Source organism: Qipengyuania sp. R86523 (genome assembly GCF_044596365.1).
In the GTDB taxonomy this organism is placed as follows: Bacteria; Pseudomonadota; Alphaproteobacteria; order Sphingomonadales; family Sphingomonadaceae; genus Qipengyuania; species Qipengyuania citrea.
Window position 1 is genome coordinate 1348630 of sequence record NZ_CP138997.1, and the last position, 226452, is coordinate 1575081.

Consider the following 226452-nt stretch of genomic DNA (forward strand, 5'->3'; position numbering starts at 1 on the left):
AGCACCAGCGGGATGATCTGCGATCCGCTGGTGCTGACGCCGAAGGGCGCGAGTTTGCGGCCCGCATAGCCGATCAGATCGTGCAGCGCTTCGCGCCGTTCCGGCTCCTCCTCCACGATCCTCAGCGCCTCGCGCACGCAGGCGGCCATCAGCGGCGATGGCGCGGTGGAGAAGATGAAGCCCCGTCCGCGATTGATGACATGGTCGCGCATTGCCCGCGGCCCGCACAGCAGCGCGCCTTCGCTGCCCAGGGCCTTCCCGCAGGTGCGCAGCACGATCGCATTGTCGCGCCCGTCGATATGCGCTGCCAGCCCCCGGCCGCCATTGCCGAAAACGCCGGTGGCATGCGCATCGTCCGCCAGCAGCACCGCGCCATGGCGATCCGCCAGATCGGCAAGTTCGGCAATCGGTGCGCGGTCGCCGTCCATGCTGTAGAGCGTTTCGACCGCGATCCACGCCTGGCCCGCGGCATTGCCCGCCCGCCAGTGCGCAAGCGCTTCGGCGAAGGCGCCGACATCATTGTGCGGTACCGCAATACATTCGGCCCGCGACAGGCGCATCCCTTCGTGCGCGCTGGCATGGACCAGCGCGTCGTGGAAGATCGCATCGCCGCGCTGGGGCAGTGCCGACAGCAACGCGCTGTTGGCGCCGTAGCCATTGGCAAGGAACAACGCGCTTTCGCAGCCGAAGAAGCTGGCGGCCTCCGCCTCCAGCGCCTCGTGTTCGGGATGATTGCCGCGCAGCAGGCGCGAACCGCCCGAACCGACGGGAACGCCGCGCTCGAGCGCGTCCATCACGGCGTTCTTGAGCCTCCCGCTGCCCGCCAGCGCGAGGTAATCGTTCGACGAGAAATCGGCGCCGCCGGGAAGCGACAGGCTGCGCAGCCGCGCCGCGCGCGCCAGACCCGTCAGATCGTCGACCTGCGCGGCAAGGGGAGTGTTGGTGGTGCGACCCATAGCCATGCCGCGCGCGCTAACCACCCCACCGCGTGCCTGCAATTGCTTTCGTCAATCGGCTTCTGTATGGCTCGCTACACGCCCCGGCAGTCGCAATCGCCAGTCGATTCCGTCGCCGGGGCGCTGACTTTTCCAGCGTGAAGGAACGCATATTCATGGCTCGTCGGCGCCAGATCTACGAAGGCAAGGCCAAGATCCTCTACGAAGGCCCCGAACCGGGCACGATCATTCAGTATTTCAAGGATGACGCGACTGCGTTCAACGCCGAGAAGAAGGGCACGATCAACGGCAAGGGCGTGATCAACAATCGCATCAGCGAATATGTGTTCACGCGGCTGTCGCACATCGGCATCCCTACGCATTTCATGCGCCGCCTCAACATGCGCGAGCAGCTGGTGCGCCAGGTGGAGATCATTCCGCTCGAAGTGGTGGTGCGCAATGTCGCTGCGGGTACGCTGAGCAAGCGCCTCGGGATCGAGGAAGGCGAGCTGCTGCCGCACACGCTGATCGAATATTGCCTCAAGGACGATTCGCTGGGCGATCCCAAGGTCTCCGAAGAGGAAATCGCCTGCTTCAACTGGTGCAGCCATGAAGAGCTGCAGGACATGTCGAGCATGGCGATCCGCATCAACGATTTCCTGTCGGGCATGTTCAGCGCGATCGATATCCGCCTCGTGGATTTCAAGCTGGAATTCGGCCGTATCTGGGACGGGGACTACAGCCGCGTCATCCTGGCCGACGAGATCAGCCCCGACGGCTGCCGCCTGTGGGATATCAACACCGGCGAAAAGCTCGACAAGGACCGCTTCCGGCGCGACATGGGCGGCGAAAGCGAAGCCTATCAGGAAGTCGCGCGGCGTCTCGGCCTGCTGCAGAACGAAGACAGCGGCCCGGGCGAAGTGCTCGACATGAGCGCGCATCGCGGCCGGCTGCGGACGCCGTCCAAGCCCAAGAAGTAACGCGGTCAGCCGCACCCGGCGCAAGCCGGGCGGCGCGGCGTTGGCATAGAAAAAGGGCCGGAGGGATCGCTCCCCCCGGCCCTTTTCTGTCGGTCGTCCGTCGCCGCTCAGTAGCTGACGCGGGCCGAGATACCGAACACGCGCGGATCGTTGACGAAGGCGGTGTTGTTGTTGAAGTCGATGCCGCCCTTCACATTGTCGGCGTCGAGAATGTTGCGCACGAAGGCGGCGACTTCGAAGGTCCCGTCGAGCCTGGCATAGCCGACACGCAGCCCGCCCTCGATCTGGTTGTTTGTGTTGAACTCGGCGCTTTCGTAGATGAAGATGTTCGTCTTGCCCTGGTAGGCCCAGTCGGTGAAGGCGAAGATCTCGCCCGCATTGCCCACCGGAACGCCGTAGCGCGCGGTCACGTCGGCGATCCATTCGGGCGCATTGGGGAACGGGTTGCCGTCCACCAGCGCGCGGGTGTTGCCCGACAGGACCACGGTCGGGTCGGTCACGGTGCACTGGAAACAGATGCCCACGGCAAGCGTATCGTCCTGGATCTCGGTGTTGTTCCAGCTGACGCCTGCCGTGACGAGGAAATCGGGCGTGATCTGGAAAGCACTGTCCAGTTCGAAGCCGTAGCCGCGGCCCTGGTCGGCATTGACCAGCTGCACGAGGTTGCCCGCACCACCGACCGCAGTGAACTGCGGATCGTCGATGGTGTAGTAATAGACCGCGCCGTTCAAACGCACGCTGCGGCCCGCGAATTCGGACTTGAACCCGGCTTCGTAGCTCATGATCTTTTCCGAGGTCGCGATCGACGGTGCCGAACCGAAGGCCACGTCGCGGCCCTGGATGGTCGGCGCGCGGAAACCGCTCGCCACGCGCGCGTAGACGCTGGCGTCGGCGCCGACATCGTAGAATGCCGCGAGATCCCAGCTGATGCGCTCGTCCTTGACGCTGCGTTCCTGCGCACCCGGGCCCGAGATGAATGAGGTCTGCGTCACTGCGAACGCCTTCTCGTCCTCGGTATAGCGCAGGCCGCCGGTCAGCTTGAGCGCGGGGGTGATTTCACCCGTCACCTGGCCGAATACCGCCCAGCTCTCGTTGGTGTGGTTGACGGTCACGGGCGGCGGGAAGTCGAAGCCGATCGTGGTGACATCGAATTCGCTGTCGAAATAAAAGCCGCCGACCTGCCATTGCACCGGGCCATTCGCAGCCGACGCGATGCGGACTTCCTGCGTGAACTGCTCGAGATCGATCGAATCCTGCGTGTCGCTGGGAAACGGGATGAAGCCCGGACCGGTGACGAGGTTGCCCCCGTCGATATCGCCGCGGCTGCGGCCTTCGCTGTTGGCCCAGCTGGTGATGCTGGTGAAGGTCGCGAAATCGGCTTCGTAATCGACCTTCGCAGTCGCGATCTCGGCCTTGTAGGCGGCATCGTTGCGCCCGCCGGCATCGTAGAACACCGTGTCGCGGTCGTAATTGTCGTTGAGATCGTTGTCGCCGGGGCCGAGAATGTTGGCGCGGAACAGCGTCGACTGCCCATCGAGGTCGCGAACCGAGTAGCTGCCGAGGACCGACAGACGGTCGCCGGGGGTGATCAGCAGCTGCGCACGGCCCGCCACTTCGCTGTAGGCGCCGTAGACGTCTTCCTCGCCGGTGAAACCGTTGTCGACCCAGTTGTCGCGCTGTTGCCACAGGCCCGAAAGGCGCAGCGACACCACGCCGGGTGCGAGCGGCAGCGTGACGCCGCCATCGGCCGAAACGCTGTTGAAGCTGCCGTAGCTGACCGAACCGTCGACCGCGAACTCATCGCCCGGCTTGACCGTATCGATCTTGACGATGCCGGCGGGCGTGTTGCGGCCAAACAGCGTGCCCTGCGGGCCGCGCAGCACTTCGATGCGCTCGACATCGAAGATCGGGAAGGACTTGAGCGTGACGTTCTCCATCACGACATCGTCCATCACCACCGAGACCGGCTGCGATGCGGCGAGATCGAAATCGGTGTTGCCGAGACCGCGGATATAGAAGCGCGGTGCGGCGCGGCCGTTCGAGCTTTCGACGAACAGGCCCGGCACGCGCGCAGCGAGCGCGGTGATTTCGGCACCGGCATCGAAGATCGTGCGCACGGTGTCGGCATCGAGCGTGGCGGCCGAGACTGCGACGTCCTGCAGGTTTTCCTCGCGCCGGTTGGCGGTCACGATGATGGTGTTGAGCTGGCCGTTGGCAGCTTCTTCGGCACCGGAGGCATCGGCCTCCTGCGCCAGGGCCGGCTGCGCGGCGAAGGCTGCCACAGCGAGAGTGCTCGCCCCGATGAAGCGGGCGGCGGTGGAACGAATGGTCATGTCGTGGGGGATTCCTGCTTGAGCGCGTCCAGAGTCGGGCACGCATTTGGAGGGGAGCGGCATCGTCGCCGTGGCCGCGCCATAGCAGATCGCGCGGCATCCGGGGGCATCACCGCCGCCAATGCGGCAGAATCATTACCGTTGTTGCAATTGCGCTACAACCGTCACCGATCGGCCACTGCGCCGGCCATGACCCGGTACCCCGCAGCCTACTTGAATGCCGGCAAAGCCTGCGCCATAGGCCCGCCAACACGAAAGGCCTGCTCGATGAAGATCCGCGTCCATGTCTCGCTCAAGCCCGGCGTTCTCGATCCGCAGGGTCGTGCCGTCCACCATGCCCTCGAAGGGCTTGGTTTCGAGGGCGTTGAGGATGTCCGCGTGGGGCGGTCGATCGAACTCGACGTGGCCGACGATACCAGTGACGCGGCGCTGACCGATATGTGCGAGAAGCTGCTCGCCAATACGGTGATCGAAAACTACCGCATCGAGAAGGTCGGCTGATGGCCCTGCGCGCCGCCGTCATCACTTTCCCCGGTTCCAATTGCGACCGCGACATGGCGGTGGCGATCGAACGTGTAACGGGCACTCCCCCGCTGCGGGTCTGGCACGCCGATGCCGAACTGCCCGAGCGGCTCGATTTCATCGCGCTGCCCGGCGGCTTCTCCTATGGCGACTACCTGCGTTCGGGCGCGATGGCGGCGAACAGCCCGGTCATGCGCGGGGTCAAGCAACATGCCGAACGCGGTGTGCCCGTGCTGGGCGTCTGCAACGGCTTCCAGGTGCTCACCGAAGCCGGCCTGCTGCCCGGCGCGCTGATGCGCAATGCCAGCCAGAACTTCATCTGCCGGACCGTCCCGCTGAAGGTCGAGAACAGCACTTCCCTGTTCACCGCGGGCTTTGCCAGCGGCCAGACCATCGACATCCCCGTGGCGCATCACGACGGTAATTACTTTGCTGACGAGGATACGCTCGACCGGCTCGAAGGCGAAGGCCGCGTCGCCTTCCGCTATGTCGAGAACTGCAACGGCTCGAGACGCGACATTGCCGGCGTGCTCAATGCTGCGGGGAATGTCCTGGGTATGATGCCGCACCCCGAACGCGCGGTCGATCCAGCACATGGCGGAACCGACGGGCTGGCGTTGTTCGAAAACGCGCTCCGCTCGCTCGCGGACGCCTGATCAGGCGCTTTCGGCGCGCGGGCTTCCTGTCTGGCGGGCCATAACGTCCAGCACGTCCCCGGCCGGCATCGGGCGTCCGAAGTGGTAGCCCTGGATCTTGGTGCAGCCCAGTTCGCGGATCATCTGCGCTTCTTCGTCGTTCTCGACGCCCTCCGCCGTCGTGGTCATGCCGAGGCTGTCCGCCATGGCGACGACCGCGCGGATGATCGCCAGCGATTCGGGGCTTTGTTGCGCGGCCCCCTGCACGAACGAGCGGTCGACCTTGATGGTCGAGAACTTGAGCCGGCGCAGATAGCCGAGCGAGGAATAGCCGGTGCCGAAATCGTCGAGCGCGATCGAGCATCCCAGCGCCATGCACCGTTCCAGCGCCTCGCGCGCGATGCTGGCATCGCGCAGGAAGATGCTTTCGGTGACTTCGATCTCGAGCCGCTTGGCGTTGAGCCCGCTTTGCGACAGCGCGCGTACTACCGAGCCGACGAAATCGGTTTCGAGCAATTGCTCGGGTGAAACATTGACATTGACCCGCATGTGTTCGGGCCAGTTCTCGGCCGCTTCGAGGCAGGCGCGTTCCATCACCCAATTGCCGATCGGAACGATCAGGCGGGTATCTTCGGCCAGCGGAATGAACTTGGCCGGGCTGACGAAACCGTGTTCGGGGCTGTTCCAGCGGATGAGCGCTTCGAAGCTGACCACTTCCTCGGTCGTCGCATCGACCACCGGCTGGTAATGCAGCATGAATTCGTCGCGTGCGAGTGCATGGCGGAGCGAGTTTTCGAGCAGGCGTCGCTCTTCGGCATTCGCATGCAGCGCGGGTTCGAATTCGCGGTGAGCCCCGCCGCCTTCGTCCTTTGCGCGGTACAGCGCGAGATCGGCGTTGCGCAGCAATTCCTCCACCGTCCGGCCATCGCGCGGGCCGATCGCCGATCCGACGCTGGCGCCGACGTAAAGCGTGTGGTTTTCGATCTGGTAGGGTTCGGACAGGCGCTGGATGATTTCGCGCGCCAGCGTGTCGATCCGGCTGCGGTCGCTCGTTTCGCGCAGGACGACGGCGAATTCATCGCCGCCCAGTCGGCCGCAGGTTTCGCCGTCGCGGACCAGCGCCTTCAGCCGCGACGCGACTTCCGCCAGCATCCGGTCGCCGACCAGATGGCCGAGCGAATCGTTGATGCCCTTGAAGCGGTCGAGGTCGATCATCAGCAGCGCGCAGCGAGAGCGCCATGCCGCCGCATGCTCGAGCGCTTCGCCCAGCGCCTCGTTCAGCATCCGCCGATTGGGCAGGTGCGTCAGCGTGTCGTAGCGCGCGAGGTAGGCGATCTTTTCCGACGATTCGCGCTGTTCGGTGATATCCGACCCGACACCGCGGAAACCCTGGTAGCGGCCCCGGTCGTCGACGATCGGCGTGCCCGAAAGCTCCCACCAGCGCTGCTGCCCGCCGATCGTGACCTTGACTTCGAGATTTGAGAAATTCTGGCGCCGTTTGAGCTTGTCGGCCAGGTCGTGCAGGCTTTGCGGAAAGCGTCCGGTCTGCCAGCAATCGCCCGAAATCAGCTGGAGGAACGATCCGCCTTCGATTTCCGCCGGTTCGCGCCCGAGGGCAAAGGCAAAACGCGGCGAGACGGACCTGAGCCGGCGGCCGGTATCGACCTGCCACAGCCAGTCCGCCTGGCCTTCCTCGAATTCGCGCAGCAGCATCGAGACCACTTCGCTCTTTTCCTGCATCGCCGCTTCTGCCAGCCGCACCGCTACCGATACGCGCGCGCTTTCGATCACGCCGAACACGGCGAGCAGCGTGGACAGGACAACCACGGTCGCAAGGATCGGGTGGAAATCGATCAGGCTGGCGATGAGGCCGCCGACACCTGCCGCAAGCGCGAAGGTTATCGAACTGAGCGGCGCGCCATAGCGGCTGGCGCTGCTGGCCAGAACCAGCATTGCCGCGATCGTCCAGGCCAGCAGGGTATCGCCGAGCTGGCCATAGACCGCGCACAGGATGAGACCGACCGACCACATCGCGCCCTTCGCGGCGGTTGTCAGCGCATGCGATTCCATTTCGGTGACCGAGATCGAACGGCTGTCGGCATCGCCCAGCCGAATATCGGCCCGCGCCGAATAGAGCACCGCCGAGATCAGGCCCAGACCCCAAGCTGCCAGCGCGGCAACCGGGACGGTCTGATAAACGGTAAACACGACGAGCGCGAAGCTCACCAGGTGCAGCAGCACCCGCGCGCCAACGCGGTCCTTGAGGACGGCATATTGCTGGCCGTGAACCAGCGACCAGTTGGTGCCCTCGGGCGTTTCGAACCCGATGGCTTGCCTGATCGACAGCGACGCCGCTTTTGCTTTCTGTGTTGTTGCCTGGTCGGTCACCGCAGCACGGTTAACGGGAAAGTCTTAGCTCCCGGTAAAGGCCTCTAGCGAAATCCGCGCAGACAGCGAATTGCCGGGCCTATTCGACGGTTACCGACTTCGCCAGATTGCGCGGCTGATCGACATCCGTACCTTTGACGCAGGCGACGTGATAGGCAAGCAATTGCACCGGGATCGTATAGACCAGCGGCGCGATCAGCGGATGGACCTTGGGCATCTCGATCGTGGCGAGGCATCCCTCGCCCGCCTGCTCGAGCCCATCGGCGTCGGAAATCAGCACCACCTGCCCGCCGCGCGCGCGCACTTCTTCCATGTTCGAAACGGTCTTTTCGAACAGGGGCCCGGACGGTGCCAGAACGATTACCGGCACCTTGTCGTCGATCAGCGCGATCGGCCCGTGCTTCATCTCGCCACTGGCATAGCCTTCGGCATGGATATAGCTGATTTCCTTGAGCTTCAGCGCACCTTCCAAAGCAAGCGCATAGTCGGGTCCGCGCCCCAGATAGAGCACGTCGCGGGCTGGCGCGATCAGATGCGCCATGCTGGCGATATCATCATCGTGATCGAGCGCGGCGTTGAGCGCGGCCGGGGCTTCGAGCAGGTGGCCGACCACCTCCTGCTCTTCCTCGCGGCTCATCAGCCCCTTGGTGACCGCCATATGCGCCGCCAGGGCGGCAAGCACGGCCAGCTGGCAGCTGAAGGCCTTGGTCGAGGCAACGCCGATTTCGGGTCCGGCGTGCGTCGGCAGCAGCAGGTCCGCCTCGCGCGCCATCGAGCTGGTGGGTACGTTGACGATCACCGCGATGGTCTGGCCGTTCTCCTTGCAGTGCCGCAGCGCCGCCAGCGTATCGGCGGTTTCGCCGCTTTGCGAGATGAACAGCGCCAGACCGCCTTCTTCGAGGACCGGTTCGCGATAGCGGAATTCGGAGGCGACATCGATGTCCACGGGGACACGCGCGAATTGCTCGAACCAGTATTTGGCGACCATTCCGGCATAGAAGGACGTGCCGCAGGCCACGATGGTGACGCGCTTGATCTGCGACAGGTCGAAATCGAACTGTGGCAGCGCGACCGAATTGTCCGACTGGCGCAGGTAGGATCCGAGCGTCTGCGCGACCACGGTCGGCTGCTCGAAGATCTCCTTCTGCATGAAGTGGCGGTAATTGCCCTTCTCGACCGCTGCCGCCGACGCGCCCGAGGTCTGGATCTCGCGTTCGACCGGCTGGTTTTCGGCATCGTGGATTTCAGCGGCTTCGCGGGTGACGACCACCCAGTCGCCTTCCTCTAGATAGCTGATCTGCTGCGTCAGCGGCGCCAGCGCCAGCGCGTCGGAACCGATATAGGTTTCGCCGTCGCCATAGCCGACCACCAGCGGTGACCCGCGGCGGGCGCCGATCAGCATGCCGGGATGGTCGCGAAAGGCGATCGCCAGCGCGAAGGCACCGCGCAGGCGCGGCAGGACCTGCGCCACGGCCTCGCGCGGGCTGCTGCCGTTCTCGATTTCGCGCGAGACGAGATGGACCACCACCTCGCTGTCGGTGTCGCTTTCCAGCGTCCGGCCGTCTGCCTGCAATTCGGCGCGCAGTTCCTTGAAGTTCTCAATGATCCCGTTGTGCACCAGCGCGACGCGATCGGTTGCATGCGGGTGGGCGTTCTGCGCGGTCGGAGCGCCATGCGTGGCCCAGCGCGTATGCGCGATCCCCATGTCGCCGGGGGCGGGATTGGCAGCGAGTTCGGCGACGAGGTTGTTCAGCTTGCCTTCCGCGCGGCGGCGGATCAGCTTGCCATCGTCGAGCGTACACACGCCGGCGCTGTCATAGCCGCGGTATTCCATGCGGCGCAGGCCGTCGACCAGCCGGTCGGCGACCGGCTCCGAACTGACGATACCGATAATTCCGCACATTAACTCAATTCTCCGCACTTGCTTGCGGCGAGACTTAGCGGTTCTCGTCCAGCAATCAATCTTTCCGCGTTCGGCCACGCCCATCCGGGCGAAACGCGCGTTTTCGCCGCGCTTTGGGCATGGCGCGCATGCGCCGCCGGGCATTAGCGTTTAATCAAGGTTTCCAGCCTATTTACCCTGTTTCGAGAGACGAGCTTTGTCATATCCGGACAAGGTTCACCCAACCAATCAAGTATTTCCTCGGGGGTTTTCGGCAATGAGCGCATTCGGACGGAAAAACGGGCCGGCAGGGATCAATGCCGGTGCACGTCCGCAATTCGGAGTCGCCAAGCCCATGCGCGGCGGCACTCCGACGCCGTCCCCGAAATCGCCCGAACCCGACGATGGCGGCGAACAGTTTCCGCCGCTGCCGACCGACGCGCCCGAAGCCGCGGCACCCGCCTCCGCGAACGGCGATGCGATGTCGCGCCTCGCGGAGCGGATGAACACGACCCATTCGGGCCAGAGCGAAGTCGGCGGTTTCGAAGCCAGCGTCCACAAGATCAAGGAGCAGGTGCTCCCGCGTCTGCTCGAACGCGTGGATCCCGAAGCGGCCGCCACGCTGACCAAGGATGAACTGTCGGAGGAATTCCGCCCGATCATCATGGAAGTGCTGGCCGAATTGAAGGTCACGCTGAACCGGCGCGAGCAGTTCGCGCTCGAGAAGGTGCTGGTCGACGAATTGCTCGGTTTCGGCCCGCTGGAGGAATTGCTCAACGATCCCGATGTCTCGGACATCATGGTCAACGGCCCCGACCAGACCTATATCGAGAAGAACGGCAAGCTCGTCATCGCGCCGATCAAGTTCCGCGACGAGACGCATCTGTTCCAGATCGCGCAGCGCATCGTCAACCAGGTTGGCCGCCGCGTCGACCAGACCACACCGCTTGCCGATGCCCGCCTCAAAGACGGTTCGCGTGTGAACGTGATCGTTCCGCCGCTGTCACTGCGCGGCACTGCGATCTCCATTCGTAAGTTCTCCGAGAAACCGATCACCCTCGACATGCTCAAGGAATTCGGTTCGATGTCGGAAAAGATGTGTACCGCGCTGAAGATCGCGGGCGCATGCCGGATGAACATCGTCATCTCGGGCGGTACCGGCTCGGGTAAGACGACCATGCTCAACGCGCTGTCGAAGATGATCGACCCGGGCGAGCGCGTGCTGACTATCGAAGACGCCGCCGAACTCCGCCTGCAACAGCCGCACTGGCTGCCGCTCGAAACGCGCCCCCCCAACCTCGAAGGCCAAGGCGCGATCACCATCGGCGATCTCGTGAAGAACGCCCTGCGCATGCGGCCCGACCGCATCATCCTGGGCGAAATTCGCGGCGCGGAATGTTTCGACCTGCTCGCCGCGATGAATACGGGCCATGACGGTTCGATGTGTACGCTTCACGCCAACAGCCCGCGCGAATGCCTTGGCCGTATGGAAAACATGATCCTGATGGGCGACATCAAGATCCCCAAGGAAGCCATCAGCCGCCAGATCGCCGAAAGCGTCGATATCATCGTCCAGGTCAAGCGCCTGCGCGACGGTTCGCGCCGGACGACCAACATCACCGAGGTCATCGGGATGGAAGGCGACGTGATCGTGACGCAGGAACTGTTCAAGTTCGAATATCTGGACGAGGGCGAAGACGGCAAGATCATGGGCGAATACCGCTCGTCGGGCCTGCGCCCCTATACGCTCGAAAAAGCGCGCCAGTTCGGCTTCGACCAGGCCTATCTCGAGGCGTGCCTCTAGGGAACTTCGGGAATCGCCGAGCGCCTTCGGCGGCGAAGGTGACGCCTGCGACTAGCCCTGCAGGATCGCCGGCACTGCGGCCGCCAGCAATCCGCCACCGATGACCGCCAAGGCGAGGAACAGCCCGGTCCACGGCATCCAGCCGACGCGGTTGAGTTCGGCCCGCTTCATCCGCCGCCGTTCCATCAGCAGGCAAGCAAGTGCTGCGGCTATGCAGGCCGCGCCCCAGTAGGCGGCCAGTTCGGCATCGCTTGCGAACAGCAGGAATTCGGGTTCTTTCACAGTGCGGGCATATGGGCCGGCCGGGCGGCGGCTTCAATCTCCCGCTTGCACTGAGCCATGGCTGCTCTACCCGCCACAGGCGATGCAGCCCGAAAGCGATCATCCCCATCACCGCCCGCTGCTCGCGCTGGGACTGCGCCTGGCGGCGGCGCTGGTGCTGGCCGGACTGCTCGCTTGCGTAAAGCTCGCCAGCGAACGCGGCATCCACCTCGCGGAGATCATGTTCTGGCGGCAATTGCCGACCATTCCGATCCTGCTGGGATGGTTCGCGCTGCGGCGGCAACTCGGCACGCTCAAGACCGCGCGGATGGGATCGCACCTGCGCCGTTCGGGTTTCGGCATGGTCGGCATGACGATGAATTTCGGCGCGGCCACGCTGCTGCCGCTCGCGGTTGCCACCACGCTCAACTACAGCTCGGCGATCTTTGCCGTCGTGCTGTCGGCGCTGGTGCTGCGCGAACCGACCGGGGTCTGGCGCTGGAGCGCGGTGGCGCTGGGCTTCACCGGCGTCGTCGTGATCGCACAGCCATGGGGCGGCGAACTGCCATTGCTGGGGGCCGCGATCGCGCTCGGTGCCGCGCTGATGATCGCGCTGATTTCGGTCCAGCTGCGCGATCTCGGGCGCACCGAACACCCCTTTACCATCGTCTTCTACTTCTCGCTCTTCTCGGTGCCCGTGCTCGCGCTGGCGATGCCGTTCGTCGGCCAGGCGCATCCGCTGGAGGACTGGCTGCTCCTGCTCGCCTGCGGCGTCATCGGCCTGCTGGGACAGGTCCTGCTGACTGCGGCACTGCGCTACGGCATGGTCGCGAATGTCATCGTCATGGATTATTCGGGCCTCGTCTGGGCCACGCTGTTCGGCTGGCTGGTGTTCACCAATTTGCCGCCCGTCTCGTTCTGGTTCGGCGCGCCGCTGGTGGTGGGCGCCGGACTACTGATCGCCTGGCGGGAACACCGGCTGGGCCTTGCGCGCCGCGCGCTGGCGGAACCGAAGGAAGCATGACCCGTTGAACCTGTCGCACCCCGCGTTGGGAGCCCTTTGGGAAGGAACGACGATGACCAAGAAAATTCTGCTTGCCCTCGGCATCACCACGATGACGCTGACCGCCGCCGCCTGCAACACCGTGCGCGGTGCGGGCGACGACCTGCAATCCGCCGCCAACACGGTCGACGACGCCACCTGAGGCGCAAGCAAAACCCCACACGAAAACGCCCGCCCCACCGGCGGGCGTTTTCATATCCAGCCGCAGCGGCAGGTGGGACCAGCGCCAGGAAAGGCGGGGCGGTGTGACCGCCCTGCCCGCTATCCTACTCAGGAATAGGCGCCTTCCGAATAGGTCAGTTCGTAGCTGTGGCTGTAGACTTCGAAGACGATGCCGAAGGGGTCTTCGACATAGCACATGCGATAGGGCTTCTCGCCCGGGTAATATTCGCGGACCGGCATGCGCTGCTTGCCGCCAGCGGCGACGATCTTTTCGACCAGTCCTTCGACATCGGGATCCTGCACGCAGAAGTGGAACGTCCCGTGGCGCTTGTGGTCCAGATTGTCGTCAGGGGCGTAGTTTTCGGGAAATTCGAATATCTCGATGCCCACGCGGTCGGCCGTGGCCAGATGCGCGATCTTGAGCGACTTCCAATCGGGGCCGAACACATCGGTGCACATGACGCCGATCGGACTGTCATCCTCGAACACCTCGGTCGGTTCCATGATGGTATAGAGACCGAGAACTTCGGTGTAGAATGCGACCGCGGCGTCCAGGTCGGGGACCGACAGACCGATATGCGAGAAGGCCTTGGGGGATACGTTCATGGGGGATCCTTTCGATCGTTGGCCCGACCGATATCGCCCCAGCGCCCCAAAATTAGAAATTATTATCTCTCATAGATCTGATAATACAGAACTATGAGAGAACTCAATTCGCTATGGCTGAAGTCCTTCACCGTGCTGTGCGAGGAACGTCATTTCACGCGCGCGGCCGAGCGGCTCAACATGACCCAGCCGGGCATGTCGCAGCATATCGCCAAGCTCGAGCAGCAATTGGGCGTGCCGCTTGTCGAACGCGATGCGCCGGGTTTCGCACTTACCGATGCCGGCGAGAAAACGCTCGCCATGGCGCGCATGCGGTGGCGCGAGGAACGCGACTTCCTCGACAGTCTCGATGGTGACGATGAAGATCGCGGCACGATCAGCGTGGCGAGTTCGGGCAGTTTCGCAATGCTGCTCTATCCCGCACTGATGGACTGGATGGCTCAGGCGCCGGGCATTTCCGCCCGCCTCACGGCAGCGCCGGAGGACAGCATTGTCGCAGGAGTGCTGTCGGGCAGCTACGATGTCGGCGTGATAGCGGGGTCTCCGCGCCATCCCCGGCTGGCCGCCGAATATCTGGGCGCCGAACCGCTCGATCTGATCCTGCCGCGTGAATGGGCCGGGCGCCTGCCCGGTTTCGACCAGTTGCAGTCGCTCGGCTTTATCCGGCACCCGGATGCCGCGGCCTATGCCGATGCGGTGCTGGGGGCGAACTTCGCCAAGGACTATCGCGGTACGGACCGGCTGCAGGTGCGCAGCTTCGTCAACCAGATCGGACAAATTCCCGAACCGGTTGCCAGGGGCCTCGGTTATGCGATCCTGCCTCGCAGCGGGGTTCTCGCTTACCCGGCGCGGGAAAAACTGGCGACCGCGCAGTTTGCGCAGCCCAGCTTCCTCGAACTGCATCTGGTGGAATTGAAGCGAAGGCGCCGCTCCGCACGAATTGAAAAGCTGGCGGGCTTGATCCGGAAAGAGGCGGGAAAGCTCGCCTGACGCGCGCTCGGCTATCTAGCGCCACCTTCCCCCGCGCTCAGTCGCGGCGATAGATCAGCACCAGATTGTTCGCGGGCATGGCGCAGCGCGCCGTGCGGGTCATGCCGTGACCGGCAGCGAGCCGGTCGAGATCGGCGGTCGAGCGCAGGCCCCAGGCCGGGTCGCGCTGGCGCAGCGACTGGTCGAAGGCATGGTTGGAAGCCGCGGTCTCGACATCCGGCTCGACAAAGGGGCCGTAGAGCACGAGCGGCGCCCCGGATCCCAGCACCCGCCCCGCCCCCGCAAACAGCCCCACCGCCGCGTCCCACGGGCTGATATGCACCATGTTCACGCACAGCAGCGCATCAGCACTCACGTTCGGCCAATCGGGCGCTGCAGCGTCGAGCGCGATCGCCGGGCGCAGATTGGTCAGCCGCGTTTCCGCCGCCCAGGCATCGACCGAGCCCAGCGCCTCGGCATCGCGATCGCTCGGCTGCCAGTCGAGCGCGGGAAAGCGGCGTGCCATGAACACCGCGTGCTCGCCGCTGCCGCTGGCGATCTCGAGCACGGTCCCGCTGGCGGGCAGCTCGCGCGCCAGCACTTCGGCCAGCGGCTGCGAATTGCGCGCGGTAGCGGGCGCGTGGCGTTTCAATTGACCTGCCTGTCGCGCCCTTCCCAGAACGGCGCACGCAATTCGCGGCGCAGGATCTTGCCGCTGGGGTTGCGCGGCATCGCATCGATCACCTCGACCGTCTTGGGGACCTTGAACCCGGCCAGCCGCTCGCGCGTGAAGGCGATGATGTCATCGGGATCGACCGTGGTCCCCGGCTTGGGCACCACGCAGGCCTTGACCGCTTCGCCCCAGGTTTCGTCGGGCACGCCGATCACCGCCACCTCGCTCACGGCCGGATGACCGTAGATCGCGCTTTCGACCTGCGCGGGGTAGACGTTCTCGCCGCCCGAGATGATCATGTCCTTGATCCGGTCCTGAATATAGACGTAGCCGTCCTCGTCCATATAGGCGGCATCGCCGGTGTGCATCCAGCCGTCCTTCAGCGCGCCGCGCGTGGCATCGGGCAGGTTCCAGTACCCGATCATGTTCGACGGGCTCTTGCAGATCAGTTCGCCCACTTCGCCGCAGGGCAGTTCGCCGCCGTCTTCGCCGATCACCTTGAGCTCGGCCCCGGGCACAGCCTTGCCCGCACTGCGCATGCGCTGGTTGCCGTCGAGCGCGTGATCCTCGGGCGGGAGCATGGCAATGGTGCCGGTGGTCTCGGTCATGCCGTAGCATTGCAGGAAGCCTGCGCCGGGAATGGTCTGGACCGCCTCGCGCAGCAGGTCGAGCGGGATCGGCGCGGCGCCATACATGACGTATTTGACCGCCGACATGTCGGTGTCTTTCGCCCGCGGATGCTGCACCACCATTTGCAGCGCGGCAGGCACGATGAACAGCCGCGTGATGCCCTGTTCGAACGCATCGAGTACCCCGTCGGGAGTAAACTCCGCCTGCACGATGGCGCGGATGCCGGCAGCGATCGCCATGATCCCCAGCCCGGTCCCGCCGATATGCGCGCAGGGCATGCAGATGAGGATCGCCTCGTCCTCGTCCCAGCTCGACCACGGCTGCGCCGCTTCCTCGGCGGGCAGGCGCAGCGAGAACAGATTGGCGTTGGTCAGCACCGCGCCCTTGGGATTGCCCGTCGTGCCCGAGGTGTAGAGCTGCAGCACGGCATCGTCGGCGCCGGCAGCGGGGAAATCACCCGGCTGTGCTGCAGCGATCTCGGCCCTGGCGGTCGGCGTGTCGACGATCGGCGGCGCGGCATCCATCTGGCCGCAGGCCTTGTCCGCCAGTTCGCCGAACCCCTCGTCGATGAACAGCAGCTTCGCGCCGGTGTCGCCGAGGATATAGGCTATTTCGGGAGCGGCAAGGCGCCAGCCGATCGGCACCATGACGATCCCCAGCCGCGCGGCTGAATAGAACAGTTCGAAATAGTGGCGCGCGTTCTTTCCCAGCCAGGCGATCCGGTCGCCTTTTTCCAGTCCGCGCGCGCGGAGCATCGCCACGACCTTGCGCGAACGATCCTCGAGCTCGGCGAAGGTCAGCGCGCTGCCTTCCTGCTCGAGCGCGACCTGATCGGGTTTTTCCTTCGCCCAGTGCCTGATGAGCTCATCGAAGGTGAGCTTTTCGTGTTCTGCCATAGATCCTCTCCGCTGTTTTCAGCAGTTGGGATCATCATGGCAGATGGGTTGCGTTGCGCAACCCGATTCGCCGCGTCCTATTGCCAGCGCCCGCCGGCCCGCGCCCGCCGCTCGCGGATGGCCAGCCACAGCAACAGTCCCAGCGGCCCCGCCATGAAGGTGGCGAACAGGATCGGCGCCTGGATCCAGCGCGAAAAGCCTTTCGCATCCGCATCGCGCGCGATCCACAATCCGGCGAACATGTCGAAAGCGAGATAGTGGATCCATCCGATCGTCGCCCCGCCGTCGCTGGCGAAGATGCCGCGGACGCCTTCGATGCTGGTGAAATCGGCGGGCGCATCGCCGCCGCCCGCAGCGAGTGCGCCGGTCAGGATACCGATCAGTCCGGCGCTATAGGCCAAGCACAGCAGACCCACGCCGGCATAGAGCACCGCTGCGAGCAATGCGGGCCAGCGCGGCAAGAGGATAAGCCCCGCCCACATCACCATGGCGAGCAGGTTTGCCGTACCGAATACCGTTTCCCACGTCATCACAGCGCCTCACGTCCCAGTTGCGGCAGCGTCCGGGCGGCGGCCCGGATCGCGTCATTGTCATGCACGAACCGGCCGCGCGCCGCGCGTTTGGCCAGCGCCAGCGCAGCCTGCGCGACGATCTCGGCCTTGATCCCGCGATACTGGCGCAGCCTGCCGTGCAATAGCAGATTTGCCAAGGGCGCAGCAGCGATCCCCAACCGTTCGGCGGGCCGCCGGTCTTCCTCGGCACGCGTGCCGCGCAGCAGGCCGGGGCGCAGGATATCGAGCCGCGCGAAACCGACCTTCGCCAGTTCGCGCTCGGTCTCGCCCTTCACGCGGAGGTAGAAGGCCCGGGCGTGCGGATCGGCGCCGACCGAACTGACATGGACGAAACGTTCGACCCCGAGGCGCTGCGCGGTCCGCGCGGTGTCCATCACCAGATCGCGATCGACCGCGCGAAACGCGGCCTCGTCCGCACCGGCCTTCTTCCACGTCGTGCCCAGCGCGCAAATGATCGCAGTCGGCCTGACCGCTTCGATCACGTCGCCCCAATTGGCGGGATCGGCGACGAACAGTTCCATCCGGATACCGCGCGGCAATTGCGCCTCGCGCCGGGCAATCCCGGTCAGGCGCACATCCTCGCGCCCCACGCATTGCGCCATCACTCCCGCCCCGATTAGGCCGGTGGCCCCGATGAGGCCGATCCGCACCGCGTCAGACATTGCTGAGCCCTTCGGGCATGCTGCCATAGATGCGGGCGCATTGGGTGATGGCGAAGCGATCGGTCATCCCGGCGATGAAATCGGCGATATGGCGGCTGCGCTGCGGTTCGCTTTCGGGCAGGCTCACACGCCATTCCTCGGGCATGGTGGCCGGATCCCGGTGGTAGGCGGCGAACAGGCGCGAGATGACGTCATGCGCGCGCCGGGCCGTTTCCATCTGTTCCTCGTGGTAATACAGCCGGTCGTACATGAAGCGCTTGAGCACGCGTTCATGCTCGCGCATCGCGGGCGAGAAAGCCGCCAGCTGGCGCCCTGCCGCGCGGACTTCGGCGGCGCTGCCGACGCCCTTCACCTGCTCGCGCGTATGCGTCAGCAGGTCGGTGACCATCAGCCCGATCTGCGTGCGCACCAGTTCGCGCAGCTGCCGGTCGCGCGGGGCATGGGGAAAGCGTTTCTCGACCGCGCGCCACTGGTCGGCCAGCCAGTCGAGCGCGAGCAGGTCGTCGAGATCGAGGAAGCCCGCGCGCAGGCCATCGTCGATATCGTGATTGTCATACGCGATATCGTCGGCAATCGCAGCGACCTGCGCCTCGAGCGAGGGCCAGGTCGACAGCTCGAGCGGGAAAGCCCGGTCGATTTCTTCCAGGGCCCAGCCCGGCGCGGACACGGGCCCATTGTGCTTGGCCAGACCCTCGAGCGTTTCCCAGGTCAGATTGAGCCCGTCGTGGTCGCAATAGGGGCTTTCCAGCCGCGCCAGCGTGCGCAGGCCGTGGGCATTGTGATCGTAACCGCCCGCGCCGACCATCGCTTCCTCGAGCGCGGTCTCTCCGGCATGGCCGAAGGGCGGGTGCCCGATGTCGTGCCCCAGGCAGATCGCCTCGGTGAGGTCTTCGTCCAGGCCCAGCTCGCGCGCCAGCACGCGGCCGATCTGCGCGACCTCGATGCTGTGGGTCAGCCGCGTGCGGTAGTGGTCGCCATCGGGCGCGATGAACACCTGCGTCTTCGAGCGCAGGCGGCGGAAGGCGATCGAGTGGACGATCCGGTCGCGGTCGCGCTGGAATTCGCTGCGCGGCCCGCGCGTCCCTTCGCGTTCCTCGGGGAATTCACGGCCGCGGCTGGCGGCGGGATCGGAAGCGTAGGGAGCTCTGTGCATGCGCGCAGAGGCTTAGGTGTTCGCCCGCGGGGCGACAACGTGAACGAAATGCGAACCCGCGGGGTTTTCGGCAGAATGTGCGCGCGCGGAGCCGGGGCCCCGCGCGGGCGCTGTTAGCCGAGGATCCAGTCGGCCGCGGCGCGGCAGTGGATATCGGTGGAATCGTACACCGGCAGGACATTGGCATCGGTATCGACCACCAGTTCCAGCTCGGTACAGGCCAGCACGATCGCCTGGGCCCCCTGCTTTTCCTTCATGGTGATGACCGTCTTGAGCGCGCGTTCGGCATCGCGAGTGACGCGGCCCAGCATCAATTCCTTGTAGATGATCCCGTCAACCAGTTCGACATCGCCCGGATCGGGGGGCAGCAGGTCGACCCCGTGCCCGACGAGCCGCTGGCGATAGAAGCTTTCGGTCATCACGAAGCGCGTGCCGAGCAGCGCCGCGCTCTTGCAGTCAGCGTCTTCCATCGCCTGCCCCACCGCATCGGCGATATGCAGCACCGGGATCGACACGCCTTCGGTCAGCCGGTCGTACACCTTGTGCATGGCATTGGCAGCAACGACGAGCGCTTCGGCCCCGGCGCTTTCCAGCCGGCGTCCGGATTCGATCAGCGTCGCCGCGATCGCATCCCAGTCGTCGGCATTTTTCGCCGCCGCAATGGGTGCGTAATCAAGGCTTTCGATCAGCAACGGCGGACTGGCCATCGGCGCCGACCGCTTCTGCACGAACTTGTTGATGCGTTCGTAATAGGCGCGGGTCGAGATCCAGCTCATACCCCCGATAATGCCGAGCTTGCGCAAGCGTCTGTCCCTTTTTCACCCTGATAACCAGCGACCGCGGTTGGCCCGCGTATCGAGGGCTTACAACGGGCGGGTCATACGCCGGTTCCGTCTTGCGGCGTATCTCGCGAAGACAGCGTCCGGGCAAGCCAATGTTGCAGATCGGCAGCGCTGCGCTCGGGGGCTTCTTCCATCGGCAGGTGGCCGATCCCGGGATAGGCGGCCAGCGTCGCATCGGGCAGGTGATCCATGTACCAGCCCGCCGCTTCGTAGGGGATCAGCTTGTCCTCTTCGCCCCACATGACCAGCGTCGGCACATCGGTTTGGGCAACCTGCTGGGCCGAGAAGGCGCTGCGCGGGGTCGAGAAACGCGCGCGCGTGGCATCGCGGTTGCCGGGGTAGCGCGCCAGTTCCCAATAGCGGTCGACCGCTTCACCGGTGACGATCTTCTGGTTGGAGACGCTTTGCGACAGGCTGCGTTCGACCAGCGAGCGCGGCAGGACCTGGCTCATCACGCTGCCCACGCCGGGCATTGCAGCCAGCTTGAAGGCGATATTGCCATCGGCATCGCGCTCGATCGGGGCCCCGCTGGCATCGACGAGGACGAGCCCGTCGAGCCGGTCCGGACTGGCGATGGCATATTGCATGGCGATCGCACCGCCCATCGAATTGCCCGCAAGCACGAACCGCTCGACCCCCAGCGCATCGACGACCGCATCGATATCGCCGGCAAAGGCTTCGATGCTGTAGTCGGCATCGGCAGCGGGGCCGGTCAGCCCGTGACCGCGCTGGTCGAACCGGACCACGCGGTAATCCGCGCTCAGCGCATCGGTCCATGCCTGCCACGTATGCAGATCGGCATTGGATCCGTGCAGCAGTACGATGGCGGGTGCATCGCGCGGGCCTTCGTCGCGGACATGGACCTGCCGGCCATCCCCGACCGCGAGCATGCGCGACGGGGCGGCCCCGTATTTCGCCTGCATTTCGGCCGGGTCGGTGTCGGGCACGCGCAGGATGAAGAACGCGGCCAGAAGGACGAGCGCCAGAGCGCCCAGAATGCGCCAGAACCATTTCACGGTGCCATCTCCTCGATCCAGCGGCGCACGATGGTGAGCCCGTCTTCATCGACCGTCGCCTTGCCCAGTTCAGGCATCGCCACGCCGGGTTCGGGGCTGGCCATGCGATAGGTGAGGATCGACGCGTCGGGCGATCCGGGCACGATATCGAACAGATGGCCACCCGCCCCGCGCCCGGCCGCCACGGGTCGCTTGCCGATCCCCAGCGCCTCGGGTGCCTGCTGCTCCCACCTCAGGTCGAGCCCGCTGTTCGAGGCGGTCGCGCCGGGCTGGTGGCAATGCGCGCAGTTCACGTCGAGATAGGCGCGCGCTGCGGCGGTCAGCGGAGCGCTTTCACGCGCCTCCCACAGCGGCAATTGGTCGGCATCCTGCGGCATGGTATCGAGGTGCCCGGCCGTGACCATCCGGCTCAACCAGGCATGCGACAGATTGCGCGTTTTGGGACCGATGGGGACCACTTCACCGCTCAGCCCGTGGCATTCCTTGCACTGGTTCTTGTTGGGGACGCGGTAACTGATCGCCTGCCCTGCCGGGGTGGTCAGGGCGATCCGCGCACCCACGACCGCCAGCTGCGCATCGGTCTGCGCCTCGTTCCACAGATAGGGCAGCGCCAGCCAGCCGTCGGCGCGGTGCAGCAGCACGCGTGTTTCGATCAGCCGCCGTTTGCTGCCCTCGCCAAAGGCAAAGGTCTTGATCAGCGCCGTACCCACCGGCAGGTCGAGCAGGCCTTCGCCCTGCGCGGTGAACTGCGTGCCCGCTGCGCGGTAGACAAACCGCAGTTTCTCAGCGCCATCGGAATAGAGCGGCGTGTTCAGGCGATATGGATGGACCCCGGCCACGGGCAACTGCGCGCCTGCGTCGTCGAAGAACCCGTAGTCCGACAGCAGCCGCGGCATGCCATCGCCCATGATCGCGGCATCGTTGACGGCTGCCTGCTGCGGCGGGGCCGCCCGCGCGATCATCGCGCCCGAGAGCGCGGCGACCGCACAGGCAAGCCATCCGAAGGATTTCATCCGCCAAGCCTTTGTTCGAGCGCTGCGGGCGCACCGATGCCGCTCCGGTCGAATGGCTGGCCGGGCGTGCACACGGCCAGCGGACCGGGCTGCGCCGCGCCGAGGCCCTTGCCCGCTTCGGTCAGGTTGAGGTTCCAGCCCGCGGTCCCTTCGACCGCCGAAAGCGAACCGAGGCCATCCCACAGCACCGGCGGCAGTTCGCCGCCGAAGGCCGCCAGCAGCATGTCCGCACCCTCGAGCTGCGGGTCGTAGCCGCCGCCGTCATAGCGGTTCTCGCCCACCACCACGTCGCGCGGCAGCGGATTGTACCGCTCGTCCTCGAAACTCTGCGTGTAAGCGATGACCATGATCGGCGCGGTCGGATTGCGCGACAGGATGTTGTCTTCGATCAACACGTTGTCATTGGCCATAACCATGATCCCGGTGCCGCGCCGCACGCCCGCAACGATATTGCCCGGCGGCGCGAAATTGGGCGTATCGTTGGCCACCACCAGATTGTTCGCGACGATTACATTGCCGCCGCCCATCACCGGCAGATTGGGCAGGTCGAACACCAGGATCCCGCCGGTGTTGCGCGTGGCGACATTGCGTTCGACCAGCGCGTTGCGGCTGTTCTCGATCTCGATCCCGGCGACATTGGCCTCGGCAATCGAATTGCGCACGGTGATGTTGTGCGACTGGCCGACATAAATGCCCGCATCCGATGCGCCGGTGACCTTGACGCCGTCGACCAGCACCCCGTCGCTTTCAACCGGATAGACGCCATAGGCGCCGTTCTCAGGATGCGGACCGCGCGTCCAGGTCACGCGGATGCGATAGTAGACGATATTGTCCGCGCCCTTGGATTTCACCCCGTCGCCCTTTGGGTTCTCGAGCGCGAAATCGCGCAGCGTCACGCCGTCGCTGGTCACCAGCAGGCCTTCGCCCGCGCCCTGCTGCGTGGTGAAATCGAGCACGGTGCCATCCATTCCCGCGCCGCGCACGGTCACATCGTCGACATCGAGGCTGAGACCATCGGTCAGCGTATAGCGGCCTGCCGCCAATACGATCTCGTCACCCGGTTCGGCCAAGATCAGCGCTTCCTGCAGGGCCTCCTGCGCGCCGTCCCCCGGCACGATAGAATGCGTGGCGGCAATGGCCGGCGCCGCGCCTGCAAGCAGCGCGGCGGCGATCGACAGTCTGATGGTCATGAGTCTCTCCCTTGCAACCCATTGTGCCGCAAGGGACGGCGATTGCAAGCGGGTGCGGTTCAGCCCCGCGCGAAGGCGCAGACCGCGGCTGAACTCGCGGCAACCTCGAGCACTTCGCCATCGTCCACGCGCCGGACGCGTTCGAGGAATTCGGCAATGCTCAGCGGTATGGCGCGTTCGCCTTCCTGCGCCTGCAGGTTTTCCAGCTTGCGCAGCTGGAGCACCGACAGCCGCTGCGCCATGCGCTGGGCCATGCACCCGGCCATCGGCTGCGGCAGGCCGCGCGCGACGAATTCATCCTCCAGCCGGCCCTCCGCGGTATCCTGCAATCCGCCGCCGATGGTCGCCCACAGGGCGACCCCGCCGACGGCCAGCAGCGCGAGAACGATCAGGATGCGTTTCATTTCAGTCGAGCGCCTTCACGATTTCCTCGACCATCTTCTTCGCATCGGACAGCAGCATCATCGTTTGATCCATGTAGAAGACGTCGTTATCGACCCCGGCATAACCGACGCCGCCCATGCTGCGCTTGATGAAGAAGACCTGCCGGGCCTTGTCGACGTCGAACACGGGCATGCCGTAGATGGGCGAAGACTTGTCTGTCTTCGCCGCCGGATTGACCACGTCGTTGGCACCGATGATGAAGGCGACATCGGCCTGCGCGAACTCGCTGTTGATGTCCTCCAGTTCGAAGACCTTGTCGTAATCGACCGATGCTTCGGCGAGCAGCACGTTCATGTGCCCGGGCATGCGGCCCGCGACTGGGTGGATCGCGAACTTCACCTCAACGCCCTTTTCCTCGAGGATGTCGGTCATCTCGCGCAGCGCGTGCTGCGCCTGCGCCACAGCCATGCCGTAGCCGGGGATGATGATGACCTTCTCCGCCTGTTCGAGCATGAAAGCCGCATCTGCCGCGCTGCCCTGCTTGTAGGGGCGCTGCTCGCGCGGTTCGCCGCCTGCCGCCCCGCCGTCCTCCGCGCCGAAGCCGCCCGCGATCACGCTGAGGAAGCTGCAATTCATCGCGCGGCACATGATGTAACTGAGGATCGCGCCCGAAGAGCCCACCAACGCGCCGGTGATGATCATCGCGCTGTTGCCCAGCGTGAAGCCCATCGCCGCCGCGGCCCAGCCCGAATAGCTGTTCAGCATCGAGACCACGACCGGCATGTCCGCCCCGCCGATGGGGATGATCAGCAGGAAGCCGATCAGGAAGGCGAGCACGGTCAGCGCAACGATCAGCGGCAGCGTTTCCGCCGGGCCGGTCGCCATGGCGAACAGCGCGGTGAGCACGACGATCGCCGCCAGAGTGCCCAGATTGATGACATGGCGCGCAGGCAGCAGGATCGGCGAACCGCTCATCCGGCCCGACAGCTTGGCAAAGGCGATGACCGAGCCGGAAAAGGTAATCGCGCCGATGGCGATGCCGAGGCCCATCTCGACCTTGGAGACCGCGCCGATCCCGCCATCTGTGGTCAGCAGGCCGAACGCGCCCGGATTGAGATAGGCCGCCCAGCCCACCAGCACGGCGGCAAGGCCGACGAGCGAGTGGAAGGCGGCGACCAGCTCGGGCATCGCGGTCATGGCGATGCGGCGGGCGATGAGGAAGCCGATCAATCCGCCGATCGCGATGGCGATGGCGATCTCGACGATATTGGCGATATCGTGCGTCACCAGCGTCGTCGCCACCGCGATGAGCATGCCCGCCATGCCGAAGCGGTTGCCCGTCCGGCTGGTCGAGGGCGACGAGAGGCCGCGCAGCGCGAGGATGAAGAACACGCCGGCCACAAGATAGGCGAGCGCGACCCAGGGGTTCACCGCTTCGCCGGTCGCCGCGTGGGCGGGGGTTGCCCACATCGTCATCCCAGCGAAAGCTGGGATCGCTGCCCAATTGGCGCGGAACGTGCCGAGAGAGATCCCAGCTTTCGCTGGGATGACTAGGTTGAAGGAGAACATCACTTCTTCTCCTTCTTCTTGTACATCGCGAGCATCCGCTCGGTCACGGCAAAGCCGCCGAAAATGTTCACGCTAGCAAGCACCACTCCTGCCAGCCCCAGCCATTTGGCAACCGCGCTGCCCGCCTCGGCGCTGGCGATGAGCGCGCCGACGATGATTACCGAGGAGATCGCATTGGTCACCGCCATCAGCGGCGTGTGCAGCGCGGGCGTGACCGACCAGACCACGTAATAGCCGACGAAACACGCCAGCACGAAGATCGACAGGATCGAAATGAAGTCCATGTGCGGCCCCTCCCCGGGCCCGGATTACGCGGGGGTGAGTCTCTCGTTCACGACCTTGCCGCCCTGCGTCAGCCGTACGGCGTCGCCGATTTCTTCGTCGAGCACGGGCTTGCCGGCCTCCTCGTCCCAGAAGGCGGACAGGAAGTTGTAGAGATTGCGCGCGAACAGCGCCGAGGCATCGGCTGCCAGGTGTCCGGCAGTGTTCGAATAGCCGACGATCTTGACCCCGTGCTTCTCGACCACCTCGTCGGGACGTGAGCCTTCGACATTGCCGCCCTGCGCCACAGCGAGGTCGAAAATGACGCTGCCGGGCTTCATGCTCGCGACCTGCGCATCCGAGATCAGCCGCGGCGCGGGCCTGCCCGGGATCAGCGCAGTGGTTATGACGATATCCTGCTTGGCGATATGGCTGGAGACCAGCTCTGCCTGCGCGGCCTTGTACTCGTCGCTCATCTCGGTGGCATATCCGCCCGAGCCCTCGCCTTCGATGCCCGCGACATTCTCGACGAAGATCGGCTTGGCGCCGAGCGACTGGATCTGCTCTTTCGTCGCCGACCTGACATCGGTGGCGGAGACCTGCGCGCCAAGCCGCTTGGCTGTCGCGATCGCCTGCAGGCCCGCCACGCCCACGCCCATCACGAACACCTTGGCCGCCTGCACGGTGCCGGCGGCGGTCATCATCATCGGAAAGGCACGGCCATACACATTGGCCGCAGTCAGCACTGCCTTGTAGCCGGCGAGATTCGACTGGCTGGAGAGGACATCCATGCTCTGCGCGCGGGTGATGCGCGGCATGAATTCCATGCTCAGCGCCTCATAGCCCGCCTCGGCATAGGCCGCGACCCGCGCGCTTTCGCGAAACGGATCGAATGTCGCCGCCACCCAAGCCCCCGGACTTGCTCCGGCAAGCGCGGCCGTTTCGGGCGCCTGGACGCCCAGCACGATATCCGCATCCTTCACCACTGCAGCGGCGGGGCCGACTTCGGCGCCCGCTTCGGCAAAGGCGCCATCGGTGAGGGCGGCGCCCAGACCGGCGCCTTCCTCGACTGCGACCACAGCCCCGAGAGCGACGAACTTCTTCGCCGTTTCGGGTGTCAGCGCGACCCGGCTCTCGCCCGGCGCGCGCTCTCTCAGAACCGCGATGCGTAGCGCCATCCGGTTATTCGGCGATCAGGATGACGACGATCAGCGTGATGACAGCAATCAGCGGGACGGACCATTTGAGCATGCTGATAAACGAACCGTAGGTCCGGTTGTGCGCCTTGTGGTCGTTGGCGGATTCCATGATGCGATTTCCCTGTGTGGAATTGATATCGCGGCGGGTCTATCGCGGAGGTGCGCGCTGCTCAAGCCCCGCTGTTTGCGCTTCCCCGATGGGACAGGCTTAATCGCCTCTTTACGCTATCGGGGTAATGGGCTTTCACGCGGACGTGCTTCAGGCCCGCATGTCCCTGGGGAGAATGGCGAGAGATATGGCGACACAGCGATCGCGCCTCTTGATGCTGATCGACGACGAGCCGGCCCAGGGCCGGCTGGTGTCGGCGCTTGCCGCGCGCGAAGGATGGCGTACGCTGACCGTGGCGACAGGCGAAGACGCGCTCGAAATGCTGGCATCGCCGGGCGGCGGCGAAGTGACCGCCATCCTGCTCGACCAGTGGGTGCCGGGCGACCAGGCGTGCGAACTGATCCGCGAACTGCGCGCGGCGCGCCCCGATGTCCCCCTCCTGATGCTCACGGCTAACACCTCGCCGCTGCTGGCAGTCGAAGCCATGCGCGCGGGCGCGACCGACTATCTCATCAAGCCGGTCGATCCCGACCGCCTGCTCGCTGCGCTGGCCGATGCCACCTATGGCGCGCGGCCCAACGCCGAGTTGCAGCCGCTGGCCGAGAAGCTGCCCCACCCGGTCGATTTCGACGGCATGGTCGGCACCGCCGCCCCGTTCCGGACCGCGCTGGCCAAGGCGGCAACTGCTGCACGCGGCCATGCGCATGTGCTGGTCGAAGGCGAAAGCGGTACCGGCAAGGACATGGTCGCCCGCGCGATGCTCGCCGCCAGCACCCGCGCGAAGGCGGAGCTGCGCGTGGTGCGCTGCGGCGGCCTGCCGGCAGCATCGCTCGAATCGCTGCTGTTCGGCCACGAGCAGGGCGCTTTCGCGGGCGCTTTCGACCGCCAGAGCGGACTGATCGAACAATGCGACGGCGGCACGCTGATCCTCGACGATGTCGACCGCATTCCCGAAGAGCAGCAGAACCGTCTAGCCGAAGTGCTGGCCACCGGGATCGTCCGCCCGACCGGCGCCGCGCATGGCTTCAAGATCGACCTGCGCGTCTTTGCCACCAGCAATCACGTGCTCGAGGACCGCGTGGCGGCGGGCCAGTTCTCGCAGTCGCTGTTCGACCAGCTGTCGGCCACGCGGATCAGCATGCCGCCCCTGCGCGAGCGGCTGGGCGACATCCCCGCGCTGACCCGCTATTTCCTCGCCAAGTTCGGCGAACAGCCCGGGCTCAAGCACCATTCGATCGCCGACAGCGCGCTGAGCCTGCTCGAAGGCTACGACTGGCCCGGCAATGTCCGCCAGCTGCAGGCCGCGCTGTTCCGTGCCTGCGTGTTCGAACAGCGCGAGGCACTGACCGCGCACAGCTTCCCGCAGCTGGCCGAGATGCTGGGTGACGAGGTCGACCGCGGCGAAAGCCGGGCACGCGGCCTTGGCCTGCTGCTCTATACCGACGACGGCAACGTCCGCCCGCTGGAAGAGATCGAGGCCGACATCATCCGCCTCGCCATCGGCCATTACCGCGGGCGGATGACCGAAGTCGCGCGCCGGCTCGGCATCGGCCGCTCGACGCTCTACCGCAAGCTCAGCGAACTCGGCATCGACAGCGCCGCCTGAGCGGACTAGCCCGTAGCCATGGGCAAGCTCGACGACATGCTGTGCGTGGTCACCGGCGGCGCACGCGGGATCGGCAAGGCGATCTGCACCGCCTTCCTTGCCGAAGGCGCGCGCGTCGTGCTGACCGATATCGACGAAGACGAAGGTAGGAAAGCCGCCGCCGGGCTCGGTTGCAGCTTCCACCGCCTCGACGTCGCCAGCGAAGCCGAATGGGACGCGCTGGCCGCGGCCTTCCCCGCGATCGACGTGCTGGTCAACAACGCCGGGATCACCGGGTTCGAGGACGGCCCCGCGCCGCATGACCCCGAGAACGCCAGCCTTGCCGAATGGCACCGCGTGCACAGCGTCAACACCGACGGCTGCTTCCTCGGCTGCCGCTATGCCCTGCGCGCGATGAAGGCCAAGGGCACGGGGTCGATCATCAACATGTCCTCGCGCTCCGGCCTCGTCGGCATTCCCGGCGCAGCGGCCTATGCCGCGAGCAAGGCGGCGATGCGCAACCACAGCAAGTCGGTCGCGCTCTACGCCGCGCAGCAAGGCTGGGCGATCCGCTGCAACTCGGTCCACCCCGCCGCGATCCTCACCGACATCTGGGAGCCGATGCTGGGCGACGGGCCAGACCGCGACGCGAAGATGGCCGCGCTGGTCGCCGACACGCCGCTGAAGCGCTTCGGCACGGCCGAAGAGGTCGCCGCGGCATGCGTCTACCTCGCCAGCGCCGACAGCGGCTATATGACCGGCGCCGAACTCACGCTCGACGGCGGGCTGCTGGCGGGCAGCGCCGCTTCGCCCGGAAGCTAGGCTCGCAGCTAGGCGGGCAGGTCGGCGAAGTCGGTCAGCGCGGCATCGCGCAGGCCGCGCCAGACATTGCGCGCCTGCACCGTCTCGGCGACATCGTGCACCCGCACCATCTGCATGCCCGCGCGCATCCCCTCGAGCGCCAGCGCCACGCTGCCGCCCAGCCGCTGCTCGACCGGCGCTTCCTTCGACAGCGCGCCGATCATGCGCTTGCGGCTGGCCCCCAGCAGCAGCGGATGGCCCAGCGCATGGAACAGCGGCAGCGCGTTCATCAGCGCGAGGTTTTCCGCCAGGCTCTTGCCGAAGCCGATGCCCGGATCGAGCAGGATGTGCTGCGCCGCGATCCCCGCTTCGAGCGCCGCATCGCGCCGGGCGCGCAGCGCGTCGAACACGTCGAACACCACGCTGGCATAGTCGCCGCCAGCATGCAGGTCCTCGCCCGCCGTGCCGGGCGCATGCATCAGCACCACCGGGCAGCCGGCGCGTGCGACCACTTCGGCGCTACGCGGATCATGCGCGAGGCCCGAGACGTCGTTGACCAGATGCGCGCCCGCTTCCAGCGCAGCCTCCATCACCGCTGCCTTGCGCGTGTCCACGCTGACCGCCGCGCCCATGCCGGCGCAGGCCTCGATCGCGGGGACGACGCGTTTGATCTCGTCGCCTTCCCACAGCGGCTTGGCACCCGGGCGCGTGCTTTCGCCGCCCACGTCGATGATCGCTGCCCCCGCTTCGACCATGGCGGCGGCGTGGTCACGGCCGGCCTCGGCATCGTCGAGGAAGCGCCCACCGTCGCTGAAGCTGTCGGGCGTGACGTTGAGGATGCCCATCACCTGCGGCTGGTCGAGCGGCACGGTCCGCGCCCCCAATTGCAACGGCGGATGCGCGAACGTCAGATTGGCCCATTGCGCCTCGCCCTCGGCGCCAAGCTCTTCGGGCAGGCGGCCGAGCGCTTCGGCCATGGTGTCGGGCGCGGCAAGCCAGCGCTCGACCACCTCGCCATCTCGCCGCAGGATCACCGCGAAGCGGCTGGCATAGACCATGGTGCCTGCCAGCCGGATCGCATTGCCGTGCTCGGACTGCGGACCGGGGACGAAGCCGATGGGGCGGATGTAGACTTGCCCACTCATTGTTGGACTTCCCCAGGGCAAGCACCGCGACATGGACCGGGTGTTACACGGTCCAATGCGAAAAAAGCCGCGGAGGGGTTTTGGGGCGAGCGGCGGAGCGGGGGGGAAGCTGTGAGGCGCTGGATCATGTGCGGAGTGTTAGCGGGTTCGAGGGGAGTAGGACAGAGTTCTGAAGCACAGTTCCATATTCGGTCTAGTTCGGCAAAATCCCTGAATTCTGCCAAAATTGATGGATTCACACGAGAATTTGCCTGTGCTATACTTCCTGAAAGGACGGGTATGGCTCAACAATCTTCTATCGAATGGACTGACCTGACGTGGAATCCAGTAGTCGGCTGCTCCATCGCAAGTGCTGGCTGCAAGAACTGCTATGCCATGCGCATGGCAGCAAGGCTGCAGGCCATGAACCACGAGAAGTACGAAGGTCTTACTAAGCCTTCCAAGAGGGGCGCAGTTTGGACTGACAAGGTCCGGTGTCACGAAGCTTCAGTTGAAATTCCTCTTTCATGGAAAAAACCTCGACGGGTTTTTGTGAACTCCATGTCAGACCTATTCCATCCAGACGTCCCTCAATCCTTTGTTCGGCGTATTTGGGATGTGATGCTTCGCACACCCCAGCATCACTATCAGATTCTCACCAAGCGCCCGAAGAGAATGGCCGAAATTCTCAATGAGATAGCACCTGATCCTCTCGCGAATGTCTGGCTTGGTACAAGTGTCGAGGACCGCCGGGTTGTAGATCGAATTGACCACTTGCGTGAGGTGCCTGCTAGTGTTCGCTTTATTTCGTTCGAGCCCCTGATCGGAGATGTTGCAGAAGTCGATCTGAGCGCGATCCATTGGGCTATCGTCGGGGGCGAGAGTGGCCCGCGATCTCGTCCGATGGATGAGGAGTGGGTCGAGAATATTCTGGACCAGTGTTTAGAAGCAGGCACTGCCTTCTTCTTCAAGCAGTGGGGCGGTGTAAACAAGAAAAAGACAGGCCGGATTCTTAGGGGCCAGACCTACGATGAGATGCCGGAGTATATTTCCTGACAACGTGGTCCACCCCCCTCTTAATCAGACTTATTGCGGGTGGATTGTTTGAGAAGCAGTACAATTCGAAAAAATCACGACCGTTGATCAAGAGCGGAATAGGATCGGAGACATACGCGAAAATTCCACCGAACCGCTCTCTAGCGAATTCGGCGATCTCGTTGCCATCGGCTCTGCGAATGCTCTCAAAGGTGACCCGGCCACCGAATAGATCGGTTTGTGCAGGTTGCGCTTCATAGAACCGGTCTACCCAATCCTCACATCCGAATATGCGCGTCAGACTCGCTCTCTTATCTTCATCAATGCCACTCCCTTTGTTTGCGAGTTGCTGAATGACGGCCTTACGTGGAAAAAGGTACCATACGTCCGCCCGTTGAGTTTCTGCGAGCATCTTTAGAGTGTCGAAGCCAACGCTCATTCCATACGGGTCCAGAAACACAACCGCGCGCTGTTTCCAGCTACTCGGGTGGTCGGTCCATGGTGGATTTGAAAACAGCAATCGGAGCTGTTCATTTGCATCGCCGCGGCGGACTACAATGTCCGTCGACGCTTCACTCCGGAGTGCTTCTAGGGCCGCTACTCGGGTGGGGCGCTGCTCAGAAAACCAGTAGTGAGAGAAAGGTGGCAAGATCGCCAAAGCGCGCTTAGCGCTGCCCGCGAGAACTTCTTCCACCTCCTCGATCGGCGCAGCGTCGAAAATTCCGCCTTTTGTGACCTTGGCATGACGTTCGCCGGTCCCGGCGAACGCGTCCACATACCAAGTTTCGAAGCCCTTATTTTTCAGAGCGTTCTGGTAGAAGTCCAGATACTCCGAAATCGCGTCCAACTTGATCTCAGTCCACGGGCCACCAAATTCGTGCTTTGGTCTTTCCTGCATAGTCGCAATGACTTGGCCCTATTGCACCTTATAGTCAATTGAACGAAATCAATCCTCCACCGCCAGCAGGTACAGCTGCCGCACGGAGTCGATCGGCTTGGCTTCGCCTTCGACGTCGTAATGCCAGAAGGTCCAGCCGTTGCAGCTGGGCGCGCCTTGCAGGTCCTTGCCGAGGCCGTGGATGCTGCCGGTCTGTTTCTCATGCGCGAGCGAGCCGTCGGCGCGGACGGTCGCGGTCCAGCGGCGCTTCTTGTCGAACACCTTGGTGCCGGGCTTGATGAAGCCGTTTTCGACCAGCGCACCGAAGGCGACCTTGGGGGCGCTGCGGCCCGCCTGCATCGTGGTGAGCGCGCTTTCGTCGAGCGGGAGTTCCTTCTCGATCCGCTTGATCGCGGCTTCGCGGTAATTGCCTTCGCGTTCGCAGCCGATCCATTCGCGGCCCAGCCGCTTCGCGACCGCGCCGGTGGTGCCGGTGCCGAAGAAGGGGTCGAGCACCACGTCGCCGCGTTCGGTGGTGGAGAGCAGCACGCGGTAGAGCAGGCTTTCGGGCTTCTGCGTCGGGTGGACCTTGTGGCCGCCCTCCTTCAGCCGTTCGGCGCCGTTGCAGATCGGCAGCACCCAGTCGCTGCGCATCTGCAATTCGTCGTTCAGCGTCTTCATCGCGCGGTAGTTGAAGTGGTACTTGGCCTTCTCGCCCTGGCTGCACCACAGCAGCGTTTCATGCGCATTGGTGAAGCGCGTGCCGCGGAAATTGGGCATCGGGTTCGATTTGCGCCAGACGATGTCGTTGAGGATCCAGAAGCCCAGGTCCTGCAGGATCGCGCCGACGCGGTAGATGTTGTGATAGCTGCCGATCACCCACAGCCCGCCATCGGGCTTGAGCACGCGCTTGGCCTCGGTCAGCCATTCGCGGGTGAAATCGTCGTAGATCTTGAAACTGTCGAACTGGTCCCAGTGATCGGTCACCGCATCGACATGGCTGCCGTCGGGCCGGTTGAGATCGCCGCCGAGCTGGAGATTGTAGGGCGGGTCGGCGAAGACGAGGTCCACGCTCGCATCGGGAAGCCGGCGCATGGCGGCCACGCAATCGCCATCGAGGATCTGCCCTAGCGGGAGCAGTTCCTTCGGCGTTTGCGCCGGTTTTACAGCCGCTTTGACGCGACTCTTCGTGGTCTCGATGACCCCCATGATATGCTTCCCTGTCCTGACTTATCCACAGGGTGAGTCCAAACGGAGTCGCGGTCAAGCGCCAAATTGGACGGCGCGAAGCGGGCTCGCCGGCTTTGCAGAAAGAACAGAAGGTGCCCGTCACAAGATATTGAGTCCCCGTGGATTCGCAGGACTTTAGATGGTGCGGTGTGGCGCGCAGGACTCAATCGGGCAGCGGATTAAATGATTAGGGAATGCCGCACATGTCTGCTACAAGGATGCCGCTGACGTCGAAATTTGCGACGGACTTCGGATTTTGACGACCGCCGCTTGCCTTCAGTGGCCCCGGCGCAAACCAGACGACGACTTCCTTTCATCGGACGATTTGACGCACGACCGCACCGCATGTCGCGGCGCGGCAACCTCTCGCGTTCTCGAAAGGAACCATCATGAGCAAGACCGGAACCGTAAAGTTCTTCAACACCGACAAGGGCTATGGCTTCATCCAGCCCGACGACGGTTCGGACGACAGCTTCGTCCACATCAGCGCCGTCCAGGCCGCCGGCATGCACTCGCTCGATAAAGAGCAGCGCCTCAACTACGAAGTTGAAACCGGCCGCAATGGCAAGGCCAGCGCCGTAAATCTCTCGGCTGCCGACTGATTCCATTCCGGTTCGCGCGCCGCCGGCCCCACAACGGGCCGCGGCGCGCGCACCACCTTACGCCCTCTTCCCGCCGCACCCCCTCCGGAGACGCCAATGGCCAGCCAGACTTACGAATTCTATGCCGCGCGTGCGGCAGAGGCTGCCTCCGATGCGGAGGCGGCAACGCTGAGCAATGTGCGCGACCGTGCGCTGCGCTCGGAAGCGACCTGGCAGGCGCTTGCCGACCAGGCCCGCGCAGTGGCCGAACAGCGCCGCAAGATTGCCGCGACCAAGGCCGCCGAAGCCGAAGCCGAAGCGAGCGCCTAGGCCGCCGAGGCCGCGCTTTCCGCAAACAGATCGACCTGTGCCACCGGCGCGAAACTGCGCCGATGCAGCGGCGTGGGTCCGCGCGTGCGCAGCGCTTCGAGATGCTCTGCCGTGCCGTAGCCGGCGTTGCGTTCCCACCCGTAATGCGGGTGCTGCCGCGCCGCCTCGCGCATCAGCCGGTCGCGATATTCCTTGGCCAGGATGCTGGCCGCCCCGATGCAGCGTTCCTTCCCGTCGCCGCCGACGATCGGCCGGGCCTGCGCCCAGCGCCATGCGGGGTTGCGGCCGTGCGGGGTCATGTTCCCATCGATCAGCACCGCATCGGGTTCGCATGCCAGCGCATCGACCAGCCGCGTCACCGCCAGCGTCATTGCCTGCATGGTCGCGTGGAAGATGTTGAGCCGGTCGATTTCCGCCGGTTCCACCACGGCCAGCCCCCATGCGCAGCGCGCGCGGATCTGCGGTTCCAGCGCGCCGCGGCGCTTGGCCGACAGTTTCTTGGAATCGTCCAGCCCGCCCGGACATGGCTTGCACAGCACGACCGCGGCTGCGACAACGGGGCCTGCCAGCGGGCCGCGCCCGGCCTCGTCGACGCCCACCACCAACGGTGCGGCACCAAGTCCATTCTGGGGAGTTGCACTGAACATGAAACGGACCTCTATCCCAAAGCCTTTCTGGGCCCTCACCCTATCGCCCCTGCTGCTTGCCGCAAGTTGCGGCTACGCCGGATCAGGGGATAGCCCGCCTGCGCAGGGCGCTGCCGCGGGCGACCCGGCGGGCGCATGGGACGGCGATTTCGCGATTGCCGAGCATGGCAGCTTCTCCGAACCCTGGGCCTCGGCCTTCATTCCCGGCACCGCGATGCTGTTCATCACCGAGAAGCCGGGAACGGCCAAGGTCTACGATACGGCGCAGGACCGGCTGATGACTGTCAGCGGCCTGCCGCAAGTCGACTATGGCGGCCAGGGCGGTCTGGGCGAGGTCGCCTTCCTGCCCGGCGAAAGCGCGAATGCCGTCGGCACGCGCACGATCTACCTGACCTGGGCGGAAGCCGGCGAAGGCGATACGCGCGGCGCGGCGCTCGGGCGCGGCACACTGTCATGCCCGCTGGCCGACAGCTGCCGGATCGACGATCTCGCCGTGATCTGGCGCCAGACCCCCAAGGTGACCGGGCGCGGGCATTATTCGCACCGCATCGCCTTCAGCCCCGATGGGCAGCACATCTTCCTTGCCAGCGGCGACCGCCAGAAGATGGAACCCGCGCAGGACCGGCAGAGCCATCTGGGCAAGATCGTCCGGCTCGAGCTCGACGGGACACCCGCGGGCGACGGCGCGATCGACGGGGCGCTGGACGATATCTGGTCGATGGGCCACCGCAACATCCTGGGCATGGATTTCGACGCGCAGGGCCGATTGTGGGAAATCGAACACGGCCCCAAGGGCGGCGACGAGCTCAACGTGGTCCGCAAGGGCGCCAATTACGGCTGGCCGCAGCGGTCGAACGGCGTCCATTACGACGGCGATCCGATCACCGACCATTCGGCGGACAACGGCTTTGCCAAGCCCGCGGTCAACTGGACCCCGGTGATCGCGCCCGGCAACATGGTCTTCTATTCGGGTACGCTGTTCGACGGACTGGCCGGGGACCTGCTGATCGCCGGGCTCAAGAGCGAGGCGATCGTCCGCGTGGCGACCGATGGCGACAGCGCCCGCGAAGTGGCGCGTTACGACATGGGTGAACGCATCCGCCAGATCGTCGAAGGACCCGATGGCGCGCTGTGGGTGCTCGAGGATGGCGACGGCGGCCGACTGCTCGAACTTCGCCCCGGCTAAGGCGAATTATATCGACTTGGCCGGCCAGCGCCCCTAATCGGCGCGCCCCATGGCGACGCTCGTCCCCCTTGCCGCGATCGATCCCGCGCTGGTCGACCAATTGCTCGACACCGCTTTCGGTGAGGGGCGCCATGCGCGTACCGCCTATCGCATCCGCGAAGGCGCCGACTGGCTCGAGGCGCTGAGCTTCGCCGCGCTCGACGACGAGGACTACCTCGTCGGCACCATCCAGCTGTGGCCGGTGGCGCTGACCGACCCCAAAGGGCGCGCGCACCCGATGATCATGGTCGGCCCGGTCGCGGTCATGCCCGGCCGGCAGGGCGAAGGCTTCGGCAAGGCGCTGATGGCCGCCAGCCTAGGCGCGATCGACGCAGGGTTCGAAGATGGCGCGGCCCCGCTGCCGCAGGTGATGATCGGCGATCCCGACTATTACGACCGCTGGGGCTTCATCGCCGACCATACGCAGGGCTGGCACTGCCCCGGCCCGTACGAGAAACACCGCCTGCTGGCGCGCTCGGGCAATCCGGCGATCCTGCCCGATGAAGGCATGCTGGGGCCGTGGCCTTCCTGATGCGGCCATGAAGCGCACCCGCGCTTCCCTCGGCTGCGCAGCGTCTGACGCAGTCAGCCGCGAACAGACGCCATCTTTGCGCCGTCATCCCTGCGCAGGCAGGGATGCAGATAGCCGCCCCGGATGAGCTGACATGAAGCCCTCTGGGCTCCTGCCTGCGCGGGGGCCACGGGGTATTGAGTGAGCGGGAGTGTTCTGCCATCGCTCGCACCGTGCCCTACACCCCGCCCCCCGAACTCGCCGGAATGTCGCTCACGCAGATCGCGCAGGCGGTGGCCGATCGCAAATTGCCCCCGGTCGAGGAATGGTCGCCCGAAGCGGCCGACGACAGCGACATGCGGATCGCCGCGGACGGCACCTGGTATCACGATGGCTCGCCGATCAAACGCCCCGCGATGGTCCGCGCCTTCGCCGGCCTGCTCAACCGCGAAGAGGATGGCGGCTACTGGCTCGTGGTCCCTTACCAGAAGCTCTCGATCGAGGTGGAGGATGCCTGCTTCATCGCCACCGATGTCAGCCAGGCGGAAGGCGATCTGGCCTTCCGGCTCAACACCGACGAACTGGTGGTCGCGGGCCCCGACAACCGCATCCGCGCATCGGGCGATCCCGACAGCCCCGCGCTGTACCTGCATGTCCGCCGCGGCTGCGAGGCGCGGCTCAACCGCTCGACCTATGAACAGCTGGCCCGTATCGCGCTGGAGCGCGGTGACGACTGGACGGTGACCAGCGGCGGCGAAACCTTCTCGCTCCGACCCGCATGAGCGCGATCTTCGACCGGCTGACCCGGCTGTTCGAAGACGGCCACACGCGCGACCTTGATGACCTGCTGACCGATAGCCGCTTTGCCGATGCCGATCGCACCGCGGATGCCGCGGTGCTGATCGCGGTGACCGAACAGCCCCGCCCCACCGTCCTGCTGACCCAGCGCCCGCGCACCATGCGCGACCACCCCGGGCAGGTCGCCTTTCCCGGCGGCAAGCTCGACCACGGCGAAACGGCGGTCGAAGCCGCACTGCGAGAGGCGTGGGAAGAACTGGCGATCGCACCCGAACAGGTGCGTTTGATCGGGACCACCGACCGTTACCAGACCGGCACGGGCTTCGATATCACCCCGGTGCTGGCCACCGTGCCGCACGACCTGCCCATCCGCCCCGACCCGCGCGAGGTCGAAAGCTGGTTCGAATGCCCGCTCGACAAGCTGATGGACGCGCAGCTGTGGCAGCGCAATTCGGTGTTCTGGCAGGGCGCGCAGCGCGACTATCTGGAAATGGACCATGACGGCTACCGGATCTGGGGCGTCACCGCGGCGATCTGCTGGAACCTGTCGCGCCGCGTGGCCTGGTTCGATTGAGCGCCCGTCTGCCGCGTCGCGCCGCGCGCTTGTCGCCGCGCCGTGCATGACCTAATCGGCGCGCACACCACGCCGCGAGCCGGCCAGCCTCGAACGGATACGTAAGTGACCACCACGCACCTGCCCCAAGCCGAATGGACCCGGCGCGACAGCCTCGCCCGGCTGGTGGCGGCGCTGGGCGCGGAGGATATCCGCTGGGTGGGCGGCTGCGTGCGCGATACGCTGCTGGGCCACGCCAGCAACGATATCGATGCCGCGACGCGCCACTTGCCCGCCGCCGTGATCGACCGCTGCAAGGCTGCCGGCATCCGCACGATCCCGACCGGGATCGACCACGGCACGGTGACCGCCATATTCGATGACGGCAATGTCGAGATCACCACGCTGAGGCGCGATGTCGAGACCGATGGCCGGCGCGCGACGATCGCCTTCAGCGGTGAATGGAAGGATGATGCCGCGCGGCGCGACTTCACCATCAATGCGCTCTACGCGCATCCCGCAACGCTGGCGATCGACGACTATTTCGGCGGGCTGGGAGATCTGGCTGCACGCCGCGTGCGCTTCATCGGCGATGCCGAAACCCGCATCCGCGAGGACCACCTGCGGATCCTGCGCTATTTCCGCTTCGCCACGCGCTTCGGTGACGACTGGGACGCCGAAGCCAGTGCCGCCTGCGCCGCGCTCGCCCCGACGCTGAAGGGGCTGAGCCGCGAACGCGTGGGGTGGGAGCTGCAGAACCTGCTGGCGCTGCCAAACCCGGCACCCACTGCGGCGCGCATGCGTGAACTGGGTATCCTGCCCGAAGTGCTGCCGGAATGCGGCGCCCGCGAGATCGACCAGCTCGTCCGGCTGATCGCAGCCGAAGATAGCGCTGGCATCCCGGCCGACCCGATGCGCCGCCTCGCCGCGCTGCTGCCGCCGATCGTTCCCGTCGCCGAAGCCGTTGCCGCCCGACTGCGCCTGTCGCGCAAGCAGCGCGACCGGCTGGTCTGCGTCGCTCGTCGCAGCGCGCAGGACGGCGCACATCCGCGCGGCCTCGCCTACCGCGTGGGCACCGACTGCGCGCTCGACCGGCTGCTGATAACGGGCGCCGATCCGGCACCCATGCTTGGCTGGCAGGCGCCCGCCTTCCCGCTCAAGGGCGGCGAGATTGTCGCGCGCGGGGTCGCCAAGGGCCCCGAGGTCGCGCGGATCCTGCAGGAGGTCGAGGCGCTGTGGGTGGAAGAACGCTTCCCGCCGCGCGCGCGGGTGGAAGAGCTGCTCGACCGGGCACTGGCGGGCAGCTGAACGCGGGCCCCGCGGCGACTTCAGCCTGGCTTAAGCTGCATTGCAGCATAAGGGCCACGCGGTTGCAAAAAAAAGCCGACCGTGAAATAGAGTCCCGGTTCCCCCGCGGGGAATTACCGATGGCGCAGGACCCCGTTCTCGCCAGCTCTTTCCAGTTTGATCGGTTCGATCGCGCGTCTCGCGTGTGGGAGAACCGCGTAATCCACAAAACAAGCCTTGGAGTTGCAGTATGAAAATCGCGAAGCTGGCCCTTGCCGCTGCCGCCCTCACCACCACCGCCGCGGTCGCCCCCGGCGTGGCCGTCGCCCAGGAAGCTGCAGCCAGCGTCGCTGCCGGCACCACCGTTTACGGCAATGACGGCGCAGAAATCGGCACGGTCGAAACCGTGGACGGCGAAACCGCCATCCTTGTGGTCAACGGCATGAAGGCCCCGGTTCCCGCTGCCGCTTTCGGCACCGGTGAAAACGGCGCGACGCTGAACGCCACCAAGGCGCAGATCGTCGGCATGCTGCAGGCTGCGCAGCAGGAAGCCATGGCCAAGCGCGACGCCGCGCTGGTTGTCGGCGCCGAAGCCGTGACTGCCAAGAACGCCCCGCTCGGCACCGTGCTCGAGATCGAAGGCGACAATGTCATCATCGCCCGCGGCGGTGACGAAGCTAACAAGATCACGCTGCTGCGCGAACATTTCGCTGCGGCCCCCGACGGCAGCCTGATGGCGCTGCTGACCAACGAACAGATCGATGCCGCCATGGCCGCATCGGCTCCGGCTGCCGAAAGCACCGGCGAATAATTCCGTAGCCCTTACCGGGTCGCAACAAGGCCGGGGACGAGCGATCGTCTCCGGCTTTTTGTTGGATGGGTCTTTTCTGCTTGCGCTAGCGGCGTCCGCCGCCAGCTTGCGGCACTCGACCAACCTCAATCGAACGTATTGCCCCGCGGGAAGCCTTGCGGCGGCATCCGCCCGGCCCCGCCGCGCGCGACCTTCCACTGCCACATCTCGCCTTCGGTGCGGGTGCGGCCTTCCTTGCCGCCCATCGTCCAGCTCAGCCCTTCGTCGAGCGTGAAGGTGATCGCGTCGGACAAGCCGCCATCGCGGTACCGTTGCAGCGTCACGCCCTGCCCGCGCGACAATTGCGGCAGTTCCTCGAGGTTGAAGACCACCAGCTTGCGATTGTCGCCGACCACGGCGACGTGATCATGCGCCGCGTCAATCACCCGCGCCACCGCCAGCCGGGCATCGCCCTTCAGATTGACCACTTGCCGGCCCTTGCGGGTTTCGGCCAGCAGGTCGTCGGTCGTCGCGCCGAAGCCCTTCCCGGTATCGGCGGCCAACAGCAGTCGCTGGCCGGGCCGGTGGACGATCACCGCGACGATCTGGGCGCTGGCATCGATATCCAGCGTGTTGCGCACCGGTTCGCCGAAACCGCGCGCGCCGGGCAGCTTGTCCGCGCCCAGCGTGAAGAACCGGCCCTTGTCGGTCGCCAGCAGCAGCTTGTCGGTGGTCTGCGCATGCAGCACATAGCCGGGGCCGTCGCCTTCCTTGTATTTGAATTCCTGGTCCAGCGGCAGGTGCCCCTTGGCGCCGCGCACCCAGCCCTTCTGCGACAGGATAACCGTGACCGGTTCCTTCTCGATCATCGCGTCCATGCTGAATTCGACTGCGGGGGCGGCTTCCTCGATCGACGTCCGGCGGCGGCCCAGCGCGGTATCGGGGCCGTATTCCTTGCGCAGGGCGCCCAGCTCGCGCTTCAGCCGCGTACGCTGGCGCGCGGGGCTGGAAAGCAGTTTCTCGAGCCCGTCCTGTTCCTTGAGCAATTCGTCCTTCTCGCCGCGCAGTTCCATCTCTTCCAGCTTGCGCAGGGACCGCAGCCGCATGTTGAGGATGGCTTCCGCCTGCCGGTCGGTGAGGCTGAACTCTTCCATCATCACCGCCTTGGGCTCATCCTCGTAACGGATGATCTCGATCACCCGGTCGAGGTTGAGAAAGGCGGTGATATAGCCTTCGACCAGTTCCAGCCGCCGCGCGATCTGGTCGAGCCGGTGCTGGCTGCGCCGCTGCAGGATGTCGATCTGGCTGCCGATCCAATTAGTCAGCAGTTCCTTCAGCCCCATCACCATCGGCGTGCGGCTGGCGTCGAGCACGTTGAGGTTGAGCCCGAACCGCGTTTCCATATCGGTCAGCTTGTAGAGGCTTTCCTTGAGCAGGTCGGGATCGACATTGCGGCTGCGCGGGACCAGCACGATGCGAATCTGCTCGTCGCTTTCGTCGCGCACATCCTCGAGGATCGGCAGCTTCCTGTCGCCAATCGCAGCGGCGATCTGCTCGATCAGCTTGCCCTTGGGTACCTGGTAGGGGATCTCGCTGATCACCAACTGCCACTGGCCACCGCCGGTGCGTTCGATACCCGCTTCGCGATCCTCGGCCTTCTCGGCTTCGGCGGCATGGAAGCGCCCGCGGACGCGGAAGCTGCCGCGCCCGGTTTCATAGGCATTGGCGACTGTAGCCGCGCTTTCGGCGACGATCCCGCCGGTGGCGAAATCGGGGCCCTTGAACAGTTCCATCAGCCGCGCGTGTTCGACATGCGGATTGTCGATCACCTCGAGCGTGGCATCGACGATCTCGGCCACGTTGTGGCTCGGGATATTGGTCGCCATGCCCACTGCGATGCCGCTGGCACCATTGGCCAGCAGGTTGGGGAACAGGCCGGGCATGATCTCCGGCTCTTCTTCCTCGTTGTTGTAGGTCGGGATGAAATCGACCGTGCCCGCGTCGAGGCCTTCCATCAGCCGCATCGCGGTCTTCGTCAGGCGCGCTTCGGTATAGCGGTAGGCAGCGGCGTTATCGCCGTCGATATTACCGAAATTGCCCTGCCCTTCGACCAGCGGATACCGCAGCGAGAAATCCTGCGCGAGGCGGACCATCGCGTCATAGGCCGCGGTGTCGCCATGCGGGTGGTACTTGCCGATCACCTCGCCCACCACGCGCGCCGATTTCTTGAAGCCGCTGGAGGGATCGAGCTTGAGCTGGCGCATGGTCCACAGCAGCCGGCGGTGGACCGGCTTCAGCCCGTCGCGCAAGTCGGGCAGCGACCGGGCAGTGATGGTGGAGAGCGCATAGACGAGATAGCGTTCCGAAAGCGCACTGTCGAAGGGCGCATCGACGATCGCGTCGAAGGGGTCTTTCTCGCTGTCGAGAGTGGTGTCGTTGGCGGCCATGCGATCTGCCCTATCACCGCCACGGCCCGCCTAGAAGCACGGAACGGTGCGCTTTCCCCACGCGTTGCATGGGCAACACCAAATCACGGAGTTTACCTATGACAAAGCGCGTAATGATCCTCGCCACCGATGGCTTCGAACAGTCGGAACTGATGAAGCCGAAAGCCAATCTCGAGAAGGCCGGTATCGAAACCGAGGTCGTCAGCCTCGAGGAAGGTTCGATCCGCGGCTGGGACGACAAGGACTGGGGCGAAAGCGTCGCGGTCGACAAGACGGTCGACAATGTCGCCAATTGCGAAGGCTATGACGCGCTGCTGCTCCCCGGTGGCCAGATCAACCCCGACATCCTGCGGATGAACGAACGCGCCGTGGCAATCGTGCGCGAGTTCGCGATGGCCGATAAGCCGATCGCCGCGATCTGCCATGCGCCCTGGCTGCTGGCCGAAGCCGATGTGGTGAAGGGCAAGACCGTCACCAGCTGGCCTTCGATCCGCACCGACCTCACGAATGCCGGTGCCAATGTGGTCGACCAGGAAGTTGCGCAGGACGGCAAGCTCATCACCAGCCGCAACCCCGGCGACATTCCCGCCTTCAGCAAGGCACTGATCGAGATGCTGGGCGAAAGCGTCGCCGACGAGCAGCTCCAAGCCGCCTAAAACCATCCGATATCAACAGCATGGCCCCGCTGCGTTCGCGCAGCGGGGTTTTGTTTGCCGGGACCGATCGCGCGCGTGATGCATTGGGGCCGCATGGGGAAACATCACATCAGCTTCACTCGCGCCCTCGTCACGCTGATCTGCGCGCTGTTTGCCGTCCAGGCCGCCGCGCAGTCGGGTCGCACGGTCGCGTCCGATTCCGAACCCTTCGTCTACCAGGTCGAGCAGCTGCAGAACGCGGCCGGGTCCGCACAGACCCCGCTCGATCTCGATACGCCGATGGGGCTGATGGAAAGCTTCATGCGCGCGGGCGAGAAGGAAGACTGGGCCCGCGCGGGCGCGGCGCTGGACCTGGCCAATGTCGACCCGGCAGAGCGGCAGCCCGAACAGCTGACCGCGCAGCTTTACGACCTGATGCACCGCTCGGTCGCGTTCGACTGGGCCACCCTGCCCGACCGCCCCGATGCAGTCGACACCACCACGACTTCGAAGGACCCGATGTCCGGGGTCGCGCGGCGTTCGCTCACCATCGGCCAGCTGGAACTGTCCAACCGCACGGTCCCGATCCGGCTGGCGCGTGTGCAGGCCCCGGGCGGCGAACCGGTGTGGGTGTTCAGCCGCCAGACGGTGGAGAATGTTCCCGCGCTCTATGCGGTCTACGGCCCCAGCAAGTTCGAGAAGAGCCTGCCGCCGGCGCTGCGCGAGCAGGCGTTCTGGACGCTCGCCTGGTGGGAAGTGATTGCGCTGCCGCTGATCCTGTTCGCGGGCGCGCTGGCTGCTGCGCTGACCTATCTCGCGATCAGCCGGCTGCGCCGCCGGCAGGACGAGGATTCCAAGCTCTACGGCGTGCTCCAAGCGATCCACCTGCCCGCGACCCTGCTGGCCTTCGCGGGGACTTTCGCGCTAGTCCGCCTCTCCTTCTTCCGCCTGTCGGGGCCGGTGAAGGACCTGCTCGACCCGCTGCAGCTGGTGCTGATCATCGCCGCGATCATCGGGATCGCGCTGTCGGTTATCGAAGCGCTGTTCGATTTCGCCACTTCGCAGCGTACCGACGAACTCGAAGCGCCGGACAACAACGCCGATCGCAATTTCTACACCAAGATGAGCGCGATCCGCCGCATCATCACGGTGATGATTCTGCTGGCGGGGATCGGCTTCCTGCTGGTCGCGAGCAATCTGTCGAGCACGCTGGGCTTTTCCATCATGGCATCGGCGGGCATCCTGGGCCTCGTGCTGGCCTTTGCCGCGCGCAAGGTGCTGGGCGACATCATGGCCAGCGTCCAGATCGCCTTTGCCCAGACCGCCCGCATCGGCGATGCAATCCGTTATGACGGGCAATGGTGCTATGTCGAGAAGATCGGTTTCACCCACCTGCGCCTGCGCACCTGGGACGAACGCCGCCTGATCGCACCGGTCAGCGATTTCACCAATGACAGCTTCGAAAACTGGACCAAGGAAGACGCCAGCCTGATGATGCATGTCGAACTCGAACTCGACAACCGGGCCGATGTCGACGCCTTGCGCCAGCCGTTTCGCGACTTCGTGGAGAATGACGAGGACGTGGTCGATCCGGGCGATGCCCAGTGCGAAGTCGTGGCGCAGAATGCGCGCGCAATGACGGTGCGCTTCATGGCCCGCGCGGCCGATCCGAAGTGCGGCTGGGCGATGCACTGCCGCCTGCGCGAACGGATGTTGCAGGTGGCCTCCGAACTCGATGCAGGGGCGGACCGCGAACCGGCCCCCGCCTATTTCCCGCGCGAACGCGAAGTGCGGATGGACCTGACGCGCGCAGAGGAAGCACAGGGGTAGGACGCCCTGCGCAAGGAGGCGCAGGCCCAAGCGTGCGCTTGGGTTAGCGGCTCATGTCGTAGCTTTCGGCAGGTAGCCGCACTTTCAGGCCATCGAGGTCGGGCGCGAGATCGATCTGGCACGACAGCCGGCTGGTCCGCGCAACGCCCGCTGCCAGGTCGAGCATGTCCTCTTCTTCCTCGCTGGCCGCGTCCAGCCGCGCGAACCATTCGTCCGCAACGATCACATGGCAGGTCGAACAGGCCATCTGGCCTTCGCAGGTCCCTTCCAGTGGCAGGCCTGCCGCCTGCGCAACGCGCAGCAGATTGTCGCCCGGCTGCGCCTCGGCTGTCACCGTTTCGCCGCGGGCGGTTTCGAACTCGACCTTCACAGTCCCTGCTCCTTTGCCGCGGCGTTGATCTTGCCGGCCGCTTCCTCGATCTCTTCCATGGTGGTGTAGCGCCCGAAGCCGAGCCGGATCGACGACTTGGCCTGCGCCTTCGAACAGCCGATCGCCTCGAGCACATGGCTGGTGCGGCCCGATCCGCTGGCACAGGCGGACCCGGCGGAAAACATCACGTCGCGCACGTCGCTCATCAGCCGGTTCACATCGAGCCCGTCGCGGCGGATGTTGAGATTGCCGTGCCAGCGCGCGTCCTCGCTGCCGTTGAACTCCCAGCCGTCGAACAGTTCGCACGCGCGGTGCCACAGTGCCTCGACATGGTCGGCATCCTGCGCCATCCGGTCGCGCGCCTCGGCGGCGGCAGCGCCCATACCGGCGACCAGCGCGGGGGACACCGTGCCCGAACGCAGCCCGAATTCCTGACCGCCCCCGGTCTGGACTTCGTGCAGGTCGACCCCGTCGCGCACCCACAGCGCGCCAACCCCCTTGGGGCCGTGGAACTTGTGCGCCGAAACCGCGATCATGTCGGCGCCGGTCACTTCGATCTTGCCATAGGCCTGCACCGCATCACAGAAATACAGCGCGTTGTTCTCCTTCGCCTTGCGGTGCCATTCGACCGTTGGCTGGATGGTCCCGATCTCGTTGTTGACCTGCATCAGGCAGACCAGCCGCGTATCTGCGGGCAGGTCCTGCCGGGTGTTGCACTGCCCGTCCCTGGCAACATTGAGGACATGGCAGGCCCCGGCATCGCGCGCGGTGTCGAGCACCGCGGCGTGTTCGATCGCCGACACCGATACCGTGCCTTGCGTTCCGCTGCCGCGGATTGCCAGGTTGATCGCCTCGGTCGCGCCGCTGGTGAAGATTACCTTCCCGCCCGCGGGGAACAGCGCGGCAACCTGGTCGCGCGCCATTTCGACCGCGGCCTTGGCCTGCCGTCCCATGCGATGCGGGCTGTGCGGATTGCCGAAACCGGTCCCGCCCGGCCCGTCCAGCCAGCGCATCATCGCGTCGCGCGCTTCGGGCGCAAGCGGGGTGGTGGCCTGGTAATCGAGGTAGATCATTGCGGTCTCATACAGTGATTGCGGACAAAGCGAAGCGAGCCCGGATGTCCTTGCGCAGGCCCCGCCGGGCCTGCGTTTCGCTGCAGGGACGGCCCGGGCTAGGCATCTGCCAGTTCAAGCCAGACCGCACAAAAGCGTTCCACCTCGGCGCGGGTGGTGTTCCAGCCGAAGGACACGCGGATGGTGTTGGCGGCGATCGCCGGATCGAGCGCCATCGCCTCGAGCACGCGGCTGGTCTTCATCGTCCCGCTCGAACAGGCCGATCCCTGGCTGACCGCGATGCCCGCCATGTCGAACCGCATGACCTGCGCAGTGGCGCTCATCGCGGGCATGGCAATCGCGCGGACGTAGCGGGTCGGATCCGCCAGCCGATCGGACAGCCATGTCCCGCCGATGCGGCGGCATTCTCCTGCCAGCGCATCGAGCGGTTCGAGCACGTCGGGTGCGAGATAGCGATCGGCGCAGGCTTCGAGCACGGCAGCCATGCCCAGCGCGGCAGGCATGTTCTCGGTCCCGCGCCGGTAGCCGCGTTCCTGCCCGCCCGAGGGTTCGAGCATGGCATAATCCTTCACCAGCAGTGCCCCGCTGCCGATCGGCCCGCCGAACTTGTGCGCCGAGACGATCGCCATGTCGCACGGCGGCAGATCGAACTTGCCCGCGCTTTGCGCGCAATCGGCCAGCAGCAGACCGCCCTCGCTATGGGTGATCGCGGCGATGGCAGCGAGGTCCTGACGGTTGCCGGTTTCCGAATTGACGTGCTGGGCCGCCACCAGCGGTCGTTCGCGCCGCACCGCTTCGGCGAGGTTTTCGTGGTCGACCGCGCCGTGGCCCAGGACGGGCAATTGCTCCGCCTGCGGTGCGGCCTGGAGGATGCAATCGTGTTCGACCGTGCTGACGAGCCGCGCGCCCGCCTTGGCATGGCCCAGCGCCAGCGCTGCCGCCTCGCTTGCGCCCGAAGTGAAGATGACCTCGCCGTCCCAGCCCAGCGAATTCTGCACGCGCTCGCGCGCATCTTCCAGCAAGCGGCGTGCCTTGCGCCCTTCGGCGTGCGGGCTCGAGGGATTGGCCCAGTGCGCCAGCCCCTCCTCCATCGCCGCATGCGCCGCGGGGTGCAGCGGGGTGGTGGCGGCGTGATCGAGATAGATGCGGTTCGCGATGGTACGTGCTCGAAATGATTGCGATTTGATGGACAAACCCTATATAGCGCGCGACCTCGCGCAAAGCCTTATCCGGCGCAAGCGCTTCGACATTTGCTTAGGGTACACCTCCCATGCCGACCGTGATCTTTCCCGGCCCCGAAGGCCGCCTCGAAGGCCGTTTCTCTCCCGCCCCGCGCCCGCGCGCTCCGGTGGCGATGATCCTGCACCCGCACCCGCAGGGCGGCGGGACGATGAACGAACAGATCACGCAGCGTCTGTACAAGACCTTCGTCAACCGCGGCTTCGCCACGCTGCGCTTCAACTTTCGCGGCGTCGGGCGCAGCCAGGGCAGCTTCGACAATGGCGTGGGCGAACTGTCCGATGCGGCAAGCGCGCTCGACTGGGTCCAGCAGGTTCACCCCGAAGCACAGGTCACCTGGGTTGCCGGGGTCAGCTTCGGCGCGCTGATCGGCATGCAACTGCTGATGCGGCGCCCCGAAATTCGCGGCTGGCTGTCGATCGGCGCACCGGCGAGCATGTACGACTTCTCCTTCCTCGCGCCCTGCCCCGCGAGCGGCATCTTCGTTCACGGCGCGCAGGACACGGTCGTGCAGCCGCAGGCGGTCACCAAGCTGGTCGAGAAACTGCGCACGCAGAAGCACATCACCGTGCATCACGAAGAAATCCCGCGCGCAAACCACTTCTTCGAAAACGAGCAGGAAGAGTTGATGAAGTCGGTCGACAACTACCTCGACTTCCGCCTCGATCCGAGCTGCCCGATCAAGTGATCCCGGCGGCCTCGAGACGGGCCGCACCCTGCCTTCGAAACGGCTAAGGTTGCGTAATGCAACGCGAAACCGCTTGGCGCACGGTCGTTATGTTGTAACATTCTCTTCATGAGAAGGCGGTCAAGCCTTCCGCAATGGAAGAGGAGCAACATCATGTCCTATGTCGACCACAGCCACCGGCCCTCGCCTGCCAGCATGGCCGCGGTGATCGGGCTTCATGCCGCGATCGGCGCGATCCTCGTCGCGGGACTGACGGTTACCGGCACGGTGCCCGATATCGTCACCAGGATCGGGGCGACCAACATTCCGGTCGCGCCGCCGCCCCCGAAACCGCCCGAGCCGGCCGAGCCAAGGCCCGCGCAGCCGACCGATACCGTGATCCATGCGCCCAAGCCCGCGCGCGATCTGGTGATTGCCGAGCCGCGCTTCGAAACCGCCCCGCTGATCATCCCCCCGCTGCCGAGCCCGCGCCAGGGCCTCGGGCTCGACTTGCCCAAACCCGGCGCGGTGCCCGGCTTCGATCCCGTCGCCGCCAAGCCGCGCAACGATCCTGCCGCCTGGCTTTCGGCTGCCGATTATCGCCCCGCATGGATGCGGCGCGAAATGACCGGGCTGGCGCGCTTCAGGCTGGAGATTGCCGCGAACGGGCGCGTGACCGGATGCACCGTGACCGGGTCCACCGGTCATGCGCAACTCGATACGGCGACCTGCCAGTTGGTGGCAAAGCGCGCCCGGTTCGAACCCGCGCGCGGTGCCGGCGGCGAGGCAGTCGCCGGCCGTTACGACGGCGCGGTCCTGTGGCAGCTGCCCGAATAGCCGCGACTGTTTAGCGGGAGCCCTGCTCGAGCTTGTCGAGCGGGGCGTCGCCTCCCGCGTCGGGCAGCACCCAGATCGCCACATTCGCCAGCGCGACCACGGCGAGGAGCACCATCAGCAGCGCGTTCCTCGTTGCCCCCGTCCGCCGCCACAGGAAGATCGCGCCGATCACCAGCAGGATGGCAGCGAGGACGGTAATCGAGAGGACGGCATCGAGCATGGCGGTTCCATACCCCGCCCCCACTCTACTGCAAGCCGCCACTGCACGCCGTCACCGCGGAACAGGCCGGGGACTGGCCCGTTCGCAATAGCAAAGGAGACGGCACGATGAGCATTTTCGGCAGGATCAAGGACGCGATTTTCGGCAGCGATGCCGAGGCGCAGGAAACGCCCCGGCCCAAGCCGACCGGAAATGCCTGGGCCGACGCGCCGGTGGTCGAGCCGAAGGCCCGCCCGATGGTCGATATCGAGAGCAATCTCGACAACATGCCCGGGGCCGACCGCCTCAACTGGCGCACGTCGATCGTCGACCTGATGAAACTGATCGGGGTGGATTCCGATTACGAGAGCCGCAAGGCGCTGGCCGGCGAGCTGGGCCGCGTGGATTACACCGGCAGCGCCGAAGACAATGTCTGGCTGCACCGCCGCGTGATGAACGAACTCGGCGCCAATGGCGGCCAGGTACCTGCCGAATTCCGCGATTGATTTGACAGGCTTGCGCGCGGGCAGCACACCTTCGCGCATGACCCAGACCAGCCTTTCCATCACCCGTCGCCAGGCCCTCGCAGGGCTTGGCGCCACTTCCGCCCTGGCGCTTTCCGGATGCGCCGCCAGCGCGCGTCCCGAAGCGATTGCGCAGGCGCGCGTCATCGGGGCGCAGCGCCTGCTCGAAGTCGTGGGGTACAACCTGCTCGAACACGAACCCGAGCGGGCGACCGCACTGGGCGTCGACACGGGCCGCCATGCCTATCTGCGCGGCCGGCTCGAAGACCAGTCGCCCGCCGGCCAGCAGGCCTATGCCGCAACCCTGCGGCAGGACCTCGCGCATGTCCGCTCCTTCCCGCGCGAGGGGCTAGACAGCGAAACCCTGACCAGCCTCGACGTGGTCGAAAGCGCCTATGATCTCGCGCTCGACGGCTTTGCCCTGCCCTATGGCGATACGCCCGTCGGCAACTGGCGCACCGCGCCCTATGTCGTGATCCAGAACGTCGGCGAATATCTGGCGCTGCCGCGCTTCATGCAGTCGAACCACAAGGTCGAGAACGGCGACGATGCCGACGCCTATATCGAACGGATGGAGGCGATGCCCGCCACCTTCGACGGCGAACTGGCGCGCATCAGCGCGGCGCGCGCCATGGGCGTAGTGCCGCCTGCCTTCCTGCTCGACAAGGCGATCGGGCAGATGCAGCAGACCATCGCCAGCGCGGGCAAGGGCGAACTGTTCGCCGCCGATCTGCGCAGCAAGCTGCAGGCCGCGGGCATGCCCGAAAGCCACGCCAATCGCGCGGCGATCCTCGAAGCCGGACCGATTGCCGAAGCGCTGACGCGGCAGCTCGAGGAATTGCGCGCCGAACGCGCGGTCGCCAGCGATGCGCCGGGCATGTCCGCGCGTCCGCGCGGCGACGAATTTTACGCCTGGGCCCTGCGTTCGAGCACCACCACGCGGCTGACGCCCGACGAGGTGCACGAGCAGGGGCTGGACGAACTCGCCGCGCTCCACGCGCGCATGGACCCGATCCTGCGCAGCATCGGCTATACCAGCGGTTCGGTGGGCGAGCGCATGCAGGCGCTGTCGCAGGATCCACGTTACAAGTTCGCCGAGGGCGATCCGGGCCGCACCGAGATCATGGATTTCATCGCCGAGCGGGTCGAGTGGATCAAGGCGCAGATGCCGCGCGCCTTCAACACGCTGGTCGATCCGAACATGGAAGTGCGCCGCATCCCGCCGGCCGAAGAAGTCGGCGCGCCGGGCGCCTATGGCGGCGCGGGCAGCAAGGACGGCAGCATCCCCGGGCGGTTCTGGATCAATTTGCGCACCACCGATCTGCACCGCAAATACGACCTCGCCGATCTCACCTATCACGAGACAATCCCGGGCCACGTCTGGGAAGGCGAATACTCCAACCGGCTGCCGCTGATCCGCTCGATTCTCGCCTTCAACCCGTTCAGCGAAGGCTGGGCGCTCTATGGCGAGCAGATCGCCGACGAACTGGGCGCCTATGACGGGTTCGAGGTCGGCCGGCTGGGCTATCTGCAAAGCCTCGCCTTCCGCGCCTGCCGCATGGTGGTGGACACCGGGCTGCACGCCAAGGGCTGGAGCCGCGCGAAGGCGGTCGATTTCTTCGTCACGCGCAATGGCAGCAAGCCCGCGGAGGTCGAGAGCGAGGTCGATCGCTATTGCAGCTGGCCGGGGCAGGCGACCGGCTACAAGCTGGGACACAGCCGTATCGTCGACCAGCGCGCACGGGCGCAGCGCGAACTGGGCCAGGCCTATGAATTCAAGGCGTTCAACGACGCGGTCGTGCTCGGCGGCAACGTACCGATGGATGTGCTCGAAAAGAACGTCGACCGCTATATCGCGGCAGCACGCAGCTGACGCATTTGTCATGGAAATGCGGCCCCCTGCCGCTAGGCTAACGGCAGCAACAACACGACAGGGGGTCGCAACCATGTTCAGACTTGTCGCTGCCATCGCAGCGCTATCTTTCGCCATGCCTGCACAGGCCGACTGGCATGTCGCCGAATCGGATCATTTTGTTATCTATGCCGATGATCGCTGGCAGGACTTGCAGGAATTCGCGGAAGCGCTGGAGCGCTATCATGCGGCGCTCAACGTGCTTCAGATGCGCGAGAACACGGTCCCCAGCCCGTCCAACCGGCTGACCATTTTCGTCGTCGGCAGCGAGGGCAGAATCCGCAAGCTGGCCAGCGACAAATCGAACAATGTGGCGGGCTTCTATATTCCGCGCGCGGGATCTTCGCGTGCGTTCGTGCCCAGGATCAGCATGCGTGGGCGCGAGACCGACATCTCGGTCACCATCCTGCTACACGAATACGCGCATCACTATCTCATGTCGCGCACATCGAGCGCACTGCCGCGCTGGGTCAATGAAGGGGCAGCGGAATTCTATGCCTCGGCAAAATTCGATAACGATGGCGGGATCGCGATCGGTCGCCCAGCCTATCACCGCGCTGCAGAACTCTACCTTGCCAACGACGTCAGCGTTCACGAGCTGATCGATCCCGAACTGTATGCGAAAAACAAAAGCCGCCGCTTCGACGCCTACTATGGCCGCGCATGGGCGCTGTTTCACTACCTCTATTTTGCCAAGGATCGTGCCGGGCAAATGACCGAATACCTCCGTCTGATAATGGCGGGCTCCGAACAGACCGAGGCGGCAGTGGCGGCGTTCGGCGATCTGGATGCGCTGCAGAAGGATCTGGATCGCTATATCGCTCAGCGGCGGATGAAGGTGTACACATTGCCGGCCCATATGCTGCCGACCAATCCGGTGACGGTCCGCCGCCTGTCGGATGGCGAGGCCGAAATGATGCCGCTACGTATCCGTTCGCAGCGTGGTGTCGGCCGTGAAGAGGCGCTCGAACTGCTCCCCGATGTGCGCGAGGTTGCGGCGGACTATCCGCGAGACGCGGGTGTGCTGGCGGCCTTGGCGGAAGCCGAATACGACGCGGGCAATCTTGATGCCGCCATCGCAGCGGCCGATGCGGCGATCGCGATCGATCCGGCGCGCAAGAACGCTTATGTCCAGAAGGGCTACGCATTGTTCGCCCAGGCCGCGGACGCCGAGGACGAAACTGCGGCCTACAAGCAAGCGATGAAGCCCTTCACGGCGCTCAACCGACTGGAGAATGACCACCCGCTACCGCTGATCCATTACTATCGCAGCTTCGCCGAGCGCGGAGAGGAGCCCAGCGAGACCGCCAGGCACGCGCTCGACCGCGCGGCGCAGCTTGCGCCGTTCGATCACGGCCTCGCAGTCAATGCGGCGCTGATGCATGCGAAGATCGGCAATATCGCGGCCGCGCGCCAGTATCTCACACCGGTCGCAGCCAACCCGCATGGTGGCAGCGCTGCTCGGCAGGCGCAGGTGCTGCTCGACCAGCTGGAGAACGCCGAAGAAGGCACGCCGTGGCGGCGGCGGCCGATTGTCGATCTGACCCGGGCCCTGAGCTCCACCGCCAGGTCCGTGGCCGAGAAGGAAGCGCAGCAGGCAGAGGATGGCGACGAGGCGGATCGGCCAGAGTAATGCGCCGGCGGAGGCGTTCGCACGGCATCCGCGCCAAGCTGCACTGAGCAAGGCACCAACCCGCCCAGGCGCTCGCGTTCTTGCGCGCGCCTGCGCCGCCGCAAATTAAAGCCCCCGGTCCGCGTCGCCGCGGCCGGGGGTCTCCTCTCCAACTCGTTCACCCCCAAGCGGGGTGTATCCGGATCAGGCAGCGACCGATTTGCTCGGCGCTGCGTCGCGCACGCCCTGGTCGACATGCGCTGCGAAGGGTTCGAAGTTGTCGACGAAAAGCTGCACCAGCTTGGTCGCGGTGCGATCGTATTCGTCCTTGTCGGTCCATGTCGACCGCGGGTCGAGAATGCCCGTATCGACGCCCGCGACCGCAACCGGCACTTCGAAACCGAAGTTGGGGTCCTTGCGGAATTCGGCGTCGTTGAGCGACCCGTCGAGCGCGGCGTTGAGCAATGCGCGGGTGGCCTTGATCGGCATGCGGCTGCCGGTACCGTACTTGCCACCGGTCCAGCCGGTGTTGACCAGCCAGCACTGCACCCCGCCCTTGGCGATGCGTTCTTTGAGCAGGTTGCCGTAAACGCTGGGGTGGCGCGGCATGAAGGGTGCGCCGAAGCAGGTGCTGAAAGTCGCTTCCGGTTCGGTCACGCCGATTTCGGTGCCCGCGACCTTGGCGGTGTAACCCGACAGGAAATAATACATCGCCTGGTCGGGCGTGAGCCGCGCGATCGGAGGCAGCACGCCGAAAGCATCGGCGGTCAGCATGATTACGTTCGACGGGACCGGGCCGAGGTTCTTTTCGCTGGTGTTCGGTATCGACGACAGCGGATAGGCGCCGCGGGTGTTCTCCGCGAGGCTGCTGTCGTCGAGATCGATTTCGCCCGCATCGTTCATCACGACGTTTTCGAGCACGGTGCCTTCCATCTTGGTGGTGGCGTAGATTTCCGGCTCGGCCTCGGGATTGAGGCGGATCATCTTGGCGTAGCAACCGCCTTCGAAGTTGAAGACCGCCGTATCCGACCAGCCATGCTCGTCATCGCCGATCAGCGTGCGGCTGGCATCGGCCGACAGCGTGGTCTTGCCGGTGCCCGACAGGCCGAAGAACACCGCGGTCTTGCCGTCGGGGCCGATGTTGGCGCTGCAGTGCATCGGCATCACGCCCTTGGCGGGCAGCAGGTAGTTGAGAATGCCGAAGACGCTCTTCTTCATCTCGCCGGCATATTTGGTGCCGCCGATCAGGATCAGCTTCTCTTCGAGATTGACCGCGATCACGGTCTCGCTGCGCGTCCCGTGGCGTTCGGGGTCGGCCTGGAAGCTGGGCAGGTCGATGATGGTGTATTCGGGCACGAAACCGTCGAGCTCGGCTTCGGTCGGACGTACCAGCAGCGTGCGGATGAACTGGTTATGCCACGCCAGCTCGTTGATCACCCGGACATTGACCCGGTGCTCGGGCTGCGAGCCGCCGAACAGGTCGGCGACGAAAAGCTCGCCCTTGTCCGCCACCGCCTTGAGGAAATCTTCCTTGAGCGCGGCGAAATGCGCCGGCGTCATCGAGGCATTGTTGTCCCACCATACGGTGTCTTCGGTTTCGGCGTTGCGGACGATGAACTTGTCCTTCGCGCTGCGGCCCGTGTGCTTGCCCGTTTCGACCACCAGCGGACCGTCCTTGGCACGGCGGCCCTCGCTGCGCTCCAGCGCGGCGGCGGTCAGCTCTTCCGAAGTCAGGTTGGGATGGATGGTGGCGGAAGTCTCGATGCCCTGGTCGGCAAGCGAATGGGAAAGCGAAAAGGTCACTGAATTCTCCAGCGCGGGATGCGGGTTCGTCCGGGAATCGCTCGCGCATACGAATGCGTGAGGTTCCTGGCAGGCAATAGTCATCCCCGGCCTCGACGTCAAACCGGCGCCCGCATCGCGAGTAGCGGCGAAGAATTCGCGCCGCGTTGTCTTGCCCGGGCATTGCGGCTAGGTCCGAACGATGGAAGTCACCGGCGCAGAAACGGCCCCCAGGGGCGACGAAAACCGCACCGTCATCGCGCTGGTCGACGATGATCGCAACATCCTTACCACCGTCTCGATCGCGCTGCAGGCCGAAGGCTTCGACACGCGCGTCTATTCGGATGGCGAAGCCGCGCTGGGCGCCCTGCTGTCGAACCCGCCCGATCTGGCGATCTTCGATATCAAGATGCCCAAGATGGACGGGATGGAATTGCTGCGCCGGCTGCGCGAACAATCGCCGCTGCCGGTCATCTTCCTGACCAGCAAGGATGACGAGACCGACGAGCAGGCCGGTTTCGAAATGGGCGCGGACGATTACATCGCCAAGCCGTTCAGCCTGCGCCTGCTGCTGGCCCGCATTCGCGCGATCCTGCGCCGCAGCGGCGGCGATCACCCGCTGCTGTTGTCGGAACAGTTCGACGACAAGCCCGGCGAAGTGCTCGAACGCGGGCGGCTGTTCATGGACCCTGCCCGCCACCATGCCACATGGGACGGCGAACCGGTGTCGCTGACGGTGACTGAATTCCTCCTGCTCGAAGCGCTCGCGGCACGCCCCGGCGTGATCAAGAGCCGCAACCAGCTGATGGATGCCGCCTATCCCGACGATGTCTTCGTCGACGACCGCACGGTCGACAGCCATATCAAGCGCATGCGCCGCAAGTTCCGCAGCGTCGACCCGGACTTTTCCGCGATCGAGACGCTGTACGGCGCAGGCTACAGTTTCAACGAAGGTTGATCCGGACGCCCGCCATGTCCGAAACCGGCAGTGTCCTCAAAGGCGATCCGCGGATCGAGAAGCTGCGCTGGTCGCGCCGCCTGTCGCTCACCAGCCGCATCCTGTTCGTCAATGTCCTGCCGCTGGTGCTGCTTGGCGGCGGGGTCATCTATGTCGACGCCTATCGCAAGCAATTGCTCGACGAACGCTTCAAGCTGGCCCTCGTCGAAGCCCAGATCACTGCCGAAGCGCTGGCCGGGGCGACCCCGCAGCGGCAGGAAGCACTACTGATCCAGATCGGCAAGGAACAGCGGCTGCGCCTGCGCGTCTACGGCCCCGACGGGAAGCTCGAAGCCGACAGTTTCAGGCTCGCCCCGCCCAGCTTCACGCTGCCGCAGGCCAAGGAGGTCGACCAGGATGCCTTCGCCTTGCAGCTCGACCGCTGGTTCGACCGCGTGGTCGGTGCGCCCTCGCTGCCCGATTACGTCGAGCCCGAAACCGATGACGCCGCCGACTGGCCCGAACTGACCCGCGCGCGCGAAGACAGCCTCACGCAGATCGTGCTGCGCGATGCCCCCGACGGGACGCATGTGATCAATGCCGCCGCGCCGGTGGGGCTGGAGGGAGACACGCTGCTGCTCACGCGCAATCCGGTCGATATCACCGAAAGCGTGCGGCAGGCGCGTTCGACGGTAGCGCTGATCGTGCTGCTGGCGCTGGTTATCTCGACCCTGCTGTCGCTGTTCCTCGCGCAGACGATCGTGCGGCCCCTGCGCGAACTGGTGCAGGCCGCGGTGCGCGTGCGGCAGGGGCGCGACCGGCAGGTCGAAGTGCCGCGACTGCCGCAGCGACGCGACGAAATCGGCATGCTCGCGCGCTCGATCTCCGACATGACCGCTGCGCTGCGCCAGCGGATCGACGCGGTCGAACATTTCGCCGCCGACGTCGCGCATGAAATCAAGAACCCGCTGGCATCGCTGCGCAGCGCCACCGAATCGCTGGGCAAGGTCGAAGACCCGGCGCTGCGCGCGCAATTGCTCGAGATCGCGACGCATGACGTCCGCCGGATCGACCGGCTGGTCACCGAGATTTCCGATGCCAGCCGGATCGACGCGGAGATGTCTCGCACCGAGTTCGAACCGGTCGACCTCGCGCAGCTGCTGTGCACCATCGCCGAAAACCGCGCCGCGCGGGACGAGAACGAAGGGCGTCAGCTCGAGATATCCGGCGCCGACCGCCCGGCGAGGGTCATGGGCGTCCCCGTCCGGCTCGAGCGGGTGATCCAGAACCTGCTCGACAATGCCGTGTCCTTTTCACCGCCGGGCGGGCGGATCTGGGCCGACATCGTGCAGCGCGAGGACTGGATCGCGCTGACCATCTGCGACGAGGGACCGGGCATCCCCGAGGAAAAGCGCGAGAAAGTGTTCCAGCGCTTCCATTCGGATCGCCCGGCAGAAGAAGACTTCGGCAACCATTCGGGCCTGGGCCTCGCCATCGCGCGGACCATCGCCGAAGCGCATGACGGCACGCTGCTGGCGACGTCGCGGAGAGACGGCCAGAGCGGCGCGTGCCTCGAACTCGGCCTGCCTAAAAAGCGATGAGCGCGCAGGTCCTCGCCAATGTGACCGCAGTGGTCGTGGACGGACAGGTCCTGCTGATCGAAGGCCCGCCGGGCGCCGGCAAGTCCGCGCTGGCGCTGGCGCTGATCGATCGCGGCGCGGTGCTGGTGGGCGACGATGCCGTCACCATCGCGCGCCGCGGCGACCGGCTGCACGGATCGCCTCCGCCCAACACCGCCGGGCTGGTCGAAGTGCGCAATGTCGGCGTGATCGAACTGCCGGTGGGCGAAGGCCCGGTCGCGCTGGTGCTCGCCCTCGATCCGGGGGCGGCGAGGTTCCCGCTCGAAATCGCCACGCGCACGATCGCAGGCGTTGCAATCCCCGTGCTGCCCTTCGCGCCGGGCGATGCGGCGCAGGCCCTGCGCGCCGAACACGCGCTGCGTGAACACGGTCTCCCCCTCCCCAAACCCGGCGAAAGCGCATAGGCACGGCGCCCATGGCCGACGAATCGCTTCCCGTGCAGCACATCCTCCTCGTCACCGGCGTTTCGGGCGCGGGAAAATCGACCGCGCTGCAGGTGCTCGAGGATCTCGGATGGGAAACGATCGACAATTTTCCCATCCGGCTGCTCGGCCGGCTGGTCGGCGCCAAGGCGGACAATTCGCGCCTCGCGATCGGTGTCAATTCGCGGACCCGCGGTTTCGTGCCGTCGAAGGTCATCGAACAGTTCAAGAAGTTCGACGAGCGCGACGACGTCGAAGTGACCACCATGTTCGTCGACTGCGGCAGCGGCGAACTCGAACGGCGCTACAACGAGACACGCCGCCCGCACCCGATGGCGCGCGGCCGCACCGCGATGGACGGCATCAAGGCCGAACGCGAACTGCTCGAACCGCTGCGCCGCTGGGCCGATATGGTGATCGACACAACCGACTATTCGACCAACCACCTGCAGCAGGTCGTGCGCGAACGGTTCGCCGACCGGGCGGATCAGACGATGGCCGTGACCGTAACCAGCTTCGGCTTCTCGCGCGGGATCCCGCCGCTGGCCGACCTGCTGTTCGACATGCGGTTCCTCGACAATCCCCACTGGGCCCCGGGGCTGCGCGAACAGACCGGGCTCGATGCCCCGGTGGGCGAACACATCCTCGCCGATCCTGCCTTCGAACCCGTTTTCAGCCGGATCATCGACCTGCTGCTCGAAGCGCTGCCGCATTATGCGAGCCAGGGGCGCAGCTACCTCAACATCGCCTTCGGCTGTACCGGGGGGAGACACCGGTCCGTCTTCAGTGCGGAACGCGCGGCCGCGGTCTTGCGCGAAGCGGGATTTTCGCCCACGGTTATACACCGCAATCTTGGTTCACGCCCGGCCGACCCGCTCGAACGCGGATAGACCGGGGGCCAAGGAATGGTTAAGCGCCTCGCAGATACAATTTCGGGCATCGCAAACGGAACTGAAGCTGCATGATCGGCATGATCCTCGTCACCCACGGCCGCCTGGCCGACCATTTCATCGATGCGATGGAGCATGTGGTGGGCAAGCAGGAAGGCGTCGCCACGATCTGTATCGGTCCCAATGACGATATGGAGCAACGCCGCGCCGATATCGCCGATGCCATTCGCACGGTCGACCAGGGCCAGGGCGCGATCATCCTGACCGACCTGTTCGGCGGCACCCCGTCCAACCTCGCGATTTCGCTGCTCGACACGGGGCGTGTCGAAGTGATTGCGGGGATCAACCTGCCGATGCTCATCCGCCTCGCCGGCGCGCGCAAGAGCATGAATGTGGTCGATGCGGTCAACGCCGCGCAGACCGCCGGGCGCAATTACATCACGGTGGCCAGCGAGTTCCTCGGCCAGGACCTCGCCAGCGCGCGGAAAGCCTGTTGAGCGAGCAGCGCCGCAGCGTCGAGGTGGTCAACCAGCGCGGGCTGCACGCCCGCGCGAGCGCGAAGTTCGTCAATGCGGTCGCCGAGCTGCCCGAGGGCTGTTCGGTCCGTGTCGCCAAGGGCGACCACGAGGCTGCCGGCGGATCGATCCTCGGCTTGATGATGCTGGGCGCCGCCAAGGGCGATATGATCGAGATCATCGTGACCGGCGAGGATGCCGAACCGGTGATCGAGAACCTCGCCGCCATGGTCGAGGATGGTTTCGGGGAACCGTGACGTGACGGTAGAGCGTCGCCACATCACCGGCTTTTCCAATCCCACCGTCAAGGCTTTGCGCGCACTGCGCGAGAAGAAGCATCGCAAGGCCGCGGGCCGGTTCCTCGCCGAAGGGCTGCGGTTGCTGACCGATGCCCGCGAATGCGGCCATGTACCCGAAGTGCTGGTGCTGGCCGACCGCCGCGAACCGCACCCGCTGCTCGCCGCACTCGAGGCATCGGTCGCCGCAGCGGGCGGCGAGATCATCGAGACCACGCCCGACATCCTCGCCAAGATCACCGGCAAGGAAAACCCGCAGGCCGTGGCCGGGGTGTTTGCCGAATTCGGCACTGCGCTGGAAGCGATCGAGCGGGAGACGGCAGAGATCTGGCTGGTGGCGCAGGCGCTGCGCGATCCCGGCAATCTGGGCACCATGCTGCGCACCGGCGATGCGATCGGCGCCGGCGGGTTGATCCTGATCGACGATTGCGCCGATCCCTTCAGCGTCGAAGCGGTGCGTGCCAGCATGGGCGCGATCTTCACGCAGCGGGTCGCGCAGGCGCGGTGGGACGAATTCGAACCCTGGCTGCGCGGCGCGCCAGGCCAGCTGGTCGCGGCCAGCCTGCGCGATGCACAGCCGTATCGCGGGGCGCCTTATGCCGCACCCTGCTTCGTCATGGTGGGCAACGAATTGCGCGGATTGCCGGAACCGTACGAAATGGCTTGCGACTTGCGCGTGACCATGCCGATGAAGGGCCGCGCCGACAGCCTCAATGCGGCCGTAGCCGCGGCGGTTCTGGGGTACGAGGTTCTCGCCCGCCTCGAGGGCTGACTTCGTGTCTGCCGGGGTCGCGGCGCTCAGGCCGGCTCGCAGGAACGGCGCAACCCGAACAGCTTCGCCACCACTTCCTCGGCCCCGCTGGGCTTGGCCATGATCGGCGCATTGAGTTCGCGCAGCGCTTCGCCCGTACGGTCGAGGTCGCCCGTATGCAGCAGGAAGGGTACGCCGCGTTTCTTCAACTCCACCGCCACGGGTTCACAGGTTTCGCTGCGGCCGAGGTTCACGTCGAGTACCGCGCCATCGATCTCGGTGGTCCGCAGCAGCTCGAAAGCTTCGTCGCAATTGACCGCCACGACCGCGCGCGCACCATCATCTTCGAAGGCGAGTTGCAGGTCGAGCGCGATGAAGGGCTCGTCTTCCAGGATCAGGATGGATTTCATGATGTCAGCGGCAATGAAATGGTCGCGTGCAAGCCGTCTTCCTCCCAGGCGCGGTCGAGCGTGCCGCGCGAATAGGACAGCAGCCGCTCGGCAATATCGAAACCGGTCCCGGTTTCTTCGGGTTTGCGGTGGATCGGCGGGCCGCCGCGTTCCACCCATTCGATCACCAGCGACTGGCGGCCATGGCGGTCTTCATCGTGGCGCCACGATACGGTGATAGTCCCGCCACCGTTCGACAGCGCCCCGTATTTCGATGCATTGGTCGCGAATTCGTGCAGCGTCAGCCCCAGCGCCGACACTGCATTGGGTTCGGTCCGCGCGCTGTCCCCGTCGAAGACGATCCGGTCGCCCTCGGGATCGTAGGGGGCCAGCACCGAGCGGATCGCCTGCCCCACCTCGATCGTGCCGAACGAGGCTTCGTCCAGAGTGGGCTCGTATGCGCGGCCGAGCGCCTTGATCCGTTCGTTGATCTTGCTCGCCAGTTCGCGCGCATTCATCGCGCGGCCTGTGATGTTCACGATACCGCCGATGACCGCAAAGACGTTTTTGAGCCGGTGCGACACTTCGCGCGCCATGACCTTGGCGTGCTTTTCCTCGGCGCGCGCCAGATGGATGTCGCTGACATCCCACTGGCTGCCGAAGAAATAGCGCAGTTCGCCATCTTCATCGTAAATCGGGCCGAGGTGGAGCGCGTTCCAGAAGGTCGATCCGTCCTTGCGATAGTTGAGCAGCTCGACCACCAGCACGTCTTCATTGTCCACCGCGTGCCGAAGCTTGGCGATCTGCTCGGAACTGGTCTTCGGGCCCTGGAGGAAACGGCAGTTGCGGCCGATGATCTCATCCTGCCGGTACCCGGTCAGTTTCTCGAACGCCTTGTTACAGAATACGATGGGCTGGTCTTGCTGGTGCGGATCGGTCAGGCACACCGCCATCCGCGTCTGTGCCATGGCCTGCTCGAACAGCAGCCCGGTGGCGCCGGCGAAATTGTCCGAATCGGGGCTGAAGGTCCGGCCAGCCTGCTGGGACTGGTCGAAGGTGGCACGTTCGCCTCCACCATCACCGCGTTGCATGAGAAAGTCCTCGATCTGCTTCTACGGGCGAAACACGTCCTGCAGACGAACCCGTTTTGCGACCAACGTCGATCCCGGACGAAGGTTTCCGCCCTAATCGGCCGCCGTGGACTTCGGCGTTCCCGCGCTTCCGATCTGCGCGGCATCCTCGGCATTGTAACGCGGGGTCGCCTCGACCTGGGGCACTTCGTCGATCTCGCGCTTGCCGATCTCGATGCCCTTGTCATGCAAGCGGCGCCCGGCGGACAGCACGTTGCGCTCGAAACTGCCGACGAACTTGTTGTAATTATTGACCGCGGTTTCCAATCCGCCGCCGACGCGCTTCATATGTTCGGCCGCGACCGCGAGGCGATCGTAAAGCTCCGCCCCGGCCTTGCCGATCTCGACTGCTTCCTGTGCAATCGTGTCCTGCCGCCAGACCTGCGCGACCGTGCGCGCGATCGCGACGAGATTGGTCGGCGTCGCGAGCAGCACCTTGTTGCGGAAGGCGAAGTCCCACAATTCGGGATCGTGTTCGAGCGCAGCGGCGACGAAATGCTCGCCGGGGACGAACATGACGACATAGTCGGGCGTGTCGTCGAACTGGCTCTGGTAACTTTTCGAACCGAGCGTCTGGACATGCCCGCGCATCGATTTCGCGTGCAGGTCGAGATGCCGGACGCGTTCACCCTCGTCATCGGCCTCGAACGCGGCCTGATAGGCGTTCAAGGAAACCTTGGCGTCGATTACCAGCTTCTTCTGGCCCGGCACATGGACCACCGCGTCGGGGCGCAGACGCCCCTCGTCGGTCTCGATCGAATGTTCGAGAATGAAATCGGTGTGTTCGGACAGGCCGCATTGTTCGAGCACGTTCTGCAGCGCGCGCTCGCCCCAGCGGCCGCGTGCCTTGGGCGCGTTGGTGAGGCTGTTGCCGAGCCGCTGCGCCTCGCGCCTGACCTCTTCCTGGCCCAGCCGCATCTGCTCGATCTGCGCTGCGAGCGAGGAGAACGCATTGGTGCGCTTTTCCTCCAGCGCGGCGACCTGATCCTCGTATTTCTTGAGCCGGTCGCCCACCGGTTGCAGCAATTCGCGGATCTTGGCTTCGGAGGTCTTTTCCGAATGCCCCAGCCGCTCGGTCGCGCGTTCGAGAAACGCATCCTGCGCCTTGGTCAGCACCGCCGAACCGGTGTTCTGGAATTCCTTGAGCATTTCCTCGCGCGCTTCGATCAGCAGGCGCTTCTGCTCGTCGAAATTGGCGGTCTTTTCCTTCAGTGTCGCAAGCTCGGCGCTGAGCGCCCCGTTGGTGCGGCGCATTTCTTCGAGCACCGCCTCGTGCTCGCGGCGCGTTTCGCGCAATTCGCCGTCGAGCGCGTCGGCGCGCTCGGCGCGGACCGTGGCATTTTCCAGGTCGACGATCGCCTTGCGGAACTTCGCGTCGAGTTCCTTCGCCTCCGCATCACGCTCGCCATGGCGGGCCTGCCAGTCCTTGACCGGCGCGGAGCCGAAGCGGTGACCGAGGAAATATCCCAGCGCGAGGCCGAGGACGAGTACGATGATGGCAATGAGGGTCGGATCCATGGCGCGACCCTACGCAGAACGGAGCGGGAACGCTAGGTGCACATTGCCACAATCAACACATGCGTCGCCCCTGCGCTGACAGGGGCCCAGATAACGTCGCGAAAGGAACCCAACTCAGCTGGATCCCCGCCTGCGCGGGGATGACGCAATTGTGGGGGAAGCCCTTACGCCGCTTCGCGCAGCTTCTTCAGCTTCTTGAGCGCCATGTTGCGCTTGAGGCGGCTGAGGTGGTCGATGAACAGGATGCCTTCGAGATGGTCCATCTCGTGCTGGATGCAGGTGGCCATCAGCCCTTCCATGTCCTCTTCATGCGTTTCGCCCTCGAGGTCCTGATAACGCACGCGGCAGGTTGCCGGGCGGTCGACATCGGCGAAGATGTCGGGGACCGAGAGGCAGCCTTCCTGGTAGCTGGCGAGGTCTTCCGCGGGATCGAGGATTTCGGGGTTGATGAAAACCCGCGGCTCCTTCTTCGTCGGATAGTGGACGTGTTCGTGCCCGTCGTGATTGCACGGTTCGGGCTCGGCATCCTCATCCTCGGGCTGGAGGTCGATCACCAGCACGCGCTTGGGGACGCCGACCTGGATCGCGGCAAGGCCGATACCGGGCGCGGCATACATGGTTTCGAACATGTCGGAGACGAGTTCGTTCAGCTCTTCGCCGAATTCGGTGACGGGTTCGGACACGGTTTTGAGCCGGGGATCCGGCACTTCGAGGATTTCACGGATAGCCATGGGTTGCCAGATAGTCGCGCCATGCGGATTCTTCAATTGTTCGTTGCGCACAGGCCATACCCCGTCTGCACGCGCCGGGATTTACCCCATCGGCCGCCGCGCGCGTAGCGCCTGGGCGAGCGTGCCTTCGTCGAGATAGTCGAGCTCGCCGCCGACCGGCAGGCCGTGGGCAAGCTGCGTGATGCGCACCGGATGCTCTTCCAGCCGTTCGGCGAGGTAATGCGCGGTCGTCTGCCCTTCGAGCGTGGCGTTCATCGCCAGCACCACCTCGTCCACCCCGCCCGCCTCCACGCGCGCCAGCAATTGCGCGATATTGAGGTCTTCGGGCCGCACCCCGTCGAGCGCGGACAGCTTGCCGCCGAGCACGTGGTATTTCCCGGTGAACAGCTTCGCGCGGTCGAGCGCCCACAGGTCGGCGACATCCTCGACCACGCAGAGCGATTTCAGGTCGCGCCGCGGATCGCGGCAGATCCCGCACGGGTTGGTGGTGTCGACATTGCTGCAAGTGTCGCATTCGACCAGCGCTTCGCCCACCGTGGCGAGCGCTTCGAGCAGTGCGGGCAGCGCGCTTTCGCGGCGCTTGACCAGCCACAGCACCGCGCGCCGGGCGCTGCGCGGTCCGAGCCCGGGCAGGCGCGCCAGTGCAGCGGCGAGGGTTTCGATCTCTTGCGATGCCATGGGGCGACAGATAGGGGCCGCAGCCAAACAGAGAAAGGCCAACCGCCCAATCATGCGCATAATCTTCATGGGAACGCCCGATTTCGCAGTGCCGACGCTGCAGGCGCTGGTCGATGCGGCGCATGAGGTCGTCTGTGTCTACACCCAGCCGCCGCGTCCGGGTGGCCGCCGCGGGAAGGAACTGACCCCCACCCCGGTGCACCAGCGCGCCAGCGATCTGGGGATCGAGGTCCGCCATCCCAAATCATTGAAATCGGCCGAAGAGCAGGCGGCCTTCGCCGCACTCCACGCCGACGTCGCGGTGGTCGCGGCCTATGGGCTCATCCTGCCGCAGGCGGTGCTCGATGCACCCGCCAATGGCTGCCTCAACGTGCATGCCTCGATCCTGCCGCGCTGGCGCGGTGCGGCGCCGATCCACCGGGCGGTGATGGCGGGTGACACTGTGACCGGCGTCACGATCATGCAGATGGAGGCCGGGCTCGACACCGGGCCGATGCTGGCGATGGCGCGCACGCCGATCGAGGACAAGACCACCGGCGAGCTTACCGAAGAACTGGCCGAACTCGGCGCGCAACTGATGGTCGGCACCTTGCGCGACCTCAAGATCCATGTGCCGATCGCGCAGGACGATGCCGATGCGACCTATGCCGCCAAGATCGACAAGGCCGAGGCGCGGATCGACTGGGACCGTCCGGCGGTGGAGGTGGTTCGGCATATCCACGGTCTCTCGCCCTTTCCCGGGGCCTGGTTCGAACTCGGTGGCCAGCGGGTGAAACTGCTGCGCGCCGAGGTGGTCGAGGGGGCGGGCGCGCCTGGCGAACTTCTTGATGAGCGGCTGGCGATCGCATGCACCGAGGGGGCGATCCGTCCGCTCGAACTGCAACGCGCGGGCAAGCCGAAGATGGACTTGTACACTTTCCTGCGCGGCAATGCAGTGGTGCCGGGTGCGATCCTCGAATGACCGTAACCTCAGCACGTCACCCCCGCGAAGGCGGGGGTCCAGATACCCTCTCGCCTGCCGCGATCGTCGGCTGGATTCCCGCCTGCGCGGGAATGACGGGACGGGGAGCGTAGCGCCAGAATGACCCGTTTCGCGCTTACTCTCGAATTCGACGGGACGCCCTTCTTCGGCCTCCAGCGGCAGAAGGACGGGCCCAGCGTCCAGCAGGCGGTCGAGGAAGCGGCGTTTCGCGTGCTGGGCGAAGAGGTGCGGCTGCACAGCGCCGGCCGGACCGATGCGGGCGTCCATGCGATCGCGATGCGCAGCCATCTGGATGCCGAGAAGGACATCAAGCCTTACCGGCTGATGGAGGCGCTCAACGCGCACCTCCGCCCCGATCCGGTCGCGGTGACGCATTGCGCGATCGTCCCCGACGACTGGCACGCGCGCTTTTCCTGCACCGGGCGGTCCTATGTCTATCGGATTGCCAACCGCCGCGCGCCGCTGACGCTGGAACGCGGCCGGCTGTGGCAGGTGCCGCAGGAACTCGATGCGCAGGCCATGCACCGCGCGGCGCAGGCGCTGGTCGGGCTGCATGATTTCACCACTTTCCGCTCGGTGCATTGCCAGTCGGACAGCCCGGTCAAGACGCTCGATCGGCTCGATGTCGAGCAGGTGGCGACGCCGATGGGCACGGAAGTCCGCGTTCACGCTGAAGCGCGCAGCTTCCTCCATCACCAGGTCCGCTCGATGGTCGGCTGCCTCGCGCTGGTCGGGATGGGCCGCTGGCCCGAGGAACGCATGGTCGAAGCGCTGGCGGCGCGCGACCGGCAAGAGCTGGGATTGAACGCGCCGCCGCACGGCCTGTATTTCGTATCGGCAAGCTACCCCGCGGATAGTTGACCCAACGTCACCCTAGCCAAGCGCCACGAGCGCGCCTAGCGATAGGCCGGTTAGGTCCAGAATTGAATTGGGAGAATGCAGATGACCACCACCGGAAAGCAGCTTTTCACCACTCTTGAAAGCGACGGTACGCTGACCGTCGAGATCGCGCAGAGCGAATTTCCTGATCCCACCGGCAATCAGGTGCTGGTCAAGATGGAAGCGGCGCCGATCAATCCCTCGGACCTCGCCATCCTGACCGGCGCGGCCGATTTCGAGAATGCCGACTATTCGCCCGGCAAGGTCGTCGCCAAGATGCCCGAGCCGTTCAACTCGGGTCAGAAAGCCCGCCATGGCCAGCGCCTGCCCGCAGGCAACGAAGGTGCAGGCACGGTCATCGCGACCGGCGACAGCGACATGGCCAAGGCGCTGATGGGCCAGCGGGTCGCCTGCGTGCCGGGCACCGCCTACAGCGAATACGCGATTGCCGATGCCGCCATGTGCCTGCCGCTGGGCGATCACAGCGCTGAAGCCGGCGCGTCGAGCTTCGTCAATCCGATGACCGCACTCGGCTTCGTCGAGAACGCCCGGATGGATGGCCACAAGGCGATCCTGCACACCGTCGGCGCATCAAATCTCGGCCAGATGCTCAACCGCATCTGCCTCGAGGACGGCATGGGCCTCGTCAATATCGTGCGCAAGGACGAACAGGCCAAGCTGCTCAAGGATCAGGGCGCGACGCATGTCGTGAATTCCTCCGACGACGATTTCCTCGACCAGCTCAAGGCGGCGATCGACGATACCGATGCTTTCTACGGCTTCGATCCGATCGGCGGCGGCAAGATGGTCGACACCTGCTTCAAGGCAATGGAACAGGTCGCGGTCGGCAAGATGACCGAATATTCGCGCTATGGCTCGAACCAGCAGAAGCGGATGTTCATCTATGGCCGCCTCGACTTCGGGCCGACCACGCTGACCCCCAGCTACGGCTTCGGCTGGACGCTCTCGGGCTGGCTGCTGACGCCGTTCCTGCAAACCGCGGGAATGGAAACGGTAATGCGCATGCGCAAGCGCGTGCTCGACAACCTCACCACCACCTTCGCCAGCGGTTACAAGACCAAGGTCGATCTCGAAGGCATGCTGACCAAGGATGCGATCCTCGATTATCGCCAGATGAAGACCGGCGAGAAATATCTCGTGATGCCGCACGGCTAGGCGCGACCCGAAAGCTTCCCCGTCCGCACAGCGATGCGGGCGGGGACACCGTCCGGCCTACCTCATGTCGAAGGCGCGCTGGATCGTGGCGGGATCGCTTTCGCCCGCGGCCAGCAGCAATTGCAGCAGGATCCGCGCCTTTTGCGGGTTAAGCGCGCGGGCCGCGACGAAACCGTTGGCATCGTCCTCGTCCTCGCGGTCGACCAGTCCCTCGTCAGCCCGGCTGGCGCGGATGACGCAAACCCCGCGCGAAGCAAGCCTCGCCAGTTCCTGACGGACGCCATCTGGCATGTTCCCTTCGCCAACACCAGCCAGCACGATCCCGCGCATGGTATCGCTCACCTGCCGGTTCAGGTCGGCCCCGTCGAGACCGGCATAGGCGTAGACGATGGCCACCCCGGGGAAACTCTCGGGCCAGCCGAAGGCCGCCCCGGCCCCGGTCCGCCAGGGTGCGCCGAACCATTCGAGCGAAGCGGGTGTTACCAGTCCGACCGATTCGCGCGGGAACCCGCGAAAGGCCTCGGTCCCGCGCGTGCGGACCTTGTAGACGTCGCGCGCGGCAAAGATCCGGTCGCCCATCACCACCAGCACCCCGCGCCCTGCGGCATCGGGATCGCTCGCCACGCGTACGGCATTGGCGAAATTGCGCAGCCCGTCATAGCCCACCGCATCGGCGGGCCGCATCGCGCCGACCACCACGACGGGCTTGTCCGCCGGCAGCGTCTGGTCGAGCAGGAACGCGGTTTCTTCCAGCGTATCGGTGCCGTGGGTGACGATGACACCCTGGCACGCCGGGTCCGCCAGCGCCGCCTGCGCAGCCTGGTGGAGCGGGGTCCACACCATCGGTCCGATGTCGGCCGAATTGATATTGGCGATCTGCTTGCCCGAAAGCTCGGCCTCGAGCCCGAGCCCGCCGACCTTTTCGAGATAGTCCTCGATCCCGATCTCGCCCGAACGGTATCCCGGAGTAATCGCGGAACCGGCGATCCCGGCGATCGTGCCGCCGGTGGCGAGGACGGTAAGCTTGGTGGTCATGCCCGCCGCCTAGCGGGCCACGCGCGATCTCGGCAATTGATTTTGCCGAATTGGGCGCTATGTGCAGCGCACCGCTGAAACGGAGCGGGCGATTAGCTCAGTTGGTAGAGCATCTCGTTTACACCGAGAGGGTCGGCGGTTCGAGCCCGTCATCGCCCACCATTTCCGCCGGTGCCGCGATTGTGGCACCCGCGAGGCGCCGCTTGCCGCCCTACTCCGCGATAGCGCGGTCGATCGCGGCGCGCGCTTCCTCGCTGGTCCAGTCGTAACCGCCCTGCACCCGCCAGACCTCCTGCCCCGCGGCATCGTAGAGCACGGTGGTGGGCATGCTCCCCCCGCCGACCGCGAAGCCGATTGCGCTTTCGGGATCCATCCAGGGTTCGAGCCTCGCATAGCCGCCCTGAGCGAAGAACGGGCCGACCACTTCGGCGGCCTGCATGTCCTGGCTCACGGTCAGCACGCGCAGGCGACCTTCGTATTCGCCGGCAAGTGTATCGAGCAGCGGCATCTCCTCGACACACGGCGCACACCAGGTGGCCCAGAGGTTGAGCAGGACGGGCGTGCCCTGCAGCGCACCGAGATTGAGCGTACGCCCTGCCGGATCGGTCACATTCAGCGCCGGCATCAGTTCGCCCGCCGCGCTGTCGTCGATCTGTCCGGTTAGGGCGGACGAAGCGCTGCTTTCTTGCGCCGCATCGGGTGCGCCCCTATCGCAGCCCGCGACTGCAAGACCGAGGATGATGGCAAGCGTGAACGACAAGCGGGACACTCAGGGCTCCAACAGCATGTGGGGCGGCAGGTTCGCCGAAGGACCTAGCGCGATCATGCGCGAAATCAACGCCTCCATTCCGTTCGACAAGATCCTGTGGCGCGAGGATATCGAAGGCAGCCGGGTGCATGTCGCGATGCTGGCGCGGCAGGGTATCGTCTCGGCCGAAGATGCGGGCACCATCGATCGCGGATTGCAGCAGATCGCCGCGGAGTACGAGCGCGACGGGGTCCCCGAGGACTGGGACCTGGAAGACATCCACATGACCGTGGAGGCCCGCCTGACCGAAATCGTCGGCCCGGTAGCGGGGCGGCTGCACACCGCGCGCAGCCGCAACGACCAGGTGGCGACCGACTTCCGCATGTGGGTGCGCACCGCCAACCGGCGCGCCATCGCGGGCATCGAAGCGGTGCTGGCCGCGCTGGTCGCCCGCGCCGAGGAGCATGCCGGCACGATCATGCCCGGCTTCACGCATTTGCAGACCGCGCAGCCGGTGACGCTGGGCCATCACCTGCTGGCCTATTTCGAAATGCTGATGCGGGATCGTTCGCGCTTCGCCGATGCACTGGTGCGGATGGACGAATGCCCGCTGGGCTCGGCGGCGCTGGCGGGCACCGGCTTCGACCTCGACCGCGACATGACCGCCGAGGCGCTTGGCTTCGCACAGCCCACGCGCAACAGCCTCGACGCCGTATCGGACCGCGATTTCGCGCTCGATTACCTGACCGCGGCGAGCCAGTGTTCGCTGCACCTGTCGCGGCTGGCGGAGGAATTCATCATCTGGGCCAGCCAGCCCTTCGGCTTCGTCAAGCTGCCCGACACGCTGTCGACGGGCAGTTCGATCATGCCGCAGAAGCGCAATCCCGATGCCGCCGAGCTGGTGCGCGGGCATGCCGGCCGCGTGATCGGCTGCGCGACATCGCTGATGATCACGATGAAGGGCCTGCCGCTCGCCTATTCGAAGGACATGCAGGACGACAAGCCGCCGGTGTTCGAGGCTGCAGGCCTGATCGATCTCAGCCTTGCCGCCATGGCGGGGATGGTGGCCGACAGCGGCTTCGACACCGCGCGCATGCGCCGTGCGGCCGAAGCCGGCCACGCCACCGCGACCGACCTGGCCGACTGGCTGGTGCGGCAGGCGGACATTCCGTTCCGCGAAGCGCACCACATTACCGGGGCGGCCGTGAAGCTGGCCGACGAGCAGGGCGTCGCGCTCGATGGGCTGTCGATCGGCGATCTCAAGGCTATCGACGAACGCATCGACGAACGCGTTTTCGATGCGCTGTCGGTCGATGCCTCGGTCGCGGCGCGCGCTTCCTATGGCGGAACGGCGCCGCAGCGCGTAAGGCAGCAGGTGGCCGCGGCGAAACAGCGTCTCGGCATGGAGGATTGATGCGCCACCGGATCGCCCTTGCCGCGCTGCTGATGCTTGCTGCCTGCGGGCAGAAATCCGCGCTCGAACCGGTAGAAGGCGCAGCGCTGCCGCCCGCCCCCTATGGCGCGGATGTGCAGCCCACCGCCGATGAACTGCTGGTGCTCGATCCCGAGGCCGCCCCCGCGCGCAGCGTCGAGCTGCGGACCCGTTCGGAAGAGCGCGAGGACGATCCTTTCGATCTGCCGCCCGAGTGAATTTCAATCGGGCAAGCAAGGCTTGCTCGACAAAGAGAATGCCTTTGGGCAGGGGCCTGCCATGGACCATTTCGAGCTGAAAGACGGCGTGCTTCACGCCGAGGACGTTCCGCTGCCGCGCATTGCGGAAGAAGTCGGGACGCCCGTCTACATCTATTCGCGCGCCACGCTCGCGCGGCACGCCCGCGTGTTTCGCGAAGCGCTGGCAGGGGTCGACAACCCGCACATCGCCTTTGCGGTTAAGGCCAATCCCAACCTGGCGGTGCTCAAGATCCTCGCCAGCGAGGGCTATGGCGCCGATGTCGTCTCGGGCGGGGAACTGGCCCGGGCGCTGGCAGCGGGCATGAAACCCGCGGATATCGTTTTCTCGGGCGTCGGCAAGACGCATGCCGAACTGGTGCAGGGTCTCGAGGCGGACATCGGCCAGTTCAACATCGAGAGCGAAGAGGAAGGCTACGAGCTGGCCGCGATTGCCGCACGACACGGCAAGCGCGCGGCCTGCGCGCTGCGGGTCAACCCCGATGTCGATGCGCGCACGCATGAGAAAATCTCGACCGGCAAGCGCGAGAACAAGTTCGGCGTCCCGCTCGACCGGGCGGCAGATATCTATGGCCGGCTGGCGCAGGAGGACGGCCTCGATATGCGCGGCGTGGCAGTGCACATCGGCAGCCAGCTCTCGACGCTCGAGCCGCTGGAGACAGCCTTCGGCAAGGTCGGCGCGCTGATTGCGGAATTGCGCGCCGCGGGATGCACGGTGACGCATGCCGATCTCGGCGGCGGACTGGGGGTGCCCTACAAAGCAGGTGAAAACTTGCCCTCCCCCGCCGAATACGGCGCAATGGTCGCGCGGGTGACGCGCGACTGGGGGGTGCAGCTCATGTTCGAACCCGGGCGCGTGATCGCGGGCAATGCCGGCGTGCTGCTGACGCGGGTGATCCGCGCCAAGCGCAGCGGCAACGGCCCCCCGTTCGTCGTCGTCGATGCGGCGATGAACGACCTTGCCCGCCCGGCCATGTATGGCGCATGGCACGATTTCGACGCGGTCGCGCCGACCGGCGACCGCATGACCGCGCATATCGTCGGACCGATCTGCGAGACGGGCGATACCTTCGCGATGGACCGCGAATGCGATGCGCTGGTGGCGGGCGACCTCGCCGTATTTCGCACCGCAGGCGCCTATGGCGCGACGATGGCTTCATCCTACAACTCGCGTGGCTTCGTGGCCGAAGCGCTGGTCGACGGCGACCGCTATGCCGTGGTTGCCGACCGGATCGCGGCAGCGGCGATCATGGATGCCGAACGCGTTCCCGAATGGCTCACCTGATGCAGCGGCGCGATGCATAGCCTGCCGCTCTTCCACCGGATCGCCGGCGCGCATGTCGTCGTTGTCGGCGAAGGCGAAATGGCAGCGGCCAAGGCGCGGCTGGTGGAACGCGCAGGGGGCATCCCCTGCCCCGAGACAGAAGCGCATTACGCCAGGCTGGCATTCGTGGCGCTGGAAGACGGACATGCCGCCCAGACCGCCGCGCTGCGCCTCAAGCGCATGGGCTTGCTGGTCAACGTGGCGGACCGTCCCGAACTGTGCGATTTCACGCTCCCCAGCGTGCTCGACCGCGACCCTGTGCTGGTTGCAGTAAGCACCGGCGGCGCATCGGCCGGATTGGCGAAACACCTGCGGCTGCGGCTCGAATCCATCCTGCCGCAATCGCTGGGCGCGCTGGCGAGCGGGCTGAGCGCCGCGCGCGACCGGATCCGGGCGCGCTATCCCGATGGCGATACCCGCCGCCGAGCGATCGACGCCGCGCTGCAGGAAGGCGGCCGGCTCGACCCGTTCGAACCCGCGAGTGCCGAGGGGGTCGACGGCTGGCTCGATCGGATCCGGGCTGACGATGGGGCGCAGGTCGTCGACGTCACGCTTGCCAGCGACGATCCGGAGGACCTGACGATCCGCCAGGCGCGCGCGCTGGGCCGCGCCGACACCGTGCTGCACGACCCGCAGGTTCCCGAGACCATCCTGATCCGCGCCCGCGCCGACGCCGCCCGCGCGCCCCTTCCCGCAGAGGCTCCTGCAAGCGGCCTCACGGTCATCCTGCGACGCAGCTAGACCACCGCCAGGTCGGTGACGCCGATTTCGCTGAAATAACGGGCCAGCGCGTCGGCCGTGTTGTCGGACAGCGCGATATAGGCGCGGCGGCGGTCGTGCGGGTCGGACACGCGGACCAGTAGGTCGGCATCGACCATCTGCCCGATCCAGCGCAATGCCGTGGTTGCCGGGACCCCGGCGGCGATGCAGAGCGACGTAACCGAAACCTGCTGGCGTTCGGCGCGTGCTGCGGCGAGATCGAGCAGAATATCCCACGCCGGATCGGCGAACAGGTCGGCGTCGAAATGGCGCATGCGCGCTTGGCGGGCCTTGATGATCCGCCGCAGCACGGCCGCTTCGGGCAGACGCGGCCGCTGTTCCTCTTCGCGCGCGGACCGCTGGTCTTCGCCCTGCGCCCGCCATGCTTGCGCGGGGGATTCGAAGCGGAAGGCGCCCCCGCCCTCGCGCTGCCCGGGCGAAAGTTTCTCCAGCCGTTCGGCGATCCGGCCGACCTGTTCGGTCAGTCGCAACAGCATCAGCCGGTCCTCTTCGCCCATTTCGCGCAGCCGCAGGTTGGGCACGCGCGCCAGCACGCGGCCGATCGCGATGATCCGTTCGACGCGGCCCGGATCGACCAGGATCTGCGGGGCCGAGAGCGAAAAGCAGCCGAACACGCTATCGAGCGCGGCCATGGTGGTCGATACCACCAACTGCGCGCCGGCCTTTCCCCCGCGCATGTCGAGCCGCGAGAGCAGCGCCAGCGCATCCGCGCTCGCTACCGCGCAATCGACCATCACGAGATCGCCCAGCGCCGCGAGCGGCCCCTGCGCATATTCTTCGAGGCTGCAGCATTCGCGCACCCGGAAACCCGCCGCGAGCGCATCTTCGCGCATTTCCGCGCGGATATGGTCGCGGTCGGCCAGGACGGTGACCGACAGCTGGCATCCGGCAGCATCGCGCACCGGCTCGTAATCGAAATTGGCTTGCATCGACTCGCGCTCCTTCACTGCAGATGTAGAACATGGTGAGAACAAAAGCGGATCAGGTCAAGAAGCGGGGTACAAATCGCGCACACGACTGAACCATTCGCGCGGCTGCTGCGACTATCCCCATGTGACTGGCAGCAAGACCGCTCCTCCCCCACCGGCCCAATCGGAAGCCGGTCGGCGCTATGACGAATGGCTCGTCACGCTGGTGCAAGCGGGTGACCGCGAAGCCGGAGAACGGCTGGCCCGGCGCTGGCACCCGCGGCTCCTGCGTACCGCGCGGCGCCTGCTCGGCGACACCGACAGCGCGCTGGTTGCGGTGCAGGACAGCTGGATCGCGATCCTGCGCGGGATCGGCGGCCTGCGCGACCCCGCCCGCTTCGCACCCTGGGCCTTCGGGATCCTCCGGCGGCGCTGCGCGGACCGGGTGCGATCGGCGCAGCGCGAGCGCCGCCATCGAGGCACAGGCGATTGCCGCGCTGCCGGCGGACCAGCGGCTCGCCGCGCAATTGTTCTTCGGCGAGGGGCTGACGCTCGCCGAAATCGCCGAGGTCCAGGCCGTACCGCTGGGTACCGCCAAGACCCGCCTGTTCCATGCCCGCCGCAAGCTGAAGGCGGCTCTATCCGGAGACGACCCATGACCGACACAGATGCCCGTATTCGCAGCGCGCTCGACGCGGACGACAGGGAATTCCTCGCCAGCCTCGGGCCCGATCGCGGCATGTTCCGCCAGATCGGCGACAGCATGCATGGTCCGCTCGGTGGATGGATGAAATTCAGCTTCGCGCTGGCCATCGTGATCGGGCTGGCGCTGGCCTATTGCCTGTACCGCGCGCTGACCTTCGACAGCCTCGAAGCGCTGATCGGCTGGGGCCTTACCGGCCTCGCGCTGCTGGTGATGCAGGGTTTCCTCAAGGAATGGATGTTCGCGCGGATGAACATGCTGGCCGTGCTGACCGAGGTCAAACGGCTGCAATTGCAGGTCGCCATGCTGCAGGAAGATCGCGGCTAGGGCCGGATCTCGATTGGCGTACCGTCGGGCACCAGGCTCCACAGTTCGGCGATCTCGGCATTCGACAGTGCGATGCAGCCGTCGGTCCAGTCACCCGGCACGCGCGCATCGTAGGGGAGCCCGTTGGGCTGTCCGTGAATGAAGATCAGCCCGCCCGGCGACCGGCCGCGGCTACGCGCATAGGCGCGGTCCTGCGCATTTGGATAATCGATGTGCAGGCTGAGGTAATAGCTCGACTGGCGGTTGCCATAGGTGATGGTGTAGCGCCCCTCGGGCGTGCGCTCGTCGCCCTGGAAACGCTTGTGGCCGACCGGCGCATCGCCATATTGCAGGCCCGTATAGCGGCGGATCACGCGGTCGTCCTGATAGACCAGCAGCGTGCGCTCGGACTTGTCGATCAGGATGAAATCCGCCCGTTCCCCAGCCCGGGCCTGCTGCGCCTGCAGCGGCGCGGCGCACAGTGCACCGAGCGCTGCGAAAAAGGCGAGGAAAGCGCGCATTACGTAAGCATCCTAGCGCGCATTCCGCATCAGTCCATGAACGGATCGCGCATCAGGATCGTATCGTCGCGCTCGGGACTGGTGGAAACCAGCGCCACCGGCGTTTCGATCAGTTCCTGCACGCGCTGGATGTATTTGACCGCATTGGCGGGCAGGTCGGCATAGCTGCGCGCGCCCGCGGTCGATTCCTGCCAGCCTTCCATGCTTTCGTAGATCGGCTCGACCGCAGCCTGGTCGGCGGCGTGGCTGGGGAAATAGTCATAGACATTGTTCCGCAACCGGTAGCCGGTGCAGATCTTCACCTCGTCGAGACCGTCGAGCACATCGATCTTGGTCAGCGCGATCCCGGTCACGCCGCTGATCGCGCAGGTCTGGCGCACCAGCACGGCATCGAACCAGCCGACCCGGCGCTGGCGCCCGGTAACCGTACCGAATTCATGCCCGCGCTCGCCGATGCCCTTGCCCACCTCGTCATCCAGCTCGGTCGGGAAAGGACCGCTGCCGACGCGGGTGGTGTAGGCCTTGACGATGCCCAGCACGAAGCCGGTGGCGTTGGGGCCCAGCCCGCTGCCTGCCGCGGCCGTGCCACTGACCGTGTTCGAGCTGGTGACGAAGGGATAGGTCCCGTGGTCGATGTCGAGCAGGACGCCCTGCGCGCCTTCGAACAGGATCTTGGCGCCCGCCTTGCGGACCTTCTTCAGCCGTTTCCACACCGGCTGCGCATATTTGAGCACGAAGGGCGCGATCTCGCGCAGTTCGGCGAGCAATTGCTCGCGGTCGACCGGCTCCTGCTCGAACCCCGCGCGCAGCGCGTCGTGATGCGCGCACAGGCGGTCGAGTTGGGGTTCGAGCGCGTCGAGATGCGCGAGGTCGCACACGCGGATTGCGCGGCGGCCGACCTTGTCCTCGTAAGCCGGACCGATACCGCGCCCGGTGGTGCCGATCTTGCCCGATCCGGCGGCCGCTTCGCGCAGCCCGTCGAGATCGCGGTGGATCGGCAGGATCAGCGGGCAATTGTCCGCCACGGCGAGGTTGTCGTCATTGATGGTGACGCCCTGCGCTTCGAGCTTCTCGATCTCGGCCTTGAGCGCCCACGGGTCGAGCACCACGCCATTGCCGATCACGCTGAGCGTGCCCGATACGATGCCGCTGGGCAGCAGCGAGAGCTTGTAGGTGGTCCCGTCGATGACCAGCGTGTGGCCCGCATTGTGGCCGCCCTGGAAGCGCACCACGGCATCGGCGCGGCTGGCCAGCCAGTCGACAATCTTGCCCTTGCCCTCATCGCCCCATTGGGCGCCGATCACGGTGACGTTGGCCATTCGATAGTTCTCGCAAATGTAAGGAAATCAAACGCCGCAGGCGTTAGGCTGATCTATGGCACGGGGCAAGGCGAATTGCCGGAAACATGCGCCGTCTGCACCATTGTAGGGGCAAAGGAGATTTCATGACCGATTACCCCACGCTTTCGCTGAATGACGACCGCCAGATCCCGCAGCTCGGTTTCGGCACCTACAAGATCGACGAGGACGATGCACCCGAAGCGGTCAAGACCGCGCTCGATGTCGGCTACTGGCTGGTCGACACCGCGGCCATCTACCAGAACGAACGCGGCGTCGGCAAAGGTGTTGGCGACTGGTCGGACATCTTCCTGCAGACAAAGATCTGGAACGAAAGCCAGGGCTACGAGCGGACCAAGAAGGCCGCCGACAAATGCCTCGAACGGCTCGGCCGCGACCATGTCGACATGCTGCTGATCCACTGGCCCTGCCCCGAAAAGGACCTGTTCGTGGAAACGTGGAAAGCGTTCATCGAACTGCGCGACGAAGGCAAGGCAAAGTCGATCGGCGTATCGAACTTCCGCGAGCAGGACCTGCGCCGCATCATCGACGAAACCGGCGTCACGCCCGCGCTCAACCAGATCGAACTGCACCCCACCTTCCAGCAGCGCGAACTGCGCAAACTGCACGACGAACTGGGCATCGTCACGCAGTGCTGGTTGCCGCTGGGCCAGGGTGCGGGGATCGAAAACGAGACCATCGCCGCCATCGCCGAGGAAACCGGCCAGCCTGCCAGCGCCGTGATCCTGCGCTGGCACATGCAGCATGGCCTGTGCCCGATCCCCAAGGCATCGAGCCGCGATCATATCGAAGCCAATTTTGCAGCGCTCAAGTTCACCCTCACGGACGACCAGATGTCGCGCATCGACGCGCTTGACGATCCCGAAGGCCGGATCGGGCCCGATCCGAGCGATTTCGAAGGGTAATATCGGCGGGGTGCGCCACGGCGGCAAGGCTGCTAATGGCGCACCCGTGACCATGACCGACGACCCCATCCGCATTGCCGCGCTTTACCAGTTTGCGCGTTTCGACGATCCGCGTGCACTGCGCGCGCCGCTGCTTGCGGTATGCGAAGCGAATGCCGTGCGCGGAACTCTGCTGCTGGCGAAGGAAGGCATCAACGGCACGATCGCCGGAAGTGATAAGGGTGTCGAAGCGGCGCTCGACCATATCCGTGCGCTGCCGGGCTGCGCCGAGATCGAAATCAAGGAATCGCGCGCCGCGATCATGCCCTTCCACCGCACCAAGGTGCGGCTGAAGAAAGAGATCGTGACCATGGGCCAGCCCGATCTCGATCCGCTTGCCGGAGTTGGCACCTATGTCGCGCCCGAGGACTGGAACGCGCTGATTTCGGATCCGGAGACGATCGTGATCGACACGCGCAATGATTACGAAGTGCAGATCGGCACCTTCGAAGGCGCGATCGACCCGCAAACCGCCAGCTTCGGCGAATTTCCCGAATGGTTTCGCGCCAAGCGCGCCGAACTGGAGGCCGAGGGGCGCAAACCCAGGATCGCCATGTTCTGTACCGGTGGGATCCGCTGCGAGAAATCGACCGCCTTCGCGCGCGCCGAGGGGGTGGACGAGGTCTATCATCTCAAGGGCGGCATCCTCAATTACCTTGAACACGTGCCCGAGCAGGACAGCCTGTGGCGCGGCGAATGCTTCGTCTTCGACGAACGGGTCAGCGTCGGCCACGGATTGGCGGCGGGCACTCACGGCCTGTGCCGCGCCTGCCGCAGGCCGCTGAGCGAGGCGGACATGGCGCATGACCATTTCAGCGAGGGCGTGTCCTGCCCGCGTTGTTATGACGAGCGCAGCGACGAGCAGCGTGCGCGTTATGCCGAGCGCAACCGTCAGGCGCGGCTCGCACGCGAGCGCGGCGAAGAACACATCGGGCGGCGCGACGAAGCAGAGCGCGATGGCTGAACCGGTCCTCTACAGCTTTCGTCGCTGTCCCTATGCCATGCGTGCACGTATGGCGCTGCGGATCGGCGGGGTATCCTACGAACACCGCGAGGTCGTCCTGCGCGACAAGCCGGCGGAAATGCTCGAGGCGTCGCCCAAGGGCACGGTGCCGGTGCTGGTTGCCGGACCGGGCGAGGTGATCGAGGAAAGCCGCGACATCATGCGCTGGGCGCTGGTGCGCAGCGATCCCGAAGGCTGGCTCGAGCGCGACGATCCGGAGTTGGTCGAAACCAATGACGGGCCGTTCAAGCACCATCTCGACCGCTACAAATACGCCACCCGGTACGACGATGTCGATCCGGCGCAGCATCGCGCCGCCGCGCTGGACATCCTGCGCAGGCTGGACGAGCGGCTTTCGCAGTCAGCCTATCTACGGGGCGAGACGCGCGGCTTTGCCGACATCGCGATCTTTCCCTTCATCCGCCAGTTCGCCAACACCGACCGCGACTGGTTCGACGGTCAGGCGCTGCCCCACCTCCAGGTATGGCTCGCAAGCCTGATCGATTCCGACCTCTTCGCCGGGATCATGGCCAAGCACCCGCAATGGGTGGCGGCCTAGAGCGGTTTGGGCTCGGTCCCGTCGAGCACATGCGAGCAGCCGAGCGCGCGCGCATCATCGCTGTCCGACACCGCTGCCACGGTCCGCCAGCCGATCGCCCGCAGGCGTGCACCGACATCGCGGTCGTGTCCCAGCGGCAGGAACAGTATCTCGCGTTCATCGGCGTCCGGCCCGCCCAAGGCATCGAGCAACGGGTCCATATAGAGCGAGAACCCGGTCGCGGGTTCGTCGCTGCCCTTGATCGTATAGGTCCCCCCACGGCCCAGCGCGCCGCGCGCGCCCTCGCCATAGAGCGTGAAGCCGAACCAGCTCTGGTATTCGAACCCGTGCCGCTCGGTCGGGTCGAGCGTGACCCGCGCGCGGTCGCCGATGGTCGCGGCAATTTCGCGCAAGCCGATGATCCGGCTGCCCAGCGCGCCGTCCACATCGATCTTCGCCAGCGTGTCGATCGCTTGGTCGAACGGGCCGGTGGCATACAGCAGCGGGAGGTAGGCCTCGCCGCCGGCGTCGCGCAGCCCGCCGGCATCCTTGGTATCGAGCTCGCGGCGAACCGCAGCGCGGCGTTCGGCATCGAGCGGCAGCGTGTCTTCGGCCAGCGTATCGACCAGGTCGGGCAGGGTGAAATCGACCGAGATATTGGCCGCCCCCGCCGCCTTGAGCGCCGCGATCGCGACCGAGACCATTTCGCTGGCAGCGGCAACACTGTCGGTGCCGATCAGTTCGGCCCCCACTTGCAGCCGCTGGCGCGCCGGGTCGAGCTGGTCCGCACTCAGCAGCGCGATATCGCCGGCATAGCATAGACGCAGCGGACGCGGTGCAGCGGCCATGCCGGTGGCGGCAATGCGCCCGACCTGAACGGTCATGTCGCTGCGTAGCGCCAGCGTGCGCAGGCTTTCGGGGTCGGTGAAGCGCACCATCCGGCGCGTCGCGACACCATCCATCCGGCCTGCCAGCGAGTGTTCGAATTCGACCAGCGGCGGACGCACGCGGTCGTAGCCATGGCTGTCCATCGCATCGAGCATCGCGCGCTTGGCAGTGGTGATCGCGCGGGCGCGCGCCGGCAGCGCGTCTTCGAGGCCGACGGGCAGGAGGTCGTCTTGATTGGTCATCGCGCCGCGCCCCCTGCCCTATCGTTTGTCAGAATGCCAGCGGCATCACGACCTTGACGCCTTCCAGCGCGCAGGCCTGCTCGACCACTTCAGGCGGGATCGGCGCATCGACGCTGAGCAGCACGGTGGCTTCGCCCCCGGCCTGCCGCCGTCCGAGGTGGAAGGTCCCGATATTGATGCCCGACTGCCCGAGCAACGAACCGATCCGGCCGATGAAACCGGGCGCGTCTTCGTTGACGATATAGAGCATGTGGCCGTCGAGTTCGGCCTCGATCCGCACGCCGAACAGCTCGACCAGCCGCGGGGCATCGGCTCCGAACAGCGTGCCCGCCACCGAACGGTCGCCCTGGTCGGTGCCCACCGTCACGCGGATCAGCGTGTTGTAGACGCCTTCCTTCTCGTGGCGGATCGAGCGGATGTCGAGCCCGCGTTCCTTCGCCAGATAGGGCGCGTTGACCATGTTCACCGTGTCCGAATACTGGCGCATCAGCCCGGCCAGCACCGCGCCTTCGATCGGCTTGCCCGACAGTTCGGCTGCCGCGCCTTCGCGCTCGATCGAAATCTTGGTCAGATTGCCATGCGCCAGCTGGCCCACCAGGCTGCCGAGGTCTTCGGCCAGACCCATATAGGGGCGCAGCTTGGGTGCTTCCTCGGCGCTGAGGCTGGGCATGTTGAGCGCATTGGTGACGCCGCCGCTGACGAGATAATCCGCCATCTGTTCGGCCACCTGCAGCGCGACATTGACCTGCGCTTCGGTGGTGCTGGCACCGAGGTGCGGCGTACACACGAAGTTGGGCTTGCCGAACAGTGGGCTGTCCTTGGCCGGTTCGCTCTGGAACACGTCGAGCGCGGCCCCGGCAACCTGCCCGCTGTCGAGCGCATCGGCCAGCGCCGCCTCGTCGATCAGGCCGCCGCGCGCACAGTTGACGATCCGCACGCCCTGCTTGGCCTTGGCGAGGTTTTCCGCCGACAGGATATTGCGCGTCTCGTCGGTCAGCGGCGTGTGCAGCGTGATGAAATCGGCCTTGGCCAGCAGCGTGTCAAGATCGGCTTTCTCGACCCCGATTTCGACCGCGCGTTCCTCGGTCAGGAAGGGATCGTAGGCGACGACCTTCATCCGCAGGCCCAGCGCGCGGCTGGCGACGATGCTGCCGATATTGCCCGCGCCAATCAGACCGAGCGTCTTGCCGGTCACTTCGACACCCATAAAGTCGTTCTTGGGCCATTCGCCCGCCTGCGTGCGGACATTGGCGGCGGGGATCTGCCGCGCCAGCGCGAACATCATCGCGATGGCGTGTTCGGCGGTGGTGATCGAATTGCCGAACGGGGTGTTCATCACCACCACGCCCTTGCCGCTGGCGTAGGGGATATCGACATTGTCGACGCCGATACCGGCGCGGCCAATGACCTTGAGATTGGTCGCCGCATCGAGGATTTCGGGCGTGACCTTGGTCGCGCTGCGGATGGCGAGGCCATCGTACTGGCCGATCACCGCCTTGAGTTCATCGGGCGTCATGCCCGGCTTCACGTCGACATCGCAGCCCCGCTCTTCGAAAATGCGCGTGGCGTTCGGGTCCATCTTGTCCGAAATAAGGACTTTGGGTTTGTTCATGATTTTTCTCTCGTCATCCCAGCGAAAGCTGGGATCGCTTTCGATTTGGTCGGAGCGAGCGGATAGCGGTCCCAGCTTTCGCTGGGACGACGCCGATTATGCCGCTTTCACCTGCTCGTAGGCCCACTCGATCCACGGCAGGAGACGCTTGAGGTCTTCCTGCTCGACCGTGCCGCCGCACCAGATGCGCAGGCTCGGCGGGGCATCGCGATAGCCATTGAAGTCGTAACCGACGTCGCGGTCCTCGAGCAGCTTGACGATCTTCTTCGGCACTGCTGCCTTCTCGTCATCAGGCAGGCTGTCGTACCACTCGCCCTGGAAGACAAAGCACACGCCGGTGTTGGTCCGCTTGGCCGGGTCGGCGACCATGTTGCGCAGCCAGGGGGTCGCCTCGATCCAGTCGAGGACGATCTTGGCATTGGCATCGGCGCGTTCGAACATCGCCTTGCGCCCGCCCATCGCCTGCGCCCATTCGAGCGCGTCGATATAGTCTTCGGTCGCCAGCAGCGAGGGTGTGTTGATCGTCGCGCCCTCGAAAATGCCGGTGTTGATCTTGCCGCCCTTCTTGAGGCGGAAGAGCTTGGGCAGCGGCCATTCGGGGTCGTATTCCTCGATCCGCTGTACCGCCTTGGGGCTGAGGATGAGCATGCCGTGCTGCGCTTCGCTGCCCATCACCTTTTGCCAGCTGTAGGTCGTGGCATCGAGCTTGGCCCAGTCCATCTCCATCGCGAAAACGGCGCTGGTGGCATCGTTGATCGTCACGCCTTCGCGGCCCGGGGCCAGCCAGTCGGTGTTCGGGATCTTGGCGCCCGAAGTGGTGCCGTTCCAGGTGAAGACGACGTCGTTGTCCTGCGGGATGCTCGCCAGATCGGGGATTTCGCCGTAATCGGCGTCCATGACCGTAAGTTGCGGCAGCTTGAGCTGCTTGACCGCGTCCTGGATCCAGACATTGCCGAAGCTTTCCCATGCCGCGACGGTTGCCGGGCGATCGGGGCGCAGCATGGTCCACATCGCGCATTCGAGCGCGCCGGTGTCCGATGCCGGCATGATGCCGACGAGGTAATCCTCGGGTACGCCAAGCATTTCCTTCGACAGGTCGATGGCATATTTCAGCCGCGACTTGCCGAGCGCGCTGCGATGCGAGCGGCCGAGCGATTCGGTTTTGAGATTGGCGGCAGACCAGCCCTTGTGTTTGACGGTCGGTCCGGACGAAAAGAAAGGGCGCTCGGGTTTGAGCGTAGGTTCGGCAGTCATGTATTCTCTCCTTGCAGAGAGCTCGCGCGGCGTTGGGACCGCGTGGCCCGCCGCCCGCACTAATGTTGCGTCGCAGCGAGTCAATGTGAAATACCGGTAGTGCGATAAAGCGTAGCTACGACACGACAGGCGACAGGTGCGAAGGCATGATCGTGGAATGCGAAAAATCCCTGCGGTTACAATCACGCTGCAAGCCGATGGACGGCATCGGCCATCTTCCCTAAAGCGCCGCGCAATGGATGTGACCGATCTTCGCATCGCGCTGTTCAGCGGGAACTACAATTACACTCGCGATGGCGCGAACCAGGCGCTCAACCGCCTGGCGGGCTTCCTGCTCAGGCAGGGCGCGGCGCTGCGCGTCTATGCCCCGGTCGTGGCCGAACCCGATTTCCCCGCGACCGGCGACCTGGTCGACATTCCCAACGTCCGAATGCCGGTGAAGGGTCGCGGCGAATACCGCCTGCCGCTGCGCATCGACGACCGCGTGCGCGCCGATCTGGCCGAATTCGCACCCAATGTGGTGCATCTGTCATCGCCCGACCCGGCCGCGCACGGTGCGCTCAAATGGGCGCGCGAGAAGGATATCCCGGTGCTGGCGTCGGTCCATACGCGGTTCGAGACCTACCCGCGCTATTACGGTCTCGGTTTCCTCGAACCGCTGGTCGAAGGCATGCTGCGCCGCTTCTACCAGCGCTGCGATGCGCTGGTGGCGCCATCGCAAAGCCAGATCGCCGAACTCACCGCGCAGGCAATGCATGACGACATTTCGATCTGGTCGCGCGGGGTCGACCGCACGGTCTTCGATCCGTCCAAGCGCGATCATGCATGGCGCCGCGCGCATGGCCTGGCCGATGACGATGTGGCAATCGTGTTCCTCGGCCGCCTGGTGATGGAAAAGGGGCTCGACGTCTTTGCCGAAACGATCGTGCAATTGCGCAAGCGCCAGGTCCCGCACAAGGTTCTGGTAATCGGCGACGGGCCCGCGCGCGAATGGTTCGAAAAGGCGTTGCCCGGCGGCATTTTCGCCGGCTTCCAGACCGGCAGGGATCTGGGCAAGGCGCTGGCGAGCGGCGATATCTTCTTCAATCCGTCGATCACCGAGACTTTCGGCAATGTCACGCTGGAGGCAATGGCCTGCGGATTGCCGGTGGTGGCCGCCGGGGCCACCGGTGCGGCGAGCCTAGTCGACGACGGGCGCACGGGCCGCCTGGTCGCGCCGGGCAAGCCCGATGTCTTCGCCCCCGCCTGCGCCGAGGCGCTGGCGCCCTATTGCACCGATGACGACCTGCGCCTGCTGCATGGTGCCAATGGCGAACAGGTCGCGCGCGCCTATACGTGGGACGCGATCAATCAGGCGGTGGTCGACACCTATCTGCGGCTGATCGAAACACGCGCCGCCGCCCGCTAGCGCAGCACGCCAGCTGCGCTCATCCAGCGCGAATACCACAGCGAAAACAGCGTCGAGATCCAGATCGCCGCCATCAGCAGCGGGTTCTGCAGGCTGTCGGGGATCTGCGAGACCAGCAGTTCGAAATAGGTCGTCGCGATCAGCCCCACGGTCGCCACGCCGAAAGCGGCGAAGGCCAGCTTGCGGCGCAGCAGCAACAGGATCGACCCGAGCAGCGCGCCCCACACGCCCAGCGCCCAGGCCGCATCGGCCCAAGCCGGGAAGGTATCGAAATATCCGATCTGTTCGGGCGTCATGCCCAGTTCGGCCAGGCTACCCGTTTGCGTCATCAGATAGCTGTAACAGCCGATCGCATTGAACAGCAGCGTCGCTATGCCCACCACCCAAAGGTGCCAGGGCGTGTGTGTGGTGTCCGTCATGTCCGAACCCTCCCCCATCGCGACCCGCGGGCGCAGCCTAGCCCGTCTCCCGCGGATCGCCAAATGGCAGGGGTCAGAGCCGCTCGATCTTTTTGGCCAGGTCGTCGACCAGATCGACGATCTCGCGCACCGTGTCCTCGTCCAGCTTTCCCGAACGCGCCCGGTTCTTGAGCACGCTGGCGAGATTGCCGACCGCGCGGAACATTTCGGGCGTGGCATAGGCGCGGCGATGAGTGCCATGACCCGACAGCCGCTCGAACAGCGCCGTCACTTCATCTGCGCGTTCCGCCAGTTCGGACCGCCCCGCATCGGTGGCCTGGTAGGCCTTGCGGGTCTCGTCTCCGGGAGCCGGCGCGATCGCGCCCTCGTCCTCTAGCAGCGACAGCGTCGGATAGATCGTCCCCGGGCTCGGAGCATACGAGCCTTCCGTCAGTTCCTCGATCGCCTTGATCAGCTCATAACCATGGCGCGCCTCATCGGCGACGAGCTTGAGCAGGACCAGCCTGAGCTCACCCGGTCCGAACATGCGCCGGCGGCGTCCGCCCTTGCGCGGACCGAAATCGAATCCCCAGTCGGAGCCGCCGAAGCGCGCCGATGCACCGAACCCGCTTTGCGCTTCCGCCCCGGCCATCATCGCCGCGATGAACGGCCAACCGCGCCTGCGCGCGCCGTGGCGCCTGTGTGCCTTGTGCATATCGCTATCCTTGCCTTATCTTCGATAGCTCTACGATATATCTTTAAAGGCACCATGCAAGTCGCCCCTGCAATTTTCCGGCGAACACCCTATGTCAGCCGACCAATGGCCGATCTCTTTCCCGAAGACCTCCCGCACAGCGCAGCGCCGGATACGCCGCGCGAAGATGCACCGCTGGCCGATCGCCTGCGTCCCGCCACCCTCGGCGAAGTGATCGGACAGGATCACCTGACCGGTCCCGAGGGCGCGATCGGCCGGATGGTCGCCGCCGGGCGCCTGTCGAGCATGATCCTGTGGGGCCCGCCGGGTACGGGCAAGACCACCATCGCACGGCTGCTGGCCGACAGCGTGGGCATGCGCTTCGAAAGCGTCAGCGCCGTGTTCAGCGGCGTGGCCGACCTCAAGAAAGCCTTCGCCGCTGCCGACAAGGCTGCGCAGGCGGGGCAGCGCACGCTGCTGTTCGTGGACGAGATCCACCGCTTCAACCGTGCGCAGCAGGATGGCTTCCTGCCCTTCGTCGAACGCGGCACGGTGACGCTGGTGGGCGCAACGACCGAAAACCCCAGCTTCGCGCTCAATGCGGCATTGCTCAGCCGCGCGCAGGTGCTGATCCTCCAGCGGCTGGATCACGAGGCGCTGGGCCAGTTGCTCGACCGCGGCGAGACGCTCGAGGGGCCCCTCCCCCTCACGCCCGAAGCGCGCGATGCGCTGGTCGCCAGCGCCGATGGCGATGGGCGGTTCCTGCTCAACCAGGCCGAAACGCTCTACAATGCGCAGATTGCCGACCCGCTCGACCCGGCGGCGCTGGGCCGGTTTCTCCAGCGGCGCGTCGCGGTCTATGACAAGGACCGCGAGGGGCATTACAACCTCATCTCCGCGCTGCACAAGGCGGTGCGCGGAAGCGACGTCCAGGCGAGCCTCTATTACTTCGCGCGCATGCTCACCGCAGGCGAGGAACCGCGCTTCCTCGCGCGGCGGCTGATCCGCATGGCTGTCGAGGACATCGGCATGGCCGACCCGCAGGCGCTGGTGCAATGCATGGCGGCGAAGGACGCGTTCGAATTCCTCGGTTCGCCTGAAGGCGAACTCGCGCTGGTACAGGCCTGCATCTACCTCGCCACCGCGCCCAAATCGAACGCCGCCTACAAGGCGCAGAAAGCCTCCTTCAAATCGGCGAGAGAAACCGGCAGCCTGATGCCCCCGCAGAATATCCTCAACGCGCCGACCAAGCTGATGAAGGACATCGGCTACGGGTCGGGCTACAGCTATGATCACGACGCGGAAGAGGGCTTCTCGGGCGACGATTACTGGCCCGAGGAGATGGAGCCGCAGAGCTATTACCAGCCCGTCGAACGCGGGTTCGAACGCGAGGTAAAGAAGCGGCTCGACTATTGGGACAAGCTGCGGCGCGAGCGTGGGCAGGTTTAGCCATTTCCTCGCGATCGACTGGTCGGGTGCGAAAGGGCCGGTGCAGAAAGGCATAGCGCTGGCGCTGGCCGATGCGGCTGGCGGCCCGCCCGTCCTGGTCGAGCGGGGCCGCGGCTGGTCGCGCGCCGATGTGCTGGCGCTGCTGCGCGAGGACCTGCCGAACGATACGCTCGTCGGAATGGACCTCGGCATCGCGCTGCCCTTCGCCGATTGCGGCGCCTATTTTCCCAAGCGCGACGTGCTGCTGCCCGACGCGCCGTCGCTCTGGGCGCTGATCGACGATATCTGCGCGGGCGATCCCAATCTGGGCGCGCAAAGCTTCGTCGATCATCCCGAATTCGCGCCCTATTTTCGCCACGGCAGCGATACGGGCGCGCATTTCGGCTGCGACGGCGCCGCGCATGGACGCGGGCGGTTCCGGGTCACCGAACAGACGCAGGCGGAAATGGGCTGCAAACCCTATTCGAATTTCAATCTCGTCGGTGCGGCGCAGGTGGGCAAGTCCAGCCTGACGGGAATGCGCGTGCTGCACCGGCTGCGCGGGCACCTGCCCGTCTGGCCGGTCGATCCGGATCCGGGACACGGCTCGCTGGTCGTCGAAATCTACACCAGCCTCGCCGCGTTGGAATCCGGGCGCAGCGCGGCAAAGGCCAAGATGCGCAGCTTCGAAGACCTCAATTCCGCGCTGGCCGGACTCGGCAGCCCGCCCGTGGCCGGACGGGGCGCGATCGAGGACCATTCGTCCGACGCACTGCTCACCGCCGCGTGGCTTCGCCGCGTCGCAAGCGATCGGGCGCGCTGGGCGCCGGCGGGGCTGACGCGGGATATCGCCCGCACCGAAGGCTGGACCTTCGGCGCGCTCTAGTCCTCGGGAAGCGGTCCGCTGAAGACCGACCAGCCGGTCCGCTGGGCAATCTCGGCAAGCGCCCGCGCGCCCAGCAGGCTGGTGCCCGCGCGGTTCAGCCCGGGCGACCACACGGCAATCGCGGCGCGGCCCGGGACGCTGGCGAGAATCCCGCCGCCAACCCCCGATTTGCCCGGGAAGCCGACCTCGAAAGCGAATTGCCCCGAATTGTCGTAATGGCCGCACAGCAGCATCAGTGCATTGATGCGGCGCGCCCGGCTGGCCGAACACATCCGCTGGCCGGTCACCGGGTCGCTGCCATCGAAGGCGAGAAATAACGCGCTTTCGGCCAGCTGGCGGCAGCTCATCGACAGGGCGCATTGGCGGAAATAGACCGACAGCACCTCTTCCACCGGATTCAGCAGACGTCCGAAATCGGCGAGGAACCACGCCAGCGCGCGATTGCGTTCGCCCGCCTCGCTCTCGCTGCGCGCCACGTCCTCGTCGAACGTGATCGCCGGGTTGCGGCCCATGCGGCGCAGCCGATCGAGCAGGTCGCGCACCGCTGCGTCGACGCCGCGGTTGCCGATGAACCGATCCGTCGTCACGATGGCGCCCGAATTGATGAAGGGGTTGCGCGGAATGCCCTTTTCCTTCTCGAGTTGGACGATCGAATTGAAGGCATCGCCCGACGGTTCGCGGCCGACCGCATCCCATAGCGCCGATCCCTCGCGCTCGAGCGCGAGCGCCAGTGCGAAGACCTTTGAAATCGACTGGATGGAAAAGGCTTCGTCGACATCGCCTGCGGCAGCCACGCGCCCGTCAGGCGTAGCGATGGCTATGCCGAACTTGCGCGGGTCGACCGCTGCCAGCGCGGGGATATAGCGCGCAGGATTGCCGCTGCCGCGATCATCGGCCAGCGCATTCCATGTCTCGGTAACGATTGTCTGCAGGTCCATCGCGGTGCCGATAGGCGCGGCCGGCGCAAGGGGCAAACATTGCTGGCGGTGATGGGCGCAGGCGCGAGCGCAAGGCGGTGCTTGCCAATACGAACGAAGGCGCGCCGTTCCCCGGGGAACGGCGCGCCTCGCAGGATCATCTTAGCGGCAACTAGTTCGAATTGTCGTCGCTGGGAATGGGTTGCACGACCGGCAGCGACGAACGCGTTTCGTCGACCGGCGCTACGGGGATCTGCGCCCCTGTATCGGGATCGACGACCTTGGTTTCCTGCAACGGCGTGGCGGTCAGCGTCGCGGGATCGGAACCCGGCTGCGGCGCCTGGTAGCCATAGGCGTTCTTGACCGCGACGTATCCCGGCTGGGAAGAGCCATAGCGATCGCCGTAGCGCGCATCCCATGCCGCCGATTCCCGCTGGTATTCCTCATAGGCCACGAAGAACCGCTCGAACGGGCCTTCGAACGTCTGGAAGTTGGCCAGCGCAAAGGCTATCGGATCGATCTGTTCGGCCGCCAGATACTGTTGCGACACGCCCAGTGCGGTGCGGCAGAAATCCGCCCGTGCGGGCGGCAGCGCGAAATAGTTGTAGACCATCGTCATCTGGCTTTCGCGCGCCTGGATACCGGCGCGGCGGGCGCCGTGTTCCTGCCGGTATTCGGCATCGATCCGATCGTTCACGCGCTTGAGCGGGCGCGCATGGTCCGAGATATAGCTGCTGTAGGCGTCGAGGATCGGCTGGTACTGCGGATCGAGACAGTTGAGCGCCGCGACATTCCAGGCCGAACGGAAGTGCCACACCTTCTCGTCGTCCGAAATTCCCAGGTGCACAGTCTCGCGCTGACCGAGCGAGTTCACGCGGGGGATGGTCATCACATAGGACGCCTGGCCCGGGGGCTGCGGACGGATCGGGACCGCTTCCACCACCGGCGGCGGCGGGGGCGGCGGCGGCGGCGGGGTGGCGCAGGCGCCCAGGACGGCGATGCCGGCAGCCACGGCCGCCATGCGAATGGTGATGTTCGAACCGCGGTTCATGACGCGTGACCCTCCTCGGAAAATAAGGCGATCATCCTGCCTCGTCATCGGTTGACGGGGGATGAAGAAAAACTGCCTAGCGTTTGGCAATGGCAAAGAAAATGCCCGGGGCGCTGGTTACGCCCCGGGCACGTTCAAACGATTCCTGTTTGCGACGAATGGTTTATTCGCGGCTGCCCATGAAGCGCAGCAGGAACAGGAACATGTTGATGAAGTCGAGATACAGGCTCAGCGCGCCCATGATCACGGCCTTGCCGGCAAATTCGGTACCGCGCAGGTACTGATATTCGCGCTTCAGGCGCTGCGTGTCGTAGGCGGTAAGGCCGGCGAAGATCAGCACGCCGATGAAGCTCACGGCGAGCGTCAGCGTGCTCGACTGCAGGAAGATGTTGATCACGCTGGCAATGATCAGGCCGATCACGCCCATAACCAGGAAAGTTCCCATGCCCTGCAGGTTCTTCTTGGTGGTGTAGCCGAACAGGCTGAGACCGGCGAAGGCGCCTGCCGTGGCGAAGAAGGTCGCGGCGATGCTTTCGCCCGTATAGACGAGGAAGATCGTCGACAGCGACAGGCCCATCACCGTGGCGAAGGCCCAGAACATCAGCTGCAGCGTAGCCTGGCTGAACTTGTTCACGCCGAAGCTCATCGCGAAGACGAAGCCAAGCGGCGCCAGCGCGACGATCCACATCAGCGGACCGCTGGCGAAGGTCAGCGCCAAGCCGCTGCGCGCGGTCAGCATGGCGACCAGTCCGGTCAGCAACACGCCCGAAGCCATGTAATTGTAAATCTTGAGCATGTGGGCGCGCAGGCCCGCATCGAAGGTTTCCTGCCTGGCAACGGCGTCGCCAGCGCGCGGCACCGAGCCGAAGCCCTGCCTCTGGTCGGTGTCGTTCCAATTGGCCATGTGTCTGCAACTCCTTTTGGCGGCGCGGTGATACGCGCTGCTCCTGGGAGGAATATCGGCACTTTGGCGCGCGATTTCAAGCGAAACCGGAATTCGCACGGCTAATTCGGATTAACCCTGAACCCCAGCGCCTTACGCCTCCCCGGCGGCATCCACCATTGCCGCTTCGAGCGCTTCAGCCGGCGTGCGTCCGCCCCACAGCACGAACTGGAACGCCGGGTAGAACCGGTCGCATTCCTCGACCGCGATTTCGACCAGGGCCTGCGCCTGGTCGAGACTGAGCATGCCGTCGTCGCCCAGCATCGTGCCATTGCGGTAGAGCAGCACGCCGCCATTCGACCAGATGTCGAAATGGCCAAGCCACATCTGCTCGTTCACCAGGCTGACCAGCTCCTGCGCCTGCGTGCGCTTGTCCTTGCCGATGCGGATGTCGGGCAGGCAGAGGATTTGGAGGACGAGGTCCTCGGGGCGCCAGATGCCGCGCAGCTGGTAATTGGTCCAGCTTCCCTGGATCTCGCCGCACAGCTCGTTCGCCGTCGTCTCGCATGGCCAGCCGCGCGCCCGGAACAGCGCAGCCAGCATGTCGAGCGGCGCTGCGTCCTGATCCGTGTCGTAGCGCTCTTCCGCTGCCCTCATCGAAGCTGTCCCGTGGCCGTCATGGGTACGGAATGCAGAACCGGGACCCGGCTTGGCAATCCGCGCGGCGATCCACGCTGGGGAGAACCGTTAACGCCTGTGCAAAGCCTGTGAACAAGCCGGCACGGCGCGTTAACCGCGCGGGTTTGTCACAGCGGTTCGACCGCTTCGCCCTCGGCGCTGGTGAAGGGGAAGGAGTCGACGCCTATCTTCTTCAGTTCGTTGACCATTTCTCGAGCCTCGGCGGCGCTATCGTAGGGGCCGGACAGCAGGCGGTTGGCTTCGACCCAGGGAGTCACGAAGGGTCCGGTGCCGTCGAGCTTGCCCTCGGCGCTGCGGGTTATGCGGCGCCAGTCGAACTTGAGTGCGGCGCGGTCCTTGCCGGTGGCCACCTGAACCCAGTGGCGCGCGGGATGCGCGGGGGGCGGTGGCGGCTTGGGCCTGACCTTTTCGCGCGGGATGGCGATGCGCGTGATATCGACCGCGCCGGTCGCAGACGGAGGCGGAGCCCGCGGCGCGAGCGTGAAGCCGTCGAAGGCATCCTCGATCGATGTGCCCGCCGCTGCGCCCGCGCTGGCGGTGCCCGAAGCCAGTGACGCTGAGGCGGTTGCCGTGTCCACCGGCTGCGCGGATGCCGTCGGATCGACGCGCGCGATGACAGTGGGCTCGGGCCGGTCGGATCGTGCGGGTACGGGGTCGTCCGGCACGGCAGCGACTATCCGGGGGCCTGCCGGCGGGTCGGCCGGCTCCGGCGCGGCCGCCTGCCGTGCGGAAGGCGCTGCGAGCGACGGCGCGGGCGTCCCTGGGGCCGGAACAGGGTTCGATGTCGGGGCCGGGGTCGCGGCGGATGCTTCTGCAGGAGCGGCGACGTCCGTGTCCTGCGGCAGCCGATCGGCCGGCTCGGGAGGCATACTGCCCGCACCCGGTCGCGCCGGTTGACCGCGTGCCGGAGCCGGAGTTTCGGCCCCTGCACTTGCGGTACCCTGAGCCTGCGGCGCGGCCGCCGGTGCCGCCTGGGCCAGCTGCGCCGGGCGGGGTGCATAGGCGGCGATCGCCGCTTCGTCGGTGCCGATGCTGGAGGTGCGCGGAAACACGCCGAGATTGCCCGCGGCGGCCTGCTGCGCGCGGGTCAGGCGGGGCATGTAATCGAGATAGGCAGCCATCCGCGCGCCAAGCCCTGCAGGCAGCACGGTGTTGGCAATATCCTTCGCCTCTTCCGCATTGCCGAGCACCGCAAGGCCGAAAGCGCGCGTGCGGAACGCGGGGACATCGCCGTCGCGAAGCAGCGGCAAAAGCGTGGCTTCGAACGCTTCACGGTCGCCCGAGATCGCTTGGCTGAGCGCCAGCCGGCGCACTGTTTCCGCACCCGCACCATTGTCCAGTGCCAGACGGTAAAGCTGCTGCGCGCTGGCCGCATCGCCGACGAGATCGAAGGCCAGCCCGCGATCCTGCGCCATCCGCGTATCGGGCACCCCTGCCCGCTCGGCCTCGGCGAACAGGCGCAGCGCTTCGATCGGGCGGTGCGAGCGCGTATAGGCGCGCGCCAGACCGACGCTGGTGCGCGGATTGCCGGGCGACAATTCGTTCGCACGCCCGAAAAAGCCGATCGCCGCATCGATATCGTCCAGCTCGAGCGCGGCCTCTCCGGCATCAAGCAGCGCGGTCACATCCTGCGAATTACGTGCCAGCCGCGACAGCGCATCGCTCAGTTTTTGCTCCCCCGCACCCGGCAGGGGCTGCACGATCTCGCGCTGGGCCGACGCAGGTGCGCCCTGCACCGCCATGGCAAGCAGTACAGTGGCAGCAGCAAGACGCCGGGTCGAAATCATGTCCTATCCTTTGCAGCGCGGGCGTTAACCCGCGCTGAAACGGCCGCTTACTGGTTGTTCTGGCGTCCGAGGAAACGCGGGATGTTCAACCCGCCGCCATTGCCGCTGTCGGCATCGTCGTCCTCGTCTTCCTCTTCGCTGGTACTGGCACCGCGCGAGAGATTGGCCATGCGCTCGAACAGCGTGTTGCCGGGCAGCGATCCCGACCCCGACCCCGCGCCAGCGCCGCTGGCGGGAGCACTCGGCGCGGCCGGTGCCGGGCTGTCACCCGGCACGATCGGCTGGCGGCGGACCGGCTTGCTCGCCAGCGGGCTGGCGCCCTGATCGTCGCCCAGTTCGAATTCGTCCTGCGACGCAGACGGCTCGCGCATGTCGCCCGAAAGGTCGAGCGGAGCGCGGCCAGCGGACTCACCCGCCTGCCCCTGCGCGGCGTCCGAACCCTGCCCGCCTGCAGCGGGCGCGCCGGTGTCATCGTCGCTGTCGAAACGTTCGGTCTGTTCGTTGCGCAGCCCGGCCAGCGGGTCGACGATATCGTCGACATCGTCATAACCATCTTCGTCGCGCTCCGCCGAGGAACCCGATGTCGCGGGCGACAACCCGAACGGGCGCGGCGCGTCGTCCTCTTCGGCTTCGTCGGTCAGGTCAAGCGCATCGGCATCGTCCGCATCGGCATGCGGAGACGCCTGCGACTGCGATTGCGGGGCCGGGTCGAAACCGCGCGGCGCTTCCGGTTCGGGATCGGCGGAAAGACCTTCGTTGAGTTCGAACGGCTCGTCTTCGGCTTCGCTTTCGCTTGGCAGGTCGAGCACCGGACGCCGCGGCGCGCTGCTTTCGCGCGGGGCGAAGCTGCTCATGGGGGCAGCGGCAACCGAACCGTCGGGCTCGATCCCGGTGGCGACGACCGACACACGGATCTTGCCCTCGAGATCGGGATTGAACGCCGAACCCCAGATGATGTTGGCGTCTTCGTCGACCAGTTCGCGAATATGGTTGGCCGCCTCGTCGACTTCGAGCAGCTTCATGTCCTCGCCGCCGATGATCGAGATGATGACGCCCTTGGCCCCGGCCATGCTCACACCGTCGAGCAGCGGGTTGGCGATCGCGTGCTCGGCCGCTTCGAGCGCGCGGTTGTCACCCTCGCCTTCGCCGGTGCCCATCATCGCCTTGCCCATCTCGCTCATCACCGAACGCACGTCCGCGAAGTCGAGATTGATCAGGCCCGGCATGACCATCAGGTCGGTGATCGAGCGAACGCCCTGCTGCAGCACTTCGTCGGCGAGCTGGAACGCTTCCTTGAAGGTGGTTTCCGCCTTGGCGACCAGGAACAGGTTCTGGTTGGGAATGACGATCAGCGTGTCGACATGCTTCTGCAGCTCGTCGATACCCGCTTCGGCCGCGCGCATGCGGCGCGTCCCTTCGAACAGGAACGGCTTGGTAACCACGCCCACGGTGAGCACGCCGCGCTTGCGCGCCGCCTCGGCGATGACCGGGGCCGCACCGGTGCCGGTGCCGCCGCCCATGCCCGCCGCGATGAACACCATGTTCACCCCGTCGAGCGCGTCCTCGATATCCTGCACGGTTTCCTCGGCTGCGGCCTTGCCCACTTCGGGGCGGGCGCCTGCGCCGAGCCCGCCGGTGATATCCGGACCGAGCTGGATGCGCTTTTCGGAAGGGGACGTGCTGAGCGCCTGCGCATCGGTGTTGGCGACGATGAAATCGACGCCTTCGATCTTCGCTTCCATCATGTTGGCGATGGCGTTGCCGCCCGCACCGCCGACGCCGACGACCATGATCTTGGGACGAAGATCGTCGTCCGATGCCGGTCCGATATTGATACTCATCAAGAGTCCCCTGGGTATTCGAAAGTCACGTGCTGGCTTTATGTCACAACACTGGCACAAAGCGAATCGCAGATCGAAGCCGCGCCAGCCTTATCCACAAGGCCTAAAGGCGGAATCCGGCTCCGCATCAAGCCTCAGAAGTACTCACGCACCGCTTGAAAAACACGGTTGACCAGACCCATGCCCCGATAACGCTTGGTCGGCTGGTAGCGCGGCCCGACCGAACGGATATCGACGGGATCGTCGGCGGCGTAGAGGCACAGCCCCGCGAGCGTGGCAAAACCCGGCGTCGCGTGCGCTTCGGGGAGGCCCTGCAGGACCGGCGGCTTGCCGATCCGCACCGGCCGGCCAAGCGCGCCCTGCATGAATTCTGCGACCCCGTGCAGTTCGGCCCCGCCGCCGGTCAGCACGACCTGCCCGCCCTGCGCGCCGGTGAAGCCCATGCTCTTGAGCGCCTTGCCGATCTCGGCGGTGGCGATGCCCAGCCGGTCGGTGACGATCGCGACCAGTTCGGCGCGCGCGATGCGATTGTGTTCGTCCGCCCCGCGCGCCAGCGGTCCGCCCGGTTCTTCGCCCGGGCCATTGACCGGGATCATCTCGCGGTGGTCGGTCGGGGTGGCGATCGCCGAGCCCGAAACGCATTTGAGCCGTTCGGCCTGGCTGCGGCGAATGCCGAGCGAGGACGCGATGGCATCGGTGATGTCGTTCGACCCGATGGGGATCGACTTGAGCCCCAGCAGCATGCCCGCCGCATGCACCGAGACATTGGTGACCTGCGCGCCGATTTCGACCAGCGCGACGCCGAGGTCGCGTTCTTCGCCGGTCAGGCACGCATGCGCGGCGGCCAGCGGACTTGCGACGACGCCTTCGACATCGAGATGCGCGGTCTGCACCGCCTCGATCAGATTGCGCACCGGCGCGCCTTCGGCCAGCGTCACATGGACGTCGACGCCCAGCGCCTCGGCGTGCAGCCCCTTGGGATTGGCGACGCCGTGCGCACCGTCGAGCGTGTAATGCGCCGGCTGCGCATGCAGCACCATCCGCCCGTCGGGATGCAGATGATCGCGCGCGGCGTAGAGGAGGTGTTCGATATCGTCCTCTTCGATCCGGCGTCCGCCGATGGCGATCTCGACGCTGGAAATCCTGCTCGACAGCCCGGCGCCCGCGCAGCCGATCCACACGCTCTGGATCGAGGTGTTGGCGTTGGCCTCGGCCTTTTCCACCGCGGTGCGGATGGCGTGGCTCGCCGTGCGCATGTCGGTGACATAGCCGCGCTTGATCCCGTCGCTCGCCCGGTGGCTCGAACCCAGCACGATCATGGCGCCGTCTTCGGCCTGCCCCATGATCATCGCGGAAACGCGGAAGGACCCGATGTTCACCGCGCCGAAGACGCGGGTGATGCGGGGCTGCTGGGTCGCCATCAGTCGCTCCTGCCATTGAGCGACATTCTGCTTCGGGCACGGCCCGTCGTCGCAGCGCAGATAGGCGCGGTCGGGCACGCGCATGTCGATGGCGATGGGCTTCCCGCCGATCAGCCGGTGCATCCCGTCGAGCTGGGCAAACTTGACCAGCGCGGGGGCGCCGAGGTCACCTTCGGGCAGCGCCAGGAGCTGGCCCGAATTGAAGGTCAGGTTCCAGCGGCGATTGCCGACCCATTCGGCCGAGGCGATCTGCGGCTTGAGCGCGGGCGCGGCATCGAGCAGGCGGCCCAGCTCCTGGACCTGGCGCGCGGCTCCGGGCCCTTCGATCAGCAGCTTGCCTTCGGCCTCCTTCGCGCTCACCGGTTCGAGCTCGTGGCCCTGCGGGTCGATCAGCATCAGCCGGTCGGGCTTGCGCAGCACCGCGTGCGGGACGCGCTCGACGATATTGATCTTGAGCGTATCGGGCAACTGGCGCGAGACGCGCGCATCGGCGACCCACGGCAGTTCGAGCAGCCGTTCGCGTACTTGGGCGAGGTCGACCAGCGGCATCGGGCGGTCCTGCTCCGCCAGCACGCGTTCGTAAACGAGTTGCTCGTTCATCCGCTCGACGCCCGATACCTGCACGCGGCTGACCTCGAAGCCCGACCGCGAAGCCGATTTCGCCAGTTCGGTCCGCGCCAGTTCGGGAACGCCCGCGAAGCTGGCAATGGTCCAGGCGATGCCCAGCCCCGCCGCCACGATGACGGTCAGGAAAAACCTGTGCCACTGCTCTTCGGAAAAGGGCAGCGCCGCCATCACCCGGTCGAGCAGGCCGCTGGTGTGCTTTCGCGCGGCATGCGCCTTCTGGCTGCGATTGCGCGCCGCGGCGGACCGGCGCACGCCGGTCGGCTTGCGCCTGACCTTAGCCATCGCCGCCGCCCGCCGTACCGGCATGGTCGCGCAGCGCGGCGGCCACGATCAGTTCGCACAATTCGCCATATTCGATGCCCGCGAAGCGCGCCTGTTCGGGCACCAGGCTGAGCGGGGTCATCCCCGGCTGCGTGTTGGTTTCGAGGATGAACAGCCCGTCCTCGCCCTGTTCCTCGTCCCAGCGGAAATCGGTCCGGCTGGTGCCCTTGCAGCCCAGCACCCGGTGCGCCTTCAGCGCGTATTCGAGGCACAGGTCGGTAATCGCCTGCGGGATATCGGCGGGGCACATGTGATCGGTCCGCCCGTCGGTATATTTGGCGTCGAAATCGTAGAACCCGCTCTTGGGTTTCAGCTCGGTCACTGCGAGCGCGCGCGGACCATCGGCGAAATCGACGACCGCACTGGTCATCTCGCGGCCCTTGATGAAGGGCTCGGCAAGCAGTTGCGCGAAGTCCTGCCACGGCCCCTTGGCGGTGCGCGCGATGGGATTGCCGTAATCGCCATCATCGGTGACGATCGCCACCCCGACCGAGCTGCCTTCGTTGACGGGCTTCAGCACATAGGGCCGCGGCAGCGGATCGCGCTCGTGCAGATCGGCGCTCCTGACGATCCGCCCGCCAGGCATCGGGATCCCCTGCGGCACCAGCGCCTGCTTGGTCAGCTGCTTGTCGATCGCGATCACCGACGTGGCTAGGCCCGAATGCGTATAGGGTACGCCCATCAAATCGAGCATGCCCTGCACCGTGCCGTCTTCGCCGGGCACGCCGTGCAATGCGTTGAACACGACATCGGGCGCGGCCTCGGCAATGCGTGCCGCGACCTGCCGGTCCATGTCGATGCGCGTGACCCGGTGGCCGCGCTCCGCGAGCGCCTTGGCGATGCCCTCGCCCGACATCAGACTGACGGGGCGTTCATTGGCCCAGCCGCCCATCAGCACGGCGATATGGAGCTTGGGTAGTTCGGTCATGACCTGTCCTGCTGCCGCCCGACGCGCTGGATTTCCCATTCGAGTTCGACCCCCGAATGCGCGTGGACACGGCGCTTCACTTCTTCACCCAGCGCTTCGATATCAGCGCTGGTCGCATCATCCACATTGATGAGGAAATTGGTGTGTTTTTCGCTGACCTGCGCGCCGCCCAGGCGCAGGCCGCGGCAGCCGGCGGCATCGACCAGTTCCCACGCCTTCTGGCCGGGAGGGTTCTTGAAGGTCGACCCCCCCGTCCGGGTGCGCAGCGGCTGCGAATTCTCGCGCGCATCGCCGATTGCGTCCATCTTCGCGCCGATTTCGGCCGGGTCGCCCGGCTGCCCCTGGAAACGTGCGCCGACCACCACGGCGCCTTCGGGCAGCTGCGAATGGCGATAGCTGTAATGCAGGTCAGCCGCAGCCAGGGTGACCAGCGCGCCATCGGGCATCACGACATCGCAATCGATCAGCACATCGGCAACCTCGCGGCCGTAGGCGCCGCCGTTCATCCGCACGAAGCCGCCCACCGTCCCGGGAATGCCGCGCATGAATTCGACCCCGGCAATGCCCGCATCGCGGGCAGTCGATGCCACCAATATGCCATGCGCGCCCGCACCGCAGGAAAGCACGTGCCCGTCCTCGACGTCGATCCCGGCAAAGGGCTTGCCCAGCTTGATCACCACGCCTGCGACCCCGCCATCGCGCACGATGAGATTGGACCCCAGCCCGAGCGCCATCAGCGGCAGGCGCCCGTCCAGCCGCTGGAGGAACAGCTCGAGATCCGCGCGATCGGCCGGCTCGAACAGCCAGTCGGCCGCGCCGCCGGCCTTGAACCACACCAGTTTTGCCAGCGGCGCATCGGGAGTCAGCTTGCCGCGCAGGCCCTGCGTGTCGATCGGGGCAGCCCCTGCGCTCATGCCGAACTGGCCTTGGCAATCCCGTTGGCGAGCCCCGCCGCCCAATAGGTGATATCGCCCGCGCCCAGGCAGACGACGAAATCGCCCGCCGCGAGATCGTCCGCCAGCTTCGCGGCCAGATCGTCCTCGTCCTCAACGCTCTGCACCGCGCGGTGGCCGCGCGCCTTGAGCCCGGCGACCAGCGCCTCGGCATCGGCGCCCTCGATCGGATCCTCGCCCGCCGCATAGACCGGGGTCACATAGACCTGGTCGGCCTCGTTGAAGCAGCTCTGGAATTCATCCATCAGGTCGCGCAGGCGAGTGTAGCGATGCGGCTGGACCACGGCGATGACGCGCCCCGTCCCGGCGCTTTCGCGCGCCGCCCCCAGCACCGCGCGGATTTCGACCGGGTGATGGCCGTAATCGTCGATGATCGTCGCCACGCCCGCGCCGCTGGGCACTTCGCCAACCTTGGTAAAGCGGCGCCGGACACCGCCAAAGGCCGAAAAGCCGTTGCAGATGACCTCGTCGGGGCAGCCCATCTCTATCGCCACCGCAATCGCGGCGAGCGCGTTCTGGACATTGTGGCGACCCGGCATCGGCAGGCGCACGCCTTCGATCCGGCGATCCTCCTGCCCGCGGCGGCGCACGATCACGTCGAACACATTGCCGCCCGCATCGGGGCGGATGTTCACCCCGCAGATATCCGCCTGCAGGTTGAAGCCGTAGGTCACGACATTGCGGTCGCGCACCTTGCCGATCACTGCCTGTACTTCGGGGTGATCGATGCACAGGATCGCCGCGCCATAGAACGGGACGTTATGGATGAACTCGACGAAGGCGTCCTTCACCCCGTCGAAATCGCCGTAATGGTCGAGGTGCTCGGGATCGATATTGGTGACCACCGCGATGGTCCCGTCGAGCCGCAGGAAGCTGCCGTCGCTCTCGTCGGCCTCCACCACCATCCATTCGCTGTCGCCCAGCCGTGCGTTCGAACCATATTGTTCGATGATCCCGCCATTGATCACGGTAGGATCGATCTTGCCGGCATCGAGCAACGCGGCGATCATGCTGGTGGTGGTGGTCTTGCCATGCGTCCCGGCGACCGCGACAGTGGATTTCAGCCGCATCAGTTCGGCCAGCATCTCCGCGCGGCGGACCACGGGAATGCGGTTTTCCAGCGCATAGGCGACTTCGGGATTGGTCCGCTTGACCGCGGTCGAGGTCACGACGACCGCCGCGCTTGCGACGTTTTCGGGGGCGTGGCCGATCACCACTTCGATCCCGCGCTGGCGCAACCGTTCCACGGTCGCGCTTTCCTTCATGTCGGAACCCTGCACGGTGTAGCCGAGATTGTTCATCACCTCGGCAATCCCGGACATGCCGATGCCGCCGATGCCGACGAAATGAACGGTCCCGATATCGGTTGGAACGCCTCTCATTCCGCACTCTCCCGCACTGCACCCTGTCCGGCCGGCAGGCCCTGCGAAGCGCCCCGGGCGTTGTTGCCGCCGACGCGAATTACATCCATCATATCTGCTCCGCCGAAGCTTTCGACGAGATCGGCGAGATCCTCGACCGCGCGCGGACGGCCGCAATTCCAGGCGGCATGCGCCGCGCGGCCGAGCCCTTGCGGGTTGTCCGCCAGCGCCTTGATCTGCTTGGCCAGTTCCTTGGCATTGAAGCGTTCCTGGCGGATCACGCGCGCGCCGCCGGCTTTCGCCAGTTCGCGGGCGTTGGCGGCCTGGTGATCATCGGTCGCGATCGGCAACGGAATGAGGATCGCCGGCCGCCCGACGGCAGTGAGTTCGGCAATGGTCGATGCCCCGGCGCGGCCGATGAACAGATGCGCATCGGCCAGCCGCGCCGACATGTCCTCGAAATAGGTCGCCAGTTCGGCGGGTATGGCATGGTTGCGATACCGCTCGCGCACGGCGTCAAGATCTTCGGGCCGGCATTGCTGGGTGACCTGCAACCGCTGGCGCAGCGCGGGGGGAAGCATCGACAGCCCGTCGGGCACCACTTCGGACAAGACGCGGGCGCCCTGGCTGCCGCCGGTCACCAGCACCCGCAGCAGGCCTTCCTCGCCCAGTGGCGGGAAGGGTTCGTCGCGCAGCGACAATACGCCCGCGCGTACCGGATTGCCGACCAGATGCACTTTCCGGGAATGTTTCGGATCGAGCCGTTCGACTTCGGGATAGGCAGTGGCGATCGCATCGACGTGCCGCGCGAACAACCGGTTCACCCGGCCCAGCACCGCGTTCTGTTCATGCACCACGGTGGGCACGCCCGCGCTCTTCGCCGCCAGCACGGTCGGCAGCGACGGGTAACCGCCGAACCCGACCACCGCGCTCGGCTGGAAACTGTCGAACAGGCGCAGCGCCATGCGCCGGCCCTGCAGCACCGCGCGGATGCCCTTGATCCAGCTCAGCGGGTTCTTGCCGAACCGGCCCGCGGGAATGACATGGGCAGGCAGAAAATCGGGTTTGCCCGGGATTTGCGCGCCGCGCGTATCGGTGATCAGCGCGACGTGATGGCCGCGCCGTTCGAGTTCTGTGGCCAGCGCGAAGGCGGGCAACAAATGTCCGCCCGTCCCCCCGGCGGCAAGGACATAATGGCGGCTGGCACCGGTCATGGGTGGATCTCGCGGTGCGGGGAAGGCGCGGTGTCTTTCATCGGGGCCGTCTGCCCGAAGCCGAGCCTGTCGCCAAGCCCAATGGTCCGGCTTTTCAGGAACGGATTGCGCCGCGTTATCGCCAGCAGCAGACCGACATTGAGGCAGATCGCAATGGTCGACGATCCGCCATAGCTGACCAGCGGCAAGGTCATCCCCTTCGACGGGAAAAGCTGCAGGTTGACCAGGATATTGATGAACGCCTGTCCGCCGAGCAGCGCGATCAGGCCGGCCCCGGCCAGCAGCGCGAACAGGTCCTCTTCGTCGAGCAGGCGCATCAGCACGCGCCCGACAATGGCGAGATAGACCAGCACGATCAGCGCGCAGGCAATCAGGCCGAATTCCTCGCCGATGACGCTGAAGATGTAATCGGTATGCGCTTCGGGCAAGCTCATCTTGCGGATGCCGAGGCCGTAACCCGCGCCCGTCCAGCCGCCCGCCGTCAGCGTGCGTGCCCCCAGATCCACCTGGTCGTAGGCGGTCCCCCCGCCGATGAAGCTGTCGATGCGGTGGCGGGCGTTGTCATAGAGGAAATAGGTCGCGGTCAGCGCAACGATCACGCCGCCGATCACTGCTCCCATCCGCTTCATGTCGATGCCCGACAGGATCATCGCGACGAACCACACGCCTGCAAACAGGATCGTGCCGCCGAAATCGGGCTGCATCATCATCAGCGCGGCGATCAGCGCGACATAGGCGGTGGCGATGCCCGCCACCGGCATGTTGGGATCGCGCATCCGCCACGACAGGATCCAAGCCGTGGCGATGGCGAAGCCGGGCTTGAGGAATTCCGACGGCTGGAACTGCATCCCCAGATTGATCCACCGCCGCGCGCCGTTGATTTCCGCGCCCACCAGCGGGACGAGGAACAGCAGCCCGGTCATGCCCGCGGCCAGCAGCAGCCCGAACCGCCGCGCGCTGTCGCGGGTCAGCATCGACACGCCGAACAGCGTGCCCAGCGCAAGCACCTGCCAGGCAAGGTGGCGGTAGAAGAAATACAGCGGATCGAGCGTCTGGCTGGAAGTGGAGAGACGATCGGCGCTGGCAGGGCTGGCGGCAGCCACCGCGATCGTGCCGAAGCTCATCAGCAGCAGCACAAGCAGCAGCAGCACGCGGTCGATCTCGCGCCACCAGATCTTCAGCTCGGACCAGCGCGACAGCTTGCCCTTGGGCATATGCGCGGGCTGGCGCTTGCCGGGAACGTAGGGCTGCATCGTGTTCACGCCAGCCGCTCCACCAGCGCGCGGAAATGGTTGCCGCGCTTCTCGAAGTCGGCATATTGGTCGAAGCTGGCGCAGGCTGGGCTGAGCAGGACCGTATCGCCCGCCGCGGCCTTCGCAGCGGCACTGGCCACCGCGCGGTCGAGCGTTTCGCACTGCTCGACCGGGACGCGGCCTTCGAGCAGCGCGGCGAAGTCGGGTCCGGCCCTGCCGATGGTATAGGCCGCCTTGACGCGGCCCAACTCGGCCTCGCACTCGCCCAGTCCCGGCTCCTTGCCGAGCCCGCCGACGATCCAGTGAATGTTCTCGAACGCGGCCAGCGCGGGCGCCGAAGCGGCGGTGTTGGTGCCCTTGCTGTCGTTGACATAGGCAACGCCGGAGATTTCCGCGACGCGCTCCATGCGGTGCGGCAGGCCGGGATAGCTCTTGAGCGCGGCGCGGATCTGCGCGGTCGGGATGCCCAGGATATCGCAGGCTTCGATGGCCGCTGCGGCATTTTCGCGGTTGTGCGGACCTTGCAGCGACGGCCACTCGGCCTGCTCGCCCGGCGCGATGCCCCGGTTCTGCAGGACATCCTCGAGAATGCTTGCGATCGAACCTTCGGCGAACTGCCCCAGCACCCGCGCATCGGTGAACCGGGCGATCGCATTCTGGCCGCGCGTCTGCATTGCCAGGAGGCGCGACTTGCTGGCAGCGTATTTGGCGAAATCGCCGTCATAGCGGTCGAGATGGTCGGGGGTAATGTTGAGCAGCACCGCCACGTCGCAAGCGAGCGAATGGGTCAGGTCGATCTGGTAACTCGACAGTTCGAGCACATAGACCCCGCCTTCGGGCAGCGGCTCCTGCTCGAGGATCGGCAGGCCGATATTGCCGCCCATAGTGGCCGGCACGCCCGCCTCTTTCAGCATGTGGTGAACCAGCGCCGTGGTTGTTGACTTGCCATTGGTGCCGGTGATGCCGACGACCTTGTGCCGCGGCAGCGCGGCGCGCGCCTGCGCAAAGAGTTCGATATCGCCGATCACCGGCACGCCGGAACGGTCGGCATGCGGCTTGATCGGATGGGTGTTGAGCGGAACGCCGGGACTGACCACCATTCCCGCATAGCCGGCAAGGTCCGCTTCCAGCGGGTCGGCGACCGCGCAGCGCCCGGCGAAGGCCGCGCGCGCTTCGGCGCGGTCGTCCCACACCAGCACGTCGGCACCCGCCGCCAGCAGCGCTTCGGCCGTGGCCCGGCCGGACCGCGCCAGTCCGAGAACGGCGTATTTCTTGTCCTTCCAGGCGGGCGAAGTGATCATCGTAGCTTGAGCGTCGCGAGCCCCATGAGTGCGAGCACGATGGCGACGATCCAGAAGCGGATCACGACCTTGCTCTCCGACCAGCCGAGCTGTTCGAAATGGTGGTGGATGGGAGCCATGCGGAAGACCCTTTTCCCCGTACGCTTGAACCAGAACACCTGAATGATGACCGACAACGCCTCAAAGACGAACAATCCCCCCACTATTGCCAGTACGACCTCGTGGTGCGTGGCGACGGCGATCGCGCCCAGCGCGCCGCCGAGCGCGAGCGAGCCGGTGTCGCCCATGAACACCGCAGCGGGCGGTGCGTTGAACCACAGAAAGGCGAGCCCCGCGCCCATGATCGCGGCGCAGAAGATCGCCAGTTCCCCCGCGCCCGCCACGTGCGGGATGCCGAGATATTCGGAATAGTCCACGCGGCCGACCAGATAGGCGATCAGCGCAAAGGTGCCTGCCGCGATGATCACCGGCATGGTCGCAAGCCCGTCGAGCCCGTCGGTCAGATTGACCGCATTGCCCGCCCCCACGATCACGAAAGCCGCGAAGACGAAGTAGAAATAGCCCAGTTCGATCCCGAAATCGTTGACGAAGGGGACGTAGAGGAAAGTGTTGATCTGGCCGACGATCAGATAGCTGGCAACGCCTGCGATCGCGAATTCCAGCAGCAATCGGACCTTGCCCGAAACGCCCTTGTGGCTGGCCTTGGAAACCTTGTCGTAATCGTCGAGAAACCCGATCAGCCCGAAGCCCAGCGTGACCGCCAGGCAGGCCCAGATGAACGGATTGCTCAGATCCATCCAGATCAGCACCGCCAGGCTGAGGCTGATCAGGATCATCAGCCCGCCCATGGTCGGCGTGCCGCGCTTGGCGAGGTGGCTCTGCGGGCCATCCTCGCGGATCGGCTGCCCCTTGCCCTGCCGCACGCGCAGCATGTCGATGAACCGCGGACCGATGACGAGACCGATGAACAGGGCGGTCATCAGCGTCGCGCCGGCGCGGAATGTCTGGTACCGCACGAGGTTGAAGACGCCTTCGAAATTCAACCATTCGGCGAGCAAATAAAGCAATCGAGCCTCTCGTCGCGCCTAGCTGGCGCGGGTGAAATGATCCACGAGCCGGCCAAGTCCGACCGAGTTGGAGCCCTTGACCAGCACGGCGTCGCCCGCGACTACGCCGAAGTCCTCGAGCAACCCGATCGCCTCGTCGGCGGTCTGGCAATGCGCCCAGGCGAACGGCTTGCCAAGAACGGGGCTTTGCGGTTTCCCCAGTTCCTGCGCCAGCGCGGCCATCTCGTCGCCGACGAGTAAGGCGTAGTCGACATCGGCCGCCAGTACGGGCTCGGCCAGCGCGGCATGGAACTGCGGACCGAAATCGCCCAGCTCCTTCATCGACCCGAGCACGGCGATCCGGCGTCCGGAGGGCGTCTGCCCCAATTGGGCGAGCGTCGCGCGCATGCTGGCGGGATTGGCGTTGTAGCTTTCGTCGATCAGCAGGGCCTTGCCGCCGGGCACCGCGATGCCGTGCCGGGCGCCGCGGCCCTTGAGCCCACCCATTTCCGCCAGCGCCAGTCCGGCAGCGGCCATGTCGCCGCCCGCGGCCCGGACTGCAGCCATCACCGCGAGCGAGTTGATCACCCAGTGATCGCCGGGTTCGGCCACGGTGTAGCACAGCCGGCCTTCGGGAAATTCGCAGGTCACCAGGCTGCCGCCATTGGCGCTGGGGATCGCGTCGAGCAAGCGGACATCGGCAGAGCGGGCACGGCCGAAGCTGACCACGCGCGCGCCGACATCCCTGGCGGCGCGTTCGAGCGCCGCGCTATGTTCACTGTCGGCGGGGATGACTGCCGTGCCGCCCGGCTCGAGCCCGGCGAAGATCTCCGCCTTGGCCGCAGCAATGGCATCCATGCTGCCGAGGTTCTCGATATGCGCGGGTGCGATCGTCGTGATGACGGCGACATGCGGTCGGACCTGCGCGGTGAGATCCGCGATCTCGCCCGCGTGGTTCATGCCCATTTCGAAAATGGCGAACCGGCTGCGCGCGGGCATGCGCGCCAGGCTGAGCGGAACCCCGACATGGTTGTTGTAGCTACGCGTCGACCGATGCGCCGCGCCGCGGCTGGCACGTTCGAGGCTCGCGAAGATCGCTTCCTTGACCCCGGTCTTGCCGACCGAACCGGTCACCCCGATAATCGTAGCCTCGACCCGGCTGCGCGCGGCCCGTGCCAGCGCTTCGAGCGCGGCAGTGGTATCCTCGACGAGAATGTGCGGCCAGTCGACAGCGCGGTCGACGATCGCTCCCGCTGCGCCATTGGCGAAGGCCTTGTCGAGGAAACGGTGGCCGTCCATCGCCTCCCCTTTCAAGGCAATGAAAAGATCGCCGTTGATGACATCGCGGCTGTCCATCTCGACGCCCGCGACCTGGAAATCATGGCTGGCGACGCCGCCCACCGCTTCGGCGATGCTGCGCGCATCCCACAGGGTCAGCGGCAGCCGGTCACGCGGGTCGGCGGGCCATTCGATATAGGCCGGATGGCGCAGGATGGCGGCGCTCATGCGGCACCCCTGGCAATTTCCGCGACGCATTCGCGCGCGACATCGACATCGTCGAAGGGCAGCACTCGCATGTTATCTCCCGATCCGATGATCTGACCCGTTTCATGTCCCTTGCCGGCGACGAGGACGATGTCCTCAGCGCCCGCTTCGGCGATGGCTGCGAGAATGGCTTCGCGACGCCCGCCTATCTCGCGCGCTTGCGGCGCACCCTCAAGCACCTGCCGGCGGATATCCGCAGGATCTTCGCCGCGCGGATTGTCATCGGTGACGATGACGACATCGCTCGCCTTGGCCGCAGCAGCACCCATCGGTGCACGCTTGCCGTGATCGCGGTCGCCGCCCGCGCCGAAAACGGTAATCAGCCTGCCCGACACATGCGGGCGCAGCGCGGCAACCGCGGCCGCGATCGCATCGGGCGTATGCGCGTAATCGACATAGATCGGTGCACCCGAAGGCGCGATCGCCGCACGCTCGAGCCGTCCGCGAACCGGCTGGAGCCGCGCGACCGCATCCCAGACCCGGTTGGCTTCGGTCCCGGTGGCAAGCGCAAGGCCCGCCGCCGTCAGCGCATTGGACACCTGATAGGCGCCGATCAGCGGCAGATCGATTGTCCGCTCCTGCCCGGCATGTTCGACGGTCAGCGACTGCCCGAGCTGGGTCGGCTCGCGATTGACGAGGCGGATCGCTTCGCCCTGTTCGCCGACGGTCATCACGGCGAGCCCGCGGGTGCGCGCATGCTCGACCACGCGGGCATTCCAGCCACTGTCGCCCGACCCCATCCAGATCACTGCCGTTGCACCATCGGTTACGACTTCATCGAACAGCCGCATCTTGGCCGCGAAATAGTCTTCCATGTCAGCATGGTAATCGAGGTGATCGCGGCTGAAGTTCGTAAAGCCGGCGGCCATCACGGGCACGCCTTCATTGCGGAATTGCGCCAGTCCATGGCTCGACGCTTCATAGGCGACATGCGTAACGCCCTCGCGCGCTAGGCCGCTGAGGTTGGAAAGGAAAGTTACGATATCGGGCGTGGTCAGTCCGGTCGAAACGCTTTCGTCGGGCGTGGTGACGCCGAGCGTGCCGATGCTTGCCGCGCGTTCCCCCGCCATGCGCCAGATCTGACGGGTCATCTCGACGGTGGAGGTCTTGCCGTTGGTGCCGGTCACCGCGACGATATGGTCGGGCACGGGGGTGAAGAACTGCGCTGCGAGGGCCGCGAAAGCGCGGCGCGGCTCCGGATCGGCGATATGGACCGCTCCTTCGACTGTCGCTTCGGGCCGCGCCACCACCGCGATGGCTCCGCTTTCGATCGCCGCGGGAATGAAGTCTTCCCCGTTTACCTGCGTACCCTGGAACGCACCGAAGACGGTGCCTGGTGCGACCTTGCGATTGTCGATTGCGAAGCCGGTCACGTTGGCATCGCCATCGCAGGCAAATCCCGCCGCGGCGCAGAGTTTGGCAAGCTTCACTTGTTCGCCTCCGGGATGAGCGGCTTGAGATCGGAAATATCGACATCGCGCGTATCGTCGGGGCGCACGCCGATCAGCGGGCCGATGCGCGGCACCAGGCGCTTGACGATCGGGGCGGCATTCCACGCGGCGGTACGCTGGTAGGAGCTGGCCAGCGTGCCGCGGGGTTCGTCCAGCATGGCGATGACGACATAGCGCGGACGATCCATCGGGAAGGCGGCGGCGAAGGTCGAAACCAGCGCGGTCTTGCGATAGCCGGCACTGCCGCCGGGCTTTTCGGCCGAGCCAGTCTTGCCGCCCACGCGGTAACCCGGCGCATCGGCGTTCTTGCCCGTGCCGTATACGGCGATCGCGCGCAGCAGCTGGCGCATCCGGCTGGAAGTCGACGCCTTGAACACGCGGCGACCCTTGGGCGCTTCGCCCGGCCCCAGCTTCCTGAGTGTCGCGGGGCGCCAGATGCCGCCATTGACCATTGCCGCATAGGCGCTTGCGAGATGCAGCGGGGTAACGGCGATACCGTGGCCATAGCCGACCGTCATCGAACGCAGGCGCGGCCACTTCTTGCCCGGCCAGATCGGGAAGCCCTTGGCGGGCAGTTCGATATAGGGCCGCTCGTTCATGCCGAGATCGATCATCGTGCGGCGCATGCGTTCGGGGCCAAGCTCGTCCGCCAGCCGCGCGGTCACGGTGTTCGACGAATGGATCAGCGCCTCGACCACGTTGAGATCGGGCCCCAGCGGGTGGCTGTCCTTGATCGCGAAGCGGCCGACCTTGACCGGGCTCGCATCCCACCGGCGGCCGAGATTGCGCACCACGCCGGCATCGATCGCGGCCGCGACCGACAGCGGCTTGAAGGTCGAACCGAGTTCGTAGACCTGGTTGGTCACGCGGTTGAACATCAGTTTCTGGCCGCGCGCATCGATCTTGTTGGGATCGAATTCGGGCAGGGAAGCCAGCGCCAGCACTTCGCCCGTGTCGACATCGAGCACGATGCCCGCACCGCCTTGCGCCTGCACCAGTTTCATCCCGCGGCGCAGCTCATCTTCGAGCGCGCCCTGGACGCGGGAATCGATCGACAGGGCGATCGGGGTGCCGCGCGTTGCCGGATCGGACAGATGCGCGTCGAGCACCTGCTCCATCCCCACGCGGCCCGTTCCATCCGCCGCGACATAGCCGAGCACATGCGCCGCCATCGAACCTTGCGGATAGTGACGGTCGTTCTCCATCGGCATCTCGAGTGCGAGTTCGCCGATGTCCTGCACCCGGTTGGCATCCTCGGGCAGCACCCGCCGGCGGATATAGCCCTGCTTGCCCGCTGCCAGCTGCGCGGTGACCGCCGCTTGATCGAGATCCGGGAAAATGTCCTTCAGCTTGCCCGCGACCACCGCCGGATCACGGACCAAAGGCGCACCGTCTTCACCCAGCGCAGTGGGATTGAACCACAGCGCATAGGCGGGGAAGGCGCGCGCCAGCGGCACGCCGTTACGATCGGATATCTCGCCGCGAGGCGGCAGCAGCGCTTCTTCGAGCGAAGTGCCGCGGGCGCCATTGTCCGAGGCCCCGAGATAGCCGATGCGCACCAGCGCAAGCAGCGTCACGAAGACGAAGCCGAGCGCGACCCACAACAGGCGCCAGCGTGCCAGCGAGAGCGATTCCTGCCGGATGGTAACCAGCTGCACGCGGCCCGAGGCCACGGCCATGCTCACCGCACCATATCCGCTTCTGCCCGCGGCGATTGCAGGGCCGAAGCCGGAAAAGGCGTTCATTGGCCCGCCTCGGCGACGCTGGCCATTCCGGCCACGGGGCTCGCCAGCCGTTCGGCAAGCCCGCCGGCGGCGATCAGGTCATGCCGTTCGGAGCGCTCCGCCCGTTCGGGCGCGGCATCGCCTTCTTCACCCGTGATCCATTCGGCCAGCAGGCCGTCGCTTTCGGGAGCGGGCCGGTTGAGCGCCACCCGCACCGGCTCTGGTGCATCGATCCCGCGCGGCGAACCCAGCGCGGCAAGCTGGCGCTCGCTTTCGAGATACTGATCCGCGCGCGGCGCGGCATAGCCGAACTCAACCGCATTCCAGTCGGACAATTGCTGCTGGCTGGCGCGGGTTTCGAACTCGGTTTCGAGCATCAGCTTGGCGCGCTGCGCCGCGATGATCTGCCGCTCGGCAAGGCGCACGTCGCTCTTCACCGCGTTGACCTTGAAGGTCAGCGCGAGCAGCAGCGCGAAACACACGGCCAGCACCAGTGCCCAGCCGATCTGGCGAATGCGCGAACCGCCGACCATCACGCGGCCTCCCGCGCGGGCAAGGCGGTGCGCGTGGCGTGGCGCAGCACCGAAGAGCGTGCGCGGGGATTGCGCTCGATCTCGGCCTGGCCCGGCTTGATTGCCTTGCTGACCTGCAAAAAGACCGGATCGTCCTGCGCCGCCAATGGGACGTGCCGCGAGGCGCTCGGGGTTGAGGATGCCTCGCGCAGGAAGCGCTTGACGATCCGGTCTTCGAGGCTGTGGAAGCTGACCACCGCAAGGCGGCCTCCTTCACACAACAAGCGTTCGGCGGCCGACAGTCCGTGCGACAGTTCGTCGAGCTCGCCGTTGATATGAATGCGCACCGCCTGGAAGGTCCGGGTGGCCGGATCCTTCTTGTCATGCGGCTTGTACCCCAGCGCCTTGCGCACGATGCGCGCGAGTTCGCCGGTCGTCTTCAGCGGACGCGCGGCCACTATGGCGCGGGCCACGCGGCGCGACTGGCGCTCTTCGCCGTAGAGGTAGAGCACATCGGCAATGGACTTTTCGTCGGCCGTGTTGAGGAAATCGGCCGCGCTCTCGCCATCCTGGCTCATCCGCATGTCGAGCGGCCCGTCGGATGAAAAGGCAAAGCCGCGATGCGCCTGGTCGAGCTGCATGGAGGAAACACCGATATCCATCACGACCCCGTCGATCCGAGCGACACCGGCAGCCGTCATGACTTCCGCCATTTCGGAGAAGCGGTGCGGGTGCAGCACCAGCCGCGGCGGATCGACCTTCGTCTCGGGCCATGCCTCGCCCGCCGCGATCGCATCGGGATCGCGGTCGAAAGCATGAACCGTCGCGCCGCGTTCGAGCAGCGCACGCGTATAACCGCCGGCGCCGAAGGTGGCGTCGATCACGACATCGCCGGGCTGCGGATCGAGCGCGGCGATCACTTCGTCCAGCAGGACGGGAATGTGCGGGGCACCGGTCATTTGCCCTTGGCCTTCGCATCGGCAAGGAAGCTGGCGCAGGCCGCCTTCGCGCCCGCCCAATCGTCGCCCATCTGGGCCAGTTCCACGGGGTTCCACAGCGTGAAGAACCGTCCGCCGCCCTGGAAATAGAGCCCGTCTTCGATCTTGCCGAGGATGCGCAGGTGATCGGGCATGACGAAGCGGCCGCTGTCGTCGAAGGGCAGCTCCTGGAAACCGAACAGCTGGCTCGAGCGGGTATCGCGATCGAATTCACGGCCCAGGCGGACGGCAAGCTCTTCCTCGCGGTCGAGCTGCGCTTCCAGTTCGGGTTTGCGCGAAAGGCCGAAGCCGACGAGGCAATTCCAGCTGGCGTGCTTGGAGAGACACAGGACGCGACCGTCGCTGCTGTCCTTCACGGCCTTGCGGAAAAGGGGAGGAAGCACAAAGCGGCCCTTGTCGCCCGCGGGCGAATAAGCCTGACCGCTATACCCTCCGAATGACACTTTCCCCGAACCTCGATTGCGGTTTCGCTTACCTCCTCATCGGACAAAACTTTCCCGGCCCGCCCGAACGCATGGGCGAGACGCATCGCCTGCCGGCGAAACGCGCAGTGACAGTGGTGTCCGATGTGATTGCGGTTTATCGCGGGTACGGCGGGGATGGAAGGGAAATTTGCGGGATTTTACGGGATAAGCCGACAAGCACCTGTTTTATTGAACTAATTTCGTCGGCGGGAGGGTTCGAATTCGTTACCAAATCGCTAACGAACACGCTGTAAGCGCACGCATTTCCGGCGAGAATGAGCATCATCCCCGTCTTTCCCCGCAGTTTTCCCGTTAAATCCCGCTCAATCGCGCGGAAGCGATTCCCGCGCGCCGAACCCGCTGAGCAGCGCCTGCAGCGCTTCCTTGCGCCGGGAGGGAACGGGTGCGCTGCCGTCCCAGTCGAGCAGCGCCGCATCGGCCAGCACCAATGCCGTGCCCTGCCCCACGGCGCAGCGTGCGACCAGGCCCTGGTCATGCATGGTGCATGTGCGCTCTTCCGCGCCGCTATCGTTGCGCACGAAGCGGCCATGCAGCCGCACGGGTACGGGCAGGCCAGCGACTGGCAACACCCGCTCCTCGCCCGATTGGGTTTCGTCGAAAGTCAGCTCCAGCCCCCAATGGTCGAACAGCGGCGAGAGCAGCACCACGTCCTGCGGCCGGCGGCGATCGCCGATTGGGTATTCCGAATGGCGTGTCAGCATGGGATCGGCGAATATCAGCGCCTCCCCGCCAGCGGTCAGCCACTGGTCGAACGAGACGTTCTCAGACGGCGCCAGAGCGCGCGGCTGCGCCAGGATCACCCGGTCTATCCCTGCCAGTGCGTCGGGTTCGAGCGTGTCGAGCGGCACCAGATCGTAGCGCGATTCCAGTTCGACTCGCACCCAGTCCGGCTCCGCCCCGGAATTGATGAGCGCGGCGACATCGCCTTCGCCCCAATAGATCGGCAGTGTCGAGAACAGGCCGAGGCGCGGCTTAGCCGGGGCCGTCTCCTCCGCCGGCCCCGCCGAGCAGGCGGCAATCAGCAGCGCCAGCGCTACCGACAGGCTAGTTCGCCGGCGGAAGCGCATCGCTGGGCATCGGGGGGTCGAGTGTCGGTGATGCGCTGGGCGTCGCCGAGGGCTGGGCGGGCAGGTCCGGCACGACACCGGCTTCGACCAGCGGGTCGTTGCGGGCCGGGGCGGAGGTCGGTTCGGTCGTCGACGCGGCCGCGGGTACGGTCGTCGCGTCGGTTTCGGCCGCGCGGTTCTGGATGACGCTGGCGAGGCCCACCAGCAGGATCATCATGACGATACCGGTCGTGCCGATCTGCAGGCGCTGCATCGACCGTTCACGCCGGGCATCCTTGCCCGGAACGTCGGGCAACTCGCCCATTGGCGGCTTGCGGCTCATGTCGAAGAATTGGTGCACGCCCCGAACCTAGGCACGCCCGGGCAACAGTCAATCGCCGCTTTGCAACCAATCGAACACCGGCAGGCCCTTCGCGGCCAGCCATTCGGCGCTGTAAAGCGTCGAGAGATAGCGGAAGCCGGTGTCGCACAGGATGGTGGCGACGCGCGGATTCTCGCGCCCTTCGGCCACCAATTGCTTGCCCAGCGCAATCGCGCCGGCGACATTGATGCCCGAGGACAGGCCAAGGCACAGACCTTCTTCGCGCAGCAGGCGAGCGACCCATGTCAGGCCTTCCTCGTCCGAAATGCGGAACTGCGTATCGATCGGCGCACCTTCGAGATTGCCGGTGATGCGTCCCTGCCCGATGCCTTCGGCGACCGAAGACCCTTCGGCCTTCAGCTCGCCATTGGCGAAGTAGTTGTACAGCGCCGCGCCATGCGGGTCGGTCAGAGCGATGGTGACGGTTTCGTCCAGTTCCTTCAGCCCCATTCCGACACCCGCGATCGTGCCGCCGGTGCCCGCCGCGCAGGTAAAGCCGTCGATCCGGCCCTCGAGCTGGTCCCACAGTTCCCTGGCGGTGGTTTCGATATGGGCCTTGCGATTGGCGGTGTTGTCGAACTGGCCGGCCCAGACCGCGCCGTCGAGTTCTTCCGCCATGCGGCGCGAGACGTGCTGGAAATGGTTGGAGTCGGCATACTTGGTCGGCGGAACGGTGACCAGTTCCGCACCCAGCGCGCGGAGCGTGTCCATCTTTTCCTTCGACTGGTTGTCGGGCATCACGATAATCGTGCGATAGCCCAACGCATTGGCCACCAGCGCGATGCCGATTCCGGTATTCCCTGCAGTCCCTTCGACCACCGTACCGCCGGGCTTGAGTTCGCCGCGCTCTTCCGCATCACGGATGATGTAGAGCGCCGCGCGGTCCTTCACGCTGGCGCCCGGATTGGCAAACTCACACTTGCCGAAGATGTCGCAGCCGGCTTCGGCGCTCGGTCCCTCGAGGCGGACCAGCGGCGTGTTGCCGATAAGATCGAGCGTATGCTCGCGTACGGGGATTGCAGTCATGAGACCCGAATTAGGCTTGCCGACCCGACGCTGCAAACAACATCAGTCTTCAGGCGCGATAGTAACCTTCAGCCCGTCGAGTTCGGCGGTGAAGGGAATCTGGCACGACAGGCGCGAGGTCGGCTGGCGGTGATCGGTGGATTCGAGCAGATCGTCCTCGTCCTCGCTCATTTCGGGGAGCTTGTCGGTGAACGCCGGATCGATATGCACATGGCAGGTCGCGCAGGAACAGCACCCGCCGCACAGCGCCAGCAGCTCGTCGAAGCCATTGTCGCGGATCGCTTCCATCACGGTCAGGCCGTCGGCGACGTCGATCTCGCTGGTTTCGCCTTCGCGGGTGGTCACGGTCAGTTTCGGCATTGCGTGTTTCCTCGGTTGCAAAGGGCCACTGGTCGACCCTATGCGTCGCGCTGCTATTCAATCGCGACGGGGAAGGCAAGCGCACTCGCCATGGGGCTGACCAACGCACGATTGCGCGCTGACCTCGATCGGGTGGCGGCGGCCGACCCCGTGGTTGCCGGCGCGTTGGAGCGTTGCGGTTATCCCGAGGAACGCATGCGCCCCGCCGGTTACCGCACGCTGCTGCGGACGATCGTCGGCCAGCAGGTCAGCGTCGCATCGGCGGATGCGGTGTGGGCCAAGCTCGAAGCAGAACTGGGCGAAGCCATGCCCGCGCCCGAATTGCTGGCGCGCGATTTCGACACGCTGCGCGCCTGCGGCCTGTCGCGCCAGAAACAGGGCTATGCGCGCAGCCTGTGCGAACTGGTGGCCAACGGCGAACTGGACCTTGCCGACCTTCCGCGCGACGACGAGGAAGCCATCGCCGAACTCACCCGGATCAAAGGGATCGGGCGCTGGTCGGCGGAAATCTACCTGCTTTTCGCCGAGGGGCGCGGCGACATCTGGCCGGCCGGCGACCTGGCCGTTCAGGAAGCGGTCGGACGCATGCTCGAACTGGCAGAGCGGCCGAGCGAAAAGGAAACCCGTACCATCGGCGAAGCTTGGCGGCCGCATCGCGGCGCAATGGCCATCTTCACCTGGCACGCATACACCAATGCCGCGCTCTAGCGCGCACCGAGGGAGACAGAGCATGGGCGATCGCAAGGCGATCTTCATTACCGGGGGCGGTTCGGGCATCGGACGCGCGGTCGCATTGCATTTCGCCGAACGCGGGTGGTTCGTCGGGCTTGGCGATATCGACAAGTCCGGCCTGCACGAGACGGCCGAATTGATCGGCAACGGCTTCGTCTATTCGCATGTCTTCGACGTGCGCGACCGCGCTGCCTGGGACGAGGCGCTCGAGGCGTTCTCGGTGGCGAGCGGCGGACGGATCGACGTGGTGTTCAACAATGCCGGCATCCCGCTGGGCGGATCGCTGATCGAGAACAGCGCCGAGGAAATCGAACGCTGTCTCGACATCAATCTGAAAGGCGTTCTGTTCGGCGCTCAGGCGGCCCATCCCCATCTGAAGAAAACCGCCCCGGGATCCTGCCTGCTCAACACCGCAAGCGCTGCCGGGATCTACGGCACTCCTGGCGCAAGCGTGTATTCGGCAACGAAATTCGGGGTGCGGGCGGTCACCGAAAGCCTCGACGGCGAATGGTCGGCCGATGGGATCAAGGTGGCTTCGCTGATGCCCAGCTTCATCGAAACGCCGCTGCTCGACCATACCCCGCACGCCGGCGCGAACGAGGGTATTCGTCAGCGCGTCACCGATGCCGGGCTCGAGATAACCCCCGTGGCGGACGTGGCCGCGGCGGCCTGGGGGGCCGTGCACGGCGACCGGCTGCACACGACGGTCGGAAAGACGGCGAAAACCATGGCCTTTGCCGCACGCTGGTTTCCCGGCAGGGTGCGCAAGCAGACACGCTCATCGATCCGGCCAATGGGCAAGTAATTCGCCGGGCGCAGAGATCTGCGCCCGTGCCCAGAATGTCAGGCAGACAGCGCGTCGATCTTTCGCGCCATCTTAACGTCGCGCAGCGACAGACCGCCGGCGTCATGCGTGGTCAGGGTGATTTCCACCCGGTTGTAGACATTGAACCATTCGGGATGGTGATCGCGCTTTTCCGCGATCAACGCGACACGCGTCATGAAGGCGAAGGCCGCGGAGAAATCGCCGAATTCGAACGTGCGCTCGATCGCGTTCCCGTCGCGGCACAGCGACCACTCGGGCAAGGCGCTGAGCCAGGTCTTGCGCTCTTCTTCGCTTAGCTGCTCGACGGTCATGGCGTGCGAATCTCCTCCGGCTTGTCGCTGGCGCGGCTTTTGCCTATCGCCCTCGCCCATGCAAGCTCGCCTCGTCGCAAAGGATATCGCCTGCCGTCGCGGCGAGCGGTTGCTGTTCCGGCGCCTCTCCTTCGCATGCGAAGCGGGGGAAGCAATCCACGTGGTGGGCGCCAACGGTGTGGGAAAATCGAGCCTGATCCGTATCCTGGCAAACCTGCTGCGTCCCTTCGCAGGAGCGGTCGAACGGACCGGCGCTGCGGGTCTGGTCGACGAACGCCTGGCACTCGACACCAATCTCGCGCTGGGCCAGGCACTCGCATTCTGGGAACGGATCGACGGATGCCGCGATCCTGGCCGCGCGCTCGAACTGTTGCAGCTCGAACCGCTGATGGATGTCCCGGTGCGCTATCTTTCGACCGGCCAGAAGAAACGTGCGGCGCTGGCACGGCTGCTCAATCGTGATTGCCCGATCTGGTTGCTCGACGAACCCCTCAACGGGCTCGACAGTCAGGCGCAGACAGCCTTCGAAACGCTTATCGCCCGGCATTGCGCGGCTGGCGGCGTAGCTATTGCCGCGTCGCACCAGCCGATTGCGCTGCCTGCGCCCGCGATCATCGATCTCGCCGAGTATGCAGCATGATAGCGGCACTGCTCAGACGCGACCTCGGATTGCTGGTGCCGGGCGGCCGCGGCGGCGGGGGCATCCTGCCGCTGCTGTTCTTCCTAGCCGTGGCGATGCTTTATCCCTTCGCGGTCGGCCCCGACGCACAGCTGCTTGCACGGACCGGCGGCGGTGTCATCTGGGTCGCGGCGCTGCTGGCAGCAATCCTCCCGCTCGAAAAGCTGGTGGCGGGCGATCTCGAAGCGGGGGTGTTCGACCAATTGCACTTGCGCGGGATCAGCGAGGAATGGGCTATGGCCTCGCGCCTGCTGGCGCACTGGCTGGCCTTCGCCCCGCTGCTGCTGCTGGCGACATTGCCCGCCGCCGCATTGCTCGGCTTGGACGCGGACACCACCCGGACAGTCCTGCTCGGCCTGCTCGCTGGTACGCCAGGGCTCGCCGCCGTGGGCCTCGCGGTGGCGGCGCTCACCGCCAGCCTGCGCGGCGGCGCGGCGCTTGCCGGGCTGATGGTGATCCCGCTGGCCGTGCCGATCCTGATTTTCGGGGCCGGCGCACTCGGCCGTCCCGACCCTGCGGCGCTGTTGCTCACCGCGGCGATCAGCCTCGGCCTGTGCGCGGTTACGCCCTTCATCGCTGGCGCCGCGCTGCGCGCAGCGCGCGAGGCTTAATACGGCGGCTTGTGCAGGCCCTTGGGGCTCTCGGTAAAGATTTCGACCCCGTCTTCGGTGATCCCGATCGAGTGTTCGAACTGCGCCGAAAGCGACTTGTCGCGCGTGACCGCCGTCCAGCCATCGCGCAGGATCTTGGCATGCGGGCGGCCGCCATTGATCATCGGTTCGATGGTGAAGAACATGCCCGGTTTCATTTCCGGACCGGTTCCGGCACGCGCCGCGTGGATCACCTCGGGCGCGTCGTGGAACAGCCGGCCGAGGCCGTGTCCGCAGAATTCCTGCACCACGCCGTAGCGATACTGGCGGGCATGCGCCTCGATCGCCGCGCCGATATCGCCCAGCCGCGCGCCGGGCCGTCCTGCCGCTTCGATGCCGAGCATCAGGCATTCATAGGTCACATCGACCAGTCGCCGCGCCTTGATCGACGGTTCACCGGCAAAGAACATGCGGCTGGTATCGCCGTGCCAGCCGTCGAGCAGCGGGGTCACGTCGATATTGACGATGTCGCCTTCCTTCAGCGCCTTGTCCGAGGGAATGCCGTGGCAGATGACATGGTTGATCGAGGTGCAGCAGCTGTGCGTATAGCCGCGATAGCCCATGGTTGCCGGGACTGCGCCCGCATCGAGCATCATGGTGCGCGCCTTGTCGTCGATCGCACCGGTGGTAACACCCGGCTGGACGAAGTCGGTCAGCTCGTCGAGGATTTCCGCGGCCAGCCGCCCGGCCTTGCGCATACCTTCGAAGCCAGCTTCGCCGTGCAGCTTGATCGTGCCGTCGCGATAGACGGTCTCATCCGCCTCGATTACCTGATATTCGGTCATGTGGCCCACATAGGCGGTTGTGGCCGGAATTGCGAGAGGACTAGCGCTTTACGCTGAAGGCGTCGGCGTAATCCGGCTTGACCGCGTCGAGCACCGAGGCGGTGACGGGGAAATCGAGCTCGTAATCGCCTTCGGCATACGGGCCCGCGACATAGGGACCGAAATAGACACTCAACCGGTCGAACGTCTTGCCGTTGGACGATCCCAGCAACACGCTGGCTTCGTCCAGCCCTGGGCAATCGTCGAACGTGTCGCCGCTGCCGGGTTCGACAGGGCTGCCGCGGCGCTTCGCCCGCTCGGCGTTGAGCGTATCGCACAATCGCTGGCCGAGACCCTGCTCCAGCGCAACGGGCGAATTGAACAGCGCAATGCCTTTCATCGCCTGCTTCGCTTCGCGGTCCCACACCAGCGAACGCAGGCCGTACATGCCATGGGCGCCGCCCGAATAGGTGGCCAGATGGCCCGACAGGCTGAGATAGCGCGGCAGGTCGGCAACCACTTTCCATTCTTCGGACAGGCTGTGCTGGCGCGGCGTCCAGTCGCCCTCGCCTGCCGCCTTCCAATCCTCGTCGGCGCGCGCGGCGACTTCGGCCTTCATGCCCTGTGCCCTGTCCCCGAGCACCTCGACCAGTCCTGCCTCGGCAGCAACCGCGGCCGGCCAGGAATATTCGAAAACATAACGCTCGGTTTCCTCTTCCTCCGCGTAATCCTCGGCTGGCACTGCAGCGCCGCCCGCACCCTCGGCGGCAGCCGCGCTTTCGTCCTGGCTCGCCGCGCCCTGTCCGGGATCGCCGGCGGTCCCGGAACAGGCCGCACTCGACAGCGCGAACGAAATCAGGAACAGGGGCGCACGCATCGCGGTTTCCTTATGCGAAGAACGAATTGATCTGGGGCACCAACAATATGGCCGACAAGCAACCGCTAATCCAGCCCGACCGGGGCCAGGACGCTATTTCCATCCACCTCGTCAATCGCGATGGTTTCCCCGAATGGAAGAAGTCCCTGTCCGCCAGCCAGCGCGCAGCGCTGGATGCGCAGAAATTCGATGGTGGCGGCTATCAGGTCGGCATCGTCCCCGACGGCGATGGCTGGTTCGCAGTCGGCGGCGTTGCCAATCCGGACGAGTTGTCGAGCTGGTGCATGGCGAAACTGGCCGAAAGCCTTCCCGAAGGAACCTATCGCCGTGCCGGGGGCGAACCCGGCCCAGCGCTGCATGGCTGGCAGACCGGCCAATATGTGTTCGACCGCTACAAGAAACCCGAACGCCCCGTCGGTCCGCGCGTTCTGCTCACCAAGGACGTCAAGGCCATCGACGGCGCGCTGGCCGAGGCGCAGGCGGTGTGCCTTATCCGCGATCTGGTCAACACGCCCGCCGAGGAAATGGGCCCGGCCGCGCTCGAAGAGCAATGCGAAGCGCTGGCCAAGACCCATGCGGCCAGGCTGGAGGTAACCAGGGGCGATACGCTGGAACAGGAATACCCCATGGTGCATGCGGTGGGCCGCGCCGCCGCGCGCCATCATGCGCCGCGGATCATGCACCTGACCTGGGGCAAGGAAAGCGACCCTGTGCTCGCGATCGTCGGCAAGGGCGTATGCTTCGACAGCGGGGGGCTCGACGTCAAAAGCAGCAGCGGCATGCTGTTGATGAAGAAGGACATGGGCGGCGCCGCACATGCGATCGCGCTGGCCGGACTGGTGATGGCCGCACATCTGCCCGTGCGTCTGCACCTGCTGGTACCTGCGGTGGAAAACGCGATCAGTTCCAACAGTTTCCGCCCCGGCGACGTGCTGCAAACCCGCAAGGGACTGACTGTCGAAATCGGCAACACCGATGCCGAAGGCCGGCTGATCCTCGGCGACGCCTTGCAGCGGGTCAGCGAAGAGAACCCCGAGTTGATCCTCGATTTCGCCACGCTGACCGGCGCAGCCCGGGTGGCGCTCGGCCCCGAATACCCGGCGCTGATGACGCGCCGCGACGAAACCGCCGCAGCGCTGATCGCTGCCGGCAAGGCGCATGACGATGAACCCTGGCGCCTACCCTTGCCCGATGTCTATCGCGAATGGCTCACCTCGGACATTGCCGACACCAACAACGCGCATGGCAATGCCTTTGCGGGTGCCAGCGTGGCGGGGCTTTTCCTCGACAAGTTCGTCGGCGAAGGGATCGACTGGGCGCATTTCGACACATTCGCCTGGCGCCCGCAGGCTAAACCGGGCCGGCCCAAGGGCGGCGAAGCCTACGGATTGCGCGCCGCGTGGCACATGCTGCAGGCCCGTTTCGGGGGAGGCTGAAGGCCGCCCGCTTGCGGGATAGCGTCGGCGCGGCTAAGCGCCCGCAACGTTCACAACCGGAATTAGCACACAGCGTGACTGCCCCAGACCGTTATTCCCTTCCCGAAGGCGTCGTCGGATTGAACGGCCCGGTCGACAAGCCTGCGCCGGGCACGCTGCCCCTGCGCGGCGATCTGGCGCATATCGCGCTGGCGCAATCCTATCTCGCTGCACACTATGTCATCCCGCAGCCGCGCGCTGTCGGGGCGGCGCCCACGACGCTCAAGCTGAACATGCGCGACGATGCCGAAGACGGCACGACCCTGCCCGCCGGACAGGAAATAGAATTGCTCGACTGCGCAGGCGACTGGGCGTGGATCACCTGCGGCCCCGAAGGCCCCAGCGGCTATGTCCGGCTCGGGCAGCTCGCACCGGTCATCGATGCATAAGGTTTTCATCGACGGGGCAGCCGGAACAACCGGGCTCGAAATCGCCGAACGGCTTGCCGGCCGGTCCGAATTCGAACTGTTGGCGCTCGACGATGCCAAGCGCAAGGATAGCGCGGCGCGGCGCGAGGCGCTCAACGAGGCCGATATCGCGATCCTCTGCCTGCCCGACGACGCCGCCCGCGAGGCAGTCGAGCTGATCGACAGTACCAGCGCCACGCGGGTTATCGACGCCTCCAGCGCGCACCGCACTGCGGAAGGCTGGTGCTACGGCCTGCCCGAACTGGTCGGACGCGAGCGCGTTTCCGAGGCGCGCCGGGTGAGCAACCCGGGCTGCTATCCCACCGGCTTCCTCGCCCTGGTCGCACCATTGGTGCGCGAAGGGCTGCTGCCCGCCGACTGGCCCTATACCGTCAATGCGGTGAGCGGGTATTCGGGAGGCGGAAAAGCCCTGATCGAGCGTTTCGAAGCCGCCGGGGCACTCGCCTTCATGGCTTACGGCTATGGCATGGCGCACAAGCACCTGCCCGAAATGAAAGCCCACGCGGGACTTGCGCATCCGGTACTGTTCGCACCGTCGGTCGCGTCGACCTATCGCGGCATGATCGTGGAAGTCCCGCTGCATCTCGGAGCGATGGCCGACAATCCGCACGCCGACAGCCTGCGTGACTCGCTCAATCGGTTTTACGAAAGCTCGGCCGTCGTTACGGTCCACGACAAGGCACCGGTCGCCGAACTCCTGCTCGACAATGATGCACCCGCGTCGGACGCGCTCGAACTGTTCGTGTTCGGCAATGATGACGGATCGCACGCGCGGCTCGTCGCCCGGCTCGACAATCTCGGGAAAGGCGCCAGCGGCGCCGCCGTGCAAAATCTCAACCTGATGTGCGGCCTGCCCGAAACGGCAGGGCTGCGCCTGACACTTGCCTAAAAAACAGGCACCGCCTGTCTGTGCTTCGGGCACCGACAGCCACTTCCACCGCCCCGATTCACGCAAATACGCGTTGCGCACGTTTGGCACGGTTCTTGGAACACGTGCGGACGCGGCGCGTAAACCTCGTGAGCTACGGGCCAAAGAATTCTCGGGGGACACCACCAGGTGAAAAAGATCGAAGCGATCATCAAGCCGTTCAAGCTGGACGAGGTGAAGGAGGCGCTGCACGAAATCGGCGTGTCCGGCATCACCGTGACCGAAGCGAAGGGCTTCGGCCGGCAGAAGGGCCACACCGAACTCTACCGCGGGGCGGAATATGTCGTCGACTTCCTGCCCAAGGTAAAACTCGAAGTCGTGGTGCCCGCCGGCATCGCCGACCGCACGGTCGAAGCCATCGCCGCCGCCGCCCAAACGGGCCGGATCGGCGACGGCAAGATCTTCATCTCGTCGATCGAGGGTGCCTTGCGCATCCGCACCGGCGAGAAAGACGACGACGCGATCTGAAAAAACGGGGGCGCCAGTCCCGCATCAACCCAATCCTGTTCAATCGGAGGCAATACCAATGGCAAGTGCAAGCGACGTCCTGAAACAGATCAAGGACGAAGGCATCGAATGGGTCGATCTGCGCTTCACCGACCCCAAGGGCAAATGGCAGCACCTGACCATGGTCGCGGGCGTTCTGGGCGAAGACGAGCTCGAAGACGGTCTGATGTTCGACGGTTCGTCGATCGCCGGCTGGAAGGTCATCAACGAAAGTGACATGATCCTGAAGCCCGACCTCGATCGCGTCTATACCGACCCCTTCAGCGCCGAACCGATGATGATCGTCTTCTGCGACATCGTCGAACCTTCGACCGGCGAGCTGTACGCACGCGACCCGCGGTCGACCGCCAAGCGCGCCGAAGCCTTCGTCAAGAGCACCGGCCTGGGCGACACGATCTACGTCGGCATGGAAGCCGAATTCTTCATGTTCGACGATGTGCGGTTCGAGGATGGCTATGCCGGTTCGGGCTATGCCATCGACGACATCGAGCTGCCGACCAACACCGGCAAGGAATATGAGAGCGGCAATCTGGCGCACCGTCCGCGCGCCAAGGGCGGGTATTTCCCCGTGGCCCCGGTCGACAGCGCAGTCGATATCCGCGGCGAAATGGTCTCGACCATGATCGAGATGGGCCTGCCCTGCGACAAGCATCACCACGAAGTCGCCGCCGCTCAGCACGAGCTGGGGGTGACCTTCGGAACGCTCGTCGAAACCGCCGACAATTTGCAGATCTACAAGTATGTCGTGCAGCAGGTCGCCCATATCTACGGCAAGACCGCGACCTTCATGCCCAAGCCGATCAAGGACGACAACGGGTCCGGCATGCACACGCACATGTCGATCTGGGACGGCGGCAAGCCGACCTTCGCGGGCAACCAGTATGGCGGCCTCAGCGAAAACTGCCTGTACTACATCGGCGGTGTCATCAAGCACGCCAAGGCGCTGAACGCCTTCACCAACCCGACCACCAACAGCTACAAGCGGCTGGTACCGGGCTTCGAGGCGCCCGTGCTGCTCGCCTATTCGGCGCGCAACCGTTCGGCCGCCTGCCGCATCCCCTATGGTGCGGGCGACAAGGCCAAGCGCGTGGAATTCCGCTTCCCCGATGCGATGGCCAACCCCTACCTCGCCTATTCGGCACTGCTCATGGCCGGACTCGACGGGATCCAGAACAAGATCCATCCGGGCGAAGCCATGGACAAGAACCTCTACGATCTGCCGCCCGCCGAACTGGCGGACGTGCCCACGGTCTGCGGCAGCCTGCGCGAAGCGCTCGAAGCGCTCGAGGCGGACCATGAATTCCTGCTCAAGGGCGATGTCTTCACCAAGGACCAGATCGACGCGTACTGCGAATTGAAGTGGGACGAAGTCCTGCGCGTGGAAACGACGCCCTGCCCCGCAGAATTCGACATGTACTACAGTGCCTGACGCCTAATCGGCGTTAGATAGCAAATGGATAGAAGAGGGGCGGCCGGAGCGATCCGGGCGCCCTTTTTTCATGCGCAATCAAAAGGTGGGTCCTTCGCGCAACACAGGCATACAAAATGGTTCAACCGAGGACGTTACCGGTCTTTCCTTTTCGTCCAACTGGGGTCAAACGTAACCATATGCGCGACTTGGGGCGCGCCACTATGCGAAATATTCCTGGAGGGACCTTCGTCATGAAATCCACGTTCAATCGTAACGGCAGCCGCCTGTTGGCCGGCGCCGCCACCATTGCCTTGTCGACCGTCGCGCTGAGCACCCCCGCCCACGCCATCGTACCGAACGACAACTATACTCCCGACGACATCGTCGATACCGACGAGGAGTTCAGCGGCGTCGGCATGTTCTTCCGCAACGACGGCTTCGTTTGCACCGGGACGCTTATCAATCCGCGTACCGTGCTGTTCGCTGCTCACTGCGTGAACGATCGTCCGGAAACCGATTACGACACGACGGTTCGCTCGGCTTTCTCCTTCAATGTCGATGCCCTCCCCGGCTTCCGCGACTGGATTGGCAATGGCTTCGCCAGCAATCCCGACCTCGCGGTCTTCGACGTCAATCGCATCTACTACGATGCGCGGTCGCTGCAGCGCCCCGAAGCGGTCGGCTTCCTCGAGGCTGATATTGCCGTCGCCAGCCTGTCCGATCCAGCCGCGAACCTGCCGACCTGGTCGCTGCTGTTCTCGCCGCTGCCGACGCCCGAGGCAATCGACGATGCGGACGGGACCGGGTATCACGTGAACATCACCGGCTACGGCGCGACCGGCTCGGGTTCCACCGGTTCGAACCTGGGGATCGATTGGCGACGCAAGTCGGCCGAGAACATGATCGGTGCGCTCACCTCATTCGATTCACGCAACACGTTCCTGTTTGGCGGTCCTGCCGACCTGCCGCAGAACCTCTATCGTCTCGACTTTGACGATCCGAACAAGACCAATCCGTTCGATTTCAACCTGTACAAGGATGAAGCGCGCGAGCGCGAAGGCACCACCGCTGGCGGCGATTCGGGTGGCCCGCTGATCCTCGATGCGGCCAACAATACGCTGAGCGACGAAGACCTCGTCATCGGTGTTCTTTCCGGTGGTTCGCGTTTCTTCGGACCGCAGGTTTTCTCCAGCTATGGCACCGAGAGCTTTTACCAGCCGCTGTATCTATTTTGGGATTACATCGTTGCCACCAATCCCTACCGCTACGTCACGGCGAAGGATGGCGACGGCAACTGGGAAGACGCCTCGCACTGGGAAACCACGCTGGATCCCGTCTATCGCGTCATCAACGAAGATGGCGAGGTCGTTAACGGCCTGCCTACCTCGCCTGGGGCCGGCATCACCGGCAACTCGCCCGAGTGGGGCGAAGTCTGCTTCGACCCGCAAGGCGACGGTCCGGGTGAAGGCTGCCAGGATCTGGCGACCGGTGAAGATACGCCCCCGGTCCGCAACTCCGATGGTTCCATCTCGTCGGGCATCGGCCAAGCCGATGCCGACATGCTTGATGCACTCGGTGGTGGTGGCGCAAAGGGTGCCAATCCCGACGCCGTCGATGCTTCGGCGGTCGGCCGCGGCGGCCTGATCAATGCCAACGAGGCGCAGAACCAGGGCCCCGAGTTCGCCGAAAACGCCCCCCACGCGAGCGACGGCGGCACGCCCGAATTCTCGGACGCCGCGCTTCCCGACCCGACGCTGGACAACGGCCTGCCCGGTGCGACCGGCTTCGTACCCGACAACATCGATCCGGTGGTCAGCAGCGACGCCGACGTCAATGTCGACCCGCGCTATTTCGATGTGACGCTGGCTAATGCCGGCACGACCACGCTGAGCAGCGATGTGACGATCGACCGTCTGACGGTCCGCAGTTCTGCCGGCCTGAACATCACCGCGGACGGCAGCCTGACTGCACTGATCGACATCAGCCAGTTTGGCGGCACCATCACTGTCGATGGCGCACTGAACTCGGTCGGTGACTACACCATCTTCGGCGGCGCCCTGCAGGGCGGCGGAACGGTTACCGCGCCGTTCGTCACCAACGTCATGGGAGCCATCTCGCCCGGCACGGTCGGCGGGATCGATACGCTGACCATCGATGGTTCGGCCGTACTTTCGTCGGGCTCGACCCTGATGATCGATGTTGGGCCGGACAACACGTCCGACCTGCTTGCAATCACCGGCGAAGCGTCGCTTGGCGGCGTCGTGGCCGTGGGTGCAGGTGTCCTGGAACCGGGTGTCGGCCTGGGGCAGGAGTTCACCATCCTGACCGCCGATGGCGGCCTGACGGGCACCTTCAACGCCGGTGATCTTTCCGCGATCCTGTACCAGAACTTCACCTACACCGACACTGCGGTGCTGATGGAAATCCTGGCTCGCAGCTATGGGTCGGTGGTCGATCGGAACGATGCCGTCCAGCGCGGCTATGCGCAGCTGCTCGATCAGAACCGCGGCAATGCGGCTCTGGCAGCGCTGTACAACGTGCTCGATTTCGCCGACCAGTCGGCGATCCAGAGCGCCTTCGAAAGCTGGGCACCGACGACTGAGACGGCCGCGCTGCAAATGGTCGCGCAGTCCTACAACCAGGTCCAGTCGTTCAACGCTTCTCGGCTGCGGGAATCGACGCTGGCGAGTTCGGGCGGCACCATCGCGACGCTGGGCAACCCGATCCGTACGGCCGGGCTCAGCGTCTCGCGGGGAAGTCAGCCGATCTCGGCAGTGGCCATGGGTCTCGACCAGGCCGACGAACCGACGCGTGTGCGTGAAAGCGGGCTTCGCGAAGATGTCGCCATCTATCTCGCGGGTGGCCTGATGCAGGGCAGCGGCGCGGCCATGCCCGGAACCGGGGGTGACACCGACGTCGATGGCTATTTCTTCGGCGGCGGTATCGAGTACTTCCCCGGCGAGAACTCGATGATCGGCATCTCGGCGCAGTATTCCGATCTCGATTCCGAAGTTTCGCTCGGTAATGAGACCGAGTCGACGACCCTCGCCCTGTCGCTCTACGGCAGCGTGAAGACCGTCGACGGCTTCGTGGTCGATGGCCAGCTGACGGTTACCGATGTCGATCTGGACACTACGCGCACCATCGCCTTCGGCGGCGGTACGCAGACGCTTACCAGCGACAGCGGCGATGGCGGCCTCGGCGCAGCGCTGGGGATTTCCTACGACATCGAGGGCGCGTTCGGCACGATCTCGCCCGGTATCGAAGTGCGCTATGTCGACCATTCGCTCGACGTGATCGAGGAAACCGGCGGCCCGCTTGCCCTGCGCATCGACCGCGAGGATTTCGAAAGCCTTCAGGGCCGGATCGGTTTCGACTATCAGAAGGTCACCACCGGTCTCCAGCTCGATGCCAATGTCGACTTCGTGCATGAATACGAAGACGGACCGTTCGCCGTTTCGGCACAGTTCGCCAACGGCACCGGCCCCGGTGTGCTTTTCCCGGTAAACAGCCAGGACAAGTTCTGGGCCGAAGCGGGCATTTCCGCCAAGTTCAACAGCGGTCCCGCGCAGTTCGGTATCGGTGTGGACACGACGATCGCCCGCGACAATGCCAACGCCCAGACCTATCGCGCTTCGGCAACGTTCAAGTTCTGAGCCAATCCGTACCGGACCTTAGGGTTCGGCAAGAAAGGGCCGTCCGGGCAACCGGGCGGCCTTTTCGATGCGCGAAAGCATTTTCCTACTCTGCCGGTTGGTGCCTAGCAAAGCGGCCTCGTTTCCCCGGGAGGCCACACTATGAACCGCAAACCGCTCTTCGATACGATCCGCAAAATTCTGGGCCGCGGGTTCCGCCAGTCCGAGGTCGACCGGCTTGACGCGGCAATCGACGCTGTCAGCGCCGCAACCTCACCCTCGGGTGAATTGTTCCAAGGGCGCGGCGTCAGCGAGCGCGGGCTGCGGCTGATCCGCGATTTCGAAGGCTGCGCGCGAATCCGGCAGGATGGCCTGGTCAAGGCCTATCCCGACCCGGGCACCGGAGCCGATCCATGGACGATTGGCTGGGGCGCTACCGGGCCAGGCATCGGTCCCGGAACGGTCTGGACGCAGGAGCAATGCGACAACCGGCTGGAGGAGGATGTCGCCCGTCACGCGCGCGATGTCGCAACCGCGCTGGGCGATGCGCAAACGACGCAGGCGCAATTCGATGCCCTCGTCAGCTTTCATTACAACACGGGCGCGATTGCCCGTTCGACTTTGCTGCGCCTTCACCGGGCAGGAAAATATGGTGAAGCCGCTGCCGAATTTGCGCGGTGGAACCGCGCCGGCGGCCGCATCCTCAAGGGTCTGGTCCGCCGCCGCAAGGCCGAGGCTGCGCTCTACCGCTCGCAGTGAACGCCGTAGAACTCCTCCCATTCCACTCGTCGAACGGCATGGAACCGTAGGGCCCGCGTCGCCGTTGCAAGGACGAAGGAGTATTCTTAATGCGTAGGGTGGTCGCAGCCGCGGCAGTCATGGCGCTCGTATCGATCGGCGCACGCGCCGCACCGGCTACGAATGCCGCAAATGGATCCGAAATGAACGCTTTTGCCGGCGAAGCGGTATCGGGGGCGGAATGCTTGTCCGGATCTGCGGTGGGCAATGCTGCGTGCCTGCAAACCGATCGCACCGCCCGGATGAAACAGTGGCTCGACGGCTATCGCACAAGGGCAGGTCTTCTCGGCGGCGCCCTCGCCTTGGGCAAGACCTGGCCCGAACGGATCGAGAGTGCGGCCGCTCCGGCCTATTATGTCGACTATTTCGATCTCGGTTCCGCAGCGTCCTATCGCTTTGCCGAAAATGTTCTCTACCGGGTAGATCCGGAAGACGCTTCGATCACCGGAGTGGCCGCGCTGCTGACAGGTGACGAATTCGTCATCGGGCAGGAAATGCCCGCTGGCTACGACGTCTACAACGTCCCCTATTCCTATCGCACGCGTTACCAGGATACGCCCACGGTCTGGTACCGCTATGTAGATGGCTATGTGTACCGGGTCGATCCGCGGACCCGGCGGGTCACCGCAGCGATCGATCTCTTGGTATGACACCCCCCTCGTCCCTCGCCCGGCGCGCAGGGCATGCCGTACTGCCGTTGTTTGCGTTGGCGCTGCTATCCTCCTGCGGCAGCGAACCTCAGCCCGATGACGACAATCCCGTCCTTACCGAGGATGCCGGAGCGCTTACGGTCGCTGCCGCACTTGGCTCCGACCCGGATCTCAGCGCGGCGCAGGACGCCATCGAGAAATCGCAGCTCACTACCGTGCTCGACGGCCCAGCCAGCTACACGCTTCTCGCCCCGACCAACGCAGCGTTCGCAGCGGTGAACGATCGCGCCATGCCATTGCTCGAACCGGAGCACCGTCCCGTCCTGATCGCGATCCTGCGCAACCACCTTCTGCCGGGGCACCTCACACCCGAAGCCATCGACGCCGCGATCGACCGCGAAGGCGGGCCCGTCGCGATGACGACGCTCGGCCGAACGCTGGTCTATTTTTCAAGATCGGAAGGGAAGCTGTATGTTTCGTTAGGCGACACCCGCGCCGCGCTGGTCGATAGCGCCACCGCGGTGAACAACGGGGTCGTCATTCCGATCGACACGATCCTGGCACCCGATCCGCGCAACGCCGCGGATCAGTAGTCGCGGCTGATTTCAGCCACCAGGCTTTCGCGTCCGACAGTGGACACCGCAGCAAGCAGAGACAGCCAGCTCGTCACCCGGAATTCCAGTTCGGTCGCGCTGTATCCGCGGCCATCGGTGATAATTTCGGCGTAGAAGCGCCGTCCGAAATTCTTACCCAGCGCCACGCCCGTGCCGCGCCCCAGCGCCGGATCCGCGCTGACGATCCGCAGCCGGTCGAGGCCGATCGCGCTGCGTAGCTGGTTGATCGGGTCGAGCCCGCCACCGCCGCGCAGGCTGGCAACCGCAGCGCCAAGCTGCAACGCGTCGGTGGCCGACAGGCTGGTGACCGACCCGCCGAACAGCAGTCGGGCCAGCAGTTCTTCCTCGGGCAGCGAGGGATTCGAGTTGAAGGCGATTTCCGGCTGGGTCGCGCTGCCCTGTACCGTCGCTTCGACAGTCAGTCCGTCGCGCTCGGTTTCGGCCCGGATGTCGAGCCGCGGGTCGACCGGCAGATTGGCATCGAATTCGATTTCGCCGCGAGTGAGTTCGAACCGCGTTCCGGCGAAGGTGTAATCGCCGCGCACGACTTCGGCGCTGCCGCCGATCCGCGGGTCATCGGTGGTTCCGCGCAGGATGACATCGGCGGACCATTCGCTGTCGAGGCCCATCCCGTCGACATCGATGCGGCTGGTTGCCCGTGCGTCGATCAGATAGCGCCAAGGCCGCGACGGGGCTGCCTGCGGGCCCCGGTTGGCCGGGGCATTGATCTCGCGCGTGGCGATTTGCGGAATCCGCAGATCGTCCGATGCAGTTCCCAGCGTCCAGCTGGCGCGGTTGACGCGTACGCGGCCCGCAATGGTGCCGCCAAGGCCGTTGGATACGATGCGCAAGGGTCCGGTGACCGTGGCACTCAAGCCGCCCGTATCAAGCAATTGGGCATTATCGGCTGCGATGCGCAGATCGATCGTCGGGCCGCGAATCTCGAGTATACGGCCTTCCACCGCCTCGCCGAGGGTCCGCAGGTCGACGATCCCGCTTCCCGTCACGCTTCCGCCAATGACCGGGGTGCCGGCAAACCGCGTCAGCTGCAGCCGCGAACCGCGGAACTGTCCGCGCAGCGCAATATCGCGGATATTGGTACCCGACAGAGAACTGCGCAGCTGGAGCGCTTCGCCCGAGATCGAGCCGCGCACGGTCGGGTCGCGCAGGCTTCCGCTGGCATCGGCGGCGATCGCGATCGGACCGGTGATATCGAACGTATCGAGCGCGGCCAGCCGCCACAGGCTTTCTGCCGCGCCGCGGTAGCGCAATTGCGCGAACAAGCTGCCTTCGCGCAGCCGGTCGAGCAGCATGCCCTGTGCGGGCAGACCCGTGATCCGGGCCTGGATCCGGCCACGCTGGATATCCGCATTTGCAAGCTGGGCCCGCGCGGCGAGTTCGGTATCGGTCAACTGCGCTACCAGTGCGACATCGACGGGCCGCGAGGTCAGCACCAGGCCCGAGCGGGTCAATTGCTCGATCTTCACCTTGGCTTCGCCCGATGGCAGGCCATTGGCACCGGCGCGGTAATCGACCGTACCCGAAACCGTCCCGCCCAGCCCCGTATCGGGGCGCACCACATCGATCAGCGACAATGGCATGCGCGCCAGCTTGAAATCGAAATCGAGATTGCCGCCGCCGAAGCTGCCGGCAGCGACCATCGCGCCGTCGCCATAGGACAGCTGCGTCGGTGCAAGTTGCCAGCCGCCATTGTCGAGGCTGGTCAGCACGGCGCGGCGCGGCATCGATATCGACCGCCCGGCGAATTCCCCCTGCGCTGCGACTGCGATCCGTTCGGGGCGGATCGCCGCGTTGAGGTCGAGTACGAAGCGTCCGCTTCTCCGCCCCGAAAGCGAGGCATCGACCCGGCCCACCCCATTGTCCAGTTCGCCCTCGGCGGCCAGGCGCCCGATAAACAGGGTGCCATAGGACAGGCCTGCCGCCGTGGCCGAACCGGTGAAGGTGGTCCGTCCCTCGGCCAGCAATCCGCTTGCTTCGACATCGGCGCGCGCGACACGCAGGACGGTGTCCCCGCCGAACCGGGCGTTGCGTGCCTGCAGATCGACATCGACGCCCTGCCCCGCGCCGCGCGGCGCGAGCGCTACTGTGCCATCGAGGCCGCCGCCTGCCAGAGCGATCGTGCCATCGACGCCGCCATCGACCAGGGTCAGCGCGCCGGTCAACTGCGTATCCGACAGCTGCATGGTTTCGATGGATAGCCGCGTAGGGCCGGCTTCCGGGGCGACCAGTGCCAACTGGCCGGCGAAGGGCCCCAGCACCGATTCGCCATCGGTTTCGATCGCAAACCCATCCTCGGTTGGCGCTATCGCGAGGCGAACATTCTCGAGCCCCGTCACCGGCTGGGCGAACACCAGCGCGGCGCTGGGCCCGGCATCGGTGACGCTCGCCTCGACCGTGAAGGGACCGTAATCGACATGCCTGCCGCTGCCCGCGACCTGCGTGGTGCCCGCGCGGATGCTGCCATCGACCGAGAGAGCGAGCTTATTCGAGTTGACGCGCAGGCGATTGAAATCGAGCGGTGCGTTTCCGCCCACCGCAACTCCGCCGCGTACACGGATCGGCGTGCCGGCAAGATTGGCCAGGGTGGCGTTGGTGACCGGTGCGATACGCGCGTCGAGCTCGGCCGAAAGGCGCCAGGGAGCCCCCGGGGCAAGCGCGAAATCGATCACGGCCGTGCCGCCCGCGGTCCCGATATCGTCCAGCGCCAGGCCCTGCGCGCGCACCGGTCCGCGAATCCTGTAGCTTCCACGGGCGAGATCGCCGCGCAGCGCGAGGTTGGCTGCCGCGCTGGGGAAAGAAAGCCGCAAATCGTCCGCCAGCAATGTCGATCCCGTCAGGACCAAAGTGCCGCGGCCGGTGCCGTCGACAAGTCTTGGATCGACCAGCGCATTGCCGCTGGCAATCCGGGCGACCGTCAGATCCAGCGGCAGGGTCCAGCGCGTGCCATCATAGCGCGCGGTGCCTTGCTGCTTCAGGCGGGTGAGCACGGTTCCGCCGATGTCCAGTTCGCCTACGCGCGCCTCGTGAGCAATGGCGAGATCGTCGAACGATCCGTCGAGCGTGGCGGTCAGCCGCGTATCGCGCAGCGCAAAACCGTCGCCCAGCACCGCCGGATCGCGCACCCGCACCACCATCTCGAGGTCGTCCGCCCGATTGTCGGCCAGATCGACCAGCCCTTCGGCCGAAAGGCTGACTTTGCGGCCAGCCACTATGGCCGTCCCGTCGAACACCCGGTTGTCGATCGCGATATCGCCCTTGAGCGCCACCTTGTCGCCAAGTGCTTCGGCTGGCAGGCCGGTCAGGAATACGGTAGGGTCGACCGTTCCCAGCAAGCCGAACCGGCCAGCGCGGTTGGTCAGTTGCAGGGCGGCGACCCGTTCGTCTTCGCTGCGGACGAGCAATGCGCCGTCCCACTGCGTCCAGGTGCCATCGCCGCGCACGCGCATGTCGAGCGGAGCATCGAGCCCGGCGAGTGCGGCAATCGGCCCGTCCGCCGCGGCGGAGGCATCCAGCGCAAGATCGAAATCGTCGCCATCGGGTTCGGCGTCGACCACCAGCACCACCCGGTCACGCGCGCCCAGGCGCCCGTCAAGATCGAGCAACAGCCTGCGGTCATCGACCTGAGCGCTCCCGGTGATGTTGACCCGCTGCGCGTTTTCTCCGGCGATGCCGCCGGCCAGCGTGAGATCGTCGATCACCAGTTCTTCGACCGAAATGTCGAAGCCCGGCAATATCGGCCCCTCATCCTCGCTCGGCAGAAACTCGGGCAGGCGCGACAATTGCCCCCTGCGCGCCGCGAAGCTGTCGATCTCGAGCCGGTTGGACAGCCATGCACCCGGGTTCCAGTCCACTTCCGCGCGGGGAATCGTCAGGAACACGCCCTGCGGATCGGAGACACGCACATCGTGCAACACTGCCGCGCCGTAGAGATTGCCCTCGATCCGGCCGATCTGGATGTTGAGCCCGTTGGGGAAGGTGCGTTCGGCAATCCGATTGGCGAGGAAACGCTCGCCAATCGGTGTGTTCAACAGCGCCAGCGCACCGACCACCAGCAGCACGAGGCCCGCGGCCAGGCCCAGCAGCCATTTGCGGCCCCCGCGCCCGGATGCGGTGCGGCTCGAAACCGATGCCTCGGGGGCGGTCGCGCGCTCTTCGGGCATCAGAAAGCCTGCCCCAGCGAGATGTAGACCGCGACCGGGGAATCTTCGGGTTCGGGGTTGAGCGGTACGCCTACATCAACGCGGATCGGGCCGAAGCCGGTCGCATAGCGCAGGCCCACACCGGCCCCCATCTTGATCTCGTCGAAATCGGGCGTGGTCGATGTCGACACGCTGCCCAGGTCGAAGAACGGCACGACCGATACCGCCCCGTCGAAGAAGCCGGTCCCGATGCGCGCTTCGAGCGAGGCCTCGACGAGGCTGCGTCCGCCGATCGGTTCCATGAACTGGTTCTTCGGACCGATCGACTGGTAGCCATAGCCGCGCACCGATCCGCCGCCACCTGCATAAAGCCGCCGCGAGGGCGCGATGCCGACGAGATCGGCGCCTTGAATGCTGGCGAAAGCCGCGCGCGCCGCGATCACCGTGCGTTCGCCCACCGACTGGTAATAGGCCGCATCGACGCGGTTCCGCAGGTAATAGTACTGCTCGCCCTCGGTGCGCGAGGTTTCAGGGGCAAGGAACCCGGTGACACGGAAACCGCGGGTCGGATCGAGCAGCGAATCGCTGGTGTCGATCGTCGCACGGCCGAACAGCGAAGCGATGAAATAGGTCTGGCGCGGGCGAGCCACCCCATCGACGATGCGATTGCGCTCGTCGGTGGCGAGAATCTCGCCGCCCAGCGCCCAGGCCAGCGGCTTCTGGAACAGCAATGTCGAGGTGCGTTCATACGTGCCCGTCAGCGCAACCGTGCGCGCATCATAGGCGCTGGTGTCGATGCTCGAGGCGTAGGCATCGACGGTGAGCACCTTGTCGCGGCCGCCGAAATTGTTCTTGCGGAAGGTGACACCCGCCAATTGTTCGCGCGTGCCGAGGATGCCGCGCAGCCGCAACGCGCCTTCGGGCGGGAAGAGGTTGCGATGCTCCCAGCTCGCCTGGATGCGGACGCCTTCTTCCGAACCGTAACCGATCGCCCCGGCGATGGTGCGCAGCTCGGCGCGTTCCATGCTCACGTCCATGGCCACCACGCCCGGCTCGTCGCCCTGCGGGGCCTCGATTTCGCGGGCTTCGACGCTGGCGCTGGAGACCAGCCCTGTCGCGGTTATCGCGCGGCGCAGGTCGAACTCGAGGCTGCGCTGGTAGACATCGCCCGGTTCGAAACGGGCGATACGCTCGAGATGGCGGCTTGAAAGAAACGCCTCGTCGTCGCTTACGACGCCGCCGAAGACATATTTGCCATTCGGGCGCACCGGCATCGTCAGATCGCCCTCGACCCGATCGTGATCGATGAGCAATTCGGGTTCGTCGATTTCGGCGAAGGCATAGCCGGTTTCGCCCAGCGCACGGTCGAGGTCGAACTGTTCGGCCAGGATCGTGTCGGACTGCAAATATTCGCCCGGTTGGATGTCGAAGGAATTGCGCAGCTCTGCCGCATCGGTCGCCGTGTCGAGCTCGCCCAGGTCTATCGCGCCATAGGTATAGCGCGGCCCGGGAATGACATCGAAACGGACGCGGGGATTCTGGTCGGCGCTATCCTCGCCGGCGTCACGCGTGGCGATCGTGCGGACGATTTCGCCATCGTAATAGCCATAGACCCGCAGCAGCGTCGCCAGCAGTTCCTCGTCCTCGCGCGCGCGCGCCGCCAGCTGGGCGACGTTCTCATCGCCATTGTCGAGTTCTTCGATCGTCGAGAGCGCTTCGAACCGGTCGACGAAGTCGCCGCGCTCGGTGAAAGGCGGCTCCTTCTGCGGAAAGCCGAGCACCAGCGAATTGGACAGCGTCTCGATTTCCGCGTCTTCGAAAGCGATTTGCGGCGCATCCTCGAGCAGGTCCGCAAACTGGATATCGCCTTCCGGTTCGAGCGGCTCGAGCGGTTCGATCTCAACATCGCCGGGCCATGCGACGGGCATGGCGGGCAGATCGGCGATCGGCGTTTCGGCGGCCAGCACGGGTTCGGCGCTGGTCACACCTTCGTCGGTGCCCTGTTGCGCCCAGGCTTCGGGATTGTCGACCGCGCTGTCGGGGATCAGGTCCTCAAGGGACGCCGGCGCGGATGTGTCCTGCGCAACTGCTGGCTGCGCACCCGCAAACGCCGCGAGGGCAAGACAGGTCGCAAGCGCGCCGCGCGCGACCTCAGTCGTCGACCTTATACTCTGCAGCAAGCCCGTCTTTCGCAGGAAGCGGATCGTCGCGGCGCTTGGCTCGCGGCGCGGTTGCAGCGGCGATAAGCTGCTTCTGTTCCGCATCGGGCATGCGCTCCCACCCACCGCGGGTGAGCCGTTCGAGCGGGCGGTAGCGGACCTTGTACTGCATTCGCTCGGCCCCTTCGACCCAATAGCCGAGGTAGACGAAAGGCAGCCCATTGTCGGCCGCACGGCGAATGTGGTCGAGAATGATGTAGTTCCCAAGACCGGCGCGATCCCCATGTTCAGGGTCATAGAAGCTGTAGATCATCGACAGCCCGTCACCCTGATAGTCAGTTAGGCACGCCCCCACGAGACGCCCCGGTTCGGTGCCGATGCCCGGCTCCCGATATTCAATCACATAGCTGGTAACACTGGTGTGTTCCACCATATCTGCAAAGTCGCTTTCCTCCATCTGCGTCATGCCACCACCGGGGTGCCGTGCAGCGAGGTACTTCTGCAGCAGTTCGAACTGTTCTGCCGTCGCCCAGGGGCGGCATTCGGTCGCGATCAGATCGTCATTCGCCTTGAGCGTGCGCTTCTGCGACGAGGACGGGCGGAATTCCTTCGCCACGACCCGCACCGATACGCAGGCATGACAATCGAGGCACGAGGGGCGGTAGGCCACGGTCTGGCTGCGGCGAAACCCGATCCGGCCGAGCGCTTCGTTCAATTCGTCGGCATTGTCGCCGCGCAGTTCGGTGAACACCTTCCGCTCGCTCTTGCCCGGCAGGTACGGACACGGCGCGGGGCTGGTCACGAAAAAGCGGGGGAAGCGTATCGGTGCGGTCACTTTCGGCGACGTCCTTTTGGCGGCGGGGACAATTACCTGCTGCGCCTATCAATGCCAGAGCGGGTCCTTTGTTAAAACCCTCTTTACCATGAAAAGCCACCACCCCTCGCCAAACGGCCCCGTTCTTCCGCCGGGCGGCGTCATCAAGGCCCCGGTTCAAGCCAGTTCGGCCAGTTCGACGACATAGCCCTTGGCGCGCAGGTTTTCGACCAGCCGATCGATCTGGCCGCCATCGCGGGCTTCGCACTCGATCTCGGCGGTCAGGCCCTTGGCCGGCAGCGTGGTAAAGATCCGCTGGTGGTAGATTTCGATGATGTTGACGTCATGCGCGTTGAATTCGCGCATGACCTTGAACAGCGCGCCGGGGCGGTCCTGTAACACCACCTGCAACCGAGCGAGGCGGCCCGAACGCGCCAGGTCGCGCAGCAACACATTGGCCAGCAGGCGGGTGTCGATATTGCCGCCGCACAGCACCAGCCCCACGGTCTTGCCGGCGAACCTTTCGGGATTGGACAGCACCGCGGCGAGCCCGGCAGCGCCTGCCCCTTCGACCACGGTCTTCTCGATCTGCAACAGCAGCGAGACCGAATGTTCGAGCGTCGATTCCTTGACCAGCAGCACTTCGTCGACCAGCTCGGCAATGATCTGGCGCGTAAATTGGCCCGGGGCCTTCACGGCAATGCCTTCGGCCAGCGTATCGCCCCCGCAGGGGCGCTCGTCCCCGGTCACCGCCGAGTACATCGAGGGGAAAAGTTCAGCCTGCACCCCGACCATTTCGATTTCGGGTTTGAGCGCCCGGGCCACGGTGGCCATGCCGCTCATCAGCCCGCCGCCGCCGATCGGCACGACCAGGCAATCGAAATCGTCCTTCTCCTCCAGCATCTCGAGCGCGACGGTGCCCTGCCCTGCCGCGACCTGCGGATCATCGAAGGGATGGACGAAGGTAAGCCCGCGTTCGCGCTCGAGCTCGCGCGCATGAGCATAGGCTTCATCGAAGGTCTCGCCCACCAGCTCGACCTGGCCGCCGACGCTTTCGGTCTGCATCACCTTAACGCTCGGCGTGGTCTGCGGCATGACGATGGTCACCGGCACGCCCAGCCGGCGTCCGTGGTAGCTCAGGCCCTGCGAGTGGTTGCCCGCCGAAGCCGCGATGACGCCGCGCGCGCGCTGTTCGTCGCTCAGCTGCAGCAGCGCATTCAGTGCGCCGCGTTCCTTGTAGGCGGCAGTGAACTGGTGGTTTTCGAATTTCAGCCAGATATCCGCACCGGCGATGTCCGACAGCGTCTGCGAACGCAGCATCGGCGTACGGACAACCGCACCAGCGATGCGTGCGGCGGCCGCGCGGACATCGGCGAGGGTCAGCTGGTCGGTCGCCTTGGGGGCGTCGGCATGCGCGGAGGATGCTTGGGTCATGGTCTGCGCCCCTACGGCGCGCTGAGGCGCGGCGCAATCGCCGAAAGGGTTTGCCTCTACCAAGCTATGCCTTATCGCTGGGCGCGCTTAACCGAGACGGGACTGCCTGACATGTCATTCAAATTCCTCGTATCAACCCTGGCTCTTGCGCTCGCCACGCCCGCCGCGGCGGACGTGCTGGTCGACAATGTCGAGGGTCTTACGATCGGCGAGGATGGCAAGCTCAAGCGGTTCACCGCGCTGGTGATCGACGACGAGGGCAAGGTCGCGCAGATCCTGACCGCGCGGGACGAAGTGCCGAAGACCGACTTCCGCGAAGACGGCGACGGTGCAGTCATGATCCCCGGGCTGATCGATGCGCACGCGCATGTCATGGGCATCGGCATCGGCGCGCTCACGCTCGACCTGTCCGATACGAATTCGCTCGAGGAAGCGCTCGACAAGATCCGCCGCTTCGCTGCCGAAAACGAGGCCCGGCCCTGGATTCTCGGCCGCGGCTGGAATCAGGAGAAATGGGGCCTCGGCAGGTTCCCCACCGCTGCCGAGCTCGACAGCGCGGTCGCCGATCGTCCGGTGTACCTGCAGCGCGTCGACGGGCACGCCGGCTGGGCCAATACGATGGCAATGGAAGCCGCAGGGATCACCGCGGCGACGGAAAGCCCTGCCGGGGGGCGAGTCGAGCGCATGCCCGGTTCGCAGGCCCCGTCGGGGGTCTTCGTCGATGCCGCCGAAAGCCTGATGACCCGCGCCATTCCCGCCCCGCGCCCGACCGAGCGCGACCTTGCCTTCGCCAAGGCACAGGAGGTCCTCCACCGCAACGGCATTACCGCCGTGGCCGACATGGGCACGACGATCGAGGATTGGCAGACCTTCCGCCGCGCGGGCGACAAGGATGCTCTGACACTGCGGATCATGGCCTATGCCGCTGGTCCGGACGAGATGGAACTGATCGCCGGCGCCCGTCCCACGCCGTGGCTGTATGACGACAAGCTGCGCATGAACGGGATCAAGATCTACCTCGACGGCGCGCTGGGCAGCCGCGGTGCATGGCTCAAGCAGCCCTACGCGGACGATCCCGGCAACACCGGCCTGCCGCTGACCGGCCCGGCCAAGCTGCGCAACATCCTGGTCCGCGCCGCGCAGGGCAATTTCCAGCCCGCGATCCACGCGATCGGGACTGCCGCCAATGCCGACGCGCTGGCCGCGATCGCCGAGCTGAGCGAAAGCTTCCCCGGCGACCGGCGCTGGCGGATCGAACACGCGCAGATCATCGATCCGGCGGACCTGTCCGGTTTCGGCCAGAACGGCGTCATCGCCTCGATGCAGCCGGTTCACCAGACCAGCGACCGCTCGATGGCCGAAGCGCGGCTGGGGCCGGATCGGCTCGACGGCGCCTATGCCTGGAACAGCATCCTGCAGCTTGGCGGGCGACTGGCCTTCGGCTCGGACGCTCCGGTCGAATCGCCCGATCCCTTCGCCGGCCTCGCCGCAGCGACCACGCGGATGGATGCGAATGGCGAACCGTTCGGCGGCTGGCGACCCGAGGAACGCGTCAATCGCGAACAGGCGCTGGCCGGCTTTACCAGCGCAGCGGCCTATGCCGGGTTCGCCGAAGGCCGGTTCGGCCGGCTGCTGCCCGGTGAACGCGCAGATTTCGTGTTGATCGACCGCGATCCGCTGCTGGCCTCGCCTGCCGAACTGCGGGCGACCAAGGTGCTGGAAACCTGGGTCGGCGGGCGCAAGGTCTACGAAGCGGACTGAGCCTCGTCGGTACCGTCGCTGTCAGTACGGCGGCGCCGATCGGTCAGCCGCATCAGCACCAGCGAACCTTCGAACAGCAGCAGCAGCGGAACCGCGAGCAGCAATTGCGAACCGGGGTCCGGCGGCGTGATGATCGCTGCGAGCGCTACGATCAGCACGATCACATAGCGCCGGGCGGACACCAGCTGGTCGCGCGTGACAAGACCCGCGCGATGCAGCAGCAGCAGCAGCACCGGCAGCAGGAAGCTCATCCCGAAAGCGAGGATGAACTGCATGACCAGGCCGAGGTATTCATTGGCGGTCGGCAGCGCCTGGATCTCCATCCCGCCCGCGGTTCCCTCGAAGCCGAGGAACCAGCGGAAGGCGGTGGGCATGACGACGTAATACGCCAGCGCCGCACCCATCCCGAACAGGATCGGCGTTGCCAGCAGGAACGGCAGGAAGGCCCGCTTTTCCTTGGCGTAGAGCCCCGGCGCGATAAACGCCCATAGCTGGTTGGCGATGATCGGGAAGCTCAGGCAGAAGCCGGCGAACAGGGCGACTTTCAGCTCGACGAAGAAGACCTCGTAGAGCTTGGTGAAGATCAGCTGGCCTTCGCCCACGGGAAAGGCATTCTTGAGCGGCTGGATGAGGAAGCCGAGGATTGGATCGGCGAAGTAGAGGCACACGCCGAAGGCAAGCGCCAGCGCCAGCACGCAGCGCACCAGCCGTCCGCGCAGTTCGATCAGGTGATCGAGCAGCGGGGCCTGGCTTTCGTCGATGTCCTTGATCACTGCCATGTCAGCTATCCTTGCCCGGGGGCGGAGGGTCGAGCGGCAGGGTGGGTTCGTCCGAATGTTCGGCCGCCTTGACCGGGGCGGCACGCTTGATCGCGGCTTCCGCCGCGGCATCGGCATCGGGCACCTCGCCTGCCGCAGCCAGCGGTTCCATCGGCTGGTCGGGCAGGAGGTTCTCCGGCGCGCCCCCTTCAGGCGAGGAACCGTCGGGATACTTTGCCATGATTTCCTTGTTCCGCGCGGCCCACTTGTCTTCCATTTCCTCGATCTCGGCCTGGCGGACGACTTCGTCGAGCCCGGCGCGGAAATGGTTGGACATGCGGCGCAGCTTGCCGATCCAGCGGCCCGCGTGGCGCAGCGCCTTGGGCATGTCCTTGGGGCCGATCACGAGGATCGCCACAATGACGATCACCAGCAATTCGCTGGCGCCGATATCGAACATAGCCTGCCTCTGCCCGCTAGCGGATCACTTGGTGTCGGTGGTCTGTTTGACCTGGTCGGGCTTGAGTGCCTCGTCGGCGGGCTTGGCTTCATGGCCGAGCTGCTTGGCGGGCGCGTCGTCTTCATTCATGCCCTGTTTGAAGCTTTTGATGCCCTTGCCGAAATCGCCCATCATTTCGGAAATCCGCCCGCGACCGAACAGGACGAGCACGACGACGGCGATAATGGCGAGCTGCCAGACACTGAGACCCATGGGACCTTCTCTTTCACATTGCTTGAATGCGAATATAGGCGTTGCGCGGGCTTAGCGCCAGTCAGCTCTCTTCGGGATCGTCGCTTCGCTCGGTATCGTCCGCCCCATCCTCGCCTGTGGCCTCTCCCATCAACTCGTCATAGGCATCGTCGACCGGGTCGAGCAGGCCGGTGGCGCGCAATTCCGCGATTCCGGGCAGGTCACGGCGGCTCGACAGGCCGAAATGCTCGAGGAATTCGGGCGTCGTCGCATAGATCGTCGGCCTACCCGGCACCTCTCGGCGGCCCGCGATCCTGACCCATCCCGCTTCCATCAGCACGTCGAGCGTCCCGCCGCTGGTCTGCACCCCGCGGATCGATTCGATTTCCGCGCGGCTGACCGGTTCGTGATAGGCAATGATCGCCAGCACTTCGGTGGCCGCGCGGCTCAGCCGCCTGATCTGCTCTTGCTCGCGGCGCAGGAGGTGCGCGAGATCGGGCGCGGTTTCGAAATGCCAGCGTTTGCTTCGCTCGACCAGATGGATGCCGCGCGGTTCGTAATCCTGCGCCACGCTGCGCAGCGCCTGGCGCACGTCGCCGACCGCCGCATCGCCCAGGAAACCGGCGAGCGCTTCGGCAGTCATCGGCTCTTCCGCTGCAAACAGCGCGGCTTCGACGGCGCGGGCGAGATCGTCCATCAGCCGGTGACCCGCCGCAACCGGAGCGGTCCGAACGTATCGTCCTGCTGCAATTCGGCCTTGCCCAGCCGCGCCAGTTCCAGCGCGGCGACGAAGCTCGAGGCGAGCGCCGACTTGCGCAGGCGGGGCTCCGCGTGCGGGGGCAGGAAATCGCGCAATTCGATCCAGTCGAGCGTCACGCCGAGCATGTTGGATACCCGGTCGAGCGCAGATTCGAGCGTCATCACCGGTCGTTCGCGCACCATGTGGATCGCCGGGGCGGTCCGCGCCTTAACGCGCCCATAGGCCTCGATCAGCGCGAACTGGTCGCAGCGCCAACGCGTCTTGCGTTCGATCTCGAGCCCTTCGGGCGCGCCGCGCAGGAAAACATCGCGGCCGATCCGGTTGCCGCCCATCAGCCGGGCCGCCGCATCGCGCATCGCGCCAAGCCGCTGCAGGCGCAGTTGCAGCCTGAGGGCGAGTTCTTCGGGCCCGGGGGCTTCTTCCTCGTCCTTCGGAAGCAGCATGGCCGATTTGAGATAGGCAAGCCAGGCGGCCATCACCAGATAGTCGGCCGCCAGTTCGAGCTTCAACGCCTCGGCATGGTCGATGTAGTCGAGATATTGGTCGACCAGAGCGAGGATCGAGATCGACCGCAGATCGACCTTCTGCCGCCGCGCGAGGTCGAGCAGCAGGTCGAGCGGACCCTCCCAGCCATCCAGCTCGAGATAGAGCGCATTCTCATCGACCGCCGCCTCTGCCGCAATGCCATCCCAATCCTCCTGCGGCGCGGTATCGTCCTCGGGGAACAGCAGGCCGCTGTCGGTCACGCCGCGCGCTTTTCCGCCAGCGCGAGCAATGCGTCGCGCTTGGCCAGCAGCTCATCCGTATCGGGGCCATCGGAAGGCGGATGCATCGCCGCATGCACCCTTTCAAGCCGGCGCGCCGACTGGTCGGACATCGTCTTCCCCAAATCGGCGATCGCCTGCTGGTCCTCCATCCTGGCCCAGCAATTGAGCACGATGTCGCATCCCGCCGCGAGTGCGCGGCGCGAGCGTTCGGCAATGGTGCCGTCGAGCGCCTGCATGTCGATATCGTCGGTCAGCAACAGCCCGTCGAACCCGATCCGGCCGCGGATTATGTCCCGTACGACCGTCTCGGAAAGCGTTGTCGGCACCGTGGCATCCCAGGCTTCGAAAACGATATGCGCGCTCATCCCCAGCGGATGCGCAGCAAGCGTGCGGAACGGCTCGATATCCACTTCGAGTTCGGCATCGCTGGCGGCGACATGCGGCAGCTCCTTGTGCGAATCGCAAGTGGCGCGGCCATGGCCCGGCATATGCTTGAGACAGCCAACGACCCCCGCCCGGCCCAGCCCGTCGAGCACCGCCCGGCCGAGCGCGGCGACCTGCAACGGGTCGCTGCCCAGCGCACGATCCCCGATGACATCGTCGGTTTCGGGGCGCCGGACATCGAATGGCGCATGGAAATCGACGGTGACCCCCATGGCGGCCAGTTCGCGGCCCATGGCTTCGGCATTGGCGCGGGCGGCCTCGATCGCCGAAGCGGGGGCGACGTCCCACAGGGCAGCGAATACTTCACCCGCGGGATAAGCCTGCCACACGGGCGGTTTCATCCGGGCGACCCGTCCACCTTCCTGATCAATCGAGATGACCAGCCGATCGCGTCCGTGGATCGCGCGCAGTTCGTCGGTCAGCGCGCGCAGCTGGTCCTTGCTCTCGCAATTGCGCGCAAAGAGGATGTAGCCCGCCGGGTCGGCGTCCTTGAAGAAGGCGCGCTCGTCGGCGCCCAGTGCGGTCCCGGCGATGCCGAAAATGGCGGGTGTCATCTGCTGAAAATGCGCCGCGGCGCGCGTTCCCGCAAGTTCGCGGCGCGCGGCAGGTGTGGATACCGGATGCGAGACCGCTCTATTTGACGAAGCAGGCGAGGCCGTCGGCCTTCAGCGCCGCACAGAGCCGATTGGCGGAGGCCCGGTCGCCCGCGAGCGCCTGCAGCCGGTAGACCTGTCCGATATCGACCTGTGCCTCGACCACCCGGTGGCGGACGCCGTTGAGCGCTTCGGTCTGCCGCATCAGGTTGGACCACGCGGCCTCGGCATCTTCGCGTCGCGGATAGGCACCGACCTGGACCGCCGTACCCGAAGGCGTGGCCGGCGCCGCGGCATTGCCCGCGTCCGAACCATCGCTGTCGTCAGCCGCGGCGGCCGGCGTCGTGGTCGGTTCGGCCAGCCGGCCTTCACGCGTCTGCCCCTCACCCACGGCGAAACTGGTATCGCCCGTGCCGGCAAAAGTCTTGCCTCCCGGGTCTTCGGGCTTGCTCTTGTAGGGCTCGTCCGGGGCGGCGATCACGCTGCCATCGGCTTCGGGCTCGTCGGACGTCTGGTTGGCCACGAACCAGATCGCCCCGACCACAAGGGCCAGCACGATCAGCGCCAGTACGCCCAGCAGGATCAACCGCGAGGTGTCGAAACCCGCGGCCTGCTCCTCGTCCTCGCCCGCCTCGAGCCAGGGAAGGCTCTCGTCATCGGCGAGGTCGAGCTGGTCCTCGTTCTCCCACTCGCTGCCACTGCCGTAAGCGCTCGCCCCCGTCATGCTCACATCTCCTCCACTGCCTCGACCCCAAGAATGGCGAGCCCGTTGCGGATCACCTGCGCGACCTGCGATGCCAGGAACAGCCGCGCCGCCGTAAGCTCGGGGTCGCTTTCCTGGATGATCCGCATTGCGGGATCATCGTTACCCGCGTTCCAGAAACTGTGGAAGGCAGCGGCGAGGTTGCCGAGGAAGAAAGCGATCCGGTGCGGTTCGCGCGCCTTGGCGGCCGCTTCGACCACGCGCGGGAACTGGGCCGCCTCGCGGACCAGCGCCAGCTCGTCCGCACCCAGGCGGTCGAGATTGTCGCTGCCGGGCTCAACGCCCGCCTTGCGCAGCGTGGAATGGATGCGCGCATGGGCATACTGGAGATAGAAGACCGGGTTGTCCTTCGATGCTTCGACCACCTTGGCGAAGTCGAATTCCATCTGCGCATCGGGTTTGCGCGTGAGCATGGTAAAGCGCACGACGTCCTTGCCGACCTCTTCGACGACCTCGGCCAAGGTCACGAAAGTGCCCGAACGCTTGGACATCTTCACCGGTTCGCCGTCGCGCAGCAGCTTGACCATCTGCACCAGCTTGACGTCGAAGGGCACATCGCGCCCGGCACCCTTGGTCAGAGCGGCGACCGCGGCCCTGATCCGCTTGACCGTACCGGCATGGTCCGCGCCCCAGATGTCGATCAGCGCATCGGCATTCTCGGCCTTCTGGAAGTGGTAGGCGAGATCGGCACCGAAATAGGTCCACGCCCCGTTCGACTTCTTGATCGGACGGTCCTGGTCGTCGCCGAATTCGGTCGACCGGAACAGCGGCAGTTCGACCGGCTCCCAGTCCTCGGGCGGTGCCTTGCCCTTGGGCGCCTCGAGCACGCCGTCGTAGACCAGGCCCTTTTCGCGCAGCCACGCCTCGGCGGCTTCGGGCTTCTTCGCTGCCTGCAGTTCGGCTTCGGAGGAGAACAGGTCGTGATGAATGCCCAGCAGCGCGAGATCGGCGCGGATCATTTCCATCATCGCGGCGACCGAACGGTGACGGAACAGCTCGAGCCATTCGCTTTCGTCGGCGTCCTTGTAGGCGTCGCCGAATTCCTGCGCGAGCCGCTCGCCCACCGGCTTGAGGTAGTCGCCCGGATACAGCCCTTCGGGAATGGCGCCGATATCCTCGCCCAGCGCCTCGCGATAACGCATATGCGCCGAGCGCGCGAGCACGTCGACCTGCCCGCCGGCATCGTTGACGTAATATTCGCGCACGACCCGGTAGCCCGCCCATTCGAGCAGACCGCACAGCGCATCGCCCACCACCGCGCCGCGGCAGTGGCCCATGTGCATCGGACCGGTCGGGTTGGCGGAGACATATTCGACATTGACCGTCTGCCCGTCACCCAGGGCGGAACGGCCATAGTCGTCGCCCAGCTCGGCGATCGCCAGCAGCTCGCGGCGCCAAGCGTCGGGCGAAAGGCGCAGGTTGATGAAGCCGGGTCCGGCAATATCGGCAGCGTCGATGTCGGGTTCGCGCTGCAGATGCTCGACGATCTTTTCCGCCAGCGCGCGCGGATTGGTCTTGGCCGGCTTGGCCAGCACCATCGCGGCATTCGTCGCCAGGTCCCCGTGCGAGGGATCGCGCGGCGGCTCGACCGCGACATTGCCGCGGGGCGTATCGGCAGGCAGCACGCCCTCCATCTCGAGAGCGTTCAAAACCGCGTCGATCCGGGCGGCGAAAGCCGCGTGAAGAGTGTGCAAATCAGCCATGGCGCGCGCCTAGCGTATCGGCGCGAAATGGCAAGATGCGAGGCGCGCCCCGCAGCGCCCTAGCGGGTGGCGTTGTAGCGCAGCTGCGCTTCGGTCAGCTGGAAACCCACCAGCAGTTCGAAGGTGGCGCGCTGCACTGCGGCCCGCACCGCGGGATCGGCCAGCGGATCGAGCGCAGCGTCGGGGTCGCCCGGTTCGCGCTTGCGGGTGATCTGCTCGCGGATGTCCTCGGGCAGCGTCGCGGCAGCGCGATCGACATAGGCGGCCGCCGTGCCGCTGGCCTGCGCGCGTTCCTGCCCGTCGGCGAACTGCAGGGTGACATTGCCGACCCGCTTGCTGACCACCGAGGAACCGCCGCGCAGCACGGTGGAGAAATAGGGCAGCGTGACCGTGCGGCTTCCAGTGGTGTCGCTGCGGCGGGCAACGACGTCGAAACTGGCTTCGGTATAGACCCGGTCGCCCGCTTCTTCGTTGCAGTTCGAACGCAGGTTGGTGATTGCCGCCGTGACATCGAGATCCGCCTGCGTCGTCGCACCCGGGGCACGGAAGGTGGTGATATCGCCGGTATAGTCGGGAATACCGACCGCCGGGCAGGTCGAGCGGACCGCCGAAATTCCGACCCCCTGGTTGAGAACCAGATCGCCTTCCGTAGAACAGCCGGCAAGCGCAAGACCGGCAGCGAGTGCGGGCAGCAGACGGGTGCGGATGGTCATGCGGCTAATTTCCCTTTTGCGGTCATTCGAATTCGTAGCCCCTCAGGCTGCGGGACGCCCTAGCTTGGCCTGCGCGAAAGCGCTAGAGGGCGGGACATGAATGCCCCCTTTCCATCCACGCCCGGCACCAGCGGAAACGATCCGCGCCTGCCCCTCAAGCTCCTGATCGCGGCGCCGCGCGGCTTCTGTGCAGGGGTCGACCGCGCCATCGAGATCGTCGAGCGTGCGCTGCAGAAATACGGTGCCCCGGTCTATGTCCGGCATGAAATCGTGCACAATCGTTATGTCGTCGACAGCTTGAAGGCGAAGGGCGCGATCTTCGTCGAGGAACTCGACGAGGTGCCTGACGACGCACCGGTCGTGTTCAGCGCGCATGGAGTGCCCAAAGCGATCCCGGCAGAAGCCGAACGGCGCAAGATGCTGTATGTCGACGCCACCTGCCCATTGGTGAGTAAGGTTCACCGCCAGGCCGAACGGCAGATCGAAAAGGGCCAGCACATCCTGTTCATCGGTCATGCGGGTCACCCGGAAGTGATTGGCACGATGGGCCAGGTGCCCGAGGGGAGGATCACGCTGGTCGAGACGATCGACGACGTCGCTGAGCTCGACTTCGGTCCCGATGACGATCTCTCCTACCTCTCGCAGACCACGCTCTCGGTCGACGATACGCGCGACATCATCGCGGCGCTCGAAGCGCGTTTCCCGCAGATCGTTGCGCCCAAGGCGGAAGACATTCTGCTATGCCACCAGCAACCGGCAGGCGGCGGTCAAGCAGATCGCGGCGAGCTGCGACCTGGTGCTGGTTATCGGTGCACCCAATTCCTCCAACTCGCTGCGGCTGGTGGAAGTGGCCGAACGGCTGGGCACCACCGCCTATCTCATCCAGCGTGCCGACGAAATGGATCCGGCCTGGCTCGAGGGCATAGGCACGATCGGCCTGACGGCAGGGGCTTCGGCACCCGAAAAGCTCGTCCGCGAAGTGGTCGACCGGCTCTCCGACTGGCGGCTGGTCGAGGAAGAGGTGATCGCCGCCACCGAAGAGAACATGATCTTCAAGCTGCCGCGCCAACTCACCGACTGACGTGGCGGTCTATACCCATCTCGGGGCCGAAGATCTCGCTCGGCTGATGGAGCATTACGACGTCGGCCGGCTGGTTTCCTTCAAGGGCATCGCCGAAGGCGTCTCGAATTCCAACTGGCTGCTGGAAACCACGCGGGGCCGGTTTATCCTGACGATGTACGAAAGGCGCATCGAGACCGCCGACCTGCCCTTCTTCCTCGGTCTGCTCGATCACCTTTCGGCAAGCGGCTGCCCCGTGCCGCGCACCATTCACGACCGCGACGGCGCGGCCTGGAGGATGTTGGACGGCAAGGCCGTGGCATTGATCGAATTCCTTCCCGGTCTTTCGCCCAGCGCCCCGACGCCCGGGCAGGCCGGAGCGGTGGGCAGCGCGCTGGCGCAGATCCATCTCGCCGCGCGCGACTTCCCGCAATCGCGCACCAGCACGCTCGAGCCGGGTGACACTCTGGATATCCTCAAGCAATGCGGCGCGGCAGCGCTGGGCACGATCGATCCGGATCTGCCCCCGATCCTCGAGACGGGCGAGGCGATCGTGCACGAATGGCCCCGCGCCCTGCCCCGGTCGATCATCCATTCGGACCTGTTTCCCGACAACGTCCTGATGCTTGGCGACCGCGTAACCGGGATGATCGATTTCTATTTCGCCTGCACCGGGTCGATGGCGTACGATCTCGCCGTGACCCATGCCGCCTGGTGCTTCGACGGGACCGGCTCGCGCTGCGATCGCGCGCTCGGCCGGGCGCTGATCGAGGGATATGAAACTTTGCGCCCGCTCGGCCATGACGAACGGGCCGCGCTGCCGCTGCTGGCCGAGGGCGCCTGCCTGCGGTTCATCGCCAGCCGCGCGCAGGACTGGCTCGACACGCCCGACGACGCGCTTGTCCACCGCAAGGACCCGATGGATTTCGCCAGGCGGCTGGAATTCTACCGCGCCAGCGGCCAGAGCGCCTTCGCATGAAGCAAGTCGAAATATTCACCGACGGGGCCTGCAAGGGCAATCCCGGCCCCGGCGGCTGGGGCGCGCTGCTGCGCATGGGGCCGCATGAAAAGGAACTGGTTGGCGGCGATCCCGACACCACCAACAACCGCATGGAGATGATCGCCGCGATCAAGGCGCTGGGTGCATTGATCGAACCCTGCGAGGTCGATCTCTATACCGACAGCAAGTACCTGATCGACGGGATCACCAAGTGGGTCCACGGCTGGAAGAAACGCGGTTGGGTCAATGCCAGCAAGAAGCCGGTCCGCAACGCCGATCTATGGCACGACCTGATCGAGCTGACCGCGCATCACCGCGTCGCATGGCACTGGGTCAAGGGCCACGCGGGCCATCCCGAGAACGAGCGGGTGGACCGCCTCGCCAGCGACGAGGCGGAACGGATCGCGCGCACCGCCTGATCAGCTGTTGTCGACGATCTCCGCGTCGGGTCCGTTCTTCTTGATCGAATCGATGGCGTTCTGCGCGCTCGCCTTCGAGGCATAGCCTTCGGTCGAGAACATCACCTCCGAATTGTACTTGAACCGCACGCGGTATTCATCGGCCTTGTCGCGGTAGATTTCGAAGTGATGAGCCATTTTTCCCTTCCTGAATAGCTGGCGTGATCCGGCGCATCCTAGCGCCCGGCGCATTTTTGGCTAGGCGAAGCGCGCCGGTGAATAAAGCTCGGCGTCGAGCGTTTCGGTCAGGGCGTCGCGTGCCTCGCCCAGCAGCAATTGGCGGCCGAGGCGCGCAGCAGCCGGCGATGTCTGGATACCGAAGCCGCCCTGCCCCGCGAACCAGGCGAAGCCTTCGACTGCGGGATCGTAACCGTAGACCGGTCGGCGGTCCTTGGCGAAGCTGCGCAGCCCGGCCCACTTGTGCTCGACCGCTTCCACCCGCCAGTCGACCACTTCCTCGAGCCGCGCGATCGCCTCGGCGACAGCCATCTCTTCGGGCGCCGCATCGCACGCCTCGCTCGGCACTTCGTCGTGCGGGCTGACCCACAGACGTCCGGATTCGGGCTTGAAATAGAACCGGCCGCGAATGTCGAGCACCAGCGGAAGATCGTTCGACACGGGCGGATAGATCCGCAGCTGTGCCACCGTGCGGCGATAGGGTTCGATCCCGGCGGGCTGCGCACCTGCCATCGCCGCCAGATCGTCGGCCCAGGCGCCGGCAGCGTTGACGATGGTCGCTGCATGGTGGGCGGCGCCGCGGTCGGTCGCGATCTCCCAGCGCCCGCCGTCGCGTTTGAGCCCCGACACCCGTGCACGGCATTCCAGCTGCGCCCCGGCGGCACGCATGCGCGCCAGATAATGCGCGTGCAGTGCGGCCACGTCGATATCGGCGCAGACCGGCTCCCAGATCGCATCGGACCATTCGTGACGGACTCCGGGAAGCCGCTTTTGCAGGTCGGCGCGTCCCAGGTGCTGGATCGTCGCACCGGTCGGGACGAAACGCTGCATGAAGTCGGTCACCAGTTCCTCGTCGCCCTCGCGCGCGATGTAGAGGGCGCCGCGCTGACGTAGGAAACCGCCGTCGCGCAGGAACGGGCCCGATGCCAGCGTCAACGGCACGATCTCGGGCCCGCCATAGCATTCCTCCCAGAATGCGGCGGATCGTCCGGTCGCGTGGTAGCCGGGTTCATCCTCCGCCTCGAGCACCAGCACGCTGGCGCCGCCCTCGGCCAGTTCGGCGGCCAGGCTGGCACCCGCAATGCCGGCGCCGACGATCGCGAAATCGGCGGTCATGGCCTTGCTCCCGCCGGCGCGACGCGGTCGAGGAATTCGGCGATCCCGGCCAGCGCCCGCGCCCGCACCGGATCAACCTCGCGCAGGATCTCATGGCGCGCCTCGTCGCCGAAGGCGATCAGTTCGCCCTGCGGCAAGCGCTCGGCCGCGCGGCCCGCGGCGGCATGGCTCACCAGCCGGTCCGCTGCAGTGCTCAGCACCAGCACCGGCACGCGGACCGTTTCGAGCATGCCCTTGCGGGCAAGGTGCCGCACCGAGGCATAGGCCCGTTCGACCCAGCCCCAGCTGCCGGGCCCCATGACCAGTTCGGGGCGCTGTTCGCGCCACCATAGCTCGTCGGCATAGCGCCCGCCGTCATGGGTCAGCAGGGCGTTGCGGTCAGCCGGCATTTCGCCCGGCTTCTCGCTCCATTTCCAGGCCTGGCGCCGGGGGTCGCCGATCCGCGTCATCAAGCGCGCCACCATGTGCAGCAGGCCCAGCGGCAGCGGGGGCCCCGCCATGCCGATCATCGGTGCGCTGAGCACCGCCGCATCGGGATCGACCTGGCCGTCGACCAACGCGCGCATCACCAGGTGCCCACCCATCGAATGGCCGGCCAGGACATGCGGCCCGGGGGTGTCTTCCTTCCACGCACGCCACAGCTGCGCGAGATCGGCGGTCCAGTCGGTGAAATCCGCGACGTGGCCGGTCACCGCGTCGCCGCCGAGCCGCCCCGAACCGGCCTGGCCGCGCCAGTCGGCGGCGGTCACGCGCCAGCCTTCGCCATGCCAGTGATCGAGCGTTTCGAGATATTTTTCGTAGAAGTCGCCGCGCCCGGGAAGGAACAAGATCGATCCCCGTTTGCCGCCGCCCGATCCCGGCCAGTCGATCCGCCTGATCGCATGTCCATCGGGCAGGACGAAACGCAATTCGGTCGCGGACGCGGGAATGGCGCGGCGGTCGAAGGTTTCCTGTGGCGCTGGCATGCCGGTGTCCGCGGCCTCCTCTATGGTTACTTTTTGGTAAGCACGCTGCGCTATCACTGCCGTCCGAAGCAGAGCTTGCGGAGCGTCATGCAAAACCAGACTTTCACCTACGTATTGCTTGCCGGATTGGCAATCGCACTGCTCTGGGTAATCGTGACCGACCTCAGGCACCGGACGATCAGCAACCGGCTGACGCTGACCGTTGCGCTTGGTGCGCCGCTGTACTGGCTGTCGATCGGATTGCCGCTCTGGCCCGGCATCGGCTTCCAGATCGGACTGGCCCTGCTGGTCTTCGCAACCTGCTGCGTGCTGTTCGCCATTCGCCAGATGGGCGGCGGCAACGTCAAGCTGCTGACCGCGCTGGCGCTGTGGATCCCGCCCTCGCAATTTACCTTGCTGCTGATCGCGATGGCGATGCTCGGCTGGGTGCTGACGATGGGGATTGCTGCGTGGCGAGTGGCGCATTCGACCACGATCAGGACCCGTCCGGCGCGCGATACCGCAATGCTATTGGTGGGAACGCTCATCGCGGCCCTCTTCGCGAGCGCGGTCCTGGGTGGGCCGCAATTGCCAGTGCCCGAAGCGCTGATCGCGGCTGCGGCGAGCAGCGCATCAGCCGCCATCGCGCTCGTTGCAGCACCGTTCGCAGTCCTGCTGATCGTCACGTTCGGATCGATCCGGATCATTCGCCGGCACGAACGGGACCTGTGGGTCCCCTACGGCCCGGCGATCTCGCTCGCGGGCATCTGGATCGTCGCCAGCGGACAGTTGCTGGCGCAGGCGGGGCCCGTCGCAGGCGGTTGAGAACCCGTTCTTAACCAATTCGCCCGTAAGGCACGAAACCATACTTGCCCGCACCTTTGACCGGCGGGCCGAATTAGGGGGCTAGACAGCCATGGATAGGAAGAAGCTGGTTCTGCTGATCGCCGCGCTGGTAATCGCGGTTGGTACGGCGCTGATTGCGCGCAGCATGTTCGCCGGCGCAAGCGCACCGCAGGCCGATGCCGCGGCGCGGGTCGAAGCGCAGGGCCCCAAGGTCCTGGTTGCCCAGCGCGCGCTGCCGGTCGGCACGATCATAACGGCCGATGCAATCGGCTTCCAGCTGTGGCCCGAAGAGCTGGTCCAGGACGCCTATTTCCTCGACGGCGAAGCCGATATGAGCAAGCTGCTGGGCACGGTGGTACGCCACCCGATCACGGCCGGCGAACCCGTCACGCAGGGCACGCTGGTCGCGCCGGGCGATCGCGGCTTCCTCGCCGCCGCTCTGGCACCGGGCATGCGCGCCATCACCGTTCCCGTGACCGCCCAGTCGGGCGTGGCCGGCTTCGTCTTCCCGGGTGACCGCGTCGACATGGTCCTGACGCAGGAGGTCGATGGCACCGAGGGTGCGAATCTGAAGGCGTCGGAAACCATCCTTCGTAACCTTCGCGTTCTGGCCACCGATCAGTCCACCGTGTCTGAAAAGAACGAGGACGGCTCGACCGTGGTGAAGGAGTTCCGCACAGTGACGCTCGAAGTCACTCCGGTGATCGCCGAAAAGGTCGCCGTCGCGCAGACCATCGGCGTGCTCAGCCTGTCGCTGCGCTCGCTGGCCGACAACCAGACCGAACTCGAACGCGCGATCGCTTCGGGTGATGTGACGATCCCCGATGACGCCACGCCCGAAGAGGAAGAACGCATCCTGCGCCAGGCGATGTCGCGCCCGATCGACGGCAAGGCAAGTTTTGTCACGGGCGGCAACGTCTCGCGCTTCCAGCGCCGGACGGTTCCGCCGCAGGGCTCGACCGCCCCGCAGCAGGCCGCAATGCCGACCGCCGGTCCCGAAGCGCTCACCTATTCGGGCCCCACGGTCCGCGTCACGCGCGGCAAGGAAACCACGCAGGTACCGGTGGGCGGTCGATGAGCGGAAAACAGAACAAGGTACGCCATTCAGGGGGCCAAGCCATGAAACGTCGTCTTACATCCAAACTGCTGCTGGCCAGCCTGGCGATCGCGCCGCTGGCAGCTGCACCGACAAGCGTCGCGACGGCGCAGTCGGTCGTGCGCCCGACATCGGAAGTCGTCCTGTCGATCGGCCGCGGCGAACTGGTCAATGTGCCCGGCACCATGGCCGACGTCTTCGTCGCCAACGAAGAGATCGCCGACGTGCAGATCAAGTCGCAGCGCCAGCTGTTCGTGATGGGCAAGTCCGGCGGCGAAACCACGATCTATGCCAGCAATGCGGCGGGCGACATCATCTGGTCCGCCAATATCCGCGTGGGCTCGAACATCGGCAGCATCGACCAGTTGCTCGCCATGGCCATGCCGCAGGCGAAGATATCGGTCGCCACCATGGGGTCAAATGTCATCCTGCTGACCGGCACGGTCGCAGCGCCCGAAGACGCCGCCGAAGCACAGCGCCTCGTCGAAGCCTATGTCGGTGAAGATGCCAATGTCATCAGCCGCCTGCGCATGGCGACACCGCTGCAGGTCAACCTGCAGGTTCGCATTGCCGAGGTCAGCCGCAGCGTGGTGCGCGCGCTGGGCGTCAATCTCACCAGTGTGGATGCGACCGGCGGCTTCAAGTTCGGGATCGGCCAGGGCCGCTCTCCCTTCACGCAGGTTTCGCCGGGCGGACCGGTCGCGGTGGGGAGCGACCTCGAGGGCGATCTCTACAACATTGTCAATCAGGGTTCCTCCGGCAGCACGCTGGGCGCGTTCGGCAAGTTCCTCGGTCTCGATATCGGTGCCGCGCTGGATCTTGCGGAGACGCAGGGGCTCGTCACCACGCTGTCGCAGCCCAATCTGACCGCCCTGTCGGGCGAGACTGCCGAATTCCTCGCGGGCGGAGAGTTTCCGATTCCCCTCGCCCAGGGCCTTGGCACGACCACGATCGAATACAAGAACTACGGGGTGAGCCTGGCCTATACGCCGACGGTTCTCGCCAATGGCCGCATCTCGATGCGCGTCCGTCCCGAAGTATCGGAGCTATCGAGCCAGGGGGCGATCACGCTCAACGGGTTCGAGGTCCCCGCGCTTACCACTCGCCGCGCCGAAACCACGATCGAACTCGGGTCGGGGCAAAGCTTCATGATCGCGGGGCTGCTGTCGAACTCGGCCACCAACACGATCGACAAGGCACCCGGCCTCGGTGACATACCGATCCTCGGCAACCTGTTCCGCTCGACCACCTACCGCAAGGGAGAGACCGAGCTGGTAATCGTGGTGACGCCGTACCTGGTGAAGCCGGTCGACGGCAACGATATCAAGCTGCCGACCGACGGCTTCCGCAAGCCGTCCGAGTTCCAGCGCCTGCTGGGTTTCCAGCAGAGCGATGGCGTCACCGGCGCCGAGCGGCCCAAGCCTCGTGCTGTCGAGAGTACGCCCGACACGCCGTCGGTATCGCAGGGCCTGCCCGCCGATGACGGCGAACAGCAACCCAAGCGCGAGAGCGAGGCACGCCGCGCTTCGGCGCAGCCCGGCTTCAGCTTCGAATAAGGGGAAGAGTAGAATGGCCAAGGCAATCAAAGGCAAGTTCGCCGGCTCGCTCGCACTATCGCTCGGCCTCGCGCTGGGCGCATGCGGCGGCTTCCCGACCGAGAACAAGTCGCTTTACAGCGCCCGCCAGCCGGTCGTCGAACGCACCAATTTCACGCTCGATGTCCAGACCGGCGGCCAGGGCCTGCCGGTGGCTGAACAGCAGCGGATCGCAGGATGGTTCGACGCGATGGCCCTCGGGTATGGCGATCGCATTTCGCTCGACGACCCCACGGCCAACCCGGCGGTTTCGGAAGACCTCGCCGTACTGGCAGAGCGGCACGGCTTGCTGGTCAGCGATGGATCGCCAGTGACTGCCGGCTACGTCGCCCCGGGACAGGCGCGGATCGTCATCACCCGGTCGACGGCCAGCGTTCCCGACTGCCCCAATTGGTCGGCCAATGCCGAGGGCAACGAATATAACGCGACCTACCCGGGATACGGATGTGCCGTGAACGGCAATCTCGCTGCCATGGTTGCCAATCCCGAAGACCTGATCAGCGGGCAGGCGGGCACTGGCGAGACGATCGTCACGACCTCGACCAAAGCCATCAAGGCCTACCGCGACAAGGAACCGACCGGCACGGGCGATCTTGCCGAAGTCAGCAGCACAGAAGGAGGCTAAGCAGCCATGAGCGCTTCACTCAAATCGGGCCTGCCCGGCAACCGCGATGCCTTTGCAGCCTATATCTGCGACGAGAACGCCCTCGACGTGCTGCGCCCGGTCGTGATCGAGCTCGGCTGGCCCCCCGAGAAATGCAACAAGGGCGGTCTGCGCAACGCGATCCAGTCGCTATCGGTCTCGGCAAGCCCGAACATCCTGATGGTCGACCTGTCCGAAAGCGGCGATCCGCTCAACGACATCAACGCACTGGCCGAAGTCTGCGAACCCGGCACGGTGGTCATCGCGATCGGCCAGGTCAACGACGTGCGGCTCTATCGCGACCTGCTGGCCAGCGGGATCCACGATTACCTGCTCAAGCCGCTGTCCGCCAACATGCTGCGAGATTCGCTGACCCAGGCCCAGGCAGTGTTCATGGCCCCCAAGGCGGGCGATGACGAAGGCGTCAAACGCCATATTTCGACTGCCGTGATCGGCACCCGCGGCGGGGTCGGTGCCTCGACGCTGGTCACTTCGCTCGCATGGCTGTTCTCGGCCGAGAAGCGTATGCCGACCGCACTGCTCGATCTTGATGTGCATTTCGGCACCGGCGCGCTGACGCTCGACCTGGAACCGGGCCGCGGTCTTACCGACGCGATCGACAATCCCGGCCGCATCGACGGGCTGTTCATCGAACGCGCGATGATCCGTGCGAACGAGAACCTCGCCATCCTGTCGGCCGAAGCGCCGATCAACCAGCCGCTGATGACCGATGGCGCCGCATTCCTGCAGCTGCAGGAAGAGTTCAAGCACCAGTTCGAAATGACCGTGCTCGACATGCCGCGCAACATGCTGATCAATTTCCCGCATCTGCTCAATGAAGTGAATGCGATCGTGCTGGCGGCTGAGATGTCGCTTGCCTCGGCACGGGACACGATCCGGATCCTGTCCTGGCTGAAAACGAACGCCCCGCATTCGCAGGTCATCGTCGTTGCCAACAAGGTGCAGCCAGGCATGGCGGAGATCAGCAAGACCGATTTCGAGGCCTCGATCGAACGCAAGATCGATATCTCCATCCCGTTCGACCAGAAGGCGGCGACCAATGCGGCCAAGTTGGGCAAGACCTTCGTCGACGCGAATGGCGGATCGAAAGCCAGTGCCGCGATCAATCAGCTTGCCTCGCTGGTTATCGGCGCGGCCGAAGGCGACCTCGACGAAAGCGATGGCGGGGGGGCGAAGAAATCGCTGCTCGGCGCACTCGATTTCAAGCAGCTGCTCGCGAAGAAAAAGACCGACCCGGTGGCAGAACCCGCGCAATAACGCCGCCCGGGGGCCAACCCGGTTCTGCCAGCAGGCAAACGGAGACCAAGCATGAACATTACCCAGCTCGCGCTGCTGACCATCGGGGTTTTTGCCCTACTGGCGATCGGGTACATGCTGCTGTCCGGACCGAATGCGAGCAAGGCCAGTCAGCGGCGGCTCGAACAGCTTCGCTATCGCCATTCGCAGAGCACCGATGCCAAGGTCGAATCGCAATTCAAGAAGGCCATCGCGGCCCGGCGCCCCAAGATGCACCGGGTTGCCGGATCGACGTCACGCGTCGAGGCCCTCGCCAACCGGCTCGATCGCACGGGCAAGGGTTGGACGCTGAGCCAGTATGCCTACGCCTCGATCGGCCTCGGGATCGGCGCTGCCATCCTGCTGTATCTGCGCAGCGGCTCTGTCGGTCTGGCGCTGGCCATCGGTGTCTTTGTCGGCGCGGGCCTGCCGCATTTCATTGTCTCGCGTGCGATCAAGAAACGCACGGCCCAGTTCAATGCCAAATTTCCCGATGCCATCGAACTGCTGGTGCGCGGCCTGCGTTCCGGCCTTCCCGTCACCGAAACGCTTGCCGTGGTGGCGCAGGAGGTACCCGGCCCGGTCGGCGAGGAATTCAAGGGCGTGGTCGAGCGCATCAAGATCGGGCGGACGATGGAGGAAGCACTCCAGCAAACCGCCGATCGGCTCGACATTCCCGAGTTCAACTTTTTCTGCATCACGCTGGCAATCCAGCGTGAGACGGGGGGCAATCTTGCCGAAACGCTGTCGAACCTGTCCGACGTGCTGCGCAAGCGCGCGCAGATGAAGCTCAAGATCAAGGCGATGAGCTCGGAATCCAAAGCTTCCGCCTATATCGTCGGAGCGCTTCCCTTCATCGTTTTCGGCATGATCCTGTGGATCAATCCGTCCTACATCGGCGGGTTCTTCGAAGACGACCGGTTGATTGTCACCGGGCTCGGCGGCTTGGTGTGGATGAGCATCGGCGCCTTCATCATGGCCAAAATGGTCAACTTCGAAATCTGATCGGGGAAGGATAAGCGCAATGGATCCCGCAACCGGCCCCACACTGCTTGGTTTCGACGTTTACATCGTCGGCTCGATCATGGCAGGCATCGCCGCCTTGGCCGTCGTTTTCGCCATTTATACGGCGCTGACGATCAAGGATCCGATGAGCAAGCGCGTCAAGGCGCTCGAAGGCCGCCGCGAAGAGCTCAAGATGGGGCTCGTCACGGCAGGCACGAAGAAGCGCCAGAGCCTCGTCCGCAAGACCGACACCACAGACCGGATCAAGGACACGCTCGGCAGCATGAAAGTGCTGCAGCAAAGCCAGGTCGAAGTCGTTCAGCAAAAGCTGGCGCAGGCCGGTTTCCGCAACAAGGAACTGGCCATCGTCATCATCGGCCTGCGCGCCGTGCTGCCGATCCTCCTGGGCGGTTTCGCCTTCGTCATGCTGTATCTGGTCGAAGTCTACCCCGACTGGCAGATGAAGCGCGTCGGAGCGCTCGCCCTCGCCCTGTTCATCGGCTACAAGGGCCCCGAACTCTATATCAGCAACATCGCCAAGAAGCGTTCGGATGCGATCCGGAAGGGGCTGCCCGACGCGCTCGACCTGCTGGTCATCTGCGCCGAAGCCGGCCTGACCGTCGACGCCGCCTTCAATCGCGTGGCCAAGGAACTCGGCCGCGCCTATCCCGAACTGGGTGACGAATTCGCGCTGACCGCGATCGAATTGTCGTTTCTCAACGAACGCAAGAAGGCATTCAACAACCTCGCCTACCGTGTCGATCTCGACGCGGTGAAAGGCGTGGTCACGACCATGATCCAGACCGAGCGCTACGGTACGCCGCTGGCATCGGCGCTGCGTGTCCTGTCGGCAGAATTCCGCAACGAACGCATGATGCGCGCCGAAGAGAAGGCAGCACGGCTTCCGGCCATCATGACCGTGCCGCTCATCCTGTTCATCCTGCCGGTGCTGTTCATCGTCATTCTCGGCCCGGCGGCCTGTTCGATCGCCGACGCTTTCAGCGGCGGGATCGGCTAGACCGCACGCTCCCGCGGCAGATGCGACCCGAAAGCCTGGCCGACGCCTAGTCGGCCAGGCTTTCCGCGTCGAAGTCTCCGGCCTGGTCGCGCACGCGGACGAGCATGTCCAGCAGGCTGGCGCGTTCCTCTTCGCTCAGGACCGAGAACAACTGGCCTTCGATCTTGAGCGCCAGCGGCATGATACCCGCGTGGACCGCGCGCCCTTCCGAGGTCAGTTCGAGCAGGTGCGACCGCCCGTCGCTGGCATTGGGCGATCGCTGAACCAGCCCCCGGTCTTCCAGCCGCTTGCAGGCCCGGTTGACGGGCACCTTGTCCATCAGCGTCTGCTGCGAAAGCTGGCGCTGCGTCAGCGCGCCGTGATCACCCAGCACGGCCATGATCCGCCACTCGGTGGTCTTCAGCGCGAAGCGCTTGCGATATTGTTCCGCAATCCGCGTCGAAACCGCGTTCGACGCGATCGACAGCTGGTACGGCAGGAACTCTGCAAGGCGTTGGGCGGGCTGGTGTTTCGGCATGGTGCTACGTTTATAGGACGGCCCTCCCATGGCAAGGCCGTTGCCGATGTAACCTTCGCTTTCGGCGCGGCGGCTCAGCGATATTCGGGCTGGTCCCACCAGGGGTAGAAATCGGGCATGTCGCTGCCGACCGTGTCGGGATAGGCCGGTGCGCGCTTCTCGAGGAAGCTGGCGATGCCTTCCTTGGCATCCTCGCTGCGGCTGAGCCGGTATATCGCGCGGCTGTCGATCCGGTGCGCATCCATCGGATGTCCGCCCGCGCCCAGCCGCCACAGCATCGCGCGGGTCATCGCCACCGACACGGCCGAGGTGTTGTCGGCAATCTCGCGCGCGATCCCCATCGCAGCATCGAGCAATTCGCCCTGCGGATGGAGCGACCGGACGAGGCCGCGATCGAGCGCCTCCTGCGCATCGAATATGCGCCCGGTCATGCACCATTCGAGCGCGGTCTGCATGCCCACCAGCCGCGGCAGGAACCAGCTCGAGGCGGCTTCGGGCGTGATTCCCCGCCGCGCGAAGACGAAGCCGAAGCGCGCCGTGTCGCTCGCCAGCCGGATGTCGAACGGCAATTGCATCGTTGCGCCGACGCCCACCGCCACCCCGTTGCACGCGCCGATCAAGGGTTTCTTGGAATCGAACAGGCGCAGGGTCAGCCGTCCGCCCCCGTCGCGCACGCGCTCGTCGGACAGGTCGTCGACCGGATTGGGATCGGAGAAGACATGCCCCCCGTCATCGGGCGTGAGATCCGCCCCGGCGCAGAACGCCCTGTCGCCGTGTCCGGTCACCACCACCGCGCGCACGCTGTCATCGGCGTCGGTCGTGTCGATCGCATCGATGAATTCGGCCATCATCGTGCGGGTGAAGGCGTTCATCTTGTCGGGCCGGTGCAGCGTCACGGTGGCGATGCCGTCGGCGATGTCGAGCTTGATCTGGCTGTAGGGCATGGGTTGGTTTTCCTCTCCGGTCATCCCGTCAGGACGGAACGCATGGAACGCGGTCCCGAGGGTCAAATGCAAAGCGCCCCCGCCCGCGCCGTTTTCGGCATGCGGACGGAGGCGCTGGAATAATCATGCAGGCGAGGCTAGGTCTCCCGCCTGCAATGGGAAAGCCGTCTGGCGATCACCGCGGCGCCATGCGGATGGCACCGTCGAGGCGCACGTCCTCGCCGTTGAAGTAGCCGGTCTCGATCATGCACATGGCAAGCTTGGCGTATTCGCCCGGCAGGCCGAGACGCTTGGGGAACGGGACGCTGGCTGCGAGCGCTTCCTTCACCTGCGGCGGCGCGGCATTCATCAGCGGGGTTTCGAAAATGCCCGGCAGGATGGTGTTCACGCGGATGCCTTCCTTCATCAGGTCGCGCGCGATCGGCAGGGTCATGCCGACGACCCCGCCCTTCGATGCCGAGTAGGCCGCTTGGCCCATCTGGCCGTCCTCGGCCGCGACCGAGGCGGTGTTGACGATCGCACCGCGATTGCCTTCCTCGGTCAGCGGGTCGAGCGTCATCATGCCGGCGGCCGACTTGGCGATGCAGCGGAAGGTTCCGATCAGGTTGACCTGGATGACGAAATCGAAGGCCGACAGCGGGAAATGCTTGATTTCGCCGCTCTGCTTGTCGCGGCTGGCGGTCTTGATCGCATTGCCGATGCCTGCGCAATTGACGAGGATGCGTTCCTGGCCATGCGCTTCACGTGCCTTGGCGAAACCGGCATCGACGTCCTCGTCGCTGGTCACATTGACCTTGCAGAAGATGCCGCCGATGTCCTTGGCAACGGCTTCGCCCTTTTCCTCGTTCATGTCGAAGATGGCGACCTTGGCGCCCTTGGCGGCCAGCGCACGCGCAGTCGCTTCGCCGAGACCCGATGCACCGCCGGTGACGACGGCGGGGGTTTTGCTACTTACTTCCATGGATTGTCCTCTCAGATTTCAAGTGAATTAGAGCGCCTCGACGATGGTCACGTTGGCGACGCCGCCGCCCTCGCACATCGTCTGCAGGCCGTATTTCTTGCCGCGCGCCTTGAGCGCGTGGACCAGCGTGGCCATCAGCTTGGTACCCGACGCGCCGAGCGGATGGCCCAGCGCGATCGCGCCGCCGTTGACGTTGAGCTTGGCGGGATCGGCATCGAGGTGCTTGAGCCATGCCAGCGGGACCGGGGCGAAGGCTTCGTTCACCTCGTACAGGTCGATGTCGTTGATCGACATGCCCGCGCGCTGGAGCGCACGCTCGGTGGCGAACAGCGGTTCTTCGAGCATGATCACCGGATCGCCCGCGGTCACCGTCAGATTGTGAATCCGCGCCAGCGGGGTGAGGCCGTAGTCCTTCAGCGCCTGCTCACTGACCACCAGCACCGCGCTCGACCCGTCGCAGATCTGGCTGCTGCTGGCCGCGGTGATCTTGCCTTCGGGGCTGAGCAGCTTGACGCCGGCGATACCTTCCAGCGTCGCGTCGAAGCGAATGCCTTCATCGACCGTGTGGCATTCCTCGCCTTCGGCGGTTTCGATCTCCACGCCGACGATTTCGGCCTCGAAGGCGCCCGACTTGGTCGCCTCGATCGCCTTCTGGTGGCTCGACAGCGCAAAGCGGTCGAGGTCGTCCTTCGAGAAGCCGTGCTTCTGCGCGATCATTTCCGCGCCCATGAACTGGCTCCACTGGATGCCGGGATATTTCTCCTCCAGCCCGGGCGATTTATAATTGCCCAGACCTTCCTTCATGTGGAACATCGCGGTCGAGCCCATGGGCACGCGGCTCATGCTCTCGACACCCGCGGCGATGACGACGTCCTGCGTGCCGCTCATCACCGCCTGCGCGGCGAACTGGATTGCCTGCTGGCTGGAGCCGCACTGGCGGTCGATCGTGACCGCGGGGACGCCCTCGCCCAGATGCTTGCTCGCCAGCACGGCATTGCGGCCGACCTGCATGGCCTGCTCGCCGCCCTGGCTGACGCAGCCCATCACCACGTCATCGACAGCCTTGGCCTCGAGACCGCTGCGCTCCATGACCGCATCGAGCGATGTGGCGGCGAGATCGACCGGGTGCACCCCGGCCAGACGGCCCCCGCGGCGCCCCCCGGCGGTACGGACGGCTTCGACGATATAGGCTTCGGGCATCGACATCCTCATTATAGGTTTTCAAATGGGACCAATTGGGTAAGCCGGGGTTACGTAAACGTCAAGCAGCGCGGGACCGAATGTTTCCGCGATTGCTCCGCCTGCCCGGACGCATGAAAACCGGGCGGGCCGGCGGGTGTGACATCGGCGTCACACCCGCTACGCCAAACCGGCCAAAATGTAACAAAAGCTTTGCATTCACCGCGTCCCTAAAGGCACATGCGACGTTCCACTGGAGGGATCCTGCATCTGCATGGGCGTTAAGTTCGTGCATTTTCTCTATTCCTCCCAGGGGTTCCTTGGAGATCCGACCTCAGGGGTCGGTCGATCAATAGAGGGATTATCAGAGTGAAACTCCAAACCTACTTCAAAGCCAGCGCGGCACCTGCCGCTCTCGGTCTTGCGCTTCTCGCGCAGCCGGCGATGGCACAGGTTGCAACGGAAGCGGAAGAAACTGCCGCTCCCGTCGTGCCTTCGGAAGCAATCGTCGTTACCGGTTCGCGTATCTCGAACCCCAACCTCGAACTGGCCAGCCCGGTCAGCGTCGTCAGCAGCGACGACCTCGAACTCGCCCAGACCAACGTTGCAGAAGAATTCCTGCGCGAACTGCCCTCGGCGGTTCCGAGCGTCGGTTCGGCCGTCAACAACGGCAACGGCGGCTCGAGCTTCGTCAACCTGCGCGGCATCGGCTCCGAGCGTAACCTCGTTCTGCTTGACGGCCGCCGCTTCACGCCGGCCGACACCACCGGCCGCGTCGACCTCAACAACATTCCGCTGGCAGTAATCGAGCGCACGGAAATCCTGACCGGCGGCGCAAGCACCACCTACGGTGCCGACGCAATCGGCGGTGTTGTCAACTTCGTCACCAAGACCGACTTCGAAGGCCTCGAGGCAACCGCTTCGCAGCAGATCACCGAAGAAGGCGACGGCAGCGTTTTCCGTGCCGACGTCACCCTGGGTGCCAACTTCGACGATGGCCGCGGTAACGCAGTCCTTAGCATCGGCTACCAGAACCAGGACGCCGTTTACCAGGGCGACCGTGACTTCTCGCTGTTCAACATCGGTTCGTTCACCGGTGCTGGCGGCGGCTCGTCGAACGCCATTCCCGCAGTCATCGTCGCCCCCGATGGTGGGGACGCCGACGATGTCGGTTTCTTCGGTCAGATCTGCGACGACGGCGTGAACTTCTGCGGTTTCGATCGCCCGTTCAACTTCAACCCGTTCAACATCTTCCTGACGCCGTTCGAACGTTTCAACGTTTACGGTTCGGCGAACTACGAAGTGTCGGACGCTGTCGAAGTGTTCACGCAGGCGGCGTTCTCGAAGAATACCGTTTCGACGATCATCGCTCCGGGCGGTTCGTTCTTCAATACCTACCAGGTGAACCTGAACAACCCGTACATCCCTGAATCGCTTGCACAGCTGTTCGGCGACAACCTCGGGCTGACCGCAGCAGAATACACTGCAGCCCGGAACAGCCAGTTCGGTCCCACCTTGGCTGACGGCACGGCGAACCCGGATTATGTCCTGGTCACCAGCTCGATCCGTCGTCGTACGCCGGAAGCCGGCACGCGTACTTCGGACTTCACCACCACGCTGTTCAATCTCGTTGGCGGCCTCCGCGGCGACATCACCGATTCGATCGGCTGGGAAGTTTCGGGTGGATACGGTGAAAGCGAACGCATCCAGCGCCAGGGCGGTTTTGCCCGTCTGCAGCGCCTTGAGCAGTCGCTCCTCGCCATTCCCGACGGTGCCGGTGGCGTCCAGTGCGTCGATCCGGCTGGCGGCTGTGCGCCGATCAACCTGTTCGGTCCGCTCGGCGATCTCGGCTCACAGGAAGCCATCGACTACGTCTTCAACCTGACGCAGCAGGTCATCACCCAGGCCAGCCTGACGCAGGCCGCGGCGATCATCGATGGCGATCTCGGCTTCGGCATTTCGGCTAGCCCGATCTCGTTCGCGCTCGGTGCCGAATACCGCAAGTACACCGCAACCCGCCTGTCGGACGAAGCTTCGCAGACCCCGGGTGCAGTTGTCGGTGGCGGCGGTGCCGCTCCGGACATCGACGGTTCGTACAACGTCAAGGACTTCTTTGCCGAAGTCGCAATCCCGGTCATCGAAGATTTGTTCGTTCGCGATCTGACCCTCGAAGCCGGTGGCCGTTATTCGGACTACTCGACTGCAGGCGGTGAGTTCACCTGGAAGGTCGGCGGTACGCTGACCCCCATCGATGGCATCACCTATCGCGGTAACTACCAGCGTTCGTCGCGTGCACCGAACATCGGTGAACTCTTCACGCCGGTCGTCACGCAGCTGTCGAACCTTGCTGTCGATCCCTGTGCCGGGACCAACCCGGTCGGCAATGCTGCCCTGACTGCGGCCTGCGTTTCGCAGATCGTGGCTGGTGGTGCGAGCCAGGCGGCAGCACAGAGCCTGATCGGCAACATCCTCCAGCCGGCAGCTGGCCAGATCAACATCACCACGGGCGGCAACCCCGATGTTGGCGTTGAAACGGCCACCACCTGGACGGTGGGTGCAGTGTTCGAACCGATGTACAACCTCTCGTTCACGGTCGACTACTTCAACATCAAGGTTGAAGACGCGATCACGACTCCGACGGTCAACGACCTTGTCGGCGGTTGCTACGACGCACCGAGCGCGGACAATCCGTTCTGTTCGCTCATCCTTCGTAGCGCAACCACCGGTGGTCTCGACGGTTCGCCGAACGAAGTTCCCGGGCTGCTGCTCAGCCTGTCGAACCTCGGCACGATCAAGACGGATGGTATCGACGTCAGCATGCGCTATCGCACGAGCCTGACCGACAATATCGGTTTCCGCTTCTCGACCGACGGAACGTGGACGAACCGCAACGAATTCCAGGCGACCCCGACTTCGGTCAACCGCGAGTGCGTAAGCTACTACTCGGTGAACTGTGGCTCGATCCAGCCTGAGTTCGTGTTCAACACCCGCGCAACCTTCTCGTTCTACGACGAGCTGGATGTCTCGCTGCTGTGGCGCTACCTCGACGGTGTCGAGTTCGAACCGCTCCAGCGTGCAGAAAGCGGCGACGCTTTCGTCGGCACCCTGCCGGATAGCGCTGGTCCGGTGGCTGGCCAGGATGTTGATTTCAACACCATTGGTGCTGAGAGCTACTTCGACCTGAGCCTGCGTTGGTTGGCGACCGAAAACTTCGAGTTCGTCTTCACCGTGCAGAACCTGCTCGACAACAAGCCGACCATCGTCGGCTCGGACATCGGTTCGACCGCGTACAACTCGGGTAACATTTACCCGTCGACCTACGACGCCCTCGGCCGTCGTTACGCGGCTGCAGTGAAGCTTCGCTTCTAGTCGCATCGACACGATGAAATGAGTGGGGGCGGTGCCGATGGCGCCGCCCCCATTTGTTTGTGCGGGCCGTATTCGACTTCGCCGATCGGCCGGGACGACAATATCCGCGCAAACGCACCGGCCTGCTACGGGTTTTGACTTACCGGCTTGTTGTGTTAGGCTACCGTCAATCTTGATGGGAGGTACGTTTGCGCAAGTTGTTGGCCATTACATTGGTTCCGCTAGCCGTTCTGGCCGCGCCCGCCGCTGCGCAGGACAGCGCAACAAAGAGCCAAGAAGATGACAAGACGCAGATCACCGACAAGCGACATCCCGACTATACGGTATGCCGGACCGAGTCCGTCATTGGCTCGCGCGCCAAGAAACGCCGTGTCTGCCTGACCAATCGGGAATGGGCACGCGTCGCACGCGAAGGCCGAAGCCTGGCGAGCGCTATGGCGGAGAAGAATTCTTCCGGGCTGATCACGAACTGAGTTTCGGGCTCACACCGTGCATGGCGAGCGGCGTGATCCTGAGCGAAGGCTCCCCGGGGTCTTATGATGAGCAAACCCGGTTCGGCCGGCAGGATGCGAAACAGGAGGACCTATCTATGACGAGACTGCCTTTCCAAAAAGCAACGATGGTGCTCGGAGCGCTTGTGCTGCCCTTTGGTGCTGGCCTCTCGGCCCAGGGAGGCGAAACGAAAGATCAGTCCCCCGAAGCGGAAGCGGTTACCGAACAGAAAGCCAAGACCAGCGACAGGATGATCTGCAAGACCGTCCGCAGCGTTCGTTCGCGTGCAATCAAGAACAAAGTTTGCATGACGAAGAAGCAGTGGCTGGCCGCAGCCCGTCAGGGCAATGGTCTCGCACGCTCGATCGTGAGGGGCGCGGCGAGTGGCCAGTGGGACGTCCTGGACCGCGACGACGGCGCCACCTGAGGCCTGCGCCTCAGCGCAAGACGGAGGGCGGCGGCGCGATATCAAGCCCGATGCCATCCGCCACCACCCTCACCCATTCGGCGACCTTGGCGATCTCGTCGCTGTTGGCCTCGCGCGTCGCGGCGATTTGCCGCTCGCGGTCGCTGCGGGAATAGGACGTCGATTCCTTCGAGTTTCGCGTGAAAGCCGGTCCCGCTGCGATGGCCGCGCTATCTTCTGGGCCGGGGTGCAATTCGAAGCGAGCGAAGAATTTTGTCACCGTCTCGGCCGGTTCCGCCAACAGGCTGCGGCTGTCGCAGATCCCGAGACGCCCGGCGCCGAACCGGTCCTGCATTTTCCGGTAAATTGAATGGTGCGAAAGCCAGCCCAGGCCGGCGACCTGCAGATCGGTCAGTTCGAACATCTCATCGGGCGCGAATTGCTGCGCCAGAACGCCATCCTGCATCTGGCCGATCAATGCCTGTCGCACCCAGCGGCGTCCCCACAGACCCTTTACCGCGATCGAGGCGAGGAAGTCTTCGATCGGCGCATACAGCAGGATCGCATGCGCATCCGCGCGCAGACCCATGATGGCAGGCGCGAGTGAGTTCACGATATTAGAGGGTTTGACCACGACCGCGCGGTCATCGCCGAACGGCCGCGCGAGGAGGGCAAGCGCGATATCGAGCACCGCGGCGATCTTTTCCGGCTGCGCCCCTCGCCGCCGCCAACCGACGACGTCGTTGAGCACCACCGGCTCGACCAGCCCCATCGAATAGCCGGGGGCATCGAACATGCGTGCAACCAGGGTCGAACAGCAATAGGCCGAATGGAACACGAAGTGGATCGGAGCTGCGGGCAGGGCCCGCCGGTCGATCCGTTCAAGCGGTATGACGCGTTCCGCTCCGGTATCCGGCAGATGCTCGTCGGTCAGGAACGCGGCCTCGCGTTGCACGTCGCGCGGGACATGCCGAAAGCGGAAGCTGCCGTTCGTCTCGTCATAACGATGCGGCAGCCATTCCGCATCCTGCAGGATATCCTGATCTGTGATCATGGTGCGGTGGGCCTGCCCTCAGCGGACGCGGGTCACGCCCTTGAACCCCGTCTTGTCCGCAATTCGCACGCGATATCCGCCGGTAGCGCTTTCGCTGATCGTCACCTCCAACCCGACGCGGAAGCGCGCCCGCAGACCGCCGCTCGAGAGCACCTGCCAGACCTGTCCGTTGTCGAGCGCGATCGTCGTTTGCCCGGTCCGCAGGTTCGCATCCACCGCCGCGATCGTCGCGGTGAGTTCGGCCATCCGGGACCCCGAGGAATCCACCGGAAGGCCGAACCGTTCGCGCCGGTATTGCCGGCGCTTTTCCTGCAACTCCTCGTCCACCCCGTACTGCGTGTCGAGCGCCTGGTCGTAGCACGCCAGCCGCTCGTCATCGCTGCCGATGGCGCGGCAGTCGAGCAGTGCCTCGGAGGGCGCGTCCTGCGCCGACGTCACTGCCGGGAACGCCAGGGTGCATATCGCTGCAAGCCCAACGGAAGCCGCGGCCATGTACCAGGAGCGATTGCCCATCGTGCGCGAACCTGCGCGTGATGAGGCCAGACGATCAGGACGAAGCAGCATGCATTGATTTCCTAGAAAGCGTGGGCGTCAGAACCGCCGCGAGACTATCAGATCGCAGCCCGCCGACAAGCCGCGGCGCACGGTCGGGACCGGTGATTGTCGTGCAGATGGATGTCTCTGTAGCAAATGATGTGTCATTTTCATTGCAGTTCGGGGCAAACCTCATGCGAGTTTTCCCTTACGGAAGCTAAAGCATTGCCACGTTCGGAAGTTTTGGTTCTCATGCACGCGTGCAATCATGCACGGTCGCAATCAGGGAACCACAACATGACCTCCACCCCCCCGTTCGCACGGGGCCGGCGGCTTGCGCTCTTCACGAGCGCGGGTATCGCCGCCCTGGCCGTTTCGACACCTGCCTTCGCGCAGGATGCCGACGACACCATCGTCGACGAACAGGCCGCAGCCGCTCCCGAGGCCGATAATGCCATCGTCGTGACGGGTTCGCGTATCCGCCGCCCCAACCGCGACACGCTCGAGCCCTCGATCGTCGTCAACGCCGACCAGATCGAAGAACGCGGTCTGACCAATGTCGGCGAAGTGCTCAACGAACAGCCCGCTTTCGGTCCGCCCGCCAGCAGCGCGGTCGGCGGCCAGTCGGGTTCCTTCGGTTCGGGCCAGAGCTTCATCAACTTCTTCGGTCTGGGCTCGCAGCGCACGCTGACGCTGGTCAACAGCCGCCGCTACGTCAGCTCGAACACCGCTTCGATCTTCGGCCCCGTGGCAGCCGGTTCGCAGGTCGATCTCAACACGATCCCCACGCTGATGGTCGACCGTCTTGAAACCATCGCCGTCGGCGGCGCACCGATTTACGGTGCCGATGCCATCGCCGGCACCGTGAACATCATCCTCAAGGACCGTTTCGAAGGCGTCCGCTTCGACGCGCAGATGGGTATCGCCGAGGAAGGCGATGCGCAGGAATACCGTCTGGGCGCCATGGTGGGGACCAGCTTCGCCGATGGTCGCGGCAACGTGGTTGCAGCGGTCGAGTACAACAACACCGAAGGTCTGCTGTACACTGATCGCGAGCGCACGGCACAGGGCCTGTTCTACGCAGCTCCCAATGATCCGAACTCGCCGTTCGACAACGTCGTCATCAGCGACCGCCGTATCCCGATCCTCAGCGAGTTCGGCGCTCCCACGACGATCGATATCGTCCCCGGCTTCGGCTTCGACATCACCGACGGCAGCGGCAACACGCTGGTGTTCGATGCCAATGGCAACCTCACGCCGCTGGACTTCGGCGAACGCTACGGTGTGGTGAACTCCGCCGGCGGCAACGGCTTCAGCCTTCTCCCGGTCTCGAACCTGCTCTCGCCGGTCGAGCGCTATCTCGGCGCGCTCACCGCTACCTACGACGTAACCGATTCGATCACGGCCTTCCTCGAAGGACAGTACGCCAATTCGAAGGGTACCGAACTGCGCTCGCAGCCGGTTTACAACACCTGGCTGTTCGACGATGCGGGCACGCCCGACGGCAATCTGATCGTGCCGTTGAGCAACCCGTTCCTGTCGGACGAAGCCCGTGCAACTATTGGCGCGCAGCTTCCCGCGGGCCAGGACTTCTTCTACCTCGGCCGCGCCAACACCGACCTGATCGCCGGTGAAGGCTCGTCGGAAGTCGAAGTCTATCGTGTTGTCGCCGGTCTGCGTGGCGATTTCTACCTCGGTTCGCGCAATCTGAACTGGGAAGTCTCGGGCCTCTACGGTCGTTCGCGTACCGAGGGTCGCAGCCGCGAACTGGTGCAGCAGAACTTCGAGAACGCCCTGGCTGGCTGCCCGGCTGGAGCAGACAGTTCGCCGATCGCGACGATCAGCGACATCTGCGCCCCGTTCAACCCGTTCGGCAACCAGAACACGCAGGCCGTGGCGGATTACGTCACGACTATCGCCAACCCGACCGCGACCAACGAACAGTATGATTTCATCGCCACCATCGGCGGCAACCTGTTCAATATCTGGAGCGGCCCGGTCGGTTTCTCGATCGGTTACGAGCACCGTGACGAATCGGCGGACTTCGATCCGGGTGCGTTCTTCTTCGGCCAGCCCGACCCGGCCGACCCGGATGCACCGCGCACCCAGTTCGGTCGCTCGATCCCGATCGATCCGGTCTCAGGTTCGTACAACACCGACGAAGTGTTCGGCGAACTCCAGATCCCGCTTGTTTCGCCGACGATGGACGTTCCGTTCGTCAACTTGCTCGAAGCCAAGGGCGCCATTCGTTACGTCGATAACTCGCTCACCGGCGGGGATATCACCTGGACGGCCGGCGGGCGCTGGAAGCCGGTTGAAGATTTCGCGATCCGCGGCAACTTCACCCGTTCGATCCGCGCACCTGCGATCACCGAACTGTTCAACCCGAACAGCGCGATCTTCACCACCGCGGACGATCCGTGCGATGCACGTTTCATCAACGCTGGACCGAACCCGGCCCAGCGTGCGGCGAACTGTGCTGCGGACGGACTGCCGGCCAATTTCACCTCGAACATCGTCGACTTCACGACGCGCGGTTCGCTTTCGGGCAACACCGAACTCGAGAATGAAACGGCCGACAGCTGGACTATCGGTGCGGTTTTCACACCGACCTTCGCTCCGGGCCTGACCCTGTCGGTCGACTGGGTCGATATCGCTCTTGAAGGTGCGATCCAGAGTGTGGACGCCGAAGGCACGCTGGAAGCATGCTACGATGCCAACGACTTCCCCAACTCGGCTTGCGATCGCATCGATCGCGACGGGGCGGGCCAGGTCGAATTCATCCGCACCGGCTACCTCAATGTCGCATCCTATGACTACCAGGGTGTGATTGCGGACCTGCGCTGGACCGAGGCAACGCCGTTCCTCGGCGCTGACAGCCGCATCAGCCTGCGTGGTTCGTACCAGTACATCGACAAGCTCGAGCAGCAGGTCGGGACGGGCGATCTCTCGACGTTCCGTGGAAGCCCGGGCTATTCGAAGCACCAGGCTACCGTCGGCGTGACTTACGAGAACAACGGTTTCGGCGCATTCACGCAGATCCAGTACATCGGCGAAAACGTCGTTGATCCGGATGCGGCACCGACCTCGTACCAGTTCTTCGAGCGCGACGAAATCGTTTACATGGACGCTGGCATCAGCTTCCGCACCGAAAACGACTTCACCTTCCGCTTCATCGTCGAGAACCTGTTCGACCGTAGCGCGCCCTACCCGGCGCCGACCGGTGGTGGCCTGACCACCTATTTCGACGGGATCATGGGTCGCTACTTCAAGGTAGCCGCAACATTCGGCTTCTGATCCAGATCGGAATCCTAAAAGAAAGGGCCCCGGGAAACCGGGGCCCTTTTTCGTTTCCGCATCGGGTCCGACGCGGTCAGGTGATCGTCATCGCCAGTTCGCCGTCGCCTTCGTCGATCGCGACCTTTGCGCCGTCGGGCACCTTGCCGGCGAGGATCATGTCCGCCAGCGGGTCCTGCACGTAGCGCTGCACCGCGCGCTTGAGCGGGCGCGCGCCATAGACCGGGTCGTAACCCACGCGGCCGAGCCATTTCTTCGCCGCCTCGGTCAGGTCGAGCACGATCTTGCGATCCTTCAGGAGCTTCTGCACCCGCGCGACCTGGATATCGACGATCGGCGCCATGTGCTCATGCGCAAGGCGGTGGAACAGGATGATCTCGTCCAGCCGGTTGAGGAACTCGGGTCGGAAATGCCCGCGCACCACGTCCATCACCTGCGGTTCGACATCCTCGACCTTCTGGCCGTCGTCCATATTGGCGAGATACTGGCTGCCGAGGTTCGAGGTCAGGATGATCAGCGTGTTGCTGAAATCGACCACGCGGCCCTGCCCGTCGGTCAGCCGCCCGTCGTCGAGCACCTGCAGCAGCACGTTGAAGACGTCGCTATGCGCCTTCTCGACTTCGTCGAACAGCACCACCTGGTAGGGGCGCCGGCGCACCGCTTCGGTCAGCACGCCGCCTTCCTCGTAACCGACATAGCCTGGAGGCGCGCCGATCAGCCGGGCAACCGCGTGCTTCTCCATGAACTCGCTCATGTCGATGCGCACCATCGCGCTGTCGTCGTCGAACAGGAAGCCGGCAAGCGCCTTGGTCAGTTCGGTCTTGCCCACGCCGGTCGGCCCGAGGAACAGGAAGCTGCCCAGCGGGCGCCCCGGATCCTGGAGGCCCGCGCGCGCGCGGCGCACGGCCTTGGACACCGCGTCGATCGCCTGGCTCTGGCCGATCACCCGCTTGGCGAGGATGTTCTCCATGTCGAGCAACTTCTCGCGCTCGCCTTCCATCATCCGGTCGACCGGAATACCGGTCCAGCGGCTGACGACACCGGCGATATCGTCTTCGGTGACCTCTTCCTTGAGCAGCGCATTATCGGTGTGGCCCGAGGCTTCCGCGAGCTTCTTCTCCAGCTCGGGGATTCGCCCGTATTGCAGCTCGCCCGCCTTCTGCAGGTTGCCGCCGCGCTGCGCCTGTTCGAGTTCGATCCGCGCCTGGTCGAGGTCTTCCTTGATCCGCGCTTCGGCGTGGATTTTGTCGCGTTCGTTCTGCCAGCGCGTGGTCAGCTCGCTCGATTGCTGTTCGAGTTCGGACAGTTCCTTGCGCAGGTTTTCGAGCCGGTCCTTCGACGCGGTGTCGGTTTCCTTCTGCAGCGCCTGTTCCTCGATCCGCAGCTGGATGATGCGGCGGTCGAGGTTCTCGATTTCCTCGGGCTTGCTCTCCACTTCCATGCGGATGCGGCTGGCGGCCTCGTCCATCAGGTCGATCGCCTTGTCGGGCAGGAAGCGATTCTGGATATAGCGGTTGGACAGCTGCGCCGCAGCGACGATCGCGCCGTCGGTGATGCGCACGCCGTGGTGCAGTTCATACTTGTCCTTGATCCCGCGCAGGATCGATACCGTGTCCTCGACGCTGGGCTCGTCGATGAAAACCGGCTGGAAGCGCCGCTGCAGCGCGGGGTCCTTCTCGACATATTTCTGGTATTCGTCGAGCGTGGTCGCGCCGATGCAATGCAGTTCGCCGCGGCTGAGCGCGGGCTTGAGCAGATTGCCCGCATCCATGCTGCCCTCGCTTGCGCCGGCACCGATCAGCGTGTGCATTTCGTCGATGAACAGGATGATCTGCCCCTCGGCGCCCTTTACTTCGTCGAGCACCGCCTTGAGCCGTTCCTCGAACTCGCCGCGGTACTTCGCGCCGGCGATGAGCGAGCCCATGTCGAGCGCCATCAGAGTGCGGCCCTTGAGGCTGTCGGGGACATCGCCATTGGCGATACGCAGCGCGAGGCCTTCGGCGATCGCGGTCTTGCCGGTGCCGGGTTCGCCGATGAGCGCGGGATTGTTCTTGGTCCGGCGCGCGAGAATCTGCACGGTGCGGCGGATTTCCTCGTCGCGGCCGATGACCGGGTCGAGCTTGCCGTCGCGTGCCGCCTGCGTCAGGTCGCGGGCGTATTTCTTCATCGCGTCGTAGCTTTCTTCCGCGCCCGCGCTGTCGGCGGTGCGGCCGCCGGTCACTTCCTGGATCGCGGCCTCAAGCGCCTTGGCGTCGATCCCCGCCGCTTTCAGCGCCTTACCGGCGTCATTGTCGGCCAGTGCCAGCGCCTGCAGCAACCGCTGGACGGGCACGAAGCTGTCGCCGGCCTTTTCCGCCAGCTGTTCGGCGCTGTCGAGCGCGCGCACCGCGTCATTGTCGAGCCCCGGGGTCGCCTGCGCCCCGCCGCCCGAAACCGCCGGCACCTTGGCCAGCGCGTTGTCGACTTCGGTAATCGCCACGCCCGGATTGCCGCCCGCGCGCTGGATCAGCTGCGCGGCCATGCCCTGTTCGTCGTCGAGCAGCGCCTTGAGCAGGTGCGACGGCGAAATCCGCTGGTGGTTCAAGCGGATGGCAACGGTCTGCGCAGCCTGCAGGAAACCCTTGGCGCGGTCGGTGAACTTTTCGAGATTCATGCAAACACCCCAATCACAAATTACCGTCCGAATATGGTGTTGCGATTATGCAACACAAGACCTCGCTGCAAATAAACGAGGTGTGTTAGTCGGATATAGGGGTGCCGCGCAGCTTGTGAAGCCGCCGGGCGACAAATTCAGGCCAGCCGGGCGCCGTCGGGAATGCAAGATCCGGGCTGCGCCAGCACGATCGCCCCGTCGGCGTCGGGAAAGCCCAGCACGAGGATCTCGGACATCACCGGACCGATCTGGCGCGGCGCGAAGTTGACCACTGCCATCACCCGCTGCCCGACGAGGCCTTCGGGGGTGTAATGTTCGGTAATCTGCGCGGAGCTCTTGCGTTCGCCGATGTCGGGGCCGCAATCGACCCACAGCTTGATTGCCGGGCGGCGGGCTTCGGGGAAGGGTTCGGCGCGGGTCACGGTGCCCGCACGGATGTCGAGCGCGGCGAAATGGGCGAAATCGGCATAGTCCATCGTCCCGGTCTATGCAGACCGCGGCGCGGCATCAACCGTCGGCAAGCGGTTCGAGCCCGGGGACCATGATCGTGCGGTCGCCGCCGAAATCCTCGCGCACCACTACCAGGCCCTGCCGCTCGAGATGATCGAGCAGGCGCCGGATACGGCCGGGCGAGCTGGTGCCATAGGCACGCGCGAGCGCCGCTTCGTCGACCTGCGTCTCGCCCGCATGCGCGGCCTTGGCGATCACGAGGAACGGGCCGAGCAGGTCTTCTTCCACCGCACCGGCCAGCTGCATGATCCGCGCCTGCAGCGCTTCGTCGAGCTCGGCCAGCCCGGCGCCGGCCACGGCGAACCGGCGGCGGAAGGCGCGCATGTCGGGCATCGGCCCGATCAGCCGCTCGCGGCGGCAGCGGGTGAGGAAGGTCTGGTATTGCGCGCTGGCCGACTGGAAGGCGATCCCTTCCTCGCGCGCCAGCTCGGCAATGATCTCGGCGATCCGCGTCGCCACCGCCGTGGTATCGACCGGCTCGCTGCGCGGAGCGACCTGGCGTTCCTCCGCCGCGGCGATGCTGGTTTCGATCTCGTCCACCGGCGGGGCCGGCGGCGGCGCGGGCGGCGGCGGCGCCTTGGCGACATCGCTGGCGAGGTCGGTGGTGAGCAGCGCCGCCATGTCTTCGGGCGCGGTGTCGGGCAGCGCCATCAGCCCTTCGCTGCGGGCCTGCTGGCCCGTCTGCACCGGACCGATCTTCACTGCCAGCGGAACGCGCGTGATGGCGGGGCCCAGCGCAAGGAAATGTCCGCGCTCGAGCTCGCGGATCCGTTCCGCCTGGCGCCGTTCCATCCCCAGCAGGTCGGCGGCGCGGATCATGTCGATGTCGAGAAAGGTCCGCCCCATCAGGAAGTTCGAGGCCTCGGCCGCCACGTTCTTGGCGAGCTTCGCCAGCCGCTGGGTGGCGACGATCCCGGCCAGCCCGCGCTTGCGCCCGCGGCACATCAGGTTGGTCATCGCGGTCATGGTCATCCGCCGCGTGTCTTCCGCCACCTCGCCTGCCGCGGCAGGGGCGAACATCTGCGCTTCGTCGACCACCACCAGCGCGGGATACCAGTGTTCGCGCGGCGCATCGAACAGCGCCGTGAGGAATTGCGCGGCGCAGCGGATTTGCTGCTCGACCTCGAGCCCGTCGAGATCGAGCACCACGCTGGCGCGGTGTTCGCGGATGCGGCGGGCAAGCGCCTCGATCTCACCCGGCGAATAGGCCGCCCCGTCGATCACCACATGGCCGAACTTGTCCGCCAGCGAGGGGAAATCGCCCTCGGGGTCGATCACCACCTGCTGCACCATGCCCGCGCTCTCTTCGAGCAGGCGCCGCAGCAGGTGCGACTTGCCGCTGCCCGAATTGCCCTGGACGAGCAGACGGGTGGCGAGGAGTTCCTCGATATCGAATTCGGCCGGCTTGCCGGAAGAATCGTGTCCGATGGTGATCTGTGCTGTCACTGCGCGCTGGTTAGCGGGCCGAATCTGGAACGGGGAACAGCCGCGGGAAGGTTTTGCCCAATCGCATTGCGTCCGCCCGTCCTGCTCGCTAACCGAGTTGCAAGAGAGGACGCATTTCTATGAAAAAATGGCTGGGGCGCACGGGCATTGCGCTGCTCGTGCTGGTGCTTGCAATATTCATCGCGCTGGCGACGTGGGAACCCTTCTGGGCCAAGCGCGACGCCCTGGCGCTGGCCGACCGCACCTATACCGCGGAAATCATCCGCGACGAATTCGGCGTTCCGCACATCTATGGCGATACCGACGCGGATGTCGCCTATGGCGTCGCTATCGCGCATTCGGAGGACGATTTCTCCACCCTTCAGGACGTCATCGCGATGAGCCGCGGGCGCTATGGCGCGATCGCCGGGCAGGACGGGGCGGCGTTCGACTATGCCTATCACCTGCTCGACGCGCGCGGCCTCGCCGAGCGCGACTACCCGCAGCTGCCCGAAGACACGCGCGCGCTGTTCGACGCCTATGCTGCGGGCCTCAACGATTTCGCCGCCGCGCATCCGGGCGAGCGCAAGCTGGCCAACCTCTTCCCCGTCGACGGCGTCGACGTGGCGGCCGGCTTCGCCCTGCGCCAGCCGTTCTTCTTCGGCCTCGGCAATGTGATCGAACCGCTGGTTTCGGGCACGCCGCTGAAGCGCGAACAGGGGCCGGCGATACCCGGTGCCGGGCAGCCCGCGCCCGGCGAGGATGCCGCGCCGATCGTTCGCACCAGCCATACGCCGCGTACCCGCAACCCCGCCCCGCTGCCCTACGCTGACGAGGCCGCGTTCTCGGGATCGAACGCCTTTGCCGTGACGCCCGAGAAATCGGGCGGCCCCACGACGCTGATTTCCAATTCCCACCAGCCCTGGCGCGGCGGCGTCGCATGGTACGAACTGGTCGTCGAAAGCGGCGAGGGCTGGCATTTCGCCGGAGCGAACTTCCCCGGCAGCCCCTTCCCCTTCTTGGGGCACAATGCCGACCTCGGGTGGACCAACACCGTCAACACGCCCGACATGGTCGATGTCTATCAGCTGGTGCTGGACGACAGCGGCACGCGCTACCGCCTCGACGGCGAATGGCGCGAGCTGGAACAGCGCACGGTAACGCTGCCGGTGCGTCTCGGCCCCGTGGTGCTGCCGATCCGCCGCGACATCTACCGCAGCGCGCACGGCCCGGTGATCAAGAACGACAAGGGCGCTTTCGCCATCCGCTACGGCGGGATGGGCAATCTCGGTCAGCTGGATGCCTATTACCGGCTGAACAAGGCCACATCGCTCGACGAATGGCAGGGCATCCTCGCGCGGATGGACATCCCCTCGACCAATTTCATCTATGCCGACAAGGCGGGCAATATCGCCAATATCTACAATGCCGCGATCCCTGCCCGCCCGGCCACCGTCGGCGGCGAACGGATCGACTGGCGCGGCATCCTGCCTGGCGACCGCAGCGACCTCATCACCCGCGGATCGGTCAGCTACGACCAGTTGCCGCGCTATGTGAACCCCGCCAGCGGCTGGTTGGTGGAAGCCAACAACAACCCCTTCCTCGATGCGGGAGCGGGCAGCAATCTGTCGCCCGGGGACTTCCCACCCGAACTCGGGATCGAGCTCAAGGACACCAATCGCGGTACGCGCGGGGCGAAGTTGATGGCTGAGGCCGAGGTGCTCGACCGCGCCGCGCTGGAGCGGATCAAATACGACACCGCCTATGAGAACAGCGGCTATATCGCCCAAATGCTGCGCGACGTCGCGGCGATACGGACCGATGATCCGGACCTGCTGGCTGCCCAGCGCCTGCTCGGCGAATGGGACCTGAACGCGGATAACATCGGCCGGGGCGACAGCCTCGCGCTGCTGATGATCCGCCCCTTCATGGGGTCGAGCTACAGCAACGACCCCTGGCCCGATGCCGAAGCGGAGCTCCAGCGCTCGGTGGACCACCTGCTGCGCCACTTCGGCCGCATCGACCCGCCGATGGGCGAGCTGCTGCGCCTGCGCCAGGGCGACGTCGACCTGCCTCTCGACGGCGGGTCCGACACGCTGCGCGCCTCGACGCTGTGGGACATCGACGACGATGGACGCCTTTCGGTGCGGCATGGCGACAGCTTCATCCAGTGGGTCGAATGGATGCCCGGCGAGCGGGTCGCCTCACGTTCGATCCAGCCGTTCGGTTCGGCCACCACCCGGCCAGCTTCCCCGCATTATGCCGATCAGTCTACGCTGTTCGTCCAGCACCGCTTGAAGCCCGTCCACTTCTGGCGCGAGGACGTCCTGGCCAATGCGGCGTCGCGGAAAACCGTGACCAATCGCCGCTGACCCGTTAGCCTGCTCGCATTGACGAGATTCAAAAACCCGATCGAGGTACCATGCAAATCAAGCCCCTCCTCACCGTAAGCGCCCTCGCCCTCGCGCTGGGCACCGCGGCCCCCGCGATTGCCGCCACCGCGCAGGCCAATGCCCCCGTGGCCGCAGCCGATACCGCCGCGCCGGCCGAACTGACCGCGCTGGTCGACCAGGTCGACATCCCGTTCGAGAAGTTCACGCTCGACAACGGGCTCGACGTCATCGTCCACACCGACCGCAAGGCTCCCATCGTGGCCGTCGCGGTGTGGTACAATGTCGGATCGAAGGACGAACCCGAAGGCAAGTCCGGCTTCGCGCACCTGTTCGAACATTTGATGTTCAACGGCAGCGAGAACGCACCGCAGGACTATTTCCAGTACCTGCAGGAAATGGGCGCGACCGATTACAACGGCACGACCAATTTCGACCGCACCAATTATTTCCAGACCGTGCCCCGCCCCGCGCTCGAACGCGCGCTGTGGCTGGAAAGCGATCGCATGGGCTATCTGCTCGGCGCGGTCACGCAGCAGAAGCTGGATAACCAGCGCGGCGTCGTGCAGAACGAGAAACGCCAGGGTGACAACCAGCCCGGCGGCCTCGTGTTCTACGAGATCGTGAAGGCGCTGTTCCCCGCGCCGCATCCCTACGACCACACGCCGATCGGCTCGATGGCCGACCTCGACAGCGCCAGCATGGACGACGTCCGCAGCTGGTTCCGCGACAAATACGGTCCCAACAACGCCACCGTGGTGCTGGCGGGCGACGTGTCGGCTGAAGAAGCTCGGCCGCTGGTCGAGAAATATTTCGGCCCGATCGCGCGCGGCCCGGTCAACGACCCGGCCGACGCCGCCATCCCCGAGCTTGCCGAAGACGTCCGCACGGTAATGCGCGACCAGGTCGCAGCGGTCAGCATCGACAAGTACTGGACCGCACCGGGCATCACGGACCGCGAACTGACGGCGCTGACCGTGGGCGCGCAGATCCTTGGCGGGCTGTCGTCGAGCCGGCTCGACAACACGCTGGTGCGCGACGAGCAGCTGGCGGTGAGCGTTTCGGCCGGCAACTACGCCTGGCAGCGCGTCGGCATCCTCAACGTCTCCGCGACCGCGCGTCCCGGCGTCGAGGAAGCCGAGGTCGAACGCCGGCTCAACGAACTGGTTGCCCAGTTCATCGCCGAAGGCCCGACCGAAGACGAAGTGCGCCGTGCGGCGACCAGCACGGTTGCCGACACGATCCGCGGGCTCGAACAGGTCGGCGGCTTCGGCGGCAAGGCCGTGACGCTGGCATCGGGCGAAGTGCTGGCCGACGATCCTGCCTTCTACGCCCGCCAGTTCGAAATCCTCGCCACGCTGACGCCCGCCGAAGTGCAGGCGGCCATGCAGCGCTGGCTGACGCGACCGTCCTTCACGCTGGTGCTCGAACCGGGCGAGCGCGACGGGTCCTACGAAGAGGCGGCGAGCGTCGCCGAAACCGAGACCGCCGCGGAAGCTGGCGCGCCGGATGCCCTGACCGTGACCGAAGTCCGCCCCGCGCCGCCGATCGAATTGGTTGCCGAGCTCGACTTCCCCGAGGTGCAGCACACCGCGCTGGCGAACGGCATGACGCTGCATTACGCGCAGCGCGACGCCATTCCCGCCACCTATGTCACGCTGTCCTTCGACGCCGGCAGCAGCGCCGATCCGGCGGACATGCGCGGGCTCGAAGGCCTCTCGCTCAGCCTGTTCGAGGAAGGCACCACCAGCATGAGCTCGCGCGAGATCGCCGAAACCAGCGAACGGCTGGGCGCGAACATCTCGCTCGGTGGCGGTGCCGACCGGTCCAGCTTCACGCTGTCCGCATTGTCGGCCAATCTCGTCCCCTCGCTCGAACTGCTGTCCGACATGGTGCGCAACCCGGCGTTCGACCCCGCCGAAATCGACCGGGTCCGCGCGCAGCGCATCACCAGCGTCGAACAGGAACTGCGCACGCCCGCGGCCATCGCCGCGCGCACTGCGGCACCGCTGATCTACGGCGCCGACAGCCCCTATGCCGGCCCCGACAGCGGGACCGTCGCATCGCTGACCGCGATCACGCGCGAGGACATTACCGCCTTCAAGGACCGCTGGATCCGCCCCGACAATGGCGAAATCTTCGTGGTGTCGGACCGGCCGCTGGCTGAAATCGTGGGTGCGCTGAACGGCGTGTTCGGCGACTGGGAAGCCCCCGCCGCGGCCAAGGGCACCAAGAGCTTCGCCGACGCGCCCGAGGCAGCCACCGAAAGCCGGATCGTGCTGGTCCACCGGCCCAATTCGCCGCAGAGCTATATCTATGGCGGGCAGCTGACTCCGGTCGATCCGCGCGGCGAGACCTATGTCGATTTCCTCAACGCCAACAACGCGCTGGGCGGCAACTTCCTCGCCCGGCTCAACATGAACCTGCGCGAGACCAAGGGCTGGAGCTATGGCGTACGCGGCGCCCCGCTGACCAATGAGAACGCGGTCGCCTATACCGTGCGCGCGCCCGTCCAGGCCGACCGCACCGGCGATGCGCTGGCCGAACTGATCCGCGAAACCGGCGAATTCCTCGATACGCGCGGCGTCACCGACGAGGAGCTGACCCGGATCGTCACGGCCGAGATCGGCGAACTGCCCGGCCAGTTCGAAACCTCGGGCGCGATCCTCGGCGCGATGCAGTCCAATGCGCTCTACGGGCGGCCCGACGATTACTACGAAGTGATCGCCGATCGTTTCCGCGCGCAGACCACCGACAGCCTCGATGCCGCAGCCCGCGCAGCGATCGACCCCGATCGTTTCGTCTGGGTCGTGGTGGGCGATGCAACGGTCGTCGAACCGCAACTCGAACAGCTCGGCCTGGCAGTCGAACGCATCGAAATGGCGGGAACCGACTAATTGACATTCGTGTCAGCAGGCCCGATTGAAATGGGACTTTGAACCCCCAAGCGAAGAGAGGAATTTCCATGTCCGTAGCAGGTACCTACGATACCGTCGTGAAGAGCCCGATGGGCGACCAGAAGGGCACGCTGACGGTCGTGCCGAGCGACGACGGCAACAGCTTCACCGGCTCGATGGCCGGTGGCATGGGCTCGATGGACATCACCGACGGCACGATCGAAGGCGATACGCTCAAGTGGAAGATGGACATGACCGTCCCCATGCCGATGACGCTCAACTGCACCGCCACCGTCAACGGCGACCAGATGACCGGCACCGTCAATGCGGGCGCTTTCGGCGACATGCCGCTGACCGGCGAACGCCAGGGCTGATCGGCCCGGTCCGTGACGCAAGGGGCGTCGGGAGCGATCCCGGCGCCCTTTTCTTTGGCCTGCCTGAGCCAGCGGACGGAACTTCCACCCGCACCGGGGCTTGGAAGAAGGACAGCATGGACGACAGCGACCCTCCCAAGCCGCGGCACCGCGCGATTCCCAGCAGCCGCGCGGCGCGGCTGGGCACCTTCGGGCGGCTCGCCGGCGGGGTTGCCGGGGGCATGCTGGGCGAAGGCGCCCGGCGGCTGGCCCGCGGCGAGCGCCCGCGGATGCGCGACCTGCTGCTGACCCCGGGCAATGTCGGCCGCCTGGCCGATCGCCTGTCGCATCTGCGCGGTGCGGCGATGAAGCTCGGCCAGATGATCTCGATGGATGCGGGCGACATGCTGCCCGCCGAACTCACTGCCATTCTCGCGCAATTGCGTTCGCAGGCCTATCGCATGCCGCCGCAGCAATTGCGCAGCGTGCTCGACGCGGAATGGGGGCCCGACTGGCGGCGCCGCTTCGCGCGCTTCAACGCCACCCCGATTGCCGCGGCATCGATCGGGCAGGTGCACCGCGCGGCACTGCCCGACGGGCGCGAAGTGGCAATCAAGGTCCAGTATCCCGGCATTCGCGAAAGCATCGATTCCGATGTCGACAATGTCGCGACCCTGCTGCGCGTATCGGGCGTCCTGCCGCGCGAGCTCGACCTTGCGCCGTTGCTGGGCGAAGCCAAGCGGCAGTTGCACGAGGAAGCCGATTACGAACGCGAAGCGGCGCAGATGACGCGCTTTGCCGACTGGCTGGACGGACACCCCGATTACATCGTCCCGCGCCCGCTGCACGAACTGACCACCGCACGCGTGCTGGCGATGGATTTCATCGACGGCCAGCCGATCGAGGCGCTGGGCGAAGCGCCGCAGGAGACGCGCGATGCGGCGATGCGCGACCTGATCGCGCTGGTGCTACGCGAGCTGTTCGAATTCGGCGCGATGCAGACCGATCCCAATTTCGCCAACTACCGCTTCCAGCCCGACACCGGGCGCTTGGTGTTGCTCGATTTCGGGGCGACGCGCGATGTCGATCCCGCGACCGCGGAAGGCTATCGCACGCTGCTTGCCGCCGGGCTCGCAGGCGACCGCGACGCGGTGCGCGAAGCTGCGCAGGCAGCGGGCTTCCTGGGCGAGGCAGCCATTGCCCGTCACCGCCCGCTGGTCGACCGGATGATCGACATCGTGGTGACCGAGATGAACCGGCCCGGCCCGTTCGACTTCGGCGACCGCGGCTTCATCGAAGTGCTGCGCGAACAGGGGATGGAAATGGCCGCCGACCGGTCGACCTGGCACATCCCCCCGGTCGAGACGCTGTTCGTCCAGCGCAAGATCAGCGGCACCGCGCTGCTCGCGGCGCGGCTCGCAGCGCGGGTCGACGTGCGCGAACTGGTACGCCCCTACCTTGCAGGCGACAGCGCCTGACGAAATTGGGCTGCCGGATCGCTCCGACAGCCCGTGTTCGTGACTGCGGCCCGGCCTAGCGGACCACGTTCGTTTCGTCGATCAGGCGCCGGGACGGTTCAGCCCAGCTTGTCCTTGAGGATCTGGTTGACCACCGCGGGGTTGGCCTTGCCCTGCATCGCCTTCATCGTCTGGCCGACGAAGAAACCGAACAGCTTGTCCTTGCCGCCTCGATATTGTTCGACCTTGTCCTCATTGTTCGCGAGGATCTCCTCGATGGCGGCCTCGATCGCCCCCGTATCGGAGACCTGCTTGAGGCCCTTTTCATCGGCGATCGTCTCGGGCTCGCCGCCGTCCTTGAGGACGATTTCGTAGATTTCCTTGGCCTGTCCGCCGGAAATCTCGCCCTTGTCCTGCATCGCCAGGATGCTGGCCTGCGCTGCGGCAGTGGCATTGGCCATGTCGGCTTTATCGCCCAGCGACTTGACCACGCCCGGCGCGACCGAAAGCGCCCAGTTGGCGACCTGCGTGGCGACCTTGGCTTCGCTCTTGCCGATCTTGGCAGCGGTCGCCGCAAGCAGCGTTTCGAACCGTGCGAAGGTTTCCACCTCGGCTGTGAGTTCGCGCGCGTTGTAAGGCGTCAGGCCCAGTTCGCTTTCGTACCGCTTGCGCTTGGCGTCGGGCAGTTCGGGCAGCGAGGCGCGGCATTCCTCGATGAAGCTGTCCTCCAGTTCGAGCGGGAGCAGGTCCGGATCGGGGAAATAGCGGTAGTCATGCGCATCTTCCTTGCTGCGCATGGTCCGGGTGGTGCCGGTGCCGGGATCGAACAGTCGCGTTTCCTGGTCCACGCTCCCGCCATTCTCGATCACGTCGACCTGGCGGTTGGCTTCATATTCGATGACCTGCATCACGAAGCGCACCGAGTTGACGTTCTTCGTCTCGGTCCGGGTGCCCAGCTCGCCGCCGGGCTTGCGCACGCTGACATTGACGTCGGCGCGCATCGAGCCCTCTTCCATATTGCCGTCGCACGAACCGACATAGCGCAGGATCGAACGCAGCTTGCGGACATAGGCGCCCGCTTCGGCGGGGCTGCGCATGTCGGGCATCGAGACGATTTCCATCAGCGCCACGCCGCTGCGGTTGAGGTCGACATAGGACATGGTCGGATGCTGGTCGTGCATCAGCTTGCCCGCATCCTGTTCGACATGGATCCGTTCGATCCCGATGACCTTGTCCTCGGGAATGCCGGCCTTCTCGTCGGCATCGATCAGCAGCTGCCCTTCACCCACCAGCGGGTGGTAGAGCTGGCTGATCTGGTAGCCCTGCGGCAAATCGGCATAGAAGTAGTTCTTGCGGTCGAACCGCGACCACTGGTTGATCTGCGCCTCGATCGCCATGCCGGTGCGCACCGCCTGGCGGATGCACTCGCGATTGGGCACGGGCAGCATGCCGGGCATTGCCGCATCGACGAGGCTGACCTGCGTATTGGGCTCGGCACCGAAGGCGGTCGACGCGCCGCTGAACAGCTTGGCGTTGGAGGTGACCTGCGCATGGACCTCGAGGCCGATCACGACCTCCCATTCGCCCGTTGCGCCCTGGATGCGGTAGTTACTCATCGTCTTTAGGCTTTCCATTGTCACTCTTGAACCGCGCCTCGCCGTGGTTGATCCGCTTGGACAGGATCGCGGGCAGCGCCATCACGCCCAGCACCGCCACCGCGGCGACCAGCGTGAAGATGGCCTCGTTCACCACCATTTCTCCGGCTGCGCGTCGAACCCGGCGCGCTGCTGGATCGCGAGGCCGGTGTTGAGCACACCCTGTTCGTCGAAGGGCTTGCCCACGATCTGCAGCCCGAGCGGCAGGCCGTCGTCATTGACCATGGCGGGTACGCTCATCGCGGGCAGGCCGGCCAGCGATGCCGGCACGGCGAAGACATCGTTGAGATACATCGTCAGCGGGTCTTCATTGAGCGAACCCAGCGGGAAGCTGGCGGTCGGCGTGGTCGGCGCGAGGATCGCGTCGCACTGGCCGAACGCCTGCTCGAAGTCCTGGCTCACCAGCGTGCGGATCTTCTGCGCCTGCGTGTAATAGGCATCGTAGAAGCCGGCGCTCAGCACATAGGTGCCGATCAGGATACGGCGCTTGACCTCGTCGCCGAACCCGGCGGCGCGGGTGGCGGCATACATGTCCTGCAGGCCCGCCCCGTCAGGCAGGTCGCGCAGGCCATAGCGCACGCCGTCATAGCGCGCGAGATTGCTCGAGGCCTCGGCAGGCGCGACGATGTAATATGCGGGCAGCGCGTATTTGGTATGCGGCAGCGAGATATCGACGATCTCGGCGCCCGCATCGCGCAGCCATTCCTTGCCCTGTTCCCAGCTCTTGAGAATGGCCTCGTCGGTGCCGTCCATCCGGTATTCCTTCGGGATACCGATCTTCTTGCCCTTGAGGTCTGCCGACAGGCCCGCTTCCCACTGCGGCACGTCAAGCTTGAGGCTGGTCGCGTCCTTGGGATCGAAACCGGCCATGGCCTCGAGCATGATCGCGCAGTCTTCGACGCTGCGTGCCATCGGGCCCGCCTGGTCGAGGCTGGAGGCGAAGGCTACCACGCCCCAGCGGCTGCAGCGGCCATAGGTCGGCTTGATCCCGCAGATACCGGTGAAGGCGGCGGGCTGGCGGATCGAACCGCCGGTATCGGTGCCGGTGGCAGCGGGCGCGATCCGCGCGGCGACCGCGCTGGACGAACCGCCCGACGAACCGCCCGGGCTCATTGCGGCATTGGTGCCGTTCTTCTTCCACGGCGAGGAGACATTGCCGAAATAGCTGGTCTCGTTCGAGGAACCCATCGCGAACTGGTCGAGATTGAGCTTGCCCAGCATGCCCGCACCCGCATCCCACAGCTTCTGGCTGACAGTGCTTTCGTACTGCGGCGTGAAGCCTTCGAGAATATGGCTCGCAGCGGTGGTCTGCACGCCCCTCGTGGCGAACAGGTCCTTCATGCCGATCGGCACGCCGCCCATGATGCCCAGATCCTCGCCCTTGGCGCGCTTGGCATCGGCGGCATCGGCCGCCGCCAGCGCATGGTCCGGCGTGGTCACGATGAAGGCATTGAGGTCGGCCGCTTCGGCCACGGCGGCGTTGAAGGCTTCCGCCACTTCGCGCGCGGTGAAGCTGCCGCCCGCCACGCCATCGCGGATCGCCTTGACGCCGAGATCGGTCAGTTCGCTCATGCTTCGTCACCCTGAACTTGTTTCAGGGTCCATTTCGCCACATTCACGGTGTCGTCCCCTAAAGAGCTGCGTTCCTGTTCTTGGATCCTGAAACACGCGCGGCTTCGCCGCTGTTCAGGATGATCGAATGAAAATGCGTGGCTTTTCATTCGATCACCTTGGGCACGCCGAAGAAGCCGTGTTCGGCGGCGGGGGCATTGGCCAGCACATCCTCGCGCCGTCCGCCAGCGGTCAGCGGGTCGGCGTCGACGACATCGTCGCGCAGGCGCAGCGTGTTGGGGATGACCGCGGTCATCGGCTCGACGCCGCTGGTATCGACCTCGCCCAGCTGTTCGACCCAGTTGAGGATATTGTTGAGTTCGGGGACCATCGTATCGAGCTCGTCATCGCCCATCTTGATGCGGGCGAGCGAGGCGATCTTGGCCACTTCTTCGCGTGTGACTGACATGCTCGCGCGTTAGCCGCGCGCGCGGCCCGCTTCAAGCAGCGATGCTGCAGCGCAATGCTATTCGAAGGGATCGCCTGCGGGCTGGCCGTCGATATAGACCCGGCGCCCGGTCCATTCGCGGATTTCCACCTGCGATCCCGCGCGCTGATCCGGAGCGTCGAACTCCGCCCTGATCGCGGCTTCGCGGGCTGCCGTTACAGCTGTCTGATCGGCGGGCCCGGCAAGATCGAACTCTTCCCAGGCGATGCGCCCGTCCTCGACCAGGGCGACCCTGCGCCGCCCATTGTTGCCGGCCCCGGCATCCAGCGCCACGCAAGGGTTGTCGCAGCGCCACGGCGAGGCGCGCACATGGTTCTCGACGTGGCGACGCAGCGTCTCGTCCTCGAACTGCATCCGCAAATTCGCGAGCCGCTCGTTGCGCTCGGTGCCTCTCTCGACATCCCGATAGGTGCGGGCTTCCTGCGCGAGGGCACCGGCAGCGAGTTCTGCCACCTCGGCATCACTGCCCTTCGCCAGCCGCGCCAGTCCTTCGCGCCCGGCCTCGCCGAATTCCCAGCGCAGCGCGTCGAAGTCGAAGTCGTCCACCGCAACCCTGCCGCTTTCGAGCCGGGCGATCTGGTTCCTCGCCGATATCGCACCGAAATCGAACAGCGGCAGCGCGAGCACGAAGGCCAGCCCGCATGTCGCCACCGCGAGATGCATGTTCGCGGTGCGGACGCGGTCCATCCAGCCGATCAGTCGTCCGCGGATCGGTGCAATGAAATAGGCCATGCCGTAAGCGACCGCGACCGCGACCGCGACGATGCCCCACAGCCGCTCGGGGCTGAGCCCGTATTCGGCGACCCGCGTTCCGGTCGAGACTGCCGCCAGCAGCGCCAGCGGGAAGATCGCCAGCGCCAGCACCAAGGCCGCCCAGCGCAAGACGCGATTGGCGCTGACTTCGTGATCGGCGTTGCGAATCACTGCATTGACCAGGACGAAGCCCGCCACCGCCACCGACAGCAGCAGCGGCGTGGGGCTTTCGGTCGCATTCCACAGCACCGCAATACCGCTTGCCAGCACGGCCAGCAGGAAGATCGCCAGCGCGGCCGCCAGCGGCACGGCGATAATCGAGAACACCAGCATCACCACCGATTGCAGCGTGCCGATGATCTTCAACTGGTTGCGCAGCACGCCCAGAGCGGCGCCGAATGCCGCACCCGAGAAGATCCAGCCGAACCAGGCCTCGTCGACCACGTTCTCGACCAAGTCGATATCGATGGCGGAGAAGAGCGCGGCGAGCAGCACCGCCAGCAGCCACGATACGCCGGTGAAGGCGAGCGCCCCGGCGCCGCTGATGGCATCGGTCCAGACATGGAAGTGGGTCTGGTCGTAGGCCGTCCGCCAGCGCAGCCGGTGGAACCCCGCCTGGAACAGCGGCAGGGCCAGCGTGATCGCGACCAGCCCGGCGGCGACCCAGAAAGGCTCGTCGGCATAGCGGTCGCCCGCGCTCGTCACACGCCAGGCGATCCCCGCCATGACCAGCGCGACCAGCCCGGCGAAGACCAGCGGCTCCTGCCAGCGGATACGCTCGACGGTGAAGGCCAGCGCCAGCGGACCGAAGACGAAAGCGGCGGCGAGCGCGGCCCGCCACGGCGGCATGTCGGCCGCGTTCCAGTCGGACAGCAGGTGGACGGCGAGCCCGGCGACGCCCAGCAGGACGGCGAGCGCCCAGGGCCGCAGCGGCCAGTCGGCATGGGCTGCGGGCGCGTGAACGGCGGTTGCCTCGGTCATGCGCCCTCCCCCGGCGGACGGACTATTGCGCCGGCGGGGGTCCCGCCTGGCCGTCGGCGCCCTGCTGTCCCATCATCTGCTGGAGGGCAGCGGCGCGCGCCTGGAAGTCGTCGCGGCTCATGAAGTCGACCACTTCCACTTCGAACACCAGATCGGCATTGGCGGGGATCGGCGAGCCCGGCGGCGGTTCGGCGCCATAGGCCTGATCGGCGGGGATCGTCAGCACGTAGCTGCCGCCCTTCTGCATCTGCTGCAGCCCCTCGATGAAGCCGTCGATGATCGCGCCTTCCTCGAGCAGCAGCGGATTGCCTTCGGGGAACAGGCCCGGCGGCACCGGCAGCGGCTGCGACCGGTCGAATTCGGTCCCGTCCGCCAGCGTGCCGACATAATTGACGAACACGACATCGCCGAGCTGCGGCGAATTGCCCGAGCCCGCGGTTACCGTTTCGACATCGAGCCCGCGCGGCATGGCGGCCCAGGCAAGACCCGCGGCGACGAGGACGGCAAGCAGCACGCCGAGCCACAATTTGGTCAGCGAGCCCTTCTTGATGGGCTGGAGGGGAACGCGGGTGATCTCGGTCATGAAAGTCTCTTCCGGATTCGCAACGGCGGATACGCAAAGGGCGCGGATTGCTCCGCGCCCTCATGGCTTAGCTTGGTAGCAGTCGCAATAGCGACTTACTTGGCGCCGTCGCGCTCCAGCCGCTTGCGCTCGAGCTTGCGCGCGCGGCGGACCGCAGCCGCCTTTTCGCGGGCGCGCTTTTCGCTGGGCTTCTCGTAGTGGCGGCGCAGCTTCATTTCGCGATACACGCCTTCACGCTGCAGCTTCTTCTTGAGCGCGCGGAGGGCCTGGTCGACATTGTTATCGCGAACCATGATCTGCATAAACTTCAATACCTCGACTTTGCGGGCCAGAGCCCGCGCAAAAGCGGGGTATGCCTCCTGAATTGGGGTTTCGCTTGTTCAACGAAAAGCGCGCCGAATCCGTTCCGGACCGGCTCGAACGGGTGCGCACATACGGATTCTCGCAGCCGAAGGCAAGTCTTTGTCGCATGCTGCAGCATCGGGATGACGCAGGGGCAATTGGCGGCTAAGGGCAGCGGCGATGTCCACCTTCTCTCCTTTCGTTGCCGCGCTGCACGTCTTTATCGGCGGCGGGTTCGGCGCGGTGCTGCGCTGGCAGCTCGGCCGCGCAATGACCGGCTGGCTCGGCGCGCCGGTCGTGACCGCCTTTCCCTTCGCCACGCTGGCGGCCAACGCCGCGGGCAGTCTCGCGATGGGATTGCTGGCCGGCTGGCTGGCACGCCACGGCAGCGGGGAAGGCGAGCAATTGCGGTTGCTGCTGGGTGTAGGGCTGCTGGGCGGCTTCACCACATTCAGCGCGTTCAGCCTTGAAATGGTGCTGCTGATCGAACGCGGACAATATCTTTTCGCCCTGCTCTATGCAGTGCTGTCGATTGCATTGGGCATCACCGGGCTGATGGTCGGTCTCGGCGTGATGAGGATGGCAGGATGAATACCTCCGACGAAGTACGCAATTTCACCGTCGAGGCGGATGACGACGGCATCCGGGTGGACCGGTGGTTCAAGCGGCACCTGCCGCAGGTCGGCTTCGGCACGGTCAGCAAATGGGCGCGCACCGGCCAGGTCCGGGTCGACGGCAAGCGGGTCAAGCCTGACGACCGGCTGGCCGAGGGGCAGCAGATTCGCGTGCCCCCGGGGGGCGATGCGCCGCACAAGCAGCCCAAGGCGAAGCGCGAGCTCAAGCCCGCCGAGATCGAGCAGGCGCAGGCCATGCTGATCGAGCGGACCAAGGGCGCGCTGGTGCTGAACAAGCCGCCGGGCCTTGCGACGCAGGGCGGGACGAACACGTTCAACCATGTCGACGGCCTGCTCGACGCCTATGTCGAAGGCGAGGACGATCCGCGCCCGCGGCTGGTTCACCGGCTCGACAAGGACACCAGCGGCGTGTTGCTGGTGGCGCGCACGCCGGGCAGCGCGGCCTATTTCTCCAGGCGCTTCTCGGGCCGTTCGGCTAAGAAGATCTACTGGGCGCTGGTAATCGGCGTGCCCGATGTGAAGGAAGGCGTGATCGAGGCGCCGCTTGCCAAGCAGCCCGGATCGGGCGGCGAGAAAATGCATGTCGACCACGAGGGCGGCCAGCCGGCCAAGACCAAGTACCGGGTCGTCGACGCGGTGGGCAAGAAAGCCGCCTGGCTCGAACTGCAGCCGCTGACCGGCCGCACGCACCAGCTCCGCGTGCACTGCGCGGCGATGGACCACCCGATCGTGGGCGACGGCAAATATGGCGGCAAGGAAGCGTTCCTGACCGGCTCGATCAGCCGCAAGATGCACCTCCATGCGCGGCGCCTGATCATCGACAGCCCCGACGGCGGCAAGCTCGACGTGACCGCCGATCTTCCCGAACACTTCGCCGCCTCGATGGAGCAGCTCGGGTTCGACGTGAACCTGTCCGATGCCACCCCGATGCGCGACGATCCGCCGCCCAAGACGCGCGAGGAGAAGAAGCAGCAGGCCCGCCAGCATGCGAAGAACTTCCGCAAGTCGCAGCGCTCGCCGCGCCGGGCGCGGGGCGCGCTGGCGAAAGGCAAGCCGAAGGGCCCGCGCAAGTGAGCCGGCTGGTCGTCTTCGATTGCGACGGCACGCTGGTCGATGGGCAGGCGGCGATCTGCGAGACGATGGAACTGGCCTTCCGCAACACCGGCCTGGCCGCGCCCGAACGCAACAAGGTCCGCCGGATCGTCGGGTTGAGCCTGCCCTTTGCGCTGCGCGAGCTTGCCCCCGATGCCACCGACGACGAACGCCATGCCGTGGTCGAGGCCTATAAGGCGGGTTACCGCGAGCTCCGCCTCTCGGGCGCGCTGCGCGAACCGCTGTATGCAGGCATCGCCGCGCTGATCGACGAACTCGATGCCGAAGGCCGCCTGCTGGGCGTCGCCACCGGCAAGAGCGACCGCGGGCTCCACGCGTGCCTCGACACGCATGGCATCAAGCATCGCTTCGTTTCGCTGCAGACCGCCGACCGCCATCCCTCCAAGCCGCATCCCGCCATGCTCGAAGCCGCGCTGGGCGATGCCGGCGTGGCGCCTGCCGACGCCGTGATGATCGGCGATACCAGTTTCGACATGGAAATGGCGCAGGCAGCCGGCGTCCGCGCGATCGGCGTGGCCTGGGGCTATCACGAACCGCGCGAACTGCTCGACGCCGGGGCCAGCGCGGTGGCCGAAACCGCACAGCAATTGGGAGACCTGATCCGTGGGACAAACTGACCATGACCCGGCCAAGGCGCGGTTCCTGACGATCCAGGCAGTGCGATTGTCGGGGGTCGTGACGGCGGTGCTGGGCGCGCTGGTGCTGGGCGGCATCCTGCCCCTGCCCGAGATTGCCGGCTATATCCTCGTCGCATTGGGCGTGGCCGAGATATTCATCCTCCCGATCGTGCTCGCCAAGCGCTGGAGAAGCGGCCAGTGAAGCGGTTCTATACGCGCGTCCATGTCGAACGCGCAGCTTCCGGCCATCAGGTGTTCCTCGACGGGCGGCCGCTGAAAACGCAGGGCGGGCGGCAGCAGGTCGTCGATTTGCTTGCGCTGGCAGAAGCGCTCGCAAGCGAATGGGATGGACAGGGCGAGACGATCGATCCGGCACGCTTTGCCTATCGCGACATGGCCGATTACGCGCTCGACACGCTGCCCGAAGGCCGCACCGCGGCGATCGCCAAGTTGCTGCGCTATGCCGAAACCGACACGCTTTGCTATCGCGCCGATCCGGACGAGCCGCTGTGGCATCGCCAGCGCGACATGTGGGACCCGCTGGTCGAAACGCTCGAGGCCCGCGAAGGCATCGTGCTGGAACGCGTCAGCGGGGTGGTGGCGAAACCGCACGCCCCGGCCACGATGGACCGGCTGAAAGCCCGGGTGGAAAGCCTGGATGATTTCACCCTCGCTGCGCTCGAACAGCTGACTGCGCTATCCGCATCCTTGTGCGTCGGCCTGGCCGCGCTCGACCACGATGCAGATGGCGAAGCGCTGTGGGCAGCGGCCAATCTCGAGGAAGACTGGCAGATCGAACAATGGGGCGCGGACGAGGAAGCCGCCGCGCGCCGCGCGAAGCGGCTGGAGGCATTCCTCAAGGCGATGGCCTTCGTACGGCTGCTCTAGTTCCGGCCCGCCTGCCTGCGCCGCAGGCGCTCGATGATGGCGGCATCCATCCAGAAGATGTCGTTGTCCCCTTCGCCGACGGTGCGATGGAAGAACAGATATTTGCCATCGGGGGTCACCGTGGCCGACGCTTCCCAGCGTGCGGTGTTCACGGTTTCGCCCAGATTGATGGCTTCCCCCAGCTCCCGTCGGCCTGCCGGAAGCTGACGTATATGTCGGAATCGCCATAGCCGCCCCCCCTGCGCCCATCGAACAGAAGGTAGGATTCGTCCGGCGCGATGAAGGGATGGGCCAGCCATGTGCCGGTATTGATCGCCGCGTCGGCAAGCTCGGGCGCCTGGCGTTCGCCATCGACAATGCGTGAATAGCGGATGCGGCCATCGCCGGCCGATCCGACCTCGTCGAAATAGTAAGTGTTCCGCGCCGATGCGGTAAGGCGCATGATCCTGAACGGTTCGAAAGCCTCACCGAGCCGCTTCGCTTGTGACCAGCCATCGGCATCGCGGACCTTGTACGCGCGCCCGATATGCATGGTCTGCCCATCGGGGGCGATGAACGGGGTGCCCTGTCGTTCCCACAACACCTCATCGTGCCACTCGCCTTCCCGGTAGCGGTAGACGTGCTGCCAAGTGGTCTCGTTTTCGTCGCGCTTGAGGACGTAGAATTCGCGCATGTCGGGCGAGAAAACGCCGCCGTATTCCCAGCCCTTGGTGGTGATGATGCCCGGCGCGAAGGGTTCGGGCGCCGATCCGGGCGGTTCCTGGCCCAGATAGGGGCGTTCGATATGCCCTTCGCCTTCCCCTGCCACAGCGTTCGCGCTCGCTACGCCCAGCGTCAGCAGGATGATCCCGGCAAGCTTGGAGTTCATAATCACCCTCCCCGAGTGAACATGATCTCATATCTGCAAGGCGAAATCATGGCCGGCCAAGTCGTCTCCGACGGCGGTCGTCCGTTATTCGACTGGCGACATGGCAGGAGCCGCTACGCCCCGCTCAGTTCAGCCAGTCGGCGATTTCACCGGCGACCTGGTTGGCCGCTTGGTTGAGCGCCGGGCCGACGAAGGCGGTTTCGGGCGCGGTAACAGGCACGCGCGCCTCGAAGCGGCGGCTGATTGCGCTCGCGCCCGCACCATTGCGCACCGCGTCGAACACCACTACCACCTCGCGCGTCCGCGCATCGTAGCCGAACGCGCGCAGCGAACCGTGGAGGCGGTCGGCCGCGTTCAGGCCGGGATCGTCGCCATCGACCACCACGCGGCCGTTTTGCGAGCGGATCGTCTCGGCCACCAGCTGGCCGAACAGGCGGGCGGGCCGGTCGACCCAGAACGCATCCTGCAGATAGGCCAGTTCGGTGTCGGTGACCTGCACCGGGACCCGCGTGACATCGAGCGCCTTGGTCGCCTCGAACGGGACGATCGCCAAGGCCGTGCCCCGGTCGCTCGCGGCGCTTTCGCCGGCGGGGGCGGTGGCAGCGGGGGTCAGAGTCAGCAGGCTGTCGGGTGCCTCGCCGCCAAAGCTCAGGCAGCCGCCCAGCAGCAGGGCGGGAGCCAGCGCAGCAAGTTTGGTCATGCGTGTCATGCTGGTGCCCCTTACGGCTTGTAATCGGGCAGCGGCTGGCTGGAAAGCAGCGCGCCGGCACCCTTTTCATCGATCATTTCGGTCACGTCGCGCAGCGCCTTGCTGGTTGCGCGCAGGTCGCGCAGCGTGGCTTCCGCGGCGGGCAGCGTGCTTTCGGTCAGCTGCTTGGTCGCAGGCCGCGCCTCGTTGAGCGTGTCTTCGAGCGCGCGCGCAGCGCCGCTGGCCGATTTCAGCGTCGAGCGCAGGTCGCGGGCAATCGCCTCGCCTTCCTGGTTGATGATGCGATCGGTCGAGGCGGTGACCTGTTCGAACTGGTCGAGCGCCTCGCTGGCTTCGCGCAGCGTCACCTGCAGTTCGGCCATCGTGCGTTCGAGCTGGGGCGCGGCAGCGGCGAAGCCCGCGCTGGCGGCATTGGTGTTGGCGAGGATCTGCGAGATTTCTTCCTGGTTGCGATCGCTCAGCAGGACGGTCAGCCGCTCGGTCAGCGTGGCCAGCCGCTCGAGCAGGAGCGGGGCGCTGGCCAGCACCGCGCCGAACCCGCCGCCAGTGGTGGGCGGAATGATCGGCACGCCTTCGGTGCAGGCCGTGGTCTCGCACGATATCGGCGGCGCACCGCTGCGCGCGCCGTCGAGCGTGATCGTCGACACGCCGGTGAAACTGCCCTGGATCGTCGCGGTGGTGCCGACGAGGATGGGCACGCTTTCCTTGACCTTGATCCGCACGCGGACGAATTCGGGGTCCTTGTCCCACAATTCGATCTGGTTGACCTGCCCCACCGGCACGCCGGCGAAATCGACCGAGCTGCCATTGGCGAGGCCGGCGACCGACTGCTTGAAGAAGATATCGTATTCGTTCTGGTCCCCGCCGCCGAGCCGCGCGAGCCACACGATGAACAGCGCGAGCGCGCCAAGGATCAGCAGCGTAACCGCCCCTACCCAAACGTGATTTGCCCGCGTTTCCATTGGTTCGCCCTATGCCTTGCCCGCAGGCGGTTTGTCCAACGCTTTGACCGCATGCGCAGCGACCGGTTCGTCCATGTGCCGGCGCAATTCGTCGAGCGCCTGCGCGGTCAGCGCCGCGCGCCCGCGCGGACCGTTGAAATATTGCTGGATCCACTCGTGATCGAGATCGAGCAGGTTCGGCACCGTGTCGACCGCGATGACCTTCTTGTCCGCGATCACAGCAACGCGGTCGCAGATCTCGTGCAGCGTATCGAGATCGTGGGTGATGAGGAACACGGTCAGCCCGAGCGTTTCCTTCAGTTCCAGCGTCAGCTGGTCGAACGCGGCCGCGCCGATCGGATCGAGCCCGGCGGTGGGTTCGTCGAGGAACAGCAGCTCGGGATCGAGCGCCAGCGCGCGCGCCAGCCCGGCCCGCTTCTTCATGCCGCCCGACAGTTCGGAAGGGTATTTGCCCACCGCTTCTTCGGGCAGCCCCGACAGCACGACCTTGTAGCGGGCGATCTCGTGGCGCAGTTCGGGCTCGATCTCGGGGTAGAACTGCTTGAGCGGGACCTCGACATTCTCGCCCACGGTCAGGGTCGAGAACAGCGCCCCGCCCTGGAACAGCACGCCCCAGCGGTTGCGCACGCCGATATCGACCTCGGGATCGCTGTCGATGGTCGAGCGGCCGAACACGCTGATGTCGCCCGCGGTGGGATGCTGCAGCCCGATGATCGAGCGCATCAGCACGCTCTTGCCGGTACCCGAACCGCCGACCACGCCGAGGATTTCGCCGCGCCGGACCTTGAGATCGAGATCCTGGTGGACGACCTGGTCGCCAAAGGCATTGGTCAGCCCTTCGACGACGATCGGGTAATCGCCGCGATAGCGTTCGTGGCGGCCCAGTTCGCGCCCAGCTTCGTCCTGCGCCATCAGCCCCACCCGATCTTGGTGAAGAAGACCGCGAAGAAGGCGTCGATAACGATCACTGCGAAGATCCCCGTGACCACGGCCATGGTGGTGCGCCGGCCGACTTCTTCCGAATTACCCTTGACCTGCATGCCGTGATAGCAGCCGGCCAGCGCCACGATCAGCCCGAAGACCGGCGCCTTCAGCAGTCCGACCCACAAATCGTAGATCGGGACCACGTCCTGGATCCGGGTGAGAAAGGTCCAGAACGGAATGCCCAGCATGAACTGCCCGACGACCGCGCCGCCGACGATGGCGACACCCGCGGCATAGAAGCCCAGCAGCGGCATCATCAGCACGGCGGCCATGACGCGGGGAATGACCAGCGCTTCCATCGGCGATATGCCGATGGTCTGCATCGCATCGACTTCCTCGGTCAGCCGCATCGTGCCGATCTGCGCGGCGAAGGCACTGCCCGACCGGCCGGCTACCATGATCGCGGTCATCAATACGCCCAGTTCGCGCAAGGTGATCCGCCCGACCAGATTGACGGTCAGCGTCTCCGCCCCGAACTGCGCCAGCTGGACTGCGCCCTGCTGCGCGATGACCACGCCGATAAGGAAGCTCATCAAGCCGATGATCGGCAGCGCCGAGACGCCCACCAGCTCGAGCTGGCGGACCAGCGCCAGCCAGCGGAACCGCCGGGGGTGGCGGATCAGGCTGCCCATCGACAGCAACAGCGCGCCGAGGAAGCCGACCACACCGTAGATCCCGCGGCGCGCGGCGTATATCTTCTCGCCCATCACCGTGGGCACGCGTTCCCATACGGGCAGGCGCGGAGCGGCGATCTGCTCTTCCGACCCGGTCCCTTTCAGCGCGTCCATCAGGCGTTCGGCGCGCTCGCTCGCGCCCGAAATCTCGGCCTCGTGTTCGCGCGCCAGGCTGCAGGCGATCCAGGCACCGACGGTGTCGATCTCGGTCACATCGGCCAGATCGATCCGGGCGATCGGACCGTCCAGTGCACGCAGATCCTGATCGATCGCGCCGACGGTGGACACGAGATAGGGCCCCGACAGGGCAAGCACATTGCCCCCATCGCCATCTTCGCTCAGATCGTATTCGGCGAAACCACCCATTGCCGCGCGGTATGCGAGCAAATCCGCCGCTTGCCAAGCGGCGATCGCCGGGTGTCACCTGCAACGTTGCATCGCAACAAGCGCGCTGGCAAAGGCGGTGCTCACCATTTGGCTGCGACTTCCCGGGGGCGTACGGGCAGGCGCGGGACGAGAGCGTCTACGAACAGGAAACCATGAGCACCGAGCTACCCACGACCTTCGACCCGGCCGCAATCGAGGCGCGCTGGTACGCGCATTGGGAACAGGAAGGCCTCTTCCGCCCCGAACGCCCCGATGCGCAGCCTTACACGATCGTCAATCCGCCGCCCAACGTCACCGGCAGCCTGCATATCGGCCATGCGCTCGACAATACGCTGCAGGACATCATGATCCGTTACGAGCGGCTGCGCGGCAAGGATGCGTTGTGGGTGGTGGGCACAGACCATGCGGGCATTGCCACGCAGATGGTCGTCGAACGCCAGTTGGAGGCGAAGCAGGACAAGCGCACCAATTACAGCCGCGAGGATTTCGTGGCCAAGGTGTGGGAGTGGAAAGAGGAAAGCGGCGGCACGATCACGCGCCAGCTGCGCCGCCTCGGCTGCTCGATGGACTGGAGCCGCGAACAGTTCACCATGGACCCGCATTTCAGCGCGGCGGTGACCAAGACCTTCGTCGATCTTTATAACGACGGGCTGATCTACCGCGACAAGCGGCTGGTCAACTGGGACCCCAAGCTCAAGACCGCGATCAGCGATCTCGAGGTCGAGACGCAGGATGTGAAGGGTTCGTTCTGGCACTTCCGCTACCCGCTCGAAGACGGCGTCACGCTGGCCGATGGTCGCGACTATATCGAGGTTGCGACCACGCGCCCCGAAACCATGCTGGCCGACATGGCGGTGGCGGTGCATCCCGAGGACGAGCGCTATGCCAGCGTGGTCGGCAAGCATGTCGTGCTGCCGATCACCGGCCGCCGGGTGCCGATCGTCGCCGACGAACATGCCGATCCCGAACTGGGCAGCGGCGCGGTGAAGATCACCCCCGGGCACGATTTCAACGATTTCGAAGTCGGCAAGCGCGCCGGGTTCAAGCCCGCCGAGATGCTCAACATGCTCGATGGGGAAGCCAATGTCTGCCAGACCGCCGACGATCTGGTGCCCGAGGAATTCCTCGGCCTGCACCGGTTCAAGCGTGACGGGGTCGACGGCGCGCGCGAACTGGTCGTGCAGCGACTCAAGGACAGCGGCCACCTCATCCCGCATATCGCCAAGACCAAGAAGGGTGAGGAACAGGAACTCGACGCTGAACCGCGCACCATCGCGACGCCTTTCGGCGACCGCGGCGGCGTGGTGATCGAACCCTGGCTGACCGACCAGTGGTATGTCGATGCCGAGAAGCTGGCGGTGAAGCCGATCGAGGCAGTGAAGAACGGCGAGGTCGAGATCGTTCCGAAGAGCTGGGAGAAGACCTTCTTCAACTGGATGGAAAACATTCAGCCATGGTGCGTCAGCCGCCAGCTGTGGTGGGGGCACCGGATCCCGGCGTGGTACGATGCTGAAGGCAAGGCCTATGTCGCACTGACCGAGGAGGAAGCGCAGGCGCAGGCAGGCGAAGGCGCCGCATTGACCCGCGACGAAGACGTGCTCGACACGTGGTTCTCCTCTGCGCTGTGGCCCTTCGCCACGCTCGGCTGGCCCGAGCAGACCGACCTTGTCGCCAAGCACTATCCCAACGACCTTTTGGTCAGCGGCTTCGACATCCTGTTCTTCTGGGATGCCCGCATGATGATGATGGGGCAGTACACCACCGGGCAGAACCCGTGGCCCAAGCTGTATCTGCACGGTCTCGTCCGCGCGGCGGATGGGCAGAAGATGTCCAAGTCGAAGGGCAATGTCGTCGACCCGCTGGGGCTGATCGACCAGTACGGCGCCGATGCGCTGCGCTTCTTCATGGCGGCGATGGAAAGCCAGGGCCGCGACATCAAGATGGATGACAAGCGGATCGAGGGATACCGCAACTTCGCCACCAAGCTGTGGAACGCGACGCGCTTCTGCCAGTCGAACGGCATCGGCGCGAGCACCAGCATTGCCGCACCCAAGGCCACCCATGCGGTCAACCGCTGGATCATCGGCGAGGTCGTCCAGACCAGGCAGGCGCTCGATGCGGCGCTGGCCGATCTGCGTTTCGATGCGGCGGCAAACACGATCTATCACTTCGTGTGGGACCGGTTCTGCGACTGGTATATCGAACTGGTCAAAGGCAATTTCGACGAGGAAACCAGGGCGGTCGCTGGCTGGGCGCTCGACCAGATCCTCGTGATGCTGCACCCCTTCATGCCCTTCATCACCGAAGAACTGTGGTCCAAGCAGGGCGACCGCGCCGATTATCCGCTGATCACTGCAAAGTGGGTCGATCCGCAGGCCGAGGTGGATGCCGAGGCCAAGGCAGAAATCGACTGGCTGATTGCGCTGACCAGCGCGATCCGCACCGCCAAGAACGAGCTTGGCATTGCGCCGGGCGCCAAGCTGGAAGCCTTCTGCCCCGCGCCCAGCGCGCTGGCGAAATCGGTGGTCGAGGCCAATGCCGGTGCCATCGAAAGGCTGGCGCGCCTGACCGCGATCCATTTCGCCGAAGCGCCGGCTGGTGCAGCGATGCAGATCGCAGCGGGCGAGGATGCGCTTGTCATTCCGCTCGAAGGCGTGATCGACATCGAGGCGGAGAAGACCCGCCTGTCGAAGGCGCTGGAGGCATCCGCCAAGGAAGCCAAGTCGCTCGAAGGCCGGCTGTCGAACGCGAACTTCGTCGAACGCGCCAAGCCCGAAGCGGTCGAAAAGGCACGCGCCGACCATGCGCACCACGTGGCCGAAGTCGCGCGGCTCGAAGCCGCCCTGGCGCGGCTCGGCTGACAAAACACGCCTAACTCTCTCGTCACCCCGGACTTGATCCGGGGTCAGGCTTCTTCGCTCGGCCTTGTGCCCGCAACGAGGAACAGCCCGACCCCGGCTCGGAGGCCGGGGTGGCGGATAGGGTGAACGAGGGCGGCGATTTCCTACGCGGCCCGATTGTGTCATGAACGCGGCAATGGCCTACGACCCTACCCCCGCTTGCGAAGCGCAAATTCAATCGAGTGCGTCGATCAAAACCCGCTTGACTGATCGGTTCGATTTTTGTGCATGGACCGTGGTCCATGCGGTCCATGTGTGCGCCGCGCACGACGAACCGAGTGAGCCTGCCCGATGCCGCTAGTCCTCGCCACGCAGGCTCCGGGTGAGCCGGAGATCTTCGCCAGCGTGCAGGGCGAAGGGCCGAGTGCAGGCATGCCCTGCACCTTCCTGCGGCTGTCGCGCTGCAATCTCGCCTGCGTGTGGTGCGACACCGCCTATACCTGGCACTTCGCGGGCGACGAGCGGCCGCACCGCGACGGGGTCGAATTCGACCGCACGGCCAACCAGCTCACGCTGGACGAGGAAGAAGTTGCCGCGCGTATCACCGCGCTGGGCCAGAAGCGCCTGGTCATCACCGGCGGCGAACCGCTGCTGCAGGCGCCCGCGCTGGCGCGGCTGCTGGGCCATTTGCCCGATGTCACGGTGGAGATCGAGACCAATGGAACGACCAAGGCAAGCCCCGCGCTCGACATCCGCATCGACCAGTTCAACGTCAGCCCCAAGCTGGCGCATAGCGGCAATCCTGCGGAACTGGCGCTCATCCCCGAGCGGCTCGACGCCTATGCCACCGACCCGCGCGCCTGGTTCAAGTTCGTGATCGCTGCGCCGGCGGACCTCGACGAGGTGCTGGCGCTGCGCGATCGCTACCGCTTCAAGCCCGACCACGTCTTCCTGATGCCCGAGGGCACCGACAGCGCAACGCTGCGCGAACGCGAGCAGTGGCTCGCGCCGCTATGCGTCGAACACGGCTTCAGGATGAGCGACCGGCTGCATATCCATTTGTTCGGCGATACGCGCGGGACCTAGCCCTGCGAGCGCCAGCGCTGGACGGTGCGCTCGACGATCTCTTCCTCGCCGCCGGTCTGGTTCCACAGTTCGATGAAGCTGGGGTCCTCCGATGCGGGCCGCTTGGATTCCTCGAGATTGTCGAAGCTCATGCGGATCGGGATTGCCACGCCTTCGCCGCAGATGATGCATTCCCGGTTGCGCAGCGCGGGGATGGCATCGAGAAAGCCGCGCGCGCCTTCGGGCATCGCCGCGCGGACGAAGTCCTGGTCGCGGTCGTTGTTGAGCCGCATCGACAGGATCGTGCCGCATTGCGACAGCACGCCTTCGGCAAGGTCGGACGGACGCTGCGTGATAAGGCCAAGGCTGATACCGTACTTGCGGCCTTCCTTGGCGATCCGCGACAGGATGGTGCCCACCGAATTGCCGTCGGCATTCTGTTCGTTGGGGACGTACCGGTGCGCCTCCTCGCACACCAGCAGGATCGGCGAGGTGCGTTCGTCGCGGCTCCAGATGGCGAAGTCGAACACCAGCCGGCTGAGCACTGCGACCACGGTCGCGGTGATGTCCGACGGCACGCCGGAAACGTCGATGATCGAGATCGGCTTGCCGTTCGAGGGCATCCGGAAGATCTTGGCGATGAAGTCGTTCATCGTGTCGGCCACCAGCATGCCCGAGAACATGAACTGGTAGCGCGGATCGCTCTTGATCTCGTCGAGCTTGTTCTTGATCCGCATGTAGGGCGCGGAGTTGGTCGCCTTGTCGAGCTTGCCCATCGCATCCTGTAGCTCGTTCGAGAGATCGGAGAGCAGGTAAGGGATCGGCGAATCGACGGTGATCTTGCTCATGTTCTCCGCCAGCCGGCTTTTCTGGCGCGACTTGAGCAGGCACTTGGCCAGAATATCCGCATCGACCTGCCGCTCGTTGCCATTGCTGGTCAGCAGCACTTCGCAATGCTCTTCGAAGTTCATGATCCAGTACGGCATCTGCAGGTTCGACACATCGAGGATCATGCCAGTGTTGCGGAAGGCCGAGGCATATTCGCCATGCGGGTCGACCATCACGATATGGCCATCGGGCGCAGCTTCGCAGATCCGGTGGAGGATCAGCGCCGCGCTGGTCGATTTACCCGTACCGGTCGAGCCGAGCAGTGCGAAATGCTTGCCCAGCATCGCATCGACATAGATGCCGGCGCGAATGTCCTTGGTCGGATAGACCTTGCCGATGGTGATCGCGCTGCGTCCGTCGCTGGCATAGACCTGCCGCAGGTCGGCCGTGGTCGCAGGATAGACCATCGCGCCGGGTACCGGATAGCGGGTCACGCCGCGGCGGAAAGCGTGCAGCTTGCCGGTCAGCTTCTCTTCCGCGCCTTCGCCGAGGAAATCGATATTGGCGAGGATCGAACCGGCCTTGCGGTCCTGCTTCTGGTTCCGCACGCTGGCAAGCAGCCAGCTGTTGCCGACACGGATCTTGATCTGCGATCCGACCTGCCCGGCCATGGCGATAGAGGGATCGGCATCGGCCGCGCATTCATTGAGCCGCGCAAGATCGATCGCCACCTGCGAACCCGCGCCCGAGATTTCCAGCACCACGCCGATCGGCTGGTCGGCGTTCTCGCTGGTGGTCGGTGCGGGCGCCTGCGAAGCCGCTCGGCTCGGGGCGGCTGCCTCGTCGGCTGCCGTACCGTCGCGCCGCGCCTGTTCCTGCGCCGGGGCGGCCGGTTCGTCTGCGGTCGCTGAAGGCGGTGCCGGCTGCACTGGCTGGTGCCGGTCATCCGCCTGCGTTTCGGGCGGCTGGCTTTCGGTCCTTTCCGGCGGCTGGTGTACATAGCCCGACGGCGATGGGGCGGGGGCAGGCGCAGCCGCATCGCCGCCACGCATGATCCGGTCGCGCAGCGACCGCCTGTGCTTTTCCGGCGGCTCGGCCCCGGTTTCCTTCGACGGGTCGAACGTACGGTAAATCGGCTTGCCCATATCGGTCATCGATCCGGCGGTATCCTGCGTTGAATGCGCCCATCGCGCACGCAGCATGCCTGACCGAAAGTGCTTAAGATGTGGTCAACGCAAAAGCGCGCTTGCGCGTCAGATAAGCGCGAACAGGCGCCCGGCCGCCCAGCCCATCCCGACCGACAGCATCACCGCCAATAGGCCGTAGACCAGCGACCATTCCTGCGAATAGCGGGCCACCAGCCGTTCGAAACCGACCTTGCGCACTTCGACCTCGGCCTGCGCCGAAGCGATCACGCGGCCATCGCGCACGGCGAAGGTCTCGGCGGTATAGGTCCCCGTCGACACATTGGAAGGCAGCGAGATACGCGACTGGTAAAGCACCTGTTCGCTGATCTGGACGCCTTGGAAATCCTGCTTGTAGAGGTCTTGCCGCGTCTTGAGATCGACCAGTCCGGCCTTGAAGCGCGCCTGTTCCTCGGGTTCGATGACACCGCTGGGCGATAGCTGGATATAGGCGGTGCCGAATTCGTAGATCGCCGCGGTTTTCTCGTCGACGATATCGGCGATCGGCTTGGAAGATGCGACCGCGAAATAGGACGGGACCGAGCGGAAATCGCTGCTGGCAGCGTTGACCCACACTCCGGCGAAGCGTTCCTTCTCGCGCAGCCGTACGGGTTCGGACGGTCCCTTGAGCACGACGACGATATCGTAGTCGCTGCCCGCCGCGCGACCCTGCGGATCGAGCACCGCCCCGAACAGCAGCAGCTCGGTGCCGGTAAAGCCCTGCCGTACCTGCACTTCGTGCTGGCTGACCTCGGGCACCAATATGGGATCGCGCTGGCCCATCAGCGCGAAGGCGAAAGCAAGGAGCAGAAGCGCTCTCATAGCGGGTAGATCGTGTAGATTTCATCGGGCTGGTAGAACAGGCCGAGGAACATGCGAAAGGCCACCATCAGCACGATGGCGGCGAGGATCAGGCGCAGTATTTCGGGCTTCGCCTTGACCGCAAGCTGCGAACCGAACTGCGCCCCGGTGACCGAACCGACCAGCAGCAGGAAGACCAGCACGATATCGACTGCCTTGGTGGTGAGCGAATGCATCATCGTGGTCGCCATGGTGACGAACAGAATGTTGTAGAGCGAAGTGCCCACCACGACATTCGCGCTCATCCCGAGGATGTACAGCATCGCCGGCACAAGGATGAACCCGCCACCGACCCCCATCAGCATCGTCAGGATTCCCACCGCGATGCCGACGACTAGCGGTGCCAGCGGGGAGATATAGAGGCCCGAGCGATAGAAGCGCCAGCGCATCGGCAGGCTCGCGACCAAGGGATGGTGGCGCCGCCGCGCTGCCTGGGCATTGCCCTTGCCGCGCAGCGTCTGGACCGATTCCCGGGCCATCAGCAGACCGATCGTTCCCAGCAGGATCACGTAAAGCGCGCTGATGACCACGTCGATCTGCCCGATCGACCGGAAAAAGCGGAACAATAGCGCGCCGAAGCCCGAACCGATAACGCCGCCGGCGACCATCACCATACCCATCCGGTAATCCACGCCGCCGCGCCCGCCATGCGCCAGCACGCCGGTAACGCTGGCCCCGGTGACCTGGGTCGAAGCCGAGGCCGCAGCGACGGTCGGAGGAATTCCGTAGAAGATCAGCAGCGGAGTCGTGAGAAAGCCTCCCCCGACTCCGAACAGGCCCGACAGCACACCTGTCAGCCCCCCCAGCGCGACGATCCATAGCCCGTTGACGGACAGGTTCGCGATAGGGAGGTAGACGTCCATGCCTGCGCCCTATCGCAGCGGCGTGACGGATAAAAGCTGAACGATGTCAGAAGCCGGTTGAAAGCGTGATCAGGCCGCCGTTGCCCGGAGCAGCATTGCCCGCGACGCGCCACAGGTAATCGGCTTCGATCCGCGCCGGCGCCTGCCCTACCGTCAGGCGAAAGCTGACCTTAGGCCCCACATCCAAGCGTGCGGCCCCCTTCTGCGCCCCGCCCCGCGCGGTTGCGCCAAGCGCGACATCGCCGAGGTCGAATGCAGCGACGTCGCGTTCCACTACCAGCGCGCCATCGGCGAACGGTGTCGCGAAACTGCCGCCGACGAAACCGGCCTGCCCATATCCGCGTACATTCAATCCTGCAGGCAACCCGCGCCGCTCGAACCCGCCGGCAACGAATGCGGCCGGTCTGAACTCGGCAGCCTGCCCCGGCCTGTGCGTGGCCCGAACCTCGGCATGGACGGCAAGCGGAACGCGCGCGAACGGGCGCAGGCGAAGCCCAACGGCGGCTTCGGTCTCCCCATCCTCCACGAGCGCCCTGGTGGCGCGTGCATAGGCGCCTGGATCATGCGCCGTGCCCGGAGCGAGTCGGTACGACAGGAGTGCGCCCATCTGGCTGGCGCCATAGCTTGCCGGACGCACGCCACCTACCAGAGCCCCCGTATCGCCTTGCCGCAACACCACCCAGCTGTCGATCCGCCAGGCGGAGCCGGCGATCTGCGGCGAGAAGGGCTCGCGCGGCGCCGATCCGGCGTTGTCGAGCGCGGTCGCCACGCTGCGCGGCAGCGGCAAGGCCGCCATGCCGGCACTGAAGAGCAGCGCGTGGCCTGCAGCGCGGCGATGCGTATCGAAAGCGCGTTGCCGTGCGGTTGGGTCAGCGAACTGCGCGGCGATGTCCCGGTAACTTGCGCGCACGGCTGTTCGGTCCGCAAGGTATCCTGGTACATCAGGAAGCCGCGCGCCAGCTTCGGGGGCACGCGCTGACAGCGGAATGCTGCGTGTGGCGGGCCGCGGTTCGGCAACCGGCAGATTTGCCCCGGCGAACCGCAACGTCTCGGACAGCCGAAGCGTTTGCGGCCACGGGCTTTCCCACAACAGGAGCCGCGCGAGGCACCAGCCGGCCAGCAGCAATCCCAGAAACAGCACAGGCTGCCCCTGCCGCCGGGCGATCACATCGCTCATGCGACCTGCCCGTCCCGCTGAACGAGAGCAGGATGATCGCGGTGTTCGGTCTTGTCCCACACGATGGGCGCACCGCGCAGCGTGTCGATATAGGCGGCAAAAGCCCGGCGGCCGGCGATGATTGCAATGATGTTCGAGACGAAGGTCCGCGGGATGGCGAGCACCCCCTGCCGCCAGCCATATTCACGCGCCGTGCAGCAGAACCGCACCATGAACCGCAGCATCAGACCGGTCAGGTTGAGCCACAGCAACGCCTGCAAGAGAGGCGAAGCGGGCGGTGCCTGTGCGATACCGATCTGTTCGAGCACCAGTCGCACGGCGATCATGCACACCAGCACGTAAGCGATCACCAGCAGGATGGCGGCGAGCGGCCCGCGGCGGTCGCGCAGTTGCATCCACAGATCGACTGGCTGCCGGCCCCAACCGAGCCGGTCCCATCCCTGGAGCGCGATACCGTGCATCCAACGCGTTTTCTGGCGCACCGCCTGATCGAGCAGCGCGGGGAAGAACGCGCGCGTCGCAACCAACCGTCCTTCGGCAGTACGGACGCGCAGGAACCGTCCCTTCCCGCCTGCCTGGGCGATCTTGAGCCCGAGTTCGTAATCCTCGGTCAGCAATTCTTCGGCAAAGGGTTTGCCCTGGCTGGCGCGAGCCAGTTGGGCGAGTGAACCGCGCGCAATCGCGCAACCAACGCCCGCGCCCGGAATGGCTGCGCCCAGCGCATCGCGCACGACCAATGCCTTGCCATGCGCCTCCGCGAATTCGTCGGAGTAATGCGAGCCGATCCAGCGGGAGTCCGGCTGGGGCAGCGCAAGAACCGGTAGCTGCACGAAATCCGCCTGCCACAGGGCCCGGTCGAGCAGTGGCAGCGCGGCCGGGTCGACCATGTCTTCCGCATCGTGCAACACGATCAGCCGAGCGGTGACCCCCGTTCGCTGTTCATCCTCCTCCAGCGCATCGTAGAGACGGTTGAGGCAATCCGCCTTTGACGTCGGTCCATCCTTCCCGTGCACGACGAGCCGGACCCGCGGGTCGCCGCGCGTCGCCGCGATAACCGAGGCGATGGTGGCGGCGTCATTGCGATAGCACCCGATATAGACGGTGAGCTGCGCATAGGCCCATGCATCCAGCATATGCGTCAGCGTCGAGCCGATGACCTCGGCCTCCTGCCAGGTCGGAATGAAGACGGCTGCCGGCCCTGCCAGGCCTTCGAGCTGATCCAGCTCCCACTCATCAATTCGCGGGGTCCGGATACGGCCCGTGATGCGACACCAGAGGTACGTGCAATCGAGGGCAAATTCGTCGATCATCCCCAGCGCGAAGAAGGCCGCCGCGAACAGCAGCAATTCGTGCTGCACCAGCAAAAACCATTCGGCCGCTGTGAAAGACGCGAAAAGCAACCCTTTACCCCCCGCCTTTCTCGATACCCGCGACTTTCAACACTTGCAACGCAGACAGCTTTGCGAAAGAGAGCATGCCCGAGATGACCGAACGTCCTTCAGCTTTCCGCCTCGTTTTTGCCCCCGTCCGCGCGCTCTTCGTGAGCGATGCGTCGGCTGGCATCCTGCTCATCCTCGTTGCGGCGGCGGCCATGCTGGCAGCCAACTCCCCGCTCGCGGGCGAATACGAACAATTGTTCTACGGCGAACTGCCGTGGACGCCGATCCCGAAGCTTGACGATCTTCACCTGTGGATCAACGACGGTCTGATGGCGGTGTTCTTCTTCGTCGTCGGGCTCGAAGTGAAGCGCGAATGGATCGAAGGACAATTGTCGACCGCCCAATCGCGGCGACTGCCGATTCTCGCGGCCATTGCCGGGATGGCCGTGCCTGCACTGGTCTATGTCGGCGTGGTGGGCGGCGATGCCGAACTGCTGCGTGGCTGGGCCATTCCCGCAGCGACCGACATCGCTTTCGCGATGGGCGTTCTCGGGCTGCTGGGCAATCGCTGCCCCGCCTCGCTCCGCCTGTTCCTGCTGACCGTGGCAATCGTCGACGACATCGGGGCGGTGCTGGTGATTGCGCTGTTCTACACCGCCAACATCAAGCTGGGCTGGCTGGCTGCATCAGGCGCGGTGGTGATCGCCATGATGGTGCTCAACAAGATGCGCGTCGCGCGCTACTGGCCCTATATCCTGCTCGCGCTGGTGCTGTGGTACTTCGTGCTCAATTCGGGCATCCATGCCACTATCGCCGGCGTCGTCGCAGCGCTGTGCATTCCGATGGTCGGCCCCGACGACCAGACCATGGTCGAACGGATGGAACATGGCCTCGCCCCGTGGAGCGCTTATCTGGTCGTACCGGTATTCGGCTTCGCCAATGCCGGGGTGCCGCTGGCGGGCATGGGCGTAGACCAGCTGCTTGCCCCCCTGCCGCTGGCCATCGCGGCGGGTCTGTTCCTGGGCAAGCAGGTCGGCATCTTCGCGGCCATCTTCGTGGCCGACCGGATCGGCTTCGCGCCGCGTCCCGACCAGGCGACCTGGCCCGAGATCTGGGGCGTATCGATCCTCTGCGGAATCGGTTTTACCATGTCGCTCTTCATCAGCGGACTGGCCTTCGCCGGGCAGCAGCTGCTCATCAACGAAGCGAAGATCGGTATCCTGCTGGGCTCGCTGATTTCGGCGCTTGCCGGATACGCCATCATCCGGATGTCAGCCAAACATCCCGACGATGTGCGCTCACCCTACATCGACTGACCCCTCGGTCGGATGACGAGGGCGCGGCGGGAGCTTACCAGCTCCCGCTGTTCTCCATGCTCGCCCAGGGTTCCTGCGGCTCCAGATACCCGTCCTGCAGCAATTCGATCGAGATACCGTCGGGCGTCTTGACGAAAGCCATGTGCCCATCGCGCGGCGGACGATGAATGATGTGTCCGGCATCCATGATCGCCTGGCAGGTCTCGTAGATGTTCTCGACCCGGTAGGCGAGGTGGCCGAAGTTGCGCCCGCCGGTGTATTCCTCGGGGTCACTGCCGTCCTCGGGGGGCCAGTTGTAGGTCAGTTCGACCTCGGCGACGCCCTCCTGCCCCGGGGCGGCCAGGAAGATCAGCGTGAACCGGCCGGCCTCGACGTCGAAACGCCGCGTTTCTTCCACGCCGATCAGCTTGAAGAAGGCCAGCGTGGCATCCGCATCGGTCACGCGGATCATGCTGTGCAGGAATTTGGTCAAGGGACACTCCGTTCGTTACCAACCGGTGGGGCCGTGATCGCGCAACGGCAACCGGCATCAAGCCGCGCCCTGCCACATCGAGCCGGCGCGATGCAATGCGCCATCAACGATGTCGCGGTCGCCCGCCGGGCACCGCGAGAGGCACATAGCGGATAGCTCATACCAAAAGGGGCGCGCCATTGCTGGCACGCCCCCGCTTTCCCGCCCGGTGGTTCCTTAGAAACTGGCGGAGATGGTCCCCACGATGGCATCATCGGTGAAGCCGTCGACCGACGGGCCTTCGACCCCGACATAGGAGACACCGACTTCGAAATTGCCTTGCGCTACCGCCAGGCCGAGCGCCCAGTCGAGCCCGGTATCGTCGGCTGCACCAGCCAGCAGCGGCGGAGCCAGCGCGCCGTCGGTATAGCCGAGGTGGCCGGTCACGCTGAACGGCGAATCGGCAATTCCGAAACCCACATCGGTATAGATGTAGAGGTTGTCGTCGCCGCCGAGCGAATCCTGTTCGGGCGCATAGGCAACACCCAGCGTCGCTTCCGCCGGGCCCAGGTTCGCACTGATCGAGGCATAGGGTTCGATATAGTCGGTATCGAGCCCAAGGTCCTCGGTTGGATACATGTAATAGAGCACCCCGACGTCGATGCCGACTGCATCGCTCAGCGAGCCACTCCACCCGGCATAGAGATCCAGTTCGACATCACCATAGGACGGGCCGCCCTTGATCGAACTGGCCCAGGTGCCGATGTAGAAACCGCTGTCGTGTGCGACATCGAAACCGCCCTGGATCGCCGGATCGCCGCCCGAGAGCGAGACCCCGCGGAAGCGGTAGTCGGTGGTCAGGGCAACATTGGCGGATGTGGTGAAGCCGCTGTCTTCGGACTGCGCCATCGCCGGCGTTGCAAGGGAAAGGCCCGCCGTAGCGAGAGTTACGGCCATCAGGCCGCGAAAGGACGTGAGCATTACAAACTCCTGTACGAGTGTCGCTTCGTCCCACCTGCGAATCCGCCGGGGCCATTTTATTAGGCCTCTCATCCGGATACAGTTACAAACCTGCACCTAGCTGCGCGTTTGCGCAAGATCGCGCCGCCCAGTTTTCGCATATGCAACAAAAGCTGTGGTTTTCTCGCAACGGCAACACGGCGCAATCCGGGCATTTGTTGCCCCCGTCACGGCAAGCGCCTATCTGGAGCGTCCCCTTTCAAGAACCCGCAGAAAACCAACGATTTTCACCATGATCAAACTCGCCAGACTGTTCAGCAAAGGCAAATCGGCAAAGGTTTTGCCGAAAGTGCCCGAGGGCGAGCGCTACTACGTCATCGGCAACATTCACGGGCGCTGCGACCTGTTCGACGAACTGATTGTCGCGATCGAAGACGACGATCGCCGCGCAGGGCCTGCGCAAACGACGGTGGTCCTTCTGGGCGACCTCGTCGACCGCGGGCCCGAAAGCGCCCGCGTGATAGAGACAGCCATGCAATGGGGCGAGCGGCGCAGCGTCCGCTATATCGCGGGCAATCACGAGGAAATGTTCCTCGAAAGCTTCGAGGACAAGGAGATGCTACGCCATTTCCTCAAACACGGCGGGCGTGAAACCGTGCTCAGCTACGGGATCAAGAAAAAGCGTTATAACGAACTATCGCTGAAGGAACTGCAGGCCGAACTGCACAAGCTCGTACCCGCAGAGCACCGCAACTTCCTGGCCGCGATGGAAGATATCATGATCGCGGGCGATTATGTCTTCGTCCACGCGGGAATCGATCCCAAGCGCAGCATCGAGGACCAAAAAAGCTCCGACATGCGCTGGATCCGCGATCGGTTTCTCAAGCACCGCGAGCCGCTTAGCCATGTCGTGGTTCACGGCCACACCATCTTCGAAGACGTCGAACACACCGACTACCGTATCGGGATAGACACCGGCGCCTTTCGTACCGGCAACCTGACCGCACTGGTGCTGGAAAACGACGAGCGTCGCCTGATCCGGGCACTCGAAACCGATGGCACGATCACGACCGAGAGTCTGGCGTTCGGCTGACGGCGTGACCGCTGTGCACGGATAGCCGACCACGCTCTCCGCTTCTTCGAGAAAATTGCCAGGGGGCCTGTAAGCCGGGTTCTGTCCTGCGCGCGGTATGCTTGCACACCAGCCACGCGGGGGCAGCCATTCGTCTAGGCTTCGGATTGCTCCGAAGCTCAAGCAGCCAACCCGGGCGGTCGATGCGAAACGCACCTGCCCGCTTGCGCGGGCGCGCCGCCCCTATTCGGCCTTGCTCCGGGTGGGGTTTGCCATGCGGGCCGCGTTGCCGAAGCCCCGGTGCGCTCTTACCGCACCCTTTCACCCTTGCCTGGACCTGCAAGCAGGCCATCGGCGGTTTGCTCTCTGTGGCACTTTCCCTCGACCGCCATCCGAGGACAGCGACCGGGCGGGCGTTACCCGCCACCCTTGTTTCGTGGAGCCCGGACTTTCCTCGTACCTTGCGGCACGCGGCTGCCCGGCCCCCTGGCGGTACGCGCGATAGGGCAAACCGGGTGTGGCGCCAAGCCCGCCATTGGCCCCGTGCCCGTTTGCCGGTCCGGCACATCGGACGCGCGGGCTTCTTTGCTACCCCACCACCTCCAAATCATTCGATTTCCTTAACCTTTCCCGCTTAGGCGCCCCACGTTCTGCGAATGGATGCAGAGGGAATTTCAGAAGCTTCATGCGAATCATTGGCTGCATCGTCGAAGACCACAATCTGTGGTTCGTGCTGATCGCGGCGATCATGTGCGTTGCAGGATCGATGGTATCCGCCACGCTCTTTCGCCGGACGATGGCTGAAGAGGGTCCAGCGTGGGTCCATTGGTGTTTCCTTTCTGCCGTAACCGCCGGGGCGGCTACCTGGGCGACGCATTTCATCGCCATGCTTGGCTATCAGACCACCGCCCCGGTCTCGCTCGACGGCGTGCTGACCGTTATCTCCGCGCTCATCGCTGCGGGCGGCATCGGCCTGGGCCTGGTCCTCGCTTCATCGACTTCCGCGCGCATCGCGGTTCTGGGCGGGGGGGCAACCATCGGCTTCGCGATCAGCGCGATGCACTACGTCGGCATGTTTGCCTATCGCGTCGACGGGATCGTCAGCTGGGACTGGCGCTATGTCCTCGCCTCTCTCGCAATCGCCATGGTCTGCGCTGGCTCCGCCATCCATCTGCTGCGCGATCAGGACAACGGACATCGCGTATGGCAGGCCGGAATGTTGCTCGCCTTGGCTATAATCGGCCTGCATTTCAGCGGCATGGCAGCATTTTCGGTGACCGCGATGGCTGGCTATTCGCAAAACGGCGACAGCGATGCCTTCGCTGCCCTGGCTGCGGCCATCGGCATGGTCGCGCTTCTGATCGTGGGCACCGGCATCTCCACCTATCTGGTCGAACGCAAGGCCAGCTCGGACGGAGAGAACCGCATCGCGCATATCGCCATGCACGATGCACTGACGAACCTGGCCAATCGCCGACAGTTCACCGAAGCACTAGCGGGTGAATGCAATGCCATCGATAGCGGGGGCCAACCGTTCGCGCTGATGATGGTCGATCTCGATCGTTTCAAGCCGATCAACGACACACTCGGACATCCCGCCGGCGACCTCGTGCTGCAACGTATCGCCAATCGGCTCAAGTTGGCAGCGCGCAGTGGTGACATCGTTGCGCGGATAGGGGGCGACGAATTCGCGATCATCGCATTCGGGGTCACGGGAGTCGCGACTGCGGCGGAAATCGCCGAACGCGTCGTCGAAGTGCTTTCGCGTCCGATGGTCATCGATGGAAATGTCGTGGAAATCAGCGGCAGCGTGGGCGTGGCGCTGGCGCCCGACCATGGCACCGAGCCCGACGCGCTCGTCCAGCACGCCGACATTGCGCTGTATTCGGCCAAACATCATGGCAAGCAGACCTACCGGGTATTCGAACCGCAGCTGATGGAGGTGATCCAGCGCCAGCGCTCGCTCGAGGCCGCGCTGCGTCGCGCCTCGATGCGCGACGAATTCCGCATCGTGTATCAACCGGTGTTCTGCTCGGCGAAGGGCGAGATTACCGGTGCCGAAGCACTGCTGCGCTGGACCTGCCCCGAGCATGGCGAAATTTCGCCGACCGAATTCATTCCCATTGCTGAAGAACTCGGGCTGGTTGCACGCATCGGAGCGGATGTCCTGCGCAAGGCCTGCAAGGACGCCGCCTCATGGCCTGCCCACATCGACCTCGCGGTCAACGTATCACCGGTCCAGCTACTCGACCCGCGACTGCCGCAAACCGTTGCGCAGGCGCTGGCCAATTCGGGCCTGTCCCCGTCCCGCCTCGAACTCGAAATCACTGAAACCGCACTGCTCAACAATGACGAGGCAGCGCTGCGCACGCTGACGCAGATCCGCGATCTCGGCGTCCGCATTTCGCTGGACGATTTTGGCACGGGCTATTCCTCGCTCAGCTACCTTCACCGTTTCCCGATCAGCCGCATCAAGATCGACAAGAGCTTCGTCCAGAAGCTGCCTGACGACGTCGGCAGCGCTTCGATCGTTCGGGCAATCGCCCAGCTTGGTTCAAGTCTCAGCATGAAAATCACCGCCGAAGGTATCGAAACCGATTCGCAGCTGTCCTTCATCAAGGAACACGGGTGCGACGAGGTGCAGGGCTTCCTTACCGGGCGCCCCATTGCCCTCGCCGATTTCCTGGTCCTTACCGGCCACCAGGCCGAAAACGTCGAAGCCTAGGAAGGAAGCGACACATGCCGATCAGCAGGCTGCTCTATACCAGCTCCGCCCGCCTCGAACCGGGCCCGCAGACGATCGACAAGCAACTGTGCCGACTGGCCGGGGAAGCCGCGCTGCTCAACGAGGAAGCGGGAATCACCGGCGTGCTCGTTTATGTCGAAGAGCAGTTCATCCAGGTCCTCGAGGGCGAGAGCGCCGTCGTCGAGGAAGTCTTCGAACGCATCTGCTGCGATTTCCGCCACGCGCAGATCAAGCTGATCGACCTTATCCCGGTCAGGCAGCGGATGTTCGCGCGCTGGCACATGGCGCGGTTATGCGAAGGCGCGGATCCCGAATCGATGCTCGACGACGATTTGAAAAACATTCGCTACCTGCTGGGCGTGAACGCGCGCGCCGCGGTCGAACGAATGTACGAAACGCTCATATCGTATGAGGATATCGACAGCTAGGACCAGCCCGCCGCGGGCGCTGCGTGAGGCGGGCCGAAACCCTGCCTAACGCGTGTGGCCGCGGTCGCGGTCGAGCAGCAGCTGGAACAGGATGGCGCGCACCTCGCCGTCGATTTCGCCATTGATCTTTTCGGGCCGCCAGCGGCGCTGGAAGGCTTCGACCGCCTTGTGGCCATCGGTTACATCGTATCCGAACCGCTCGAGTGCGAGATAGAAGGCCGCGTCATTGTCGAACGGGTCGCCCCGTTCGAGCTTCTGGGGCCGCGGCAGGCACAGGCCGTATTCCGCCAGCCGGTCCCATGGGAAGAGTTCGCCGGGATCGATCTTGCGCGCCGGTGCAACGTCCGAATGGCCGATCACATTGGCCCGCGGGATATCGTACCGCTTAACGATCCGCGCCACCAGCGGGACCAATGCCTGGAACTGCGCCTCGTTGAATTCGCGGTAGCCGTATTTGTGACCGGGGTGGTCGAGTTCGATACCGATGCTCGCCGAATTCACGTCCTTGTGCCCGCGCCAATAGGCGACCCCGGCGTGCCAGGCGCGCTTTTCCTCGGGCACCAGCCGGACGACCTCGCCCTGTTCACCGATCAGGTAATGCGCGGAAACCTGCGTTTCGGGATCGCACAACCGTTCGATCGCGAAGCCCTTGTCCTGCATCTCGGTGTAATGGATCACCACCATCTGGATGGGCATGGTGCGTTCGTTGTGATTCGGCGACAGCACCTCGCGGTCGACCAGTTCGTCTTCGCTTACGGGCAGCTTCTCCCCGGGCGTGCCGAAATCCGAACTCAACCGATCAGCCCTTCGGCTTCGGGCAGGACCGCGCCGAGCACCAGCGCATCGTCACCGCGGTGATACTGCAGCCCGCCGCCGCTTTCGCTGGCAAGCAGGTGGATCATGTGAGCGGCGGCAGTGCGGCTGGTGAGGTCGGACCGATCGAGCGATCCGTCGAGCGCCCTGCCGATGGTTTCATCGAAGGCGATCTTGGGCCCGGCGGCGCGCACCACGATCTCGCAGGCTCCGTCGCGGCGTTCGGCCCCGATGTCGAGCGTACCGCCGCGCACCAGCGCATCGATGGCAATCTGGGCGAAATTCAGCAGGACCTTCACCGCCGGCTTGGCCAGCGTGGCATCGGCCAACGCCCAATTGAGGCTGATCTTGCCATTATCGGTCACCAGCGCCTCGATCAGCGCCTGCGGTTCGGTCACTTCGACGCGGTCGCCGAACCCCCCGGCGGCCCCGAAAGCGAGCCGGAAGAACTTGAGCTTGCTGGTGCTGACATGCGCACTCTGTTCGAGCAGTTCGACCACATTGGCCCGCATTTCGGGATCGGTTTCCATCGCCAGCAGCTCGAGCCCGTTGGACAGCGCGCCCACGGGGCTGAGCATGTCATGGCACAGCCGCGAACACAGCATTGCGGCGAGATCGATCGATTGGCGGTCGTCCATTGAGGTCCCGATTGGTGAAGAATTCATGAGCGTCTTAGCGAGGGGTGACCTCATAGGGAAGCGGTTCGAAACCGGCATCCCCCGAACGCCACAGCGTGATTCGGCCCACCGCGATTATCGCCCAGATCGCCCCGTCGTTCGCTGCCAGCGCGCTGTCGGTCGCGGACGGCCGGGCCAGTCCATTGGGGTGCGAGTGGTAGTAGCCGACAACGCGGGGGCCGCCCGAACGCGCCGCGCGGTGCGCGTCGATCAATACCTGCGGATCGATTTCGAAATGCCGCGCGGGATCGGGATGGACATTGCGCGCCGGCAGCGACCCGGTGACGCCATCCGCCGACCCCAGCAGCACCCCGCAGCATTCCAGAGGGTGCGCACGCTGTGCTTCTGCAAGCATGCAGGCGACGACATCACTTGAGAGTTCGAACGGCATCGCGCATGGCCCTAGCATGGCCGAAGCCGATATCATCACCGGAAAGCTGGCCAGCAGCGGCCGCCTCGACAAGGCGCTGGCTGACGCAACCGAACTGTCGCGCGAACGGATCAAGGGCCTGATCGCTGCGGGGGCCGTCACCATCGGCAAGACGCTGGCCCGCAGCGCATCGGCGAAGGTGCAGGGCGAAGAGCGTTTTGCCATCGCGCTGCCCCCGCCCGAACCGCTGGCCGCACTGGCGCAGGACATACCGCTCGATATCGTCTTCGAGGATGCCCACCTGCTGGTGGTCGACAAGCCCGCGGGGATGGTGGTGCACCCGGCAGCGGGCAATCAGGACGGTACGCTGGTCAATGCGCTGCTCCACCATTGCGCGGGCCGCCTGTCGGGGATCAACGGCATTGCCCGCCCCGGTATCGTCCACCGTATCGACAAGGACACGTCGGGGCTCTTGGTGGTCGCCAAGTCCGACGCCGCGCATGAAGGCCTGGCGCGGCAGTTCGCCGATCATTCGATCACGCGCCGGTATCTGGCGGTCTGCGCCGGACACCCCGCGCCGCCGGCAGGCACCATCGCGGGCCGGATCGGGCGTTCGGTTCACGACCGCAAGAAGATGGCGGTGTTGCCCGACGATACGACGCGCGGGAAGCACGCCGTCACGCATTTCGAAACGCTGCGCCACCTCAATCACGCGGCGCTGCTCGAATGCCGTCTTGAAACCGGGCGCACGCACCAGGTCCGCGTTCACTGCGCGTCAATCGGTCATGCGCTATTGGGGGATCCAGTATACGGCCGGACTCCCAAGCCCTTGCGGCAGGTGCTCGAATCACTCGGGTTCCACCGTCAGGCGCTGCACGCGGCACGGCTGGGCTTCAGCCATCCTATCAGCGCTGAAACCTTGGATTTCCGCGCCGAACTGCCAGCAGATATGCGGGAACTCATCGACGAAACCGCACGTTGAAATCGATGAAACGCGTGTGCAATTTGGGCCGTGTCCGCTATACGTAAACCTAGTGGCCCGAAGGTTGGATGCCCGTCAGGGGTCCGACGAGCGAGGTCGACGCAAGAAAGGTCAGGGTACAAGTGAGCAATACCAAATCTTTGAGTGTCCCGGCACTCGGCGGCGAGCAGAGCCTCAACCGCTATCTTTCCGAAATCAAGAAATTCCCGGTGCTGACGCAGGAGCAGGAATACATGCTCGCGAAGCGCTATGAGGAACATGACGATCCCGAAGCTGCGGCGCAGCTCGTCACCTCGCACCTGCGGCTGGTGTCCAAAATCGCCATGGGCTACCGCGGTTACGGCCTGCCGGTGTCGGATCTCATCTCCGAAGGCAATGTCGGCCTGATGCAGGGCGTCAAGAAGTTCGAGGCCGATCGCGGCTTCCGCCTCGCGACCTATGCCATGTGGTGGATCAAGGCGAGCATCCAGGAATATATCCTGCGCTCGTGGAGCCTTGTCAAAATGGGCACCACCGCCGCGCAGAAGAAGCTGTTCTTCAACCTGCGCCGGATGAAGAAGAACCTCGACGCTTACGAGGACACCGACCTCCATCCCGAGGATGTGAACAAGATCGCTACCGATCTCGGCGTGCCCGAGCAGGAAGTGGTCAATATGAACCGCCGCATGATGATGGGCGGCGATGGGTCGCTCAACGTGCCGATGCGCAATGGCGAAGACGGTTCGGGCGAATGGATGGACTGGCTCAAGGACGATGGTCCGTTGCAGGACGAGCTCGTCGCCAATGCCCAGGAATCGGAAGTACGCCACGACATGCTGATCGAGGCGATGGACGGGCTGAACGAGCGCGAGAAGCACATTCTGACCGAACGCCGCCTGACCGAGAACCCCCAGACGCTGGAGGAACTCAGCCAGGTCTACGACGTCAGCCGCGAACGCATCCGTCAGATCGAAGTGCGCGCGTTCGAGAAGGTGCAGAAGGCAATGAAGGCCATCGCCGGCGAGAAGCTGCTGGCCGGCGTGGCCTGACCGGACATCGCTTCGTCAAACCCATGAAAAGGCCGCCTGCACCCCGGGGTGTCGGCGGCCTTCTTCATTTCGAGCGGCCTAGCTGGCGGGTGCCAGTTCCAGCACTGCCGCCACCATCGCCTCGGTGCCCAGCGTTACCGACTCGCGCGGGGCGATCTTGAACAGGGGCGAATGGTGCGAAGGCACCGGCGGACCGCCGGCTGCGGCTGCATCGAACGCCGCCTGCGGGGTCCCCCCGACAGCGAAGTAGTAGCCGGGGACGCCATATTCCTCGGCGACGAAATAGGCGAAATCTTCCGCACCCATCCCGCGCTGCTGCCATGGGATGAGCACCTCGTTACCCAGATCGCGCTGCAGTGCCGCGTTGAGTCGCCGCGCGAGTGCAGGGTCGTTGTTGGTGACGGGGGTTCCTTCCGACACCGCGACCTGCACTGGCATCTCTTCCGGCAGTCCATGCGCCCTGCCCGTATTGACGGCTATGCGCTCGATCGCGGCGAGCAGCTGCGCACGCGTGTCCTCGTCATTGGCGCGCACCGTGAGCTGCAGATCCGCCCGGTCCGAGATGATGTTGTGCTTGGTGCCCGAATGGAACGCCCCCACGGTGATCACCGCGGGCGACAACGGCTCGATCTCGCGGCTGACGATCGATTGCAGCGCCGTGACGATCTGCGAGGCGATATAGACCGGATCGCGGCCCATGTGTGGGCTGGCCCCATGCGCGCCGACGCCCGGCACCATGATATCGACCGAATCCGCGCTCGAATACTGGATGCTTTCCGAGGCCGAAATCTTGCCCGCCGGCAGGATCGAGGCGACATGGAAGGCCAGCGCGTAGTCGGGCGTGCCGAACCGGTCGTAGAGGCCGTCTTCGAGCATCGCAGCAGCGCCGCCGACCCGCTCTTCCGCCGGCTGCACCACGAACATGAGGGTTCCCGACCATTGCTCCTTCATGGCCATCAGGCGCCGCGCGGTGCCGACCATCGCGGTGATATGCACATCGTGGCCGCAGGCATGCATGACAGGGTATTCCGTGCCGTCCTGGCCAACCTGCGTCGCCGTCGATGCGTAATCGAGCCCGGTCTTCTCGGGCATCGGCAGGCCATCCATATCGGCACGCAGCAGGATCAGCGGGCCTTCGCCGTTGCCGGCCATGGCGACGACCCCAGTCCCGCCGACGCCTTCGGTCACGTCGAGCCCGGCAGCCCGCAATTCGGCAGCCATCCGCTTGGCGGTCTCCGTCTCGAGGAAGGACAGTTCGGGATTGGCGTGGAAATGCTTGAAGAGATCTTCGAGATGGCTGTCGTAATCCGCGGCCACCGCCTGTTTTACCTGTGCCGGGTCGGCGGCGGCGGGTGTGGCACCCAAGGACAGGGCCAGGGCCGAAGCGGCCAATCCGAAAATCGCTTTGCGCATAGATACTCCCTCACGGCTCCCCATGGCCGAAAGGGCAGGTAAGCATGCATGGTCGCCGGTCGCAAGCAGGCTGATTGCGCCCGCCCGCCCGGCCAGCTAGATGCCCGGGAATGCACTGGGTGATCCGCTTCCTTTTCAAGGCCCTGATCGGCTTCCTGGGTCTGAGCCTGGCCCTGGTGCTGGTGTTCAAATTCATCCCGGTGCCGGTAACCGCCACCATGCTGATGGATTCCAACGGCATCACCAAGGACTGGACCGCGCTCTCGAATATCGACCGCACCATGGTTCGCGCGGTGATTGCCGCGGAAGACGGCAAGTTCTGCAGCCACGAGGGTTTCGACCGTAAAGCGATCGAGGACGCGCTCGAGAACAACCGTCAGGGCGGCAGGGTCCGCGGCGGGTCGACGATCAGCCAGCAAACGGCGAAGAACGTCTTCCTGTGGCAGGGCGGTGGCTATGTCCGCAAAGGCTTCGAAGCCTGGTTTACCGTGCTGATCGAACAGATCTGGGGCAAGCGGCGGATCATGGAAGTCTATCTCAACGTCGCTGAAACGGGCTTGGGCACGTATGGTATGGAGGCCGGGGCGCAGCGCTACTTCGGCAAGTCCGCCGCCTCGCTGACTCCGCTCGAAGCTGCCCGGATGGCCGCCGCATTGCCGCAGCCCAAGCAGCGCGCCGTCAGGAACCCGAGCGGCTGGCTGGCGCGCCATGGCAACACGATTTCTGCGCGCATCGGTTCGGTAGCCCGTGACGGCCTCAATTCCTGCGTCTATCGATAACGGCGATGGGAGCGGGCCACAGCCATTCGCATGATCACGGGCACGGGCACAGCCATGCCCCCGCCGATTTCGGCAACGCCTTCCTGATCGGCATCATTCTCAATACCGCATTCGTCATCGTCGAAGCAGCCTATGGCTGGATTTCCGGATCGATGGCGCTGATCGCCGATGCCGGGCACAATCTGTCCGACGTCCTCGCGCTGCTGCTCGCATGGGGGGCAAGCGTCGCGGCCAGGCGCCCCGCTTGCGAACGTTTCACTTATGGCTTCAAGAGTTCCACGATCCTTGCAGCATTGGCCAATGCCGGATTGCTGCTGGTCGCGATCGGCGCGATCCTGTTCGAGACTCTGCACCGCATGGCCGAACCGGCACCGGTCCAGGGGCAAACGATGGCGATCGTCGCGGGCATTGGCATCCTCGTGAATGCCGGTACCGCTGCGCTGTTCCTGCGCGGACAGCACGATATCAACATCCGGGGGGCGTTCCTGCACATGGCGGCCGATGCGCTGGTCAGCCTGGGCGTGGTCATCGCGGGGCTGGCAATCATCTGGACCGGTGAACGCTGGATCGATCCCGCGGTCAGCCTCGTTATCGTGGCCGTCATCGGCTGGGGGACCTGGGGCCTGCTGAAGGACAGCGTCGCCATGAGCATGCTTGGCGTGCCCAAAGGGATTTCGGAGAACAAGGTGCGCGCCTATCTGTCCGGCCTGCCAGGGGTCGACGCGGTGCACGACCTGCATATCTGGCCGATGAGCACCACCGAAACCGCGCTGACCGCGCATCTGGTCATGCCCGCGGGCCACCCAGGCGACGGGTTCCTCCGGCAACTGGCGGGCGAACTGGATCGCCACCACCGCATCGGGCATCCCACCATCCAGATCGAAACCAGCCGCGCGGCGTGCGGGACGGGTTGCTGATGCGCCGGTCCACGCCCCAGGCGCGCGAAATGCTGAAGGCGGCGATGCGTCGCCTGGCCGCCGGCGAACGGTCGGCTCTCGAAGAGGTCTACCGCGCCACATCGGCGAAACTATTCGGCATCTGCTACCGTATCTTGGGAGATGAGAAAGAAGCCGAGGACGCATTGCAGGACGTTTACCTAACGCTGTGGCGGCGCGCGGATCGCTACGATCCCGAGCGCGCCAGCCCGATATCGTGGCTGGCCACTTTTGCGCGAAATCGCGCGATCGACCGGTTGCGCGCAGGGAAAGTCCGGCTGGCCGCAGTCCCCGAGGACCAGGCTGCGCCCGTTCCCGACGATCGCCCCCTTGCCGAAGCGATGATGATCGATTCCGAACGCGAAGCGCGCGTCCACACCTGCCTCGAAACTCTGGACGAAACCCCGCGGAAGGCGATCCGCACCGCCTTTTTCGAAGGCCGCACCTATGCCGAGCTGGCCGAGCGGATGGATGTACCTCTGGGGACGATGAAGAGCTGGATCCGCCGCGGACTCGCGAAGCTCAAGGGTTGCATGGAGATGGGCGAGTGACCGCCGACCAACTGCTTGCCGCCGAATATGCGCTTGGCCTGCTGGAGGGCGAGGATCTGCTCGCCGCTCGGGCACGCGAATCCGCCGATCCCGCTTTCGCACGAGATGTCGCAGAGTGGCAAGAGCGCCTCGCTCCGCTGGCCGACGATATCGATCCCCGCATGCCCCGCGAAGAGGTGTGGCAACGCATCGAAGCCGAACTTGGTGCCGATAGCGGCAACGCGCAGGTCGTCGCGCTGCGGCGCAGCCTGCGCCGTTGGCAATGGGCCGGCGGTCTCAGCGCGGCGGCGGCGATTGCGCTCGCCTTCCTCGCGCTGCCGCAATTGATCGGCCCCGCCGGGGAGAGCCGCCCGGACCCGGCCGCCGAACGCATGGCCCGGGCACCGATGACGGCAACCATGCCGATAGGGGGCACCCCGCTCAATCTCGATTTTACCTATCTCCCGGACGACCGCAGCTTGCTGGTCGGCGCGGTCGGCCTCGAAGCAGATGGCGTGCACGATCACGAAATCTGGTTCGTTCCGCCCGAAGGCGAGCTGGTCTCGCTTGGCGTGGTGACGCCGGGCGAGGTCGTGGCGCACAGCGTGCCGGAAAGCGTCGCCCGCACCTTGCACGATGGTTCGCAGCTGCTGCTGACACGCGAACCGCTCGGCGGCAAGCCAGTGGATTCCGCAGCCGGTCCGGTTGTCGCCGAAGCCGAATTCGCCACGATCTGATTTTTTTGACGCGGCATGCATCCGCAAGGACGCAGCCCTCGTAACTCTTCGCACAGGCAGGACGGGGCCTGACGCAAAGGAGAGTTACAATATGGCGTTTTCTACCTCACTGAAGGCTTCGGCCCTTGCTTCGATCGCGGCAATGGGCGCTTTCGCACTCGCTACCGGGAGCCCGGCGCTGGCCGACCATCACGGCAAGAAAGCCGAAATGAGCCAGGCGAACATCGTCGAGACCGCGATGGGCACGGGAATGCACGAGACACTGGTGGCTGCTGTAAAGGCTGCCGGACTGGTAGACACGCTGGCCGCTCCGGGGCCGTACACTGTCTTTGCGCCGACCGATGATGCCTTTGCCGCATTGCCCGCCGGCACGGTCGACACGCTGCTCCAGCCCGAGAACAAGGGCCAGCTAACCAGCATTCTCACCTATCACGCAGTGGCCGGGCGCGTTCCCGCATCCGCGCTCGCGCAGGCGATCACCGACGCTGGCGGCACTTACGAATTCCAGACCCTCGCCGGCAACACGCTGAGCGCGTCATTCGACGGTCAGACCATCGTGGTTACCGACGAAGCCGGTCGCACGACCAATGTGGTCAAGGCCGATGTTAACACCACCAATGGCGTGATCCACGTGACCGACGGGGTCTTCCTCCCCGGCTAATCGATCCCCCCGGATGCCGTGTAACGACCCATCTGGCACGGCATCCTCCTGTCCCCCGTCCGGCGCTCCGCAGAGGCCGGGCGGGGTTTTTTTGACCCGAAACCAGAAGCGCGCCGCCTGACCCGGTCAGACGGCGCGCTTTGTGTTCGCTACGAAGGACGGCCTGTTCAGGCGGCTTCTTCCTTCTTGTCGTCCTTCTTGCCGCCATGGACCTGGACCGGCTCTTTCTTGCCTTCGACCACATCCTTGTCGATGACGATTTCCGTCACCCCGTCGAGATCGGGAAGGTCGAACATCGTATCGAGCAGGATACCTTCGACGATCGACCGCAGGCCGCGGGCCCCGGTCTTGCGCATGATTGCCCGTTCGGCGATCGCGCGCAGCGCTTCGTCGGTGAACGTCAGTTCGACGTCCTCAAGCTCGAACAGCTTGTGATACTGCTTGGCGATGGCGTTCTTGGGCTCCTGCAGGATCGTTACCAGCGCATCGACATCGAGGTCGTGCAGCGTGGCGATGACCGGCAGGCGGCCGACGAATTCGGGGATCAGGCCGAATTTGAGCAGATCTTCCGGCTCGCTCTTCTCGAGCAGTTCACCAACGCGGCGCTTGTCCGGGTCGGCAACATGTGCGCCAAAGCCGATCGAGCGCTTCTGCAGGCGGTCGCCGATGATCTTGTCGAGCCCGGCGAAGGCGCCGCCGCAAATAAA

The 226452-nt window shown here is 65.5% G+C and carries 218 protein-coding genes, 1 tRNA gene, 1 other RNA gene and 3 pseudogenes (2 of these 223 cut by a window edge); 99 read left to right on the forward strand and 124 right to left on the reverse strand.

Going from position 1 to position 226452, the window contains the following annotated elements; genetic code table 11:
- Positions 1–962: the 5' portion of an 8-amino-7-oxononanoate synthase gene (locus SJY12_RS06700; RefSeq protein ID WP_397504846.1), read on the reverse strand. Its footprint begins 184 nt before the window's first position; the window shows 962 of its 1146 coding nt (coding positions 1–962); its start codon is at positions 960–962; its stop codon lies off the left edge, out of view.
- A gap of 149 nt (positions 963–1111) precedes the next feature.
- Here SJY12_RS06700 and purC point away from each other — a divergent pair, with 149 nt between their 5' ends.
- Positions 1112–1915 carry a phosphoribosylaminoimidazolesuccinocarboxamide synthase gene (purC, locus tag SJY12_RS06705; protein ID WP_050599882.1) on the forward strand — a complete coding sequence of 268 codons (804 nt, stop codon included), beginning with the start codon at positions 1112–1114 and terminating at the stop codon, positions 1913–1915.
- A gap of 107 nt (positions 1916–2022) precedes the next feature.
- On the opposite strand, the gene SJY12_RS06710 is transcribed toward purC, so the two are convergent.
- Positions 2023–4248 (reverse strand): TonB-dependent receptor, encoded by a 2226-nt coding sequence (locus tag SJY12_RS06710; RefSeq protein WP_397504847.1) that lies wholly within the window; start codon positions 4246–4248, stop codon positions 2023–2025.
- 267 nt (positions 4249–4515) lie between these two features.
- On the opposite strand from SJY12_RS06710, the gene purS reads away from it, so the two are divergent.
- Positions 4516–4749, forward strand: a complete 234-nt coding sequence (gene purS / locus SJY12_RS06715) for a phosphoribosylformylglycinamidine synthase subunit PurS (protein ID WP_063506530.1) — start codon at positions 4516–4518, stop codon at positions 4747–4749.
- A gap of 5 nt (positions 4750–4754) precedes the next feature.
- Positions 4755–5426, forward strand: coding sequence for a phosphoribosylformylglycinamidine synthase subunit PurQ (gene purQ, locus SJY12_RS06720; protein WP_397506661.1), 672 nt, complete (start codon positions 4755–4757; stop codon positions 5424–5426).
- On the opposite strand, the gene SJY12_RS06725 is transcribed toward purQ, so the two are convergent.
- The gene (locus SJY12_RS06725) at positions 5427–7793 is read right to left on the reverse strand and encodes an EAL domain-containing protein (RefSeq protein WP_341859992.1); all 2367 of its coding nucleotides are present in this window, start codon (positions 7791–7793) and stop codon (positions 5427–5429) included. It lies immediately after the preceding gene.
- A gap of 79 nt (positions 7794–7872) precedes the next feature.
- Entirely contained in the window at positions 7873–9696 is a 1824-nt protein-coding gene (gene glmS, locus SJY12_RS06730; RefSeq protein ID WP_341859993.1) for a glutamine--fructose-6-phosphate transaminase (isomerizing), read from the reverse strand.
- A gap of 256 nt (positions 9697–9952) precedes the next feature.
- On the opposite strand from glmS, the gene SJY12_RS06735 reads away from it, so the two are divergent.
- The gene (locus SJY12_RS06735) at positions 9953–11479 is read left to right on the forward strand and encodes a CpaF family protein (RefSeq protein WP_050599799.1); all 1527 of its coding nucleotides are present in this window, start codon (positions 9953–9955) and stop codon (positions 11477–11479) included.
- A 51-nt stretch (positions 11480–11530) separates the two neighbouring features.
- Here SJY12_RS06735 and SJY12_RS06740 read toward each other — a convergent pair whose 3' ends face one another.
- Positions 11531–11761, reverse strand: coding sequence for a hypothetical protein (locus SJY12_RS06740; RefSeq protein WP_063506533.1), 231 nt, complete (start codon positions 11759–11761; stop codon positions 11531–11533).
- A gap of 82 nt (positions 11762–11843) precedes the next feature.
- Between SJY12_RS06740 and SJY12_RS06745 the strand changes: the two genes are divergently transcribed.
- Both SJY12_RS06745 and SJY12_RS06750 read left to right on the forward strand, forming a co-directional pair.
- Complete coding sequence (locus SJY12_RS06745) at positions 11844–12764, forward strand: DMT family transporter (RefSeq protein ID WP_397504848.1); 921 nt, start codon at positions 11844–11846, stop codon at positions 12762–12764.
- A 52-nt stretch (positions 12765–12816) separates the two neighbouring features.
- Entirely contained in the window at positions 12817–12945 is a 129-nt protein-coding gene (locus SJY12_RS06750) for a hypothetical protein (protein ID WP_255357748.1), read from the forward strand.
- 128 nt (positions 12946–13073) lie between these two features.
- Here the strand turns inward: SJY12_RS06750 and SJY12_RS06755 are convergent, their stop codons facing one another.
- The gene (locus SJY12_RS06755) at positions 13074–13571 is read right to left on the reverse strand and encodes a lactoylglutathione lyase family protein (protein ID WP_063511666.1); all 498 of its coding nucleotides are present in this window, start codon (positions 13569–13571) and stop codon (positions 13074–13076) included.
- Positions 13572–13664: 93 nt separating this feature from the next.
- Between SJY12_RS06755 and SJY12_RS06760 the strand changes: the two genes are divergently transcribed.
- The gene (locus SJY12_RS06760) at positions 13665–14561 is read left to right on the forward strand and encodes a LysR family transcriptional regulator (RefSeq protein WP_397504849.1); all 897 of its coding nucleotides are present in this window, start codon (positions 13665–13667) and stop codon (positions 14559–14561) included.
- Positions 14562–14598: 37 nt separating this feature from the next.
- Here SJY12_RS06760 and SJY12_RS06765 read toward each other — a convergent pair whose 3' ends face one another.
- The 14 genes from SJY12_RS06765 to SJY12_RS06830 form a co-directional block, all read right to left on the reverse strand.
- Positions 14599–15192, reverse strand: a complete 594-nt coding sequence (locus SJY12_RS06765) for a DUF938 domain-containing protein (protein WP_397504850.1) — start codon at positions 15190–15192, stop codon at positions 14599–14601.
- The gene (locus SJY12_RS06770) at positions 15189–16739 is read right to left on the reverse strand and encodes a fatty acid--CoA ligase (RefSeq protein ID WP_397504851.1); all 1551 of its coding nucleotides are present in this window, start codon (positions 16737–16739) and stop codon (positions 15189–15191) included. Before SJY12_RS06770 ends, SJY12_RS06765 begins: the two co-directional genes overlap by 4 nt.
- 77 nt (positions 16740–16816) lie before the next feature.
- The gene (locus SJY12_RS06775; RefSeq protein WP_050599806.1) at positions 16817–17269 is read right to left on the reverse strand and encodes an ABA4-like family protein; all 453 of its coding nucleotides are present in this window, start codon (positions 17267–17269) and stop codon (positions 16817–16819) included.
- A complete protein-coding gene (locus SJY12_RS06780; protein WP_348346058.1) occupies positions 17269–17973 on the reverse strand; it encodes an NAD(P)H-binding protein in 705 nt (234 codons plus the stop codon). Before SJY12_RS06780 ends, SJY12_RS06775 begins: the two co-directional genes overlap by 1 nt.
- Positions 17966–19126: a deoxyguanosinetriphosphate triphosphohydrolase gene (locus SJY12_RS06785; protein WP_063511492.1), complete on the reverse strand. Its 1161-nt coding sequence runs from the start codon at positions 19124–19126 to the stop codon at positions 17966–17968. The genes SJY12_RS06780 and SJY12_RS06785 overlap by 8 nt, the downstream gene beginning before the upstream one ends.
- 113 nt (positions 19127–19239) lie before the next feature.
- Positions 19240–19929: an aspartate/glutamate racemase family protein gene (locus SJY12_RS06790; RefSeq protein WP_050599809.1), complete on the reverse strand. Its 690-nt coding sequence runs from the start codon at positions 19927–19929 to the stop codon at positions 19240–19242.
- Between the two features lie 74 nt (positions 19930–20003).
- Positions 20004–20984, reverse strand: a complete 981-nt coding sequence (locus SJY12_RS06795) for an alpha/beta fold hydrolase (RefSeq protein WP_397504852.1) — start codon at positions 20982–20984, stop codon at positions 20004–20006.
- Positions 20981–21997: an SO2930 family diheme c-type cytochrome gene (locus tag SJY12_RS06800; protein ID WP_397504854.1), complete on the reverse strand. Its 1017-nt coding sequence runs from the start codon at positions 21995–21997 to the stop codon at positions 20981–20983. Before SJY12_RS06800 ends, SJY12_RS06795 begins: the two co-directional genes overlap by 4 nt.
- On the reverse strand, positions 21994–23187 hold the full coding sequence (locus tag SJY12_RS06805; protein WP_397504855.1) for a parallel beta-helix domain-containing protein: 1194 nt from the start codon (positions 23185–23187) through the stop codon (positions 21994–21996). The genes SJY12_RS06800 and SJY12_RS06805 overlap by 4 nt, the downstream gene beginning before the upstream one ends.
- Before the next feature lie 59 nt (positions 23188–23246).
- Entirely contained in the window at positions 23247–23591 is a 345-nt protein-coding gene (locus SJY12_RS06810; RefSeq protein ID WP_397504856.1) for a hypothetical protein, read from the reverse strand.
- Position 23592: 1 nt separating this feature from the next.
- A complete protein-coding gene (locus SJY12_RS06815; RefSeq protein WP_397504857.1) occupies positions 23593–25047 on the reverse strand; it encodes an NAD(P)(+) transhydrogenase (Re/Si-specific) subunit beta in 1455 nt (484 codons plus the stop codon).
- Between the two features lie 92 nt (positions 25048–25139).
- Positions 25140–25424, reverse strand: coding sequence for an NAD(P) transhydrogenase subunit alpha (locus SJY12_RS06820; RefSeq protein WP_050599815.1), 285 nt, complete (start codon positions 25422–25424; stop codon positions 25140–25142).
- Positions 25425–25448: 24 nt separating this feature from the next.
- The gene (locus tag SJY12_RS06825) at positions 25449–26579 is read right to left on the reverse strand and encodes an NAD(P) transhydrogenase subunit alpha (RefSeq protein ID WP_397504858.1); all 1131 of its coding nucleotides are present in this window, start codon (positions 26577–26579) and stop codon (positions 25449–25451) included.
- Positions 26580–26583: 4 nt separating this feature from the next.
- Complete coding sequence (locus SJY12_RS06830; RefSeq protein ID WP_082835688.1) at positions 26584–26709, reverse strand: aa3-type cytochrome c oxidase subunit IV; 126 nt, start codon at positions 26707–26709, stop codon at positions 26584–26586.
- 187 nt (positions 26710–26896) lie between these two features.
- Here SJY12_RS06830 and SJY12_RS06835 point away from each other — a divergent pair, with 187 nt between their 5' ends.
- Positions 26897–28315 (forward strand): sigma-54-dependent transcriptional regulator, encoded by a 1419-nt coding sequence (locus SJY12_RS06835; RefSeq protein ID WP_397504859.1) that lies wholly within the window; start codon positions 26897–26899, stop codon positions 28313–28315.
- An 18-nt stretch (positions 28316–28333) separates the two neighbouring features.
- Positions 28334–29116, forward strand: coding sequence for an SDR family oxidoreductase (locus tag SJY12_RS06840; protein WP_397504860.1), 783 nt, complete (start codon positions 28334–28336; stop codon positions 29114–29116).
- 8 nt (positions 29117–29124) lie between these two features.
- On the opposite strand, the gene folP is transcribed toward SJY12_RS06840, so the two are convergent.
- Positions 29125–30240: a dihydropteroate synthase gene (folP, locus tag SJY12_RS06845; protein ID WP_397504861.1), complete on the reverse strand. Its 1116-nt coding sequence runs from the start codon at positions 30238–30240 to the stop codon at positions 29125–29127.
- A 279-nt stretch (positions 30241–30519) separates the two neighbouring features.
- Here folP and SJY12_RS06850 point away from each other — a divergent pair, with 279 nt between their 5' ends.
- Complete coding sequence (locus tag SJY12_RS06850) at positions 30520–31275, forward strand: DUF5131 family protein (RefSeq protein ID WP_397504863.1); 756 nt, start codon at positions 30520–30522, stop codon at positions 31273–31275.
- Here SJY12_RS06850 and tcmP read toward each other — a convergent pair.
- Positions 31232–32152 carry a three-Cys-motif partner protein TcmP gene (tcmP, locus tag SJY12_RS06855; RefSeq protein ID WP_397504864.1) on the reverse strand — a complete coding sequence of 307 codons (921 nt, stop codon included), beginning with the start codon at positions 32150–32152 and terminating at the stop codon, positions 31232–31234. The genes SJY12_RS06850 and tcmP overlap by 44 nt on opposite strands.
- A 48-nt stretch (positions 32153–32200) precedes the next feature.
- Positions 32201–33340 (reverse strand): site-specific DNA-methyltransferase, encoded by a 1140-nt coding sequence (locus tag SJY12_RS06860; protein WP_397504865.1) that lies wholly within the window; start codon positions 33338–33340, stop codon positions 32201–32203.
- A gap of 410 nt (positions 33341–33750) precedes the next feature.
- On the opposite strand from SJY12_RS06860, the gene SJY12_RS06865 reads away from it, so the two are divergent.
- Positions 33751–33963, forward strand: coding sequence for a cold-shock protein (locus SJY12_RS06865; protein WP_050599822.1), 213 nt, complete (start codon positions 33751–33753; stop codon positions 33961–33963).
- Between the two features lie 96 nt (positions 33964–34059).
- Positions 34060–34272 (forward strand): hypothetical protein, encoded by a 213-nt coding sequence (locus tag SJY12_RS06870; protein WP_050599823.1) that lies wholly within the window; start codon positions 34060–34062, stop codon positions 34270–34272.
- Here the strand turns inward: SJY12_RS06870 and SJY12_RS06875 are convergent.
- Positions 34269–34919, reverse strand: coding sequence for a ribonuclease HII (locus SJY12_RS06875; RefSeq protein ID WP_160767240.1), 651 nt, complete (start codon positions 34917–34919; stop codon positions 34269–34271). The genes SJY12_RS06870 and SJY12_RS06875 overlap by 4 nt on opposite strands.
- On the opposite strand from SJY12_RS06875, the gene SJY12_RS06880 reads away from it, so the two are divergent.
- From SJY12_RS06880 to SJY12_RS06905, 6 genes are all read left to right on the forward strand, one after another.
- Positions 34918–36105, forward strand: a complete 1188-nt coding sequence (locus SJY12_RS06880) for a PQQ-dependent sugar dehydrogenase (protein ID WP_397504866.1) — start codon at positions 34918–34920, stop codon at positions 36103–36105. The genes SJY12_RS06875 and SJY12_RS06880 overlap by 2 nt on opposite strands.
- Positions 36106–36154: 49 nt before the next feature.
- Complete coding sequence (locus SJY12_RS06885; RefSeq protein ID WP_063505415.1) at positions 36155–36676, forward strand: GNAT family N-acetyltransferase; 522 nt, start codon at positions 36155–36157, stop codon at positions 36674–36676.
- 212 nt (positions 36677–36888) lie between these two features.
- Entirely contained in the window at positions 36889–37437 is a 549-nt protein-coding gene (locus SJY12_RS06890) for a DUF1285 domain-containing protein (RefSeq protein WP_397504867.1), read from the forward strand.
- Positions 37434–38027, forward strand: a complete 594-nt coding sequence (locus tag SJY12_RS06895; RefSeq protein ID WP_050599828.1) for a CoA pyrophosphatase — start codon at positions 37434–37436, stop codon at positions 38025–38027. Before SJY12_RS06890 ends, SJY12_RS06895 begins: the two co-directional genes overlap by 4 nt.
- 105 nt (positions 38028–38132) lie before the next feature.
- Entirely contained in the window at positions 38133–39314 is a 1182-nt protein-coding gene (locus SJY12_RS06900) for a CCA tRNA nucleotidyltransferase (RefSeq protein ID WP_397504868.1), read from the forward strand.
- 229 nt (positions 39315–39543) lie between these two features.
- Positions 39544–40104: a hypothetical protein gene (locus tag SJY12_RS06905; RefSeq protein WP_397504869.1), complete on the forward strand. Its 561-nt coding sequence runs from the start codon at positions 39544–39546 to the stop codon at positions 40102–40104.
- Positions 40105–40229: 125 nt separating this feature from the next.
- On the opposite strand, the gene parC is transcribed toward SJY12_RS06905, so the two are convergent.
- Positions 40230–42530, reverse strand: coding sequence for a DNA topoisomerase IV subunit A (parC, locus tag SJY12_RS06910; RefSeq protein ID WP_397504870.1), 2301 nt, complete (start codon positions 42528–42530; stop codon positions 40230–40232).
- A 98-nt stretch (positions 42531–42628) separates the two neighbouring features.
- On the opposite strand from parC, the gene SJY12_RS06915 reads away from it, so the two are divergent.
- Together SJY12_RS06915 and SJY12_RS06920 are read left to right on the forward strand one after the other, a co-directional pair.
- Positions 42629–43186: a type 1 glutamine amidotransferase domain-containing protein gene (locus SJY12_RS06915; RefSeq protein WP_397504872.1), complete on the forward strand. Its 558-nt coding sequence runs from the start codon at positions 42629–42631 to the stop codon at positions 43184–43186.
- Positions 43187–43279: 93 nt separating this feature from the next.
- A complete protein-coding gene (locus tag SJY12_RS06920; RefSeq protein ID WP_397504873.1) occupies positions 43280–44995 on the forward strand; it encodes a mechanosensitive ion channel family protein in 1716 nt (571 codons plus the stop codon).
- 43 nt (positions 44996–45038) lie between these two features.
- Here SJY12_RS06920 and SJY12_RS06925 read toward each other — a convergent pair whose 3' ends face one another.
- From SJY12_RS06925 to SJY12_RS06935, 3 genes are all read right to left on the reverse strand, one after another.
- Complete coding sequence (locus SJY12_RS06925) at positions 45039–45365, reverse strand: 2Fe-2S iron-sulfur cluster-binding protein (protein ID WP_050599834.1); 327 nt, start codon at positions 45363–45365, stop codon at positions 45039–45041.
- Positions 45362–46438, reverse strand: a complete 1077-nt coding sequence (locus SJY12_RS06930; RefSeq protein ID WP_063505423.1) for a cysteine desulfurase family protein — start codon at positions 46436–46438, stop codon at positions 45362–45364. The genes SJY12_RS06925 and SJY12_RS06930 overlap by 4 nt, the downstream gene beginning before the upstream one ends.
- Positions 46439–46536: 98 nt before the next feature.
- Entirely contained in the window at positions 46537–47631 is a 1095-nt protein-coding gene (locus SJY12_RS06935) for a cysteine desulfurase family protein (protein ID WP_397504875.1), read from the reverse strand.
- Positions 47632–47708: 77 nt separating this feature from the next.
- Here SJY12_RS06935 and SJY12_RS06940 point away from each other — a divergent pair, with 77 nt between their 5' ends.
- Together SJY12_RS06940 and SJY12_RS06945 are read left to right on the forward strand one after the other, a co-directional pair.
- A complete protein-coding gene (locus SJY12_RS06940; RefSeq protein WP_050599836.1) occupies positions 47709–48365 on the forward strand; it encodes an alpha/beta hydrolase in 657 nt (218 codons plus the stop codon).
- A gap of 153 nt (positions 48366–48518) precedes the next feature.
- Positions 48519–49181, forward strand: a complete 663-nt coding sequence (locus SJY12_RS06945) for a TonB family protein (RefSeq protein WP_397504876.1) — start codon at positions 48519–48521, stop codon at positions 49179–49181.
- A gap of 10 nt (positions 49182–49191) precedes the next feature.
- Here the strand turns inward: SJY12_RS06945 and SJY12_RS06950 are convergent, their stop codons facing one another.
- Entirely contained in the window at positions 49192–49401 is a 210-nt protein-coding gene (locus SJY12_RS06950) for a hypothetical protein (protein ID WP_050599838.1), read from the reverse strand.
- Positions 49402–49508: 107 nt separating this feature from the next.
- On the opposite strand from SJY12_RS06950, the gene SJY12_RS06955 reads away from it, so the two are divergent.
- The 3 genes from SJY12_RS06955 to SJY12_RS06965 all read left to right on the forward strand — a co-directional run bounded on the left by SJY12_RS06955 (position 49509) and on the right by SJY12_RS06965 (position 53449).
- Positions 49509–49886, forward strand: a complete 378-nt coding sequence (locus SJY12_RS06955) for a DUF3597 domain-containing protein (RefSeq protein ID WP_230833868.1) — start codon at positions 49509–49511, stop codon at positions 49884–49886.
- A gap of 37 nt (positions 49887–49923) precedes the next feature.
- On the forward strand, positions 49924–51777 hold the full coding sequence (locus SJY12_RS06960) for a DUF885 domain-containing protein (RefSeq protein ID WP_397504877.1): 1854 nt from the start codon (positions 49924–49926) through the stop codon (positions 51775–51777).
- Positions 51778–51850: 73 nt separating this feature from the next.
- Complete coding sequence (locus SJY12_RS06965; protein WP_397504878.1) at positions 51851–53449, forward strand: DUF1570 domain-containing protein; 1599 nt, start codon at positions 51851–51853, stop codon at positions 53447–53449.
- Between the two features lie 183 nt (positions 53450–53632).
- On the opposite strand, the gene SJY12_RS06970 is transcribed toward SJY12_RS06965, so the two are convergent.
- Positions 53633–55231, reverse strand: coding sequence for a phosphoenolpyruvate carboxykinase (locus tag SJY12_RS06970; RefSeq protein ID WP_397504879.1), 1599 nt, complete (start codon positions 55229–55231; stop codon positions 53633–53635).
- Positions 55232–55412: 181 nt separating this feature from the next.
- On the opposite strand from SJY12_RS06970, the gene SJY12_RS06975 reads away from it, so the two are divergent.
- The 7 genes from SJY12_RS06975 (at position 55413) to SJY12_RS07005 (ending at position 60682) form a co-directional block, all read left to right on the forward strand.
- Positions 55413–56168, forward strand: coding sequence for a response regulator transcription factor (locus SJY12_RS06975; protein ID WP_050599842.1), 756 nt, complete (start codon positions 55413–55415; stop codon positions 56166–56168).
- Between the two features lie 14 nt (positions 56169–56182).
- Positions 56183–57748 (forward strand): stimulus-sensing domain-containing protein, encoded by a 1566-nt coding sequence (locus tag SJY12_RS06980; RefSeq protein WP_397504881.1) that lies wholly within the window; start codon positions 56183–56185, stop codon positions 57746–57748.
- Positions 57745–58191, forward strand: a complete 447-nt coding sequence (locus SJY12_RS06985; RefSeq protein WP_397504882.1) for an HPr kinase/phosphorylase — start codon at positions 57745–57747, stop codon at positions 58189–58191. The genes SJY12_RS06980 and SJY12_RS06985 overlap by 4 nt, the downstream gene beginning before the upstream one ends.
- Before the next feature lie 11 nt (positions 58192–58202).
- Positions 58203–59099 carry an RNase adapter RapZ gene (gene rapZ / locus SJY12_RS06990; RefSeq protein ID WP_397504883.1) on the forward strand — a complete coding sequence of 299 codons (897 nt, stop codon included), beginning with the start codon at positions 58203–58205 and terminating at the stop codon, positions 59097–59099.
- Between the two features lie 71 nt (positions 59100–59170).
- Positions 59171–59596 carry a PTS sugar transporter subunit IIA gene (locus SJY12_RS06995; RefSeq protein WP_050599846.1) on the forward strand — a complete coding sequence of 142 codons (426 nt, stop codon included), beginning with the start codon at positions 59171–59173 and terminating at the stop codon, positions 59594–59596.
- Positions 59593–59871 carry an HPr family phosphocarrier protein gene (locus SJY12_RS07000; protein WP_050599847.1) on the forward strand — a complete coding sequence of 93 codons (279 nt, stop codon included), beginning with the start codon at positions 59593–59595 and terminating at the stop codon, positions 59869–59871. The genes SJY12_RS06995 and SJY12_RS07000 overlap by 4 nt, the downstream gene beginning before the upstream one ends.
- Position 59872: 1 nt before the next feature.
- Positions 59873–60682 carry a TrmH family RNA methyltransferase gene (locus SJY12_RS07005; protein WP_397504884.1) on the forward strand — a complete coding sequence of 270 codons (810 nt, stop codon included), beginning with the start codon at positions 59873–59875 and terminating at the stop codon, positions 60680–60682.
- A gap of 26 nt (positions 60683–60708) precedes the next feature.
- Here the strand turns inward: SJY12_RS07005 and SJY12_RS07010 are convergent, their stop codons facing one another.
- From SJY12_RS07010 to recR, 5 genes are all read right to left on the reverse strand, one after another.
- Complete coding sequence (locus SJY12_RS07010) at positions 60709–61071, reverse strand: response regulator (RefSeq protein WP_050599849.1); 363 nt, start codon at positions 61069–61071, stop codon at positions 60709–60711.
- Positions 61068–62141, reverse strand: a complete 1074-nt coding sequence (locus SJY12_RS07015) for a PAS domain-containing protein (RefSeq protein ID WP_397504885.1) — start codon at positions 62139–62141, stop codon at positions 61068–61070. The genes SJY12_RS07010 and SJY12_RS07015 overlap by 4 nt, the downstream gene beginning before the upstream one ends.
- 93 nt (positions 62142–62234) lie before the next feature.
- Positions 62235–63698: a DNA recombination protein RmuC gene (rmuC, locus tag SJY12_RS07020; protein WP_397504886.1), complete on the reverse strand. Its 1464-nt coding sequence runs from the start codon at positions 63696–63698 to the stop codon at positions 62235–62237.
- 164 nt (positions 63699–63862) lie between these two features.
- Positions 63863–64429: a peptide deformylase gene (locus SJY12_RS07025; protein WP_397504887.1), complete on the reverse strand. Its 567-nt coding sequence runs from the start codon at positions 64427–64429 to the stop codon at positions 63863–63865.
- Between the two features lie 81 nt (positions 64430–64510).
- Positions 64511–65107 (reverse strand): recombination mediator RecR, encoded by a 597-nt coding sequence (recR, locus tag SJY12_RS07030; RefSeq protein ID WP_397504888.1) that lies wholly within the window; start codon positions 65105–65107, stop codon positions 64511–64513.
- A 52-nt stretch (positions 65108–65159) separates the two neighbouring features.
- Between recR and fmt the strand changes: the two genes are divergently transcribed.
- The 3 genes from fmt to SJY12_RS07045 all read left to right on the forward strand — a co-directional run bounded on the left by fmt (position 65160) and on the right by SJY12_RS07045 (position 68144).
- A complete protein-coding gene (fmt, locus tag SJY12_RS07035) occupies positions 65160–66068 on the forward strand; it encodes a methionyl-tRNA formyltransferase (RefSeq protein WP_397504889.1) in 909 nt (302 codons plus the stop codon).
- A gap of 120 nt (positions 66069–66188) precedes the next feature.
- Positions 66189–66950, forward strand: coding sequence for a tRNA pseudouridine(38-40) synthase TruA (gene truA, locus SJY12_RS07040; protein WP_397504890.1), 762 nt, complete (start codon positions 66189–66191; stop codon positions 66948–66950).
- Between the two features lie 81 nt (positions 66951–67031).
- Positions 67032–68144: a zinc-binding dehydrogenase gene (locus tag SJY12_RS07045; protein ID WP_230833848.1), complete on the forward strand. Its 1113-nt coding sequence runs from the start codon at positions 67032–67034 to the stop codon at positions 68142–68144.
- Between the two features lie 57 nt (positions 68145–68201).
- Here the strand turns inward: SJY12_RS07045 and SJY12_RS07050 are convergent, their stop codons facing one another.
- Positions 68202–69179: an asparaginase gene (locus tag SJY12_RS07050; protein ID WP_397504891.1), complete on the reverse strand. Its 978-nt coding sequence runs from the start codon at positions 69177–69179 to the stop codon at positions 68202–68204.
- 86 nt (positions 69180–69265) lie between these two features.
- On the opposite strand from SJY12_RS07050, the gene SJY12_RS07055 reads away from it, so the two are divergent.
- Positions 69266–69341 (forward strand) — tRNA-Val (locus SJY12_RS07055).
- A 49-nt stretch (positions 69342–69390) separates the two neighbouring features.
- Here SJY12_RS07055 and SJY12_RS07060 read toward each other — a convergent pair.
- Positions 69391–69948 carry a TlpA family protein disulfide reductase gene (locus tag SJY12_RS07060; RefSeq protein ID WP_397504893.1) on the reverse strand — a complete coding sequence of 186 codons (558 nt, stop codon included), beginning with the start codon at positions 69946–69948 and terminating at the stop codon, positions 69391–69393.
- A gap of 16 nt (positions 69949–69964) precedes the next feature.
- Here SJY12_RS07060 and argH point away from each other — a divergent pair, with 16 nt between their 5' ends.
- The 4 genes from argH to SJY12_RS07080 all read left to right on the forward strand — a co-directional run bounded on the left by argH (position 69965) and on the right by SJY12_RS07080 (position 73681).
- Positions 69965–71341 carry an argininosuccinate lyase gene (gene argH, locus SJY12_RS07065; RefSeq protein ID WP_397506663.1) on the forward strand — a complete coding sequence of 459 codons (1377 nt, stop codon included), beginning with the start codon at positions 69965–69967 and terminating at the stop codon, positions 71339–71341.
- A complete protein-coding gene (locus SJY12_RS07070) occupies positions 71341–71577 on the forward strand; it encodes a lipoprotein (protein ID WP_050599860.1) in 237 nt (78 codons plus the stop codon). The genes argH and SJY12_RS07070 overlap by 1 nt, the downstream gene beginning before the upstream one ends.
- 61 nt (positions 71578–71638) lie before the next feature.
- Positions 71639–72901, forward strand: a complete 1263-nt coding sequence (gene lysA, locus SJY12_RS07075) for a diaminopimelate decarboxylase (protein WP_050599861.1) — start codon at positions 71639–71641, stop codon at positions 72899–72901.
- A gap of 12 nt (positions 72902–72913) precedes the next feature.
- Positions 72914–73681: a bifunctional precorrin-2 dehydrogenase/sirohydrochlorin ferrochelatase gene (locus tag SJY12_RS07080; protein WP_397504894.1), complete on the forward strand. Its 768-nt coding sequence runs from the start codon at positions 72914–72916 to the stop codon at positions 73679–73681.
- Here SJY12_RS07080 and SJY12_RS07085 read toward each other — a convergent pair.
- Positions 73678–74649: a MarR family transcriptional regulator gene (locus SJY12_RS07085; RefSeq protein ID WP_397504895.1), complete on the reverse strand. Its 972-nt coding sequence runs from the start codon at positions 74647–74649 to the stop codon at positions 73678–73680. The two genes, SJY12_RS07080 and SJY12_RS07085, sit on opposite strands and share 4 nt — an antisense overlap.
- A gap of 205 nt (positions 74650–74854) precedes the next feature.
- Here SJY12_RS07085 and SJY12_RS07090 point away from each other — a divergent pair.
- The 3 genes and pseudogenes from SJY12_RS07090 to SJY12_RS07100 all read left to right on the forward strand — a co-directional run.
- A pseudogene (locus SJY12_RS07090) lies at positions 74855–75031 on the forward strand (sigma factor); the annotation flags it as partial.
- A gap of 124 nt (positions 75032–75155) precedes the next feature.
- The gene (locus SJY12_RS07095) at positions 75156–75287 is read left to right on the forward strand and encodes an RNA polymerase sigma factor (RefSeq protein ID WP_397506665.1); all 132 of its coding nucleotides are present in this window, start codon (positions 75156–75158) and stop codon (positions 75285–75287) included.
- Positions 75284–75658: a DUF6768 family protein gene (locus SJY12_RS07100; RefSeq protein WP_063506991.1), complete on the forward strand. Its 375-nt coding sequence runs from the start codon at positions 75284–75286 to the stop codon at positions 75656–75658. The genes SJY12_RS07095 and SJY12_RS07100 overlap by 4 nt, the downstream gene beginning before the upstream one ends.
- On the opposite strand, the gene SJY12_RS07105 is transcribed toward SJY12_RS07100, so the two are convergent.
- Complete coding sequence (locus tag SJY12_RS07105; protein ID WP_063506992.1) at positions 75655–76158, reverse strand: murein L,D-transpeptidase family protein; 504 nt, start codon at positions 76156–76158, stop codon at positions 75655–75657. The genes SJY12_RS07100 and SJY12_RS07105 overlap by 4 nt on opposite strands.
- 29 nt (positions 76159–76187) lie before the next feature.
- Positions 76188–77477 carry an adenylosuccinate synthase gene (locus SJY12_RS07110; RefSeq protein ID WP_063506993.1) on the reverse strand — a complete coding sequence of 430 codons (1290 nt, stop codon included), beginning with the start codon at positions 77475–77477 and terminating at the stop codon, positions 76188–76190.
- 125 nt (positions 77478–77602) lie between these two features.
- On the opposite strand from SJY12_RS07110, the gene SJY12_RS07115 reads away from it, so the two are divergent.
- Genes SJY12_RS07115 through SJY12_RS07125 form a run of 3 tightly spaced genes read left to right on the forward strand, consistent with a single transcriptional unit; the run spans position 77603 to position 80022 of the window.
- Positions 77603–78421 (forward strand): aldo/keto reductase, encoded by an 819-nt coding sequence (locus SJY12_RS07115; RefSeq protein ID WP_397504897.1) that lies wholly within the window; start codon positions 77603–77605, stop codon positions 78419–78421.
- Between the two features lie 52 nt (positions 78422–78473).
- Positions 78474–79424 (forward strand): rhodanese-related sulfurtransferase, encoded by a 951-nt coding sequence (locus SJY12_RS07120; protein ID WP_397504898.1) that lies wholly within the window; start codon positions 78474–78476, stop codon positions 79422–79424.
- The gene (locus SJY12_RS07125; protein WP_397504899.1) at positions 79417–80022 is read left to right on the forward strand and encodes a glutathione S-transferase; all 606 of its coding nucleotides are present in this window, start codon (positions 79417–79419) and stop codon (positions 80020–80022) included. The genes SJY12_RS07120 and SJY12_RS07125 overlap by 8 nt, the downstream gene beginning before the upstream one ends.
- Here the strand turns inward: SJY12_RS07125 and SJY12_RS07130 are convergent.
- The 3 genes from SJY12_RS07130 to SJY12_RS07140 form a co-directional block, all read right to left on the reverse strand.
- A complete protein-coding gene (locus SJY12_RS07130) occupies positions 80019–81131 on the reverse strand; it encodes an ATP phosphoribosyltransferase regulatory subunit (protein WP_397504900.1) in 1113 nt (370 codons plus the stop codon). The genes SJY12_RS07125 and SJY12_RS07130 overlap by 4 nt on opposite strands.
- Positions 81132–81159: 28 nt before the next feature.
- Positions 81160–82743 (reverse strand): phosphoglycerate dehydrogenase, encoded by a 1584-nt coding sequence (serA, locus tag SJY12_RS07135; RefSeq protein WP_397504901.1) that lies wholly within the window; start codon positions 82741–82743, stop codon positions 81160–81162.
- A 96-nt stretch (positions 82744–82839) separates the two neighbouring features.
- A complete protein-coding gene (locus SJY12_RS07140; protein WP_397504902.1) occupies positions 82840–83997 on the reverse strand; it encodes a phosphoserine transaminase in 1158 nt (385 codons plus the stop codon).
- Positions 83998–84232: 235 nt separating this feature from the next.
- Here SJY12_RS07140 and SJY12_RS07145 point away from each other — a divergent pair, with 235 nt between their 5' ends.
- On the forward strand, positions 84233–85405 hold the full coding sequence (locus SJY12_RS07145) for a glycosyltransferase family 1 protein (RefSeq protein ID WP_348030636.1): 1173 nt from the start codon (positions 84233–84235) through the stop codon (positions 85403–85405).
- Here the strand turns inward: SJY12_RS07145 and SJY12_RS07150 are convergent.
- Positions 85402–85824, reverse strand: coding sequence for a hypothetical protein (locus SJY12_RS07150; protein WP_397504904.1), 423 nt, complete (start codon positions 85822–85824; stop codon positions 85402–85404). The genes SJY12_RS07145 and SJY12_RS07150 overlap by 4 nt on opposite strands.
- Before the next feature lie 73 nt (positions 85825–85897).
- Positions 85898–86518, reverse strand: coding sequence for a PadR family transcriptional regulator (locus SJY12_RS07155; RefSeq protein WP_397504905.1), 621 nt, complete (start codon positions 86516–86518; stop codon positions 85898–85900).
- Positions 86519–86623: 105 nt separating this feature from the next.
- On the opposite strand from SJY12_RS07155, the gene SJY12_RS07160 reads away from it, so the two are divergent.
- Complete coding sequence (locus SJY12_RS07160) at positions 86624–87946, forward strand: replication-associated recombination protein A (RefSeq protein WP_397504906.1); 1323 nt, start codon at positions 86624–86626, stop codon at positions 87944–87946.
- A complete protein-coding gene (locus SJY12_RS07165; protein ID WP_397504907.1) occupies positions 87933–88811 on the forward strand; it encodes a hypothetical protein in 879 nt (292 codons plus the stop codon). Before SJY12_RS07160 ends, SJY12_RS07165 begins: the two co-directional genes overlap by 14 nt.
- Here SJY12_RS07165 and SJY12_RS07170 read toward each other — a convergent pair.
- The 25 genes and pseudogenes from SJY12_RS07170 to SJY12_RS07290 form a co-directional block, all read right to left on the reverse strand.
- Complete coding sequence (locus tag SJY12_RS07170) at positions 88808–89749, reverse strand: glutaminase (RefSeq protein WP_063510565.1); 942 nt, start codon at positions 89747–89749, stop codon at positions 88808–88810. The genes SJY12_RS07165 and SJY12_RS07170 overlap by 4 nt on opposite strands.
- A gap of 151 nt (positions 89750–89900) precedes the next feature.
- Positions 89901–90779 carry a hypothetical protein gene (locus SJY12_RS07175; RefSeq protein ID WP_228135226.1) on the reverse strand — a complete coding sequence of 293 codons (879 nt, stop codon included), beginning with the start codon at positions 90777–90779 and terminating at the stop codon, positions 89901–89903.
- A gap of 163 nt (positions 90780–90942) precedes the next feature.
- Entirely contained in the window at positions 90943–91683 is a 741-nt protein-coding gene (locus tag SJY12_RS07180; protein ID WP_050599875.1) for a Bax inhibitor-1/YccA family protein, read from the reverse strand.
- 132 nt (positions 91684–91815) lie between these two features.
- A complete protein-coding gene (locus SJY12_RS07185) occupies positions 91816–92319 on the reverse strand; it encodes a YbjN domain-containing protein (RefSeq protein WP_063506248.1) in 504 nt (167 codons plus the stop codon).
- A gap of 149 nt (positions 92320–92468) precedes the next feature.
- Entirely contained in the window at positions 92469–94148 is a 1680-nt protein-coding gene (locus SJY12_RS07190; protein ID WP_397504908.1) for an SPOR domain-containing protein, read from the reverse strand.
- A 47-nt stretch (positions 94149–94195) separates the two neighbouring features.
- Entirely contained in the window at positions 94196–95989 is a 1794-nt protein-coding gene (ftsZ, locus tag SJY12_RS07195; protein WP_397504909.1) for a cell division protein FtsZ, read from the reverse strand.
- Between the two features lie 134 nt (positions 95990–96123).
- Positions 96124–97410 (reverse strand): cell division protein FtsA, encoded by a 1287-nt coding sequence (gene ftsA, locus SJY12_RS07200; protein WP_050600734.1) that lies wholly within the window; start codon positions 97408–97410, stop codon positions 96124–96126.
- Positions 97411–97500: 90 nt separating this feature from the next.
- A pseudogene (locus SJY12_RS07205) lies at positions 97501–98343 on the reverse strand (cell division protein FtsQ/DivIB); the annotation flags it as partial.
- Positions 98312–99286, reverse strand: a complete 975-nt coding sequence (locus tag SJY12_RS07210; RefSeq protein WP_397504910.1) for a D-alanine--D-alanine ligase — start codon at positions 99284–99286, stop codon at positions 98312–98314. The pseudogene SJY12_RS07205 and the gene SJY12_RS07210, both read right to left, overlap by 32 nt.
- A complete protein-coding gene (gene murB / locus SJY12_RS07215; protein ID WP_397504911.1) occupies positions 99283–100200 on the reverse strand; it encodes a UDP-N-acetylmuramate dehydrogenase in 918 nt (305 codons plus the stop codon). The genes SJY12_RS07210 and murB overlap by 4 nt, the downstream gene beginning before the upstream one ends.
- The gene (gene murC / locus SJY12_RS07220) at positions 100197–101621 is read right to left on the reverse strand and encodes a UDP-N-acetylmuramate--L-alanine ligase (RefSeq protein ID WP_050600737.1); all 1425 of its coding nucleotides are present in this window, start codon (positions 101619–101621) and stop codon (positions 100197–100199) included. Before murC ends, murB begins: the two co-directional genes overlap by 4 nt.
- A complete protein-coding gene (gene murG / locus SJY12_RS07225; RefSeq protein ID WP_050600738.1) occupies positions 101618–102814 on the reverse strand; it encodes an undecaprenyldiphospho-muramoylpentapeptide beta-N-acetylglucosaminyltransferase in 1197 nt (398 codons plus the stop codon). Before murG ends, murC begins: the two co-directional genes overlap by 4 nt.
- Positions 102811–104067, reverse strand: a complete 1257-nt coding sequence (locus SJY12_RS07230) for an FtsW/RodA/SpoVE family cell cycle protein (protein WP_397504912.1) — start codon at positions 104065–104067, stop codon at positions 102811–102813. Before SJY12_RS07230 ends, murG begins: the two co-directional genes overlap by 4 nt.
- A gap of 5 nt (positions 104068–104072) precedes the next feature.
- Entirely contained in the window at positions 104073–105368 is a 1296-nt protein-coding gene (murD, locus tag SJY12_RS07235) for a UDP-N-acetylmuramoyl-L-alanine--D-glutamate ligase (protein WP_397504913.1), read from the reverse strand.
- Positions 105365–106435: a phospho-N-acetylmuramoyl-pentapeptide-transferase gene (gene mraY / locus SJY12_RS07240; protein ID WP_050600740.1), complete on the reverse strand. Its 1071-nt coding sequence runs from the start codon at positions 106433–106435 to the stop codon at positions 105365–105367. Before mraY ends, murD begins: the two co-directional genes overlap by 4 nt.
- Positions 106436–106453: 18 nt before the next feature.
- Positions 106454–107920, reverse strand: a complete 1467-nt coding sequence (gene murF / locus SJY12_RS07245; RefSeq protein WP_397504914.1) for a UDP-N-acetylmuramoyl-tripeptide--D-alanyl-D-alanine ligase — start codon at positions 107918–107920, stop codon at positions 106454–106456.
- On the reverse strand, positions 107917–109389 hold the full coding sequence (locus SJY12_RS07250) for a UDP-N-acetylmuramoyl-L-alanyl-D-glutamate--2,6-diaminopimelate ligase (RefSeq protein WP_397504915.1): 1473 nt from the start codon (positions 109387–109389) through the stop codon (positions 107917–107919). The genes murF and SJY12_RS07250 overlap by 4 nt, the downstream gene beginning before the upstream one ends.
- Positions 109386–111155 carry a peptidoglycan D,D-transpeptidase FtsI family protein gene (locus SJY12_RS07255; protein ID WP_397504916.1) on the reverse strand — a complete coding sequence of 590 codons (1770 nt, stop codon included), beginning with the start codon at positions 111153–111155 and terminating at the stop codon, positions 109386–109388. Before SJY12_RS07255 ends, SJY12_RS07250 begins: the two co-directional genes overlap by 4 nt.
- A complete protein-coding gene (locus SJY12_RS07260) occupies positions 111152–111667 on the reverse strand; it encodes a hypothetical protein (RefSeq protein ID WP_063512221.1) in 516 nt (171 codons plus the stop codon). Before SJY12_RS07260 ends, SJY12_RS07255 begins: the two co-directional genes overlap by 4 nt.
- Entirely contained in the window at positions 111667–112605 is a 939-nt protein-coding gene (rsmH, locus tag SJY12_RS07265; protein WP_397504917.1) for a 16S rRNA (cytosine(1402)-N(4))-methyltransferase RsmH, read from the reverse strand. The genes SJY12_RS07260 and rsmH overlap by 1 nt, the downstream gene beginning before the upstream one ends.
- Positions 112602–113027 (reverse strand): division/cell wall cluster transcriptional repressor MraZ, encoded by a 426-nt coding sequence (locus SJY12_RS07270; RefSeq protein WP_228135272.1) that lies wholly within the window; start codon positions 113025–113027, stop codon positions 112602–112604. Before SJY12_RS07270 ends, rsmH begins: the two co-directional genes overlap by 4 nt.
- Positions 113028–113431: 404 nt before the next feature.
- Entirely contained in the window at positions 113432–114196 is a 765-nt protein-coding gene (locus SJY12_RS07275) for an ABC transporter (RefSeq protein WP_397504918.1), read from the reverse strand.
- Positions 114174–114536, reverse strand: a complete 363-nt coding sequence (locus SJY12_RS07280) for a hypothetical protein (protein WP_156488941.1) — start codon at positions 114534–114536, stop codon at positions 114174–114176. The genes SJY12_RS07275 and SJY12_RS07280 overlap by 23 nt, the downstream gene beginning before the upstream one ends.
- Before the next feature lie 30 nt (positions 114537–114566).
- Positions 114567–115583 (reverse strand): cysteine synthase A, encoded by a 1017-nt coding sequence (locus tag SJY12_RS07285; RefSeq protein WP_341858472.1) that lies wholly within the window; start codon positions 115581–115583, stop codon positions 114567–114569.
- A 42-nt stretch (positions 115584–115625) separates the two neighbouring features.
- Positions 115626–115943 (reverse strand): 2Fe-2S iron-sulfur cluster-binding protein, encoded by a 318-nt coding sequence (locus tag SJY12_RS07290; protein WP_050600749.1) that lies wholly within the window; start codon positions 115941–115943, stop codon positions 115626–115628.
- Between the two features lie 90 nt (positions 115944–116033).
- On the opposite strand from SJY12_RS07290, the gene SJY12_RS07295 reads away from it, so the two are divergent.
- A complete protein-coding gene (locus tag SJY12_RS07295; protein ID WP_397504920.1) occupies positions 116034–116651 on the forward strand; it encodes a DNA-3-methyladenine glycosylase family protein in 618 nt (205 codons plus the stop codon).
- Between the two features lie 22 nt (positions 116652–116673).
- Positions 116674–117480: an SDR family oxidoreductase gene (locus SJY12_RS07300; protein ID WP_397504921.1), complete on the forward strand. Its 807-nt coding sequence runs from the start codon at positions 116674–116676 to the stop codon at positions 117478–117480.
- A 38-nt stretch (positions 117481–117518) separates the two neighbouring features.
- Here the strand turns inward: SJY12_RS07300 and SJY12_RS07305 are convergent, their stop codons facing one another.
- Entirely contained in the window at positions 117519–117812 is a 294-nt protein-coding gene (locus SJY12_RS07305) for a 4a-hydroxytetrahydrobiopterin dehydratase (protein ID WP_050600752.1), read from the reverse strand.
- A gap of 58 nt (positions 117813–117870) precedes the next feature.
- Here SJY12_RS07305 and ccmA point away from each other — a divergent pair, with 58 nt between their 5' ends.
- Together ccmA and SJY12_RS07315 are read left to right on the forward strand one after the other, a co-directional pair.
- Positions 117871–118452: a heme ABC exporter ATP-binding protein CcmA gene (gene ccmA / locus SJY12_RS07310; RefSeq protein WP_397504922.1), complete on the forward strand. Its 582-nt coding sequence runs from the start codon at positions 117871–117873 to the stop codon at positions 118450–118452.
- Positions 118449–119102 carry a heme exporter protein CcmB gene (locus SJY12_RS07315; protein ID WP_397504923.1) on the forward strand — a complete coding sequence of 218 codons (654 nt, stop codon included), beginning with the start codon at positions 118449–118451 and terminating at the stop codon, positions 119100–119102. The genes ccmA and SJY12_RS07315 overlap by 4 nt, the downstream gene beginning before the upstream one ends.
- Here the strand turns inward: SJY12_RS07315 and map are convergent.
- Positions 119099–119926, reverse strand: a complete 828-nt coding sequence (map, locus tag SJY12_RS07320; RefSeq protein ID WP_063512227.1) for a type I methionyl aminopeptidase — start codon at positions 119924–119926, stop codon at positions 119099–119101. The genes SJY12_RS07315 and map overlap by 4 nt on opposite strands.
- A 40-nt stretch (positions 119927–119966) precedes the next feature.
- A complete protein-coding gene (locus SJY12_RS07325) occupies positions 119967–120782 on the reverse strand; it encodes a PdaC/SigV domain-containing protein (RefSeq protein ID WP_397504924.1) in 816 nt (271 codons plus the stop codon).
- Between the two features lie 47 nt (positions 120783–120829).
- Between SJY12_RS07325 and SJY12_RS07330 the strand changes: the two genes are divergently transcribed.
- From SJY12_RS07330 to SJY12_RS07370, 9 genes are all read left to right on the forward strand, one after another.
- Entirely contained in the window at positions 120830–122218 is a 1389-nt protein-coding gene (locus SJY12_RS07330) for a leucyl aminopeptidase family protein (RefSeq protein WP_397504925.1), read from the forward strand.
- Between the two features lie 74 nt (positions 122219–122292).
- The gene (locus tag SJY12_RS07335) at positions 122293–122646 is read left to right on the forward strand and encodes a hypothetical protein (RefSeq protein WP_397504926.1); all 354 of its coding nucleotides are present in this window, start codon (positions 122293–122295) and stop codon (positions 122644–122646) included.
- Positions 122639–123574 carry an N-acetyl-gamma-glutamyl-phosphate reductase gene (argC, locus tag SJY12_RS07340; RefSeq protein WP_397504927.1) on the forward strand — a complete coding sequence of 312 codons (936 nt, stop codon included), beginning with the start codon at positions 122639–122641 and terminating at the stop codon, positions 123572–123574. Before SJY12_RS07335 ends, argC begins: the two co-directional genes overlap by 8 nt.
- A gap of 168 nt (positions 123575–123742) precedes the next feature.
- Positions 123743–124081, forward strand: coding sequence for a P-II family nitrogen regulator (locus SJY12_RS07345; RefSeq protein ID WP_050600760.1), 339 nt, complete (start codon positions 123743–123745; stop codon positions 124079–124081).
- Positions 124082–124139: 58 nt separating this feature from the next.
- Complete coding sequence (gene glnA, locus SJY12_RS07350) at positions 124140–125549, forward strand: type I glutamate--ammonia ligase (protein WP_050600761.1); 1410 nt, start codon at positions 124140–124142, stop codon at positions 125547–125549.
- 233 nt (positions 125550–125782) lie between these two features.
- A complete protein-coding gene (locus SJY12_RS07355) occupies positions 125783–129187 on the forward strand; it encodes an autotransporter domain-containing protein (protein WP_397504928.1) in 3405 nt (1134 codons plus the stop codon).
- A gap of 141 nt (positions 129188–129328) precedes the next feature.
- Positions 129329–129925 carry a lysozyme gene (locus SJY12_RS07360; RefSeq protein ID WP_397504929.1) on the forward strand — a complete coding sequence of 199 codons (597 nt, stop codon included), beginning with the start codon at positions 129329–129331 and terminating at the stop codon, positions 129923–129925.
- A gap of 89 nt (positions 129926–130014) precedes the next feature.
- Entirely contained in the window at positions 130015–130614 is a 600-nt protein-coding gene (locus SJY12_RS07365; protein WP_397504930.1) for a hypothetical protein, read from the forward strand.
- A 56-nt stretch (positions 130615–130670) separates the two neighbouring features.
- Positions 130671–131207, forward strand: coding sequence for a fasciclin domain-containing protein (locus SJY12_RS07370; RefSeq protein ID WP_397504931.1), 537 nt, complete (start codon positions 130671–130673; stop codon positions 131205–131207).
- Here SJY12_RS07370 and SJY12_RS07375 read toward each other — a convergent pair.
- The 4 genes from SJY12_RS07375 to SJY12_RS07390 all read right to left on the reverse strand — a co-directional run bounded on the left by SJY12_RS07375 (position 131201) and on the right by SJY12_RS07390 (position 139795).
- On the reverse strand, positions 131201–135409 hold the full coding sequence (locus SJY12_RS07375; RefSeq protein ID WP_397504932.1) for a translocation/assembly module TamB domain-containing protein: 4209 nt from the start codon (positions 135407–135409) through the stop codon (positions 131201–131203). The two genes, SJY12_RS07370 and SJY12_RS07375, sit on opposite strands and share 7 nt — an antisense overlap.
- Positions 135409–137568: an autotransporter assembly complex family protein gene (locus SJY12_RS07380; protein ID WP_397504933.1), complete on the reverse strand. Its 2160-nt coding sequence runs from the start codon at positions 137566–137568 to the stop codon at positions 135409–135411. Before SJY12_RS07380 ends, SJY12_RS07375 begins: the two co-directional genes overlap by 1 nt.
- The gene (locus SJY12_RS07385; RefSeq protein WP_063506818.1) at positions 137540–138382 is read right to left on the reverse strand and encodes an arginyltransferase; all 843 of its coding nucleotides are present in this window, start codon (positions 138380–138382) and stop codon (positions 137540–137542) included. The genes SJY12_RS07380 and SJY12_RS07385 overlap by 29 nt, the downstream gene beginning before the upstream one ends.
- 156 nt (positions 138383–138538) lie before the next feature.
- Positions 138539–139795, reverse strand: coding sequence for a threonine ammonia-lyase (locus tag SJY12_RS07390; RefSeq protein ID WP_050600768.1), 1257 nt, complete (start codon positions 139793–139795; stop codon positions 138539–138541).
- Positions 139796–139906: 111 nt separating this feature from the next.
- Here SJY12_RS07390 and SJY12_RS07395 point away from each other — a divergent pair, with 111 nt between their 5' ends.
- On the forward strand, positions 139907–141556 hold the full coding sequence (locus tag SJY12_RS07395; protein ID WP_397504934.1) for an amidohydrolase: 1650 nt from the start codon (positions 139907–139909) through the stop codon (positions 141554–141556).
- Here the strand turns inward: SJY12_RS07395 and tatC are convergent.
- The 9 genes from tatC to SJY12_RS07440 form a co-directional block, all read right to left on the reverse strand.
- Positions 141541–142335: a twin-arginine translocase subunit TatC gene (gene tatC / locus SJY12_RS07400; RefSeq protein WP_341858491.1), complete on the reverse strand. Its 795-nt coding sequence runs from the start codon at positions 142333–142335 to the stop codon at positions 141541–141543. The genes SJY12_RS07395 and tatC overlap by 16 nt on opposite strands.
- 1 nt (position 142336) lies before the next feature.
- The gene (tatB, locus tag SJY12_RS07405; protein ID WP_050600769.1) at positions 142337–142774 is read right to left on the reverse strand and encodes a Sec-independent protein translocase protein TatB; all 438 of its coding nucleotides are present in this window, start codon (positions 142772–142774) and stop codon (positions 142337–142339) included.
- Between the two features lie 24 nt (positions 142775–142798).
- Positions 142799–143026, reverse strand: coding sequence for a twin-arginine translocase TatA/TatE family subunit (locus SJY12_RS07410; protein WP_063506076.1), 228 nt, complete (start codon positions 143024–143026; stop codon positions 142799–142801).
- A gap of 61 nt (positions 143027–143087) precedes the next feature.
- Entirely contained in the window at positions 143088–143702 is a 615-nt protein-coding gene (gene scpB, locus SJY12_RS07415) for an SMC-Scp complex subunit ScpB (protein ID WP_050600771.1), read from the reverse strand.
- Positions 143702–144511, reverse strand: a complete 810-nt coding sequence (locus tag SJY12_RS07420; RefSeq protein WP_063511324.1) for a ScpA family protein — start codon at positions 144509–144511, stop codon at positions 143702–143704. The genes scpB and SJY12_RS07420 overlap by 1 nt, the downstream gene beginning before the upstream one ends.
- On the reverse strand, positions 144508–145530 hold the full coding sequence (nagZ, locus tag SJY12_RS07425; protein ID WP_397504935.1) for a beta-N-acetylhexosaminidase: 1023 nt from the start codon (positions 145528–145530) through the stop codon (positions 144508–144510). The genes SJY12_RS07420 and nagZ overlap by 4 nt, the downstream gene beginning before the upstream one ends.
- 79 nt (positions 145531–145609) lie before the next feature.
- A complete protein-coding gene (locus tag SJY12_RS07430) occupies positions 145610–146293 on the reverse strand; it encodes an SPOR domain-containing protein (RefSeq protein WP_397504936.1) in 684 nt (227 codons plus the stop codon).
- A gap of 2 nt (positions 146294–146295) precedes the next feature.
- Entirely contained in the window at positions 146296–148035 is a 1740-nt protein-coding gene (gene argS / locus SJY12_RS07435) for an arginine--tRNA ligase (protein ID WP_397504937.1), read from the reverse strand.
- 59 nt (positions 148036–148094) lie between these two features.
- Positions 148095–148748: a hypothetical protein gene (locus SJY12_RS07440; protein WP_050600776.1), complete on the reverse strand. Its 654-nt coding sequence runs from the start codon at positions 148746–148748 to the stop codon at positions 148095–148097.
- 96 nt (positions 148749–148844) lie between these two features.
- Between SJY12_RS07440 and ispH the strand changes: the two are divergent.
- The 3 genes and pseudogenes from ispH (at position 148845) to rnhA (ending at position 151227) form a co-directional block, all read left to right on the forward strand.
- A pseudogene (gene ispH, locus SJY12_RS07445) lies at positions 148845–149829 on the forward strand (4-hydroxy-3-methylbut-2-enyl diphosphate reductase).
- 1 nt (position 149830) lies between these two features.
- Entirely contained in the window at positions 149831–150787 is a 957-nt protein-coding gene (gene thrB / locus SJY12_RS07450) for a homoserine kinase (protein WP_397504938.1), read from the forward strand.
- A complete protein-coding gene (gene rnhA, locus SJY12_RS07455; protein WP_050600779.1) occupies positions 150784–151227 on the forward strand; it encodes a ribonuclease HI in 444 nt (147 codons plus the stop codon). The genes thrB and rnhA overlap by 4 nt, the downstream gene beginning before the upstream one ends.
- Here rnhA and SJY12_RS07460 read toward each other — a convergent pair whose 3' ends face one another.
- From SJY12_RS07460 to SJY12_RS07470, 3 genes are read right to left on the reverse strand one after another with little or no spacing between them, the layout of a single operon-like run.
- Positions 151228–151404: a YegP family protein gene (locus SJY12_RS07460; RefSeq protein ID WP_082835446.1), complete on the reverse strand. Its 177-nt coding sequence runs from the start codon at positions 151402–151404 to the stop codon at positions 151228–151230.
- A gap of 60 nt (positions 151405–151464) precedes the next feature.
- Complete coding sequence (locus SJY12_RS07465) at positions 151465–152559, reverse strand: NAD(P)/FAD-dependent oxidoreductase (protein WP_397504939.1); 1095 nt, start codon at positions 152557–152559, stop codon at positions 151465–151467.
- A complete protein-coding gene (locus tag SJY12_RS07470; protein ID WP_397504940.1) occupies positions 152556–153524 on the reverse strand; it encodes an alpha/beta fold hydrolase in 969 nt (322 codons plus the stop codon). Before SJY12_RS07470 ends, SJY12_RS07465 begins: the two co-directional genes overlap by 4 nt.
- A gap of 87 nt (positions 153525–153611) precedes the next feature.
- Between SJY12_RS07470 and SJY12_RS07475 the strand changes: the two genes are divergently transcribed.
- From SJY12_RS07475 to SJY12_RS07505, 7 genes are all read left to right on the forward strand, one after another.
- Entirely contained in the window at positions 153612–154328 is a 717-nt protein-coding gene (locus SJY12_RS07475) for a prepilin peptidase (RefSeq protein WP_397504941.1), read from the forward strand.
- 91 nt (positions 154329–154419) lie between these two features.
- Positions 154420–155427 carry a Flp pilus assembly protein CpaB gene (gene cpaB / locus SJY12_RS07480; protein ID WP_397504942.1) on the forward strand — a complete coding sequence of 336 codons (1008 nt, stop codon included), beginning with the start codon at positions 154420–154422 and terminating at the stop codon, positions 155425–155427.
- A gap of 41 nt (positions 155428–155468) precedes the next feature.
- A complete protein-coding gene (locus SJY12_RS07485; protein WP_397504943.1) occupies positions 155469–157001 on the forward strand; it encodes a type II and III secretion system protein family protein in 1533 nt (510 codons plus the stop codon).
- A gap of 13 nt (positions 157002–157014) precedes the next feature.
- The gene (locus SJY12_RS07490; protein WP_397504944.1) at positions 157015–157665 is read left to right on the forward strand and encodes a CpaD family pilus assembly protein; all 651 of its coding nucleotides are present in this window, start codon (positions 157015–157017) and stop codon (positions 157663–157665) included.
- A gap of 6 nt (positions 157666–157671) precedes the next feature.
- Positions 157672–158961: a pilus assembly protein CpaE gene (locus tag SJY12_RS07495; RefSeq protein WP_050600786.1), complete on the forward strand. Its 1290-nt coding sequence runs from the start codon at positions 157672–157674 to the stop codon at positions 158959–158961.
- Positions 158962–159012: 51 nt separating this feature from the next.
- Positions 159013–159984 (forward strand): type II secretion system F family protein, encoded by a 972-nt coding sequence (locus SJY12_RS07500; RefSeq protein WP_050600787.1) that lies wholly within the window; start codon positions 159013–159015, stop codon positions 159982–159984.
- Positions 159985–160003: 19 nt separating this feature from the next.
- On the forward strand, positions 160004–161002 hold the full coding sequence (locus SJY12_RS07505; protein ID WP_050600788.1) for a type II secretion system F family protein: 999 nt from the start codon (positions 160004–160006) through the stop codon (positions 161000–161002).
- Positions 161003–161048: 46 nt separating this feature from the next.
- On the opposite strand, the gene SJY12_RS07510 is transcribed toward SJY12_RS07505, so the two are convergent.
- The 4 genes from SJY12_RS07510 to SJY12_RS07525 form a co-directional block, all read right to left on the reverse strand.
- Entirely contained in the window at positions 161049–161519 is a 471-nt protein-coding gene (locus SJY12_RS07510; RefSeq protein ID WP_050600789.1) for a MarR family winged helix-turn-helix transcriptional regulator, read from the reverse strand.
- A gap of 74 nt (positions 161520–161593) precedes the next feature.
- Complete coding sequence (locus SJY12_RS07515; RefSeq protein WP_348347537.1) at positions 161594–162463, reverse strand: crotonase/enoyl-CoA hydratase family protein; 870 nt, start codon at positions 162461–162463, stop codon at positions 161594–161596.
- A gap of 175 nt (positions 162464–162638) precedes the next feature.
- Positions 162639–163424, reverse strand: coding sequence for an SDR family NAD(P)-dependent oxidoreductase (locus SJY12_RS07520; protein ID WP_050600790.1), 786 nt, complete (start codon positions 163422–163424; stop codon positions 162639–162641).
- Positions 163425–163451: 27 nt separating this feature from the next.
- Positions 163452–164624 (reverse strand): acetyl-CoA C-acetyltransferase, encoded by a 1173-nt coding sequence (locus SJY12_RS07525; RefSeq protein ID WP_050600998.1) that lies wholly within the window; start codon positions 164622–164624, stop codon positions 163452–163454.
- 348 nt (positions 164625–164972) lie between these two features.
- Here SJY12_RS07525 and SJY12_RS07530 point away from each other — a divergent pair, with 348 nt between their 5' ends.
- From SJY12_RS07530 to SJY12_RS07540, 3 genes are all read left to right on the forward strand, one after another.
- Positions 164973–167972 (forward strand): TonB-dependent receptor domain-containing protein, encoded by a 3000-nt coding sequence (locus SJY12_RS07530; protein WP_397504946.1) that lies wholly within the window; start codon positions 164973–164975, stop codon positions 167970–167972.
- A gap of 188 nt (positions 167973–168160) precedes the next feature.
- The gene (locus SJY12_RS07535) at positions 168161–168445 is read left to right on the forward strand and encodes a hypothetical protein (RefSeq protein ID WP_397504947.1); all 285 of its coding nucleotides are present in this window, start codon (positions 168161–168163) and stop codon (positions 168443–168445) included.
- 32 nt (positions 168446–168477) lie between these two features.
- Entirely contained in the window at positions 168478–168891 is a 414-nt protein-coding gene (locus SJY12_RS07540) for a hypothetical protein (protein WP_397504949.1), read from the forward strand.
- A gap of 10 nt (positions 168892–168901) precedes the next feature.
- Here SJY12_RS07540 and SJY12_RS07545 read toward each other — a convergent pair whose 3' ends face one another.
- On the reverse strand, positions 168902–169924 hold the full coding sequence (locus SJY12_RS07545; protein ID WP_397504950.1) for a hypothetical protein: 1023 nt from the start codon (positions 169922–169924) through the stop codon (positions 168902–168904).
- An 18-nt stretch (positions 169925–169942) separates the two neighbouring features.
- Positions 169943–170488, reverse strand: coding sequence for a hypothetical protein (locus SJY12_RS07550; RefSeq protein ID WP_397504951.1), 546 nt, complete (start codon positions 170486–170488; stop codon positions 169943–169945).
- 267 nt (positions 170489–170755) lie between these two features.
- On the opposite strand from SJY12_RS07550, the gene SJY12_RS07555 reads away from it, so the two are divergent.
- Positions 170756–173755: a TonB-dependent receptor domain-containing protein gene (locus SJY12_RS07555; protein ID WP_397504952.1), complete on the forward strand. Its 3000-nt coding sequence runs from the start codon at positions 170756–170758 to the stop codon at positions 173753–173755.
- A gap of 76 nt (positions 173756–173831) precedes the next feature.
- On the opposite strand, the gene clpB is transcribed toward SJY12_RS07555, so the two are convergent.
- The 3 genes from clpB to SJY12_RS07570 all read right to left on the reverse strand — a co-directional run bounded on the left by clpB (position 173832) and on the right by SJY12_RS07570 (position 178364).
- Positions 173832–176408 carry an ATP-dependent chaperone ClpB gene (gene clpB, locus SJY12_RS07560; RefSeq protein ID WP_397504953.1) on the reverse strand — a complete coding sequence of 859 codons (2577 nt, stop codon included), beginning with the start codon at positions 176406–176408 and terminating at the stop codon, positions 173832–173834.
- Positions 176409–176545: 137 nt separating this feature from the next.
- Positions 176546–176884: a tRNA-binding protein gene (locus SJY12_RS07565; protein ID WP_397504954.1), complete on the reverse strand. Its 339-nt coding sequence runs from the start codon at positions 176882–176884 to the stop codon at positions 176546–176548.
- A gap of 31 nt (positions 176885–176915) precedes the next feature.
- Positions 176916–178364, reverse strand: coding sequence for a helicase HerA domain-containing protein (locus SJY12_RS07570; protein ID WP_397504955.1), 1449 nt, complete (start codon positions 178362–178364; stop codon positions 176916–176918).
- 119 nt (positions 178365–178483) lie between these two features.
- Here SJY12_RS07570 and SJY12_RS07575 point away from each other — a divergent pair, with 119 nt between their 5' ends.
- The 4 genes from SJY12_RS07575 to SJY12_RS07590 all read left to right on the forward strand — a co-directional run bounded on the left by SJY12_RS07575 (position 178484) and on the right by SJY12_RS07590 (position 185461).
- A complete protein-coding gene (locus tag SJY12_RS07575) occupies positions 178484–180715 on the forward strand; it encodes an acylase (RefSeq protein WP_397504956.1) in 2232 nt (743 codons plus the stop codon).
- A gap of 50 nt (positions 180716–180765) precedes the next feature.
- On the forward strand, positions 180766–183630 hold the full coding sequence (locus SJY12_RS07580) for a M16 family metallopeptidase (RefSeq protein WP_397504957.1): 2865 nt from the start codon (positions 180766–180768) through the stop codon (positions 183628–183630).
- A gap of 68 nt (positions 183631–183698) precedes the next feature.
- The gene (locus SJY12_RS07585; protein WP_050600802.1) at positions 183699–184004 is read left to right on the forward strand and encodes a hypothetical protein; all 306 of its coding nucleotides are present in this window, start codon (positions 183699–183701) and stop codon (positions 184002–184004) included.
- Positions 184005–184120: 116 nt separating this feature from the next.
- Positions 184121–185461, forward strand: coding sequence for an ABC1 kinase family protein (locus SJY12_RS07590; RefSeq protein ID WP_397504958.1), 1341 nt, complete (start codon positions 184121–184123; stop codon positions 185459–185461).
- A 98-nt stretch (positions 185462–185559) separates the two neighbouring features.
- Here the strand turns inward: SJY12_RS07590 and gatB are convergent, their stop codons facing one another.
- The 7 genes from gatB to rpsU all read right to left on the reverse strand — a co-directional run bounded on the left by gatB (position 185560) and on the right by rpsU (position 191773).
- On the reverse strand, positions 185560–187056 hold the full coding sequence (gatB, locus tag SJY12_RS07595; RefSeq protein WP_397504959.1) for an Asp-tRNA(Asn)/Glu-tRNA(Gln) amidotransferase subunit GatB: 1497 nt from the start codon (positions 187054–187056) through the stop codon (positions 185560–185562).
- Positions 187049–187189, reverse strand: a complete 141-nt coding sequence (locus tag SJY12_RS07600) for a hypothetical protein (RefSeq protein ID WP_156488953.1) — start codon at positions 187187–187189, stop codon at positions 187049–187051. Before SJY12_RS07600 ends, gatB begins: the two co-directional genes overlap by 8 nt.
- The gene (gene gatA, locus SJY12_RS07605) at positions 187186–188667 is read right to left on the reverse strand and encodes an Asp-tRNA(Asn)/Glu-tRNA(Gln) amidotransferase subunit GatA (RefSeq protein ID WP_397504960.1); all 1482 of its coding nucleotides are present in this window, start codon (positions 188665–188667) and stop codon (positions 187186–187188) included. The genes SJY12_RS07600 and gatA overlap by 4 nt, the downstream gene beginning before the upstream one ends.
- A gap of 145 nt (positions 188668–188812) precedes the next feature.
- Positions 188813–189115: an Asp-tRNA(Asn)/Glu-tRNA(Gln) amidotransferase subunit GatC gene (gene gatC, locus SJY12_RS07610; RefSeq protein WP_063513054.1), complete on the reverse strand. Its 303-nt coding sequence runs from the start codon at positions 189113–189115 to the stop codon at positions 188813–188815.
- Positions 189116–189172: 57 nt separating this feature from the next.
- Positions 189173–190888, reverse strand: coding sequence for a DUF4153 domain-containing protein (locus tag SJY12_RS07615; RefSeq protein ID WP_397504962.1), 1716 nt, complete (start codon positions 190886–190888; stop codon positions 189173–189175).
- Between the two features lie 22 nt (positions 190889–190910).
- Positions 190911–191471, reverse strand: a complete 561-nt coding sequence (locus SJY12_RS07620) for an FKBP-type peptidyl-prolyl cis-trans isomerase (protein WP_397504963.1) — start codon at positions 191469–191471, stop codon at positions 190911–190913.
- Between the two features lie 95 nt (positions 191472–191566).
- Positions 191567–191773: a 30S ribosomal protein S21 gene (gene rpsU, locus SJY12_RS07625; protein WP_050600999.1), complete on the reverse strand. Its 207-nt coding sequence runs from the start codon at positions 191771–191773 to the stop codon at positions 191567–191569.
- Between the two features lie 220 nt (positions 191774–191993).
- On the opposite strand from rpsU, the gene crcB reads away from it, so the two are divergent.
- Genes crcB through SJY12_RS07650 form a run of 5 tightly spaced genes read left to right on the forward strand, consistent with a single transcriptional unit; the run spans position 191994 to position 195066 of the window.
- Entirely contained in the window at positions 191994–192404 is a 411-nt protein-coding gene (gene crcB, locus SJY12_RS07630; protein ID WP_063511588.1) for a fluoride efflux transporter CrcB, read from the forward strand.
- The gene (locus SJY12_RS07635; RefSeq protein ID WP_063535038.1) at positions 192401–193522 is read left to right on the forward strand and encodes an RluA family pseudouridine synthase; all 1122 of its coding nucleotides are present in this window, start codon (positions 192401–192403) and stop codon (positions 193520–193522) included. Before crcB ends, SJY12_RS07635 begins: the two co-directional genes overlap by 4 nt.
- A complete protein-coding gene (locus SJY12_RS07640) occupies positions 193519–194178 on the forward strand; it encodes an HAD-IA family hydrolase (protein WP_050600811.1) in 660 nt (219 codons plus the stop codon). The genes SJY12_RS07635 and SJY12_RS07640 overlap by 4 nt, the downstream gene beginning before the upstream one ends.
- Complete coding sequence (locus SJY12_RS07645) at positions 194165–194380, forward strand: hypothetical protein (RefSeq protein WP_050600812.1); 216 nt, start codon at positions 194165–194167, stop codon at positions 194378–194380. Before SJY12_RS07640 ends, SJY12_RS07645 begins: the two co-directional genes overlap by 14 nt.
- Positions 194377–195066, forward strand: coding sequence for an ATP12 family protein (locus SJY12_RS07650; RefSeq protein WP_397504964.1), 690 nt, complete (start codon positions 194377–194379; stop codon positions 195064–195066). The genes SJY12_RS07645 and SJY12_RS07650 overlap by 4 nt, the downstream gene beginning before the upstream one ends.
- Here SJY12_RS07650 and SJY12_RS07655 read toward each other — a convergent pair.
- The 6 genes from SJY12_RS07655 to SJY12_RS07680 all read right to left on the reverse strand — a co-directional run bounded on the left by SJY12_RS07655 (position 195063) and on the right by SJY12_RS07680 (position 199629).
- Entirely contained in the window at positions 195063–195218 is a 156-nt protein-coding gene (locus tag SJY12_RS07655; RefSeq protein ID WP_341858511.1) for a hypothetical protein, read from the reverse strand. The genes SJY12_RS07650 and SJY12_RS07655 overlap by 4 nt on opposite strands.
- On the reverse strand, positions 195215–195934 hold the full coding sequence (locus SJY12_RS07660; protein ID WP_397504965.1) for a hypothetical protein: 720 nt from the start codon (positions 195932–195934) through the stop codon (positions 195215–195217). Before SJY12_RS07660 ends, SJY12_RS07655 begins: the two co-directional genes overlap by 4 nt.
- A gap of 124 nt (positions 195935–196058) precedes the next feature.
- Entirely contained in the window at positions 196059–196643 is a 585-nt protein-coding gene (locus tag SJY12_RS07665; protein ID WP_397504966.1) for an ABC-type transport auxiliary lipoprotein family protein, read from the reverse strand.
- An 11-nt stretch (positions 196644–196654) separates the two neighbouring features.
- Positions 196655–197605 (reverse strand): MlaD family protein, encoded by a 951-nt coding sequence (locus SJY12_RS07670; RefSeq protein ID WP_397504967.1) that lies wholly within the window; start codon positions 197603–197605, stop codon positions 196655–196657.
- A gap of 9 nt (positions 197606–197614) precedes the next feature.
- The gene (locus SJY12_RS07675) at positions 197615–198517 is read right to left on the reverse strand and encodes an ABC transporter ATP-binding protein (RefSeq protein WP_050601000.1); all 903 of its coding nucleotides are present in this window, start codon (positions 198515–198517) and stop codon (positions 197615–197617) included.
- Entirely contained in the window at positions 198517–199629 is a 1113-nt protein-coding gene (locus SJY12_RS07680) for an ABC transporter permease (protein ID WP_397504968.1), read from the reverse strand. Before SJY12_RS07680 ends, SJY12_RS07675 begins: the two co-directional genes overlap by 1 nt.
- A gap of 173 nt (positions 199630–199802) precedes the next feature.
- On the opposite strand from SJY12_RS07680, the gene SJY12_RS07685 reads away from it, so the two are divergent.
- The gene (locus SJY12_RS07685) at positions 199803–202511 is read left to right on the forward strand and encodes a valine--tRNA ligase (RefSeq protein WP_397504969.1); all 2709 of its coding nucleotides are present in this window, start codon (positions 199803–199805) and stop codon (positions 202509–202511) included.
- Positions 202512–202841: 330 nt separating this feature from the next.
- A complete protein-coding gene (locus tag SJY12_RS07690) occupies positions 202842–203576 on the forward strand; it encodes a 7-carboxy-7-deazaguanine synthase QueE (RefSeq protein ID WP_050600819.1) in 735 nt (244 codons plus the stop codon).
- Here SJY12_RS07690 and SJY12_RS07695 read toward each other — a convergent pair.
- Genes SJY12_RS07695 through SJY12_RS07715 form a run of 5 tightly spaced genes read right to left on the reverse strand, consistent with a single transcriptional unit; the run spans position 203573 to position 209868 of the window.
- Entirely contained in the window at positions 203573–205585 is a 2013-nt protein-coding gene (locus SJY12_RS07695) for a helicase HerA domain-containing protein (protein ID WP_397504970.1), read from the reverse strand. The two genes, SJY12_RS07690 and SJY12_RS07695, sit on opposite strands and share 4 nt — an antisense overlap.
- Before the next feature lie 51 nt (positions 205586–205636).
- The gene (locus tag SJY12_RS07700; RefSeq protein ID WP_050600820.1) at positions 205637–206389 is read right to left on the reverse strand and encodes a TIGR02186 family protein; all 753 of its coding nucleotides are present in this window, start codon (positions 206387–206389) and stop codon (positions 205637–205639) included.
- Complete coding sequence (locus tag SJY12_RS07705) at positions 206386–207291, reverse strand: sulfite exporter TauE/SafE family protein (protein ID WP_050600821.1); 906 nt, start codon at positions 207289–207291, stop codon at positions 206386–206388. The genes SJY12_RS07700 and SJY12_RS07705 overlap by 4 nt, the downstream gene beginning before the upstream one ends.
- A gap of 46 nt (positions 207292–207337) precedes the next feature.
- A complete protein-coding gene (locus SJY12_RS07710; protein WP_397504971.1) occupies positions 207338–208468 on the reverse strand; it encodes a hypothetical protein in 1131 nt (376 codons plus the stop codon).
- Positions 208465–209868 carry a glycosyl transferase family protein gene (locus SJY12_RS07715; RefSeq protein WP_397504972.1) on the reverse strand — a complete coding sequence of 468 codons (1404 nt, stop codon included), beginning with the start codon at positions 209866–209868 and terminating at the stop codon, positions 208465–208467. The genes SJY12_RS07710 and SJY12_RS07715 overlap by 4 nt, the downstream gene beginning before the upstream one ends.
- A gap of 83 nt (positions 209869–209951) precedes the next feature.
- On the opposite strand from SJY12_RS07715, the gene nhaA reads away from it, so the two are divergent.
- Positions 209952–211163: a Na+/H+ antiporter NhaA gene (gene nhaA, locus SJY12_RS07720; protein ID WP_063510981.1), complete on the forward strand. Its 1212-nt coding sequence runs from the start codon at positions 209952–209954 to the stop codon at positions 211161–211163.
- A 34-nt stretch (positions 211164–211197) separates the two neighbouring features.
- Here nhaA and SJY12_RS07725 read toward each other — a convergent pair whose 3' ends face one another.
- A complete protein-coding gene (locus SJY12_RS07725; RefSeq protein WP_063510979.1) occupies positions 211198–211635 on the reverse strand; it encodes a VOC family protein in 438 nt (145 codons plus the stop codon).
- A 216-nt stretch (positions 211636–211851) separates the two neighbouring features.
- Positions 211852–212523 carry a TorF family putative porin gene (locus SJY12_RS07730; protein WP_348030732.1) on the reverse strand — a complete coding sequence of 224 codons (672 nt, stop codon included), beginning with the start codon at positions 212521–212523 and terminating at the stop codon, positions 211852–211854.
- 343 nt (positions 212524–212866) lie between these two features.
- Here SJY12_RS07730 and SJY12_RS07735 point away from each other — a divergent pair, with 343 nt between their 5' ends.
- Complete coding sequence (locus SJY12_RS07735) at positions 212867–213667, forward strand: metallophosphoesterase (RefSeq protein WP_397504973.1); 801 nt, start codon at positions 212867–212869, stop codon at positions 213665–213667.
- 54 nt (positions 213668–213721) lie between these two features.
- On the opposite strand, the gene rnpB is transcribed toward SJY12_RS07735, so the two are convergent.
- Positions 213722–214136, reverse strand: an RNA gene (rnpB, locus tag SJY12_RS07740) — RNase P RNA component class A.
- Between the two features lie 195 nt (positions 214137–214331).
- On the opposite strand from rnpB, the gene SJY12_RS07745 reads away from it, so the two are divergent.
- Positions 214332–216371: a putative bifunctional diguanylate cyclase/phosphodiesterase gene (locus SJY12_RS07745; RefSeq protein ID WP_397504974.1), complete on the forward strand. Its 2040-nt coding sequence runs from the start codon at positions 214332–214334 to the stop codon at positions 216369–216371.
- A gap of 14 nt (positions 216372–216385) precedes the next feature.
- Complete coding sequence (locus tag SJY12_RS07750; protein WP_050600828.1) at positions 216386–216820, forward strand: BLUF domain-containing protein; 435 nt, start codon at positions 216386–216388, stop codon at positions 216818–216820.
- Between the two features lie 45 nt (positions 216821–216865).
- Here SJY12_RS07750 and SJY12_RS07755 read toward each other — a convergent pair whose 3' ends face one another.
- From SJY12_RS07755 to SJY12_RS07765, 3 genes are all read right to left on the reverse strand, one after another.
- The gene (locus SJY12_RS07755; protein WP_397506668.1) at positions 216866–217516 is read right to left on the reverse strand and encodes an N-acetylmuramoyl-L-alanine amidase; all 651 of its coding nucleotides are present in this window, start codon (positions 217514–217516) and stop codon (positions 216866–216868) included.
- 95 nt (positions 217517–217611) lie between these two features.
- Entirely contained in the window at positions 217612–218271 is a 660-nt protein-coding gene (locus SJY12_RS07760; protein WP_050600829.1) for a histidine phosphotransferase family protein, read from the reverse strand.
- A gap of 34 nt (positions 218272–218305) precedes the next feature.
- Positions 218306–218701, reverse strand: a complete 396-nt coding sequence (locus tag SJY12_RS07765; protein WP_348346220.1) for a M67 family metallopeptidase — start codon at positions 218699–218701, stop codon at positions 218306–218308.
- Positions 218702–218717: 16 nt separating this feature from the next.
- On the opposite strand from SJY12_RS07765, the gene SJY12_RS07770 reads away from it, so the two are divergent.
- Positions 218718–219662, forward strand: coding sequence for an RluA family pseudouridine synthase (locus SJY12_RS07770; RefSeq protein ID WP_397504975.1), 945 nt, complete (start codon positions 218718–218720; stop codon positions 219660–219662).
- Between the two features lie 68 nt (positions 219663–219730).
- Positions 219731–220690, forward strand: a complete 960-nt coding sequence (rpoH, locus tag SJY12_RS07775) for an RNA polymerase sigma factor RpoH (RefSeq protein ID WP_237452361.1) — start codon at positions 219731–219733, stop codon at positions 220688–220690.
- Between the two features lie 78 nt (positions 220691–220768).
- On the opposite strand, the gene SJY12_RS07780 is transcribed toward rpoH, so the two are convergent.
- Complete coding sequence (locus SJY12_RS07780) at positions 220769–222103, reverse strand: M20 family metallopeptidase (RefSeq protein WP_397504976.1); 1335 nt, start codon at positions 222101–222103, stop codon at positions 220769–220771.
- A 110-nt stretch (positions 222104–222213) separates the two neighbouring features.
- Between SJY12_RS07780 and mtgA the strand changes: the two genes are divergently transcribed.
- The 5 genes from mtgA (at position 222214) to SJY12_RS07805 (ending at position 225745) form a co-directional block, all read left to right on the forward strand.
- Positions 222214–222882: a monofunctional biosynthetic peptidoglycan transglycosylase gene (gene mtgA, locus SJY12_RS07785; protein WP_397504978.1), complete on the forward strand. Its 669-nt coding sequence runs from the start codon at positions 222214–222216 to the stop codon at positions 222880–222882.
- Positions 222883–222887: 5 nt separating this feature from the next.
- Positions 222888–223799, forward strand: a complete 912-nt coding sequence (locus SJY12_RS07790; RefSeq protein WP_397504979.1) for a cation diffusion facilitator family transporter — start codon at positions 222888–222890, stop codon at positions 223797–223799.
- Entirely contained in the window at positions 223799–224368 is a 570-nt protein-coding gene (locus SJY12_RS07795; RefSeq protein WP_397504980.1) for a sigma-70 family RNA polymerase sigma factor, read from the forward strand. The genes SJY12_RS07790 and SJY12_RS07795 overlap by 1 nt, the downstream gene beginning before the upstream one ends.
- Positions 224365–225084 carry an anti-sigma factor domain-containing protein gene (locus tag SJY12_RS07800; protein WP_397504981.1) on the forward strand — a complete coding sequence of 240 codons (720 nt, stop codon included), beginning with the start codon at positions 224365–224367 and terminating at the stop codon, positions 225082–225084. Before SJY12_RS07795 ends, SJY12_RS07800 begins: the two co-directional genes overlap by 4 nt.
- Before the next feature lie 91 nt (positions 225085–225175).
- Positions 225176–225745, forward strand: a complete 570-nt coding sequence (locus SJY12_RS07805; protein WP_348030741.1) for a fasciclin domain-containing protein — start codon at positions 225176–225178, stop codon at positions 225743–225745.
- A gap of 167 nt (positions 225746–225912) precedes the next feature.
- Here SJY12_RS07805 and clpX read toward each other — a convergent pair whose 3' ends face one another.
- Positions 225913–226452 carry the 3' portion of an ATP-dependent Clp protease ATP-binding subunit ClpX gene (gene clpX, locus SJY12_RS07810; protein WP_050600838.1) on the reverse strand. Its footprint extends 732 nt past the window's final position, so only the last 540 of its 1272 coding nucleotides appear in the window; its start codon lies beyond the right edge, outside the window — the gene reads right to left on this strand; it ends in the stop codon at positions 225913–225915.

What these genes read in the sequence shown, in the direction of transcription:
- purC (WP_050599882.1), top strand. Translation starts at nt 1,112, where the DNA reads ATGGCTCGTCGGCGCCAGATCTACGAAGGCAAGGCCAAGATCCTCTAC.
- SJY12_RS06710 (WP_397504847.1), bottom strand. Translation starts at nt 4,248, where the DNA reads ATGACCATTCGTTCCACCGCCGCCCGCTTCATCGGGGCGAGCACTCTC.
- purS (WP_063506530.1), top strand. Translation starts at nt 4,516, where the DNA reads ATGAAGATCCGCGTCCATGTCTCGCTCAAGCCCGGCGTTCTCGATCCG.
- glmS (WP_341859993.1), bottom strand. Translation starts at nt 9,696, where the DNA reads ATGTGCGGAATTATCGGTATCGTCAGTTCGGAGCCGGTCGCCGACCGG.
- SJY12_RS06735 (WP_050599799.1), top strand. Translation starts at nt 9,953, where the DNA reads ATGAGCGCATTCGGACGGAAAAACGGGCCGGCAGGGATCAATGCCGGT.
- SJY12_RS06745 (WP_397504848.1), top strand. Translation starts at nt 11,844, where the DNA reads ATGCAGCCCGAAAGCGATCATCCCCATCACCGCCCGCTGCTCGCGCTG.
- SJY12_RS06750 (WP_255357748.1), top strand. Translation starts at nt 12,817, where the DNA reads ATGACCAAGAAAATTCTGCTTGCCCTCGGCATCACCACGATGACGCTG.
- SJY12_RS06755 (WP_063511666.1), bottom strand. Translation starts at nt 13,571, where the DNA reads ATGAACGTATCCCCCAAGGCCTTCTCGCATATCGGTCTGTCGGTCCCC.
- SJY12_RS06760 (WP_397504849.1), top strand. Translation starts at nt 13,665, where the DNA reads ATGAGAGAACTCAATTCGCTATGGCTGAAGTCCTTCACCGTGCTGTGC.
- SJY12_RS06770 (WP_397504851.1), bottom strand. Translation starts at nt 16,739, where the DNA reads ATGGCAGAACACGAAAAGCTCACCTTCGATGAGCTCATCAGGCACTGG.
- SJY12_RS06775 (WP_050599806.1), bottom strand. Translation starts at nt 17,269, where the DNA reads ATGACGTGGGAAACGGTATTCGGTACGGCAAACCTGCTCGCCATGGTG.
- SJY12_RS06780 (WP_348346058.1), bottom strand. Translation starts at nt 17,973, where the DNA reads ATGTCTGACGCGGTGCGGATCGGCCTCATCGGGGCCACCGGCCTAATC.
- SJY12_RS06785 (WP_063511492.1), bottom strand. Translation starts at nt 19,126, where the DNA reads ATGCACAGAGCTCCCTACGCTTCCGATCCCGCCGCCAGCCGCGGCCGT.
- SJY12_RS06800 (WP_397504854.1), bottom strand. Translation starts at nt 21,997, where the DNA reads ATGAAATCCTTCGGATGGCTTGCCTGTGCGGTCGCCGCGCTCTCGGGC.
- SJY12_RS06805 (WP_397504855.1), bottom strand. Translation starts at nt 23,187, where the DNA reads ATGACCATCAGACTGTCGATCGCCGCCGCGCTGCTTGCAGGCGCGGCG.
- SJY12_RS06810 (WP_397504856.1), bottom strand. Translation starts at nt 23,591, where the DNA reads ATGAAACGCATCCTGATCGTTCTCGCGCTGCTGGCCGTCGGCGGGGTC.
- SJY12_RS06815 (WP_397504857.1), bottom strand. Translation starts at nt 25,047, where the DNA reads ATGACGATGTGGGCAACCCCCGCCCACGCGGCGACCGGCGAAGCGGTG.
- SJY12_RS06820 (WP_050599815.1), bottom strand. Translation starts at nt 25,424, where the DNA reads ATGGACTTCATTTCGATCCTGTCGATCTTCGTGCTGGCGTGTTTCGTC.
- SJY12_RS06825 (WP_397504858.1), bottom strand. Translation starts at nt 26,579, where the DNA reads ATGGCGCTACGCATCGCGGTTCTGAGAGAGCGCGCGCCGGGCGAGAGC.
- SJY12_RS06830 (WP_082835688.1), bottom strand. Translation starts at nt 26,709, where the DNA reads ATGGAATCCGCCAACGACCACAAGGCGCACAACCGGACCTACGGTTCG.
- SJY12_RS06835 (WP_397504859.1), top strand. Translation starts at nt 26,897, where the DNA reads ATGGCGACACAGCGATCGCGCCTCTTGATGCTGATCGACGACGAGCCG.
- SJY12_RS06840 (WP_397504860.1), top strand. Translation starts at nt 28,334, where the DNA reads ATGGGCAAGCTCGACGACATGCTGTGCGTGGTCACCGGCGGCGCACGC.
- folP (WP_397504861.1), bottom strand. Translation starts at nt 30,240, where the DNA reads ATGAGTGGGCAAGTCTACATCCGCCCCATCGGCTTCGTCCCCGGTCCG.
- SJY12_RS06850 (WP_397504863.1), top strand. Translation starts at nt 30,520, where the DNA reads ATGGCTCAACAATCTTCTATCGAATGGACTGACCTGACGTGGAATCCA.
- tcmP (WP_397504864.1), bottom strand. Translation starts at nt 32,152, where the DNA reads ATGCAGGAAAGACCAAAGCACGAATTTGGTGGCCCGTGGACTGAGATC.
- SJY12_RS06860 (WP_397504865.1), bottom strand. Translation starts at nt 33,340, where the DNA reads ATGGGGGTCATCGAGACCACGAAGAGTCGCGTCAAAGCGGCTGTAAAA.
- SJY12_RS06865 (WP_050599822.1), top strand. Translation starts at nt 33,751, where the DNA reads ATGAGCAAGACCGGAACCGTAAAGTTCTTCAACACCGACAAGGGCTAT.
- SJY12_RS06870 (WP_050599823.1), top strand. Translation starts at nt 34,060, where the DNA reads ATGGCCAGCCAGACTTACGAATTCTATGCCGCGCGTGCGGCAGAGGCT.
- SJY12_RS06880 (WP_397504866.1), top strand. Translation starts at nt 34,918, where the DNA reads ATGAAACGGACCTCTATCCCAAAGCCTTTCTGGGCCCTCACCCTATCG.
- SJY12_RS06875 (WP_160767240.1), bottom strand. Translation starts at nt 34,919, where the DNA reads ATGTTCAGTGCAACTCCCCAGAATGGACTTGGTGCCGCACCGTTGGTG.
- SJY12_RS06885 (WP_063505415.1), top strand. Translation starts at nt 36,155, where the DNA reads ATGGCGACGCTCGTCCCCCTTGCCGCGATCGATCCCGCGCTGGTCGAC.
- SJY12_RS06895 (WP_050599828.1), top strand. Translation starts at nt 37,434, where the DNA reads ATGAGCGCGATCTTCGACCGGCTGACCCGGCTGTTCGAAGACGGCCAC.
- SJY12_RS06905 (WP_397504869.1), top strand. Translation starts at nt 39,544, where the DNA reads ATGAAAATCGCGAAGCTGGCCCTTGCCGCTGCCGCCCTCACCACCACC.
- parC (WP_397504870.1), bottom strand. Translation starts at nt 42,530, where the DNA reads ATGGCCGCCAACGACACCACTCTCGACAGCGAGAAAGACCCCTTCGAC.
- SJY12_RS06915 (WP_397504872.1), top strand. Translation starts at nt 42,629, where the DNA reads ATGACAAAGCGCGTAATGATCCTCGCCACCGATGGCTTCGAACAGTCG.
- SJY12_RS06920 (WP_397504873.1), top strand. Translation starts at nt 43,280, where the DNA reads ATGGGGAAACATCACATCAGCTTCACTCGCGCCCTCGTCACGCTGATC.
- SJY12_RS06930 (WP_063505423.1), bottom strand. Translation starts at nt 46,438, where the DNA reads ATGATCTACCTCGATTACCAGGCCACCACCCCGCTTGCGCCCGAAGCG.
- SJY12_RS06940 (WP_050599836.1), top strand. Translation starts at nt 47,709, where the DNA reads ATGCCGACCGTGATCTTTCCCGGCCCCGAAGGCCGCCTCGAAGGCCGT.
- SJY12_RS06945 (WP_397504876.1), top strand. Translation starts at nt 48,519, where the DNA reads ATGTCCTATGTCGACCACAGCCACCGGCCCTCGCCTGCCAGCATGGCC.
- SJY12_RS06950 (WP_050599838.1), bottom strand. Translation starts at nt 49,401, where the DNA reads ATGCTCGATGCCGTCCTCTCGATTACCGTCCTCGCTGCCATCCTGCTG.
- SJY12_RS06955 (WP_230833868.1), top strand. Translation starts at nt 49,509, where the DNA reads ATGAGCATTTTCGGCAGGATCAAGGACGCGATTTTCGGCAGCGATGCC.
- SJY12_RS06960 (WP_397504877.1), top strand. Translation starts at nt 49,924, where the DNA reads ATGACCCAGACCAGCCTTTCCATCACCCGTCGCCAGGCCCTCGCAGGG.
- SJY12_RS06965 (WP_397504878.1), top strand. Translation starts at nt 51,851, where the DNA reads ATGTTCAGACTTGTCGCTGCCATCGCAGCGCTATCTTTCGCCATGCCT.
- SJY12_RS06975 (WP_050599842.1), top strand. Translation starts at nt 55,413, where the DNA reads ATGGAAGTCACCGGCGCAGAAACGGCCCCCAGGGGCGACGAAAACCGC.
- SJY12_RS06980 (WP_397504881.1), top strand. Translation starts at nt 56,183, where the DNA reads ATGTCCGAAACCGGCAGTGTCCTCAAAGGCGATCCGCGGATCGAGAAG.
- SJY12_RS06985 (WP_397504882.1), top strand. Translation starts at nt 57,745, where the DNA reads ATGAGCGCGCAGGTCCTCGCCAATGTGACCGCAGTGGTCGTGGACGGA.
- rapZ (WP_397504883.1), top strand. Translation starts at nt 58,203, where the DNA reads ATGGCCGACGAATCGCTTCCCGTGCAGCACATCCTCCTCGTCACCGGC.
- SJY12_RS06995 (WP_050599846.1), top strand. Translation starts at nt 59,171, where the DNA reads ATGATCGGCATGATCCTCGTCACCCACGGCCGCCTGGCCGACCATTTC.
- SJY12_RS07010 (WP_050599849.1), bottom strand. Translation starts at nt 61,071, where the DNA reads ATGAAATCCATCCTGATCCTGGAAGACGAGCCCTTCATCGCGCTCGAC.
- SJY12_RS07015 (WP_397504885.1), bottom strand. Translation starts at nt 62,141, where the DNA reads ATGCAACGCGGTGATGGTGGAGGCGAACGTGCCACCTTCGACCAGTCC.
- rmuC (WP_397504886.1), bottom strand. Translation starts at nt 63,698, where the DNA reads ATGGATCCGACCCTCATTGCCATCATCGTACTCGTCCTCGGCCTCGCG.
- SJY12_RS07025 (WP_397504887.1), bottom strand. Translation starts at nt 64,429, where the DNA reads ATGGCTATCCGTGAAATCCTCGAAGTGCCGGATCCCCGGCTCAAAACC.
- recR (WP_397504888.1), bottom strand. Translation starts at nt 65,107, where the DNA reads ATGGCATCGCAAGAGATCGAAACCCTCGCCGCTGCACTGGCGCGCCTG.
- fmt (WP_397504889.1), top strand. Translation starts at nt 65,160, where the DNA reads ATGCGCATAATCTTCATGGGAACGCCCGATTTCGCAGTGCCGACGCTG.
- truA (WP_397504890.1), top strand. Translation starts at nt 66,189, where the DNA reads ATGACCCGTTTCGCGCTTACTCTCGAATTCGACGGGACGCCCTTCTTC.
- SJY12_RS07045 (WP_230833848.1), top strand. Translation starts at nt 67,032, where the DNA reads ATGACCACCACCGGAAAGCAGCTTTTCACCACTCTTGAAAGCGACGGT.
- SJY12_RS07050 (WP_397504891.1), bottom strand. Translation starts at nt 69,179, where the DNA reads ATGACCACCAAGCTTACCGTCCTCGCCACCGGCGGCACGATCGCCGGG.
- argH (WP_397506663.1), top strand. Translation starts at nt 69,965, where the DNA reads ATGTGGGGCGGCAGGTTCGCCGAAGGACCTAGCGCGATCATGCGCGAA.
- SJY12_RS07070 (WP_050599860.1), top strand. Translation starts at nt 71,341, where the DNA reads ATGCGCCACCGGATCGCCCTTGCCGCGCTGCTGATGCTTGCTGCCTGC.
- lysA (WP_050599861.1), top strand. Translation starts at nt 71,639, where the DNA reads ATGGACCATTTCGAGCTGAAAGACGGCGTGCTTCACGCCGAGGACGTT.
- SJY12_RS07080 (WP_397504894.1), top strand. Translation starts at nt 72,914, where the DNA reads ATGCATAGCCTGCCGCTCTTCCACCGGATCGCCGGCGCGCATGTCGTC.
- SJY12_RS07085 (WP_397504895.1), bottom strand. Translation starts at nt 74,649, where the DNA reads ATGCAAGCCAATTTCGATTACGAGCCGGTGCGCGATGCTGCCGGATGC.
- SJY12_RS07100 (WP_063506991.1), top strand. Translation starts at nt 75,284, where the DNA reads ATGACCGACACAGATGCCCGTATTCGCAGCGCGCTCGACGCGGACGAC.
- SJY12_RS07105 (WP_063506992.1), bottom strand. Translation starts at nt 76,158, where the DNA reads ATGCGCGCTTTCCTCGCCTTTTTCGCAGCGCTCGGTGCACTGTGCGCC.
- SJY12_RS07110 (WP_063506993.1), bottom strand. Translation starts at nt 77,477, where the DNA reads ATGGCCAACGTCACCGTGATCGGCGCCCAATGGGGCGATGAGGGCAAG.
- SJY12_RS07115 (WP_397504897.1), top strand. Translation starts at nt 77,603, where the DNA reads ATGACCGATTACCCCACGCTTTCGCTGAATGACGACCGCCAGATCCCG.
- SJY12_RS07120 (WP_397504898.1), top strand. Translation starts at nt 78,474, where the DNA reads ATGACCGACGACCCCATCCGCATTGCCGCGCTTTACCAGTTTGCGCGT.
- SJY12_RS07125 (WP_397504899.1), top strand. Translation starts at nt 79,417, where the DNA reads ATGGCTGAACCGGTCCTCTACAGCTTTCGTCGCTGTCCCTATGCCATG.
- SJY12_RS07130 (WP_397504900.1), bottom strand. Translation starts at nt 81,131, where the DNA reads ATGACCAATCAAGACGACCTCCTGCCCGTCGGCCTCGAAGACGCGCTG.
- serA (WP_397504901.1), bottom strand. Translation starts at nt 82,743, where the DNA reads ATGAACAAACCCAAAGTCCTTATTTCGGACAAGATGGACCCGAACGCC.
- SJY12_RS07140 (WP_397504902.1), bottom strand. Translation starts at nt 83,997, where the DNA reads ATGACTGCCGAACCTACGCTCAAACCCGAGCGCCCTTTCTTTTCGTCC.
- SJY12_RS07145 (WP_348030636.1), top strand. Translation starts at nt 84,233, where the DNA reads ATGGATGTGACCGATCTTCGCATCGCGCTGTTCAGCGGGAACTACAAT.
- SJY12_RS07150 (WP_397504904.1), bottom strand. Translation starts at nt 85,824, where the DNA reads ATGACGGACACCACACACACGCCCTGGCACCTTTGGGTGGTGGGCATA.
- SJY12_RS07155 (WP_397504905.1), bottom strand. Translation starts at nt 86,518, where the DNA reads ATGCACAAGGCACACAGGCGCCACGGCGCGCGCAGGCGCGGTTGGCCG.
- SJY12_RS07160 (WP_397504906.1), top strand. Translation starts at nt 86,624, where the DNA reads ATGGCCGATCTCTTTCCCGAAGACCTCCCGCACAGCGCAGCGCCGGAT.
- SJY12_RS07170 (WP_063510565.1), bottom strand. Translation starts at nt 89,749, where the DNA reads ATGGACCTGCAGACAATCGTTACCGAGACATGGAATGCGCTGGCCGAT.
- SJY12_RS07175 (WP_228135226.1), bottom strand. Translation starts at nt 90,779, where the DNA reads ATGAACCGCGGTTCGAACATCACCATTCGCATGGCGGCCGTGGCTGCC.
- SJY12_RS07180 (WP_050599875.1), bottom strand. Translation starts at nt 91,683, where the DNA reads ATGGCCAATTGGAACGACACCGACCAGAGGCAGGGCTTCGGCTCGGTG.
- SJY12_RS07185 (WP_063506248.1), bottom strand. Translation starts at nt 92,319, where the DNA reads ATGAGGGCAGCGGAAGAGCGCTACGACACGGATCAGGACGCAGCGCCG.
- SJY12_RS07190 (WP_397504908.1), bottom strand. Translation starts at nt 94,148, where the DNA reads ATGATTTCGACCCGGCGTCTTGCTGCTGCCACTGTACTGCTTGCCATG.
- ftsZ (WP_397504909.1), bottom strand. Translation starts at nt 95,989, where the DNA reads ATGAGTATCAATATCGGACCGGCATCGGACGACGATCTTCGTCCCAAG.
- ftsA (WP_050600734.1), bottom strand. Translation starts at nt 97,410, where the DNA reads ATGGCGACCCAGCAGCCCCGCATCACCCGCGTCTTCGGCGCGGTGAAC.
- SJY12_RS07210 (WP_397504910.1), bottom strand. Translation starts at nt 99,286, where the DNA reads ATGACCGAACTACCCAAGCTCCATATCGCCGTGCTGATGGGCGGCTGG.
- murB (WP_397504911.1), bottom strand. Translation starts at nt 100,200, where the DNA reads ATGAGCGCAGGGGCTGCCCCGATCGACACGCAGGGCCTGCGCGGCAAG.
- murC (WP_050600737.1), bottom strand. Translation starts at nt 101,621, where the DNA reads ATGAGAGGCGTTCCAACCGATATCGGGACCGTTCATTTCGTCGGCATC.
- murG (WP_050600738.1), bottom strand. Translation starts at nt 102,814, where the DNA reads ATGACCGGTGCCAGCCGCCATTATGTCCTTGCCGCCGGGGGGACGGGC.
- SJY12_RS07230 (WP_397504912.1), bottom strand. Translation starts at nt 104,067, where the DNA reads ATGCAGCCCTACGTTCCCGGCAAGCGCCAGCCCGCGCATATGCCCAAG.
- murD (WP_397504913.1), bottom strand. Translation starts at nt 105,368, where the DNA reads ATGATCACTTCGCCCGCCTGGAAGGACAAGAAATACGCCGTTCTCGGA.
- murF (WP_397504914.1), bottom strand. Translation starts at nt 107,920, where the DNA reads ATGAGCGCCGCCATCCTGCGCCATCCGGCCTATATCGAATGGCCCGCC.
- SJY12_RS07255 (WP_397504916.1), bottom strand. Translation starts at nt 111,155, where the DNA reads ATGAACGCCTTTTCCGGCTTCGGCCCTGCAATCGCCGCGGGCAGAAGC.
- SJY12_RS07260 (WP_063512221.1), bottom strand. Translation starts at nt 111,667, where the DNA reads ATGGTCGGCGGTTCGCGCATTCGCCAGATCGGCTGGGCACTGGTGCTG.
- rsmH (WP_397504917.1), bottom strand. Translation starts at nt 112,605, where the DNA reads ATGACCGGTGCCCCGCACATTCCCGTCCTGCTGGACGAAGTGATCGCC.
- SJY12_RS07275 (WP_397504918.1), bottom strand. Translation starts at nt 114,196, where the DNA reads ATGCGCTTCCGCCGGCGAACTAGCCTGTCGGTAGCGCTGGCGCTGCTG.
- SJY12_RS07285 (WP_341858472.1), bottom strand. Translation starts at nt 115,583, where the DNA reads ATGACTGCAATCCCCGTACGCGAGCATACGCTCGATCTTATCGGCAAC.
- SJY12_RS07290 (WP_050600749.1), bottom strand. Translation starts at nt 115,943, where the DNA reads ATGCCGAAACTGACCGTGACCACCCGCGAAGGCGAAACCAGCGAGATC.
- SJY12_RS07295 (WP_397504920.1), top strand. Translation starts at nt 116,034, where the DNA reads ATGGGGCTGACCAACGCACGATTGCGCGCTGACCTCGATCGGGTGGCG.
- SJY12_RS07300 (WP_397504921.1), top strand. Translation starts at nt 116,674, where the DNA reads ATGGGCGATCGCAAGGCGATCTTCATTACCGGGGGCGGTTCGGGCATC.
- SJY12_RS07305 (WP_050600752.1), bottom strand. Translation starts at nt 117,812, where the DNA reads ATGACCGTCGAGCAGCTAAGCGAAGAAGAGCGCAAGACCTGGCTCAGC.
- ccmA (WP_397504922.1), top strand. Translation starts at nt 117,871, where the DNA reads ATGCAAGCTCGCCTCGTCGCAAAGGATATCGCCTGCCGTCGCGGCGAG.
- SJY12_RS07315 (WP_397504923.1), top strand. Translation starts at nt 118,449, where the DNA reads ATGATAGCGGCACTGCTCAGACGCGACCTCGGATTGCTGGTGCCGGGC.
- map (WP_063512227.1), bottom strand. Translation starts at nt 119,926, where the DNA reads ATGACCGAATATCAGGTAATCGAGGCGGATGAGACCGTCTATCGCGAC.
- SJY12_RS07325 (WP_397504924.1), bottom strand. Translation starts at nt 120,782, where the DNA reads ATGCGTGCGCCCCTGTTCCTGATTTCGTTCGCGCTGTCGAGTGCGGCC.
- SJY12_RS07330 (WP_397504925.1), top strand. Translation starts at nt 120,830, where the DNA reads ATGGCCGACAAGCAACCGCTAATCCAGCCCGACCGGGGCCAGGACGCT.
- argC (WP_397504927.1), top strand. Translation starts at nt 122,639, where the DNA reads ATGCATAAGGTTTTCATCGACGGGGCAGCCGGAACAACCGGGCTCGAA.
- glnA (WP_050600761.1), top strand. Translation starts at nt 124,140, where the DNA reads ATGGCAAGTGCAAGCGACGTCCTGAAACAGATCAAGGACGAAGGCATC.
- SJY12_RS07355 (WP_397504928.1), top strand. Translation starts at nt 125,783, where the DNA reads ATGAAATCCACGTTCAATCGTAACGGCAGCCGCCTGTTGGCCGGCGCC.
- SJY12_RS07360 (WP_397504929.1), top strand. Translation starts at nt 129,329, where the DNA reads ATGAACCGCAAACCGCTCTTCGATACGATCCGCAAAATTCTGGGCCGC.
- SJY12_RS07365 (WP_397504930.1), top strand. Translation starts at nt 130,015, where the DNA reads ATGCGTAGGGTGGTCGCAGCCGCGGCAGTCATGGCGCTCGTATCGATC.
- SJY12_RS07375 (WP_397504932.1), bottom strand. Translation starts at nt 135,409, where the DNA reads ATGCCCGAAGAGCGCGCGACCGCCCCCGAGGCATCGGTTTCGAGCCGC.
- SJY12_RS07390 (WP_050600768.1), bottom strand. Translation starts at nt 139,795, where the DNA reads ATGACCCAAGCATCCTCCGCGCATGCCGACGCCCCCAAGGCGACCGAC.
- SJY12_RS07395 (WP_397504934.1), top strand. Translation starts at nt 139,907, where the DNA reads ATGTCATTCAAATTCCTCGTATCAACCCTGGCTCTTGCGCTCGCCACG.
- tatC (WP_341858491.1), bottom strand. Translation starts at nt 142,335, where the DNA reads ATGGCAGTGATCAAGGACATCGACGAAAGCCAGGCCCCGCTGCTCGAT.
- tatB (WP_050600769.1), bottom strand. Translation starts at nt 142,774, where the DNA reads ATGTTCGATATCGGCGCCAGCGAATTGCTGGTGATCGTCATTGTGGCG.
- SJY12_RS07410 (WP_063506076.1), bottom strand. Translation starts at nt 143,026, where the DNA reads ATGGGTCTCAGTGTCTGGCAGCTCGCCATTATCGCCGTCGTCGTGCTC.
- scpB (WP_050600771.1), bottom strand. Translation starts at nt 143,702, where the DNA reads ATGGACGATCTCGCCCGCGCCGTCGAAGCCGCGCTGTTTGCAGCGGAA.
- nagZ (WP_397504935.1), bottom strand. Translation starts at nt 145,530, where the DNA reads ATGACACCCGCCATTTTCGGCATCGCCGGGACCGCACTGGGCGCCGAC.
- SJY12_RS07430 (WP_397504936.1), bottom strand. Translation starts at nt 146,293, where the DNA reads ATGACGGGGGCGAGCGCTTACGGCAGTGGCAGCGAGTGGGAGAACGAG.
- argS (WP_397504937.1), bottom strand. Translation starts at nt 148,035, where the DNA reads ATGGCTGATTTGCACACTCTTCACGCGGCTTTCGCCGCCCGGATCGAC.
- SJY12_RS07440 (WP_050600776.1), bottom strand. Translation starts at nt 148,748, where the DNA reads ATGACCATCCGCACCCGTCTGCTGCCCGCACTCGCTGCCGGTCTTGCG.
- rnhA (WP_050600779.1), top strand. Translation starts at nt 150,784, where the DNA reads ATGAAGCAAGTCGAAATATTCACCGACGGGGCCTGCAAGGGCAATCCC.
- SJY12_RS07460 (WP_082835446.1), bottom strand. Translation starts at nt 151,404, where the DNA reads ATGGCTCATCACTTCGAAATCTACCGCGACAAGGCCGATGAATACCGC.
- SJY12_RS07465 (WP_397504939.1), bottom strand. Translation starts at nt 152,559, where the DNA reads ATGACCGCCGATTTCGCGATCGTCGGCGCCGGCATTGCGGGTGCCAGC.
- SJY12_RS07470 (WP_397504940.1), bottom strand. Translation starts at nt 153,524, where the DNA reads ATGCCAGCGCCACAGGAAACCTTCGACCGCCGCGCCATTCCCGCGTCC.
- SJY12_RS07475 (WP_397504941.1), top strand. Translation starts at nt 153,612, where the DNA reads ATGCAAAACCAGACTTTCACCTACGTATTGCTTGCCGGATTGGCAATC.
- cpaB (WP_397504942.1), top strand. Translation starts at nt 154,420, where the DNA reads ATGGATAGGAAGAAGCTGGTTCTGCTGATCGCCGCGCTGGTAATCGCG.
- SJY12_RS07485 (WP_397504943.1), top strand. Translation starts at nt 155,469, where the DNA reads ATGAAACGTCGTCTTACATCCAAACTGCTGCTGGCCAGCCTGGCGATC.
- SJY12_RS07490 (WP_397504944.1), top strand. Translation starts at nt 157,015, where the DNA reads ATGGCCAAGGCAATCAAAGGCAAGTTCGCCGGCTCGCTCGCACTATCG.
- SJY12_RS07495 (WP_050600786.1), top strand. Translation starts at nt 157,672, where the DNA reads ATGAGCGCTTCACTCAAATCGGGCCTGCCCGGCAACCGCGATGCCTTT.
- SJY12_RS07500 (WP_050600787.1), top strand. Translation starts at nt 159,013, where the DNA reads ATGAACATTACCCAGCTCGCGCTGCTGACCATCGGGGTTTTTGCCCTA.
- SJY12_RS07505 (WP_050600788.1), top strand. Translation starts at nt 160,004, where the DNA reads ATGGATCCCGCAACCGGCCCCACACTGCTTGGTTTCGACGTTTACATC.
- SJY12_RS07510 (WP_050600789.1), bottom strand. Translation starts at nt 161,519, where the DNA reads ATGCCGAAACACCAGCCCGCCCAACGCCTTGCAGAGTTCCTGCCGTAC.
- SJY12_RS07515 (WP_348347537.1), bottom strand. Translation starts at nt 162,463, where the DNA reads ATGCCCTACAGCCAGATCAAGCTCGACATCGCCGACGGCATCGCCACC.
- SJY12_RS07520 (WP_050600790.1), bottom strand. Translation starts at nt 163,424, where the DNA reads ATGGAAGTAAGTAGCAAAACCCCCGCCGTCGTCACCGGCGGTGCATCG.
- SJY12_RS07525 (WP_050600998.1), bottom strand. Translation starts at nt 164,624, where the DNA reads ATGCCCGAAGCCTATATCGTCGAAGCCGTCCGTACCGCCGGGGGGCGC.
- SJY12_RS07545 (WP_397504950.1), bottom strand. Translation starts at nt 169,924, where the DNA reads ATGATCACAGATCAGGATATCCTGCAGGATGCGGAATGGCTGCCGCAT.
- SJY12_RS07550 (WP_397504951.1), bottom strand. Translation starts at nt 170,488, where the DNA reads ATGCTGCTTCGTCCTGATCGTCTGGCCTCATCACGCGCAGGTTCGCGC.
- SJY12_RS07555 (WP_397504952.1), top strand. Translation starts at nt 170,756, where the DNA reads ATGACCTCCACCCCCCCGTTCGCACGGGGCCGGCGGCTTGCGCTCTTC.
- clpB (WP_397504953.1), bottom strand. Translation starts at nt 176,408, where the DNA reads ATGAATCTCGAAAAGTTCACCGACCGCGCCAAGGGTTTCCTGCAGGCT.
- SJY12_RS07565 (WP_397504954.1), bottom strand. Translation starts at nt 176,884, where the DNA reads ATGGACTATGCCGATTTCGCCCATTTCGCCGCGCTCGACATCCGTGCG.
- SJY12_RS07575 (WP_397504956.1), top strand. Translation starts at nt 178,484, where the DNA reads ATGAAAAAATGGCTGGGGCGCACGGGCATTGCGCTGCTCGTGCTGGTG.
- SJY12_RS07580 (WP_397504957.1), top strand. Translation starts at nt 180,766, where the DNA reads ATGCAAATCAAGCCCCTCCTCACCGTAAGCGCCCTCGCCCTCGCGCTG.
- SJY12_RS07585 (WP_050600802.1), top strand. Translation starts at nt 183,699, where the DNA reads ATGTCCGTAGCAGGTACCTACGATACCGTCGTGAAGAGCCCGATGGGC.
- SJY12_RS07590 (WP_397504958.1), top strand. Translation starts at nt 184,121, where the DNA reads ATGGACGACAGCGACCCTCCCAAGCCGCGGCACCGCGCGATTCCCAGC.
- gatB (WP_397504959.1), bottom strand. Translation starts at nt 187,056, where the DNA reads ATGAGTAACTACCGCATCCAGGGCGCAACGGGCGAATGGGAGGTCGTG.
- gatA (WP_397504960.1), bottom strand. Translation starts at nt 188,667, where the DNA reads ATGAGCGAACTGACCGATCTCGGCGTCAAGGCGATCCGCGATGGCGTG.
- gatC (WP_063513054.1), bottom strand. Translation starts at nt 189,115, where the DNA reads ATGTCAGTCACACGCGAAGAAGTGGCCAAGATCGCCTCGCTCGCCCGC.
- SJY12_RS07615 (WP_397504962.1), bottom strand. Translation starts at nt 190,888, where the DNA reads ATGACCGAGGCAACCGCCGTTCACGCGCCCGCAGCCCATGCCGACTGG.
- SJY12_RS07620 (WP_397504963.1), bottom strand. Translation starts at nt 191,471, where the DNA reads ATGACCGAGATCACCCGCGTTCCCCTCCAGCCCATCAAGAAGGGCTCG.
- rpsU (WP_050600999.1), bottom strand. Translation starts at nt 191,773, where the DNA reads ATGCAGATCATGGTTCGCGATAACAATGTCGACCAGGCCCTCCGCGCG.
- crcB (WP_063511588.1), top strand. Translation starts at nt 191,994, where the DNA reads ATGTCCACCTTCTCTCCTTTCGTTGCCGCGCTGCACGTCTTTATCGGC.
- SJY12_RS07635 (WP_063535038.1), top strand. Translation starts at nt 192,401, where the DNA reads ATGAATACCTCCGACGAAGTACGCAATTTCACCGTCGAGGCGGATGAC.
- SJY12_RS07660 (WP_397504965.1), bottom strand. Translation starts at nt 195,934, where the DNA reads ATGAACTCCAAGCTTGCCGGGATCATCCTGCTGACGCTGGGCGTAGCG.
- SJY12_RS07665 (WP_397504966.1), bottom strand. Translation starts at nt 196,643, where the DNA reads ATGACACGCATGACCAAACTTGCTGCGCTGGCTCCCGCCCTGCTGCTG.
- SJY12_RS07670 (WP_397504967.1), bottom strand. Translation starts at nt 197,605, where the DNA reads ATGGAAACGCGGGCAAATCACGTTTGGGTAGGGGCGGTTACGCTGCTG.
- SJY12_RS07675 (WP_050601000.1), bottom strand. Translation starts at nt 198,517, where the DNA reads ATGGCGCAGGACGAAGCTGGGCGCGAACTGGGCCGCCACGAACGCTAT.
- SJY12_RS07680 (WP_397504968.1), bottom strand. Translation starts at nt 199,629, where the DNA reads ATGGGTGGTTTCGCCGAATACGATCTGAGCGAAGATGGCGATGGGGGC.
- SJY12_RS07685 (WP_397504969.1), top strand. Translation starts at nt 199,803, where the DNA reads ATGAGCACCGAGCTACCCACGACCTTCGACCCGGCCGCAATCGAGGCG.
- SJY12_RS07690 (WP_050600819.1), top strand. Translation starts at nt 202,842, where the DNA reads ATGCCGCTAGTCCTCGCCACGCAGGCTCCGGGTGAGCCGGAGATCTTC.
- SJY12_RS07695 (WP_397504970.1), bottom strand. Translation starts at nt 205,585, where the DNA reads ATGCTGCGTGCGCGATGGGCGCATTCAACGCAGGATACCGCCGGATCG.
- SJY12_RS07700 (WP_050600820.1), bottom strand. Translation starts at nt 206,389, where the DNA reads ATGAGAGCGCTTCTGCTCCTTGCTTTCGCCTTCGCGCTGATGGGCCAG.
- SJY12_RS07705 (WP_050600821.1), bottom strand. Translation starts at nt 207,291, where the DNA reads ATGGACGTCTACCTCCCTATCGCGAACCTGTCCGTCAACGGGCTATGG.
- SJY12_RS07710 (WP_397504971.1), bottom strand. Translation starts at nt 208,468, where the DNA reads ATGAGCGATGTGATCGCCCGGCGGCAGGGGCAGCCTGTGCTGTTTCTG.
- nhaA (WP_063510981.1), top strand. Translation starts at nt 209,952, where the DNA reads ATGACCGAACGTCCTTCAGCTTTCCGCCTCGTTTTTGCCCCCGTCCGC.
- SJY12_RS07730 (WP_348030732.1), bottom strand. Translation starts at nt 212,523, where the DNA reads ATGGCGCAGTCCGAAGACAGCGGCTTCACCACATCCGCCAATGTTGCC.
- SJY12_RS07735 (WP_397504973.1), top strand. Translation starts at nt 212,867, where the DNA reads ATGATCAAACTCGCCAGACTGTTCAGCAAAGGCAAATCGGCAAAGGTT.
- SJY12_RS07745 (WP_397504974.1), top strand. Translation starts at nt 214,332, where the DNA reads ATGCGAATCATTGGCTGCATCGTCGAAGACCACAATCTGTGGTTCGTG.
- SJY12_RS07750 (WP_050600828.1), top strand. Translation starts at nt 216,386, where the DNA reads ATGCCGATCAGCAGGCTGCTCTATACCAGCTCCGCCCGCCTCGAACCG.
- SJY12_RS07755 (WP_397506668.1), bottom strand. Translation starts at nt 217,516, where the DNA reads ATGCCCATCCAGATGGTGGTGATCCATTACACCGAGATGCAGGACAAG.
- SJY12_RS07760 (WP_050600829.1), bottom strand. Translation starts at nt 218,271, where the DNA reads ATGGACGACCGCCAATCGATCGATCTCGCCGCAATGCTGTGTTCGCGG.
- SJY12_RS07765 (WP_348346220.1), bottom strand. Translation starts at nt 218,701, where the DNA reads ATGCCGTTCGAACTCTCAAGTGATGTCGTCGCCTGCATGCTTGCAGAA.
- SJY12_RS07770 (WP_397504975.1), top strand. Translation starts at nt 218,718, where the DNA reads ATGGCCGAAGCCGATATCATCACCGGAAAGCTGGCCAGCAGCGGCCGC.
- rpoH (WP_237452361.1), top strand. Translation starts at nt 219,731, where the DNA reads ATGCCCGTCAGGGGTCCGACGAGCGAGGTCGACGCAAGAAAGGTCAGG.
- SJY12_RS07780 (WP_397504976.1), bottom strand. Translation starts at nt 222,103, where the DNA reads ATGCGCAAAGCGATTTTCGGATTGGCCGCTTCGGCCCTGGCCCTGTCC.
- mtgA (WP_397504978.1), top strand. Translation starts at nt 222,214, where the DNA reads ATGCACTGGGTGATCCGCTTCCTTTTCAAGGCCCTGATCGGCTTCCTG.
- SJY12_RS07790 (WP_397504979.1), top strand. Translation starts at nt 222,888, where the DNA reads ATGGGAGCGGGCCACAGCCATTCGCATGATCACGGGCACGGGCACAGC.
- SJY12_RS07795 (WP_397504980.1), top strand. Translation starts at nt 223,799, where the DNA reads ATGCGCCGGTCCACGCCCCAGGCGCGCGAAATGCTGAAGGCGGCGATG.
- SJY12_RS07805 (WP_348030741.1), top strand. Translation starts at nt 225,176, where the DNA reads ATGGCGTTTTCTACCTCACTGAAGGCTTCGGCCCTTGCTTCGATCGCG.